This is a genomic window from Cellulomonas sp. JH27-2, assembly GCF_014837175.1.
GTDB lineage: Bacteria > Actinomycetota > Actinomycetes > Actinomycetales > Cellulomonadaceae > Cellulomonas.
Window position 1 is genome coordinate 401,708 of record NZ_JACYFR010000002.1, and the last position, 230,686, is coordinate 632,393.

Annotated in this window: 221 protein-coding genes, 5 tRNA genes and 1 riboswitch (2 of these 227 cut by a window edge); of the genes, 149 read left to right on the forward strand and 77 right to left on the reverse strand. The window is 72.3% G+C overall.

Annotated elements, in window-relative coordinates:
- A protein-coding gene (locus tag IC607_RS06775) for an SDR family oxidoreductase (RefSeq protein WP_191786360.1) crosses the window boundary here: on the reverse strand, window positions 1–730 show its 5' end (the start). It extends 767 nt beyond the left edge of the window; 730 of the gene's 1,497 nt are visible here — the first part of the coding sequence; its start codon is at window positions 728–730; the stop codon falls past the left edge of the window.
- Between the two features lie 261 nt (window positions 731–991).
- On the opposite strand from IC607_RS06775, the gene IC607_RS06780 reads away from it, so the two are divergent.
- Window positions 992–1,381, forward strand: a complete 390-nt coding sequence (locus tag IC607_RS06780) for a phage holin family protein (protein WP_191786362.1) — start codon at window positions 992–994, stop codon at window positions 1,379–1,381.
- 12 nt (window positions 1,382–1,393) lie between these two features.
- Here IC607_RS06780 and IC607_RS06785 read toward each other — a convergent pair whose 3' ends face one another.
- Window positions 1,394–2,074, reverse strand: coding sequence for a GNAT family N-acetyltransferase (locus IC607_RS06785; protein ID WP_191786364.1), 681 nt, complete (start codon window positions 2,072–2,074; stop codon window positions 1,394–1,396).
- A gap of 202 nt (window positions 2,075–2,276) precedes the next feature.
- On the opposite strand from IC607_RS06785, the gene IC607_RS06790 reads away from it, so the two are divergent.
- From IC607_RS06790 to IC607_RS06800, 3 genes are read left to right on the forward strand one after another with little or no spacing between them, the layout of a single operon-like run.
- Entirely contained in the window at window positions 2,277–3,356 is a 1,080-nt protein-coding gene (locus tag IC607_RS06790) for an acyl-CoA dehydrogenase (RefSeq protein ID WP_191786366.1), read from the forward strand.
- Window positions 3,357–3,395: 39 nt separating this feature from the next.
- Window positions 3,396–4,754: a bifunctional PIG-L family deacetylase/class I SAM-dependent methyltransferase gene (locus IC607_RS06795; protein ID WP_191786368.1), complete on the forward strand. Its 1,359-nt coding sequence runs from the start codon at window positions 3,396–3,398 to the stop codon at window positions 4,752–4,754.
- Window positions 4,751–5,452, forward strand: coding sequence for a glycosyltransferase (locus IC607_RS06800; RefSeq protein WP_191786371.1), 702 nt, complete (start codon window positions 4,751–4,753; stop codon window positions 5,450–5,452). Before IC607_RS06795 ends, IC607_RS06800 begins: the two co-directional genes overlap by 4 nt.
- A 108-nt stretch (window positions 5,453–5,560) precedes the next feature.
- On the opposite strand, the gene IC607_RS06805 is transcribed toward IC607_RS06800, so the two are convergent.
- The 3 genes from IC607_RS06805 to IC607_RS06815 all read right to left on the reverse strand — a co-directional run bounded on the left by IC607_RS06805 (window position 5,561) and on the right by IC607_RS06815 (window position 7,213).
- On the reverse strand, window positions 5,561–5,746 hold the full coding sequence (locus IC607_RS06805) for a hypothetical protein (RefSeq protein WP_191786373.1): 186 nt from the start codon (window positions 5,744–5,746) through the stop codon (window positions 5,561–5,563).
- Window positions 5,747–5,821: 75 nt separating this feature from the next.
- Window positions 5,822–6,856, reverse strand: coding sequence for an NAD-dependent epimerase/dehydratase family protein (locus tag IC607_RS06810; RefSeq protein WP_191786375.1), 1,035 nt, complete (start codon window positions 6,854–6,856; stop codon window positions 5,822–5,824).
- Window positions 6,857–6,943: 87 nt separating this feature from the next.
- Window positions 6,944–7,213 carry a Rho termination factor gene (locus IC607_RS06815; protein WP_191786377.1) on the reverse strand — a complete coding sequence of 90 codons (270 nt, stop codon included), beginning with the start codon at window positions 7,211–7,213 and terminating at the stop codon, window positions 6,944–6,946.
- Window positions 7,214–7,505: 292 nt separating this feature from the next.
- On the opposite strand from IC607_RS06815, the gene IC607_RS06820 reads away from it, so the two are divergent.
- Window positions 7,506–8,648 carry a glutathione-independent formaldehyde dehydrogenase gene (locus tag IC607_RS06820; protein WP_191786379.1) on the forward strand — a complete coding sequence of 381 codons (1,143 nt, stop codon included), beginning with the start codon at window positions 7,506–7,508 and terminating at the stop codon, window positions 8,646–8,648.
- A 52-nt stretch (window positions 8,649–8,700) separates the two neighbouring features.
- Here IC607_RS06820 and IC607_RS06825 read toward each other — a convergent pair whose 3' ends face one another.
- The 8 genes from IC607_RS06825 to IC607_RS06860 form a co-directional block, all read right to left on the reverse strand.
- Entirely contained in the window at window positions 8,701–10,572 is a 1,872-nt protein-coding gene (locus IC607_RS06825) for a bifunctional UDP-sugar hydrolase/5'-nucleotidase (protein WP_225224568.1), read from the reverse strand.
- A 123-nt stretch (window positions 10,573–10,695) separates the two neighbouring features.
- Entirely contained in the window at window positions 10,696–11,676 is a 981-nt protein-coding gene (locus tag IC607_RS06830; protein ID WP_191786381.1) for a magnesium transporter CorA family protein, read from the reverse strand.
- A 168-nt stretch (window positions 11,677–11,844) separates the two neighbouring features.
- Window positions 11,845–13,455 (reverse strand): beta-1,3-glucanase family protein, encoded by a 1,611-nt coding sequence (locus IC607_RS06835; protein ID WP_191786383.1) that lies wholly within the window; start codon window positions 13,453–13,455, stop codon window positions 11,845–11,847.
- Window positions 13,456–13,586: 131 nt separating this feature from the next.
- Window positions 13,587–14,939 (reverse strand): ricin-type beta-trefoil lectin domain protein, encoded by a 1,353-nt coding sequence (locus IC607_RS06840; RefSeq protein WP_191786385.1) that lies wholly within the window; start codon window positions 14,937–14,939, stop codon window positions 13,587–13,589.
- A gap of 390 nt (window positions 14,940–15,329) precedes the next feature.
- Window positions 15,330–16,349 (reverse strand): LacI family DNA-binding transcriptional regulator, encoded by a 1,020-nt coding sequence (locus tag IC607_RS06845; RefSeq protein ID WP_191786387.1) that lies wholly within the window; start codon window positions 16,347–16,349, stop codon window positions 15,330–15,332.
- A gap of 113 nt (window positions 16,350–16,462) precedes the next feature.
- The gene (locus IC607_RS06850; protein ID WP_191786389.1) at window positions 16,463–17,305 is read right to left on the reverse strand and encodes a fumarylacetoacetate hydrolase family protein; all 843 of its coding nucleotides are present in this window, start codon (window positions 17,303–17,305) and stop codon (window positions 16,463–16,465) included.
- 36 nt (window positions 17,306–17,341) lie between these two features.
- Window positions 17,342–18,340 carry an aldo/keto reductase gene (locus IC607_RS06855; RefSeq protein WP_191786391.1) on the reverse strand — a complete coding sequence of 333 codons (999 nt, stop codon included), beginning with the start codon at window positions 18,338–18,340 and terminating at the stop codon, window positions 17,342–17,344.
- Complete coding sequence (locus tag IC607_RS06860) at window positions 18,337–19,089, reverse strand: SDR family NAD(P)-dependent oxidoreductase (RefSeq protein ID WP_191786393.1); 753 nt, start codon at window positions 19,087–19,089, stop codon at window positions 18,337–18,339. The genes IC607_RS06855 and IC607_RS06860 overlap by 4 nt, the downstream gene beginning before the upstream one ends.
- Window positions 19,090–19,269: 180 nt before the next feature.
- Between IC607_RS06860 and IC607_RS06865 the strand changes: the two genes are divergently transcribed.
- Window positions 19,270–20,583 (forward strand): enolase C-terminal domain-like protein, encoded by a 1,314-nt coding sequence (locus IC607_RS06865; RefSeq protein ID WP_191786395.1) that lies wholly within the window; start codon window positions 19,270–19,272, stop codon window positions 20,581–20,583.
- Between the two features lie 14 nt (window positions 20,584–20,597).
- A complete protein-coding gene (locus IC607_RS06870) occupies window positions 20,598–21,311 on the forward strand; it encodes a FadR/GntR family transcriptional regulator (protein WP_191786397.1) in 714 nt (237 codons plus the stop codon).
- A gap of 6 nt (window positions 21,312–21,317) precedes the next feature.
- On the opposite strand, the gene IC607_RS06875 is transcribed toward IC607_RS06870, so the two are convergent.
- From IC607_RS06875 to IC607_RS06890, 4 genes are all read right to left on the reverse strand, one after another.
- The gene (locus IC607_RS06875; protein ID WP_191786399.1) at window positions 21,318–21,794 is read right to left on the reverse strand and encodes a PPOX class F420-dependent oxidoreductase; all 477 of its coding nucleotides are present in this window, start codon (window positions 21,792–21,794) and stop codon (window positions 21,318–21,320) included.
- 91 nt (window positions 21,795–21,885) lie between these two features.
- Window positions 21,886–21,960 (reverse strand) — tRNA-Val (locus IC607_RS06880).
- A 31-nt stretch (window positions 21,961–21,991) separates the two neighbouring features.
- Window positions 21,992–22,062: transfer RNA gene (locus IC607_RS06885), tRNA-Cys, on the reverse strand.
- A 47-nt stretch (window positions 22,063–22,109) separates the two neighbouring features.
- Window positions 22,110–22,181 (reverse strand) — tRNA-Gly (locus tag IC607_RS06890).
- A gap of 132 nt (window positions 22,182–22,313) precedes the next feature.
- Between IC607_RS06890 and IC607_RS06895 the strand changes: the two genes are divergently transcribed.
- The gene (locus IC607_RS06895; protein WP_191786401.1) at window positions 22,314–23,390 is read left to right on the forward strand and encodes a chorismate-binding protein; all 1,077 of its coding nucleotides are present in this window, start codon (window positions 22,314–22,316) and stop codon (window positions 23,388–23,390) included.
- A gap of 4 nt (window positions 23,391–23,394) precedes the next feature.
- Window positions 23,395–24,267, forward strand: coding sequence for an aminotransferase class IV (locus IC607_RS06900; protein WP_225224569.1), 873 nt, complete (start codon window positions 23,395–23,397; stop codon window positions 24,265–24,267).
- A gap of 78 nt (window positions 24,268–24,345) precedes the next feature.
- Here IC607_RS06900 and IC607_RS06905 read toward each other — a convergent pair whose 3' ends face one another.
- On the reverse strand, window positions 24,346–24,774 hold the full coding sequence (locus IC607_RS06905) for an SsgA family sporulation/cell division regulator (protein WP_191786403.1): 429 nt from the start codon (window positions 24,772–24,774) through the stop codon (window positions 24,346–24,348).
- A gap of 287 nt (window positions 24,775–25,061) precedes the next feature.
- Between IC607_RS06905 and IC607_RS06910 the strand changes: the two genes are divergently transcribed.
- The 9 genes from IC607_RS06910 to IC607_RS06950 all read left to right on the forward strand — a co-directional run bounded on the left by IC607_RS06910 (window position 25,062) and on the right by IC607_RS06950 (window position 32,985).
- Window positions 25,062–25,134: transfer RNA gene (locus IC607_RS06910), tRNA-Val, on the forward strand.
- 145 nt (window positions 25,135–25,279) lie between these two features.
- Entirely contained in the window at window positions 25,280–27,292 is a 2,013-nt protein-coding gene (gene thrS, locus IC607_RS06915) for a threonine--tRNA ligase (RefSeq protein ID WP_191786404.1), read from the forward strand.
- Window positions 27,293–27,295: 3 nt separating this feature from the next.
- The gene (locus IC607_RS06920; RefSeq protein WP_191786406.1) at window positions 27,296–27,865 is read left to right on the forward strand and encodes an HIT domain-containing protein; all 570 of its coding nucleotides are present in this window, start codon (window positions 27,296–27,298) and stop codon (window positions 27,863–27,865) included.
- 7 nt (window positions 27,866–27,872) lie between these two features.
- Window positions 27,873–28,484 (forward strand): phosphatidylinositol phosphate synthase, encoded by a 612-nt coding sequence (gene pgsA / locus IC607_RS06925; protein WP_191786408.1) that lies wholly within the window; start codon window positions 27,873–27,875, stop codon window positions 28,482–28,484.
- Complete coding sequence (locus tag IC607_RS06930; protein WP_191786410.1) at window positions 28,481–29,437, forward strand: phosphatidylinositol mannoside acyltransferase; 957 nt, start codon at window positions 28,481–28,483, stop codon at window positions 29,435–29,437. The genes pgsA and IC607_RS06930 overlap by 4 nt, the downstream gene beginning before the upstream one ends.
- 17 nt (window positions 29,438–29,454) lie before the next feature.
- Complete coding sequence (locus IC607_RS06935) at window positions 29,455–30,651, forward strand: glycosyltransferase family 4 protein (RefSeq protein ID WP_191787045.1); 1,197 nt, start codon at window positions 29,455–29,457, stop codon at window positions 30,649–30,651.
- Window positions 30,648–31,337, forward strand: coding sequence for a hypothetical protein (locus tag IC607_RS06940; RefSeq protein ID WP_191786412.1), 690 nt, complete (start codon window positions 30,648–30,650; stop codon window positions 31,335–31,337). Before IC607_RS06935 ends, IC607_RS06940 begins: the two co-directional genes overlap by 4 nt.
- 133 nt (window positions 31,338–31,470) lie before the next feature.
- Window positions 31,471–32,391, forward strand: coding sequence for a pyridoxal 5'-phosphate synthase lyase subunit PdxS (pdxS, locus tag IC607_RS06945; RefSeq protein WP_191786414.1), 921 nt, complete (start codon window positions 31,471–31,473; stop codon window positions 32,389–32,391).
- 21 nt (window positions 32,392–32,412) lie between these two features.
- Window positions 32,413–32,985 carry an NUDIX domain-containing protein gene (locus tag IC607_RS06950; protein ID WP_191786416.1) on the forward strand — a complete coding sequence of 191 codons (573 nt, stop codon included), beginning with the start codon at window positions 32,413–32,415 and terminating at the stop codon, window positions 32,983–32,985.
- Between the two features lie 2 nt (window positions 32,986–32,987).
- Here IC607_RS06950 and kynU read toward each other — a convergent pair whose 3' ends face one another.
- Window positions 32,988–34,223: a kynureninase gene (kynU, locus tag IC607_RS06955; RefSeq protein ID WP_370526061.1), complete on the reverse strand. Its 1,236-nt coding sequence runs from the start codon at window positions 34,221–34,223 to the stop codon at window positions 32,988–32,990.
- 90 nt (window positions 34,224–34,313) lie between these two features.
- Between kynU and pdxT the strand changes: the two genes are divergently transcribed.
- The 10 genes from pdxT to IC607_RS07005 all read left to right on the forward strand — a co-directional run bounded on the left by pdxT (window position 34,314) and on the right by IC607_RS07005 (window position 44,906).
- Entirely contained in the window at window positions 34,314–34,910 is a 597-nt protein-coding gene (gene pdxT, locus IC607_RS06960) for a pyridoxal 5'-phosphate synthase glutaminase subunit PdxT (protein ID WP_191786420.1), read from the forward strand.
- A 13-nt stretch (window positions 34,911–34,923) separates the two neighbouring features.
- The gene (locus IC607_RS06965; RefSeq protein WP_191786422.1) at window positions 34,924–35,679 is read left to right on the forward strand and encodes a YebC/PmpR family DNA-binding transcriptional regulator; all 756 of its coding nucleotides are present in this window, start codon (window positions 34,924–34,926) and stop codon (window positions 35,677–35,679) included.
- A gap of 95 nt (window positions 35,680–35,774) precedes the next feature.
- Window positions 35,775–36,341, forward strand: coding sequence for a crossover junction endodeoxyribonuclease RuvC (gene ruvC, locus IC607_RS06970; RefSeq protein WP_191786424.1), 567 nt, complete (start codon window positions 35,775–35,777; stop codon window positions 36,339–36,341).
- 100 nt (window positions 36,342–36,441) lie between these two features.
- Window positions 36,442–37,056 (forward strand): Holliday junction branch migration protein RuvA, encoded by a 615-nt coding sequence (ruvA, locus tag IC607_RS06975; RefSeq protein ID WP_191786426.1) that lies wholly within the window; start codon window positions 36,442–36,444, stop codon window positions 37,054–37,056.
- Window positions 37,049–38,101, forward strand: coding sequence for a Holliday junction branch migration DNA helicase RuvB (ruvB, locus tag IC607_RS06980; RefSeq protein WP_191786428.1), 1,053 nt, complete (start codon window positions 37,049–37,051; stop codon window positions 38,099–38,101). Before ruvA ends, ruvB begins: the two co-directional genes overlap by 8 nt.
- Window positions 38,102–38,288: 187 nt before the next feature.
- Window positions 38,289–38,825: a preprotein translocase subunit YajC gene (gene yajC, locus IC607_RS06985; protein ID WP_370526062.1), complete on the forward strand. Its 537-nt coding sequence runs from the start codon at window positions 38,289–38,291 to the stop codon at window positions 38,823–38,825.
- Between the two features lie 88 nt (window positions 38,826–38,913).
- Window positions 38,914–40,845 carry a protein translocase subunit SecD gene (gene secD / locus IC607_RS06990; RefSeq protein WP_191786430.1) on the forward strand — a complete coding sequence of 644 codons (1,932 nt, stop codon included), beginning with the start codon at window positions 38,914–38,916 and terminating at the stop codon, window positions 40,843–40,845.
- Window positions 40,842–41,933, forward strand: coding sequence for a protein translocase subunit SecF (gene secF / locus IC607_RS06995; protein WP_191787047.1), 1,092 nt, complete (start codon window positions 40,842–40,844; stop codon window positions 41,931–41,933). Before secD ends, secF begins: the two co-directional genes overlap by 4 nt.
- Window positions 41,930–42,472 (forward strand): adenine phosphoribosyltransferase, encoded by a 543-nt coding sequence (locus tag IC607_RS07000; RefSeq protein ID WP_191786432.1) that lies wholly within the window; start codon window positions 41,930–41,932, stop codon window positions 42,470–42,472. Before secF ends, IC607_RS07000 begins: the two co-directional genes overlap by 4 nt.
- 103 nt (window positions 42,473–42,575) lie before the next feature.
- Complete coding sequence (locus IC607_RS07005) at window positions 42,576–44,906, forward strand: bifunctional (p)ppGpp synthetase/guanosine-3',5'-bis(diphosphate) 3'-pyrophosphohydrolase (protein WP_191786433.1); 2,331 nt, start codon at window positions 42,576–42,578, stop codon at window positions 44,904–44,906.
- 28 nt (window positions 44,907–44,934) lie between these two features.
- Here IC607_RS07005 and IC607_RS07010 read toward each other — a convergent pair whose 3' ends face one another.
- From IC607_RS07010 to IC607_RS07020, 3 genes are all read right to left on the reverse strand, one after another.
- Window positions 44,935–45,501, reverse strand: a complete 567-nt coding sequence (locus IC607_RS07010) for a hypothetical protein (RefSeq protein ID WP_191786435.1) — start codon at window positions 45,499–45,501, stop codon at window positions 44,935–44,937.
- 145 nt (window positions 45,502–45,646) lie between these two features.
- Entirely contained in the window at window positions 45,647–47,383 is a 1,737-nt protein-coding gene (locus IC607_RS07015; RefSeq protein ID WP_191786437.1) for a DUF349 domain-containing protein, read from the reverse strand.
- Window positions 47,380–48,156 carry a peptidylprolyl isomerase gene (locus IC607_RS07020; RefSeq protein ID WP_191786439.1) on the reverse strand — a complete coding sequence of 259 codons (777 nt, stop codon included), beginning with the start codon at window positions 48,154–48,156 and terminating at the stop codon, window positions 47,380–47,382. Before IC607_RS07020 ends, IC607_RS07015 begins: the two co-directional genes overlap by 4 nt.
- Before the next feature lie 174 nt (window positions 48,157–48,330).
- On the opposite strand from IC607_RS07020, the gene IC607_RS07025 reads away from it, so the two are divergent.
- The 23 genes from IC607_RS07025 to aspS all read left to right on the forward strand — a co-directional run bounded on the left by IC607_RS07025 (window position 48,331) and on the right by aspS (window position 72,840).
- Complete coding sequence (locus IC607_RS07025; RefSeq protein ID WP_191786441.1) at window positions 48,331–49,050, forward strand: MBL fold metallo-hydrolase; 720 nt, start codon at window positions 48,331–48,333, stop codon at window positions 49,048–49,050.
- 45 nt (window positions 49,051–49,095) lie between these two features.
- Window positions 49,096–50,475 (forward strand): histidine--tRNA ligase, encoded by a 1,380-nt coding sequence (gene hisS / locus IC607_RS07030; RefSeq protein WP_191786443.1) that lies wholly within the window; start codon window positions 49,096–49,098, stop codon window positions 50,473–50,475.
- 123 nt (window positions 50,476–50,598) lie between these two features.
- Entirely contained in the window at window positions 50,599–51,321 is a 723-nt protein-coding gene (locus IC607_RS07035) for an SAF domain-containing protein (RefSeq protein WP_191786445.1), read from the forward strand.
- A gap of 1 nt (window position 51,322) precedes the next feature.
- Complete coding sequence (locus IC607_RS07040; protein ID WP_191786447.1) at window positions 51,323–52,102, forward strand: hypothetical protein; 780 nt, start codon at window positions 51,323–51,325, stop codon at window positions 52,100–52,102.
- A gap of 4 nt (window positions 52,103–52,106) precedes the next feature.
- Entirely contained in the window at window positions 52,107–53,420 is a 1,314-nt protein-coding gene (locus IC607_RS07045; protein ID WP_191786448.1) for a CpaF family protein, read from the forward strand.
- The gene (locus tag IC607_RS07050; RefSeq protein WP_370526063.1) at window positions 53,417–54,271 is read left to right on the forward strand and encodes a type II secretion system F family protein; all 855 of its coding nucleotides are present in this window, start codon (window positions 53,417–53,419) and stop codon (window positions 54,269–54,271) included. The genes IC607_RS07045 and IC607_RS07050 overlap by 4 nt, the downstream gene beginning before the upstream one ends.
- Complete coding sequence (locus tag IC607_RS07055) at window positions 54,268–55,188, forward strand: type II secretion system F family protein (protein ID WP_191786449.1); 921 nt, start codon at window positions 54,268–54,270, stop codon at window positions 55,186–55,188. The genes IC607_RS07050 and IC607_RS07055 overlap by 4 nt, the downstream gene beginning before the upstream one ends.
- Window positions 55,189–55,288: 100 nt before the next feature.
- Window positions 55,289–55,486 (forward strand): hypothetical protein, encoded by a 198-nt coding sequence (locus tag IC607_RS07060; protein ID WP_191786450.1) that lies wholly within the window; start codon window positions 55,289–55,291, stop codon window positions 55,484–55,486.
- Window positions 55,487–55,488: 2 nt separating this feature from the next.
- Window positions 55,489–55,914 (forward strand): TadE/TadG family type IV pilus assembly protein, encoded by a 426-nt coding sequence (locus IC607_RS07065; RefSeq protein WP_225224571.1) that lies wholly within the window; start codon window positions 55,489–55,491, stop codon window positions 55,912–55,914.
- Between the two features lie 32 nt (window positions 55,915–55,946).
- Window positions 55,947–56,327, forward strand: a complete 381-nt coding sequence (locus IC607_RS07070) for a TadE/TadG family type IV pilus assembly protein (RefSeq protein ID WP_191786451.1) — start codon at window positions 55,947–55,949, stop codon at window positions 56,325–56,327.
- Complete coding sequence (locus IC607_RS07075) at window positions 56,327–56,779, forward strand: pilus assembly protein TadG-related protein (RefSeq protein WP_191786452.1); 453 nt, start codon at window positions 56,327–56,329, stop codon at window positions 56,777–56,779. The genes IC607_RS07070 and IC607_RS07075 overlap by 1 nt, the downstream gene beginning before the upstream one ends.
- Window positions 56,776–59,613 (forward strand): BTAD domain-containing putative transcriptional regulator, encoded by a 2,838-nt coding sequence (locus IC607_RS07080; protein WP_191786454.1) that lies wholly within the window; start codon window positions 56,776–56,778, stop codon window positions 59,611–59,613. Before IC607_RS07075 ends, IC607_RS07080 begins: the two co-directional genes overlap by 4 nt.
- A 127-nt stretch (window positions 59,614–59,740) precedes the next feature.
- A complete protein-coding gene (locus IC607_RS07085; protein WP_191786456.1) occupies window positions 59,741–60,013 on the forward strand; it encodes a WXG100 family type VII secretion target in 273 nt (90 codons plus the stop codon).
- Window positions 60,014–60,133: 120 nt separating this feature from the next.
- Complete coding sequence (locus IC607_RS07090; protein WP_191786458.1) at window positions 60,134–64,747, forward strand: FtsK/SpoIIIE domain-containing protein; 4,614 nt, start codon at window positions 60,134–60,136, stop codon at window positions 64,745–64,747.
- 46 nt (window positions 64,748–64,793) lie between these two features.
- Complete coding sequence (locus tag IC607_RS07095) at window positions 64,794–65,084, forward strand: hypothetical protein (protein WP_191786460.1); 291 nt, start codon at window positions 64,794–64,796, stop codon at window positions 65,082–65,084.
- A gap of 11 nt (window positions 65,085–65,095) precedes the next feature.
- A complete protein-coding gene (locus IC607_RS07100) occupies window positions 65,096–67,117 on the forward strand; it encodes a DUF6571 family protein (protein WP_191786462.1) in 2,022 nt (673 codons plus the stop codon).
- Window positions 67,114–67,680 (forward strand): hypothetical protein, encoded by a 567-nt coding sequence (locus IC607_RS07105; protein ID WP_191786464.1) that lies wholly within the window; start codon window positions 67,114–67,116, stop codon window positions 67,678–67,680. Before IC607_RS07100 ends, IC607_RS07105 begins: the two co-directional genes overlap by 4 nt.
- A gap of 217 nt (window positions 67,681–67,897) precedes the next feature.
- A complete protein-coding gene (locus IC607_RS07110; protein ID WP_191786466.1) occupies window positions 67,898–68,365 on the forward strand; it encodes a hypothetical protein in 468 nt (155 codons plus the stop codon).
- Complete coding sequence (locus IC607_RS07115) at window positions 68,362–68,514, forward strand: hypothetical protein (protein WP_191786468.1); 153 nt, start codon at window positions 68,362–68,364, stop codon at window positions 68,512–68,514. The genes IC607_RS07110 and IC607_RS07115 overlap by 4 nt, the downstream gene beginning before the upstream one ends.
- Window positions 68,511–69,149 (forward strand): hypothetical protein, encoded by a 639-nt coding sequence (locus IC607_RS07120; RefSeq protein WP_191786470.1) that lies wholly within the window; start codon window positions 68,511–68,513, stop codon window positions 69,147–69,149. The genes IC607_RS07115 and IC607_RS07120 overlap by 4 nt, the downstream gene beginning before the upstream one ends.
- Before the next feature lie 45 nt (window positions 69,150–69,194).
- Window positions 69,195–70,277: an Rv2578c family radical SAM protein gene (locus IC607_RS07125; protein WP_191786472.1), complete on the forward strand. Its 1,083-nt coding sequence runs from the start codon at window positions 69,195–69,197 to the stop codon at window positions 70,275–70,277.
- Window positions 70,278–70,342: 65 nt separating this feature from the next.
- The gene (locus IC607_RS07130) at window positions 70,343–71,014 is read left to right on the forward strand and encodes a hypothetical protein (RefSeq protein WP_191786474.1); all 672 of its coding nucleotides are present in this window, start codon (window positions 70,343–70,345) and stop codon (window positions 71,012–71,014) included.
- Window positions 71,015–71,067: 53 nt separating this feature from the next.
- Window positions 71,068–72,840, forward strand: coding sequence for an aspartate--tRNA ligase (aspS, locus tag IC607_RS07135; protein WP_191786476.1), 1,773 nt, complete (start codon window positions 71,068–71,070; stop codon window positions 72,838–72,840).
- 79 nt (window positions 72,841–72,919) lie between these two features.
- Here the strand turns inward: aspS and IC607_RS07140 are convergent, their stop codons facing one another.
- The 3 genes from IC607_RS07140 to IC607_RS07150 form a co-directional block, all read right to left on the reverse strand.
- On the reverse strand, window positions 72,920–73,264 hold the full coding sequence (locus IC607_RS07140) for a hypothetical protein (protein WP_191786478.1): 345 nt from the start codon (window positions 73,262–73,264) through the stop codon (window positions 72,920–72,922).
- A gap of 7 nt (window positions 73,265–73,271) precedes the next feature.
- On the reverse strand, window positions 73,272–73,583 hold the full coding sequence (locus IC607_RS07145) for a hypothetical protein (protein WP_191786480.1): 312 nt from the start codon (window positions 73,581–73,583) through the stop codon (window positions 73,272–73,274).
- A 118-nt stretch (window positions 73,584–73,701) separates the two neighbouring features.
- Window positions 73,702–75,936, reverse strand: coding sequence for an MMPL family transporter (locus IC607_RS07150; protein ID WP_191786482.1), 2,235 nt, complete (start codon window positions 75,934–75,936; stop codon window positions 73,702–73,704).
- Window positions 75,937–76,016: 80 nt separating this feature from the next.
- On the opposite strand from IC607_RS07150, the gene IC607_RS07155 reads away from it, so the two are divergent.
- From IC607_RS07155 to aroC, 20 genes are all read left to right on the forward strand, one after another.
- Window positions 76,017–77,399, forward strand: a complete 1,383-nt coding sequence (locus IC607_RS07155) for a replication-associated recombination protein A (RefSeq protein ID WP_191786484.1) — start codon at window positions 76,017–76,019, stop codon at window positions 77,397–77,399.
- A 197-nt stretch (window positions 77,400–77,596) separates the two neighbouring features.
- Window positions 77,597–78,223: a 30S ribosomal protein S4 gene (gene rpsD / locus IC607_RS07160; RefSeq protein WP_191786486.1), complete on the forward strand. Its 627-nt coding sequence runs from the start codon at window positions 77,597–77,599 to the stop codon at window positions 78,221–78,223.
- Window positions 78,224–78,367: 144 nt separating this feature from the next.
- Complete coding sequence (locus IC607_RS07165) at window positions 78,368–78,733, forward strand: DUF948 domain-containing protein (protein WP_191786488.1); 366 nt, start codon at window positions 78,368–78,370, stop codon at window positions 78,731–78,733.
- Window positions 78,733–79,107 (forward strand): hypothetical protein, encoded by a 375-nt coding sequence (locus tag IC607_RS07170; RefSeq protein ID WP_191786490.1) that lies wholly within the window; start codon window positions 78,733–78,735, stop codon window positions 79,105–79,107. Before IC607_RS07165 ends, IC607_RS07170 begins: the two co-directional genes overlap by 1 nt.
- A gap of 43 nt (window positions 79,108–79,150) precedes the next feature.
- Complete coding sequence (gene alaS / locus IC607_RS07175; RefSeq protein WP_191786492.1) at window positions 79,151–81,826, forward strand: alanine--tRNA ligase; 2,676 nt, start codon at window positions 79,151–79,153, stop codon at window positions 81,824–81,826.
- On the forward strand, window positions 81,823–82,389 hold the full coding sequence (gene ruvX / locus IC607_RS07180) for a Holliday junction resolvase RuvX (protein ID WP_191787050.1): 567 nt from the start codon (window positions 81,823–81,825) through the stop codon (window positions 82,387–82,389). The genes alaS and ruvX overlap by 4 nt, the downstream gene beginning before the upstream one ends.
- Window positions 82,386–83,582, forward strand: a complete 1,197-nt coding sequence (mltG, locus tag IC607_RS07185; RefSeq protein ID WP_191786494.1) for an endolytic transglycosylase MltG — start codon at window positions 82,386–82,388, stop codon at window positions 83,580–83,582. The genes ruvX and mltG overlap by 4 nt, the downstream gene beginning before the upstream one ends.
- A complete protein-coding gene (locus IC607_RS07190) occupies window positions 83,579–84,412 on the forward strand; it encodes a shikimate dehydrogenase (protein ID WP_191786496.1) in 834 nt (277 codons plus the stop codon). Before mltG ends, IC607_RS07190 begins: the two co-directional genes overlap by 4 nt.
- An 84-nt stretch (window positions 84,413–84,496) precedes the next feature.
- Window positions 84,497–86,170, forward strand: a complete 1,674-nt coding sequence (locus tag IC607_RS07195) for an ATPase, T2SS/T4P/T4SS family (protein ID WP_191786498.1) — start codon at window positions 84,497–84,499, stop codon at window positions 86,168–86,170.
- 122 nt (window positions 86,171–86,292) lie between these two features.
- Complete coding sequence (locus IC607_RS07200) at window positions 86,293–87,975, forward strand: type IV pilus twitching motility protein PilT (protein ID WP_370526065.1); 1,683 nt, start codon at window positions 86,293–86,295, stop codon at window positions 87,973–87,975.
- A complete protein-coding gene (locus IC607_RS07205; protein ID WP_191786500.1) occupies window positions 87,975–89,204 on the forward strand; it encodes a type II secretion system F family protein in 1,230 nt (409 codons plus the stop codon). The genes IC607_RS07200 and IC607_RS07205 overlap by 1 nt, the downstream gene beginning before the upstream one ends.
- Window positions 89,205–89,349: 145 nt before the next feature.
- Window positions 89,350–89,814: a prepilin-type N-terminal cleavage/methylation domain-containing protein gene (locus IC607_RS17720; RefSeq protein WP_191786503.1), complete on the forward strand. Its 465-nt coding sequence runs from the start codon at window positions 89,350–89,352 to the stop codon at window positions 89,812–89,814.
- A gap of 92 nt (window positions 89,815–89,906) precedes the next feature.
- Window positions 89,907–91,685: a hypothetical protein gene (locus tag IC607_RS07215; RefSeq protein WP_191786505.1), complete on the forward strand. Its 1,779-nt coding sequence runs from the start codon at window positions 89,907–89,909 to the stop codon at window positions 91,683–91,685.
- Window positions 91,678–92,379, forward strand: coding sequence for a PilW family protein (locus IC607_RS07220; RefSeq protein WP_191786507.1), 702 nt, complete (start codon window positions 91,678–91,680; stop codon window positions 92,377–92,379). Before IC607_RS07215 ends, IC607_RS07220 begins: the two co-directional genes overlap by 8 nt.
- A gap of 17 nt (window positions 92,380–92,396) precedes the next feature.
- Window positions 92,397–93,998 carry a hypothetical protein gene (locus IC607_RS07225; RefSeq protein WP_191786509.1) on the forward strand — a complete coding sequence of 534 codons (1,602 nt, stop codon included), beginning with the start codon at window positions 92,397–92,399 and terminating at the stop codon, window positions 93,996–93,998.
- The gene (locus IC607_RS07230) at window positions 93,995–94,780 is read left to right on the forward strand and encodes an A24 family peptidase (RefSeq protein WP_370526066.1); all 786 of its coding nucleotides are present in this window, start codon (window positions 93,995–93,997) and stop codon (window positions 94,778–94,780) included. Before IC607_RS07225 ends, IC607_RS07230 begins: the two co-directional genes overlap by 4 nt.
- A 100-nt stretch (window positions 94,781–94,880) precedes the next feature.
- On the forward strand, window positions 94,881–95,945 hold the full coding sequence (pilM, locus tag IC607_RS07235) for a type IV pilus assembly protein PilM (RefSeq protein WP_191786511.1): 1,065 nt from the start codon (window positions 94,881–94,883) through the stop codon (window positions 95,943–95,945).
- Window positions 95,942–96,649 carry a fimbrial assembly protein gene (locus IC607_RS07240; protein WP_191786513.1) on the forward strand — a complete coding sequence of 236 codons (708 nt, stop codon included), beginning with the start codon at window positions 95,942–95,944 and terminating at the stop codon, window positions 96,647–96,649. The genes pilM and IC607_RS07240 overlap by 4 nt, the downstream gene beginning before the upstream one ends.
- A complete protein-coding gene (locus tag IC607_RS07245; RefSeq protein WP_191786515.1) occupies window positions 96,649–97,461 on the forward strand; it encodes a hypothetical protein in 813 nt (270 codons plus the stop codon). The genes IC607_RS07240 and IC607_RS07245 overlap by 1 nt, the downstream gene beginning before the upstream one ends.
- A gap of 114 nt (window positions 97,462–97,575) precedes the next feature.
- Window positions 97,576–98,766, forward strand: a complete 1,191-nt coding sequence (gene aroC / locus IC607_RS07250; protein ID WP_191786517.1) for a chorismate synthase — start codon at window positions 97,576–97,578, stop codon at window positions 98,764–98,766.
- Between the two features lie 72 nt (window positions 98,767–98,838).
- Here the strand turns inward: aroC and IC607_RS17815 are convergent, their stop codons facing one another.
- Window positions 98,839–102,753: a fibronectin type III domain-containing protein gene (locus tag IC607_RS17815; RefSeq protein ID WP_191786519.1), complete on the reverse strand. Its 3,915-nt coding sequence runs from the start codon at window positions 102,751–102,753 to the stop codon at window positions 98,839–98,841.
- Window positions 102,754–102,892: 139 nt separating this feature from the next.
- The gene (locus IC607_RS07260; protein WP_191786521.1) at window positions 102,893–103,540 is read right to left on the reverse strand and encodes a hypothetical protein; all 648 of its coding nucleotides are present in this window, start codon (window positions 103,538–103,540) and stop codon (window positions 102,893–102,895) included.
- 123 nt (window positions 103,541–103,663) lie between these two features.
- Between IC607_RS07260 and IC607_RS07265 the strand changes: the two genes are divergently transcribed.
- The 9 genes from IC607_RS07265 to nusB all read left to right on the forward strand — a co-directional run bounded on the left by IC607_RS07265 (window position 103,664) and on the right by nusB (window position 110,732).
- Window positions 103,664–104,227, forward strand: coding sequence for a shikimate kinase (locus IC607_RS07265; protein ID WP_191786523.1), 564 nt, complete (start codon window positions 103,664–103,666; stop codon window positions 104,225–104,227).
- On the forward strand, window positions 104,224–105,333 hold the full coding sequence (gene aroB, locus IC607_RS07270; RefSeq protein ID WP_191786525.1) for a 3-dehydroquinate synthase: 1,110 nt from the start codon (window positions 104,224–104,226) through the stop codon (window positions 105,331–105,333). Before IC607_RS07265 ends, aroB begins: the two co-directional genes overlap by 4 nt.
- A 116-nt stretch (window positions 105,334–105,449) precedes the next feature.
- Window positions 105,450–106,652, forward strand: a complete 1,203-nt coding sequence (locus IC607_RS07275) for a glycosyltransferase 87 family protein (RefSeq protein WP_191786527.1) — start codon at window positions 105,450–105,452, stop codon at window positions 106,650–106,652.
- Complete coding sequence (locus IC607_RS07280) at window positions 106,649–107,971, forward strand: hypothetical protein (protein ID WP_191786529.1); 1,323 nt, start codon at window positions 106,649–106,651, stop codon at window positions 107,969–107,971. The genes IC607_RS07275 and IC607_RS07280 overlap by 4 nt, the downstream gene beginning before the upstream one ends.
- Window positions 107,972–107,981: 10 nt before the next feature.
- Complete coding sequence (gene aroQ, locus IC607_RS07285) at window positions 107,982–108,425, forward strand: type II 3-dehydroquinate dehydratase (RefSeq protein ID WP_191786531.1); 444 nt, start codon at window positions 107,982–107,984, stop codon at window positions 108,423–108,425.
- Between the two features lie 52 nt (window positions 108,426–108,477).
- A complete protein-coding gene (locus IC607_RS07290; protein ID WP_191786533.1) occupies window positions 108,478–109,089 on the forward strand; it encodes a hypothetical protein in 612 nt (203 codons plus the stop codon).
- 118 nt (window positions 109,090–109,207) lie between these two features.
- Window positions 109,208–109,597, forward strand: a complete 390-nt coding sequence (locus IC607_RS07295; RefSeq protein ID WP_191786535.1) for a hypothetical protein — start codon at window positions 109,208–109,210, stop codon at window positions 109,595–109,597.
- A 153-nt stretch (window positions 109,598–109,750) separates the two neighbouring features.
- On the forward strand, window positions 109,751–110,314 hold the full coding sequence (gene efp, locus IC607_RS07300) for an elongation factor P (protein ID WP_191786537.1): 564 nt from the start codon (window positions 109,751–109,753) through the stop codon (window positions 110,312–110,314).
- Window position 110,315: 1 nt separating this feature from the next.
- The gene (nusB, locus tag IC607_RS07305) at window positions 110,316–110,732 is read left to right on the forward strand and encodes a transcription antitermination factor NusB (RefSeq protein WP_191786539.1); all 417 of its coding nucleotides are present in this window, start codon (window positions 110,316–110,318) and stop codon (window positions 110,730–110,732) included.
- Window positions 110,733–110,776: 44 nt separating this feature from the next.
- On the opposite strand, the gene IC607_RS07310 is transcribed toward nusB, so the two are convergent.
- Window positions 110,777–113,032 (reverse strand): bifunctional diguanylate cyclase/phosphodiesterase, encoded by a 2,256-nt coding sequence (locus IC607_RS07310; protein ID WP_191786541.1) that lies wholly within the window; start codon window positions 113,030–113,032, stop codon window positions 110,777–110,779.
- Window positions 113,033–113,138: 106 nt separating this feature from the next.
- On the opposite strand from IC607_RS07310, the gene IC607_RS07315 reads away from it, so the two are divergent.
- The 26 genes from IC607_RS07315 (at window position 113,139) to IC607_RS07440 (ending at window position 138,856) form a co-directional block, all read left to right on the forward strand.
- A complete protein-coding gene (locus tag IC607_RS07315; RefSeq protein WP_191786543.1) occupies window positions 113,139–113,903 on the forward strand; it encodes a putative protein N(5)-glutamine methyltransferase in 765 nt (254 codons plus the stop codon).
- A gap of 137 nt (window positions 113,904–114,040) precedes the next feature.
- A complete protein-coding gene (gene pyrR / locus IC607_RS07320) occupies window positions 114,041–114,646 on the forward strand; it encodes a bifunctional pyr operon transcriptional regulator/uracil phosphoribosyltransferase PyrR (protein ID WP_191786546.1) in 606 nt (201 codons plus the stop codon).
- On the forward strand, window positions 114,643–115,632 hold the full coding sequence (locus tag IC607_RS07325; protein ID WP_191786548.1) for an aspartate carbamoyltransferase catalytic subunit: 990 nt from the start codon (window positions 114,643–114,645) through the stop codon (window positions 115,630–115,632). Before pyrR ends, IC607_RS07325 begins: the two co-directional genes overlap by 4 nt.
- Window positions 115,629–116,945, forward strand: a complete 1,317-nt coding sequence (locus tag IC607_RS07330) for a dihydroorotase (RefSeq protein WP_191786549.1) — start codon at window positions 115,629–115,631, stop codon at window positions 116,943–116,945. The genes IC607_RS07325 and IC607_RS07330 overlap by 4 nt, the downstream gene beginning before the upstream one ends.
- On the forward strand, window positions 116,942–117,466 hold the full coding sequence (locus tag IC607_RS07335) for a hypothetical protein (RefSeq protein ID WP_191786551.1): 525 nt from the start codon (window positions 116,942–116,944) through the stop codon (window positions 117,464–117,466). The genes IC607_RS07330 and IC607_RS07335 overlap by 4 nt, the downstream gene beginning before the upstream one ends.
- Window positions 117,463–118,617 carry a glutamine-hydrolyzing carbamoyl-phosphate synthase small subunit gene (gene carA, locus IC607_RS07340; protein ID WP_191786553.1) on the forward strand — a complete coding sequence of 385 codons (1,155 nt, stop codon included), beginning with the start codon at window positions 117,463–117,465 and terminating at the stop codon, window positions 118,615–118,617. Before IC607_RS07335 ends, carA begins: the two co-directional genes overlap by 4 nt.
- 64 nt (window positions 118,618–118,681) lie before the next feature.
- Window positions 118,682–122,011 (forward strand): carbamoyl-phosphate synthase large subunit, encoded by a 3,330-nt coding sequence (gene carB, locus IC607_RS07345; protein WP_191786555.1) that lies wholly within the window; start codon window positions 118,682–118,684, stop codon window positions 122,009–122,011.
- Complete coding sequence (pyrF, locus tag IC607_RS07350; protein WP_191786557.1) at window positions 122,008–122,847, forward strand: orotidine-5'-phosphate decarboxylase; 840 nt, start codon at window positions 122,008–122,010, stop codon at window positions 122,845–122,847. The genes carB and pyrF overlap by 4 nt, the downstream gene beginning before the upstream one ends.
- Window positions 122,848–123,050: 203 nt before the next feature.
- Window positions 123,051–123,362 carry an integration host factor, actinobacterial type gene (gene mihF / locus IC607_RS07355; protein ID WP_191786559.1) on the forward strand — a complete coding sequence of 104 codons (312 nt, stop codon included), beginning with the start codon at window positions 123,051–123,053 and terminating at the stop codon, window positions 123,360–123,362.
- A 42-nt stretch (window positions 123,363–123,404) separates the two neighbouring features.
- On the forward strand, window positions 123,405–123,974 hold the full coding sequence (gene gmk, locus IC607_RS07360; RefSeq protein WP_191786561.1) for a guanylate kinase: 570 nt from the start codon (window positions 123,405–123,407) through the stop codon (window positions 123,972–123,974).
- A 46-nt stretch (window positions 123,975–124,020) separates the two neighbouring features.
- On the forward strand, window positions 124,021–124,284 hold the full coding sequence (rpoZ, locus tag IC607_RS07365; protein ID WP_191786563.1) for a DNA-directed RNA polymerase subunit omega: 264 nt from the start codon (window positions 124,021–124,023) through the stop codon (window positions 124,282–124,284).
- Window positions 124,285–124,294: 10 nt separating this feature from the next.
- A complete protein-coding gene (gene coaBC / locus IC607_RS07370) occupies window positions 124,295–125,479 on the forward strand; it encodes a bifunctional phosphopantothenoylcysteine decarboxylase/phosphopantothenate--cysteine ligase CoaBC (protein ID WP_191786566.1) in 1,185 nt (394 codons plus the stop codon).
- A 38-nt stretch (window positions 125,480–125,517) separates the two neighbouring features.
- The gene (metK, locus tag IC607_RS07375) at window positions 125,518–126,714 is read left to right on the forward strand and encodes a methionine adenosyltransferase (protein ID WP_191786568.1); all 1,197 of its coding nucleotides are present in this window, start codon (window positions 125,518–125,520) and stop codon (window positions 126,712–126,714) included.
- Window positions 126,715–126,751: 37 nt separating this feature from the next.
- Window positions 126,752–128,830, forward strand: a complete 2,079-nt coding sequence (locus IC607_RS07380) for a primosomal protein N' (protein ID WP_191786570.1) — start codon at window positions 126,752–126,754, stop codon at window positions 128,828–128,830.
- Between the two features lies 1 nt (window position 128,831).
- Complete coding sequence (locus IC607_RS07385) at window positions 128,832–129,461, forward strand: HAD family phosphatase (RefSeq protein WP_191786572.1); 630 nt, start codon at window positions 128,832–128,834, stop codon at window positions 129,459–129,461.
- 24 nt (window positions 129,462–129,485) lie between these two features.
- Window positions 129,486–130,454, forward strand: coding sequence for a methionyl-tRNA formyltransferase (gene fmt / locus IC607_RS07390; protein WP_191786575.1), 969 nt, complete (start codon window positions 129,486–129,488; stop codon window positions 130,452–130,454).
- A complete protein-coding gene (locus IC607_RS07395; protein WP_191786577.1) occupies window positions 130,451–131,974 on the forward strand; it encodes an RsmB/NOP family class I SAM-dependent RNA methyltransferase in 1,524 nt (507 codons plus the stop codon). The genes fmt and IC607_RS07395 overlap by 4 nt, the downstream gene beginning before the upstream one ends.
- A 22-nt stretch (window positions 131,975–131,996) precedes the next feature.
- Window positions 131,997–132,647, forward strand: a complete 651-nt coding sequence (gene rpe / locus IC607_RS07400; RefSeq protein ID WP_191786579.1) for a ribulose-phosphate 3-epimerase — start codon at window positions 131,997–131,999, stop codon at window positions 132,645–132,647.
- Window positions 132,648–132,755: 108 nt separating this feature from the next.
- Window positions 132,756–132,890: riboswitch (FMN riboswitch) on the forward strand.
- Between the two features lie 100 nt (window positions 132,891–132,990).
- On the forward strand, window positions 132,991–134,148 hold the full coding sequence (ribD, locus tag IC607_RS07405) for a bifunctional diaminohydroxyphosphoribosylaminopyrimidine deaminase/5-amino-6-(5-phosphoribosylamino)uracil reductase RibD (protein WP_191786582.1): 1,158 nt from the start codon (window positions 132,991–132,993) through the stop codon (window positions 134,146–134,148).
- Window positions 134,148–134,753: a riboflavin synthase gene (locus IC607_RS07410; protein WP_191786584.1), complete on the forward strand. Its 606-nt coding sequence runs from the start codon at window positions 134,148–134,150 to the stop codon at window positions 134,751–134,753. Before ribD ends, IC607_RS07410 begins: the two co-directional genes overlap by 1 nt.
- Window positions 134,750–136,105 (forward strand): 3,4-dihydroxy-2-butanone-4-phosphate synthase, encoded by a 1,356-nt coding sequence (ribB, locus tag IC607_RS07415; protein ID WP_191786586.1) that lies wholly within the window; start codon window positions 134,750–134,752, stop codon window positions 136,103–136,105. The genes IC607_RS07410 and ribB overlap by 4 nt, the downstream gene beginning before the upstream one ends.
- Window positions 136,102–136,578, forward strand: coding sequence for a 6,7-dimethyl-8-ribityllumazine synthase (ribH, locus tag IC607_RS07420; RefSeq protein WP_191786588.1), 477 nt, complete (start codon window positions 136,102–136,104; stop codon window positions 136,576–136,578). Before ribB ends, ribH begins: the two co-directional genes overlap by 4 nt.
- On the forward strand, window positions 136,578–137,279 hold the full coding sequence (gene pnuC, locus IC607_RS07425) for a nicotinamide riboside transporter PnuC (protein WP_191786590.1): 702 nt from the start codon (window positions 136,578–136,580) through the stop codon (window positions 137,277–137,279). The genes ribH and pnuC overlap by 1 nt, the downstream gene beginning before the upstream one ends.
- Window positions 137,276–137,539, forward strand: coding sequence for a phosphoribosyl-ATP diphosphatase (locus IC607_RS07430; protein ID WP_191786592.1), 264 nt, complete (start codon window positions 137,276–137,278; stop codon window positions 137,537–137,539). Before pnuC ends, IC607_RS07430 begins: the two co-directional genes overlap by 4 nt.
- A 16-nt stretch (window positions 137,540–137,555) precedes the next feature.
- Entirely contained in the window at window positions 137,556–138,404 is an 849-nt protein-coding gene (gene hisG / locus IC607_RS07435; RefSeq protein ID WP_191786594.1) for an ATP phosphoribosyltransferase, read from the forward strand.
- Window positions 138,392–138,856, forward strand: a complete 465-nt coding sequence (locus IC607_RS07440) for a PH domain-containing protein (protein WP_370526067.1) — start codon at window positions 138,392–138,394, stop codon at window positions 138,854–138,856. The genes hisG and IC607_RS07440 overlap by 13 nt, the downstream gene beginning before the upstream one ends.
- 19 nt (window positions 138,857–138,875) lie before the next feature.
- On the opposite strand, the gene IC607_RS07445 is transcribed toward IC607_RS07440, so the two are convergent.
- Complete coding sequence (locus IC607_RS07445) at window positions 138,876–139,559, reverse strand: NUDIX domain-containing protein (protein WP_191786596.1); 684 nt, start codon at window positions 139,557–139,559, stop codon at window positions 138,876–138,878.
- Between the two features lie 83 nt (window positions 139,560–139,642).
- Between IC607_RS07445 and IC607_RS07450 the strand changes: the two genes are divergently transcribed.
- Both IC607_RS07450 and IC607_RS07455 read left to right on the forward strand, forming a co-directional pair.
- Window positions 139,643–140,647, forward strand: coding sequence for an SPFH domain-containing protein (locus IC607_RS07450; protein WP_191786598.1), 1,005 nt, complete (start codon window positions 139,643–139,645; stop codon window positions 140,645–140,647).
- Between the two features lies 1 nt (window position 140,648).
- Complete coding sequence (locus IC607_RS07455) at window positions 140,649–141,548, forward strand: NAD(+)/NADH kinase (RefSeq protein ID WP_191786600.1); 900 nt, start codon at window positions 140,649–140,651, stop codon at window positions 141,546–141,548.
- Here IC607_RS07455 and IC607_RS07460 read toward each other — a convergent pair.
- Window positions 141,545–142,666 (reverse strand): DUF3866 family protein, encoded by a 1,122-nt coding sequence (locus IC607_RS07460; RefSeq protein ID WP_191786602.1) that lies wholly within the window; start codon window positions 142,664–142,666, stop codon window positions 141,545–141,547. The two genes, IC607_RS07455 and IC607_RS07460, sit on opposite strands and share 4 nt — an antisense overlap.
- 32 nt (window positions 142,667–142,698) lie before the next feature.
- On the opposite strand from IC607_RS07460, the gene IC607_RS07465 reads away from it, so the two are divergent.
- The 10 genes from IC607_RS07465 (at window position 142,699) to IC607_RS07510 (ending at window position 154,505) form a co-directional block, all read left to right on the forward strand.
- Window positions 142,699–143,715 carry a helix-turn-helix transcriptional regulator gene (locus tag IC607_RS07465; RefSeq protein WP_370526068.1) on the forward strand — a complete coding sequence of 339 codons (1,017 nt, stop codon included), beginning with the start codon at window positions 142,699–142,701 and terminating at the stop codon, window positions 143,713–143,715.
- Entirely contained in the window at window positions 143,708–144,679 is a 972-nt protein-coding gene (locus tag IC607_RS07470; RefSeq protein ID WP_191786604.1) for a WYL domain-containing protein, read from the forward strand. Before IC607_RS07465 ends, IC607_RS07470 begins: the two co-directional genes overlap by 8 nt.
- Window positions 144,679–145,008 (forward strand): hypothetical protein, encoded by a 330-nt coding sequence (locus IC607_RS07475; protein ID WP_191786606.1) that lies wholly within the window; start codon window positions 144,679–144,681, stop codon window positions 145,006–145,008. The genes IC607_RS07470 and IC607_RS07475 overlap by 1 nt, the downstream gene beginning before the upstream one ends.
- 42 nt (window positions 145,009–145,050) lie before the next feature.
- A complete protein-coding gene (tatA, locus tag IC607_RS07480) occupies window positions 145,051–145,452 on the forward strand; it encodes a Sec-independent protein translocase subunit TatA (RefSeq protein ID WP_370526069.1) in 402 nt (133 codons plus the stop codon).
- Window positions 145,453–145,542: 90 nt separating this feature from the next.
- Window positions 145,543–146,298, forward strand: a complete 756-nt coding sequence (gene tatC, locus IC607_RS07485; RefSeq protein WP_191787056.1) for a twin-arginine translocase subunit TatC — start codon at window positions 145,543–145,545, stop codon at window positions 146,296–146,298.
- Window positions 146,295–147,209, forward strand: coding sequence for a diacylglycerol kinase family protein (locus IC607_RS07490; RefSeq protein ID WP_191786608.1), 915 nt, complete (start codon window positions 146,295–146,297; stop codon window positions 147,207–147,209). The genes tatC and IC607_RS07490 overlap by 4 nt, the downstream gene beginning before the upstream one ends.
- Before the next feature lie 32 nt (window positions 147,210–147,241).
- Window positions 147,242–150,112, forward strand: a complete 2,871-nt coding sequence (locus tag IC607_RS07495; RefSeq protein WP_191786610.1) for a DEAD/DEAH box helicase — start codon at window positions 147,242–147,244, stop codon at window positions 150,110–150,112.
- 17 nt (window positions 150,113–150,129) lie between these two features.
- Window positions 150,130–151,761 (forward strand): amidohydrolase family protein, encoded by a 1,632-nt coding sequence (locus IC607_RS07500; protein ID WP_191786612.1) that lies wholly within the window; start codon window positions 150,130–150,132, stop codon window positions 151,759–151,761.
- 420 nt (window positions 151,762–152,181) lie between these two features.
- Window positions 152,182–153,744: an apolipoprotein N-acyltransferase gene (gene lnt / locus IC607_RS07505; protein WP_191786614.1), complete on the forward strand. Its 1,563-nt coding sequence runs from the start codon at window positions 152,182–152,184 to the stop codon at window positions 153,742–153,744.
- Window positions 153,741–154,505, forward strand: coding sequence for a polyprenol monophosphomannose synthase (locus tag IC607_RS07510; protein ID WP_191786616.1), 765 nt, complete (start codon window positions 153,741–153,743; stop codon window positions 154,503–154,505). Before lnt ends, IC607_RS07510 begins: the two co-directional genes overlap by 4 nt.
- Window positions 154,506–154,533: 28 nt before the next feature.
- Here IC607_RS07510 and IC607_RS07515 read toward each other — a convergent pair whose 3' ends face one another.
- Window positions 154,534–154,878 carry an RNA polymerase-binding protein RbpA gene (locus IC607_RS07515; RefSeq protein ID WP_191786618.1) on the reverse strand — a complete coding sequence of 115 codons (345 nt, stop codon included), beginning with the start codon at window positions 154,876–154,878 and terminating at the stop codon, window positions 154,534–154,536.
- 163 nt (window positions 154,879–155,041) lie between these two features.
- Here IC607_RS07515 and IC607_RS07520 point away from each other — a divergent pair, with 163 nt between their 5' ends.
- Entirely contained in the window at window positions 155,042–155,983 is a 942-nt protein-coding gene (locus tag IC607_RS07520; protein WP_225224732.1) for an aldo/keto reductase, read from the forward strand.
- 21 nt (window positions 155,984–156,004) lie between these two features.
- Here the strand turns inward: IC607_RS07520 and IC607_RS07525 are convergent, their stop codons facing one another.
- The 3 genes from IC607_RS07525 to IC607_RS07535 all read right to left on the reverse strand — a co-directional run bounded on the left by IC607_RS07525 (window position 156,005) and on the right by IC607_RS07535 (window position 159,371).
- Window positions 156,005–156,571, reverse strand: a complete 567-nt coding sequence (locus tag IC607_RS07525) for a hypothetical protein (RefSeq protein WP_191786622.1) — start codon at window positions 156,569–156,571, stop codon at window positions 156,005–156,007.
- 84 nt (window positions 156,572–156,655) lie between these two features.
- A complete protein-coding gene (locus tag IC607_RS07530; RefSeq protein WP_191786624.1) occupies window positions 156,656–157,129 on the reverse strand; it encodes a heme-degrading domain-containing protein in 474 nt (157 codons plus the stop codon).
- Between the two features lie 4 nt (window positions 157,130–157,133).
- On the reverse strand, window positions 157,134–159,371 hold the full coding sequence (locus tag IC607_RS07535) for an LLM class flavin-dependent oxidoreductase (protein WP_191786626.1): 2,238 nt from the start codon (window positions 159,369–159,371) through the stop codon (window positions 157,134–157,136).
- 149 nt (window positions 159,372–159,520) lie between these two features.
- Here IC607_RS07535 and IC607_RS07540 point away from each other — a divergent pair, with 149 nt between their 5' ends.
- Genes IC607_RS07540 through IC607_RS07555 form a run of 4 tightly spaced genes read left to right on the forward strand, consistent with a single transcriptional unit; the run spans window position 159,521 to window position 161,270 of the window.
- Entirely contained in the window at window positions 159,521–159,901 is a 381-nt protein-coding gene (locus tag IC607_RS07540; protein WP_191786628.1) for a nuclear transport factor 2 family protein, read from the forward strand.
- 28 nt (window positions 159,902–159,929) lie between these two features.
- Window positions 159,930–160,379, forward strand: coding sequence for a helix-turn-helix transcriptional regulator (locus IC607_RS07545; protein ID WP_191786630.1), 450 nt, complete (start codon window positions 159,930–159,932; stop codon window positions 160,377–160,379).
- Window positions 160,380–160,389: 10 nt separating this feature from the next.
- A complete protein-coding gene (locus IC607_RS07550; RefSeq protein WP_191786632.1) occupies window positions 160,390–160,803 on the forward strand; it encodes a VOC family protein in 414 nt (137 codons plus the stop codon).
- Entirely contained in the window at window positions 160,800–161,270 is a 471-nt protein-coding gene (locus IC607_RS07555; protein ID WP_191786634.1) for a pyridoxamine 5'-phosphate oxidase family protein, read from the forward strand. Before IC607_RS07550 ends, IC607_RS07555 begins: the two co-directional genes overlap by 4 nt.
- 200 nt (window positions 161,271–161,470) lie before the next feature.
- On the opposite strand, the gene IC607_RS07560 is transcribed toward IC607_RS07555, so the two are convergent.
- The 3 genes from IC607_RS07560 to IC607_RS07565 are packed head-to-tail and all read right to left on the reverse strand — an operon-like array spanning window position 161,471 to window position 162,773.
- Complete coding sequence (locus tag IC607_RS07560) at window positions 161,471–161,956, reverse strand: GNAT family N-acetyltransferase (RefSeq protein ID WP_191786636.1); 486 nt, start codon at window positions 161,954–161,956, stop codon at window positions 161,471–161,473.
- A 35-nt stretch (window positions 161,957–161,991) separates the two neighbouring features.
- A complete protein-coding gene (locus tag IC607_RS17630; RefSeq protein WP_255502277.1) occupies window positions 161,992–162,123 on the reverse strand; it encodes a hypothetical protein in 132 nt (43 codons plus the stop codon).
- The gene (locus IC607_RS07565; protein WP_191786638.1) at window positions 162,120–162,773 is read right to left on the reverse strand and encodes an MBL fold metallo-hydrolase; all 654 of its coding nucleotides are present in this window, start codon (window positions 162,771–162,773) and stop codon (window positions 162,120–162,122) included. The genes IC607_RS17630 and IC607_RS07565 overlap by 4 nt, the downstream gene beginning before the upstream one ends.
- Window positions 162,774–162,899: 126 nt before the next feature.
- Between IC607_RS07565 and IC607_RS07570 the strand changes: the two genes are divergently transcribed.
- Window positions 162,900–163,664: a ParA family protein gene (locus IC607_RS07570; protein WP_191787057.1), complete on the forward strand. Its 765-nt coding sequence runs from the start codon at window positions 162,900–162,902 to the stop codon at window positions 163,662–163,664.
- A 12-nt stretch (window positions 163,665–163,676) separates the two neighbouring features.
- On the opposite strand, the gene IC607_RS07575 is transcribed toward IC607_RS07570, so the two are convergent.
- The 8 genes from IC607_RS07575 to IC607_RS07610 all read right to left on the reverse strand — a co-directional run bounded on the left by IC607_RS07575 (window position 163,677) and on the right by IC607_RS07610 (window position 169,441).
- Complete coding sequence (locus tag IC607_RS07575; protein WP_191786640.1) at window positions 163,677–164,261, reverse strand: MerR family transcriptional regulator; 585 nt, start codon at window positions 164,259–164,261, stop codon at window positions 163,677–163,679.
- 145 nt (window positions 164,262–164,406) lie between these two features.
- Window positions 164,407–164,913: a bifunctional nuclease family protein gene (locus tag IC607_RS07580; protein ID WP_370526070.1), complete on the reverse strand. Its 507-nt coding sequence runs from the start codon at window positions 164,911–164,913 to the stop codon at window positions 164,407–164,409.
- A 58-nt stretch (window positions 164,914–164,971) separates the two neighbouring features.
- Window positions 164,972–165,634: a MerR family transcriptional regulator gene (locus IC607_RS07585; protein WP_191786641.1), complete on the reverse strand. Its 663-nt coding sequence runs from the start codon at window positions 165,632–165,634 to the stop codon at window positions 164,972–164,974.
- A gap of 187 nt (window positions 165,635–165,821) precedes the next feature.
- Window positions 165,822–166,232, reverse strand: a complete 411-nt coding sequence (locus IC607_RS07590; RefSeq protein ID WP_191787059.1) for an FHA domain-containing protein — start codon at window positions 166,230–166,232, stop codon at window positions 165,822–165,824.
- A 244-nt stretch (window positions 166,233–166,476) separates the two neighbouring features.
- Window positions 166,477–167,544 carry a DUF881 domain-containing protein gene (locus IC607_RS17820; RefSeq protein WP_191786643.1) on the reverse strand — a complete coding sequence of 356 codons (1,068 nt, stop codon included), beginning with the start codon at window positions 167,542–167,544 and terminating at the stop codon, window positions 166,477–166,479.
- Between the two features lies 1 nt (window position 167,545).
- Entirely contained in the window at window positions 167,546–167,878 is a 333-nt protein-coding gene (locus IC607_RS07600; protein ID WP_191786645.1) for a small basic family protein, read from the reverse strand.
- A gap of 13 nt (window positions 167,879–167,891) precedes the next feature.
- On the reverse strand, window positions 167,892–168,863 hold the full coding sequence (locus IC607_RS07605) for a DUF881 domain-containing protein (protein ID WP_191786647.1): 972 nt from the start codon (window positions 168,861–168,863) through the stop codon (window positions 167,892–167,894).
- Window positions 168,863–169,441: a CDP-alcohol phosphatidyltransferase family protein gene (locus IC607_RS07610; RefSeq protein WP_370526071.1), complete on the reverse strand. Its 579-nt coding sequence runs from the start codon at window positions 169,439–169,441 to the stop codon at window positions 168,863–168,865. The genes IC607_RS07605 and IC607_RS07610 overlap by 1 nt, the downstream gene beginning before the upstream one ends.
- Before the next feature lie 105 nt (window positions 169,442–169,546).
- On the opposite strand from IC607_RS07610, the gene IC607_RS07615 reads away from it, so the two are divergent.
- Complete coding sequence (locus IC607_RS07615) at window positions 169,547–169,981, forward strand: CoA-binding protein (RefSeq protein WP_191786651.1); 435 nt, start codon at window positions 169,547–169,549, stop codon at window positions 169,979–169,981.
- Between the two features lie 252 nt (window positions 169,982–170,233).
- Window positions 170,234–172,027, forward strand: a complete 1,794-nt coding sequence (locus IC607_RS07620) for a DEAD/DEAH box helicase (protein WP_191786653.1) — start codon at window positions 170,234–170,236, stop codon at window positions 172,025–172,027.
- Between the two features lie 71 nt (window positions 172,028–172,098).
- On the opposite strand, the gene IC607_RS07625 is transcribed toward IC607_RS07620, so the two are convergent.
- Window positions 172,099–174,825, reverse strand: coding sequence for a substrate-binding domain-containing protein (locus IC607_RS07625; protein ID WP_191786655.1), 2,727 nt, complete (start codon window positions 174,823–174,825; stop codon window positions 172,099–172,101).
- A 71-nt stretch (window positions 174,826–174,896) separates the two neighbouring features.
- Between IC607_RS07625 and IC607_RS07630 the strand changes: the two genes are divergently transcribed.
- The gene (locus tag IC607_RS07630) at window positions 174,897–176,006 is read left to right on the forward strand and encodes a LacI family DNA-binding transcriptional regulator (protein ID WP_191786657.1); all 1,110 of its coding nucleotides are present in this window, start codon (window positions 174,897–174,899) and stop codon (window positions 176,004–176,006) included.
- Window positions 176,007–176,181: 175 nt separating this feature from the next.
- Window positions 176,182–178,779, forward strand: coding sequence for a glycoside hydrolase family 6 protein (locus IC607_RS07635; protein WP_370526072.1), 2,598 nt, complete (start codon window positions 176,182–176,184; stop codon window positions 178,777–178,779).
- 120 nt (window positions 178,780–178,899) lie between these two features.
- On the opposite strand, the gene IC607_RS07640 is transcribed toward IC607_RS07635, so the two are convergent.
- A complete protein-coding gene (locus IC607_RS07640) occupies window positions 178,900–179,946 on the reverse strand; it encodes a low specificity L-threonine aldolase (RefSeq protein ID WP_370526073.1) in 1,047 nt (348 codons plus the stop codon).
- Between the two features lie 79 nt (window positions 179,947–180,025).
- On the opposite strand from IC607_RS07640, the gene IC607_RS07645 reads away from it, so the two are divergent.
- Complete coding sequence (locus IC607_RS07645) at window positions 180,026–180,556, forward strand: DUF6328 family protein (RefSeq protein WP_191786661.1); 531 nt, start codon at window positions 180,026–180,028, stop codon at window positions 180,554–180,556.
- Between the two features lie 53 nt (window positions 180,557–180,609).
- Here IC607_RS07645 and IC607_RS07650 read toward each other — a convergent pair whose 3' ends face one another.
- The 3 genes from IC607_RS07650 to IC607_RS07660 all read right to left on the reverse strand — a co-directional run bounded on the left by IC607_RS07650 (window position 180,610) and on the right by IC607_RS07660 (window position 183,005).
- Window positions 180,610–180,891 carry an HU family DNA-binding protein gene (locus IC607_RS07650; RefSeq protein WP_191786662.1) on the reverse strand — a complete coding sequence of 94 codons (282 nt, stop codon included), beginning with the start codon at window positions 180,889–180,891 and terminating at the stop codon, window positions 180,610–180,612.
- A 102-nt stretch (window positions 180,892–180,993) separates the two neighbouring features.
- Window positions 180,994–182,067, reverse strand: a complete 1,074-nt coding sequence (locus tag IC607_RS07655) for a PHP domain-containing protein (RefSeq protein ID WP_191786664.1) — start codon at window positions 182,065–182,067, stop codon at window positions 180,994–180,996.
- Window positions 182,064–183,005, reverse strand: coding sequence for a Ku protein (locus IC607_RS07660; protein ID WP_191786666.1), 942 nt, complete (start codon window positions 183,003–183,005; stop codon window positions 182,064–182,066). The genes IC607_RS07655 and IC607_RS07660 overlap by 4 nt, the downstream gene beginning before the upstream one ends.
- A 102-nt stretch (window positions 183,006–183,107) precedes the next feature.
- On the opposite strand from IC607_RS07660, the gene ligD (IC607_RS07665) reads away from it, so the two are divergent.
- The 4 genes from ligD (IC607_RS07665) to IC607_RS07680 all read left to right on the forward strand — a co-directional run bounded on the left by ligD (IC607_RS07665) (window position 183,108) and on the right by IC607_RS07680 (window position 186,761).
- Window positions 183,108–184,034: a non-homologous end-joining DNA ligase gene (gene ligD / locus IC607_RS07665; protein WP_225224742.1), complete on the forward strand. Its 927-nt coding sequence runs from the start codon at window positions 183,108–183,110 to the stop codon at window positions 184,032–184,034.
- Window positions 184,031–184,909, forward strand: coding sequence for a non-homologous end-joining DNA ligase (gene ligD, locus IC607_RS07670; RefSeq protein WP_191786670.1), 879 nt, complete (start codon window positions 184,031–184,033; stop codon window positions 184,907–184,909). The genes ligD (IC607_RS07665) and ligD (IC607_RS07670) overlap by 4 nt, the downstream gene beginning before the upstream one ends.
- A gap of 113 nt (window positions 184,910–185,022) precedes the next feature.
- Entirely contained in the window at window positions 185,023–185,586 is a 564-nt protein-coding gene (locus IC607_RS07675; RefSeq protein WP_191786672.1) for a Dps family protein, read from the forward strand.
- Window positions 185,583–186,761 (forward strand): App1 family protein, encoded by a 1,179-nt coding sequence (locus IC607_RS07680; protein ID WP_370526074.1) that lies wholly within the window; start codon window positions 185,583–185,585, stop codon window positions 186,759–186,761. Before IC607_RS07675 ends, IC607_RS07680 begins: the two co-directional genes overlap by 4 nt.
- A gap of 69 nt (window positions 186,762–186,830) precedes the next feature.
- On the opposite strand, the gene IC607_RS07685 is transcribed toward IC607_RS07680, so the two are convergent.
- Complete coding sequence (locus tag IC607_RS07685; protein WP_191786674.1) at window positions 186,831–187,037, reverse strand: hypothetical protein; 207 nt, start codon at window positions 187,035–187,037, stop codon at window positions 186,831–186,833.
- Between the two features lie 241 nt (window positions 187,038–187,278).
- Between IC607_RS07685 and IC607_RS07690 the strand changes: the two genes are divergently transcribed.
- The 3 genes from IC607_RS07690 (at window position 187,279) to IC607_RS07700 (ending at window position 192,068) form a co-directional block, all read left to right on the forward strand.
- Complete coding sequence (locus IC607_RS07690) at window positions 187,279–190,083, forward strand: cellulose-binding domain-containing protein (RefSeq protein WP_191786677.1); 2,805 nt, start codon at window positions 187,279–187,281, stop codon at window positions 190,081–190,083.
- Window positions 190,084–190,245: 162 nt separating this feature from the next.
- Window positions 190,246–191,751, forward strand: a complete 1,506-nt coding sequence (gene mqo / locus IC607_RS07695; protein WP_191786679.1) for a malate dehydrogenase (quinone) — start codon at window positions 190,246–190,248, stop codon at window positions 191,749–191,751.
- 32 nt (window positions 191,752–191,783) lie between these two features.
- Entirely contained in the window at window positions 191,784–192,068 is a 285-nt protein-coding gene (locus IC607_RS07700) for a hypothetical protein (RefSeq protein ID WP_370526075.1), read from the forward strand.
- A 4-nt stretch (window positions 192,069–192,072) separates the two neighbouring features.
- Here IC607_RS07700 and IC607_RS07705 read toward each other — a convergent pair whose 3' ends face one another.
- Complete coding sequence (locus tag IC607_RS07705; RefSeq protein ID WP_191786681.1) at window positions 192,073–192,705, reverse strand: methylated-DNA--[protein]-cysteine S-methyltransferase; 633 nt, start codon at window positions 192,703–192,705, stop codon at window positions 192,073–192,075.
- Window positions 192,702–193,193 carry an RNA polymerase sigma factor gene (locus tag IC607_RS07710; protein ID WP_191786684.1) on the reverse strand — a complete coding sequence of 164 codons (492 nt, stop codon included), beginning with the start codon at window positions 193,191–193,193 and terminating at the stop codon, window positions 192,702–192,704. Before IC607_RS07710 ends, IC607_RS07705 begins: the two co-directional genes overlap by 4 nt.
- A 90-nt stretch (window positions 193,194–193,283) precedes the next feature.
- Between IC607_RS07710 and IC607_RS07715 the strand changes: the two genes are divergently transcribed.
- From IC607_RS07715 to IC607_RS07735, 5 genes are all read left to right on the forward strand, one after another.
- Window positions 193,284–194,249: a pirin family protein gene (locus tag IC607_RS07715; protein ID WP_191786685.1), complete on the forward strand. Its 966-nt coding sequence runs from the start codon at window positions 193,284–193,286 to the stop codon at window positions 194,247–194,249.
- Window positions 194,250–194,256: 7 nt separating this feature from the next.
- The gene (locus IC607_RS07720) at window positions 194,257–194,742 is read left to right on the forward strand and encodes a YbaK/EbsC family protein (RefSeq protein WP_191786687.1); all 486 of its coding nucleotides are present in this window, start codon (window positions 194,257–194,259) and stop codon (window positions 194,740–194,742) included.
- Window positions 194,743–194,845: 103 nt separating this feature from the next.
- A complete protein-coding gene (locus IC607_RS07725; protein WP_191786689.1) occupies window positions 194,846–195,691 on the forward strand; it encodes a hypothetical protein in 846 nt (281 codons plus the stop codon).
- Window positions 195,692–195,827: 136 nt separating this feature from the next.
- On the forward strand, window positions 195,828–197,399 hold the full coding sequence (locus tag IC607_RS07730) for an alpha/beta hydrolase (protein ID WP_191786691.1): 1,572 nt from the start codon (window positions 195,828–195,830) through the stop codon (window positions 197,397–197,399).
- Window positions 197,399–198,520 carry a bifunctional 2-polyprenyl-6-hydroxyphenol methylase/3-demethylubiquinol 3-O-methyltransferase UbiG gene (locus IC607_RS07735; RefSeq protein ID WP_225224572.1) on the forward strand — a complete coding sequence of 374 codons (1,122 nt, stop codon included), beginning with the start codon at window positions 197,399–197,401 and terminating at the stop codon, window positions 198,518–198,520. Before IC607_RS07730 ends, IC607_RS07735 begins: the two co-directional genes overlap by 1 nt.
- Here the strand turns inward: IC607_RS07735 and IC607_RS17725 are convergent, their stop codons facing one another.
- From IC607_RS17725 to IC607_RS07750, 3 genes are all read right to left on the reverse strand, one after another.
- Entirely contained in the window at window positions 198,521–200,266 is a 1,746-nt protein-coding gene (locus tag IC607_RS17725; RefSeq protein WP_191786693.1) for a sodium:proton antiporter, read from the reverse strand.
- A gap of 67 nt (window positions 200,267–200,333) precedes the next feature.
- On the reverse strand, window positions 200,334–200,708 hold the full coding sequence (locus IC607_RS07745) for a CrcB family protein (RefSeq protein WP_191786695.1): 375 nt from the start codon (window positions 200,706–200,708) through the stop codon (window positions 200,334–200,336).
- Window positions 200,705–201,148: a CrcB family protein gene (locus IC607_RS07750; protein WP_191786697.1), complete on the reverse strand. Its 444-nt coding sequence runs from the start codon at window positions 201,146–201,148 to the stop codon at window positions 200,705–200,707. Before IC607_RS07750 ends, IC607_RS07745 begins: the two co-directional genes overlap by 4 nt.
- A 103-nt stretch (window positions 201,149–201,251) precedes the next feature.
- Between IC607_RS07750 and IC607_RS07755 the strand changes: the two genes are divergently transcribed.
- Window positions 201,252–202,637 carry a sigma 54-interacting transcriptional regulator gene (locus IC607_RS07755; protein ID WP_191786699.1) on the forward strand — a complete coding sequence of 462 codons (1,386 nt, stop codon included), beginning with the start codon at window positions 201,252–201,254 and terminating at the stop codon, window positions 202,635–202,637.
- 55 nt (window positions 202,638–202,692) lie between these two features.
- Window positions 202,693–204,729, forward strand: coding sequence for a VWA domain-containing protein (locus tag IC607_RS07760; protein WP_225224573.1), 2,037 nt, complete (start codon window positions 202,693–202,695; stop codon window positions 204,727–204,729).
- Between the two features lie 64 nt (window positions 204,730–204,793).
- On the opposite strand, the gene IC607_RS07765 is transcribed toward IC607_RS07760, so the two are convergent.
- From IC607_RS07765 to IC607_RS07865, 21 genes are all read right to left on the reverse strand, one after another.
- Window positions 204,794–205,555 carry an SCO1664 family protein gene (locus IC607_RS07765; protein WP_191786701.1) on the reverse strand — a complete coding sequence of 254 codons (762 nt, stop codon included), beginning with the start codon at window positions 205,553–205,555 and terminating at the stop codon, window positions 204,794–204,796.
- Window positions 205,552–206,091: a DUF3090 domain-containing protein gene (locus tag IC607_RS07770; RefSeq protein WP_191786703.1), complete on the reverse strand. Its 540-nt coding sequence runs from the start codon at window positions 206,089–206,091 to the stop codon at window positions 205,552–205,554. Before IC607_RS07770 ends, IC607_RS07765 begins: the two co-directional genes overlap by 4 nt.
- Window positions 206,092–206,122: 31 nt before the next feature.
- Entirely contained in the window at window positions 206,123–206,827 is a 705-nt protein-coding gene (locus tag IC607_RS07775; RefSeq protein ID WP_191786704.1) for an MSMEG_4193 family putative phosphomutase, read from the reverse strand.
- Window positions 206,828–206,884: 57 nt separating this feature from the next.
- Window positions 206,885–208,288 (reverse strand): DUF2252 domain-containing protein, encoded by a 1,404-nt coding sequence (locus tag IC607_RS07780; protein WP_191786706.1) that lies wholly within the window; start codon window positions 208,286–208,288, stop codon window positions 206,885–206,887.
- A 94-nt stretch (window positions 208,289–208,382) separates the two neighbouring features.
- A complete protein-coding gene (locus IC607_RS07785; RefSeq protein WP_191786708.1) occupies window positions 208,383–209,021 on the reverse strand; it encodes a VTT domain-containing protein in 639 nt (212 codons plus the stop codon).
- Window positions 209,021–209,737, reverse strand: a complete 717-nt coding sequence (locus IC607_RS07790; protein WP_191786710.1) for a phosphatase PAP2 family protein — start codon at window positions 209,735–209,737, stop codon at window positions 209,021–209,023. Before IC607_RS07790 ends, IC607_RS07785 begins: the two co-directional genes overlap by 1 nt.
- A gap of 64 nt (window positions 209,738–209,801) precedes the next feature.
- Window positions 209,802–210,566: an ABC transporter permease gene (locus IC607_RS07795; protein WP_191786712.1), complete on the reverse strand. Its 765-nt coding sequence runs from the start codon at window positions 210,564–210,566 to the stop codon at window positions 209,802–209,804.
- A 46-nt stretch (window positions 210,567–210,612) separates the two neighbouring features.
- Window positions 210,613–211,920 carry a HAMP domain-containing sensor histidine kinase gene (locus IC607_RS07800; RefSeq protein WP_191786713.1) on the reverse strand — a complete coding sequence of 436 codons (1,308 nt, stop codon included), beginning with the start codon at window positions 211,918–211,920 and terminating at the stop codon, window positions 210,613–210,615.
- Window positions 211,917–212,573, reverse strand: a complete 657-nt coding sequence (locus tag IC607_RS07805) for a response regulator transcription factor (RefSeq protein ID WP_191786715.1) — start codon at window positions 212,571–212,573, stop codon at window positions 211,917–211,919. Before IC607_RS07805 ends, IC607_RS07800 begins: the two co-directional genes overlap by 4 nt.
- 154 nt (window positions 212,574–212,727) lie before the next feature.
- Window positions 212,728–212,801: transfer RNA gene (locus IC607_RS07810), tRNA-Pro, on the reverse strand.
- 48 nt (window positions 212,802–212,849) lie between these two features.
- Window positions 212,850–213,854 (reverse strand): hypothetical protein, encoded by a 1,005-nt coding sequence (locus IC607_RS07815; protein WP_191786717.1) that lies wholly within the window; start codon window positions 213,852–213,854, stop codon window positions 212,850–212,852.
- Entirely contained in the window at window positions 213,851–215,326 is a 1,476-nt protein-coding gene (gene der, locus IC607_RS07820) for a ribosome biogenesis GTPase Der (protein WP_191786720.1), read from the reverse strand. The genes IC607_RS07815 and der overlap by 4 nt, the downstream gene beginning before the upstream one ends.
- 48 nt (window positions 215,327–215,374) lie before the next feature.
- Complete coding sequence (locus IC607_RS07825) at window positions 215,375–216,067, reverse strand: 1-acyl-sn-glycerol-3-phosphate acyltransferase (RefSeq protein WP_191786722.1); 693 nt, start codon at window positions 216,065–216,067, stop codon at window positions 215,375–215,377.
- 3 nt (window positions 216,068–216,070) lie between these two features.
- Entirely contained in the window at window positions 216,071–216,787 is a 717-nt protein-coding gene (gene cmk / locus IC607_RS07830; RefSeq protein WP_191786724.1) for a (d)CMP kinase, read from the reverse strand.
- Complete coding sequence (locus IC607_RS07835; protein WP_191786726.1) at window positions 216,769–217,878, reverse strand: prephenate dehydrogenase; 1,110 nt, start codon at window positions 217,876–217,878, stop codon at window positions 216,769–216,771. Before IC607_RS07835 ends, cmk begins: the two co-directional genes overlap by 19 nt.
- Complete coding sequence (locus tag IC607_RS07840) at window positions 217,875–218,786, reverse strand: pseudouridine synthase (protein ID WP_191786728.1); 912 nt, start codon at window positions 218,784–218,786, stop codon at window positions 217,875–217,877. Before IC607_RS07840 ends, IC607_RS07835 begins: the two co-directional genes overlap by 4 nt.
- Window positions 218,783–219,466, reverse strand: a complete 684-nt coding sequence (gene scpB, locus IC607_RS07845; RefSeq protein WP_191786730.1) for an SMC-Scp complex subunit ScpB — start codon at window positions 219,464–219,466, stop codon at window positions 218,783–218,785. Before scpB ends, IC607_RS07840 begins: the two co-directional genes overlap by 4 nt.
- Window positions 219,463–220,347 (reverse strand): ScpA family protein, encoded by an 885-nt coding sequence (locus tag IC607_RS07850; RefSeq protein ID WP_191786732.1) that lies wholly within the window; start codon window positions 220,345–220,347, stop codon window positions 219,463–219,465. The genes scpB and IC607_RS07850 overlap by 4 nt, the downstream gene beginning before the upstream one ends.
- The gene (locus IC607_RS07855; RefSeq protein WP_191786734.1) at window positions 220,331–221,194 is read right to left on the reverse strand and encodes an AAA family ATPase; all 864 of its coding nucleotides are present in this window, start codon (window positions 221,192–221,194) and stop codon (window positions 220,331–220,333) included. Before IC607_RS07855 ends, IC607_RS07850 begins: the two co-directional genes overlap by 17 nt.
- A 34-nt stretch (window positions 221,195–221,228) precedes the next feature.
- Window positions 221,229–222,185 carry a site-specific tyrosine recombinase XerD gene (locus IC607_RS07860; RefSeq protein ID WP_191786736.1) on the reverse strand — a complete coding sequence of 319 codons (957 nt, stop codon included), beginning with the start codon at window positions 222,183–222,185 and terminating at the stop codon, window positions 221,229–221,231.
- A gap of 4 nt (window positions 222,186–222,189) precedes the next feature.
- On the reverse strand, window positions 222,190–223,200 hold the full coding sequence (locus IC607_RS07865) for a heme o synthase (protein ID WP_370526076.1): 1,011 nt from the start codon (window positions 223,198–223,200) through the stop codon (window positions 222,190–222,192).
- A 317-nt stretch (window positions 223,201–223,517) separates the two neighbouring features.
- On the opposite strand from IC607_RS07865, the gene tkt reads away from it, so the two are divergent.
- The 6 genes from tkt to IC607_RS07895 form a co-directional block, all read left to right on the forward strand.
- Window positions 223,518–225,686: a transketolase gene (gene tkt, locus IC607_RS07870; RefSeq protein ID WP_191786738.1), complete on the forward strand. Its 2,169-nt coding sequence runs from the start codon at window positions 223,518–223,520 to the stop codon at window positions 225,684–225,686.
- 92 nt (window positions 225,687–225,778) lie between these two features.
- A complete protein-coding gene (gene tal / locus IC607_RS07875) occupies window positions 225,779–226,906 on the forward strand; it encodes a transaldolase (RefSeq protein WP_191786740.1) in 1,128 nt (375 codons plus the stop codon).
- Complete coding sequence (gene zwf / locus IC607_RS07880) at window positions 226,903–228,444, forward strand: glucose-6-phosphate dehydrogenase (protein WP_191786741.1); 1,542 nt, start codon at window positions 226,903–226,905, stop codon at window positions 228,442–228,444. Before tal ends, zwf begins: the two co-directional genes overlap by 4 nt.
- On the forward strand, window positions 228,441–229,352 hold the full coding sequence (locus IC607_RS07885; protein WP_191786743.1) for a glucose-6-phosphate dehydrogenase assembly protein OpcA: 912 nt from the start codon (window positions 228,441–228,443) through the stop codon (window positions 229,350–229,352). The genes zwf and IC607_RS07885 overlap by 4 nt, the downstream gene beginning before the upstream one ends.
- Window positions 229,349–230,110 (forward strand): 6-phosphogluconolactonase, encoded by a 762-nt coding sequence (gene pgl, locus IC607_RS07890; protein ID WP_191786745.1) that lies wholly within the window; start codon window positions 229,349–229,351, stop codon window positions 230,108–230,110. The genes IC607_RS07885 and pgl overlap by 4 nt, the downstream gene beginning before the upstream one ends.
- Window positions 230,103–230,686: the 5' portion of an O-methyltransferase gene (locus IC607_RS07895; RefSeq protein WP_191786747.1), read on the forward strand. 85 nt of this gene lie beyond the right edge of the window; 584 of the gene's 669 nt are visible here — the first part of the coding sequence; it begins with the start codon at window positions 230,103–230,105; the stop codon falls past the right edge of the window. Before pgl ends, IC607_RS07895 begins: the two co-directional genes overlap by 8 nt.

Sequence of the window (230,686 nt, forward strand, 5' to 3'; positions counted from 1 at the left end):
CGGCGTTGTTGATGAGGACGTCCAGCGGACCCTGCTCGGCCACGGAGTCCGCCAGCGCCACCACCTGGGCCGGGTCGCGCAGGTCGATGCCCACGATGCTCAGCCGGTCGAGCCACTCGTGGCTGTCGTCCATCGCGGCGAAGCGGCGGGCGGCGTCGCGGGGGAAGCGCGTCGTGATCGTGGTGTGCGCGCCGTCCCGCAGCAGCCGCAGCGCGATGTACATGCCGATCTTGGCCCGCCCGCCGGTCAGCAGCGCGCGCCGACCGGTCAGGTCGGTCCGTGCGTCGCGCTTGGCGTGGTTGAGCTCGGCGCACGCCGGGCAGAGCTGGTGGTAGAACGCGTCGACCTGGGCGTACGGCTCCTTGCAGATGTAGCAGGCACGCGCCCGCAGCAACGTCCCCGCGCTCGCGCCGCGGGTGGACGAGACGAGGGGGATGCCGCGCGTCTCGTCGTCGATCCGCCCGGGGCTGCCCGTGGCCGTCGCGGCGACCACGGCTCGGTCGGCTGCGCTGATCGCGTCGCGGCGCTCGATCCGGCGCTGCTTCTTCGCGGCCTTGAACAGCGCCGACGTCGCCCGCCGGGCCTGGGCCAGCTGCGGGTGGTCGGACGGGAGGCGGCTGATGTGCTCGGCCACGCGCAGGAACGTCGCCAGCTCCGCGGCGTCGATGCCGACGTCGGTCGTCGATCCGGTGCCGGTGGTGGTCGCAGGAGCGGGAGTGGTCGTGGTCATGCGGGATCCGTCTCGGGTGTCGTCCGGGGGAGTGGCCGGCGAGCCGAGGGGCGAGATGCCGGGCGTGCGCGGTCGTCGCGCGGTTCCCATGATCCCATGCCCGCTCGTGGCACCCGCTCGCTCCCGGACACGCCCGCCGTCGTGCTGACGCGGGCGCAGGATGTCCCTAGGGTGTGGACCAGGTGGGACGTCGCGCCCGACCTGCAGGTTCGGCGGGTGCCGACACCGCGAGATCCGACACACGAGCAGAGGTGGACCGTCATGATCAGGTTCTTGATTCGCACCGGCATCTTCCTCGCGTCCGCGGCGCTGGGCCTGTGGATCGCGTCGCTGATCCTCGACGACTTCAACCTCGAGCTGTCGGGGTTCATCGTGGCCGTGCTGGTCTTCGCCATCCTCCAGTCGATCCTCGCGCCCTGGATCGCGAGCATCACCCGCGACCACGCCAGCGCACTGACCGGTGCCGCCGGCCTGGTCTCGACGTTCCTCGCGCTGCTGATCGCGACGCTGGTCGGCGACGGCCTGACGATCGACGGGGTGACCACCTGGGTGCTCGGCACCGTCATCGTGTGGCTCGTGACCATGCTGGGAGTGCTGCTGCTCCCGTTCGTCCTGGTGCGCAAGGCGGTCCGGGAGTCGCGCGGGATCTGAAGGGCCTGCGCCCTACGCGCCCGGCGCGCGGACGACGAGGAACGTGATGTCCCGCCGCCACGCGAACCCGAGCGCCTCGTACAGGCGGATCGCGCCGACGTTCTCCGCCGACGCGTGCAGGAACGGGACCTCGCCACGTCCCCGGATCCCCGCCGCGACCGCGCGGACGAGGCGCGCCGCCAGGCCCTGGCCGCGGTGCTCCGCGTCCGTGCAGACGGCGCTGATCTCCGTGTAGCCGACCGGGTGCTGCCGCTCTCCGGCCATGGCCACGAGGGTGCGACCGCGGCGGATGCCCAGGTAGGTGCCGAGCCGGTAGGTCTGCGGTGCGAACGGGCCCGGCTGGTTGCGGTCGACGATCGCGAGCATGTCGGTGACGTCGTCCGCTCCCAGCGTCACCGCCTCCGGGTCGGGCGCGTCCACGAACCGGTCGGTCGCGACCATCTGGACGCCGGCGAAGCGAGCGACCTCGGTCCAGCCCGCGCCCGGCCGGTCGGCACCGGGCAAGACCACCTGTGCGCCCGGGCCCACGAGGTCGGCCAGGTCGGCCCACGCCTGCGGGTCGGCGGCGTCGTCGACGGCCACGATGGGCGACACGTCCGGCCGGTAGCGGCGCGCGTGACCCGTGCCTTCCGCGAACTCGGCGTGGACGCCGAGCAACGAGCTCCAGGCGGGGTTGTCCAGGACGTGCGGCACAGGGACCTCTCAGCGGCGGGGTGGACGGGTGGGGCGGCGCGCCGTCGGGCCGAGCGCAGCGTCGCACAGCCACCGGCCCCCGGTCCAACGATTCGCGCGGGCTGCGGCGGGTCCTGCACCGGTTCCGGTGGCCGTGTGCCGGGAACCTGGTGATGATCTGTCCGGGCCGCTGCGCGGCGACGAGGCACGAGAGGAGGTCGCGGTGAGCGACGACGACGTTCGGGTGCAGATCGGGACCACCCCGACCCCGGGCACCGTGCCGGTGGGCGAGGTGCTCGGGAGCGTCAGCGAAGCCCTCGGTCGCGCGCGCGGGTGGCCGGCGCAGCTGCGTCCCGGGACGGGCGGCACGGTCGCGCTGTGGGAGCTCCTGGCATCGTGCGCGGCGATGGACCTTGCCGTCGCCCGCGCGGTCGAGCCGCACCTCGACGCGCTCGCCATCCTCGACCAGGCAGGTCTCGCTCCCGGCGCGCTCGGGCTCCGCGACGACTCGACGTGGGGCGTGTACGCCGCCGAGGGCCCGGGCCCCGGGCTGACCGCACGGGAGACGGCAGACGGGTCGTGGGTCCTGGACGGCGTCAAGCCGTGGTGCTCCCTGGCTGGCGAGCTCGACGCGGCGCTCGTCACCGGACGGCTCGCCGACGAGCCCGACACCCGGGTCATGCTCGCGGTCGACCTGCGCGCCCGTGGCGTCGCGTCGCTCGAGCAGGGTTGGTACGCACGCGGGCTGGCAGAGATCCCGAGCACACCCCTCCGCTTCGACGCGGTCCCGGCCGCCCTCGTGCGCCGCGGTGACTGGTACCTCGAGCGGCCGGGCTTCTGGTGGGGCGGCCTCGGGGTCGCGGCGTGCTGGTACGGGGGAGCGGTGGCGATCGCGCGGCGTGTGCACACGGAGGCGCACCGCAAGCCGGAGGACCGACTGCTCACGATGCACCTGGGGGCGCTCGACGAGCGGCTGCACGCGGCCCGCCTGGTGCTCGCCGACGCCGCCGCGAGCGTCGACGCCTCCGGTGCTTCCACCGGCGGCGGTCGCGAGCCGGAGCTCCCTGCAGACCGCCAGCGCGGTCGGCTCCTGGCCAAGCGGGTGCGCGCCGTCGTCGCCCGGACGTGCGAGGACGTGCTGCGCACCGCGGCCCATGCCCTGGGTCCGGGGCCCCTGACGCAAGAGGCCGACCACGCCAAGCGCGTCGCGGACCTCGAGGTCTACGTCCGCCAGCAGCACGCTGAGCGCGACGACGCCTCGCTCGGCGGCGCGCTGGCCGGCGCGGACCGTGCACCGTGGTGAGCGCGGTCGTGAGGCCGTGGTCGAGGCGATGGTGACGCGATGGTGACGTTCGACGGCCGGGCGGCCGGTACGCAGCCGGCGACGTGGGAGGGCGACGAGCGATGGGCCGAGCTGCCGGTGCTGCGGCTGCCCGTCGGCCGCGTGGTGGTGGTCGCCGCGCACCCCGACGACGAGACCCTCGGTGCCGGTGGCCTGCTGCACGAGCTCGCAGCGGCGGGTCGCCCGGCGGACGTCGTCGTCGTGACCGACGGCGCCGCATCGCACCCGGGGTCGGCGACGCTTGCCCCCGACGATCTGGTCCGCGTCCGGCGCGACGAGGTCCTGCGGGCCGTCGCTGTGCTCAGCCCGGACTCCGTGGTGACGCTGCTCGACTTCCCGGACTCGCAGGTGCGCGAGCACCGCGAGCAGATCGCTGTGGCGCTGGCCGCGGCGATCGGCTCGCAGCCGCTCGCCGCGGTCGTGGCGCCGTGGCGCGGCGACGGACACCGCGACCACCGGGTCACGGGTGAGGTCTGCGCGCAGATCGCGACCGAGCGCGGGGCGCGGCTGCTCGAGTACCCCATCTGGATGTGGCACTGGGCCCACCCCGACGACCCCGCGACCCCGTGGCAGCAGATGCGGGTGCTTCCGCTCGGTGACCGCGGGGTCAACCGCAAGCGACGCGCCACCACCGAGCACGCGACGCAGACGGAGCCGCTGTCGGACGCACCGCAGGACCTCGCCCCTCTCCACCAGCGCTTCCTGCGTCATTTCGAGCGGGCGACAGAGGTGTTCATCGAGGAGACCGAGCCGCCCGCACCACCGGCAGCGGAGTTCTTCGACGCCGCCTACGCGCGGCGGGACGACCCGTGGCGGTTGGGCTCGCGCTGGTACGAGGAGCGCAAGCGTGACCTGACGATGGCGATACTGCCCGAGCGCAGGTACACCGCCGGGCTCGAGATCGGGTGCTCGGTGGGCCTGCTGACCGCGCGCCTCGCGGAGCGGTGCGACCAGTTGACCGCGACCGATGTCGCGGCCTCCGCGGTCGAGCAGGCCGGGGCGCGCGTCGGGAGCGACGCCGGCGTCCGGGTGCTCCGCCACGACGTCCGCACGGGCGTTCCCGACGGCTCGTTCGACCTGGTCGTGCTGTCCGAGGTGTCCTACTACCTGAGCAGGTCCGAGCTCACGCGGCTCGCCGACGGGCTGCATGACCACCTGTCGACCGACGCCGTGGTGCTCGCCTGCCACTGGCGGCACCCGGTCGCCGAGCACACCATGCGCGGCGACGACGCCCACCGGGTGCTTGCCGAGGCGTTGGGCATGTCCGGCGTGGCCCACTACGAGGACGCCGACGTCGTGATCGACGTCTGGCGCACGCGGCCCGCATCGGTGGCGCAGCGAGAGGGCCTGGTCCCGTGAGCGGGCCCGTCCGGCGGGTCGTGGTCGTCGTCCCGGTGCACGACGAGGAGGCGCTGCTGCCGGCGTGCCTGCAGGCGCTCGTCCGCGCCCGGGACCACCTGCTCGTGCGGCGTCCCGACGTGGAGGTGGGGGTGGTGGTCGTCCTGGACGACTGCGGCGACGGTTCGGCGGCGGTCGCAGCCCGGTTCGACGTCTGTGCGCTGGACGTGCGGGAGCGGGCGGTCGGGGCTGCACGCGCCGCCGGGATCGACGCCGCGCTGGCCGCCCGGTCCACCGAGCCGGCGGCGACCTGGATCGCCTGCACCGACGGCGACTCCGTGGTGCCCGACACCTGGCTCACGGCCCAGGTGGAGCTGGCGGAGGGGGGCGCCGACGTGGTGGTCGGCACCGTACGCCCCGACCCGCGCGACCTGGCCGAGCACCAGCTGGCCGCGTGGCAGGCGACACGCGTGCCGGGGCGGGCGAACGGTCACGTGCACGGCGCGAACCTGGGGGTGCGCGCCGACGCCTATCTGCGTGCGGGCGGTTTCACGCCCGTCGACGAGCACGAGGACGTTCTGCTCGTCGAGCGCCTGCGCCGCGACCCGTGCGTGACGGTGGTCGCGACCGACGTGACCGACGTGCTCACCTCCGGGCGCACCGAGGGTCGCAGCCCCGGTGGGTATGCCGGCTACCTCCTGTCGAGGTTCCCGCCGTGAGCTCGGCTCAGCCGCCGTCGTCGGACGTGTCGACCTGCTCGCGCACCTCGCGGCCCCGACGGACGTCCTCCTCCTGCTTCTCTCGTCCGCCGGTGCCGCGACCTGGCGTCACTCGGGTTCGATGGAGCCCTCGAGCTCCCCGGCGGGATCGAGGGAGTCGCCTTCCGGTGCGTCGGGTGTCGCCGGGCCGTCGGGTCGCGTCGTCGCGTCGCCCAGCGGATCAGGGTCACGCGGCAGGTCGGTGAAGTTGGGCTCGTCGGGAACCTGGCCGGGGTCAGGGATGGGTGAGCTCATGAATCCTCCTCGATGGTGCCGGCCCAGGGGCAGGCGCGGTGTCGTGCTGGTCGGTGTGGTCCCTCAACCTGGCCGTCACCTGCCCGGGCGCAGGGGCGGGCTGGCGGTACCGGAGCGTCGGCCCATGCCGGCGACGACCTCGCGGACGGCGTCGAGCGCGGACCAGCGCGGCCGGAAGCCGAGCTCCCGCTCGGCGCGCGTCGTGTCGAGGACGGGCGCCGCGAGGGCCATGTCGAGCCAGCCGGGGCCGGCCGCGACGGCTCGCGAGTGCCAGCCGGCCCAGACCGCGGTACGCACCAGGCCGGGCGAGACGTCGCGAACGCGTCCGCGGGAGACCAGCTCGGCGACGTCCGTCCCGCGCAGCACCTGCGGGGCGGCCACGTTGAAGGCACCGCGCGCCTGGCGCACCACCGTCTCGCGGTAGGCGTCGGCGAGGTCGTCGGCGTGGATCGCCTGCAGGCGCAGGCCCTGCGGCCACGGCAGGACGGGCAGGCGGCCGTCCAGGAGAGAGCGCGGGACCAGCGGGCCCAGGAACAGTCGCCCGATCTCGCTGCCCGCCGCGCGCTGGAAGACGAGCGCGGGCCGTAGCCGCGCGATCGCCAGCTCCGGGTGGCGGGCCTCGGTCTCGTCGAGCAGGCGTTCGCAGGCGGCCTTGTCCACCGAGTAGGACGACGTGGACACGCCGTCGGTGGGCCAGCCCTCGGCACGGGCGACGTCGTCGGGAGCGGGGGAGTACGCACCCGCCGAGGAGGCGACCACGAGGTGCGGGACACCGGCCTGCACGACCGCGTCCACGACGCGACGGGTCCCGAGCACGTTCACCCGCGCCAGGCGGCGCCGGTCGTGGCTGGGTTGGATGGCCCAGGCCAGGTGGACCACGGCGTCCGCGCCCGCGACGATGGCGGCGAGCCGGTCGACCACCACCTCGTCGGGCTCGGACGACGCGAGGTCGCACGCCCGCCACTCGGCGACCGAGTACGGCCGCGGCGGCGTGGAGGTGGGGACACGGCGCGCGACGGCGACGACCGACGTGATGGTCTCGTCGTCCACGAACCGCCGCAGGACGCCGGTGCCCACGTTTCCGCTCGCCCCGATGACGACGACGCGCACGCTCACACCTCCGTCACGAGCGGCGTCGGCTGCGGGGCAGGCAGCCGGCCCGGTGGGCGGGCCCACGCCGCGGAGGGGCCCCCGGACTCAGTGCTCACGCAGCGCCTTGACCAGCTCGGACCTGGACATCGACGAACGTCCGTCGATACCGATCTCCGCTGCACGTCTGCGCAGGTCGGCGACCGTCCAGTCGTCGTACGAGCCGGCGCTCCCACCCTTGGCCGCCTCCTTCTTCTCGCCCCGCGCGGCGGCGGCGTTCGCGATGCGGGCGGACTTCTCCTTCGAGTTCCCCTCGTCGCGCAGGTCCTCGTAGAGCTTCTTGTCCTTGACGCTCGGTCCTGGGTCCCGTCCCGGCATGGTGTCCCTCCTTCGCGCACGGGCCGCCTGATCGACCCACGCCACCACCGTGCCGCGGGCCGCGCGGTTCGGCACGTCGAACCGGCGCCGGTCCGGATGCGCCGGTGACCCCGTGTGTGCGCGATGGGCGGTGCGGCGTCATGGTCGAACCGTTCTCCCGGCGCTCTGCACCGGCACGTCGGAGCGCGCTCGAGATGCGGGCTCGGGGTGGGGATGCCCACGATGGACCGCTGTTCCGCCCGGGCCTCCAGCAGGTCCCTCGGGCAGCGACACCCCCATGAGAGGAAGCACCATGCGAGCAGTCGTCTACCGCGGGCCGTTCGACGTCGAGGTCACGGACGTCCCGGACGCGCGGATCGAGGAGCCGACCGACGCGGTCGTCCGCATCACCACCACCAACATCTGCGGCTCGGACCTGCACATGTTCGAGGGCCGCACGAGCGTCGAGGGTGGGACGGTCCTGGGCCACGAGAACATGGGCGTCGTCGAGGAGGTGGGTCCGGCGGTCACGCGCATCAAGGTCGGCGACCGCGTGAGCGTGCCCTTCAACATCGCCTGCGGCACGTGCCGCAACTGCCTGCAGGGCTGGACCTCGTTCTGCACCCGCACCAACCCGACCGAGGGCGTCGACGGTGCCGCCTACGGTTACGCCAACATGGGCCCGTACGCCGGCGGCCAGGCCGAGTATCTGCGCGTGCCGTTCGCGGACGTGAACCTGCTCGAGCTGCCGGCCGGCGACGAGCACGAGAACGACTTCACGATGCTGTCCGACATCTTCCCGACCGGCTGGCACGGCACCGTGCTCGCCGGGCAGAAGCCGGGGGACGACGTCGTCGTGTTCGGTGCCGGCCCGGTGGGACTCATGGCCGCCCACAGCGCCATGATCCGCGGGGCGGCCCGGGTGTTCGTCGTCGACAAGGAGCCGGACCGGCTCGCGCTCGCCGAGAAGATCGGGGCGGTGGCCGTGGACTTCTCCGCCGGCGACCCCGTCGAGCAGCTCGTGGACGCCACGCAGGGACGTGGCGTCGACTGCGGCGTCGAAGCGGTGGGCTACCAGGCGCACGACCCGTCGGGCGACGAGCACCCGGAGCTCGTCCTGGACAACCTGGTCCAGGCGGTGCGCACGACGGGTGGCATCGGTGTCGTGGGCGTGTACATGCCCGAGGACCCGGGCGCGGCGACCGAGGGCGCCAAGGAGGGCCGGATCGCCTTCGACTACGGCACATTCTTCACCAAGGGCCAGCACATGGGGACGGGCCAGGCCCCGGTCATGCGGTACAACCGCCAGCTGCGCGACCTGATCGTCGCCGGTCGGGCCACCCCGTCGTTCATCGTCTCCCACGAGCTGCCGCTCGACGAGGCGGCCAGCGGCTACGAGCACTTCGACAAGCGTGAGGACGGCTGGACCAAGGTCCTCCTGCGCCCCGGCGCCTGACCTGACCCGCGCCCCGGCGGGCGTCGCACACGCGACGCCCGCCGGGCCGGTGCTACGGGGTGATGGTCAGCGGGGTGGTGCCCGCCGTCAGCCGCCAGTCAGGGTTGGTCGACGAGAACAGGGCCGGGTCGACGACCTGGTGGGCGCTGACCCAGTCGATGAGCAGCTGGCGGATCTCCAGCTGCCGGTTGTAGACGACCGGGGCACCGGCGACGCCGGGGAAGTTGCCGCCTCCGGACTGCCGGTAGTTGTTGATCGCGACGACGAACTCCTGGTCGGCGGCCACCGGGGTGCCACCGTACGACAGGCCGGTGATCCGGCTCCCCACGGGCTTGGTGAGGTCGATGTCGTAGGTCAGCGGCTGGTCGAGCCCGCCCATGACGTCGTAGTTGTAGTCAGGCGTACCGGTGGGGGCCGTGGGCGTGACCGCGTTGGTGACCTGGTCCGCGGCGTACGTGCCCGGTCCCGTGACGGGCTTGAAGTACTCCGCCGACTTCTCGAGGTAGGCCTTGACCTGCGCACCGGTCAGCTTGATGCCCAGCAGCGTGTTGTCGTAGATGTACAGCCCGGCGACGTCCCGCACGGAGATGTCACCGGCGGGGATCGCCGCGTCCTTGTTGAACGGCGCCGCGATCGACAGCACGGGGAGGTCGGCGTCGGACCCGGTCAGGCCGGCCTTCACCGCGTCCGCCTGGACGTAGTTGATGAAGTCGAGCGCGGCGGTGTCCTCGTACCGGGCAGGCGCCGCGGACATCGCCTCGGTGGCCGTCCCGATCACGCCGTTGACGTACGTGACCACCTTCTCCTGGTCCTTGGCCAGCATCTTCACGATCTTCGGGTCCTCAGGCACCGCGTTGCTGTTGCGCACCGTCGAGTCGACCGAGCTCACGGTCCAGTGACCCCGTGCGAAGGTCAGGTCGAAGTCGAAGACCGTCAGACGCTCCCCCCACTTGAGCGGTTCGGACAGCACCACGGGCTTCCCCGTGACCTCGTTGGTGACGACGCGCTTCGCGATCTCCTGGTGCGCGTGCCCCACCAGGATCGCGTCGATCCCCGGCACCTGCTGTGCCACCAGGGTGGCGGCGTTCTCGGGGAACGGCAGCGTGTCGCCGTACGACGACGAGGTGTCCGCACCCGAGTGGGCCGCCACCAGGACGACGTCGGCGCCGGCCTTCTTCATCTGGGGAACGTACTTCTTGGCCTGCTCGACGAGCCCGCCGAAGCTCATCTTGCCCTCGACGTTGGCCTTGTCCCAGATGGCGATGCCGGGGTTGGTCAGGCCGAGGATGCCGACGCGGACCGGCTTGCCGTTCTTCGGGTGGACCGTCTTGATGACGAAGGGCTCGAAGGCCGGCTTGCCGGTGGTGTCGTTGATCGCGTTGGCGGCCAGCAGGGGGAAGTCGAGCTGCTTCTCGAACGTGCGCAGGTAGGGGATGCCGTAGTTGAACTCGTGGTTGCCGACCGCTGCGGCGTCGTAGCCGATCGCGTTCATGGCAGCGGCCATCGGGTGGATCGTCGTCCTCGAGATCGGCTGGACCTTGGCGAAGTAGTACGCGAGAGAGGTGCCCTGAATGGTGTCACCGGCGTCGACGAGCAGGGTGTTGCGGGCGCCCTTCTCCGCGCGGACCTGGTTCACGAGCGTCGAGACCTTCGCCAGGCCGACGTCGTTGTGCGCGCTGTCGTCGTACTCCGCGTTCTTGAAGTAGTCCCAGTTGAGGGCGCTGCCGTGCAGGTCCGTGGTGCCCATCACCGTCAGGTGGTAGTCCTTCGTCGAGCCGTGGCTCTGCTCGTGCCCGTGGCCCGGCCCGTGCTCCTTGCCGTGCGCGCTGGCCGTGGCCGGCATCGCGAGACCGGCCAGCAGCGCCGTCGCCGCCATCGCCGTCAGTCCAGCGGCCGCCTTGCCGCGTCGGAACGTCGTCCCCATGTCGAGGTCCTCCTGTGTTGTCGCAGATGCACCGGATTGCGGTGCATCGGGCAACCTAACCTTCGCGTGTGACACGGGCATGGCGAACGGGTGACGGGACGACGACGCCAGGGCGCGCTCTCGTCACCACCAACCCTGGCGGCGTGCCCACCACAGCAGCAGCCCGGACATGGCCAGCATCACCGCGAGGGACACGGCCAAGGGCGCCCCGACGGTGTTCTGGTTGACGATGAGGTTCATGCCCAGGATCGATGCGAGTGCCGTGATCGGCAGGGTCACGACGGCGATGACGGCGAGCCGCTCGGCCGCGATCGTCATCTTGGTGTCGGTGCGGGTGCGGTAGAACTCGATGACGCCCTGCAGGTACTCCTTCTCCTCGCCGGCCAGCCCCGCGATGCGTTCGAACTGGTCGACGAGGTCGACGAGCAGGTGACGGCTCTCGTCAGGCACGGCACCCGGCAGCGAGACGACGCGTCGGTAGATCTCCGCCGTCTGCGCAGCGATCGTGCGCACCGACAGCAGCCCGTGCCGCGTGCGGAACATCGTGTCCAGGAACTTCTCGGGGTCGTCGTAGGAGTCCGCGGTGACCTTGCGCTCGAGCTCCCAGACGTCGTTGGTGAGCTCCTCGACGAAGCGTTCCATGCGTCGGGTGATGGCGGAGACGATGGCGTGCGAGATGTCGAACGGCGTGCGCGGCCGCAAGCGCCCGGCGCGGATGCGCTCCAGGACCGCGCGCGTGTCCTGCTCCGCGACGTCGGTGGTGACCGCCTCGTTGTACGGGCCGTGCACCGTGACCAGGTAGTCGGGTCCGACGAACCGGTCGAGCTCGACGTGGTGGATGTGCCCGGCGGCGCCACGCTCCGGGGCGTGCAGCACCAGGAACAGCACGTCGGGGTAGGAGTGCACCTTGGGCAGACGGTTGCGCACGGCGCAGTCGTGGACGGCCATGGGGTGCAGGCCCAGGACGCGCGTCAGCACGTCCGCCGCCTCGTCGTCCCAGCGCGGGACATCCACCCAGACGATGCCGTCGCCCGCCAGCAACGTCGCGAGCTCGTCGGACGTGTGCTCGGTGACGCCTGCCGGGGTCACCAGATGGATCTGCATCGAGTACCTCCGGCGCCATCATGGCGTCCCGAGGCCGCCGGCGCAGCCGTTGCGGTGTGCCGCGGTCGACGACGCCGTGCGCTCACGGCGTGCACCGGGCGCGGCGTGCTCGCCGTCCGGGCGGCCCGCGCAGGACGGGCCGGCCGGGCGGCGGGCGTCGGGCCTCGGTCAGGTGTGGAGCGTCCAGCGCTGGGCGGCACTGCCGTTGCAGTCCCAGATCTGTACGCGCGTGCCGCGCGTCGACGAGCCCGACGGGTTGTCCAGGCACTGACCCGACTGCGGGTTGAAGAACGTGCCATCAGCCCGGGAGATGAAGACCTGGCTGCCGGTGCTGTTGCAGTCCCACAGCTGCAGCTTGGTGCCGTCGGTCGTGGCGCCGCCCGGGATGTCGAGGCACTTGCCCTGCACCCGGAGCGTGGAACCGGCGGCCACGTACGTCCACTTCTGCGCGACGGACCCGTTGCAGTCCCAGATCTGCACCTCGTTGCCGTTGCTGGTGCTGGCGGCGTTGTTGTCGAGGCACAGACCCGTCGACGAGGTGATCGAGCCGGCGGTCGCGGTGCCGCCCGTCGACCCACCGCCCGTCCCACCGCCGGTGAAGGGCTCGATCACGAGGCCGGCGGACGTGGGGGAGCCGTCGTTGACCAGGGACTCGAAGTTGCCCACGTCGTCGAACGCGAACGCGTAGGCCTTCCCGTCGGCCTGGTTGGCGTGCACGATCCGGGCGTACTGGTTGGTGGGACTGGACTTGTAGAACGCCGACGCGTCGGTGCTGGGCTGGTTGTCGACCGTGCCGAGCGTGCCGCGGTTGAGGGCGGCGCACAGGGTGCGGGCGATCGGCCCGACGACCTGGTCGTTGGGCGCCTGGAGCGCGCCGTCGCAGCCCCACACGTCGGCGCTGCTGGGTCGGTTGAACGAGGCGACCTGGGCGCCCGACCCGTTCGTGAAGGTCATGACCGTGCCCGACGTGCGGCCGAAGTACTTGGTGCCCGGCTGGTCCGCGAACGGCACGACCGTGAGGGTCTTCGACGCGTACGCCGACCAGGCCGAGGCGATGTACGGGTCCAGGTACGTGGTGCTGAAGAGCCCCGCGCCGGCCGCCTTGCCCGGCGCGAGGACGCGCAGGACGGTGCCGTCCGAGCGCTTGACCACGGTGTTCGCCCAACCCGACTGCGCGGAGATCTGGCTGATGACGTTGTCGCGCCCGTTGGCGACCAGGTCGCCGGTGCGGTGCGTGCCGCCGCTGCCCGTGACGGTGACGGCGTGCGGGACGGCGAACATGTCGACCTGCGAGCTGTTCAGCCACAGCCCGGCGTCGTTGTAGGTGAACTCGCTCCAGTCGAACAGGATGTCGTGGTTCGGGTCCCCGCTCGCCCACGGGGCAGGCTGGACGAGCCCGTCGGGCGTCAGGAAGAACTTGAGCTTCTGACCCAGAGAGAAGTAGATGCGCCCGCTGATGCCGCGCGGCACCTGGATCGTCGTGCTGCTGCCGTTGCCGGGACCGCCGATCGCCACGTCGGGTGCCGCGGACGGCGGGTTCGATCCCGCGGGCCAGGCGGTGAACGTCCCGCCCGCGTTCACGTAGCCGAGCCGGCCCGTGCTCAGGTTCGTGCCGAGCACGTACACGTAGACGGCGTCGCCGCGGCCGCTGGAGTTCGTGATGGTGAACGGCAACCGGTCCGGGCCGGCCGCCTGCACGGCGGGTGCGGCGATCACCGCGGTCGTCAGGCCGATCGCGAGCGCGCTGAGCGCGCCGAGCACTCGTCTTCTGGTCCTCATTGACCAATCCTTCGTGTTCGTCGGTGTCGTGCTCCCCGCCGGGTGGACCCGGCGGGGTGGTGTCGCGGCCGGCCCGGCGGGCCCTCGCGACGACCGGGCGCGACGAGGCGCCGCGCCCGGCCAGGTCGGGCTCAGGAGTGCAGCGTCCAGCGCTGGGGGGACTGGCCGTTGCAGGTCCAGATCTGCACCTGGGTCCCGCGGGTGGTCGACCCGGCCGGGTCGTCGAGGCACTTGTCGGCCTGCGGGTTGTAGTACGAGCCGTCGGCGCGCGGGATCCACACCTGCGCGGCCGTGTTGTTGCAGTCCCAGATCTGCAGCTTGGTGCCGTTGGCCGTCGCGCCACCGGGGATGTCGAGGCACTTGCCCTGGACGTGCAGCGTGGTCCCGGCCTGCACGAACGTCCACTTCTGCGCCACCGAGGCGTTGCAGTCCCAGATCTGCACCTTGTTGCCGTTGCTCGCGTTGGCAGCGTTGTTGTCCAGGCACAGCCCGTTGGCGTTGGTGATCGATCCGCCCGACGGTGTCGTCGTCCCGCCGCCGCCGGTGCTGCCGCCCGCGGTGTACGCCGCGACGTAGTCGACGAGCATCGGCACTCCCGACTGCGTCTGCGCCGTGGGACCGCCGCCGAACGCGTCCGGGAAGCCGCCGCCGATCGCGACGTTGAGGATCATGAAGAACCCGTGGTGCGTCGCGTTGTTCCACGTCGTCGCGTCCACCTGGTTCGCGTTGACGGTGAAGAAGTTCGAGCCGTCGAGGTAGAAGCGCAGCTGCTCCGGCGACACGCTGCGATCGAGCTCGGCTGCGTAGGTGTGGAAGCCGGTCTGGCAGCCGGAGCACGCGCGTTCGCCGCTGCCGAGCCCGGTGGTCTCGTTGCACGGACCGCCGGGGGAGGTCCCGCAGTGCAGGGTCGCGAACTCCGAGCTGCGTCCGTTGATGTCCTCCAGCACGTCGATCTCGCCGATGCCGGGCCAGCCGCTCGCACCCGTCCCGCGTGCTGCGGCGCCCAGCGCCCAGAACGCGGGCCAGTACCCGGCCGCCGCCGCACCGCTGACGTTGGGCTGCTGGATCCGGGCCTCGAGGCGCAGCTTGCCGCCGGCGGGTGCCGCCAGGTCGGTGCGCTGCGTCTCGACCCGGCCACTGGTCCAGCTGCCGTTCGCGGCACGGATCGGCTTGATCGCGAGGTTGCCGTTGCCGTCTTGGTACACGTTTGCCGTGCTGTTGGTCATGGTCTCGATCTCGCCGGTGCCCCAGTTCGCCGCGCCCCCGGGGTAGCCGGTGCCGAGGTCGTAGAGCCAGTTGGCCGTGTTGAGCCCGGTGCCGGCGGCTCCCGTGAAGTCGTCGGCGAACACCTGCGTCCAGCCGGACGGGGTCGGCGGGGTCGACGCGGACGCGGGCCCGGCGAACGTCGTCGCGGCCAGCGTGAGCGCTGCGGCGACGACGACACCGACGCGCAGACCGCGTCCGCGGCGTGTGGATCCGAACATGTGATGCCTCTTCTCAGACGTGTCTTCGGACGTGTCCCGGGTGATCGGCCGTCGACGTCGACGGGGCCCGGGAGCTCGTGACGCGCAGATCGCGCGCGGCATCGCCGGGCGCGTGGCGCGCGCTCGGTGATGGCGTCGTCCGGCGCGCGGCCTGCGGGTCGAGTCGCGGCGTCGGCTAGGGGATCGGCTCAGGTGGGAGCGGGTGTGCTGGGTTGGGACTTCGGGCGACGTCGGCCGTGGCTCGGGGCAGCACTGCACCGTGCTGCTCGCTGGGCCGGCCGTGCATACTGGAAGCGCTTCCAGCAGCGCGCCCATCCTGAACCCTTACCAGTCGGTAGTCAAGAGGAACGGACAAATCACCGGACGCCGCCAGCCCTCCGGCGGCGGTGGTCAGTCGGTCCCGGGTGCCGAGCCTCGCACCACCAGATGCGTCGCGAGCTTCTTCGGACGCGGGCGTTCGCCGCCGATGACCTGCACGGTCATGGCGGCGAGCGCCTCACCGAGCTCCCGGATCGGCTGGTGCACGGTCGTCAGCCCCGGGTCCGTCTGGTCGGCGATCGTCAGGTCGTCGAAGCCGACGACGGCCACGTCCTGCGGCACGCGCAGACCTCGCGCCTTGATCGCGCCCAGTGCACCCGCGGCCATGTTGTCCGACGCCGCGAACACGCCGTCGACGGCGGGGTAGCGGTCGAGCAGGCGGTCGAGGGCGAGCGCGCCGCCGCGCGGCGTGAAGTCGGCCGTCGCGAGCCCGACCGGCTCGACGCCCGCCTCGTCCATCGCATCGACGAACCCGCGGTGGCGGTCGATCGAGGCCTGCAGGTCCATGGGGCCGGCGATCATCACGACCCTCCGCCGCCCGAGCGCGAGCAGGTGCTCGGCGGCCTGGCGACCGCCCTGCGCGTTGTCGACGTCGACGAACCACGCCGGCTCGGCGCCCACCGGGCGTCCGCAGAACACGACCGGCAGGTCCGTCAGGTGGGCCGCACCCGCCAGCCAGTCGTCGCCGCCGGGCGCGATGACCATGAAGCCGTCGGCGCGCCCCGAGCGCAGCATGCGCTTGAGCCGGTCCTGACCGCGGGCCGAGGCGGCCAGCATCAGGGTCAGGTCGAGGTCGGCACGGTCCAGCTCGGTCGCCACGCCCAGGATGATCTGCGCGTAGAAGGGGTCGACGAAGAGCGTGGGGTCCTCGTTCGCCACGGCGAGCACCACGGCGCCGGCGTGGTTCGTGGCGAGCGCCCGTGCGGAGGCGTTCGGCACCCAGCCCAGCTCACGGACGGCAGCCTGGACCGCCTCACGCTTGGCCGCGCTGACGTTGGGCAGGTTGTTGACCGCGCGCGACGCGGCCGCGCGGGAGACGCCTGCGCGCCGGGCCACCTCGTCGAGCGTGGGTGGGCGCCTGGAGGGGTCCATGCGCGCGGGAGCCTCCTTGGTCCGTGCGTGGCGCCCTCGATGCCGGGCGCGCGACATCCACGGTAGCCGAGCGGACGTCGCGTCCCGCGCGGACCTGCAGGTGGCGCGCGGGTTCACCCGGTGACGGTGTGCCGCTGGCGTCCCAGCCCGTCGATCTCGATCTCGACGACGTCGCCGGTGCGCAGGTACTCGAAGCGGCCCGAGAGCGCGACGCCCTGCGGGGTGCCGGTGCAGATGACGTCGCCCGGCTCGAGCGCCATGTACTGCGACAGGCCCCACACCAGGTGGTCGACGTCGAAGATCATGTCCGCGGTCGACGAGTCCTGACGCGCCTCGCCGTTCACCCACGAGCGCAGGCCCAGCCGGGTCGCGTCGACCTCGTCGGCCGGCACCAGGACCGGGCCCAACGGCGCGAACGCCGGTCCGCACTTGCCCTTGGACCACTGGCCGCCGGACTCCTCGAGCTGCCACGCCCGCTCGCTCAGGTCGTCCACGACCGTGTAGCCGGCGATGTGCGCCCGGGCGTCGGCGGGCGAGGGCAGGTAGGTGGCGCGACGCCCGACGACGATCGCGAGCTCGACCTCCCAGTCCAGCTTGGTCGAGCCCGGCGGGAGCGGCACGTCGTCGTCGGGGCCCACCACGGTGTTGGGGTGCTTGAGGAAGACGATGGGCGCGCTCGGCGGCTGCGCGCCGGACTCGGCGGCGTGCGCGGCGTAGTTCTGCCCGATGCAGATGACGGCGGCGGGCCGCGCGACGGGGGCGCCGCGCCGCATCTCGTCGGCGCCCGCGAGCTCGGGCAGGTCGGCGAGGGCCGCGCGGGCGCGGGCGATGCCGTCGGCGGCCAGGAACGTGCCGTCGATGTCGGCGGTCACCGACGACAGGTCGCGGACGACGCCGTCGTCCCCGATCACCGCGGGGGTCTCGTGGCCGACGGGTCCGAGGCGGAGCAGGTGCATGGTCGTCCTCCGGTGCTGGGTGCGGTTCGGGGTCTGTCAGGCGGGCAGAGAGACGTGGTGGTCGTCGAGCAGGCCGCGGTGGACGAGGTCCGCCCACAGTCCGTCCGGGACGACGGCCGCGGCGCGTTCGACCGTCTGGCGCACCTGCGCGACGTCGCGCACGCCGACGACCGTGCTGACGACCGCGGGGTGGCGGCGCACGAACGCGAGCGCCGCCTCGGGAAGCGTCACGCCGTGCTCGCCGCAGACGGACGCGACGGCCCGGGCCCGCGCGACCAGCTCGGCGGGTGCGGTCGCGTAGTCGTAGGTGGCGTCGGCGGCCGGGACGTCGCGGGACAGCAGGCCGGAGTTGTAGACGCCGGCGACGACGACCGCGACGCCGCGCTCCTGGGCGGCGGGCAGCAGGTCGGCCGCCGCGGGCTGCTCGAGCAGCGTGTAGCGCCCTGCGCACATGACGACGTCGACGTCGCACTCGCGCACGAACCGCGTGAGCATCGCGGACTGGTTCATGCCCGCGCCGATCGCGCCGACCACACCCTGGTCGCGGAGCTCGACGAGGGTCTCGACACCTGTCGTCGCGGCCTGCTGCCCGTGCTCGTCGGGGTCGTGCAGGTAGACGACGTCGAATCGGTCCAGCCCGGTGCGCCGCAGGCTGTCGTCCAGCGAGCGCAGGATGCCGTCGCGGGAGAAGTCCCAGCGGCGCACGTGATCGGCCGGCACGTCGAACCCCTGGTGGTCGCGTCGGGACGCGGTCGCCGGCGAGGGTTCCAGCACACGCCCGACCTTCGTCGACACGACCAGCTCGTGGCGCGGCCTGCCCACGAGGGCGGCCCCGAGACGCCGCTCGGACAGGCCGAGGCCGTAGTGCGGCGCGGTGTCGAAGTACCGGATTCCGGCGTCCCACGCGGCGTCGACGGCCGCCCGGGCCACGTCGTCGGACGTCGCCCGGTACAGGTTGCCCAGCTGCGCGGCACCGAACCCGAGCTCGGTGACGGCGACGGCGGTGCGGGCGATCCCTCGTCGGGCGAGCGTCACGGCGTGCGGACCCGCAGGGCGGCCATGCCGCCGTCGACGGCCAGGACCGTCCCGGTCGTCGCGGCGGCGAGCGGGCTGGCGAGGTAGCACACGGCGTGGGCGACCTCGGCGGGCCCGACGAGGCGGCCCGTCGGCTGCCGCGCCGCGAGAGCGGCTCGCTCGGCGGACGGGTCCGCGGCCTGGTCCAGCAGCCGACCCACCCAGGGCGTGTCGACCGTGCCGGGGTTGACGCAGTTCACGCGGATCCCGGCGCGTACGTGGTCGGCGGCCATGGCGCGGGTGAGGGCCTCGACGGCTCCCTTGGACGCCGAGTAGATCGCACGCGCCGGCAGGCCGACGGTCGCGGCGACCGAGCACGTGTTGACGATCGCTGCGTGGGACGAGCGCTCGAGGTGGGGGAGCGCAGCGCGCGTCACGCGCACCAGGCCCATGACGTTGACGTCCAGGACCCGCGACCACTGCGCGTCGTCGTGGTCCGCGATCGTCCCGACGGCACCGATGCCGGCGTTGTTGACCAGGATGTCGATGCCCCCGAGACGATCCGCGGCCTCGGCGACGGCGGACCGCACGGCGTCGTCGTCGCAGACGTCCGCGACGAGCGAGACCGCGCCGTCGGGCACGCCCTGCGTCTCGCGGTCGATCGACGCCACCCGCGCTCCGCGGGCCAGCATCGCGGTCACGATCGCGGCGCCGATCCCCGACGCGCCGCCGGTCACGACGGCCGCCAGGCCGCCGAGCTCGTCGTCCATGCATCCTCCTCGAGCAGGTCGGCAGTCAACGTAACGCACGCGGCGCCCGTCGAGCGACCAATCATCCGAGGTATGACACTCCGCGTGGGGTGTGAGTTGACGCCACGTGCACGTCAGGCCTAGCGTCCGGCGCGTAAACATCGGATGTTCGTCCGATGTGTCCACGGGGAGCAGGGCAGCATGGCCAGGATCGTCGACGTCGTCGTCGAGGACGTCCGTTTTCCCACGTCACGCACGGCCGACGGCTCGGACGCGATGAACCACGACGCGGACTACTCCGCGGCCTACGTCGTCCTGCGCACGGACGAGGAGAAGCTCGCGGGCTACGGCCTGACCTTCACCATCGGCCGGGGCAACGACCTCGTCGCGCAGGCGGCGCGGCAGCAGGCGGCGTGGCTCGTCGGCCGCGACGTCGACGAGCTTGCTGCGGACATGGGTGCGGTCCACCGCGCGCTGTCCGCGGACTCCCAGCTGCGCTGGCTCGGGCCCGAGAAGGGCGTCGTCCACCTCTCGCTGGCGGCCGTGCTGAACGCCGCGTGGGACCTGGTGGCTCGCCGCGCGGGCGTCCCGCTGTGGCAGCTGTTGGTCGAGCTGACGCCCGAGCAGCTCGCCGACGTCGCCGACCTGCGCTACCTGTCCGACGCGATCACGCGGGACGAGGCCGTCGCGCTGCTGCGCGAACGGGCCGGGACGAAGCCCGAACGCATCGCCCACCTGCGCGAACGTGGCTACCCCGTCTACACGACGTCGGCGGGCTGGCTGGGCTACGACGACGACAAGCTGCGCCGGCTGTGCCAGGAGGCCGTGGACGCGGGCTACTCGCACGTGAAGCTCAAGGTGGGCGCGGACCTGGCCGACGACGTGCGGCGCTGCGGCATCGCGCGCGAGGTGATCGGCCCCGACCGGCACCTGATGATCGACGCGAACCAGGTGTGGGACGTGCCGCAGGCGATCGAGTGGGTGCGCGCGCTGGCGCGGTTCGACCCGCTGTGGATCGAGGAGCCGACGTCCCCCGACGACGTGCTGGGCCACGCGGAGATCCGCCGACGCGTCGCACCCGTGCGCGTCGCGACGGGGGAGCACTGCCACAACCGCGTGATGTTCAAGCAGCTCCTGCAGGCGCAGGCGCTCGACTACCTGCAGCTCGACACCGGCCGGCTGGCCAGCATCAACGAGATCGTCGCCGTCCTGCTGCTCGCCGCGAAGTTCGGCGTCCCCGTGTGCCCGCACGCCGGCGGTGTCGGGCTGTGCGAGATGGTCCAGCACGTCTCCGTCCTGGACTACGTCGCGATCGGCGCCTCCCTCGACGGTCGCGTCACCGAGTACGTCGACCACCTGCACGAGCACTTCGCCGACCCGGTCGCCGTCGCCGACACCGGCTGGGGCCCGGGTTACGTCCTGCCGACGCAGCCGGGCTACTCCACGCAGATGCACGCGGCGTCCGTGGAGCGCTTCCGGTTCCCGGCGGGAGCGGAGTGGGCGGGCGGCGCGTAGGGGATACTCGCGCCATGTCCCGCACCGACGAGGTCGTCGCCGCCGTCCAGCGCATGGTCCTGGACGGCCGGCTGGCCGCCGGCGACCGGCTCCCGGTGGAGCAGGACCTGGCCGACGAGCTGGGCGTGTCCCGAGGCTCGCTGCGCGAAGGCGTGCGTGCTCTGGTCACGCTCGGCATCCTCGAGACCCGCCAGGGCGACGGCACCTACGTCACGCGGCTCGACCCCGCACGGCTGCTGGGCTCGATGGGCTTCTTCGCCGACCTGCACTCCGACGGCAGCGCGCAGCCCTTCCACGCCGTGCGGCGCCTGCTCGAGACCGAGGCCGCGGGCCTGGCCGCGACCCGGATCGACGCCGCGTCGCTCGCCAGGGCTCGTGGGGTCCTCGACGGTGTCCGCGACCTCCTGAGCGCCACCCCCGTGGACCACGAGGCGTTCATCGCCACCGACATCGAGTTCCACCGCATCGTCGCCGAGCAGTGCGGCAACCCCGTCCTCGCGGCGCTGGTCGACGCGTTCGGCAGCCGAACCGCCCGCACGCGGCTGTGGCGCGGTCTGCACGACGAGGGCTCCGAGGAGCGCACGTGGCACGAGCACGACGCCATCTGGCGCGCGCTGGCCACGGGCGACGCCGACGCCGCGCGGATCCGCATGGCCGCGCACCTACTGGGCGTCGAGGACGCGGTGCGCGAAGCCGCGCCCGACGAGGCAGCGATCGACGAGGACTGAGAGCGCTCAGCCGTCCAGGCGTGCCGCCACGTCGGCCGGGAAGCCGCCGGTCGCGATCGGACCCCACCGCGTGATCTCGATGCGGATCAAGGACTTGTTCTGGACGCGCATCGCCGCTCGGTACTCGTCCCAGTCCGGGTGCTCGCCGGCGATGCACCGGTAGTAGTCGACCAGCGCGTCCTCCGCCTCGGGCATGTGCAGCACCTCGGCGTCCCCGTCGACCTGCACCCACGGCCCCCCGAAGTCGTCGGACAGCACGCACACGCTGACCCACGGCTCGCGCTCGGCGTTGACGGCCTTGGCGCGCCCCGGGTACGTCGAGATCACGAGCCGCCCTTCGTCGTCGACGCCGCCGCTGACTGGCGACACCTGCGGAAGCCCGTCCTCGCGCGACGTCACGAGGATGAAGTGGTGCCGCGTGCGGACGAAGTCCAGCAGCTCCGGCAGGTCGACGCGGCGCGTGGTGGCGATGGTGCGAGGCATCCGCCCAGGCTACGCGTCGGCGTAGGAGCAGGAAGAACGACGAAGGCCACCTCCGACTGCTCGGTGGTGGCCTCGTAACCTGCTGTGGATCTGGTGGGCGATACTGGGATCGAACCAGTGACCTCTTCCGTGTCAGGGAAGCGCGCTACCGCTGCGCCAATCGCCCATGGGGTACTGCCGGTGAAGCTGGTGCTGAGAGGTGGAGATGGGATTCGAACCCACGTATACGGCTTTGCAGGCCGCTGCCTCGCCTCTCGGCCACTCCACCCTGAGACCGCAGTCCAGCGCGGCCGAGGCCGAGAAGGAATGTCTCCGAGCGGACGACGGGATTCGAACCCGCGACCCTCACCTTGGCAAGGTGATGCTCTACCACTGAGCCACGTCCGCAACGCACGTCCCCCGGTTCTCACCGGCGTTCCGTGTGCGTCCCAGACTCTAACCGAGTCTTGGGGCAGGAGCCAAACCGGCTCCCCGTGGGCACCGTCAACCGCATGATCACGGGCCAGTTAGCGTGTGGACATGCCTGATCAGCCCCGAGAATCGCCGGGTTCGGCCTGGTTCGCCGGGCTGGAGCTGTCGAATGTGACGCAGGTCATCGACGTGCGTGCGCAGCCAGAACGCCTGCGTGAGCCCGGTTGGTGGGTGGTCGTGGGGGAGTTCGAGGGTCCGGTACGGGCGTGGAGGTTCGCGCAGGCGGTCGTCGGCGACGAGCCCGACGGGGCGGCCGGGCCGGCTGGGCCGGCGGTCCCTGCGCCTGCGGCCGGCGCGTCGTGGCGCTCGTCCCTCGACCAGGAGGGCTACGAGTCCGCCGTGGGCGCGGCACGTGAGCAGATCCGCGAGGGGGAGGTCTACCAGGTCAACGTCTGCCGGGTGATGTCGCTGGACGTCCCCGACGAGCCCGACGCACGGTCCCTCGCCCGCGTGCTCGAGGCCGGCAACCCGGCACCCTTCGCCGGCGGCATCCACGTGCCGGGACGGGAGTGGGTGGTCTGCGCGTCGCCCGAGCTGTTCCTGCGGATCGACGGCGACACGATCACGTCCGCGCCCATCAAGGGCACCGCACGGCGTCCCCACGGCCTGGGCGCCAAGGACCGCGCCGAGAACGTCATGATCACGGACCTCGTGCGCAACGACCTTCAGCACGTGTGCATCGCCGGCACCGTCGAGGTCATTTCGCTCCTGGATGTCGAGCAGCACCCGGGGCTCGTCCACCTTGTCTCCACGGTGCAGGGCACGCTGGACCCGGACGTCGCCGGTGCCGACGACCTGTGGGCGCGCCTGTTGGACGCGACCTACCCGCCCGGATCGGTCTCGGGAGCGCCGAAGTCGTCGGCGCTGCGCATCATCGACGACCTCGAACCTGTCGCGCGTGGCCCGTACTGCGGGACGTTCGGCTGGGTGCACGTCGCCGACGACGGCACGGTGCGCGCCGAGCTCGCCGTCGCCATCCGCACGTTCTGGTGGCGGGACGGCGTGCTGCACTTCGGCACCGGTGCGGGCATCACGTGGGGCAGCGATCCGGCCCAGGAGTGGGCCGAGACGGAGCTCAAGGCCGCGCGCCTCGTCGCGCTCGCCACGGGTGCCGGGGGAGACTGAGCTGATGGACACTGACCGGATGGACACGCGTGTGGTGCTGTGGGCGGACGGCCGGTTGCGACGGGCCGACGAGGCGATCGCGACGGGCGTCGACCACGGGCTGACGGTCGGTGACGGCGTGTTCGAGACGTGCGCGGTCTACGGCGGCCAGGCGTTCGCGCTCACGCGCCACCTGCGCAGGCTCGCGCGCTCGGCCGCGGGCCTGGGCCTGCCGGAGCCCGACGAGGACGAGGTGCGGGCCGCGACGCAGGCCGTGCTGGCCGCCGCTCCCGACGCGGGCCGGCTGCGCATCACCTACACGGGTGGGCCGGGACCGCTGGGCTCGAACCGCCTGCCCGCACCCGAGCAGCGCGCCACCCTCGTCGTCCTGGCCGGACCCGCCGTACGTGCCGAGACGTCCCGCGTGGTGCGGGTCCCGTGGGTCCGTAACGAACGCTCGGCGGTCGCCGGGCTCAAGACGACCTCGTACGCCGAGAACGTCGTCGCTCTGGCCGCCGCCTACCGGCAGGGGGCCGACGAGGCCGTCCTGGCCAACTCGCGCGACGAGCTGTGCGAGGGCACCGGGTCGAACGTCTTCGTCGAAAGGGACGGCGAGCTGCTCACACCTCCGTTGGACAGCGGATGCCTGGCCGGCATCACGCGCGAGCTCCTGCTCGAGTGGGCGGCCGAGGCGGGTCTGCCCGCCCGCGAGGCCGTCCTGCCGTACGCCGTCCTGGACGACGTCGCCGCGGGACGCGCGCACCTGCTGCTGAGCGGTTCCATCCGCAACGTGTCGCCGGTCGTCTCGCTCGACCGGGCGGACGTGGCCGCCGGTGGGCTCTCGCTCGAGGCGCAGCGACTGTTCCAGGCGCGCCTGGCGGACGACCTCGACCCCTGACCTCGCGCCCACTGAGCTCGCCCGGACGTGCGACGACCGGCCCCGCCCCAGGCGGAACCGGTCGTGGTGTGGCGGAGGTCAGGCCGTCAGCAGCGCTGCGATGAGGGCCGTGATCTCCGGGTCCATGCGGTCGCTCTCGGTCCCGATCGGCACCAGGGCCTCGGTCCCCGCCAGGAAACGCACGATGGGCTCGCTGGGTGCGGCGAGCAGCGCACTGCCCTCGACGCCGCTGAGCGACACGAGGGTGTAGTCGGGGTCTTCGTCGCGCCACACCTGGACGTCGCCGGTGCCGGCCGGGGCCTCGGAGGTCGCGTGCATCCCCAGGGAGAGGAGCTCGCGGCCGACGAGCCACGTCGACATGGTGTGCGGGCCCGTGAACACGGCTCGCACCGTGTAGGGGTCGCTCGTCCGGAATGACAGCTCGGCGCTGACGGGGATGACGCTCGCGTCGGACCCGATCAGCTGCATGGCGACGACCTCGACGACGTCGTAAGACGACTGCGTCATCGGGTCCTCCTGGTACTAGATGGGAACGGCACCGCTACGAACAAGGGAACGAGGTCCCATCATGGCAGCGGAACGCCGTGTTTGACGGGTCCGCCGCCGATGTTCACCCAGACGTACGCCCCGAACGGGGTGCAATCACCCAAACTCGTGCGGGGAGAACGCTCTCACCTGCACGCGGTCGGTCCGGTTCGGTTTTCGCGCCCGTTGTGGGTAGCATCCTTCCTCGACGTGACCTACGGGTCGCCTGTCGAGTCGTGCGGATCGGATGTCGGTCGCACGGCGTGCCAGGGCGATTGGCTCAGTTGGTAGAGCGCCTCGTTCACACCGAGGAGGTCATCGGTTCGAGTCCGGTATCGCCCACGTCAGACGAAGGCCCCCTCCTGGTGGAGGGGGCCTTCGTGCGTCCGGGTGCAGTGCGAATTGCGGTCGGGCCGTTCACCCGCGCGCCGGTAGCATCGTCAGCGGCCCACCGCCCGGGTGGGCGGCCACGAAGGAGACTGCACCCGTGCCCGAGCTCATCACCCTGACCGTCGACGGAACTGCGACCACCGTGGAGCCGGGGACGACGGGCACGGACCTGTTCGGGGACCGGCGCGACGTGCTCGTCGTGCGCGTGGACGGCGAGCTGCGGGACCTGCACCTACCGCTGGACGACGCGAAGGTCGTCGAGCCGGTGACCATCGACGAGCCCGACGGGCTCGCCGTGCTGCGGCACTCCGCGGCGCACGTGCTCGCCCAGGCGGTCCAGGAGGTCAACCCGAGCGCCAAGCTGGGCATCGGACCGCCCATCACCGACGGCTTCTACTACGACTTCGACGTCGAGACCCCGTTCACCCCGGACGACCTGAAGGCCATCGAGAAGGTCATGGGCCGCATCGTCAAGGAGGGCCAGACCTTCCGACGCTGGGACGTCACCGAGGCGCAGGCGCGCGAGGAGCTGCGCGACGAGCCCTACAAGCTCGAGCTCATCGGCCTCAAGGGTGACCCGGCCGCCGCCGACGGCGCCTCCGTCGAGGTGGGTCTGGGCGGCCTGTCCATCTACCAGAACGTGCGCGGCGCCGGTCGCGAGTCGGAGACCGTGGTCTGGCAGGACCTGTGCCGCGGGCCGCACGTGCCGTCCACCCGCGTGCTCGGCAACGGCTTCCAGCTGACCCGCTCGGCGGCCGCGTACTGGCGCGGGAGCGAGAAGAACCCGCAGCTGCAGCGCGTGTACGGCACCGCGTGGCCGAGCAAGGACGAGCTGCGTGCCTACCTGGAGCGTGTGGCCGAGGCCGAGCGTCGCGACCACCGCAAGCTCGGCAACGAGCTCGACCTGTTCTCCTTCCCCGACGAGATCGGCTCCGGGCTGGCGGTGTTCCACCCCAAGGGCGGCATGATCCGGATGGAGATGGAGGACTACAGCCGCAAGCGCCACCTGGCCGCGGGCTACTCCTTCGTCAACACCCCGCACATCACCAAGGAGCAGCTCTTCCAGATCTCGGGGCACCTGGACTGGTACGCCGACGGCATGTACCCGCCCATGCACCTCGACGAGGAGCGCGACGCGGACGGCAACGTGCGCAAGCAGGGGCAGAACTACTACCTCAAGCCCATGAACTGCCCGATGCACAACCTGATCTTCGCGTCGCGCGGCCGCTCCTACCGTGAGCTGCCGCTGCGCCTGTTCGAGTTCGGCACGGTGTACCGGTACGAGAAGTCGGGCGTCGTGCACGGCATGACCCGCGCCCGCGGGTTCACCCAGGACGACGCGCACATCTACTGCACCCGTGAGCAGATGCGCGACGAGCTCACCAGCCTGCTGACGTTCGTGCTCGACGTGCTCAAGGACTACGGGCTCGAGGACTACTACCTGGAGCTCTCGACCAAGAACCCCGACAAGTCCGTCGGCGACGACGCGACCTGGGAGGAGGCGACCGAGACCCTGCGCGAGGTAGCGGAGGCCTCCGGGCTCGACCTCGTCCCCGACCCGGGCGGCGCCGCGTTCTACGGTCCGAAGATCTCCGTGCAGGTCAAGGACGCGATCGGCCGCACCTGGCAGATGTCGACCATCCAGCTCGACTTCAACCTGCCCGAGCGGTTCGAGCTCGAGTACACCGCGCCGGACGGCACCCGTCAGCGGCCCGTGATGATCCACCGCGCCCTGTTCGGGTCCGAGGAGCGGTTCTTCGCCGTGCTCACCGAGCACTACGGCGGCGCGTTCCCCGCCTGGCTCGCACCCGTGCAGGTGCTGGCCGTGCCCGTCGCGGAGCCGTTCGAGGGCTACCTCGACGACGTCGTCGCGCAGCTGCGCGCCCAGGGGATCCGCGCCGAGGTGGACCGCAGCGACGACCGGTTCGGCAAGAAGATCCGCAACGCCTCCACGCAGAAGATCCCGTTCGTGCTCATCGCCGGCGGCGAGGACGCCGAGGCGGGCGCGGTCTCGTTCCGCTACCGCGACGGCCGCCAGGAGAACGGGGTGCCGGTGGCCGAGGCGGTCGAGCGGATCGTGTCGGCCGTGCGCGACCGGGTCCAGGTCTGAGCGGTGGCAGCCACGGAGCCTGCCGGCGAGCCGGCCGAGCACTTTGCCGGGGAGCCCGACGGTCTCCAGCGGCTGTGGACGCCGCACCGGATGGCCTACATCCGCGGTGAGAACAAGCCCACCGACAAGCAGGCCGGTCCGGGCTGCCCGTTCTGCCGCGTGCCGGACGGGTCCGACGAGGACGGGCTCATCGTCGCGCGCGGCGAGGTCGCGTTCGTCGTGCTCAACCTGTACCCCTACAACGCGGGGCACCTGCTCGTCTGCCCGTACCGGCACGTCGCGGACTACACCGAGCTGACCGAGCAGGAGGTCGCCGAGGTGGCCGCGCTGACGCGCACCGCGATGCGCGTGGTGCGCGACGTCTCGGCGCCTGCGGGGTTCAACCTGGGCCTCAACCAGGGTGAGGTCGCGGGGGCCGGGATCGACGCGCACCTGCACCAGCACGTGGTCCCGCGCTGGGGCGGCGACTCCAACTTCCTGCCCGTCGTGGCTCGCACCCGGGCGCTGCCGGAGCTGCTCGCCGACACGCGCGAGCGCCTCGCAGCGGCGTGGCCCGCGCCTGCGAAGGGATGATCGAGCCGTGCTGAACCGTCTGCGCGGAGCGATGACGCGCATCTTCACGCCCGTCGCCGACGCCCTGCTCAAGCGCGGCGTCTCGCCCGACGCCGTCACGATCACCGGCACGGTCGTCGTGGTCGTCACCGCCCTGTGGGCGTTCCCGCAGGGCTGGTTCGTCGTCGGCACGCTCGTCATCGCGCTCTTCGCGCTGACGGACTCGCTGGACGGCGTGATGGCCCGTCGGGCCGGTCGGTCGGGGCCATGGGGGGCGTTCCTGGACTCGACGCTCGACAGGTTCGCCGACGCGGCGATCTTCGCGGGCGTCGCGCTGTACTACTTCGGCGACGGCGACGACCGCCTCACGGCCGTCCTGGCTCTGACGTGCCTGATCCTGGGCTCGATCGTGCCGTACGCGCGCGCCCGCGCCGAGGGCCTCGGGATGACGGCGTCGGGCGGCATCGCCGAGCGTGCCGACCGGCTGTTCGCCGTCCTGATCGCCGCCTTCCTGGTGGGCGTCGGCGTGCCGGACGTCGTGCTGACGGTGGTCCTCGGGCTGCTGGCCGTCGCGTCCGCGATCACCGTGGTCCAGCGGATGGCCATGGTGCACCGCCAGGCTGCGGCGGCAGCCGAGTGAGGCTGGACACGGGCAAGCTCTACGCGTTCGCGTGGCGCAACGCCGGCCGCGTCCCGGGCCCGGTGCTGCGCGGCATGGGCAACCTCGCCGCCGACGTGTCCTGGCTGGCCCACGGGCACGGGGTTCGGCAGCTCGAGGCGAACTACGCACGCGTCCTCCCCGACCTGGACGGCCGGGCCGTGCGTCGCCTGAGCCGGGCGGGCATGCGCTCCTACCTGCGCTACTTCGGCGAGGCGTTCTCCCTCACGCACGCGAGCCCGGAGCAGATCGATGCCCGCGTGCGGGCATCCGGCCTCGACCGGGTCAAGGCGCTGCTGGCCGAGGGGAGCACAGTCGTCCTGGCACTCGGCCACCTCGGGAACTGGGACCTGGCGGGGGCATGGGCGGGTCGCAACGTCGGCCTGGTCACGACGGTGGCCGAGCGCCTGGAGCCCGAGGAGGTGTTCCAGGAGTTCCTCGCGTTCCGGCAGGGGCTGGGCATGCGGATCCTCGCGCTCGGTGACGGCGACGTGTTCCGCGACCTGCTCCGGACCGCGCGCAACGGAGAAGGGCTGATCCCGCTCCTCGCGGACCGGGACCTGACGGCCAAGGGGATCGAGGTGGACCTGGCGGGCAGGCGGGCCCGCGTCGCAGCGGGCCCGGCGGCCCTGGCCGTCGCGGCACAGGCGACTCTCATGACCACGGTCATCAGCTACGAGAGGCTGCGCGGCGCGCGTCGCCGGGCGGCAGGGACACCGTGGGGGATCCACATCGAGTTCGGCACCGCCCTGGTGGCAGGGGCCGGGCTCTCTCGCAACGAGCAGGTGCGTGCGCTGACCGAGCAGTGGGTGACGGAGCTCCTGGACGGCATCCGTCGGCACCCGCAGGACTGGCACATGCTGCAGAAGGTGTTCGTCGAGGACCTCGACCCGGACCGGTACGCCGCGACACTCGCGCGCGAGGCGTCGGCATGAGCGCCGCGACGCGCCCCCTGCGGGTGGGCATCGTCTGCCCCTACTCGTTCGACGTCCCCGGTGGCGTCCAGTTCCACGTGCGCGACCTCGCCGAGGCGCTGCTGGCGCGCGGGCACGACGTCCAGGTGCTGGCACCGGCCGACGACGACACCCCGATCCCGCCCTACATGACGGCCGCCGGGCGCGCGGTGCCGGTCCGGTACAACGGCTCGGTCGCCCGGCTCACGTTCGGCCCCGTGACCGCCGCACGAGCGCGCCGGTGGCTGGCCGCGGGCGAGTTCGACGTCCTCCACCTGCACGAGCCCGTGACGCCGAGCCTGTCGATGCTCGCGCTGTGGATCGCGGACGGCCCGGTGGTCGCCACGTTCCACACGTCGACCGAGCGATCGCGCTCGCTCCAGATCGCGTTCCCGCTGGTCCGGCAGTCCCTGGAGAAGATCTCAGCCCGCATCGCCGTGTCCGAGGACGCGCGACGCACGCTCGTCGACCACCTGGGCGGGGACGCCGTCGTCATCCCCAACGGCGTCTACGTCGACACGTTCGCCGCGGCGGAGCCGGACCCGCGCTGGACGGGGACGCCCGACGCGCCGACCATCGCGTTCCTGGGGCGCCTCGACGAGACCCGCAAGGGGCTGCCGGTGCTGCTCGGCGCCGTGCGGGAGGTGCTGGCCCACGTGCCCGGCGCACGGTTCCTCGTGGCGGGCCGCGGTGAGACGGGCGAGCAGCAGGCGCGCGACGTGCTGGGCGACCGGGCCGGGGCCGTCGAGTTCCTGGGTGGGGTGTCCGACGAGGACAAGGCGCGGCTGCTCTCGTCCGTCGACGTCTACGTCGCACCCCAGACCGGGGGAGAGAGCTTCGGCATCGTGCTGGTCGAGGCGATGAGCGCGGGCGCGGCCGTCGTCGCGAGCGACCTGGGGGCGTTCTCGCGCGTGCTCGACGACGGCGCCGCGGGCGTGCTGTTCCGCACCGGTGACTCCGACGACCTCGCGCGCACGCTGGTCGAGGTCCTGCGCGATCCCGCGCGGCGTGCGGAGGTCGCCGCGCGAGCCAGCACGGTGGTGCGCCGCTACGACTGGTCGGCCGTCACCGACCAGGTGCTCGCGGTCTACGAGATGGCGGTCGCGGGACGTGACGCACCCGTGGGCGAGGACCCGTCCTCGCTGCGCGGTGCGCGCCTGCTGGAGCTGCGCCGCGGCCGAGGGGAGGGCCGATGACCTGGACCGACACGACGCTGCTGATCGTCGCCGTCGTGCTGTTGGTGGGCTGGTGGCTGTGGGTGACCGCCTCGCGGCTCGACCGGCTGCACCGGAAGGTCGGTGCGGCCCGCGCGGTCGTCGACACCCAGCTGGTCCGCCGCGCCACGGTGTCCGCCGCGCTGGCGACGTCCGGCCTGCTCGACCCCGTCAGCTCGGTGCTGGTGGGAGAGGCCGCCTGGGCCGCGCTGTCCGCGGGCGGCACCGACGCGGAGACCCCGCCCGGGGTGCCCGACGAGCTGCGCGACCTGCTCGCGGCCGACCAGCACGCGCCGGTGGCTCCGTCGGACCTGTCCGCCGGGATCGGCGAGCGAGGTCGCATCGAGAGCGAGCTGTCGGCGACGCTCCGCGAGGTGCTGGCCGACCCCGACGAGGTCGCGGCCCTCGCGTCCGAGCCCGGCGGGGCGCAGATGCTCGACGAGCTGGGCAGCGCCTGGTACCGGGTACAGCTCTCGCGGCGGTTCCACAACGAGGCGGTCGCCCAGACCCAGCGCATGCGGCGAGGCATCGCCGTCCGCGCGCTGCGGCTCGCCGGGCACGCCCCCGAGCCCCGCAGCCTCGAGCTGGACGACGAGTGGCCGACGACGCTCGGACGACCCGGTGTGCGGACGGCGGAGACGCCCGTGCAGCAGCCCGCGCAGGACTGAACACCACCTGGTCGGGGCGTGGGACGGCCGTGAGACGCGCTCGGTCGGCCTCGGCCGACGGACTACGATGACGACATCGGACCGCGACGCCCGCGGCCCGGTCCCACCCGCACCACCGTCTGTGAGGCTTGCCGTGACCAGCGAGAACATCCAGCCCGCCAGCTCTGCCGCCGGCACCGTCGGCACCGCGCGCGTCAAGCGCGGCATGGCCGAGATGCTCAAGGGCGGCGTCATCATGGACGTCGTCACGGCGGAGCAGGCCAAGATCGCGGAGGACGCCGGCGCGGTCGCCGTCATGGCGCTCGAGCGGGTTCCCGCCGACATCCGCGCCCAGGGCGGCGTCGCGCGCATGAGCGACCCGGACCTGATCGACGGCATCATCGAGGCCGTCTCGATCCCCGTGATGGCCAAGGCCCGCATCGGGCACTTCGTCGAGGCCCAGGTGCTGCAGTCGCTCGGCGTCGACTACATCGACGAGTCCGAGGTGCTGACCCCGGCCGACTACGCCCACCACATCGACAAGTGGGCGTTCACCGCCCCGTTCGTCTGCGGTGCCACCAACCTGGGTGAGGCCCTGCGCCGCATCACCGAGGGTGCCGCGATGATCCGCTCCAAGGGCGAGGCAGGCACGGGCGACGTGTCCAACGCGACGACGCACATGCGCACGCTGCGCGACCAGATCCGCCGCCTCACCTCGCTCCCGGAGGACGAGCTGTTCGTCGCCGCCAAGGAGCTGCAGGCGCCGTACGAGCTGGTCAAGGAGGTCGCCGAGGCCGGCAAGCTCCCCGTCGTGCTGTTCACCGCCGGAGGCATCGCCACCCCCGCGGACGCGGCCATGATGATGCAGCTCGGCGCCGAGGGCGTGTTCGTCGGCTCGGGCATCTTCAAGTCGGGCAACCCGGCCGAGCGTGCGGCCGCGATCGTCAAGGCCACCACGTTCTACGACGACCCCGACGTGATCGCGAAGGTCTCGCGCGGACTGGGCGAGGCCATGGTCGGGATCAACGTCGAGGACGTCCCCGAGCCGCACCGCCTCGCCGAGCGCGGCTGGTGACGTCAGCCTCCTGACGTCGACGTGACGGACTCCAGCACGCCGGACGTCCCTGCGGCACCCGGACCGGGCCTCGGCCCGGAGTGGGTGCGCGGGGACGACGGCGTGCTGTTCCGTCGGGCCGCACGCGTGATCCTGCTCGACGAGGACGACCGCGTGCTGCTGGTGCGCGGGCACGACCGCGACCAGCCCGAGCGCAGCTGGTGGTTCACGGTCGGGGGCGGTCTGGACGACGGCGAGGACGAGCGGTCCGCGGCCGTGCGGGAGGTCCGCGAGGAGACGGGCATCGCGCTGGTGCCCGACGAGCTCGTCGGGCCGGTCTTCACGCGGTCGGCCATCTTCGACTTCTGGGCCGAGCACTGCCGCCAGGACGAGGTCATCTTCCTGGCGCGCGTCGGCGCCGGCGCGTTCGCCGGCGACCAGGCGGGCTGGACGTCGCTCGAGCGGGACGTGCTGGACGAGCTGCGCTGGTGGACGCTGCCGGACCTCGCGGCCGTGCAGCTCGAGGTGTTCCCCGAGGGCCTCGCCGCGCTCGTCGCGAACCTGCTGCCGCGCTGGGACGGCGTGACGCGGCACCTGGGCCTCGCCGTCGAGTAGCGCTACGTCACCGTCGAGCGCTGTGACCAGCCGGCGTCGAGGTGCTCGCCCGAGGCGAGCACGTCCGCGTAGGCCCGCGCTGCGGTGAGCATGTCCGCGTGCGTCAGGTAGGGGGCCGCGACGCCCAGCCGGACGACGTCCGGGGTCCGGAAGTCGCCGACCACGCCGCGCCCCGCCATCGCGCGCACCACCCCGTAGGCGGCCTCGTGCCGGACCGCCACCTGCGAACCACGTCGTTCGTCCTTGCTCGGCGAGACGACATCGACGTCGGGGACGAGCTCCTCGAGGCACACGCGCAGGAACCGGGTCAACGAGAGCGAGCGTGCTCGCACGGACGCGACCTCCACGTCGTCGAAGACGTCCAGCGCGGCGTCGAGGGCAAGCAGCGACAGCATCGGTGCGGTGCCGGTGCGCATGCGCTCGATGCCGGGCGCCGGTCGGTAGTCGCGCTCCATCGCGAACGGCTGCGCGTGCCCGTGCCAGCCCGCCAGCACGTTGGGCGCGGCCGCCTGGTGGCGGTACGCGACGTAGCCGTAGGCGGGCGCGCCCGGTCCGCCGTTGAGGAACTTGTAGGTGCACCCGACGGCGAGGTCCACGCGGTGCTCGTCGAGCCCGACCGGGACGGCGCCCGCCGAGTGGCACAGGTCCCAGACGACCAGGGCGCCGGCGTCGTGCGCCGCCGCCGTGATCGCCGGCAGGTCCCACAGCCGGCCGGTGCGGTAGTCGACGTGCGAGACCAGCACGGCGGCCACGTCGTCGGACGTCGCCAGGCGCTTGGCCATCTTGTCGGGCACGACCTTCTCCACGGCCCAGCCCACCTGCGACGCGACCCCCGCGAGCACGTACAGGTCGGTCGGGAACGAGTCGGGATCCGTCAGGACGACGTGCCGGTCGGGGCGCAGCGCCGCGGCCGCGTGCAGGCTCTGGTGCAGGCGCACGCTGGTGGAGTCGCCGACGACGACCTGGCCGGGCGCCGCACCGACGATCCGGCCGACCCGGTCGCCCACCGCCGCGGGTGCCTGCCACCAGCCGTGCGTGTTCCACGACTCGACCAGGTCGCGGCCCCACTGGTTCGTCACGACGTCCGCGACCGCGTCCGGGACGTGGCGGGGGAGCGCCCCGAGCGAGTTGCCGTCGAGGTAGACGACGCCGTCGGGGAGCAGGAAGCGGTCGCGCCTGTCGGTGGCGGCGTGCGACGCGTCGAGCGCCGCCGCCTCCGAGGTCAGTCGGTCGGTCACTGGACGAGCGTACGACTCGAGCATCCGGGTGTGACGACCGGCACGGGACGCGACGTGGGGACGGCGCGGCGCGGTCCCTACGATGTGCGGGTGCAGACAACCGTCGGAGTCCTGGCCCTGCAAGGGGACGTGCGTGAGCACGTCCACGCGCTCGAGAACGTGGGCGCGCGCGCCGTCCCGGTGCGCCGCACCTCGGAGCTCGACGCGGTCGACGCGCTGGTCATCCCGGGTGGCGAGTCCACGACGATCGACAAGCTCCTGCGCGCCTTCGAGCTGTTCGAGCCGGTCCGGCAGCGGCTGCGCGCCGGGATGCCCGCCTACGGCTCGTGCGCCGGCATGATCCTGCTGGCGGACCGGGTGATCGGTGGGATCGAGGGGCAGCAGACGCTCGGCGGCATCGACGTGACCGTGCGACGCAACGCGTTCGGACGGCAGGTGGACTCCTTCGAGTCCGACCTGTCCGTGGACGGGGTCGAGGGTCCGCTGCACGCCGTCTTCATCCGCGCGCCGTGGGTCGAGGAGGTCGGTCCTGCCGCTTCCGTGGTCGGCCGGGTCGAGGGCGGGCCGGCCGCCGGTAGGATCGTTGCGGTCCGCCAGGGTCCCTTGCTCGCGTCGTCCTTCCATCCGGAGGTCACGGGCGACACCCGGGTGCACCGTCTGTTCGTCGAGATCGTCCGCGAGAGCTAGGGGCTGCCAAGCGATGTCGGGTCACTCCAAGTGGGCCACCACCAAGCACAAGAAGGCCGTCGTCGACGCGAAGCGGAGCAAGCTCTTCGCCAAGCTGATCAAGAACATCGAGGTGGCCGCGCGCACCGGCGGCGGTGACCTCGCGGGCAACCCCACGTTGTTCGACGCGGTCCAGAAGGCCAAGAAGAGCTCGGTGCCCATCGACAACATCAACCGTGCGGTCAAGCGCGGCTCCGGCCAGGAGGCCGGCGGCGCGGACTACACGACGATCATGTACGAGGGCTACGGCGCCGGCGGCATCGCCGTCCTGGTCGAGTGCCTGACCGACAACCGGAACCGGGCCGCGTCCGACGTGCGCGTCGCCTTCACGCGCAACGGTGGCCAGATGGCCGACCCCGGTTCGGTGTCCTACCTGTTCTCCCGCAAGGGCGTCGTCATCGTTCCCAAGGAGGGGACCGACGAGGACGCCGTGATGGAGGCGGTGCTCGAGGCCGGCGGCGAGGAGGTCAACGACATCGGCGAGGCCTTCGAGGTCCTGTCCGAGGCCACGGACCTGGTCCCCGTGCGCACGGCGCTGCAGGAGGCCGGCATCGAGTACGACTCCGCGGACGTCGTCTTCTGGCCCGCGACGCAGATCGAGGTCGACGCCGAGGGCGCCCGCAAGATCCTGCGCCTCATCGACGCGCTCGAGGACTCCGACGACGTGCAGAACGTCTACGCGAACTTCGACGCGTCCGACGAGGTCATGGCGGAGCTCGAGGACGACTGACCCCATCGCGCGCACGAGCCCGTGATCCTCGTCGGATCGCGGGCTCGCGGCGTGTGCGGGCCCGCTCGCCGCGGTCGGCCTGCGACAGTGTCGGCGTGCGTGTGCTCGGAGTGGACCCCGGCCTGACCCGGTGCGGGTTGGGCGTCGTCGACGCGCTCCCGGGGCGCCGCGCTGCGCTCGTGTCCGTCGGGGTGGCGCGCTCGGACCCGGGCCTCGAGGTCGACCAGCGACTCCTGCTGATCGAGCGCCAGCTCGAGGAGTGGATGGACACGTACGCGCCGGACGCGGTGGCCGTCGAGCGGGTCTTCGCCCAGCACAACGTCCGCACGGTCATGGGCACCGCGCAGGTCGCCGGGCTCGCGATGGTCGCCGCCGCGCGCCGGCGCATCCCCGTCGCGCTGCACACGCCGTCGGAGGTCAAGGCAGCAGTCACGGGCAACGGTCGCGCGGACAAGGCGCAGGTGCAGACGATGGTTGCGCGCCTCCTCGCACTCGATGCGCTCCCCAAGCCCGCGGACGCCGCCGACGCGCTCGCCCTGGCGATCTGCCACCTGTGGCGACCCGCCGGCTCGCTCGGCTCGCCGCAGCGGGCGCCGGGTTCGATGACGGCTGCGCAGCGCGCGTGGGCTGCGGCGGAACAGGCCTCCCGCGCGCGCGGCTGAGCACCGGTGCGTGTCGCTCGTACAGATGTTCGGACATGTGGCAGCATGACAGCGACGCGTCGACCAGGTGCGTTGGTGAGGACGGACGAAGGAGGCCCGCGTGATCGCGTCGGTCAGCGGCACGGTGCGAGCGGTCCGGCTCGATGCGGCGGTGGTCGAGGTCGGGGGCGTCGGGATGCTCGTGCAGGCCACGCCCGCGACGCTCGCCGGGCTGCGGGTGGGGGCGTCCGCGACGCTGCACACGTCGCTCGTGGTGCGGGAGGACTCGCTGACGCTGTTCGGGTTCGCCGACGACGACGAGCGCGAGGTGTTCGAGGTCGTCCAGACCGTCAGCGGCGTCGGCCCCCGGCTCGCGCTCGCCATGCTGGCCGTGCACACGCCCGACGGGCTGCGCCGTGCGGTCGTGGACGAGGACCTCAAGGCGCTCGAGCGAGTGCCCGGCATCGGCCGCAAGGGCGCGCAGCGCATCGTCCTCGAGCTCAAGGACCGGATCGGGGCGCCGGTCCCGGTCGCCGCCGGTGCGCCGGCCTCCGCGGCCGCGGGGGACCGCCGCGACCAGGTGGTCGAGGCTCTCGTCGGGCTCGGCTGGAGCGCGAAGGTCGCCGACGACGCGGTGACCGGGGTGCTGGACGGGGTCGAGGGGCCCGTCGGTGCCGACGAGGTGGCGGGCGTGCTGCGCGCCGCGCTGCGGACGCTGGGCGGCGGACGTGGCTGACGACGAGCTCGTCACCGAGCGCATCGATGCGGACTCGCTGGTCCGGTCGGGCGCGGACGACGTGGAGCGGGCGGCCGAGGCCGCGCTGCGCCCGCGGCGTCTGGACGAGTTCGTCGGCCAGCGGGTGGTGCGCGAGCAGCTCTCGCTGGTGCTCGAGGCGGCGCGCAACCGGGGCAGGGCCCCCGACCACGTGCTGCTCTCCGGCCCGCCGGGCCTGGGCAAGACGACCCTCGCGATGATCATCGCCGCCGAGCTCGGTGTCTCGTTGCGTGTGACGAGCGGTCCGGCGATCCAGCACGCCGGCGACCTGGCGGCTGTCCTGTCCTCGCTCGAGGAGGGCGAGGTGCTCTTCATCGACGAGATCCACCGCCTGGCCCGTCCGGCGGAGGAGCTGCTCTACGTAGCGATGGAAGACTTCCGCGTCGACGTCGTGGTCGGCAAGGGTGCCGGGGCCAGCGCGATCCCGCTCGCCCTGCCGCCGTTCACGGTGGTCGGCGCGACGACGCGTGCCGGACTGCTGCCGGCGCCGCTGCGTGACCGGTTCGGGTTCACAGGTCACCTCGACTTCTACGACACCGACGAGCTCGAGCGCGTCCTGATCCGGTCGGCGGGGCTGCTCGGCGTCCCGCTCGCGCACGACGCGGCGGCCGAGGTCGCCTCCCGCTCGCGCGGCACCCCGCGCATCGCCAACCGGCTGCTGCGCCGCGTGCGGGACTGGGCCGAGGTCCGCGGCGACGGGACGCTCGGGCTGGCCGCGGCACGCGCTGCCCTGGCGGTGTACGAGGTCGACGAACGCGGGCTCGACCGGCTGGACCGTGCGGTGCTCGGTGCGCTGTGCTCCCGGTTCGGCGGAGGACCGGTGGGACTGACGACGCTCGCGGTCGCCGTGGGCGAGGAGCCCGAGACCGTGGAGACCGTCGCCGAGCCCTTCCTGTTCCGCGAGGGTTTCGTCGGACGGACCCCGCGCGGCCGGATCGCCCTGCCGCCTGCCTGGGCCCACCTCGGGCTGCAGCCGCCGCGGGACCCGGGCGCGCTGTTCGGCTGATCCGCCAGGTTCGACGGTCAGGCACCGCGTCCGCCCGTCGACCCGTTCTTCGTTCTGCCTGCGCCGTACGTTACGGTCGGGTGCCCGCTCGATGACGTCGGGGAACCACTGCCGGTGGTCGCGCGTTGGAGCGGCGGGCCGCTGCGCCTAGACTGCGGCCGACAACGCCCGACCCGAAGGACATCTCGTGACCCACCACGCCGAAGTGATCGCTGCTGCCTCTGGCGGCGGCGGTGGCGGCAGCTCGTCGTTCCTGCTCATCCTCGTCATCGCGGTGGCGGCCTTCTGGCTCATGTCGCGTCGCACGCGCAAGCAGCAGAAGGCGCAGCAGGAGTTCCGCAACACGCTCGAGCCGGGCGACGAGGTCATGACCGGGTCCGGCCTGTTCGGCACGGTCGTCGCGGTCGACGACGAAGCCATCACGCTCGAGTCCGAGCCGGGCGGCGGCCGCACGCGCTGGATCCGCGCCGCGATCGCCAAGAAGATCGAGCCCGTCGTCGACGAGCCCGACCAGGAGTGGGCCGACGAGTCCGACGAGGACCCCATCGAGGTGCCGGACGACCTGTCGTCGATGCCCTCGCTGCGCAAGGACGCTCCCGCTACCGCGCAGGCCGCCGACGAGTCCCGCCCGGACCGTGACGCCAGCGACGTCGACGACGTGACCGTCGCCGACAAGGACGGTGCCGCCACGGACGGCGCCAAGGAAGACCCCGACACCAAGTAACCGACAGCGGCCGGCGGGACGACATCCCGCCGGCCCGGACCCCACCGGTCGCCCAGGCAGCCGGTGCGCGCACGAGAGAAGAACTCCGTTGGCCCCTCCCACACGCCGAAGCAGGCCTGTCCGCACCCTGCTGGTGCTCGCCGGGCTCGTTGTCGTGCTCTACGGCGCGATCGCCGCCTCCGTCCAGTTCTCGGACGGCAGCTGGACGCCCAAGCTCGCCCTCGACCTCGAGGGGGGGACCCAGATCGTGCTCAAGCCGGTCTCGTCCGAGACTCCCACCTCGGGCCAGATCGACCAGGCGATCGACGTCATCCGCAACCGCGTCGACGCCTCGGGCGTCTCCGAGGCGGAGATCACGAGCCAGGGCAGCGGCAGCGGCGCGACGATCGTCGTCGGCCTGCCGGGCAAGCCGAGCGAGGAGACGCTCAAGCTCGTGCGCACCTCGGCGCAGATGGAGTTCCGCCCCGTCCTCGCGCAGGGTGACCCGTCGCCCACGACGACCGACGACCCGTCCGCGTCGCCCACCGCAGAGGCCACGGCAGCCCCGACCGACGGTGCGACCGCCGCCGCCACGCCGGCGCCGACCGCCTCGGCGTCCGCTGCCCCGACGGCCGCGGCCAGCGCCGAGCCCAGCCCGGCGGCGACGTCGACCAAGGCGAAGCCGGACAACGCGAGCGATGCCGCGTACTACGTGACGCCCGCCGTCCAGGCGAAGTACGACAAGCTCGACTGCACGGACCCCGCGAACCTCAAGGGCGGCGTCAACGGCGATCCCGACAAGGCGTTCGTGACGTGCGAGTCGCAGACCGTGGGCGACCAGGTGGTGGGGGTCGCGAAGTACATCCTCGGTCCGGTCGAGGTCGACGGGGACCGCATCGACAACGCGAGCTCGGGCAACAACGTGCTGCCCGGCGGCGGCGTCGGCAGCGAGTGGGTCGTCAACCTCAAGTTCGACTCGAAGGGCGCCAAGGAGTTCGCCGACGTCACCGAGAGGCTGTCCACGGAGACGACCCCGCTGAATCAGTTCGGGATCGTCCTGGACGGCCTCGTGATCTCCGCGCCGTCGGTCAACGAGACGATCCCCAACGGTCAGGCGCAGATCTCCGGGTCGTTCACGCGGCAGAGCGCGGCGACGCTGGCCCAGCAGCTGAACTTCGGCTCGCTGCCCATGACGTTCGACGTCCAGAGCGAGGAGCAGATCTCCGCGACCCTGGGCTCCGACCAGCTCCAGAAGGGCATCCTCGCCGGCATCATCGGCCTGATCCTGGTCGTCATCTACTCGCTGTTCCAGTACCGCGCGCTCGGGTTCGTGACGGTCGGCTCGCTCGTCGTGGCCGCGATCTTCACCTACGGCCTGATCACGTTCCTGTCCTGGTTCCAGGGCTACCGCCTGTCGCTGCCCGGTGTCGCCGGTCTGATCGTCGCCATCGGTATCACGGCGGACTCGTTCATCGTGTACTTCGAGCGCATCCGCGACGAGCTGCGCGACGGCCGGACCCTCGGGTCGGCGGTCGAGCGCGGGTGGGACCGTGCCAAGCGCACGATCCTGGCGTCCGACGCGGTCAACTTCCTGGCCGCCATCGTGCTCTACGTGCTCGCCGTCGGCGGCGTGCGAGGCTTCGCCTTCACGCTCGGTCTGACGACGCTCGTCGACATCCTCGTGGTGTTCATGTTCACGCACCCGGTCATGGAGCTGCTGGCACGCACCAAGTTCTTTGCCGAGGGTCACCGCGCGTCGGGTCTCGACCCGCGCCGGCTGGGCGTCCCGGGCACGAGGTACGTCGGTCGCGGCCGCGTCGAGTCCGGCGCGCGGACCACCCCGGAGGCGGACGCCGCTGATGAGGCTGACGCGGACGCACCCGTGCAGCGGGTACCCGCCACGGTGGGGGGCACGGCGGGCACCTCGGGCATGACGATCGCCGAGCGGCGCGCGGCGCAGAAGGCGGCGGCCGCCGAGCAGGCACCCACGACGGATGACGACGAGGACGCCTCCGGGCGTCCCGACGGGAGTGAGCACTGATGGCCGGGTTCTCCCAGTGGGGCAACGACCTCTACACGGGCCGTCGCTCGTACGACATCGTCGGGCGACGCCGGATCTGGTTCACGATCTCGTTGACGCTCGTGGCTCTCTCCGCGATCCTGCTCTTCAAGCCGGGCCTCAACCCCGGCATCGAGTTCAAGGGCGGCTCGCAGTTCATCGTCTCGGGCATCGACACGAGCGACCAGCAGCTCGCCATCGACACCGTGAAGTCGATCGCACCGGAAGAGTCGCCCGAGGTCACCAAGCTCGGCAGCAACTCGCTGCGGATCCAGACCGCCGAGCTCACCAACGACGAGGTCGAGGACGTCAAGAACGCCCTCATCTCCGCGTACGACGTGACGGACGACCATGTCACGAGCTCGTTCATCGGCCCGTCGTGGGGCAAGGACATCACGCGCAAGGCCATCACGGGCATCGTCGTGTTCCTGATCTTCGTCACGGTCGTCATGACGATCTACTTCCGTAACTGGCGGATGGCGATCTCGGGTCTCGTGGCGCTGTTCCACGACCTGCTCATCACGGTCGGCGTCTACGCCGCGGTCGGCTGGGAGGTGACCCCGGCGACCGTGATCGGCTTCCTGACGATCCTCGGGTACTCGATCTACGACACGGTCGTCGTGTTCGACAAGGTGCGCGAGAACACCGCGGACACGCTCGACCAGAGCCGGTTCACCTACGCCGAGAAGGCCAATCTCGCGGTCAACCAGACCCTGGTGCGGTCGATCAACACCTCGGTCGTGGCGCTCCTGCCCGTCGCGGCGATTCTCTTCGTGGGCGCGGTGATCCTGGGAGCCGGCACGCTGCGTGACATCGCGCTCGCGCTGTTCGTCGGCATGCTGATCGGCACGTTCTCCTCGATCTTCCTGGCCACGCCCATGGAGGTCGCGCTGCGCGAGCGGGAGCCGGCGATCCGCGACCACACCCTCAAGGTGCTGGCCGCGCGTGCCGCCGGCTCGGCCGGTCAGGAGGGTGCGCTCGTGCCGAGCGTGCACTCGGCCGGTCAGCTGCGCCCGGGTGCGCACCAGGGCCAGGGCGCCCAGCCCAGGAAGCGCAAGCCGACGCGATGACGGTCCCCGACCTCGAGGCTGCCGGCCGGCGCGTCGACGAGCTGGTGCGACTGGTCCCGGACTTCCCGGAGCCCGGAGTCCTGTTCCGCGACATCACGCCGCTCCTGGCGGACGCGGACGCGTTCGCCCAGACGTGCGACGCGCTGGCGGCGCTCGTCGACGGGCCGGTGGACCTCGTGGCCGGCATGGAGGCCCGCGGCTTCCTGCTGGCGGCGCCGGTCGCGGTGCGGCTGGGGGCGGGCCTGATCCCGGTCCGCAAGGCGGGCAAGCTGCCGGGGCCGTCGGCGTCGGAGAGCTACTCGCTCGAGTACGGCGACGCGACCATCGAGCTCCACCCCTCGACCGTTCCCGCCGGATCCCGGGTCCTCGTCATCGACGACGTGCTCGCCACCGGCGGGACGGCCGCGGCCACGGTCCGGCTGCTCGAGCGGTGCGGTGCGCAGGTGGCGGCGGTCGCGTTCCTCGTCGAGATCGAGGCGCTGGGCGGTCGCGCGCAGCTCGTCGGGCACGACGTGCGGGCGCTCGTCCGCGTGCCCTGACCCGGACGGCGGGCGGCAGCGCGTCCCGGCGTGCGTAGACTCGTGCGATCGGTTCCCCCGCCGGTCATCGCGCGAGGGAGCCACCGAGCGTGAGGGGCAAGGCTTGACCGACGACGTCGACGCGACGCGGACCGGCTCCCAGGTAGCCGTGACGGACGGCACGAGCGCCCGCAGCGTGCGCGCGCGCCTGTCCCGGCTCGGCGGCCGCAGCGGGCCAGCCTTCCCGGCGCTCGAACCCGTGCTCCAGGCGGCCCGGACCAACCACCCCAAGGCCGACCTGGCCGTGGTGGAGCAGGCGTACGTCGTCGCCGAGAAGGCGCATCGCGGGCAGCTGCGCAAGAGTGGCGACCCGTACATCACGCACCCTGTCGCGGTCGCGACGATCCTGGCCGAGCTCGGCATGACGCCGTCGACGCTCGTCGCCGCGCTGCTGCACGACACCGTCGAGGACACCGACTACTCGCTCGACCAGCTCCGGCGCGAGTTCGGCCCCGAGGTCGCGATGCTCGTCGACGGCGTGACCAAGCTGGACAAGGTCACCTACGGCGACGCGGCGCAGGCCGAGACCGTCCGCAAGATGGTCGTCGCGATGTCGCGCGACATCCGCGTCCTCGTCATCAAGCTCGCCGACCGCCTGCACAACGCGCGGACGTGGAAGTTCGTCGCGGCCTCGTCGGCCGAGAAGAAGGCCCGCGAGACCCTCGAGATCTATGCCCCGCTGGCCCACCGCCTGGGCATGAACACGATCAAGTGGGAGCTCGAGGACCTCTCGTTCGCCACGCTCTACCCCAAGGTGTACGACGAGATCGTGCACCTGGTCGCCGAGCGTGCGCCGGCCCGCGAGGAGTATCTCGCGGTGGTGCGCGAGCAGGTGGGCGCGGACCTGCGCGGCGCCAAGATCAAGGCAACCGTCACGGGCAGGCCCAAGCACTACTACTCGATCTACCAGAAGATGATCGTCCGCGGCCGCGATTTCGCGGACATCTACGACCTGGTGGGCGTGCGCGTCCTGGTGGACTCCGTCCGAGACTGCTATGCGGCGCTCGGGTCGCTGCACGCGCGATGGAACCCGGTGCCCGGCCGGTTCAAGGACTACATCGCGATGCCGAAGTTCAACCTCTACCAGTCGCTGCACACCACGGTGATCGGGCCCGGCGGCAAGCCGGTCGAGATCCAGATCCGCACGCACGACATGCACCGTCGCGCCGAGTACGGCGTCGCGGCGCACTGGAAGTACAAGGAGACCGCCAAGAGCCAGGGCTCCACGGCGACCACCGACACCGCCGGCAACGACATGGCGTGGCTGCGCCAGCTGGTCGACTGGCAGAAGGAGACCGCCGACCCCACCGAGTTCCTGGACTCGTTGCGGTTCGAGATCGCCGGATCCGAGGTGTACGTCTTCACGCCCAAGGGCGACGTGATGGCGCTGCCGCAGGGTTCGACGCCGGTCGACTTCGCCTACGCGGTCCACACCGAGGTGGGTCACCGCACGATGGGTGCACGCGTCAACGGGCGCCTGGTGCCTCTGGACTCGACGCTCGAGAACGGCGACGTCGTCGACGTGTTCACGTCGAAGTCCGAGACCGCCGGGCCCTCGCGTGACTGGCTGGGCTTCGTCAAGAGCCCGCGCGCCCGCAACAAGATCCGCCAGTGGTTCTCCAAGGAGCGCCGCGAGGAGGCGATCGAGCACGGCAAGGACGCGATCGCCAAGGCGATGCGCAAGCAGAACCTGCCGATCCAACGGCTCATGTCCCACGAGTCGCTCGTCGCGCTCGCCAACGACATGCGCTACGCCGACATCTCGGCGCTGTACGCGGCGGTCGGCGAGGGGCAGGTGTCCGCGTCGACCGTGGTCCAGCGCCTCGTGCACTCGATGGGTGGCGAGGAGGCCAGCGAGGAGGACCTCGCCGAGGCCACACGTCCGGGCCCGTCGGGTCGCCGGGTCCGCACGGGCGACCCCGGTGTGGTCGTCAAGGGCGTCGACGACGTCTGGGTCAAGCTCGCCAAGTGCTGCACCCCGGTGCCGGGCGACGAGATCATGGGCTTCGTGACGCGCGGCGCCGGCGTCAGCGTCCACCGCACCGACTGCATCAACGTCGAGCAGCTGAGGGCGCAGCCCGAGCGGATCGTCGACGTGTCGTGGTCGCAGTCGTCGTCGGCCCTGTTCCTGGTCCAGATCCAGGTCGAGGCGCTCGACCGCTCGCGGCTGCTGTCGGATGTCACGCGCGTGCTGTCGGACAGCCACGTCAACATCCTCTCGGCGTCCGTGTCGACGTCGCGCGACCGGGTGGCGCTGTCGCGGTTCGTCTTCGAGATGGCCGAACCGTCGCACCTGGCGTCGGTGCTGGCGGCTGTGCGCAAGGTCGAGGGCGTGTTCGACGTCTACCGGATCACCGGGGCCAAGGGCGCCGAGGAGCCGTCGATCCGGGTCTGACGTCTGGGTCGGGCCCGGTCGTGATCGCTCAGCGCCTGACGAGGGCGAGCGTGCGCCGGGCTGAGCGGACGTGCCGCTCGCCGGTCATGGCCCTCAGGTCGCGTGCGGCCAGTTCGGGGTCGAATCCGAACGTGAGCAGGTCGGCGACGAGCGGAACGGCCGCGTCCGTGGGCAACCACCGCGCCAGGTCCACGCCCGTGCGCTGCACGGTCGTCACTCGCAGCCCGGCCACCCACGAGAGGTCCGCGTCGGGCAGGTCGGCCTCCGCGCACACACGGTGCGGGTTCGGGGCGACCGGTCGGGTGCGCCGGTGAACCAGCACCTCGACTCGATCTGGACGGTGCCGACCCGTGTGCACCCACAGCGCCGTCGAACGGCCGATCACGGCACGGTCGGGGACGAGATCGGCGATCGCTCGGACGCGCACCTCGGGCGTCAGCCGCAGCCCTGCCGGCGCCGCGACGTCTCCCCACACGACGCGCAGGGCGCCGTCGCGGAGCTGACCGTGCCACGCGCTGGCGGGCACCCCGTCGCGACGTACGACAGCGGGGACGGCGGGCGGTGGTGGGCGGAAGCGGGCCAGTGCGGACGGCATGTCCGCCAGCATGCCCGCGACGGAGCGACGGCGTGGGTGGCCCTGTGGAGAACCGGGCGCTGCTCGGGACGAGGCAGGCCGGAGCCGACGCAGCCGGCGAGACCTCGAGGGGTCTCGCCGGCTGCGATCGTCGCTGCGCGGTCCGTCAGCGGGCGTCGTCCGCCGCGCGCTGGACCTGCTCGAGCCAGGCCCGGCGTGCGTCGAGCGCGGCCTGCGCATCCGCGATCTTGCGGTCGTCCTTCTTGGCCTTGGCGGCCTCGAGGTCGGCCTCGAGGCCGGCGATCGCCGCCTCCAGCTGCGCCGCCGCGCCCTCGGCGCGCGCACGCGTCTCCGGGTTGGTGCGCGTCCACTGCGCCTGCTCTGAGTCGCGGATCGCGGTCTCGACCGCCCGCAGCCGTCCCTCGACGCGCTGGATGTCACCTCGCGGGACCTTGCCGGCGGCCTCCCAGCGGTCCTGGATGGAGCGGATCGCCTGCTTGGCGGCGCCCAGGTTCTTGACCGGGACCAGCGCCTCGGCCTCGACGAGCAGCGCCTCCTTGACCTCCAGGTTGCCGCGGTACTCCTCGTCCGTGGCGGCGTTCTGGGCGTCGCGGGCCGCGAAGAAGGCGTCCTGCGCAGCGCGGAACCGGGCCCACAGCGCGTCGTCGTCCGATCGGCTGGCGCGGCCGGCCTGCTTCCACTCGGCCATCAGGTCGCGGAACGCGCCAGCGGTGGCGCCCCAGTCGGTGCTCGTCTGCAGCGCCTCGGCGCGGACCACGAGCTTCTCCTTGGTGGCCTTGGCCGACGAGTTGCGCTGCTCGAGCTCGGCGAAGAAGTGCCGACGTTCACGGTCGAACGTGGTGCGCGCGTGGCTGAACCGCTTCCACAGCGACTCCTCCGTGGGACGGTCGAGACGCGGGCCGTTGCGCTGAGCGTCCTTCCACTCGTCGAGCAGCGTCCGCAGCTGCTCGCCGGCGGGCCGCCACTGGATGCGGCTCGGGTCCGTCTCCGCGATCTTCTCCGCCTGCTCGACGATCGCCGTGCGGGCCTCGACGGCGGCCGCACGCGCCGCGACGCGCTCGGCCTCGGCGGCCACCCGGCGTTCCGCGGCCACCGACCGCAGGGCGTCGAGCCGCGCGCGCAACCCGTCGAGGTCTCCGACGGCGGCCGGCTCCTCGAGCTCCGTGGTCAGCCGCGACAGCGTCTGGTCGATCTCCTTGACCGAGAGGTCGGCGGCCTGCAGGCGGGCCTCGAAGAGCGTCACCTTGGCCTGCAGGTCCAGGAACCGGCGCACGTACAGGCCCAGGGCCTCCTCGTGGCTGGCACCAGGGAACTGCCCGACCACGCGCTCGCCGGCGGCCTCGCGCACCGAGACGGTGCCTTCGTCGTCGACGCTGCCGAACGTCGCGGCCAGGGCTGCCTCGGCCGCGTCCGCGGGCGGGGGGACGGGGCCCGACGCCGCGACCACGGGGATCGCGCTCGTCGGTGGGTGCGGCAGCGGGGCCGTGGGACGAGGGCGGGGGACCGGTCGGGGTGTGGGAGCCGGTGTGGGAGCGGGCGCGGCAGCAGCCGGGGCCTCGTCGGCGGGAGCGTCCTCGGCGGGAGCATCCTCGGCAGGCACGACCTCGTCGGCGACCGGCTCGGCCGCAGCATCGCCGGCGACCGGCTCGGCCGCAGCATCGCCGGCGACCGGCTCGGCCGCAGCGTCGTCGGCAGCAGCGTCGTCGGTTGCCGGCGCATCGGCCCCAGCCTCGTCGGGCGTCGACTCCACGGGCGACGGAGCGTCCGCCGCGACGTCGTCGGCCGCGGGCTCGTCGGCGGTCGTCGCGCTCGCCGCGGGTTCGGCCGCGGGCTCCTGCGTGACCTCGTCGGTCTGGGTCGGCTGGTCCGGGGTCTGTGTCACTTGACCTTCACTCCCTCGATGGTGACGTCGTGCACCGGGGTCTCGGTCCCCGAGGTGGTGCCCGCGTCGGCGATGGCCTTCAGCACGTCCTCGCCGGACGTGATCTGGCCGAACACGGTGTATCCGCCCGCCGAGTCCGACGGGATGGTGCTGTCCTTGTACACAAGGAAGAACTGGCTGCCCATGGAGCTGGCGTCGCCGCCGACGCGCGCCATGGCGATGGTGCCGGCCGGGTAGACGTTGTCCGCGGGGGCGTTCTCGATCGGGCCCCAGCTGTAGCCCGGACCGTCGGTGCCCGTCCCGTCCGGCGACCCGCACTGCAGGACGTAGATGCCCGTGGTCGTCAGGCGGTGGCAGTTCGTGCCGTCGAAGAAGCCGTCCTGCGCGAGGGTCACGAAGTTCGCGACGGCCTGCGGTGCCTTGGCGCCGTCGAGCGAGATGCCGATGTCGCCCTGCTTCAGGGAGATGTCGCCGGTCCAGGTCCGGTCCTCGGCGAGCGCCTTGTCGGGGACGGCGGCGGCGTTCGTCGCAGCGGCCGACGGCGTCGGGGCAGCGGGAGCGGTGGTCGCCGGGTCCGACGCGAAAGCGGTGGCAGGCGTGTCGTCGCCGGTCGCCTGGACCGCGGCGACGATGCCGATCCCGAGGACGAGGACGCCGACCACCGAACCCGCGACGATCCGCTGGCGACGGCGCGCGGCGTCGTGCTGGGCCTGGCGCTGCTGCCACTTCTCGTACCGACGCTGCTGGTACTCGCGCTCGCGCTTGCTGGCCACGCACTGCTCCTAGGTCGGACGTCGTCGGGTGTGCGGCAGGTCGGCCGACCTGCTGCACTGCACGGGGAACCTCGGACAGTCTAGGCAAGCCTGGCCAGGTGCTGCGTCCCACGACCGCGCGGCAGGCACAGAGTCGTGCAACGTTCGCCGGCCGGCGCCCGGTAGCGTCGAGGGATGGAGGTCTTCTCGGTCGTCTCGGACGTGTTCGGCGCGCGCTGCACGGTGGTGGTCGGCGACGACGGCAGCTGCCTGGTGGTCGACGCCGGCGCGGGTGTCGCGGAGGCCGTCGTCGGCTACGTCCGAGAGCACGCACTGACGCCCACCGCCGTGCTCCTGACCCACGGCCACGTCGACCACACGTGGGATGCCGCGCGCCTCGCGGAGGACCTCGGTGTGCCCGTCCGGATGCATGCGGCGGACGTCTACCGCCTGGCCGACCCGTTCGGCACGCTCGGGATCCTGGGCACCTCGCCGGGCCCCTCCCACGACCCGAGCGGCCCGCTGGCGCAGGCCCTGCTCGCGTCCGGGGTCGACACCGCGTCGTACCGGGCGCCGAGCGACGTCGTGCCGTTCGGTACGCCGCAGGGCGGGCGCGACGACGACGTGGTGCTCCAGCTGGGCGCCGTCCGCGTCGTCGCGCGCCACGCGCCGGGTCACACGCAGGGGTCGACGCTCTACCTGATGGAGATCGACGGCGAGGCCGTGGCGTTCACCGGGGACGTGCTGTTCGCGGGCAGCGTCGGCCGCACGGACCTGCCGGGCGGCGACGCGGCGACGATGGCGGACACGCTGACGCAGGTCGTCGCGCGGCTCGACCCGCAGACCGTCGTGGTCCCGGGGCACGGCCCGACGACGGACGTCGCCACCGAGCTGTCGCGCAACCCGTATCTGTGACGGACGGCGGGCGTCCTTCTCGGCCGCGTCTGCGAGGATCAGGACATGGCCAGACCGACCCCCTTGTCCGGATTCCCCGAGTGGCTGCCCGAGGGGCGCATCGTCGAGCAGCACGTCCTCGACACGCTGCGCCGCACGTTCGAGCTCCACGGCTTCGCCGGCATCGAGACGCGCGCCGTCGAGCCCCTGGACCAGCTGCTGCGCAAGGGTGAGACCTCCAAGGAGGTCTACGTCCTGCGCCGGCTCCAGGAGGACCCGGACGCGCCGCCCGAGCGCGGCGGCCAGCTGGGGCTGCACTTCGACCTGACGGTGCCGTTCGCGCGGTACGTGCTGGAGAACGCGGGCCACCTCGCTTTCCCGTTCCGCCGCTACCAGATCCAGAAGGTGTGGCGGGGCGAGCGGCCGCAGGACGGCCGGTTCCGTGAGTTCGTGCAGGCGGACATCGACGTCGTCGGGGCCGGCTCGCTGCCGTACCACGTGGAGGTCGAGCTCCCGCTCGTCATCGCGGCGGCGTTCGCCGCCCTCGAGCCGATCGGCCTGCCGCCCGTGCGGATCCTGGTCAACAACCGCAAGGTCGCCGAAGGCTTCTACCGCGGGCTCGGCCTCGAGGACGTCGAGGGCGTGCTGCGGTCGATCGACAAGCTGGACAAGGTCGGCGCCGAGAAGGTCGCGGCGCTGCTGGTGGCCGAGGCGGGAGCTGACGAGGCACAGGCGGCCGCCTGCCTCGAGCTGGCGGCGATCAACGGTGCGGACTCGACCGTCGTCGACCGCGTCCGTGCGCTGGCGGAGGCCAAGGGCGTCCGCCACGACCTGCTGGACGAGGGGCTGACGGAGCTGGCGGCGCTCATCGAGGCTGCGGCCGAGCGCGCGCCGGGCGTCGTCGTCGCGGACCTGAAGATCGCCCGCGGGCTCGACTACTACACGGGCTCGGTCTACGAGACCGTGCTGGTGGGGCACGAGCAGCTCGGTTCCATCTGCTCGGGCGGCCGCTACGACACGCTCGCGTCCGACGGCGCGAACAGCTATCCGGGAGTGGGACTGTCGATCGGCGTCTCCCGGCTCGTGTCGCGGTTGCTGGGGGCCCACCTGGTGCGCGCGACGCGCTCGGTCCCGAGCGCGGTGCTCGTCGCGGTGTCGAACGAGGACGAGCGCGGACGCTCCGACCAGATCGCCGCGGCGCTGCGCGCACGCGGGATCCCCGTCGAGGTCGCGCCGGCCGCGGCGAAGTTCGGGAAGCAGATCCGGCACGCCGACCGCCGAGGGATCCCGTTCGTGTGGTTCCCGGGTGGTGTGGACCACACCGGCGCTGTCGTCGGGGACCAGGTCAAGGACATCCGCTCGGGTGAGCAGCTCGACGCGGACGTGCAGGTGTGGGCGCCGTCGGACGACGACCGGTGGCCGCGGGTCGTCGCCGCGGACGTGTGAGCGTCGCTTACGACGATCGGGTGATTGGTGCCCCGGGATACGGACAGCGCAGGCGTGCCCGATTGGTGCTGTTTATAGTGCAACCGGTCGCAGTGGTTGTGACCGGCCAGAGACGGGGGACGAATGTCGACGAACACCGGTGCGACGACGCAGGACGGTGTCGCTGACCGCCGTCGGGCACGGGATGCGCGCGGTCTGCAGTCCGCGAAGGGCGCCGCGATCACCGACGACCGCCTGCCCAAGGCGCCTCGTGAGCGTCGCCCGTTGCTGGCGGTGCTGGCCGTCCTGCTGATCGTCGGCGGCGCTGCCATCGCCGGCCTCCTGGCTCTTCGCCAGGACTCGCGCGTCGCGGTGCTCCAGCTCGCGCACGACGTACCCGCCGGCGTCGCCATCACCGCCGACGACCTGGTCACGACGCAGGTGGCCGCCGAGGGGACTCAGCTCATCGGCGCCGGTTCCAAGGATCAGGTGGTCGGACAGTTCGCCCGCGTGTCACTCGTGGCCGGGCAGCTCCTCGACACGACCATGCTCTCGGAGGCCACCCCCCTCCCCGAGGGCTCGGTGGCCGTCGGCGCCTCGCTCGCGGACGGACGGATGCCCGCGTCCGGCCTGCAGCCGGGTGACATCGTCCAGCTCGTGCAGGTCGGGGACGGCCAGGGGCAGGTCCTGGTGCCCGATGCCCGGGTGAGCTCGGTCCGAGACGGGGGCTCCGACTCGTCGGGCGGTACGGTCGCGACGTTCTTCGTGGACACGGAGGTCGGGCCCAGGGTCGCGGCGGTGGCCGCGGACGGGTCGTTGGCCGTGACACTCGTCAAGCGCGGTGCGCCCGTCGGTGAGGACAGCTGACGTGCTGGTCACACTCGCTTCCGCCAAGGGCTCGCCGGGCGTCACCACGACAGCGCGGGTGCTGGCCTCGGTGTGGCCCCAGGACGTGGTCCTGGTCGACGCCGACCCAGCTGGGGGCGACCTCTCGCTGTGGTCGCCCGCTCCCGACGGCTCACCGCTCGACCCGGACACCGGACTGCTCACGCTCGCCGTCGAGGCACGTCGGGGTACGGTCACGCTCGAGCCTCACCTGCAGCGGGCCGACGGTGGGCTCGACGTCGTGTGCGGCGTCCAGCACCCCGGCCAGGTGGCAGGCATGGGACCGGTCTGGCCGGCTATCGGCAGCGTGCTGCGAGGGTACGCGGGGACGGTCGTCGCCGACGCGGGGAGGCTGACCCCGGACAGCCCGGCCCTGCCTCTGGTGCTGGAGTCGGACGCGCTCGTGTTCGTCGTCCGACCCACCATCGAGGGCTACGCCCACCTGCGCGAGCGCCTGCGCTGGCTGGCCACGTTCGACTCCGGGATGCGGCCCATGCCCGCGCTAGGCGTCGTGGCCGTGACCGACGCGCGCGAGGCCGGTGCGATCCGCGACCTCGAGCTCCTGCTCGGGCACGCGGGCCTGCGGGTCCCTGTGCTGGGTGCGGTAGGGGTCGACCAGAAGGCGGCCGACGTGGTCGCAGCCCGCGTCGCACGCGGGATCGACAGGTCCCTCCTCGTCCGCTCGGCCCGTCACCTGGTCGAGCCCGTCGCGCAGCTGGCGCAGTCGCGGGCCTACGCGCGCGCCGGCGTGCGGGGGGAGTGAGCACATGAGCCTCGACCAGGTTCTCGTCCGTCGCCTGCGCGAGGAGGTCGCGGACGTCCTCGCCCGACAACGGCGCGACGACGCGGCTGCCGGCCTCCCGCCCATGTCGAGCGAGGACGAGCGGCAGTTCGCCCGCGCGGTCATCGCGCGGGTGCTCGACGCGCACGCCCGCGGGGAGATGGCCTCCGGGCGGACACCGCCGACGCCGCAGGACGAGGAGGAGATCTCCGCCGGCATCCATGCGGCGCTGTACGGGGTGGGTCGGCTGCAGCCGCTCCTCGATGACCCGGACGTCGAGAACGTCGACATCAACGGCTTCGACAACGTCTTCGTGCAGTACGGCGACGGTCGTGAGGAACGCTGGGGCCCCGTCGCGGAGTCCGACGACGAGCTCGTCGAGCTGGTGCAGATCCTCGGTGCGTACTCGGGTCTGACGAGCCGACCGTTCGACTCTGCCAACCCGCAGCTCGATCTGCGCCTGCCCGACGGCAGCCGGCTCTCCGCCGTGATGGACGTGTGCTCCCGTCCGTCGATCTCGATCCGTCGCGCGCGTCTGTCCCGTGTACACCTCGACGATCTGGTGCGGTTCGGCTCGGTCACCCCCGATGTCGCGGCGTTTCTCTCCGCCGCGGTCGCCGCCCGCAAGAACATCATGATCGCCGGCGCCACCAACGCGGGGAAGACGACCCTGCTGCGGGCCCTCGCCAACGAGATCGCGCCAGGGGAGCGGCTCATCACGGTGGAACGAGCCCTCGAGCTCGGGCTCGGCGAGTTCCCCGACCTACACCCCAACGTGGTCTCCTTCGAGGAGCGCCTGCCCAACTCGGAGGGCAACGGCGCGATCCAGATGGCCGAGCTCGTCCGCCGGTCGTTGCGCATGAACCCAAGCCGGGTCATCGTCGGTGAGGTGCTCGGTGACGAGATCGTGACGATGCTCAACGCGATGAGCCAGGGCAACGACGGCTCCCTGTCGACGATCCACGCGAACAGCTCGATCGAGGTCTTCAACCGCATCTCGACCTACGCCATCCAGTCGGTCGAACGACTGCCCGTCGAGGCGACCATGATGCTCATCGCGGGCGCGATCGACTTCGTCGTGTTCGTGCAGAAGCAGAACGACTACCTTTCAGGTGGTCGCCTTCGGCGGTACGTCGCGAGCATCCGCGAGGTCAACGGCGTGGACGGGCGGGTGCTGTCCAGCGAGGTCTTCGCCGCGGGCCCGGACGGGGTCGCCGTCGCGTCGGCACCCATCGCGTGTCTCGACGAGCTCGTCGCCGTCGGGTACCAGCCGTCCTACGCACTCGGGACGATGCGGTGATCCCCGCGTCGACACTCGCGATCATCGCGGCCGGTGGCGTGGTCGGTGGTGGCGTCATGCTGCTGGTGCTTGCGATCACCGGCACGGAGCCGCGGACGGCAACGGTGCGCAGCGGCGGTCCCAGCAGCCTGCTGAGGGCTCGTCGGCGGCTCGTGATCGCTGCGGTCGTCTTCGTGGTCACCCTCGTCGTGACGCAGTGGCCCGTCGCCGCCGTCGGTGCCGCCGTGTTCGCCCTGGCCGCGCCGGCGCTCCTGGGTGGGGCCAAGGCTGAGCGCGAGCAGACTGCCCGCCTCGAAGGGCTCGCCGCCTGGACCGAGTCGTTGCGTGACACCATTGCTGGTGCCGTCGGCCTCGAGCAGGCGATCCCAGCGACCGTCTATGCCGCGTCACCCGCCATCCAGCCGCAGCTCCGGCTCATGGTCGACCGCCTGCGCGTCCGGGTGCCGCTGCCAGTCGCACTCCGTGGCCTGGCCGATGACCTCGACGACCCGAGCGCCGACCTCGTCGTCGCAGCCCTGATCCTGAACGCGAAGCTGCGCGGTCCTGGGCTCCGACAGGTGCTCACGTCGCTGTCCGAGGCGGCGCGTGCCGAGCTGGAGATGCGCCAGCGCGTCACGGCCGGGCGCAGCTCGACTCGACGGTCCGCGCAGATCGTCACGGTCTTCTCGCTCGCAGCGATGGCGCTGCTGACCTTGGCGAACCCACAGTACGTGGAGCCGTACGACTCGCTGCAAGGTCAGCTCGTGCTGATCCTGATCGCCACGCTCTTCGCCGCTGGCTTCTGGTGGATGAAGCGCCTGTCGGGCGTCGACATGCCGGCGCGCTTCCTCGTGCAGGAGGAGGAGCGATGATCGTGGTCCTCATCGCCGGGGCGGCCGCGGGTGCCGGGGTGCTTCTCTTCATCCTGGTCGTCGCGCCGCCGCGGACGCAGCCGGGTAGCGCGCTCGCGAGGTTGGACGTGCGACGCACCGAGCTCAGGGCGCGTGCGCAGACCATCGCCGCCGACCCGAACCGGGCGCCCGAGGCTGCGTGGGTCCGCACGCTGGGACGTTCCGCGTCCGACGTGCTGGCGCGGGCCGGCGTCGAGCTGGGACAGCTCCGGTCGGACCTCGCGGTCGTCGGTCGCACGCTCGAGTCCCACCTCGCTACGTCCGTGGTCGGTGCGGTCGTCGGGTTCTTCGTCCCCGTGGTCGTCGCGACGCTCGCCGTTCTCGCGGGGGCGCCTGTCTCGATCGCGGCTCCGCTCGGGCTGAGCTTGCTGGCGGCCGTCGTCGGTGCGGGCCTGCCGAGCATCGTCGTGCGCGGACAGGCGCGGACTCGACGCAGGGACTTCCGACACGTGGTCGGATCGTTCCTCGACCTCGTGGCGATGAGTCTCGCCGGGGGGCGCGGCGTTCCGGAGGCCCTGCAGAGCGCGTCCGAGCTGAGCGACAGCTGGGGCATGGTCCGGATCCGTAACGCGCTGGGATCGGCCCGGCTCCACGGGCGCACGCCGTGGTCGGCTCTGGGGATGCTGGGCGAGGAGCTGCGCATCGACGAGCTCAGAGACCTCGCCGCCGCGCTCGCGCTCGTAGCAGAGGACGGGGCGAAGGTCCGCGACTCACTCTCGGCCCGCGCCGGCTCGCTGCGGCGACGGGAGCTCGCCGAGTCCGAGGGCAAGGCCGGTGAGAGCTCGCAGGCGATGCTCGTCGCTCAGCTCCTCCTTTGCCTCGGGTTCTTGATCTTTCTGCTCTACCCGGCCGTCGAGGCCGTCTTCACGGGCGTGTAGCCCGTTCGCGCGACACAATCTGACCAGACCGATCGGTCACCACGACGAAAGGAACACCATGTTCAGCCTCTCGCCTCTGACCCCCCAAGGCTTCCTCCTCATGGAGCTTCGGCGCCGGGTCGCACGCGCTCGGAGCACCGACGACCTGGGCGCCTCAGCGATCGAGTGGGTGATCATCACAGGGATCCTGGTCGCGATGGCGGCTGCGGTCGGCCTGATCATCTACAACATCGTCAAGGACAAGGCCGGCGAGCTGAAGGCGCCCGCCGCGCCGGACGGTATCAAGGGCGGCGCCTGACGATGTCTGGTGCGCGTCGGCGTCTCACGCGCGCGGTGCGCGACCGTGAGCGCGGCGCGTCCTCGGTCGAGCTCGTGCTCTATGCACCGTTGCTCATGCTCATCACCTTCCTGCTCGTCCAGTTCGCGCTGAGCTGGTACGGGACCTCGGTCGCGAGCGCTGCCGCCCGTGAGGCCGCTCGGGTGGCGCGCGTCGGAGGCGGTACACCGGCATCCCTCGAAGCCGCGGAGAAGAAGGGGCGTGCCTACGCAGCGGCTGTCGGCGGTGAGCAGGGCCTTACCGACGTCTCGGTGTCGGTCATCGCCGTACCGGGTGATCGCGTACGGGCCACTGTCAGCGGGCACGCGATGGAGGTTCTCGGCGGCCTGGCGCCGCGAGTGTCGTCGACGGTCGAGGGGCCGGTCGAGAAGTTCAGGGGGGACCAGTGAGGTGGCGCAAGCCGGTGGGTGAGCGTGGCTCGATGGCGATCGAGATCGTTATCCTCGTGCCCGCGCTCCTGCTGCTCCTGTCCCTCATCGTGGCGATGGGCCGATTCGTCACCACGCAGGGGGACGTCCGGGCCGCCGCGCGCGAGTCGGTCCGTGCCGCGACGCTGGCCAGGGACGAGACTTCGGCCCGCGCGGCGGCGCGGGCAGCCGCGACGGCATCCCTGCCCTCTGATGCGCACTGCGAGCCAGCAGAGCTGAGCGGTCCGTTCACCCGGGGTTCGACCCTCACCGTGACGCTGCGCTGCCAGGTTTCGTGGGCGGATCTCTCGGAGATCGGGCTCACGGGCCACACGACCGTGACGATCGAGAGCTCCGCGCCCCTCGACGAGTACCGACGTGTCGGTGCCGCGTGATGCGCCGGTTAGCGGTCATCCGCGAGCAGAACGACCGCGGGACGATCTCCGTCTTCGTGATCGGCCTTGCGGTCGCGCTCCTCATTCTCGCGGGACTCGTCGTTGACGGCGGCCGGGCGATCAACGCGCGCGCAGCCGCCAACGACGACGCGGAGCAGGCGGCGCGGGCAGGAGCCAACCAGATCGACGACGCGGTCCTGCGATCGTCCGGGAGGGTGGTCATCAACCAGGACGCGGCCCGCACAGCTGCGCGGAGGTTCCTCACGGTGAAGGGCTACCCGGCCGGCGACATCCAGGTGTCGTTCCCCGCCGAGGGCGTGCGCGTCCAGGTCGGTGGCGACGTCGACACCACGCTCCTGTCGCTGATCAGCATCAACACCTTCCACGTGACCGGGTCGGCGACCGCGCGTGCGGCTGTCGGCATCGTCAACGAGATCGGAGGTGCGCCGTGAGCGCCCCCACCCGTCCCCCCGCCTCCGAGCCGCACCTCCCCGAGCGTGGGCCGCAGCGCTTCCAGCAGGCCGCCGGTGACATCGAGTCGACGCGGTCGCGCTGGAGCGGTCTCGGCGCGGCGATCGTGCTGCTGCTGCTCGTCGTCGGCGTCCCCGTCGCCCTCCTGCTGCTCGATGCCGCCCCGAAGCTGCCCACCGGGCTGCCGACGCGCGAGCAGCTGACGGGCTCCATCGGCGCCGAGCAGATCGTCGCGGTGCTGGTGTGGATCGTGTGGCTGGCGTGGCTCCAGTTCACCATCTGCGTGCTCGTCGAGCTCCGGTCCGCGGTCCGCGGCATCGGGATGCCCGCCCGGGTCCCTCTCGCCGGGCCCAGCCAGCGTGCGGCCCGCACGCTCGTCGCAGCCGTCCTGCTCCTCGTCACCGCGGCGGGCCAGGCCAACGCGGTCACCCACGCGACGATCGACACGGCCACGTCCTCGCACGTCGCGGCCGTCGCCTCGGCGACACCCGGTCCCGCGGTGGCCGACGAGGCCGCACCCGCCGCCCAGGCCGAGCACCGCGCCGAGAGCGAGGGCACGAAGACCTACCACCTCGGCGACATCGTGCTCGACGAGGACGAGGGCAAGGAGCTCGTCGGCAAGCGGGTCGCCGTCGTGAACCCGCCCGAGGGGCGCTACCACGACAACCTCTGGGACATCGCGGAGCGGCACCTGGGGGAGGGGCGGCGCTACCACGACATCTACGAGCTCAACAAGGGCCGTGACCAGCCCGACGGCCAGGAGCTGACCCTGGCCCGGCTCATCCAGCCGGGGTGGCTGCTGGTGATGCCCGAGGACGCCACTGACGTCGAGCGCGTGACGGTCACGGTCGAGGCGCCGGCGGAGACGCCTGTGCAGGCACCGGCCGACGCCCCGTCCGCGCCTGTGGACCAGGCCGTGGACCACGCCGGAGCCGCGGCCTCCGACCAGGCCCCGGCGGCGACCCAGGAGTCGACCACGAACGACGTGCAGAGCCTGGCGGGTGCGGGTCTGCTCGCGGCCGGGCTGCTCGCCGCGCTCGTCGCGATGCGACGCCGTCGGCGCACGCCCACGCCCGGCGACGAGGCCGTCGAGATGGAGGTCGCGCTGCGCGTCGGGGCCGATCCCGAACGTGCGCGGCGGCTCGACAACGGCCTGCGCCAGCTCGCGGCCGGCTGCCAGGCCGACGGGCGCGACCTGCCTGCGGTCTACGCAGCGCAGATCGACGACACCGCGCTGACCGTCTTCCTGGCGCCCGTCGACGCGAACCCTCCGGCGCCCTGGACGGCAGCCGAAGGCGGCCGGCAGTGGCGACTGGAGGCCGACGCACCGACGACACCGGCGCGGGGTGTCGCAGCACCGTTCCCGGGCCTCGTCTCGCTCGGTCGCAGCCCGCAGGACGCCGACGTGCTCGTCGACCTCGAGGCCGCGCAGGGGCCCATCAGCATCGTCGGGGACGAGACCGCAGCGCACGAGCTGGCCACCGCGATCGCGGCGGAGCTCGCGACCAACCTGTGGTCCGACGGGCTGCGCGTGACCGGCGTGGACCTGCCGGGTGCCCTGAGCGACGTGGGCGGCGACCGCTACCGGGAGGCGTCCGACCTCGCACTCGTGCTGCCCGACCTGGCCGCGCGTCAGGAGGACGTGCTCGGGTCGAGCGTCCTCGCGGGGCGCCTTCGTTCGGGCGGCAGCGCGCTGCCCGAGTACGTGGTGGCTGGGCGGGCACCGGCACCGCAGGACGGCGCCCGCCTGGGCGAGATCTCCGGTAGCGGCGGGCGCGCGGCCTGGGGTGCGGTCGTCGTCGGTGACGTGCCGGGGGCGCGGTGGCGCATCGAGGTGGACACCGAGGGGTCCGCGGCGATCGATGCGCTGGGCATCCGCGTGACGGCCAACCGGCTGTCGGAGGCGCGGATCGCGGCGCTCGGTGAGCTGCTGGCACCCGCGCCGGACGAGCACGAGCCGACCGGTGGCGGGGTCGACGTTGAGGGCCACCTCGACCGTCCCGACCTGCCTCCGAGCAACCGTGCGCTCGGCACGGCCGACCTGTGGGCGGCGCCGGTCCGGGTGCTCGTTCTCGGCACGCCGCGCGTCGAGGCCGAGGGGCCGATCGAGGACGACCGGCGCGACCTGTGCACCGAGCTCGTCGTGCACCTGGCGCTGCATCCGGAGGGCGTCCACCCGACGGTCCTCGGTGCCGCCGTCTGGCCGCGAGGGGTCACGACGGCCGTCGTCAACGCGACCGTCGCACGAGCCCGCGAGTGGCTCGGCAAGGATGCGCACGGCGCGCCGCACCTGCGGCACACCATGGACGGCAACCTGGTCCTGGGGGCACGCGCGGTCCTCGACTGGGACGTGGTGCAGTCCCTGCTGAACGCGTCGCGGACGGCGTCGTCGCAGGCCGACGAGGCGGCGGCGCTGCGCGAGGCGCTCGCTCTCGTGCGCGGGGAGACGCTCGCGGAGGTCCCCACAGGGCGGTACTCGTGGCTGGCCCGTGCCCGCCTCGAGCGCGATGCTCGCACGGTGCTCGTCGACGCCGCGCACCGGTTGGCCGTGCTCATGCTCGACGACGACGACCCGGGGGCCGCGCGCGCTGCGGTCTCGGCGGGGCTCGAGGTCGCACCGACCGACGAGCTGCTGTGGCGGGACCTGCTGCGGGCAGTGTGGCTCGAGTCGGGTGCGGACGGCGTGCGGGCCGCTGCCGACGAGATGCACCGCGAGCTGCGAGACGCGGGTGTGCGGGAGATCTCGGCCCCCACGGCGGCGCTGCTCGAGGAGCTTGCACCGTCGGGCGGGGCGGACCGAGCAGCAGGAAGTTGAACAATCGTCCGGTTCGACGGGCATGTCCGATCCTCGGGCGATCGCCTGCCGGACCGGGAGATGGACGGTAACGTCCACGACGAGCGGCGGCGTCAGCAGGGCGTCGCCACGATCAAAGGAGAACTCCGTGGCGGTCGGTGCAGAGCTCAGTACCCTTCAGTCCCTCCACAAGACGTTCGTCGCGAAGGCCCAGGAGGCCCACGACATCAAGACGAAGGTCGACACGGCCCTGCACAGCGCTGTGTGGACGGGTAAGTACTCCGAGGACTTCCGGACGGCGTGGACGGACTACCGCGCCAACCTCGACAAGCTGCAGGAGGCGCTCGACGGCGCCGCCAAGGACGTCAAGACGAACCACAACAACATCGCTGCTGCGACGGGCGAGCCCGACCGCATCTGAGCACCACCGGACGGCCCGCTCCACCCGGGGCGGGCCGTCACGCGCCCGGCAGGCGGGCCGTTCGACGGCCGCCCACCTGATCCCGGACATCTGATCCCGGACCACTGACAGGAGCCTTGAGTGCGGCTGATCCTCAGCGTCGTCGTCCCCGGTGCCGACGGACCTGTGGACGTCGTCGTCGAGTGCGCGCCCGGCGCGCGCATCAGCGACCTGGGCTCGGCGCTGGCCGACGCCCTGCGCTACGAGCAGCCGAGCGTGGTCCCGCGCGGGTCCGGGCACCTCGGCGTCGTCGAGGTCTCCCGCTCGCACGACGGTGCCGGCGTCCCGCTGTGGTGGCGCGGCCAGGAGCTCGACGCTGCGCAGGCCGTCGACGCGAGCCCGCTGCGGCACGGCCACGTCGTCGGGCTGGGGCGCGACGCACGCGACGTCTGGGACGAGCCCTTCGGTGCGGCCGAGGTGCGCGTCGTGTCCGGGCGGGGCGCGGGGCGGGTGCACCGGCTCGGTCCCGGCCGGCACCAGATCGGGTCGGGTCGCGCCTCGTCCGTGCGGATCGACGGCGGACCGGAGCTCGCGGTCGTGCTCGACGTGGGCATCGACGGTTCCGTGACCGTCAGCGTGCCCGACGAGCTCTCGACCGCGACGCTCCCGCCGCCCCGACGTCTGCGCCCGCTCGAGGGTCCCATCGTCACGCGGCCCGAATCCGGGTCGCCCCGGACCGCGGCCAAGGGCCGTCGGTACGCGGCCATGCTGGAGCGGGCGCGCAGCGGCGGTTCGGGCATCGACGAGGTGGACCCCGAGGCCGATCGCCCGCTCGTCCACCTGGGGCGCCTGCCCGTCGACGGGCTGCGGGCGTGGCGGACGGGCGACTCGCTGGTCGTCGGCGACGTCGTCCTCGAGCTCGCCGCGCACGAGCCGCCCGACGCGTCGCTCTCGCCCAGCCCCGAGGGCGCAACGCTCGACTTCAACCGTCCGCCGCGGATCCTGCCGCCCGTGCGGACCAGCGAGTTCCGGCTGCCGGCCGAGCCGCGCACGCCGGACAAGCAGGGCTTCCCGCTCACGATGGTGATCCTGCCGGTCGTCATGGGCGGCGCCATGTTTGCCATCACGGGCCAGGCGTACACGCTCATCATCGTGGCGCTGTCACCGGCGATGGCGATCTCCAACTGGGTGACTTCCCGCAAGCAGCGCCGCGGCCAGCACGTCGACGCGGTCAAGACCTTCACCGAGCGGACGTCGCGCGTCGAGGCGGACGCGTACGCGGCGCTGACGAGCGAGAGCGCCGCGCGCCGCCGCGACCTGCCCGATCCCGCGACCGTGCTGCTGTTCGCCACGGGCCCGCGATCGCGGCTCTGGGAACGCCGCCGCACCGACCCGGACTGGATGCTCGCGCGCGTCGGTACCGCCGACGTCCCCAGCGAGGTCTCGCTGCGCGACCCGGCGCGCGAGGACCACGAGCGTGAGCAGCACTGGACGGCCGCGGACGTGCCCGTCGCCGTGCCGCTGGCCCGCGTCGGCGTCACGGGCGTGGCAGGCAGCGACGAGGACCGCCGACGGCTGGCCGGCTGGATGGTCGCGCAGGTCGCGGCGTCGCACTCGCCCGCCGACGTCTCCGTGGTGCTGCTGGCCGAGCCCGGGGCCGATGCGGACTGGCGGTGGGTCCGGTGGCTGCCGCACCTGCGCCGGGACGCCGGGCCTCTGGTGTCGGTGGGCAACGACGACGAGACGACGGCGCGCCGGGTCGCCGAGCTTCTCGACGTCGTCGAGCGCCGCAAGGCCACGTCGCGCGACGACAAGGGGTTCTCGGGCGTCGCTGCCGCCCTGCCGCCACCCGTGCTCGTGGTGCTCGACGGTGCGCGCCGCATCCGCCTGCTCCCCGGGCTCGTCACGTTGCTGCGCGAGGGACCGGCGGTGGGCGTGCTGTTCCTGTGCCTCGACGAGCAGGAGCGTCAGCTCCCCGAGGAGTGCCGGGCCGTGGTCCGGCTCGAGGACGGCACCGCCCTGGTGACGGTCGCGGGCCAGGACGCGATCGAGGGCGTGCGGGCGGATCTCGTCGAGCCCGCGTGGCTGGAGCGTCTGTCCCGCGCGCTGTCGCCCATCCGGGACATCAGCACGGAGGACCTCGCATCGACGCTCCCGTCGTCGTCGCGCCTGCTCGACGTGCTGGACCTCGATCCGCCCCGCGCGTCCGACGTCGCCGCCGGGTGGGCTTCCGGCGGCCGCACCACGCGGGCCGTCATCGGCGAGACGGGCGACGGGCTGTTCACGGTCGACATCCGCGCCGACGGCCCGCACGGCCTGGTCGCCGGCACCACCGGTTCCGGCAAGTCGGAGCTCCTGCAGACCCTCATCGCCTCGCTCGCGGTCGGCAACCGGCCCGACGAGATGACGTTCGTGCTCGTCGACTACAAGGGCGGCGCGGCGTTCAAGGACTGCAACAACCTGCCGCACACCGTCGGCATGGTCACCGACCTCGACACGCACCTGACGACGCGCGCGCTGGAGAGCCTGGCGGCCGAGCTGCGGCGTCGCGAGCACCAGCTCGCGACCCTGGGCGCGAAGGACATCGAGGACTACCTCGGGGCGCGCGGCCCGCACGACGCGCCGATGCCACGTCTGCTCATCGTCATCGACGAGTTCGCGGCGCTGGTCGCCGAGCTGCCCGACTTCGTCACGGGTCTGGTCGACATCGCCCGACGGGGCCGGTCGCTCGGCGTCCACCTGCTGCTCGCGACGCAGCGACCCGCCGGTGTCGTCAGCGCGGAGATCAAGTCCAACACCAATCTGCGCATCGCCCTGCGCGTGACCGACCGCAACGACAGCCAGGACGTCATCGAAGGTCCGGAGTCGGCGGAGATCGCGCAGAACCTGCCCGGCCGGGCCTATGCGCGGCTCGGCCACTCGAGCCTCGTCGCGTTCCAGTCGTCGCGCGTGGGAGGCCGCCCGACCAGCTCGTCGGGCGGGGGAGCGGTGGAGGTCGCGCCGCTCGGGTGGGCCGCCCTGGGCCGGCCCGTCCCCACGCAGCGCTCGTCCCAAGAAGACGACGTCGACACGCCGACCGACCTCGCCTCGCTCGTCGCCGCGGTGCTGGAGGCGGCGCAGACGTCGGGCGTGGCAGCACCGCCGCCGCCCTGGCTCCCGGCGCTGCCGGAGGTCGTCACCCTCGACGAGCTCGCCGACACGGCGGGCCGGGAGCTCCCGTCGTCGCCGTTCGTGCTGCCGTACGGCCTGGTCGACCTGCCCTCGCAGCAGCGCCGCGACGTGGCGTCGCACGATGTGGAGCACGGCGGGCACCTGGCTGTCGTCGGCGCCTCGCGCTCCGGTCGATCCACGGTCCTGCGCACGCTCGCGGCCGCCGTCGGGCAGCGTGTCACCCCGCGCGACGTCCACCTGTACGGCGTCGACTGCGGCAACAACGCGCTGCTGCCGCTCGTCGGTCTCCCGCACACGGGCGCCGTCGTCTCCCGTGACCAGCCCGAGCGGCTGGCACGCCTGACCAGGCGCCTGCGCGCGGAGATCTCGCGGCGCCAGAGGCTGCTCGCGGAGCAGTCGTTCGCGGACGTCTCCGAGCAGCGCGCAGGGGTGGCGCCCGACGAGCGCCTGCCCTTCGTCCTGGTGCTGCTCGACCGCTGGGAGGGCTTCATCCAGGCATTCGAGGACTACGACCAGGGCGTCCTGGTCGACCTGTGGACCCAGATCCTGCAGGAGGGCCCGGGGGCGGGGGTCAAGGTGGTGCTCAGCGGCGACCGCAGTCTGCTGACCGGCCGCATCTCCACCCTCACCGAGGACCGCATCATGCTGCGCATGCCCGAGCCGGGCGACTACGCATCGGTGGGCATGAGCCCGCGGGAGGTGCCCGGCGACATGGGCGACGGGCGGGCGTTCCGCTCCCAGGGCTCCCAGGAGCTGCAGGTCGCGGTGCTCGACCAGGAGGTGGGCGGGGCCGAGCAGGTGGCGGCGCTGCAGCGGATCGCACGCGACGCGACCGATCGCGCCGCCTCGCGTGCCGGGGCCGTCCCGGAGCACCAGGTGCCGTTCCGGGTCGACGACCTGCCGGCGAAGATCGACCTCGCGCGGGCGATCACGCTCGGCGGCCGGGCGCTCCCGCGGACCGCGGTCCCGGCCGGCGTCGGCGGCGACAGCCTGACCCTGTTCGGTTTCGAGGCCGAGGAGCACGGGCCCGGTCTGCTGGTGGCCGGGCCGCGCCGCTCCGGCCGCAGCACGGCGCTCATGACGATGGGCGTCTCGGCGCTCGAGCGCGGCTGGGCCGTCGGCATCGTGACCCCGCGTCGCAGCGTGCTGCGCGACCTGGCCGGCACCCCCGGTCTCGTCGGCGAGCTGACCCTCGAGTCCGATCGCGACGACGTCCGCGAGGTCCTCGCCGCGCTCGTCCCCAGCGAGGACCGGCCCACCCTCCTGCTCGTCGACGACCTCGAGCTGCTCGGCACGGACGGCGTGCTCGCCGACGCGATCGTCGACTACGTCGGCGAGCTGCGCGACCGACCCGGCATGGTCATCGGTGCGGGCACCACGGACGAGCTCTCCGGTTCCTACCGCGGCCCCGCGCCCACGCTGAAGAAGTCCCGCAGCGGCCTGCTCCTGTGCCCCGCCTCGCCGAACGACGGGGACGTCTTCGGCCTCCGGCTGCCGAGATCCGTCATCGGGTCCGCCGTCCCGGGGCGCGGCATCATGTCGTCGGGGGGCCAGTGGCAGAGCGTGCAGGTGCCGGTGCCGTGAGACGGGCACGTGGGACAGGACGAGGACGACACGAGGAGCGAGAGCAGTGACCGACGACGACAAGGTGGCCAACGAGTACCGCAGTGCGCTGGGCGCCGCCACCCCCGGCGCGCAGTCGCAGGCGTACGACGTACGGGCCGCCTTCTCGAGCGTCCTCAGCGCATTGAACGCCAAGGCGTGGGTCAGCACCACGGCCGACGCCTTCTCGAGCACGTGCACCAGCAAGCAGGGCTCGGCGGGCGACGCGGCCGACGACTGCGTCGAGGAGATGACGTCGCGGCACGGCCGCGAGCCGCTCAAGGTCGACAAGACCGACTACCGCGCCAACTGGTCCTGAGGGAGTCCGCCATGGCGAAGGCCACGATCGACGTCCAGGGCATGAGCCGCATCGTGACGGGCATCCAGAACGGGATCGAGACCCTCGACTCCGCGCGCACGTCGCTGCGCACCACCTTGGCGCACTACTACCTCGACACGTCGCGCACGGCCGCGCTCCAGGGCCCGGCGGACTGGGCGCGCGACGAGCTGCCGTCCCTGCGCCGCCGGCTCGCTCTCGCGGAGGCCCTGGAGGGGTCCAACCCCTCGTGGCCCACGGGGAAGGTCGAGCTCGACGACGTCACGGACATCACGTCGATGGACCCCGACAAGGCCGAGCAGGCCGGCAGGGAGGCGGCCGAGACGCTCAAGAAGGGCGACAAGCCTGACGACGAGCTCATCGCGCAGATCGCCGAGCTGCAGAACGACCCGTACTTCGCAGCCGGGTTCGCCGGTGCGCTGGACGCGGACGAGCTCGCGGACGTCGTGATCCGGTTGGGGTACCAGCGGACCAAGCAGGACGGTCAGCACACCCAGGACGAGATCGACGCGCAGAACGAGTGGTACGCGAGTCTCCTGAACGGGATGTCGACGACGGTCGCGACCGCGACCCGGAACACCGGGGACCTCGCGCTCCCGTCGGACTACGCGCAGGGATGGATGGACACCATCAAGGCCGAGGTCCCCACGTCGCCCTCCTACGACGGCGGCGACGGGCAGGTGGACCGAGCCAACGCGCTGACCGTGCTGCTGAACACCGGTCGTTACGGGGACGAGTTCCTGGGTGACATCGCCGAGCAGATGTACGACTACGAGCGTGAGGTCGGCGACGAGCGCGGCAAGGTGTGGGGCCCGAAGGGCAGCGACCTCAGCAACCAGTACGGGGGTGTCTACGACGCCGACGGCGTCCGGTTCACCGATCCGATGACGGGCCTGATGAGCGCCCTCTCCCACAACCCGGGGGCCGCGGCGGACTTCTTCAACCCCGACGGTGGCGGAGCCCAGGCCACCGATCGTGCGAAGTACCTCATCCAGGACCGGACGTGGTCTGCCGACGACTTCGACTCCATCGGAGCAGCGCTCGACGCTGCTGGCACGACCTACCACTCGGCGGACGCGTCGCTGTACCAGCAGGAGCAGTCGGCGTGGATCGCCTCGGCCACGGTCTACTACCTGGGCTCACGCGACGACGGCTGGCACGACAAGCGGATCGGTGACAGCGCCAAGGACAGCCTGGGCCATCTGCTGTCGTCCTACGTGGCGGACATCGACTCCGTGGCCGCCGGCACGGACGGCGACGGTCCCGGCACGTACGAAGACCATCCTGCTCCCTGGCAGACGGGCTTCCCGGTCGGTGCCGAGTTCGACGTCGATACCCTCAAGATCGTGCTGCGAGAGGTCATGACAGACACCGGCGCCGCGTCGCAGCTGGGTGCCGCGACCGCGGCCCTGAATGCGGACCGCATGAACTGGGCAGCGAAGGACTGGGGCGGCGAGGGCAACGACTACGCCTCGCTCTCCGCGGCCGCCCAGGGCAGTGCCGCACTCCAGGGCTTCATCCTGCAGAGCATGGGCGTGGGGCTGAGCGACGAGGCGGCCGAGGCCGACGAGCAGGCCCAGGCCTACATCGACTTCGCGTCGGACGTCGTCGGGCTGATACCCACCGGAGGGACGTTCACGAGCTTCCTGGTCGACCAGGCAAAGGGCGCGGGCGAGGACTGGCTGTCGGACGAGTTCACCGGCAACGAGTCGCGGGTGAAGAACGAGCAGCACTCGGTCCAGGAGGTCGCGTGGACCGACCAGCAGATCGCGATGGCGCAGGCTCTCGGCGAGGCGGGCAAGCTGCCGAAGGAGGCGATGACTGACCCTTCGGGCGCACCGTACCCATGGTTCGAGAGCGGAACGTTCGACGCCGAGAAGCTGAGCAACCCCGACGTGCGCAACGAGTTCATCCGGTGGTTGAAGAGCGGCGAGCTGGGCCAGACGCCGACGGTCCTCATTCCCCAGATGTCGTCGTCCTTCTCCGACGGCGTCCGGAAGGCGTCGGACGGATGAGGACTCGAAGCGTCGCCGCCCTCGCCGCCCTCGTCGTCCTCGTCGGCGTGCTCGCAGCGTGCACGTCCTCCTCGCCGGACACCGCGCCGGTGCCCACGACCGCTTCGTCCCCGTACATCTGTTCCGGTGTGCAGGCACGGGGAATGACCCTCGCGCTCGGTGGTGACGTGACGCGGGAGGCGACCGACGGGCGGTGGGGGGCGGACTCCCAGTACTTCTCGTGCACGGTCGTGCGCAGCGGCGACGCCAAGGGTTCCGCACTGGTGACGTCGGTGCCGACGCAGACGTTCCCGGGTCCGGCAGACCAGGACGAGGCGATCGCGGCACTTGCGACGAGCTACGGGGGAGATGCGATCGAAGCGGACGCCGATGGCGCAGGTTACGTTCGTGAGGGCGACCACCCGGCTGCCGCGTGGATCTGCCACGGGATGACGACGCGCGTCGAGCTCCAGGGCGTGGACGTCGAGGGCCGCGACGCGGCGACCGATGCGCGGTCCCTGCTGGTCTCGACGCTCCCATGGGCGTGCGGCTCGGAGCCTGCCCCGGGTGCCGACGACTCATGAGGTGGACACTCCAGTCGCGACGTGTCGGTCGGCTGACACTCGGGAGAGGGTGCAGCTGATGCGCAGGTGGACCCAGGTGGCGGTCGTCCTGGTGGTCGGTGCACCCGCCGGCTGGAGTGCCGCATGGAGCGGGCGAAGAGCGCGCGCCCTCGTTGCCACATGGGCTGCGGCGACGTTCCTTGCCGCAGGTTGCACGTCCACGACCGAGGAGGAGCCCATGCCCACCGTGATCCCGTCCAGCCCGGCCGCCGGTGCCGACCTCGTCTGCGGGATGGACCGCACGGACGTCGAGACCGCGATGGGGCTCGATGTCGGCCGGGTCGAGGGAGACCTGAGCAGCGAGTCCGCCGACGGCACCCGCACCTGCGAGGTGTGGCCCACCGACACAAAGCTCATCGACGGCGCGATGCTCGTCGTCAAGGTGCTGCCGGCCTCGTCGGACGAGGGAATGGAGTACCGCTCCGAGCTCGACGGCACGGCCACCGGGGTGATCGCGCCCGACGTCCGCTACGACGGCCTCGACGGCGGCGGTTGGACTGGCGCGGTGGGGGCGAGCTCAGTCGTGTTCTTCGGCGGCGATGTCGTGGCGCTCACGAGCATGTGGAAGGGCGACGGGCGCGACCCGCGCGTCGATCTTCCCGCTCTCTCGCAGCAGGTGGCCGCGTCGGAGGGCCTCGCGGGATGAGTCGTCCGGCGGCTCGGCTCGTCTACGACGTGCACGTCGAGCAGAACGGCACGCGCCTCGACCTCGACGGTCTCCCGACGACGTTCGCGAGCCCGTGGTCGAGCGTCGCGATCCCGGTCGCCGAGGTGCCGTTGGTGGTGTCGCCGTGAGCCGGTTCGTCGCGGCCGTGCGCGCCGGCGGCGCGGGTCTGCTGGCCGCAGTGCTCCTGTCGTCGTGCACGTCGGGTTCCCCGGACGGCCCGCTGCCGACCGAGGCGAGCGGCGGCGACGTCGTGTGCGGCATGGCGACGAAGGACGTCCAGACCGCGACGGGGCTCGACGTCGGTCGCGTGGTCGGCGACCTGAGCGACGTGGTCGACGACGACGGGACGCGCGTGTGCGAGGTGTGGCCCGCCGACCAGGGCGTGGTGGACGGTGCGATCGTCCTCGTCCAGACGGTACCGACGGCGTCGGCGGCGGGCGCCGCCCTGCGGGAGGAGGTCGACGCGGCGGGCCCGAGCGACGACCCGCCCGACGAGACGTTCGAGGGACTCGATGCCGCCGGCTGGCTCGGTAGTGCGGCCGACGACGAACCTGGTACGACGCGCACCGAAACGCCCGCACCGACGTCGACCACGAGGGCGACCGCGGATTCGTCGGCGCGATCGGCCGGCGGCACGGTGGTGCTCGTCTCCGGCCAGACCGCGATCAAGGTCACGACCGCCGTCGGCGCGGCGGGCCGCGACACGCTGGACGATGCGCTCGCACTGGCGCAGCAGGTCGCGAGCACGCCCACGGACTCCTGAACGTCGGTCGTTGACTTCCGTTCGAACGTGTGTTCGTATCATCGGGTGCGATGGGACACGCAGAAGGACGACGACGCGGCGACGCTGCCCGGTCTCGGCATGCGCGGGCTGGTCCGCAGCGTCCGCACCCCCGAGTTCGCCGGGATCACGTTCCACGAGGTGATCGCCCGCAGCGCGCTGAACAAGGTGCCCGCCGCCTCGGCGATGCCGTTCCGCTGGACCGTGAACCCGTTCCGGGGCTGCACGCACGCGTGCGTCTACTGCTTCGCGCGGCCCACCCACGAGTACCTGGACCTCGACGCCGGACGCGACTTCGAGACGCAGGTCGTCGTCAAGACCAACGTCGTCGACGTGCTGCGGGCCGAGGTCGCGCGGCCGTCGTGGGACCGCGACACGGTCGCGCTGGGCACCAACACCGACCCCTACCAGCGCGCGGAGGGCCGGTACGCCTTCATGCCCGGGATCATCCGCGTGCTGGTCGAGGCCCGCACGCCGCTGTCGATCCTCACCAAGGGCACCCTGCTCCGCCGGGTCCTGGCGCTGCTCGCCGAGGCGTCGGAGCACGTGCCCGTCGGGATCGGAGTGTCGGTCGCGGTCGGCGACGAGGCGCTGCAGCAGGCGCTCGAACCGGGGACGCCGACGCCGCGGGCACGGCTGGACCTCATCCGAGCCGTCCGCGAGGCAGGCCTGCCGTGCGGTGTCATGGTCGCGCCGGTGCTGCCGTGGCTCACCGACGGTCGTGACGAGCTGGACGCCCTGCTCGCGCAGCTCGCCGAGGCCGGCGCGACGGGTGTGACCGTCCTGCCTCTGCACCTGCGCGGCCCGGTCAAGCCGTTGTTCCTCGACTGGCTCGCGACGCACCGGCCCGACCTGGTCGCTCGCTACCGGTCGCTGTACGGCGACGGGGCCTACGCGCCGCGGGAGTACGTGCGCTGGCTCGACGAGCGCGTGGGACCGCTCGTCCGCAAGCACGGGCTGGGACGCGGCGGCGGGCACCGCACAACGTCGTCCGGCCCCGACGAGGAGGGGGCGTACCCGCGGGGCAGCATGCCGCGCACGAGCACGCCGCAGCCGCAGGCAGGGCATCAGCCCACCGCACCACCGATCCTGCAGCCCGCACTGTTCTGAATCCCGGTCGGAGCCGGCTCGAGCCTGCGCGTGCGGCCGGAGCACGACGCTTCTACGGTGACCGCATGGTGCCCGGGCGGGAGGCGACGACGTGGCGGTTCGACGGCCACATCGCCGGCGTGGGCACCGCGCAGGGCACCCGCCTGGTGGTAGGGCGGTGGCGGACGAGCCCGTGGGGCTCGTTCAGCGACGTCATGGTCGAGCACCCCGACGGGACGCGCCTGCTGCTCGCGCCCGACCAGCGCGTCGCCGACGAGGTCGCGGCGACGTACGTGTTCGACGCGGTGCACGTGGTGCCCGTCGTCGTCGGTGCGGACCGGTCGAGCCGCACGTGGCGCATCCTGGCCGGCCCGCTGGAGGCGACCCTCCACATCGGGGCGCGCACGTCCGTCGGGCACGCGTTGCGCCTGGTCCCGGGCGCGCTTGCGGGCCGTCCGGCGACTGCCGCCGCGCTGGACCCGGTCGCGCGGGTCGTCCTGCCCGGCGTGCGCACCGTGGGTTCGGCGTCGGGCGGACGCACCGAGTGGTACGCCGCGCGGGATCAGCACGCCGTCACCGCCGTCGAGGCGCGCTGGGGCGACGACGACCTGGGCGAGCTTCGCGACGTGGACCCGCCCACCCGGTTCGGCTTCTCGTCGACACCTCGGCGCCCCGCCGTCACCCGGATCACGACGACCGTCGCGACGGGCGGCACCGCCGGCCGCACCACGACAGCCCCCGCGCGCCCGGGGCACTAGGATCGACGGGCGCCCCGGCGCAACCAACCCGACCCCGGATCGAAGGACGCACTGTGCTCCGCACCCACACCGCCGGCTCGCTGCGAGCCGAGGACATCGGCTCCACCGTCACCCTCACGGGCTGGGTGGATCGTCGTCGGGATCACGGTGGCGTGGCGTTCGTCGACCTGCGGGACGCGTCGGGCATCGCCCAGGTCGTCGTCCGCGACGAGGCCGTCGCGCACGGCCTGCGCGCGGAGTACGTGCTGCAGGTGACGGGTGAGGTCGGTCGTCGGCCCGAGGGCAACGAGAACGCGAACCTCGCGACGGGCGAGGTGGAGGTCGTCGCGACCGACGTCGTGGTGCTCAACGAGGCCGCCCCGCTGCCGTTCCAGGTGTCGAGCTCGCTCGACGAGCCGGTCGGCGAGGAGGCCCGCCTCAAGCACCGCTACCTCGACCTTCGTCGGCCCGCGCCCGCCCGCGCTTTGCGCCTGCGCGCCAAGGCCAACGCCGCGGCGCGTGCCGTGCTGGACGCGCAGGACTTCGTCGAGATCGAGACGCCGACCCTGACACGCAGCACCCCCGAGGGCGCGCGCGACTTCCTGGTGCCCGCCCGGCTGGCGCCGGGAAGCTGGTACGCCCTGCCGCAGTCGCCGCAGCTGTTCAAGCAGCTGCTCATGGTGGCCGGCATGGAGCGCTACTACCAGATCGCGCGCTGCTACCGCGACGAGGACTTCCGCGCCGACCGCCAGCCGGAGTTCACGCAGCTGGACGTCGAGATGAGCTTCGTCGAGCAGGACGACGTGATCGCGCTCGGCGAGCAGATCCTCGTCGCGCTCTGGAAGCTGATCGACGTCGAGATCCCGACGCCGATCCGTCGCATGACGTTCCACGAGGCGATGGCGAAGTACGGCTCCGACAAGCCGGACCTGCGCTTCGGCCTGGAGCTCGTCGAGCTGACCGAGTACTTCAAGGACACGACGTTCCGCGTGTTCCAGGCGCCGTACGTCGGGGCCGTCGTCCAGCCGGGCGGGGCGAGCACGCCGCGCCGCGGGTTCGACGCCTGGCAGGAGTGGGCCAAGCAGCGCGGCGCCAAGGGCCTGGCGTACGTGACGGTCGGCGAGGACGGCGAGCTGGGCGGCCCGGTCGCCAAGAACATCACGGACGACGAGCGCGCCGGGCTGGTCGCTGCCACGGGCGCCAACCCGGGCGACGCGATCTTCTTCGCGGCCGGTTCGGTGAACGACGCACGCGGTCTGCTCGGCGCCGCCCGCCTCGAGATCGGTCGCCGAGGCGGCCTGATCGACGAGAGCGAGTGGTCGTTCGTGTGGGTCGTCGACGCGCCGCTGTTCAAGCCCACGGGCGAGGACGACGACGTGGCGGTGGGCGGCGGCGCCTGGACGGCCGTGCACCACGCGTTCACGTCACCCACGCCCGAGTGGATCGACACGTTCGAGGAGAACCCGGGCGAGGCGCTGGCCTACGCGTACGACATCGTCTGCAACGGCAACGAGATCGGCGGCGGGTCCATCCGTATCCACCGCCGCGACGTGCAGGAGCGCGTGTTCGAGATCATGGGGATCGGCCCGGAGGCCGCGCAGGAGAAGTTCGGCTTCCTGCTCGACGCCTTCCAGTTCGGCGCGCCGCCGCACGGCGGGATCGCGTTCGGCTGGGACCGCATCGTCGCGCTGCTCACGGGCGCGGAGTCCATCCGCGACGTCATCGCGTTCCCGAAGTCGGGCGGCGGCTACGACCCGCTGACCCAGGCTCCCGCGCCCATCACGCCGGAGCAGCGCCGCGAGGCCGGCGTCGACTTCAAGCCGAAGGCCCCTGCCGACAAGGCGTGAATCAGCTGGTCGGGCCTGGATCAGTCGGTCGCAACCGACTGATCCAGGCCGGGACCGACTGACCTACGGGACCGAGTCCTCACCAGCGGGTCGGCGGCCTCGACGCGCCGCTGAGCCCAGCGTGGCGCTGTTCGGCGACCGGATCGCGAACCGGGGGCGCATGTGTCGGCTCGTCACGAGCCCACCGCCAGAGGTCGCCCAGATAGCGCACCCACGCGGCCGGCTCGAGCGGGTCAAGCAGCGGCGGCAACCAGCGCGGCAGGATCCAGAAGGCGACGCCGAGCGCGATGATCACGATCGGTGCGAACCCGCCGGCGACAGAGAAGATCGTCAGGACCGCCAGCCCGAGCGACGCGACGATCAGTGCGGTAGCTCCGTAGGCCACAGCGAGGCGCACGCCTCGGGGCGCGCTCGGTCTCGTCATCGCCGCCTCACCAACGCGTCGGCGGATGGTCGCCGGAGTCCTGGAACGACTCGTGCGTGACGAAGACTCCGTGCTGCGCGATCTGCGTCGCGAGGTCGTCCGGTCTCGCGTTGCGGACGCGCCTCCACATCGGCAGCAGGACGACGGCGGACACGAGCGAGTAGATCCCCGTGAGGAAGAAGACGAAGGCTCCTGTCGCCTCGTGGTGGATCGCGCTGTAGACGAGCTGGGCCACCAGGATCGAGAACGGCACGGCAAGCACTGCCGACCACCGGAGCGCGATCCTGCGCAGCCGGTCGTACGTCACGTCGTCGCGCATGCCCTATGCCTAGTGGAGACCGGACGAGGCCCGCGACGGCCGTCCGGGTGATGGGGCCGGCCACCGCCGGGTGGTGACCCGGGTCGTCCCGGTGCGCCCACCGCCGATCGGGTATGCCTCAGTGCGTGATAGCCGCTCGGTCGTAGATGCGCGTCATCCAGCGCGGTGCCCACCAGTTCAGGTGGCCCAGGACGGTCATGGTGGCGGGCACCAGGAGCAGCCGGACGACGGTCGCGTCGATGAGCACCGCGACGGCCAGCGCGAAGCCGACCTCCTTGATGACCAACAGCTGGCCGGCCATGAAGCCCGCGAACACGACGATGATGATCGCGGCGGCCGACGTGATGATCCGTCCGGAGCGCTGCAGGCCCAGGCGCACGGCCTCACGGTCGCCGAGGCCGGCGTCGTGCAGCTCCTTGATCCTGGAGAGCAGGAACACCTCGTAGTCCATCGCCAGGCCGAAGGCGAAGGCGACGACGAGGGCCACGACGTACGTCTCGATGCCGCCGGTGGGTTCGAAGCCGAGCAGCCCGGACAGGTGCCCGTCCTGGAACACCCACACGAGCACGCCCAGCGACGCGGCGAGCGACAGCACGTTGGTGATGAGCGCCTTGACGGGCAGCACCACGGAGCCGGTCATGAGGAACAGCAGGACGAACGTCGCCAGCACCACGATGAGCGCGGCCCACGGCGCCCCGGCCTTGAGCGCGTCGACGAAGTCGATCTGCGCGGCCGCCTGGCCCGTCACCCACGTCGGGAAGCCGGGGTCCAGGGCCCGGATCTCGTGCACGACGGCCCGCGCGGTGGCGTCGCCCGCGTCGGTGGTGTCGGGTCGCACGCCGATCGCGACGTACGAGCCCACGGCGGTGGGCGCGTCGACGGAGGCGACCTCATCGAGAGCCTGGATCTGCTGCGACCAGGTGGCCGCGTCCTCGAGCGTCGTCTCGGCGACCACGGTGATGCCTGGCGACGTCGAGGACGGGTACTGGGCCGCGAGGGTGTCGACGAACTCGCGCTGCGTGCTGCCGGCGGGCAGCAGCTGCGTCGTGGAGTTGCGAAGCTCGATGTGGCCGAGGGGGAGCGCGAGGACGCCGAGCAGGACCACGCAGCCGCCCATGACCCACCACGGGTGGCGCTGCACGCGCCCGGCGAGGCGCGAGAACACGCCCTCGTCGGTCTCCACGTCGGCGGTGCGCCCGAGCACGCCACGCAGGAAGGGGATGCGGGAGAGCAGTCCGGGTCGCGCGAGGCGTCGCCCGGTCATCGTCAGCAGCGCGGGGACGAGCGTGAGGGCGGTGGCGACCGCGACGACGATGACGGCGACCCCCGCCGCGCCGACGGCCCGCAGGATCGCGGGGCTGAAGACCAGGAGGCTGGCGATCGAGATGGCGACGGTGACCGCGGAGAAGGCCACGGTGCGTCCCGCGGTCGCCATGGTCCGTTCGACGGCCGTCACGACGGGGCCGTCCCCGCGACGACGACGGGCTGCCCGGCCCTCGTCCTGGTCGAGCAACCGGTGCAGCTCCTCGCGGAACCGCGACACGATGAGCAGGCCGTAGTCGATCGACAGGCCGAGGCCCAGCACGGTGACGACGTTGACGACCGACGAGTCGAGCTCCAGGACGTACGACAGGCCCAGCAACGCGGCCAGGCCGCCGGCGATCGACGCGATCGCACCCGCCATCGGCATGGACGCCGCCAGGAACCCACCGAACACCAGGACCATCACCAGCAGCGCGATGGGCAGGGCGATCGCCTCGCCCGTGCGCAGGTCCTGCTCGACCTGGTCCGTGATCGCCGAGAAGATCAGCGTGGTGCCGCCCACGACACCCGTCGCGTCGGGCGCGACGTCGTGCAGGTCTGCCGGGACCTGGTCGAGCCGCGCCTGCACCTGCGCCAGCGCGTGCTCCTCCGCGGAGTCGCTCAGCGCGGGCTCCAGCTCGACGACCATGAGGAACCCGTCGCCGTCCTTGGCGAGCAGCGGTGCCGCGGCCGGGTCCTGCACACCGTCGGGCAGGGCGAACGGGTCGACGACCGAGGCCACGCCGTCGATCGCGGCGAGGTCCGTGCGGGCGGGGTCGAGGGCGTCGTCGATGCCCTTCGTCCGGGGGTCGACGTCGGACACGATGAGCGTCAGCGACGCACCCGCCTCGTCGGCCTGCGCGAGGATCGCCCGGCCCTGCGAGCTCTCCGAGCTCGGCGCCACGGGCTCGCTGGCGCTGAGCCGGTCGAACAGCCCCTGCCCGCCGACGCCGACGACGGCCACCGCGTAGCCCAGCACCGCCAGCACCAGCCAGACGATGACGGTGAGACGGGCGTGGTGGGCGACGGTGCGGCCGAGACGTGCGAACACGCGGTCATCGTCGCAGGTGAACCGCGTCCGGCGCACACCGCCGCGCACAGGTGTCGGCGCGCGGACGTACCCTGCACGCCATGGACCTGTTCGACGCGGTGACCTCGACGGCCGCCGGCGTGCCCGCGGTCGGTGCGGGCGCGCCGCTCGCGGTGCGGATGCGTCCGCGGTCGGTCGACGAGGTCGCGGGCCAGGGTCATCTGCTCGCGTCGGGGTCCCCGCTGCGCCGGTTGGTGGAGCCCGCGGGCGACGGACAGCGCCGCGCGGCGCCGTCGTCGGTGATCCTGTGGGGGCCGCCGGGCACGGGCAAGACGACGCTCGCTTACCTCATCGCCTCGGCCTCCGAGCGCCGCTTCGTCGAGCTCTCCGCCGTGACGGCCGGCGTCAAGGACGTGCGTGCGGTGATCGACGACGCGCGCCGAGCACTGGCCACCGAAGGGGCCGAGACCGTCCTGTTCATCGACGAGGTCCACCGGTTCACCAAGTCGCAGCAGGACGCGCTGCTGCCGAGCGTCGAGAACCGGTGGGTGACCCTCGTGGCGGCCACCACGGAGAACCCGTCGTTCTCCGTGAACTCGCCGCTGCTGTCCCGCTCGCTGCTGCTGACGCTGCAGCCGTTGTCGGAGCACGACGTGGGCCGGCTGGTACGGCGCGCGGTCGACGACGAGCGCGGGCTCGGGGGCGCGGTCACGCTGGCCGACGACGCGCTCGAGCACCTGCTGCGCCTCGCGGGTGGGGACGCCCGCAAGGCGCTGACCATCCTCGAGGCGGCGGCGGGGGCGGCGCTGACGGCGTCCGAGGAGGACGGCGGCGACCCCGGCAGCACGCCGGAGGTCGACCTGCCGACGGTCGAGCGCGCCATCGACGTGGCCGCGGTGCGCTACGACCGCGACGGCGACCAGCACTACGACGTCATCAGCGCGTTCATCAAGTCGATGCGTGGCTCGGACGTCGACGCCGCGCTGCACTACCTGGCGCGCATGATCGCGGCGGGGGAGGACCCGCGGTTCATCGCGAGGCGCGTGGTCATCGCCGCGGCCGAGGACGTCGGGATGGCGGACCCCAGCGCGCTGCAGACCGCCGTCGCGGCCGCCCAGGCCGTCCAGCTCATCGGCATGCCCGAGGGCCGGATCATCCTGGCCGAGGCTGTCGTCCACGTCGCCACGGCCCCCAAGTCGAACCGCTCCTACAACGGCATCAACGCCGCGATGGCGGACGTGCGCGCGGGCCGCATCGGGTCCGTCCCGCCGCACCTGCGCGACGCGCACTACGCCGGCGCGGGCAAGATCGGCCACGGCAAGGGGTACGTCTACGCGCACGACGAGCCGCACGCGGTCGCCGCGCAGCAGTACCTGCCCGACGACCTCGTCGGGACGCGGTACTACGAGCCGAGCGACCGCGGCTACGAGCGCCAGCTCGCCGAACGGCTCGACCGAATCCGCGGCATGCTGTCCGGCGACTGACCGACGGATTCGGCCGCAGGGCCGCCAGACGGTAGAGTGTCCAGGTCGCCCGGCGTCAGCGTGCTCACGCACCTCGTCCGGACGGCCACCTGGGGCCCTAGCCAGCGCGCACCGCGCGCAACGAATGGTCGGCCCCACGCCCGCACCGGAGTCGCCGGAGCAGGGTGTGACGTCATCAAACGACAGGAAGTATCACTGTGAGCAGTGTGACCCGTTCGCGCCGCCAGGTTCGCCTGAGCCGCGCCCTCGGCCTGGCCCTGACGCCCAAGGCCGTCAAGCACTTCGAGAAGCGCCCCTACCCGCCCGGTGAGCACGGCCGCGCCCGTCGCCGCACCGAGTCGGACTACGCGGTGCGTCTGCGCGAGAAGCAGCGTCTGCGCGCCCAGTACGCGCTGCGCGAGAAGCAGATGGCCCGTGCGTACGAGGACGCGCGCAAGGCCCCGGGCCTGACCGGTGAGGCGCTCGTCGAGAACCTCGAGGTCCGCCTCGACGCGCTCGTGCTGCGCTCGGGCTTCGCCCGCACCATCCTGCAGGCCCGTCAGGCCGTGACGCACCGTCACATCCTGGTGGACGGCAAGATCGTCGACCGTCCCTCCTTCCGCGTGAAGCCGGGCCAGACGCTGCAGGTCAAGCCCAAGAGCCAGGCCACGACGCCGTTCCAGGTCGCCGCCGCCGGTGCGCACCGCGACGTGCTCCCCGCCGTCCCGGGCTACCTGGACGTGCAGCTCGAGAAGCTGTCGACGATCCTGGTCCGCGCCCCCAAGTGCGCCGAGATCCCCGTGACGTGCGAGGTCCAGCTGGTCGTCGAGTACTACGCCCGCTGATCCACGCCTCACCGAGAACCCCGTCCGCGCCCTGCGCCGGCGGGGTTCTCGGCTTTTCGGGGCCGGTGCGGGGTGCCGGTACGGGTAGGGTTTCCGCGGACCGTTCGGGTCGGGTCGACGTTGCAGCAGCAGGAGGTCGGAAACATGGTGGGTGACATCGCGAGCATGATCGCCGCGGTCGCGTTCGTGCTGCTCGTCGGCCTGCTCGCGGTGCCGTTGCTCAAGCTCGGCAAGGTGTTCGACGAGGCGACGACGTCCGTGAAGGAGCTCACCGACCACACGGTGCCCGTGCTCGACGAGACCGCCGCGCTGGTCGCGTCGGGCAACGTGCAGCTCGAGAACATCGACACCGTGACGACGGCCGCCGCCCAGGTGTCCCAGAACGTCTCGGCGCTGACGGCCCTGTTCTCGGCGACGCTCGGCCAGCCGATGGTGCGCGTCGCGGCATTCAGCTACGGCGTGCGGCGGGCGTTCGGCGGGTTCGCCGCAGGCGCGCGCAAGGGCCGCTGATGCGTCGCCTCTTCTGGGTGGGCGTCGGCGTCGCCGTCACCGTCGTCGTGATCCGCAAGGGCCGCTCGTGGGCCGCGGAGTACCTGCCCGCCGGGACCACGGACGTCGTCGACGGGGCCACGCGCCTGACCCGCGGCTGGAACACCGCGCGGGCGGAGTTCGCGGCGGGCGTCGCGGAGCGCACGCGCGAGCTCATGCACGACCTGGTGGGCGACGCTGACGTCGACGACCTGCGGGCCTCCCGCGACGAGAACCTCGACGACCTTCGTCGGCGCTTCCGCCCCGACGCCAAGGTCCCCAAGACCCACATCCCGGCCCACTGGGCCGGACCCACCGAGGACCCGGACGACGACGGCGACGCCGCGTTCTTCTAGGCTCCGCCCGCCGCACAGACCAGCACAGAACGAGAAGGACACGATGCGTACCGCCGAGATCCGCCAGCGTTGGCTCGACTACTTCGAGGGCCAGGGCCACACCGTGGTGCCGTCGGCCCCGTTGATCTCGCCCGACCCGTCCACGCTGTTCGTCATCGCCGGCATGGTGCCGTTCATCCCGTACATGCTGGGGGAGCAGACCCCGCCGTGGAAGCGCGCCACCAGCGTGCAGAAATGCGTGCGCACGCTCGACATCGAGGAGGTCGGCAAGACGACCCGGCACGGCACGTTCTTCCAGATGAACGGCAACTTCTCGTTCGGCGACTACTTCAAGGAAGGCGCCATCACGCACGCCTGGACCTTGATCACGCGGTCCCAGGACGAGGGCGGCTACGGGTTCGACCCCGACCGCATCTGGGTCACGGTCTACGAGGACGACGACGAGGCGCGCGACCTGTGGATGCAGATCGCCGGCCTGCCGTCGGAGCGTATCCAGCGCCGCGGCAAGAAGGACAACTACTGGCACACGGGCAGCGCTGGCCCCGGCGGCCCCTGCTCGGAGATCTACTACGACCGCGGCCCGGAGTTCGGGATCGAGGGCGGCCCGGTCGCCGACGAGGACCGGTACGTCGAGATCTGGAACCTGGTCTTCATGCAGTACGCGCTGGACGACGTGCGCAGCAAGGAGAACTTCCACGTCGTCGGGCCGCTCAAGCAGCGCAACATCGACACGGGCATGGGCCTGGAGCGCGTCGCGTTCCTGCTGCAGGGCGTCAACAACATGTACGAGATCGACGAGATCTTCCCGGTGATCGAGGGCGCGCAGCAGCTGTCGGGGCGCCGGTACGGTGACGACCACGACGACGACGTGCGGATGCGCGTGGTCGCCGACCACGTGCGCAGCGCACTCATGCTCATGGGCGACGGCGTGACGCCGTCCAACGAGGGCCGCGGGTACGTGCTGCGCCGCCTGCTGCGTCGTTCCATCCGCGCCATGCGCCTGCTGGGCGTCGAGGGCCACGCGCTGCCGACGCTGCTGCCCATCAGCCGCGACGCGATGAGCCCGTCCTACCCGGAGCTGGCGCAGAACTTCGAGCGCATCAGTCAGGTCGCCTACGCGGAGGAGGACGCGTTCCGCCGCACGCTCGTGGCGGGCACGACGATCCTCGACACCGCCGTCGCCTCGGCGAAGACGGGCTCGAAGGTGCTCTCGGGCGCGGACGCGTTCCAGCTGCACGACACCTACGGCTTCCCGATCGACCTGACGCTCGAGATGGCGGCCGAGCAGGGCGTCGACGTGGACCGCGAGGCGTTCCGCACCCTCATGCAGGCCCAGCGCGAGCGTGCCCGCGCAGACGCGATGTCGAAGCGGGCGGGCCGCGCGGACACCGGGGCGTACCAGGACTTGCACAAGGAGCTGAGCGCGGACACGGGCAAGGCCGTGCAGTTCGTCGGGTACACCGACGCGCAGGCTTCGTCGAAGGTCGTCGGCCTGCTCGTCGACGGCGTCCCCGCGCCGGCCGCGACCGCACCGGCGGACGTCGAGGTCATCCTGGACGTCACGCCGTTCTACGCCGAGGGCGGCGGCCAGCAGGCCGACACCGGCACGATCGTGCTCGACAACGGCGCGCGCATCGAGGTCGACGACGTGCAGGCGCCGGTCAAGGGCCTGTCCGTGCACCACGGCCGCCTGGTCGACGGCACGATCGCGCTCGGCGACCCGGGCACGGCGTCCATCGACACGGCGCGCCGCCAGGCGATCGCGCGCTCGCACACGGCCACGCACCTGGTGCACAAGGCGCTGCACGAGTCGATCGGTGAGACCGCGACGCAGGCCGGGTCGCTCAACGCGCCCAGCCGCCTGCGGTTCGACTTCCGCTCGCCGTCGGCCACGCCGGCGGACACGGTCGCGGAGATCGAGGCCCGCGTGAACGAGCGTCTGCAGGACGACCTCGAGGTCACCGACCAGACCATGAACATCGACGAGGCGCGCGCCAAGGGCGCCATGGCGCTGTTCGGCGAGAAGTACGGCAACGAGGTGCGCGTCGTCTCGATCGGCGGCGACTGGTCGCTCGAGCTGTGCGCCGGCACGCACGTGAAGCGTTCGGGTGAGCTCGGGCTCGTCACGCTGCTGTCGGAGTCGGCCATCGGCTCCGGCGTGCGGCGCGTCGACGCGCTCGTCGGCGCGGGTGCGTACGGCTACCAGGCCAAGGAGCGCGCGCTCGTCGGGCAGATCTCCGCTCTGCTCGGAGCGCGGCCCGACGAGCTCGCCGAACGGGTCTCGTCGCTCCTGTCGCGACTCAAGGAGTCCGAGAAGGAGCTGGCCGGGCTACGCCAGGCGCAGGTGCTGGCGGCCGCCGGCTCGCTCGCTGCCGGTGCCGTGGACGTCGGCGGCACCAAGGTCGTCACGCACGACGCGGGGGAGGCCTCGGCCGACGACCTGCGCACCCTGGTCCTGGACATCCGCTCCCGCCTGGGCGAGTCGGCGCCGGCCGTCGTCGCCGTCGGTGGTGCGGCCAAGGGGCGCCCCGTCGTCGTCGTCGCGACCAATGCCGCGGCCCGGGAGGCGGGCGTCCGTGCCGGTGCGCTCGTGCGCCTGGCGTCGGGTGTCCTCGGTGGCGGCGGCGGTGGCAAGGACGACCTGGCGCAGGGCGGCGGGACCGACGCGGCCAAGCTCGGCGACGCGCTCACCGCCGTCGTGGACGCGGTGCGCGGCTGATCGTGGAGGGCATCCCGCGCGGGCCGAGGCTGGCGGTGGACGTCGGCTCGGTCCGTGTGGGTCTCGCAGCCAGCGACCCCGACGGTCTGATCGCCACGCCGGTCGCGACACTCCCGCGGGACAACCGCCGTCCACCTGCTGGACACCTGTCCAAAGACATCGCCGAGATCGTGCGAGAAGCAGGTGAGCGACGTGCAGGGTGTGTGTACGTCGGGCTCCCTCGTCACCTTTCCGGGGCCGAAGGTGCTTCCTCCGAGGCCGCACGCGCGTACGCTGTGGGGTTGGCGCAGGCAGTAGCACCTATTCCGGTGCGACTTGTCGATGAGCGGATGAGCACGGTGACCGCCCATCAAGCGCTGCAGGCGTCCGGCCGATCCGGTCGCCGCCACCGGCAGGTCGTCGATCAGGCGGCCGCGGTGGTCATCCTGCAGTACGCGTTGGACGCAGAGCGCGCGACGGGGCGACGTCCGGGAGAACCGGTCGCCGTGGAGCATGCCGCGGGGGAAGACGACGCGTCGGGGGCTGCAGGTTCCGGGGACGACGGTGGAGTGACACGCGCGTGAGCAACCAGACCGAGTGGTGGGCACCTGTGGAGAGTGGCGGCAGCGAGAGCACCGACCTCTTCGGTGGCGACCCCGCTTCGCCTGAAGGACGCCGGGCTCGTAGTCGAGGGCGACAGCGCGCCGCGCGCGAGCGCAAGCAGCGCCGCCGTCGCAGCATCGTGATCGTCGTCGTCGCCCTCGCGATGGTGGTCGGTGCCGGCTACGTCGTCTACTCCCTGCTGGGCGGCATGTTCGACGACAAGGGCAGCTCGACCCAGGCAGTGGACGACTACAAGGGTCCCGGGTTCGGCTCGGCGTCCGTGACGATCGCCGCCGGCGACACCGGCGCAGACATGGGCGCGGCGCTGCAGGACGCCGGCGTCGTCGCGACCTCCAAGGCGTTCGCGACGGCCTTCGCCGACAACCCCGACGCCGCCAAGATCCAGCCGGGCACCTACCGCCTGCTGCAGGAGATGAAGGCGTCCGACGCCGTGCAGGCGCTGCTCAACCCCGCCAGCCGCGAGTCGTTCCGCGTGACCATCGCCGAGGGCCTGACGGCGGACCAGATCCTGGACAAGATCAGCGAGAAGACGCTCATCCCCGTCGCCGACCTCAAGAAGGCCGCCAAGGACTCCGACGCGATCGGACTGCCCAAGCAGGCCGACGGCAAGCTCGAGGGCTGGCTGTTCCCCGCGACGTACGACGTGGAGCCGGACTCGTCGGCCGCGGACGTGCTCAAGCTCATGACGGCGCAGACCGTCAAGGTGCTGGAGAAGAACAAGGTTGCGAAGGACGACTGGGAGACGGTCCTCAACAAGGCGTCGCTGATCGAGCGCGAGGCCAAGCGAGACGAGGACCGCCCGAAGATGGCACGCGCGATCGAGAATCGTCTGGACCAGGGCATGCGCCTGCAGATCGACGCTGCGGTCGCGTACGGCCTGGGCATCAACGGGACCAAGCTCACGCGGGCGGACACGGAAGACACCAGCAACCCGTACAACATCTATGTGAAGACGGGACTGCCGCCGACGCCGATCGCCTCGCCTGGCGAGGCCTCGATCAAGGCGGTTCTCAAGCCCGCCGACGGGGACTGGATCTACTGGCAGACGGTGAACCCGGAGACGGGCGAGACAGTGTTCTCGGACAACTTGGACGATCACAACGCGGCGGGTGACCAGTACGACGCCTGGGTGAAGGAGCACGGCCAGGGATGACGCAGGCTCCTCGTCGGGCGGCCGTCCTCGGCCACCCGGTGGCGCACTCGCTGTCGCCCACGCTGCACCGCGCCGCGTACGCGACGCTCGGGCTCGACGATTGGTCGTACGACGCGATCGACGTCGAGGCCGATGACCTCGCGACGTTCGTCGCGGGCCTGGGTCCTGAGTGGGCCGGCCTGTCGCTGACCATGCCCCACAAGCAGGTGGTGCTGCCGCTGCTGGACCACGTCGAGCCGCTGGCCGAGGTGGTGGGGGCGGTGAACACGGTGCTGTTCACCGGCTCGTCGCGCGTCGGCGCCAACACGGACGTCTACGGGCTGGTGACTGCGCTGCGCGAAGGGTTGACCGCGTCGGTGTCGTCGGCCGCGGTCCTGGGCGCCGGCGCGACGGCCGCGTCCACCCTGGCGGCGCTGGCCGAGCTGGGCTGCCCGTCGCCCGTCGTCTACGTCCGTTCGATGCAGCGCGCCGGCGGCCTGATGCGCGCCGCGCACCGGATGGGCGTCTCACCGACCTTCCGCGCGCTCGACGACGCCCCGGCCGACCTGCCGCGGGCGGACGTCGTCGTCTCCACCCTCCCGCACCACGCGGCCGACCCGATCGCGGAGGCGCTCGCCGGGCCCGTGCGCGGCGTCCTGATGGACGTCGCCTACGAACCGCGCCCCACGGCGCTGCACTCCGCGTGGGTCGCGGCCGGGGGAGTGGCCGTGGGCGGGGAGCGCATGCTGCTGCACCAGGCCGCCGAGCAGGTGCGTCTCATGACCGGCCACCCGGCTCCCGTGGAGGCGATGGACGCGGCCCTGCAGGAGCGACTCGCCGGATCCGCCTGATTCGCTCAGGTACCCGCGGTCGTCTGCCGATGACCCGAGCAGGAGGTGCGCGCTCTGCGCACCCCTGGACCGGGGAGGCGCCGCGTGAAGCAGCTGGGAGAGATCCTGCTCGAGGAAGGTCTCGTCTCGGAGGCGCAGCTGCTGGCCGCGCTCGACGAGACAATGGCGTCCGGCGCGTCGCTGGGGCGCACGCTCGTCGAGATCGGCGTGCTGTCCGAGGGGCAGCTGGTCCAGGCGCTGGCCGCCCAGGTGGGCATGCAGTACGTCGACCTGGACGAGTACCCGGTGGACCGCATGGCCGTATCGATGGTCTCGGGTGCGCTGTGCCGCAAGTACACCGTGCTGCCCATCGCGCTCGAGGGCGGGTCCGTGGTGCTCGCGACCTCCGACCCGGGCAACGTCGTCGCGGTCGACGACGTGCGCTCCGCGTCGGGCCGCCAGGTCATCTCCGTCATCGCGACGCACGACAACCTGCTGCGCGCCATCGACCGCTTCGTTCGCGCCGACGGCGAGATGGAGAACCTGTCGTCGGCCTTCGAGGAGGCCGAGGTCGAGGTCGAGGCCGACCTGTCGAAGATGGCCGAGCTGGGCGACGACGACGCGCCGATCGTGCGCTTCGTCAACCTGCTGGTCACGCAGGCGATCACCGACCGCGCGTCCGACATCCACATCGAGCCGTCCGAGCACGACCTGCGGGTGCGGTACCGCATCGACGGCGTGCTGCACGAGACGCAGCGCGCGCCCAAGCAGATCACGGGCGGCGTCATCAGCCGCGTCAAGATCATGAGCGACATCGACATCGCCGAGCGCCGCAAGCCGCAGGACGGCCGCATGTCGGTCATGCACAACGGACGGAAGATCGACCTGCGCGTGGCGACGCTGCCCACGGTGTGGGGCGAGAAGATCGTCATGCGAATCCTGGACAACTCCACGGCGAGCCTGGACCTGCGCGACCTGTCGTTCCTCGAGCACAACTACGACATGTACAGGTCCGCGTACACCAAGCCCTACGGGATGATCCTGGTCACGGGCCCGACCGGTTCCGGCAAGTCGACGACCCTGTACGCGACGCTGAACGCGGTCTCCAAGCCCGAGATCAACGTCATCACGGTCGAGGACCCGGTCGAGTACCGCCTGCCGGGCATCAACCAGGTGCAGGTCAACCCCAAGGCCGGTCTGACGTTCGCCTCGGCGCTGCGCTCGATCCTGCGCTCGGACCCCGACGTCGTCCTGCTCGGTGAGATCCGCGACCACGAGACCGCTCAGATCGCCATCGAGGCGGCCCTCACCGGTCACCTCGTGCTCTCGACGCTGCACACCAACGACGCGCCGTCGGCCGTCACGCGTCTGACGGAGATGGGGATCGAGCCGTTCCTCGTCGGCTCGGCGCTCGACTGCGTCGTCGCCCAGCGCCTCGCGCGGCGCCTGTGCAGCAAGTGCAAGGTCCCGTACCAGCCGTCGGAGCAGGAGATGGTCGCGGCGCGGTTCCCGTGGATGCCGGGGGAGCAGGTCCCTGAGCTCTACCGCCCCGGCGGCTGCGCGACGTGCTCCAAGACCGGCTACCGCGGGCGCCTTGCCCTGCACGAGGTCATGCCCGTCACCGAGGAGATCGAGCGCATGGCCGTGGCGCACGCGTCGAGCGCGGACATCGGCTCGGCGGCGCTGCGTGGCGGCATGGTCCCGCTGCGCGACGACGGCTGGCACAAGGTCGCGCTCGGGCAGACGTCGATCGAGGAGATCCTGCGCGTCGTCGCCTGATCGCTGGCCGCATACGCAGCTCGGTCATTCCCGAGCATCCACGGACCTCAAGGCACCTGGCCTGCGGGCCGATACACCCACCGAGAGCGACCGCGTGCGCACGAGGGACGAAGGGCACTGATGTGAGCGAACCGATGCAGCCGATGGCCGGAGAGCCGACTCGGCCCCTGCCCCCGTACCGACCCAACGGACCGCAGGCTCCCGGCGCGCCCGCCGGGCCGCCGCCGGGCGCGGTGAGCTTCTCGCCGATCCCGTCGCAGAGCACGGCCGCCTCGGTCGCCGCCGCGCGCGAGAGCGCGGCCCAGGCGCCGGGCACGTACGCGCCCGCGGGCTCGTACAACCCCGGTCAGCCGACGACGTCGTTCACGCCTGCGCCCGCCGCGGCGTCCTTCACGCCCGGTGGCGCGCCGACGACGAGCTTCGCGCCCGTTCCGCCCGCGCCGGCACAGTCGTTCGCGCCGGCCGGTGCGCCCGCAGGGTACGCGCCGTCGCCGGTGGCCGCGCCCGCGGCACCGATGCCGGCATCGGCCCGCACGTTCGCTCCCGCGCCGGAGGCCCCGGCCCCTGCGGCGCCGCCCGCGCCTGCTGCTCCTGCTGCACCCGCGGCTCCCGCTCAGGCGGCGGCTGCTCCAACGCGCGACCGCGGTGCGCGCCGCGGCGCGGAGATGCCGGACGAGTCGCTGCCGATCGACCAGATCCTCACGGAGATGGTGGCGAAGGGCGCGTCCGACGTGCACTTCACGTCGGGCGCCGTCCCGATGATCCGCGTCTCGGGTGCGCTCAAGCCGCTCGAGGGCTACGCGAGCCTCACGCCCGAGCCGCTGCGGCGTTCCATCTACGCGATCATGACGCAGAAGCAGCGCGAGACGTTCGAGGCCAACCTCGAGCTCGACTTCTCCTACTCGGTCCGCGGCCTGGCCCGGTTCCGCGTGAACATCTACCAGCAGCGCGAGTCGGTGGGTGCGGCCTTCCGTGTGATCCCGTACGAGATCAAGCCGCTGGAGGACCTGGGCGTGCCGGCCGTCGTCGGCAACTTCGCCGGCATGCCGCGCGGCCTCGTCCTGGTCACGGGTCCGACGGGCTCGGGCAAGTCCACGACCCTTGCGTCGATCGTCGACCTCGCCAACCGCACGCGCGAGGACCACATCATGACGGTCGAGGACCCGATCGAGTTCCTCCACCGCCACAAGAAGTCGCTGGTTAACCAGCGCGAGGTGGGCCAGGACACGCACTCGTTCGCCAACGCGCTCAAGCACGTCCTGCGCCAGGACCCGGACATCATCCTGGTCGGTGAGATGCGTGACCTGGAGACGATCTCGGTCGCGCTGACCGCGGCCGAGACCGGCCACCTCGTCTTCGCGACGCTGCACACGCAGGACGCCGCGCAGACGATCGACCGCGTCATCGACGTCTTCCCCTCGGGCCAGCAGGCCCAGGTCCGCACGCAGCTGGCCGGCGCCATCCAGGGTGTCGTCTGCCAGACGCTGTGCAAGAAGGCCGACGGCGTCGGCCGCGCGGTCGCCACCGAGGTGCTCGTCGCGACCCCCGCCATCCGCAACCTCATCCGCGAGGGCAAGACGCACCAGATCTACTCGGCCATGCAGGCCGGCGCGAAGCAGGGCATGCACACCATGGACCAACACCTGGCGGACCTGGTGAAGTCCGGGAAGATCTCCTACGAGGTCGGCCTGGAGAAGTGCCACCACGTGGAGGACTTCAACCGGCTCACCGGCCGGTTCTCCGGCGGCGCCCAGGGCGCAGCAGCCGCGCACGGGACCGACATGTCCGGGGCGGTGCAGTACTGATGGCCGGCACGAAGACCTTCGAGTACGCCGTCCGGGACAAGGGCGGCAAACTGATCAAGGGCCGCGTGGAGGCGCCCAACCAGGCGGCCGTCGCCAACCGGCTGCGCGAGATGGGCCTCGCGGCCATGTCGATCTCCGAGGTGTCGACCGGTGGTCTGAACACCGAGATCAACATCCCGGGCTTCGGCGGCAACAAGATCAAGCTCAAGGACCTTGCGGTGATGTCGCGTCAGCTCGCGACGATGATCGACTCGGGCCTGTCGCTGCTGCGCGCGCTGTCGATCCTGGCCGAGCAGACCGAGTCCAAGCCGCTGGCGAAGACCATCAGTCAGGTGCGCAACGACGTCGAGGTCGGGACCGCGTTCTCCGTCGCGCTCGGCAAGCACCCGGACGTCTTCCCGCCTTTGATGATCAACATGGTCAAGGCCGGCGAGGTCGGTGGGTTCTTGGATCAGGTGCTCGTCTCCGTCGCAGACAACTTCGAGGCGACCGTCAAGCTGCGGAACAAGATCAAGTCCGCGATGACCTACCCGGTCGTGGTGTTCATCATCGCGATCCTCGCTGTCATCGGCATGCTGCTGTTCATCGTGCCGATCTTCGCTGGCATGTTTGCGAGTCTTGGCGGCGAGCTGCCGTTGCCTACGCGCATCCTGCAAGGAATGTCGGTCGTGATGAAGTGGACCATCATTCCGTTCGCGATCGGCGTCGGTGTCTTCGTGGTGTGGTGGAGCAAGCACAAGAACGACCGCGCGGTGCGCGAGAGGCTCGACCCCCTCAAGTTGAAGCTGCCCGTCTTCGGCAACCTGAACCGGAAGATCGCCGTGGCGCGGTTCACGCGCAACTTCGGCTCGATGCTTCACGCGGGTGTCCCACTGCTGCAGGCGCTGGACATCGTGGGGGAGACGAGCGGGAGCCTCGTGGTCGAGCGCGCTGCGCGGGCGGTGCAGGAGAGCGTCCGACGAGGCGAGTCACTGTCTGGGCCTTTGGCCGAGCACCCGATCTTCCCGCCGATGGTCGTCCAGATGATGGCCGTCGGAGAGGACACGGGCGCGCTCGACACGATGCTGGGCAAGGTCGCCGACTTCTACGACGACGAGGTCGAGTCCACGACCGAGCAGCTCACGAGCCTCATCGAGCCCCTGATGATCGTCGTCATCGGCGGCATCATCGGCGCCATGATCATCGCGCTGTACATGCCGATCTTCAGCATCTTCAACCAGATCCAGTAGGCCGTCCGGGTGAATCCGCGGGAAGCGGGAACTTGCCCTCAAGGTACCCACCCCGAGTGACGATGACCGGGTTGCAACACTGAACCGGCTCCGGCCGGGCTTCGAATTGAAACTCAGACTCGGCACTCTCATTCTGGAGCTGAACATGATCGCTCGCATTCGCAAGTCCATGGAGGAGAAGGACAAGGGCTTCACCCTTATCGAGCTCCTCGTCGTCATGATCATCATCGGCATCCTCGCCGCCATCGCGATCCCGGTGTTCCTGAACCAGCGCAAGAAGGCCCAGGACACGGCCGCTACGTCCGACGTTTCGACCATCGGCAAGGAGATCGCGACGTACTACGTCGACGCGACCGACGCTCTCGCCAGCAAGGGCGGCGTCGCGCTGGACACGAACAAGCGGTACACGGTTGCCGGTTCTGACATCGGCAAGGCCAGCAACATCACGCCCGTCGTGACGTTCAACGAGGCGAGCACGGACGTCGCCGCTGCTTCGCAGGCCTGGTGTGTCGCGATCGCGTACAGCGGTGGCACCAAGTCCTCCGTCGCCTACTCGGCGAAGGACGGTCTGGTCAAGGGCGGTTCCTGCAGCAACGGGCAGGCCAGCTGACTTAGCTCCAACTCGCGGTGGGGTCACGTCCATGGCGTGACCCCACCGCTTCGCTGTTGACGTCAAGCCTGTGAGGTGAGGAGGGAGTGGCTGTGAGGCTCATCAGACTGCGTCGGCGTCTCTCGGGCTCCGGGGAATCCGGCTTTACTCTCGTTGAGCTCATCGTCGCGATGTTCGTGATCGTCGCAGTGCTCCTCGGACTCATGGCGCTGCAAGCCAGCTCGCTAGTCTCGACCGCCCAGACGCGCCAGCGCGCGCAGGCAACCGCCATCGGCAACCAGGTCATGGAGCAGCTCCGAGCGCTCCCGTGGCTCACGCTCAGCAAGGGCGTGAGCACGACGGTCGCAGCCTCGGACCCCAACATCAGCAGCGGCCGGTTCCGCCCGACCGTCGGCTCGACGATCGACGAGGTCCTCGTCTCCTCGAGCAGCCAGGTCACCACCGCCGTGCCGCTGTCCGGCGTCGGCGGCACGAACGTGTCCAAAGACAAGGACCCGTCGATCCCCGGGATCGTCTTCACGTCGCGCGTGTACACCTCCCGCACGACGGCAGCAGGCGCGGACGCCCTGACACTCACGGTCATCACAACCTGGACCGCCAACAAGAGCGGCAAGGCGAAGTTCGTCGTGCTGCGCTCGGAGGCCTACGCACCGGCCGGCGGCTGCGGCGACGCGACCAACCAGCCCTTCCTCGGCGCCTGCCAGGCGCTCCTCTCAGCCAACGGAACCGCCAACGGCCCGGCAGTTCAGATCACGCCGGCGAGCGTCGTCTCGGGCCCGACGGTCGATCCCGCCACTACGGCGTTGCTTCCGGGCGACACGACGTCGATCGCCGGCTTCTCGCTCGCCCAGATCACGACTGGTGTGACGTCGCAGCAGTCCACGAATGTCGAGTCGGCGGTGCTCCAGGCTGGAAGCTCCCTGACGACCACGGACGCGACCGCGACACCGACGGCAGCGGGCGGGACGAAGATCTCCAACCAGGCGTCGAACGATGTCGGCTCGACGGGAGCTGCGCCGGCCAACCCGCCGGACCAGTCCAGCGCGGGCACGGCCGCGGCGGCGACGGTGGCCCCCGCCAAGGATCTCTCGATGAGCCTCACGGCCGGTGGGGGAGTCAGCGGCGTGGCCCGAGCGACCACGGTTGCGGCCTGCTACGCGGGGATCGCCGCGGGGAGCCCATGCGCATCGGCCGACGCGACCGGTGGCTCGGACTCGACCGTCGTGTTCAACGCCAAGGCCAACCCCCTGCGGCTTGTCACGATGACCGGCGGAGGGACGTCGAAGGCCTTCGGCGGGCGCTTCACGACGACGGGTGGCGCGACGACCGTCGGCTGCACAGTGCTCTCAGGCGCCGGTTGTGTCGCTGCCGGTTCGCAGCGCACCGTCGGAACCGTCACGTTGGGGGCGGTGAGCTGGTCGGGTGGCAAGGCGCCGTCGGGTCTGATGAGTGTGACCGGCTACGCCGACTCCGTGCGGGTGGAGCGCGGGGACGCCCAGCACACGACTGCTGCGACCACGTCGCGCACGGGTGCAGTGCAGTACTGGAACGGCACGGGGTACTCGAACCTCAGCCTTGCCACGACGACCTCCACGTCGCTCACGACCGGAACGGTGACGTGGTCCCAGTCCGGTGTGGACGTGAGCGCGAAGGGTTCGCTGATCGTGACTCCCACCACCTCGACGTTGAAGAACGTCGACGCGGTGAAGTGCAGCGGTGAGGGCTGCTCGATCGACGCCGACACGGGAACAGTGACCCTTTCGGTCACCTATACGGTGACCGCGAGCGGTGACACCAGGGCATTCACCGTCTCGACGACCCTCGGGACGAGCCGGGCGAACGCGGCCTTCAAGGCGGCGCCCAGTGCGTGACGTGTATGGCGCCCTGCTGACTCGGGTGCAGCGAGCGAAGCGGGGGGACGATCGCGACGGCGGCTGGACGCTCGTCGAGCTCATCGTGTCGATGACGATCTTCGTCGGGCTCCTGACGATCATCTTCACGATGCTGATCAGCTACAGCACGCAGACCAAGGACAACATCGCGCGCACACGCGCGGTGGACCAGGCGCAGGTCGGGCTGATGCAGATCGACCGCCAGGTTCGCTCCGGCAACGTCATCTCGGATCCGGCAACAGAAGCGACGAGCGGGTCAGGCGTACCCCCGTACTACGCGCTGCGTGTCTACACGCAGACGGACGGGGTCTACCAGTGCGTGCAATGGCGCGTGCGGTTCCCGAACACGACTCCGTACGGCCAGCTCGAGTTCCGCTCGTGGCAGCCCGGGTCGGTCGCGACGGCGACGGCCTGGCGTGTCGTCGCCCACAACGTCGTGAAGCCGACGGGCACGTTCACCGCCTCGGACCCGACCACCTGGCCGCCGTTCTTCGTCCAGGCGACCGACGCCGAGGCCTCGTCGCAGGCGCAGACCATCCGGCTGACGCTCCGTCTGAAGGACCCGTCGCAGAGCGCGAAGTCCAAGCCGGCGACGGTGACGTCGACACTGACCGGCCGCAACACCATCTATGGCTACCCCAGCGACTCGTGCGGGGTGACTCCAGCACCATGACGGTCTCAGGAGGACGCATGTTCAGGGCACTCTGGCAGCGCACGAGAGTAGGCGGTAGCGAGCGCGGCACCGCTCTCATGGCCGCGATCGCCGTCGCGATCATCGGCATGGCCCTGGCGACCGTCGTCGTCTCCAACGCGATCTCCTCGGCTGCGTCGTCCGGCCGGGACCGGGCTCGGACCACGGACGTGCACTCGGCGGAGGGCGCTCTCGACGTCGTGTTCTCGCAGCTCGAAGACGGCACGCCGTGCGCGTGGCCGACCGCGGGCTCGTTCGACGCATTGACGACCCCCACCAGGTCGTCGGTCAAGGCGACGGTCGCGTACTTCGACAAGGACAACAACGCGTTGACCTGTGCCGGCGGGGTGGTGACCGGAACGCCGACTGTGGCGGTGGTCACCGCTACGTCTCAGGCTGCGGGTAGTGCGACGACCACGGCCCGCACCAAGCGGACCATGCAGGCCAAGGTCAACCTGACGCCGAACATGATTCCTGGCCGTGGTGCGGCGATCTTCGCCGCCAACAACATCATGACGACCAACTCGTTCACGCTGGAGACGTCGTTGCCCGACACTCCCGTCGACGTGTGGGTCGACACGGGCAACGTCGACTGCAACTCGAACGTCAAGATCGACGGCAACTTGATCGTCGTGAACGGCACGACGTCGATCTCGAACGGCTGCCGTGTCACGCAGAACCTCTGGAGCAAGAAGAAGCTCACGGTCAACGCTGCTCAGTCCGCAGGTCTCACGACGGTGGGGCAGGACACCTACGTGTCGGCTGACGCCACGATCGCCGGCGGCTCGAAGTACGGCCGCGACCTCATCGTCGCGGGTGCGGTCAGCACCTGGGCCGGTGGCCCGATCGTCGGTGGCCAGTACAAGACGGGAGTGGGGACCGGCGCGATCCCGCAGTACGTTCCGACCGGTCTCCCGGAGGTCAACTACAAGCCGGCCGACTGGACCGGCTTCGCGAACTCCGGAGACCGTGCAGCTGCCTACAAGTCGTGGGTCAACACGGCTGCGACGACGCAGAACCACTCGACGAACTGGAACAACACGACGAACGAGCAGTGCGACATCGCTGGTGAGAGCTGGCGGCTGAACGGCCCGCTGATCGGTCCGTCGGTGCCTACCGTGTATGACACGCGCTTCTGCTCTACGACGAAGTTCGAGGGCAACACGACCATCAAGCTCAACGCGGACATGGTCATCTACGCCAACGAATTCTATGCGACCGGTAACTTCCAGGTCCTTTCCGGAGACGGCCAGCCCCACAAGTTCTGGATCATCGTGCCGGACCCTGACACGACTCCGAACGGTGTCGCGGAGTGCAAGACGGTGGGTAGCAACAAGGCTGGCAACATCAAGTTCGACTCAGGCGCCCTCGCGATCGCACCGATCACCTTCTTCGGCTACACGCCGTGCACGCTCGAGACGAACAACACGACGACGTTCTACGGCCAGCTCTACGGCGGTTCGGTGATCCTGCGCAACGCCATGACCATGCGCTACGTGCCCATCGGAATCCCCGGCGTGTCCTTCCCGAACACCAACCCGACTGCCAGCTCGGGCTACCGTGTCGACGTGGTGTACAAGCGCGAGATCAAGAACCCGTGACCGCTGGGCTCGTCACGATCGTCGGGATCTTCGGCCTGATGATCGGGTCGTTCCTCAACGTCGTGATCTGGCGCGTGCCGCGCGGGGAGTCCATCGTCTCCCCGCCGAGCGCGTGCCCGCGGTGCGGGCACGAGATCCGCCCGCGGGACAACCTCCCCGTGATCGGGTGGCTGATCCTTCGGGGGAGGTGCCGCGACTGCGGCAACCCGATCTCGCCGCGGTACCCGTTGGTCGAGCTCGCGACGGGTGTGCTGTTCGCGGTGACGGCACTGCTCACCGGACTGTCGTGGCTGTTGCCGGCGATGCTCTACCTCGTCGCCATCGGCATCGCTCTAACACTCATCGACATCGACACGAAGCGCCTTCCGAACGCGATCGTGCTCCCGTCCTACGTCGTCGGGGCCGTTCTCCTGGCACTCGCGAGCGCGAACCCCGGGGGAGAGTCGGACTGGGGCGCGTTCGTCCGCGCGCTGATCGGCGCGGCCGCCATGTTCACCGTCTACTTCGTGCTGCTGCTCATCTACCCGGCGGGCATGGGTTTCGGCGACGTCAAGCTGGCGGGGGCGCTGGGTCTCTACCTCGGATGGTTCGGGTGGGGGGCGCTCGTCGTCGGGTGGTTCGCGGCGTACCTGCTCGGCGGGATCTTCTCGATCGGGCTGCTCCTGGTCCGGCGCGCCGACCGCAAGTCGGGCATCCCCTTCGGGCCGTGGATGCTCCTCGGCGCTGGCGTCGGAATCCTCTTCGGCCAGCAGCTCGCGGACTGGTACGCCGGGATCCTCTGACTCCTCGCAGTCGTCTCACGCAGATCCGCAGAGCACTCAAGTCGGGCACGATCGCGCCCGATAGCAACTTCGTACGTCTCCGTCCGACGGAAGGAACCCCGTGGCTACGTCACGCGTCATCGGGCTCGACCTCGGCTCCTCGTTCGTGAGGGCCGCCGAGCTCGAGTTCGGAAGCGGAGGGCCGGCGGGCAAGAACCCGCCAACCCTCGCGCGCTACGGCGAGATCGCCATCCCCGTGGGTGCCGTCCGCGACGGCGAGGTCGTCCAGCACGACGTCGTCGCGGGCGCCATCAAGCAGCTCTGGTCGAGCGCGAAGTTCCCGTCCAAGGACGTCGTCATCGGCGTGGGTAACCAGCGCGTGGTCGTGCGAGAGCTCGACCTCCCGTGGATGCCTCTCGCGCAGCTCAAGTCCTCCCTGCCGTTCCAGGTCACCGAGCTGCTCCCGATGAGCACGGACGACGCGCTCCTCGACTACTTCCCGACCGGCGAGTCAGCCGACGGACCGAGCGGACGCACGGTGCACGGCATGCTGGTCGCCGCGCAGCGAGACACGGTCAATGCCAACGTCATGGCCGTCGAGGCGGCTGGCCTGCGGCCCACGATGGTCGACCTCAACGCCTTCGCGATGATCCGCTCGCTCGCTCGTGGCGACCTCGCTCGCGGCACGGTCGCCATCGTCGACATCGGCGCCTCGATGACCACGGTCGTCATCGCCGAGCGCGGCGTTCCTCGCCTCGTGCGGTCCCTGCCGTCGGGCGGTCACAACATCACGTCCGCGGTCGCGAGCAGCATGGGCATCTCTGCGCCCGACGCCGAGCACCTCAAGCGCGAGATCGGCATCGGCTACGCCGTTCCCGCGGACCGCGCCGAGGCGTCCGACGCGATCTCGACGATCGTGCGTGCCCTCGTCGAGTCGGTCCGGAACACGTTCGTCTACTACGCACAGAACAGCGGCGTCCCCATCGACACGGTCGTGCTCGTGGGCGGAGGAGCGCAGCTGCCCGGACTCGGGCAGTACCTGGCGAGCGCTAGCCGACTTCCCGTCGTCCTGGGCGACCCACTCGCGGGGCTTCGCTCGGGCAAGACCGTGAACCGCGGAGCCTTGAACGGTCGCGAGTCGTTCGCAGCCCTGTCCGTCGGTCTCGCGTACGGAGTTGCGGCATGAGCGCGCTGCTGGATGGTACCCGCCTCAAGGGTCGCACCAAGGAGGCCCCGGCTCTGGCCGTCGGCCTGCCCCAGGTCAACCTGCTCCCCGCGGAGGTCTACGCCGCGCGAGGTCTGCGCCGGACCAAGCGCCTGCTCCTGGTCGCCGTCGGCGCCACGGTGCTCGCGTGCATGGGCGGGTACGTCCTCGCCGTCCAGGACGCCGGAAGGGCCGATGACCAGTACGCCACCGCGCAGCTGCGTACCCAGGACCTCATGGCCAAGCAGGCGTCGTACCGCGAGGTGCCGCTCGTCCTCGGGCAGCTGGCGAGCGCCGAGGCTGCAGAGAAGCTGGGGATGTCGACCGACATCGAGTGGGCCAAGTACCTCGACGCGATCACGGTGTCGCTCCCGAAGAACGTCAGCATCGACACGATGACGGTGACTGGACCCACGCCGATGGCGCCCGTGCAGCAGTCGACGGACCCGCTCCTGGGGCAGACCTACGGGTCGATCCAGTTCACCGCGAAAGCCGACACGCTGCCCGATGCGGCCGACTGGATGGATGCGCTCGACAAGATTCCCGGATTCAGCGACGCGACCGTCTCGACCGCCCAGATCGGCGAGGACGACGACTCCGGCGTCCATTACGCCTCCGCGGTGACCGTCCAGCTCGACGCCGAGGCCTTCTCGCACCGGTTCGACCAGTCCGAAGGGACCAAGTGATGTCCGGAGCGAAGAAGAGCACCTGGATCGGCGGCACGGCCTTCCTGTGCCTCGTGCTGATCGTGGCCGCATGGTTCCTGGTCATCGCACCCAAGCGGGCCAGCGCGGCGGACGTGCGGGCCCAGGCCGCGCAGATCGAGGCCCAGAACGACACCCTTGAGCTCAAGGTGGCGAAGCTCGCCGCTGACGCGAAGCGGCTCCCCGAGCTCAAGAAGCAGCTTGCCCAGCTGCGGATCGGCATCCCGTCAGACTCGGCCCTGGCGGCCTACCTGCAGCAGCTGGACAAGATCGCCGTGGCGCACGACGTGACGATTGAGAACGTCGCCCCGAGCGCGGCTCAGGCGGTCACGCTGGCCCAGGCTGCCGCCCCCGCACCTACGCCCGCTCCGAGCGGGTCGGCTGCGGCCAGCGTCGACGCCGCCTCGTCGACGCCCAGTGACGCCACGTCACCGGCGGCGACGCAGCCCACCGCCAGCCCTGTGCCGGAGGGCTTCGCGGCCATCCCGCTCTCCCTGACGGTCGTCGGCACCTACGACGACACGACGGCGTTCGTCTCAGACCTGCAGAAGACTAACGGGCGGCTCTTCCTCGTCGGCGGCTTCACGGCTACCGGTCAGCCGGACCAGGAGGCGAGTGCCGGCAAGCCCCAGACGAAGGTCGGTGACCAGGAGCTCGTCATCTCCGGCTTCGCCTACGTGCTTCCCGACGCTGCGGCTGCAGCGACGCCGGCGCCCGAGCCCACGGCGGGTCCGAAGCTGCCGAAGGCGCCGAACGACAAGTCCCCGTACACCCCCGTCAAGGGCGAGCAGTAGCGTCGAACGACCAGGAGGGTGGCTGCGGAGATCGTTCCGCAGCCACCCTTCTGCCGTGCCACCGAACGATGGACACGCTCCGGGGACACCCGACGGGCGTGGGAGGATCTGCACATGCTGCGCTGGTTGACCTCAGGTGAGTCTCACGGCCCCGCCCTCGTCGGCATCATGGAAGGCCTTCCCGCGGGGGTGGAGGTGACCACCGCCGACGTGCAGGCAGCGCTCGCGCGGCGACGTCTTGGCTACGGCCGCGGCGCGCGGATGAAGTTCGAGCAGGACGAGGTCCGCCTGGTGGCGGGCGTCCGTCACGGCGTAACGCAGGGTGGACCGTTGGCGATCGAGATCGGGAACACCGAGTGGCCCAAGTGGGTCGAGGTCATGTCTGCCGACCCGCTCGAGGACGCCTCTGTGCTACAGCGGGCTCGCAATGCGCCGCTGACCCGCCCACGGCCCGGTCACGCCGATCTCGTCGGCATGCGCAAGTACGGCTTCGACGACGCGCGCCCGGTGCTCGAGCGGGCGTCGGCGCGGGAGACCGCGACGCGCGTTGCGCTTGGCACGGTCGCGGCAGCCTTCCTCCGCAAGGCCGCCGGGATCGAGCTCGTCTCACACGTGGTGTCGATCGGCCCGGTCTCGGCACCCGACGACGCGCCGCTTCCCACCGCTGCTGACGTCTCGGCGCTGGATGCCGATCCGGTGCGGTGCTTCGACGCGGCCACATCGGCCGCGATGGTCGCGGAGATCGACGAGTGCCACAAGGACGGCGACACGCTCGGGGGAGTGGTCGAGGTGCTCGCCTACGGCCTGCCCTCCGGGCTCGGCTCGTATGTGCACGGGGACCGGCGCCTGGACGCACGGCTTGCCGGTGCGCTGATGGGTATCCAGGCCATCAAGGGCGTCGAGGTCGGCGACGGCTTCCGCACGGCCGCTCGCCGTGGCTCGGCGGCGCACGACGAGATCGTGCGTGGCTCCGACGGCCGCATCGTGCGCGCGACGAACCGCGCCGGCGGCCTCGAGGGCGGTATGACGAACGGCGAGGTGCTGCGGGTCCGCGCCGCCATGAAGCCGATCTCGACGGTCCCGCGCGCTCTGGCGACGATCGACACGACGACGGGCGAGCCGGCGAAGGCTCAGCACCAGCGCTCGGACGTCTGCGCCGTCCCTCCGGCAGCGGTCGTCGCCGAGGCGATGGTGGCGCTGGTTCTCGCCGAGACGCTGCTCGAGAAGACCGGCGGGGACTCGCTGGCCGAGGTTCGTCGCAACCTCTCCGCCTACCTCGAGTCGGTCCCCGAGCTGCTGCGCTGAGAAGTACGCATCAACGCGTCAGGCCCGGTACCGCGCGGTACCGGGCCTGACGCGTTCCTGCACGAGCAGCGGCTACGGTGCGGTGAAGGACACAGGCCCGCCGGGCGTGCTCTTGCCCTTGGTGCTGTTGGCGATCACGCGCAGGTAGTAGGACTTGCCCTTCTTCGCCTTCGTCCACGTGTAGGACCGGGCCGACGAGGAGGTCGTCTTGAGCGTGTGCCACGACGTGCCGTTGGTCGAGTACTGGACGATGTAGCCCTTGATCGTCGAACCGTTGGCGGCCGGCTTCGACCACTTCACGGTGGCCTTGTGCGACTTCGCCGTGACGGTGACGTTCGTCGGCGCGCTCGCCGGGCCCGCCGGCATCACGCTCGCGCTGTTGGAGTTGGAACCCTGGCCCATCGCTGTGGTCGCGCGGACTCGGAACTCGTAGCGGGTTCCGTTGACGAGGCCGGTCGACGTGAAGCTGCGCGTGGTGGCGTTGGACGTCTGGCCGACGAGCGTCCACCCGCTCCACTTGCTGGAGTGCAGCTCACGGCGCTCCACCACGTAGGACTGCACCGCCGAACCTCCCGTGGAGCTAGGTGCGCTCCACGAGACTTTCGCCTGTCCGTTGCCTGCCGACGCGACTGCCTTCTGCGGTGCGGACGCCAGGTTGCGGGTCACGACGGTGATCGAGTACCAGGGCCCACGGCCGACGGCGTTCACCGCGGCCACGCGCACCGTGTACGAGGCGCCGCGCGCGAGCCCGGTCACCTGGAGCTGACCGTACGGGGCGCTCTTCACCGTGTGCGCAGACGAACCTGTCCAATACTCGACGTCGTACCGCGAGACGGATGCACCGCCTGTGTTCGACGGGCTGTTCCACGAGAGGCTGAAGCTGCCGAGTGCGGGAGTCGCTGTCGGCGTCCCGACGAGACCCGGGAACGTCGGAGTCGTCGCGGTAGACGTCCCCGACCAGGGGCCGGTGCCTTCGCCGTTGCGGGCCCGGACACCGAACTCGTAGGTGGTGGCGGTCTTCAGGCCCCGGAGGGTTGTGCCGAGCGTGTTGGCGCCGAGAGTTGTCACCGTCCACGCGTTGCCCGAGCCGGTCGGGTCGCTGATCCGGTAGCGCAGCTCGTAGGTAGGCGCGACCCCCGAGCCGGCAGCGGCGCCGGTGAGCGCGGGCCACGTCAGCGCGACTGAGGTGCCGGTCACCGAGGGGGCCGGCTGGTTGGGTGCGTCGGGGGTCGTGGTGACCGTGAACCGACGGATGCTCGACGTGCCCAGCACGGCCTGCGATCCGACGGTCTCCGGGATCGCCTGCACCTGCCACTGATAGGCCGTTCCGTAGCGGAACGGAGATGCCGAGCCGAGGCCGACCGGCGCCAACGACGTGGCCGAGGTCTCGTACGCGTAACCGGAGCTGATCGATGAGCCTTCATGTGCGATCCGGACGACGTAGCGCGAGGCGCCAGCCACCGCAGACCACTGCAGGATGACCGGAGCGCTCCCCGACGCGACCGCCGACGAGCTCAACGTCGCGCCATCGGCGGTCACGAGAGTCGGGTTCTTCTGGCCGACGGTGAACGTCGCCGCCGAGGACGCGTACCCCGTCCCATCGACGTCGGTCCCGACGACCTTCCACTCGTAGTCGCCGGGGGCGATGTCGTTCAGCAGCACCGTGGTGATCCCAGGTGTGTCGATGCTGGTGTAGGCAGCGCTGCTGCCCAGGACGCGGTACTGAACCGTGTACTTCGACGCGATCGGCGCGGTGTCCCACAGGAGGCGGACCGCAGCGCCGGTCGTCGTCGACCGGAGGTTGGTCGGCTGCGCAGCGGGCATGTCGATCCGGATCGCGTCCGACGCGGTGCCCGCGGCACCCGTGGAGTCGAGCGGAGCGACGCTCACGGTGTACGGCCCGCGGGCCAGCGACTTGCCGGACGTGGGGTTACGCAGGACGAAGAACGGGTACTCGAGCTTCGCGTTCTCGCTCCCCACCAGCGCACCGTCGGAGTTCCGGACGGTCACCGCATAGCCACGGCTCCCGCCGTCGGCCGGAGCACTGACGATCTGGGGGGTCCAGCTGACCACGATCGTCCCGGGGTCCTTCGGCTGCGCTGCCCAGGCGACCCCGACCGACGGCGTGCTGAGGCGCGACCAGCTCTTCACGTTGGACCACTCGCCCAGGTACGTGGTTCCCGAGAGGGTTGGCGACGTCCCGACAGCCGCGCGCACGCGCCAGTAGTAGGGCTGGGCGACGGTGTTGTTGGTGAAGACGCCCGTCGCGCGCAGCTGGGTGCCGGTCGTCGCGAACGTCGCGACGCGGTTGGTCGACACCGTCGAGTTGAGCCCGACCTCGACGACGTAGTAGTCCGCGCCAGTCACGCGGTTCCAGGTCATCAGGGGGGCGGGCTCACCGGCGGCCGCGACGACCGTGGCGTCGCTCGCGAGCGTCAGCTGTCCATCGACGCTGGTGGTCGCTGCCCCGACCGTCACGTACCTGTAACGGGACGGGAACTCGCTCGACTGCGGGTCGGACCAGTCGGACTGGATCGTGCCGCTGAGGCCGTCGGGAGATCCGGAGAGCGGGCCGGCCGCGTCGATCCCCTGGACTCGCCAGCGGTACGTCTTGCCTGCCTGGATCGGCGTGCTGCTCGACCACAGGCAGGAGCTGCCCTGCTGGTTGAGCTTGGTGGCGCTCGGGGCGTCCGTCGTGCCGTAGAGGGCGACGACGGTCGCCGACGTGCTCGCGGTCAGGCACGTGACCGTGGACTTCCCGTCAGTGGAGCTCACCTCGACGCGGTACGCGGTAGCGCGTGCCAGGGGCTGCCAGCTGACGAGGAACTTGTCGACGGGGATCACCGGGGCGGTAGCCGCAGTCGATGAGCCCACCAACGGGATCGGGTAGGCGGACGTCTCGTCGTCGGCTGCCGACGGCGCGGACTGCGCGCCCCACTCCTTCTTGAACAGCCATACGTCGGACGCCGGGCCGGGGTTCCCCGCCGCGTCGAGCGGCGTGACCTGCCAGTAGTACTGGTTGTCGAGCATCGGCGCGGTCGGCACGTAGACGGTCGACGTGACCGTCGTCGTCATGGCTGACACCACGCTTCGGAGCTCGGTGCGGTCGGAGCTCGCGTCCATGCCGAACCGGATCTGGTAGCTCGCCGCGCCGGGCACCGGGTCCCAGCTGAACTTCGGGTCCGACACCGCCACGATCTCGGCACCCGGCGCCTCGAGGTTGTCGGGCGCGGTCAGCACAGGCCTGCTGGACGCGGACCAACGGAACGTGAGGTTGCGCTCTGCGCCGAACGGGCCGGTGAGCGTGGTTCCGCTCGCGGTCGGCAGTACCGCGCGCACGTGCCACCGCCAGACGACCGGGACGTCGGTGGAGACACCGTCGACGACGACCTTGCGGGTGCGAGCCAGCAGAGTCGACGGCGAAGCCGTCGTCCCGCCCTTGACCGCGATCGACTGTGCGTTCGACCAGCCGCTCGGCTCGGACGTGTACTGCACCTCGTACGACGTCGCGCCTGCCACAGCGGACCACTGGAAGACCACGGGTGCCGGGTACTCGATGGCCGCGCCGTCAGCGGGGGACACCGGGTCGGGGGAACCGGTCGGCGGCTGGTCGTACGTGCCCCATGCGGACCAGTCACCACGGGACGAGTCGGACGTGCTCGAGTAGGAGGCGACGCGCCACTGCAGCGTCCTCGCCGCATCGGTCGCGCCGAGCTGGCCCGTGGGAATCCACCGGGTGTTCGTCGTGCGGATCGTGGCCACGCGCGTGCTGGTCGGATCGGTGTCCAGCGCGAACTCGATCGAGTACCCGACCGCGCCCGGAACGGGCGACCACGCGAACGTCGGCGTGGCCCCGCTGACCTCGGACGAGGTCGGCACGGGCGTCGTGGCATCGGCAGCGACGCCGGGGGACGCGCCGACGACGAGCATCGATGCCAGGAGCGAGGCGCTGACGAGCGCACCGCCGAACCTACGTGCGAGCGACACTGATCCTCCAGGTGGTGAGACACGACACGCGCATCGGAGAATCGGCGCCGGAGGCCAGCTACTTGACCTGGTCTCCGCGCCGATCGCTCGCTTCACCCGATTGCCAACGCAGCAATCGCTCGGGTGGCCTGCCGATCACCTAGTAGGACTGGGTACCGGTCAGGCAGAAGTTCGCTGCGTAGGTGATCCCTCCTGCGGCGCGCTCCTTGAGTGCTGCGCTGAGCATCGCGTCGGCGGCCGACTGCGCACCCTTGAGATACGTCTTCAGCCACTTCGATGCCGGCACGTACTTCGAGCCGAGGCCGACTGCCTTCTCCGCCTTGGAGAACATGCCCTTGATGTCCTTCGTCACTCCCTTCTGGACTGCGACCTGGTACGCGAACTGGTGCGTCTCGTTCGCCAGGCACTTGTAGCCGCGTGCAGGAACCCGGTTCGTCCTGATCCGGTCGAGAACCGTGTTCAAGGATTCCTGCTGCGCGCTACGAAGAGCCGTGCCGTACAGCGCACCGATGGTTGCGGCCGCGCGGTCGCGGTCGTAGGCGGTGTTGTGCGCCCCGGGGTAGATGACCTTGAACTCCTGATCTGCTACGAACTCACGCTTGTCGCAGTTGAGGATGCCCAGCCAGTTCTTGTCGCACGGCACATTGACGGCGGGACGGCCGTATGACGTGTCCGGCGCCGCTGCCGAGGCAGGTCCGGCGAAGACACCGACGAGTCCGATGCTGAGCACGATGGCGGAGGCGACACGGCGACGCCACGGGCGTTTGCGGGAAGAGTTCCGAGTCATGTTCCGATAGTCGTCGAACGTCTGTTTTGCCAGGGCGCGCAATCGGGTGATCGCACTGCGCGAAGGGTGAAGTGTCTACGGTTCGGACAGCACCCTAGGTGCGACTTCGGCGGGCTAGGCTCGATGCTCGTGCCCTCTGTCACCGCCCCCCGCGTCGTCCTCATCGGCCCCCCGGGCTCGGGCAAGTCGACGATCAGCGCGGCGTTGGCCGAGCGCTGGCAGCTCACGCAGCGCGACACGGACACGGACGTGGAACTGACGGCGGGCAAGCCGATCGCGGAGATCTTCGTCGACGACGGCGAGCCGCACTTTCGCGCGCTGGAGCGTGAGGCGGTGCTCGCAGCACTGCAGCAGCACGACGGTGTCCTCGCGCTCGGTGGGGGAGCGATCCTCGACGAGGCGACGCAAGCCGCGCTGACGGAGTACGCGGCAGGCGGCGTCGTCGTCTTCCTCGACGTCACCCTCACGCACGCGGCGCCGCGCGTCGGCTTCAACCAGTCGCGCCCGCTGCTGCTGGGCAACCCACGCGCGCAGTGGCAGGCACTGATGGAAGCCAGAAGGCCGATCTACGAGCGCCTGGCCACGATCACGGTGCTGACCGACGACCTGCGCCCGGCCGACGTGGCCGAGCGCATCGAGACCGAGCTGGCGGCGTTGCGCCAGGCGGCGATGGAGGACGAGGCATGACGACGACCGTGCGCGTGAACGGCGCCCAGCCCTACGACGTGGTCATCGGCCGCAACCTGCTCGGCGCGCTGCCGGGGCTCGTCGGCGAGGCCAAGCGGGTGCTCGTCGTGCATCCCGCCGCGCTGGCGACGACCGCGGACGCCGTCATCGAGGACCTGCGCGCAGCGGGCTACGAGACGTTCGGTGCCGAGGTGCCGGACGCCGAGGAGGCCAAGACCGCGCAGGTCGCCGCGTTCCTGTGGGGCGTGCTGGGCCAGGCGGACTTCACGCGCTCGGACGCGATCGTGGCGGTCGGCGGGGGAGCGACCACCGACCTGGGTGGGTTCGTCGCGGCGACGTGGCTGCGCGGGATCAAGGTGGTGCAGGTCCCGACGACGCTGCTGGCGATGGTCGACGCGGCCGTCGGCGGCAAGACCGGCATCAACACAGCCGAGGGCAAGAACCTCGTCGGCTCGTTCCACCCGCCCGCGGGCGTGCTGTGCGACCTGGCGGCGCTGGCGTCGATGCCCAAGCACGACTTCGTCGCCGGGCTCGCCGAGGTCGTCAAGTGCGGCTTCATCGCCGACCCGCGGATCCTGGACCTGGTCGAGGAGAACGTCGAGACCCTCACGGACCCGGTGCGCGCGTCCGAGTCCGAGGTGCTCGCCGAGCTCGTCGAGCGGGCCGTGCAGGTCAAGGCGGACGTCGTGGGGGAGGACCTCAAGGAGGCCGGCCTGCGCGAGATCCTCAACTACGGCCACACGTTCGCGCACGCGATCGAGAACGTCGAGCGCTACCAGTGGCGCCACGGCGCCGCGGTGTCGGTGGGCATGGTCTACGTCGCGGAGCTCGCGCGGCTCGCGGGCAAGCTGTCCGACGAGGTCGTCGACCGCCACCGCTCCATTCTCACGTCGCTCGGCCTGCCGACGACGTACCGCGGCGACCGTTGGGAGCGCCTGCTCACGGCGATGCGGCGGGACAAGAAGACCCGCGGAGACCTGCTGCGCTTCGTCGTGCTCGAGGGCGTCGGCAAGCCGACGCGCCTCGAGGGCCCCGACCCCACACTGCTCGTCGCCGCGTACGCCGAGGTGAGTCGGGACGACAGCTCGACCGCCATCGTCCTTTAGGCCTCGGGCCCTCGCGGTCGTCTCGGTCGCTGCCCTGCGCGCGCCCTCCGTGCGCGCGACCCACGATTGCCCCCATCACCATCAAGTGGCAACGCCGATCTGCCGAACGACAGTTCGTGAGTACTACGCTTGCCGACGAGTCATGGCTGCGCTCCGAGGTCTCCCGCCTGCAGCGCGAACGCCCTCGGCTCACGGCGGCGTTACTCGCCGCTTGGTCGCGGCCGACGCTCGTCCTCGTGCCTATCGCGGTCGTCATCCTCGGGGCACTGGGCTCGCGGATTCCCGATGGAGACGCCGGCTGGTTCCGGCGCGCGGGGTGGTCCATGACCAGCACGGGGTTCTTCGACGTCTTCTCCGACGGAGGGCTCCAGATCGGCCCCGTGTACCTCTGGTGCCTGGGCATCGCCACTCGGTTCGTGACGGCGCTCGGACTGCCGGTCCTTGCGACCCTCGCCGCAGCGCAGGCCGCCTTGGTGACGTGGTTGGGGATCTCGACGGCGGGCCGTGCGGCTCGTCGGTTCGGCACGGACGTCCTGCAGGCCCAGTGGGCGATCGGACTGGTCCTGGTGCTGGGTGGTTACCTTGCCGAGAGCATCGGCAACGGTCATCCCGAAGAGATCACCGTCGGACTTCTCCTGGCCCATGCGGCACTACTTGCGAAGGACCGGCGCTACGTACTTGCCGGACTTCTGGTGGGCCTGAGCACGGGCGTGAAGCAGTGGGGCATCTTCGGTGGTGGAGTCCTGGGCCAGGGCCGGTCGCTGCGCGGCCTGCTCCTGGGCGGCGCCGCCGCGCTAGGTCTCGTCGCGTTGCTGTACGCGCCCTTCTTCATCTGGGGTGACGTCCAGACGTACAAACACCAGTGGGGTTTCACCTCCGCGACGGCGCTCGGCTCCCTCGAACACAGCCTGGGCCTCTCCGACTGGGGGATGCGGTTCGTCCAGGGCGCTCTGGCCGGCCTCGCAGGACTGGCGATCGCCTGGTGGGGCAAGGCCTCGCCGCTGGTCACGCCCATCGTGGCCATCGCGGTCCGTCTGGTGCTCGACCCCATGCGCCTCACGTACTACAGCGGTCCGCTGGTCGTCCTTCTCGTGCTCTGGGCATGGACGACTCCGATCGATCTGAGCCGGCGCGGGCGCCTCGTCGCGACGTGTGCGTCGCCCATGGTGGTACTGACCCCATACCTCGTCAGTGGCGAGCCCTTGTGGTGGACAGGGACCGTCGCACTGTGTGCAGCCATCGTCGTCCCCTTGGCGCTCGAGGGCGCTTCGGCTCGCGGTACCGCCAGTGCGGCTGGCCGCCAGAAGACTGCCCGATGAACGAGGCGCTCACGGCGGCCCCGAGAGACGCCAGTGCGTCGCCCCCGCGGGCTGCGTTCACCGACCGGCTCGATGCCGAGTTCGCGCTCCTGGCAAGCCGCCGACCGAACGTCGCACGCGCCTTCACCGCGTGGCTTCGTGCACCTCTCGGCACGCTCCTCGCGCTCGGCATCATCGTCGGCGGTACAGCCGGTGCCATGCGGCAGGACGGGGACCAGGTCCGCTTCCGCCGTGCCGCCGCCGACATGTGGGGCACGGGATTCTTTGACGTATTCCACGACGGATGGATCCAGGTCGGCCCACTGTACGTTCTCGCGCTCGGCGGCTTCGCGCATGCGGTCCGATGGTTCGGCCTGTCTCTCGAGCTCACGTCCGTCGCAGCCGGGGCGATACACGGGGCGTTGATCATGTGGCTGGCCTGTATCACCGCGCGACGAGCGGCAAGAGCTAGTAGCACGGCGAGAATCACCGCCCAGTGGGGCGTCGGTGGGCTGCTCGTCGTCGGCGGCCTGCTCAGCAACGCCATGGTCGCCGACCATCCCGAAGAACTCGTCGTCGCCCTCCTGTGCGCGCTGGCCGCCACATACGTGACCGCCGGTCGACCGGGAATCGCCGCTCTGCTCATCATCCTCGCCACTGGCGTCAAGCAGTGGGGGATAACCTGCGGCGGGGTCCTCGGTGCCGAGCGGCGCATCCGCGACGTCCTTCTTTTCGGCACCGTTGCGGCCGTCGGGTCGGTTGCTCTGTACGCACCTTTCCTCGTGTGGGGAGACGTCCAGACCTTCAGCTTCCGGTGGCCGTTTCCCGAGCACACCTGGTTCGAGGCTCTGCCCTTGTTCCACGGGGCGTCCGGTTGGTCGATCCGGGTCGTTCAGGGTGCCGCGAGCGGGCTCGCCGGTCTCGCGGTAGCGCGGTCGCGCGCTGGGACGCCATTGCTCGCCATTCTCACCGCGATCTCAGTTCGCCTCGCCCTCGACCCCCTGCGGCTCACGTACTACTGGATGGCTTGGGCCGCCGTGCTCGCCGTGTGGGCATGGTCGACTCCCGCCCTGCGGCTCGTACGGTCACGACTCGCATTCTCCGCGCCGACGGCGCTCCTGACCCTCGTCGATTTGGTTCCCCATGGCGTCGTCTGGCACGTCGAGACGGTTCTCGCCGTGGCAGTCCCGGCCGCGTGCCTCCTGATCGAGCGCCGACTCCTTCCCCCGACCGACGTCGAGTCTCACACCCGTACGGCAGACGGCACGTTGATGCACGTCCCGACACAACGTGACGGACTGACGCGAGAGATGACGCGGGGGAGCACGCGGAAGCCCTAGGCTCGGAGGCATGACGCGCGCGCTGGTGCTCAACGGCCCCAACCTGGGCCGGCTCGGCTCCCGCGAGCCCGAGGTGTACGGCTCGGCGACGCACGGCGATCTCGTCGACGCGGTCAGCGGCTGGGCCAAGGAACTCGGCCTCGACGTCGAGGTCCGCCAGACCGACGACGAGTCCGAGCTGGTGCACTGGCTCCACGAGGCCGTCGACTCGCGCACCGCCGTGGTCCTCAACCCCGCCGCGTTCACGCACTACTCCTACGCGCTGCGCGACGCGTGTGCGCAGGTCACACAGTCGGGGCTGATCCTGGTGGAGATCCACATCACCAACCCGTACGCACGCGAGGCGTTCCGGCACTACTCGGTCGTCGGCCCGGTCGCGACGGGCACGATCGCGGGCTTCGGCCTGGACTCGTACCGGCTCGCGCTGGATCTCGTCGCCAGCCGAGCGGACTGAGCAACAACACCCAAGGCTTGTTTCAGTAGGAACAAGGTGGCAACCTTGTTGCATGTTCATCGTCACGATCGATCAGCGCGGGTCTCGCGTCCACGGCGACAAGGTCGACGAGCTGCTCGCGTCGTCGCCCGTCCGGGAGCTCACGCCTGATCGCGCCGGTGTGGTGCGGGCCTTCGAGCGGACCGTCGGCGACGAGGTGCAGGCCGTTCTCGACGACGCGCGCGTCGTCGTCGACCTCGTGCTGGACATCGCCCGACGAGGCGGGTGGTCGATCGGCATCGGCGCGGGGGACGTCGACGAACCCCTACCGGAGTCGACGCGCGCAGGGTCCGGCGCAGCGTTCATCCTGGCCCGCACGGCGGTGGAGGCGGCAAAGAGCCGCACACGGACCGTCGCCCTGGCCGTGCGAGGTGCCGACGACGGCGCCGGCCGCGATGCCGAGGCGGTGCTCGTCCTTGCCGCGGCGACGGCAGCCCGCCGGTCCGCCGCGGGCTGGGAGGTCATCGACGCGCTCGCACCCGGCAGCGCACGGCAGGAGGACGTCGCCGCCACCCTCGGCATCTCGCAGCAGGCCGTGAGCCAGCGGCTGCGGACGGCACTGCACGACGAGGAGCTCGCGGCCCGCAGTGCTGCCGCGCGGCTGCTGGACCTCGCCCAGGGGTAGCCGGGGTGTCGATGCGTCGCATGTCAGACGTATCGGGCACGATGTCAGCGCCGTGCCCTCGAAGGCACGCACCCAGAAGCTGGACGTCCGCAGCATCCATCTCTGAACGGAGTCGCCCGTGCCCGTCGGCCTGGAGATCCTCGTCGTCGTGCTGGCGCTCGTCGTCGCCGCAGGCGGTGGGTGGCTCGTCGTCATGGGCGTGCTTCGCCTCGCGTCGAGCTCGCAGGATGCCGGCGCCCCCGAGGGGGACGGACCCAACGGCAGCCGAGCGCGGGCGACGCTCCGCGGAGGGACGTGGATCGGCATCCTCGAACGGCTCGCCGTGGTGCTGTGCATCCTCGTCGACGAGCCGGCTGGCCTCGCGGTCATCGTGGCCGTCAAGGGCCTGGGCCGGTTCCCCGAGCTGCGCGAGAACCCGGGCGCCTCCGAGCGGTTCGTCATCGGCACGCTCGCGTCGCTCGTCTGGTCGGCGGCCGTCGCCGTCGGGGCCCGGGCGATCCTCTTCTGAGGGCGGACGGCCCGCGATTGTCGGGCCCGGCGGGTGGGCGGGTACGATGGTCGGCGGTCTGCGGACCGGTCCCGCCCCGCCCACCTGGGCAGACAGGGTCGACCGGCGCAGAGGAAGCTCAGTTCACACACACCTGACAGGAAGCGACGGATCGTGGCGACCACCAACGACCTCAAGAACGGCACCGTGCTCAAGATCGACGGCCAGCTGTGGACCGTCATCGAGTTCCAGCACGTCAAGCCCGGCAAGGGTGGCGCGTTCGTCCGCACCAAGCTGAAGAACGTCCTGTCCGGCAAGGTCGTCGACCGCACGTTCAACGCCGGCCTGAAGGTCGAGACGGCCAACGTCGACAAGCGCGACATGCAGTACCTGTACAAGGACGGCGCGGACTTCGTGTTCATGGACACGGACACGTACGACCAGATCCACATCAGCGAGGCCACGGTCGGCGACGTCGCCAACTTCCTGCTCGAGTCCATGAGCGCCATGGTCGCCACCAACGAGGGCGTCCCGCTGTATGTGGAGCTGCCGCCGTCGGTGGTCCTCGAGGTCACGTACACCGAGCCGGGCCTGCAGGGCGACCGCTCGTCGGCCGGCACCAAGCCCGCGACCCTGGAGACCGGCTACGAGATCCAGGTCCCGCTCTTCCTCGAGGCCAACACCAAGGTCAAGGTCGACACCCGCGACGGCAGCTACCTGGGCCGCGTGAACGACTGACGTGGGCGCACGCACCAAGGCGCGCAAGCGGGCGCTCGACGTCCTGTTCGAGGCGGACCAGCGCGGCGTCGAGCCCGTGACGCTGCTCGCGCAGCGCATCGCCCAGCCGGGGGCCGAGACGGCGCTGCCGCAGTACTCGGTCGAGCTGGTCGAGGGCGTCGTCGCCGAGCAGGCCCGCATCGACGAGCTGCTGGCGACCCACGCGCACGGCTGGACGATCGAGCGCATGCCCGCCGTGGACCGCGCGATCCTGCGCCTGGGTACCTGGGAGGTGCTGTTCAACGACGACGTCCCGGACGCCGTCGCGGTCGACGAGGCCGTGGAGCTGGCGCGGTCCTTGTCGACCGACGAGTCGCCCGCCTTCGTCAACGGCCTGCTGGGTCGCATCGTCGACCTGAAGCCGACGCTGCTCGCCTGACCTCACGCACCCGAAGGCCCCGCTCCGGCGGGGCCTTCGTCGTCTCAGGCGAGGTGGTGGACGATGCCCAGCGAGCCCGTCTCCGGGCCGGCCTGCGTCGGGACCGAGCGCAGCGGGCGCTGCGCGTGCCATGCCCCGGTGCCAGGCCGCGGCCCTCGCACCGGCAGCCCCGGGGCGGCGCGCCCCAGGAAGTTGCCCTGCACGCGCCGCACGCCCAGCTCGACGAGCGTCGCCAGGTCCGCCGACCGCTCGATGCCCTCGGCGACGACCTCCAGCCCGTGCACGGTCGCGAGCTCCAGGATGGCGCGCACCACGGACGCACCGCGGTCGGTGCCGATCTCGCGGACGAACGAGCGGTCGATCTTCAGGACGTCGACGGGCAGCCGCGACAGCCGTGCCAGCGAGGAGTAGCCGGTGCCGAAGTCGTCGACGGCGATGCGGGCACCGCGGGCGCGCAGCTCGGAGAGCAGCGGGATCGCCGGGCCGGTGCGGACCAACGCGCTCTCGGTGATCTCGAGCGTGAGGTGCTCCCAGTAGGCGTCGCCCCACGCGGCCTCGATCTGCTCCAGCGCGTCCGGCTCGGCCAGCTGGCGGGGGGCCAGGTTGACCGTGACGGGGACCTGGAACCGGTCCAGCGCGCGCCGCGCCTGGCGCAGCATCGACAGGCTGATGGGCACGATGAGCCCGGACTCCTCGGCCTGGTCCAGCCAGTCCGACGGCAGGACGAGCGTGCCGTGGTCGTCCCAGCGGGCGAGCGCCTCGACCTGCACCACCTCGAGCGTGCGGGCGTCGACGATCGGCTGGAAGTAGGCGGTGAAGTGGTCGTCGGCCACGGCCTGCTCGAGCGCGGCGCGCTGGTGGCGCGCGGCGTCGACCTGTCGGCGCAGCGCCCGGTCGTAGACGCGGAACCCGGTGCGTGACTTCTTGGCCTCGAGCATCGCGGTGTCGGCGTGCCGCATGAGCGCGTCGGGGTCGACGACGTCGCCCGGCACCCACGTCGCGATCCCGACCGACAGCCGCGCGGCGCGGGCACCCACGGAGCGATCGACGAAGCCCTCGCGCAGGTTGCGGGCCAGCGCCACGAGATCGGGGTCGCCCGGGGCGCGGGACAGCACGACCACGAACTCGTCGCCGCCCAGGCGCCCGACGAACCTGTCGTCGTTGCCTTGCGCGAGCGCCCGCAGGTGGTCGGCGACCCGGATCAGGACGGTGTCGCCGCCCTCGTGGCCGTGCAGGTCGTTGAACCGCTTGAAGCCGTCCAGGTCGCAGTACACGAGCGAGACCCGGGTGCGCTCCACGTTGGCACGCTCCATGACGTCGAGCAGGTGCTGCTCGACGGCCCGGCGGTTGGGCAGGTGCGTGAGGACGTCGGTGAAGGCGGTCTGCTCCAGCCGGGACGTCAGCGCGTACCGCTCGGCCGCGGCCGAGACGATCTGCGCCAGGTCCACCAGGAACGTCCGCTCCTGCGCGGTGTGGTCACCGGGGGAGTAGAGCTCGGTGACGAAGCGCCCGTGCGAGATCGGCCGCAACGACCCCTCGACGCGAGGCTCGCCGAGCACGGCCCTCGCCTCGTCGCGCGCCCGCACCAGCAGGCTCTCGGCGTCGCGCACGAACCAGGCGCTGTTGGACAGGCGCGCCGCCGCGTCGCGCATCAGGTGCTGCGTGCGCGCCACCTTCTGCGCCTGCCGCAGCCGGACCAGCGCGAGCGCCGCCAGGGCGAACCCCAGCGGGATCGACCACAGCGCGACGAGCATCGCGCTGAGCTCGACCTGCTGGATGACACCTCCGGCGGCGAGCATGGCCAGGGACTCCGCGCCCGCCAGCACCAGCAGGATGCCGAGCCCGTTCACCTTGTGGCTGCCGATGCAGGCGACGACGTAGGCGACCGAGATGAGCGCGACGGCGACGAGGATCGCCGTGACGACCACGTCGACACCGTGGCGCGGCGACGTGGGCGGCCACCACCAGGCGACCGCGCCCGAGATCAGCAGCGTCGCGGAGATCGACACCCACCACCGTGGTGCGGGTCCGCGCGCGAACCGGTGCGTCGCGGGGATCGCCAGGATCAGGAAGCCACCCGTGAGCTGCGTGTGCGCGAACTGCACCACGTCCTGCAGCGGTCCGTGGTGCGTGAACGCGAACAGCCCGCCGGCGAGCAGCACGAGGGCGATGTCCGCCGACCACGCGAGCGCCCACTGCGCCCCGGCCGTGCGGCGCTCACCCCGCCACCAGATCCACTGGAGCAGGCAGAAGCCGCCCACGAGCCCCGCCACGAGGAGCTGGACCTGGGTGACCCACATCGGAACCGTTCCGAGCACGAACAGGACATCGGCGCACGCACCCGACGACCTGACGTGGCAACCGGGTGACGCAGGCAGGTGGACGGCGGCGCGTAGTGTCGTCGGCGTGGAGGACGAGCTCGTGGCGCGGCTGAGGCGGGCCGGGTGCGTGTTCGCCGAGGACGAGGCGCGGCTGCTGCTCGAGGCGGCGACGGACGACGGAGCCCTCGAGGCGATGGTCGTGCGGCGGGTCGCGGGGGAGCCGTTGGAGCAGGTGCTCGGGTGGGCGCTCTTCGACGGGCTGCAGATCCGGGTCACGCCCGGGGTGTTCGTCCCCCGACGACGTTCGGAGCTGCTGGTCGCGGCGGCGGTCCGCGCGCTCGACGGGCGACGCGAGCCCGTCGTCGTCGACCTGTGCTGCGGGAGCGGTGCGCTGGGGGCCGCCGTCGCGGCTCGTCGGCCGGACGCCGTGCTGCACGCCGCGGACGTCGACCCCGACGCCGTCGCCTGCGCCCGCCTCAACCTCGCGCCCGACCGCGTCCACCAGGGCGACCTGTTCGACGCCCTGCCACCGGTGCTGCGGGGAGGCGTGGACGTCGTCGTCGTGAACGCGCCCTACGTCCCGACGGACGCGATCGCGCTCATGCCGCCGGAGGCGCGCGACCACGAGCACCGGGTCGCGCTCGACGGCGGCGCCGACGGGCTCGACCTGCACCGGCGCATCGCGACCGGTGTCGCTCCGTGGCTGGTGCCGGGCGGTGCGGTCGCGATCGAGACGAGCCGTCGACAGGCCGACGGCACCGCCGACGCCCTGCGGGTTGCCGGCCTCGACGCGCGCGTGCTGCGCGACGAGGAGCTGGACGCGACCGTCGTCGTCGCGACGCACGTCTGAGACGACGCCGGCGCCGCCTGGACGTGAGCGACGTCGCATCGTGGACGGGCAGGTGCCACCAGGTGTCGCCGGGTAGGGTGGTGGACCGACAGCAGTCCTTTAACTCCCGTCCCGTGAGGCGGGGAAGGAGTCGCTCCATGAGCAGTGCCCTGCCCGAGTCGGCCCAGCCCGACGACGCACAGTCGCAGCAGCCCGCCGAGGCCACGGTCGTCCTCGGCGGACAAGAGATCTCCCGGGCGCTCACGCGCATCGCGCACGAGATCCTCGAACGCAACAAGGGCGGCTCCGACGTCGTCCTGCTCGGCATCCCGACCCGCGGCCTCCCGCTGGCCCGGCGCCTGGCCGCCAAGCTCGCGGCCGTCGAGCCGACCCTGCAGGCCGCGGACCTGGTCGGCAGCCTCGACGTCACGATGTACCGCGACGACCTGGCCCACCACCCCACGCGCACCATCGGCTCGACCGACCTGCCGGGCGACGGGCTCGACGGCAAGGTCGTCGTCCTCGTCGACGACGTGCTCTTCTCCGGCCGCACCATCCGCGCAGCGCTCGACGCGATCTCCGACCTGGGCCGGCCGCGTGCCGTCCAGCTCGCCGCGCTCGTCGACCGCGGGCACCGCGAGCTGCCGATCCGCGCCGACTTCGTCGGCAAGAACCTGCCCACCTCCACGCACGAGCGCGTGCGCGTGCTGCTGGAGGAGACCGACGGCCGCGACGCCGTGCTCATCGAAGGGGGTGCGCGATGAAGCACCTGCTCTCGGCGGCCGACCTGTCCCACAAGCAGGCCGTGCGCATCCTGGACACGGCCGGCCAGATGGCCGCGACCCAGGCGCGCGAGATCAAGAAGCTCCCGACGCTGCGCGGCCGCACCGTGGTCAACCTCTTCTTCGAGGACTCGACCCGCACGCGCATCTCGTTCGAGACGGCGGCCAAGCGCCTGTCGGCCGACGTGATCAACTTCTCCGCCAAGGGGTCGAGCGTCTCCAAGGGCGAGTCCCTCAAAGACACGGCCCTGACGCTGCAGGCCATGGGCGCCGACGCGGTGGTCATCCGCCACCACGCCAGCGGCGCGCCGCACACGCTCGCGCACTCGGGCTGGACGCACGGCGCCGTCGTCAACGCGGGCGACGGGATGCACCAGCACCCCACGCAGGCGTTGCTCGACGCGTACACGCTGCGCCGCCACCTGACCGGCGCGGGCGACCCGAGCGGCCGCGACCTGGCCGGGCTGCGCGTCGCGATCGTCGGCGACGTGCTGCACAGCCGCGTCGCGCGCTCCAACGTGCAGCTCCTGCACACCCTCGGTGCGGACGTGACGCTCGTCGCACCGCCCACGCTGGTGCCGGTGGGTGTCGAGGCGTGGCCGGCGGAGGTCTCCTACGACCTCGACGCGGCCATCGACACCAAGCCCGACGCGATCATGATGCTGCGCGTCCAGCGGGAGCGGATGTCCAGCGCGGGCGGCGGGTTCTTCCCCAGCCCGCTGGAGTACACGCGCAACTACGGTCTGGACGCCCGACGGCTCGCCGCGATGCCCGAGCACGCGATCGTGCTGCACCCCGGTCCGATGAACCGCGGCCTGGAGATCTCCGCGGAGGCCGCCGACTCGCCGCGCGCGGTGATCGTCGAGCAGGTCGCCAACGGCGTCGCGGTCCGGATGGCCGTGCTGTACCTGCTGCTGTCGGGCTCCGGCGCGACGACCGAGACGAACGAGACGAAGGTGGACGCGTGAGCCCCCGCAAGTACCTGCTCCAGAACGTCGCTCCCTACGGCGGGGCGCGCACGTCGGTGCTGCTCGCCGACGGCGTCATCGCCGCCATGGGCGCGGACGTGTCCGACGACGAGGCGACGATCGTCGACGGCCGCGGACTGGTGCTGCTCCCGGGGCTCGTCGACCTGCACACCCACCTGCGCGAGCCGGGCCGCGAGGACGCCGAGACCATCCGCACGGGGACGCGCGCGGCCGCCATGGGTGGCTTCACCGCGGTGCACGCAATGGCCAACACCACGCCGACGCAGGACACCGCGGGCGTCGTCGAGCAGGTGTGGCGCCTGGGCCGCGAGGCCGGCTGGGCGGACGTCCACCCGATCGGCGCCGTGACCGTGGGCCTCGAGGGCGAGCGGCTGGCCGAGCTGGGCGCGATGGCCGACTCGCAGGCACAGGTCCGGGTCTTCTCCGACGACGGCAAGTGCGTCCACGACCCGGTGCTCATGCGCCGCGCGCTCGAGTACGTCAAGGCCTTCGACGGCGTGGTCGCGCAGCACGCGCAGGAGCCGCGCCTGACGGAGAACGCGCAGATGCACGAGGGCGTCGTCTCCGCCGAGCTGGGGCTGGCGGGCTGGCCGGCCGTGGCGGAGGAGGCGATCATCGCGCGCGACGTGCTGCTCGCCGAGCACGTCGGCTCGCGCCTGCACGTCTGCCACCTGTCGACCGCCGGCTCGGTCGAGATCATCCGCTGGGCCAAGTCGCGCGGCATCGATGTGACCGCCGAGGTCACGCCGCACCACCTGATCCTCACCGACGAGCTGGCCCGCGGCTACGACCCGACGTTCAAGGTCAACCCGCCGCTGCGCACCCAGCGCGACGTCGAGGCGGTGCGCGCCGGCCTGGCCGACGGCACCATCGACATCGTCGCCACCGACCACGCGCCCCACACGCGCGAGGACAAGGACTGCGAGTGGGCCGCGGCCGCGTTCGGCATGACCGGCCTGGAGACCGCGCTGTCCGTGGTGCAGGAGACGATGGTCGACACCGGCCGCCTGACCTGGGCCGACGTCGCACGGGTCCTGTCCGAGACGCCGGCGAAGATCGGCCGCGTGAGCGACCACGGCCGCCCGATCGCCGTGGGGGAGCCCGCCAACCTGGTGCTGGTGGACCCCGACGTGCGGCGCGTGGTCAACCCCGACGAGCAGGCCACCAAGTCGGGCAACAGCCCGTTCCGCGGTCGCGAGCTGTCCGGCTGTGTCGTCGCCACGTTCCTGCGCGGGCGCGCGACGGTGCTGGACGGCGCGTCGTGCGACGAAGACGTGGTGGTGCGCCGATGACCGCACGCGAGGGAGTCGCCGTCGTCGTCCTGCTGGCGATCGTGGCGCTGGTGTACGTCGGCATGCGTGCCGGCTGGAAGAGGCGCGCTCGCACCACGGGCGCGCTGGTCCCGACCCTGCCTACGGCCCCTGCCGATCCCGGGGCCGTCCGCCTCGGACCGGTGGACGCGACGTACGTCTCGACGACGACCGCGGGGGACTGGCTCGACCGCGTCGTCGCCCACGACCTGGGCGTGCGCAGCCAGGCGAGCGTCACCGTCCACGACGCGGGCGTGTCGATCGCTCGCACCGGTGCGGCCGACGTCTTCGTCCCGGCGGGCTCGCTGACCGACACCTCCACCGCACCCGGCATGGCAGGCAAGTTCGTCGGCAAGGACGGCCTGGTCGTCCTCACCTGGGCACCGACCACCACTCCCGGCGCACCGCTGCTCGACACCGGTCTGCGCCCCCACCACTCCGCGGACGGCACGGCGCTCGTCGCCGCCGTCAGTGCACTCATCGCGACGAAGGAGAAGGCATGACCGACGCAGTCCTGGTCCTCGAGGACGGACGCACGTTCACCGGTCAGGCGTACGGCGCCACCGGCACCACGCTCGGCGAGATCGTCTTCAACACCGGCATGACCGGCTACCAGGAGACGCTCACCGACCCGAGCTACCACCGCCAGATCGTCGTGATGACGGCGCCGCACATCGGCAACACGGGCGTGAACGACGACGACCCGGAGTCGGGCCGCATCTGGGTGGCCGGCTACGTGGTGCGCGACCCCGCCCGCCGCGCGTCCAACTGGCGCAGCGTGCGCAGCCTCGACGACGACCTGCGCGACCAGGGCGTCGTGGGCATCAGTGGCATCGACACCCGCGCGCTGACGCGCCACCTGCGCGAGCGCGGAGTCATGCGCGCCGGCATCTTCTCCGGTGAGGCAGCTGCGGCCGACGACCTGCAGGCACAGGTGCTCGCGGCGCCCGCGATGGTCGGCGCCGACCTGGCCGGCGAGGTCTCGACCGACGAGGCGTACGTGGTCGAGGCACTGAGCGCGGACGGCGAGAAGCTCGACACGCCGGTCGCCACGGTCGCCGCCATCGACCTGGGCATCAAGGCCATGACGCCGCACCGCCTGGCCGAGCGGGGCGTGCGCGTCCACGTCCTGCCGTCGAGCGCGACGATCGACGAGGTGCTCGCCACCTCGCCCGACGGCGTCTTCTTCAGCAACGGCCCCGGCGACCCGAGCGCCGCGACGCACGAGATCGAGCTGCTGCGCGAGGTGCTGGACCGCAGGATCCCGTTCTTCGGCATCTGCTACGGCAACCAGCTGCTGGGCCGCGCGCTCGGCTACGGCACCTACAAGCTGGGCTACGGCCACCGCGGCGTGAACCAGCCGGTCATCGACCGTCGCACCAGCAAGGTCGAGATCACGGCGCACAACCACGGCTTCGCGGTCGACGCCCCGCTGGACGGCGAGTCCGTCGCGCCGCACGACGGCGGCCGCTACGGCCGGGTGATCGTCAGCCACGTCGACCTCAACGACGACGTCGTCGAGGGCCTCGAGGCGCTCGACCTGCCCGCCTTCTCGGTCCAGTACCACCCCGAGGCCGCGGCCGGCCCGCACGACGCCGCCTATCTGTTTGATCGCTTCCTCGACCTGATGCGCGACACGAAGGGCGCCGCCTGATGCGTAGTCGTCCGGTATTCGACCGCTTCCTCGACCTCATGAACGACACGAAGGGTGCCGCCTGATGCCCCGCCGCACTGACATCTCCAGCGTCCTGGTGATCGGCTCCGGCCCGATCGTCATCGGCCAGGCCTGCGAGTTCGACTACTCCGGGACGCAGGCCTGCCGCGTGCTGAAGGAGGAGGGCCTGCGGGTCATCCTCGTCAACTCCAACCCCGCCACGATCATGACGGACCCGGAGTTCGCCGACGCGACGTACGTCGAGCCCATCACCACCGAGGTCCTGACCTCGATCATCGCCAAGGAGCGCCCCGACGCGATCCTGCCGACGCTGGGCGGCCAGACGGCGCTCAACGCGGCGATCGCGCTCGACGAGGCCGGCGTCCTGGAGAAGTACGACGTCGAGCTGATCGGCGCCAACATCCCCGCCATCCAGAAGGGCGAGGACCGCGAGCAGTTCAAGCAGGTGGTCGACGTGTGCGGCGGCGAGTCCGCGCGCTCGGCGATCATCCACACCATCGACGAGGCGCTCGTCGCCGTCGAGGACCTGGGCTATCCGGTCGTCGTGCGCCCCTCGTTCACCATGGGCGGCCTGGGCTCGGGCATCGCGTACGACGAGACCGACCTGCGCCGCATCGTCGGCCAGGGCCTGCACTACTCGCCGACCACCGAGGTGCTCCTGGAGGAGTCCATCCTCGGCTGGAAGGAGTACGAGCTCGAGCTCATGCGCGACAAGCACGACAACGTCGTGGTCGTCTGCTCGATCGAGAACGTGGACGCCGTCGGCGTGCACACCGGCGACAGCGTCACGGTCGCGCCGGCCCTGACACTGACCGACCGTGAGTACCAGAAGCTGCGCGACATCGGCATCGCGGTCATCCGCGAGGTGGGGGTCGACACCGGCGGCTGCAACATCCAGTTCGCCGTCGAGCCGACCACCGGCCGCATCGTCGTCATCGAGATGAATCCGCGCGTGTCCCGCTCGTCCGCGCTCGCCTCCAAGGCCACCGGCTTCCCGATCGCCAAGATCGCCGCCAAGCTGGCCGTCGGCTACACGCTCGACGAGATCCCCAACGACATCACCGGCGGCATGACGCCGGCGTCGTTCGAGCCCACGCTCGATTACGTCGTGGTCAAGGTCCCGCGGTTCGCGTTCGAGAAGTTCCCCGCGGCCGACGACACGCTGACCACGACCATGAAGTCGGTGGGCGAGGCGATGGCCCTGGGCCGCAACTTCACCGAGGCGCTCGGCAAGGCCATGCGCTCGATCGACAAGAAGGGCTCGACCTTCCACTGGGGGGGCGACGCGCTGACGGGCGACGAGCTGGAGGCGCTGGTCGCCACCATCAGCCGACCCACCGAGCACCGCATGGTCGACGTGCAGCAGGTGCTGCGCGCCGGGGTGAGCCTGGAGCGGGTCTACGAGCTGACCGGCATCGACCCGTGGTTCCTGGACCAGTTCCAGCTCATCAACGAGGTCGCGGAGCAGACCGCGGCCGCCGACGGCCTGACCCGCGAGGTGCTGGCGCACGCCAAGCGCCACGGTCTGTCCGACGTGCAGATCGCCCAGCTGCGCGGGACGACCGAGGACGCCGTGCGCGGCGCCCGCCACGCCGTGGGCCTGCGCCCGGTCTACAAGACGGTCGACACGTGCGCCGCGGAGTTCAAGGCGTCGACGCCGTACCACTACTCGTCCTACGACGAGGAGTCCGAGGTCGAGCCCCGCACCCGCCCGGCCATCCTGATCCTGGGCTCGGGGCCCAACCGCATCGGGCAGGGCATCGAGTTCGACTACTCCTGCGTGCACGCCGCGCTGGCGCTGAAGGGCGAGTTCGAGACCGTCATGGTCAACTGCAACCCCGAGACGGTCTCGACCGACTACGACACGAGCGATCGCCTGTACTTCGAGCCGCTGACGTTCGAGGACGTCCTCGAGGTCTACAACGCCGAGCTCGCGGCCGGCCCGGTGGCGGGGCTCATCGTCACGCTCGGCGGCCAGACGCCGCTCTCGCTCGCGCAGCGCCTGGCCGACGCCGGGCTGCCGATCCTGGGCACCTCGCCCGCCGCGATCGACGCCGCCGAGGACCGCGGCGAGTTCGGCAAGGTGCTCGAGGCCGCGGGGCTGCCCGCACCGGCCTTCGGCACCGCGACGACGCTCGCCGGCGCGCGTGACACCGCCCGCCGCATCGGCTTCCCGGTGCTCGTGCGCCCGTCCTACGTGCTGGGCGGACGCGGCATGGAGATCGTCTACGACGAGACCCAGCTGTCCGAGTACGTGCAGCGTGCCCTGGACAACGCCGCCGACGGTGGCCGCGCAGGCACCTTGCCCCCGCTGCTCATCGACCGCTTCCTCGACGACGCCATCGAGATCGACGTCGACGCGCTGTTCGACGGCACGGAGATGTTCCTGGGCGGCGTCATGGAGCACATCGAGGAGGCTGGCATCCACTCCGGCGACTCGGCGTGCGTCCTGCCGCCGGTCACTCTCTCGACGAGCGAGCTCGAGCGGATCCGCCTGTCCACCGAGGCGATCGCCCGCGGGGTCGGCGTGCACGGCCTGCTGAACATCCAGTTCGCGCTGGTCAGCGACGTTCTCTACGTCCTGGAGGCCAACCCGCGCGCGTCGCGGACCGTGCCGTTCGTGTCCAAGGCGACCGGCGTCTCGCTCGCCAAGGCCGCGGCCCTGGTCATGGCCGGGCACTCGATCGCGGACCTGCGTACCAGCGGCATCCTGCCCGAGAACGACGCGAGCGTGCTCGACCTCGACGCGCCCATCGCGGTCAAGGAGGCCGTGCTGCCCTTCAAGCGGTTCCGCACCGCCGAGGGCCAGGTCGTCGACACCGTCCTGGGTCCGGAGATGCGCTCGACCGGCGAGGTCATGGGCTTCGACGTCGACTTCCCGACGGCGTTCGCCAAGTCGCAGGACGCGGCGTTCGGCGGGCTCCCGTCCAGCGGGCGGGCGTTCATCTCGGTGGCCGACCGCGACAAGCGCTCGATCGTCTTCCCGGTCAAGCGCCTCGCGGAGCTGGGCTTCGAGATCCTGGCGACGGAGGGCACCGCGGCGGTCCTGCACCGCTCGGGCATCCGGTCCACGGTGGTCCGCAAGCACTCGTCCGGCCGCGGCGAGGCGGGGGAGCCGACGATCGTCGACCTCATCATCGAGGGCTCGGTGGACCTCATCGTCAACACGCCCTCGGGCCAGGGCGCCCGAGCCGACGGCTACGAGATCCGCGCCGCGACGGTCGCCGCCGACAAGGCGATGATCACCACGGTCCAGCAGCTCGGCGCCGCGGTGCAGGCCATCGAGGCGGCCGCGTCCGGTCCGTTCGCGGTGACCAGCCTGCAGGAGCACGACGAAGCCGCGCGCGTGCGGCGCGAGGCGGTGTCCGCGTGACCTTCGGTGCGCGGCTCGCCGCCGCGATGGACGAGCGCGGCCCGCTCTGCGTGGGCATCGACCCGCACGCGTCGCTCCTGGCGGAGTGGGGCCTGGACGACGACGTGGACGGGCTGCGCACCTTCGCGCTGACCGTCATGGACGCCGTCGGCGGTCGCGTCGCGGCCGTGAAGCCGCAGGCGGCCTTCTTCGAGCGGCACGGCTCACGCGGCCTGGCCGTCCTCGAGGAGGTCGTCGCGGCCGGCTACGCGTCCGGGACGCTGACGATCGTCGACGCCAAGCGCGGCGACATCGGCTCCACCATGGGCGCCTACGCCGACGCGTTCCTGCGCGACGGCTCGCCGCTGGCCGGTGACGCGCTCACCGTCTCGCCCTACCTCGGCTTCGGCTCGCTGGACCCGGCCGTCGAGGCCGCGCTGGCCACCGACCGCGGGCTGTTCGTGCTCTGCCTGACCTCCAACAAGGAGGGCGCCGAGGTGCAGCACGCGCGCAGCGAGGACGGCGCGAGCGTCGCCGCGACCGTCGCTGCACGTGCCGCGGTGCTCAACAAGGGCGCGGACCCGATGGGGTCCATCGGGCTCGTCGTCGGCGCGACCGTCGGCGATGCTGCTTCGCACACCGGCACCGACCTGGTGGCCGTCAACGGCCCGCTCCTGGCGCCCGGCGTCGGAGCCCAGGGCGCGGGGGCGCGCGAGCTCACGACGGCGTTCGGGTCCGCGCGCCGGCAGGTGCTGGCGTCGTCGTCGCGCGGAGTCCTGCGCGCGGGCCGCGACGTCACGGCCCTGCGCGCGGCCGCCGACGAGGCGATCCGCGAGGCGAGCTCGGCCCTGCGCTGACCCACCCTCACCCGCAGCGTCCGAGCAACTGGTCGTGATAGCGGCCAGTTGCTCGGACGCTGCGAGGGTGATCGAGGGGGATATCCGCAGGTCGGATGTGCAGATCGGCCCGTTTGCGTTGCCGACGCGCACGGGGCTCGCTAGGTTCGGATGCACGGTCCCACGCCCGTGGATCGCCCGACCACTGACGGAAGGTGACACGCGTGGCACTCCCTCCGCTGACACCCGAACAACGCGCCGACGCGCTCAAGAAGGCCGCTGTCGCGCGGCAGGCTCGCGCCGAGGTCAAGAACCGGCTGAAGTACTCGCAGGGCACCCTGTCCGACGTGATCAAGCAGGGGCAGCAGGACGAGACCATCGGCAAGCTCAAGGTGGTCTCGCTCCTGGAGTCGCTGCCTGGCGTCGGCAAGGTCAAGGCTCGTGCGATCATGTCCGAGATCGGAATCTCGGAGACGCGGCGCGTCCGCGGTCTCGGTCCGCATCAGGTGGAGGCACTCGTCGAACGCTTCGGGTGACCTTCGGCGCCCAACCACCGTTCGAGGAGTGCTGCACCACCCATGACGACGACGCCCGCCCGGCTGACCGTGCTCGCCGGACCCACCGCCGTCGGCAAGGGGACCGTGTCCGCCGACGTCCGTTCTCGTTACCCCGAGGTGTGGCTGTCCGTGTCAGCGACGACGCGGGCGCCACGCCCGGGTGAGATCGACGGCGTGCACTACCACTTCGTCGGGACTCAGGAGTTCGAGCGCATGGTCGACGCGGGCGAGCTGCTGGAGTGGGCGGTCGTGCACGGGCGCAACCGGTACGGCACACCCCGCGGCCCGGTCGAGGCCCGGCTGGCGTCGGGGGAGCCCGCGCTGCTGGAGATCGACCTGCAGGGTGCCCGTCAGGTCCGCGCGAGCATGCCGGACGCGCGCTTCGTCTTCCTCGCGCCGCCCTCGTTCGAGGAGCTGGAGCGGCGCCTGGTGGGCCGGGGGACCGAGGACGCCGAGGAGCGTGAGCGTCGGCTCGCGACCGCGCGCGTCGAGCTCGCGGCCGAGTCGGAGTTCGACCACGTGATCGTGAACGACGACGTGCAGCGTGCCACGGACGAGCTCGTTTCGATCATGGGCATCGCCACCAGGTAGAATCGACGCAGTTCCCCAAGCCAACTCAACTGTCGGGAGTCCCACCGTGTCCGGAACCGTCGCAGCCCCCATCGGCATCACCGACCCGCCCATCGACCAGCTCCTCGAGCGTGCCGACTCCAAGTACTCCCTGGTGCTCTACTCGGCCAAGCGTGCGCGCCAGATCAACGCCTACTACGCGCAGCTCAACGAGGGCCTGCTCGAGTACGTGGGCCCGCTGGTGGAGACCCGCCCGCAGGAGAAGCCGCTGTCGATCGCCATGCGCGAGATCGACCGTGGTCTGCTGACGTCGCAGGCCACGGAGGACTGAGACCCCGCAGATGCGGATCGTCCTGGGCGTGACCGGTGGGATCGCCGCCTACAAGGCCGTCCTGCTGCTCCGTCTGCTGCGTGAGGCGGGGCACGACGTGCGCGTCGTGCCCACCCGCGCCGCGCTCGAGTTCGTGGGCCGGCCCACCTGGGAGGCCCTGTCCGGGCAGCCGGTGACGACCGACGTCTTCGAGGACGTCGACCAGGTGGCGCACGTCGCCATCGGGCAACGTGCGGACCTCGTCGTCGTCGCGCCCGCCACCGCCGACCTGCTGGCGCGCGCCGCCACGGGTCAGGCCGACGACCTGCTGACGGCCACGCTGCTGGTGACGCGTGCGCCCGTGCTCGTGGCGCCGGCGATGCACACCGAGATGTGGCAGCACCCGGCGACCGTCGCCAACGTCGCGACGCTGCGCGAGCGCGGTGTGCACGTGCTCGAACCCGCGTCCGGACGCCTCACCGGCGCCGACACCGGCCCCGGACGCCTGCCGGAGCCCGAGGAGATCGCCGCGGCGGCCCTCGCGCTCGTCGGGCCCCGCGACCTCGCCGGCCGGCACGTCGTCGTCTCCGCGGGCGGGACCCGCGAACCCCTCGATCCCGTGCGCTACCTCGGCAACCGCTCGTCGGGCCGGCAGGGCGTCGCCCTGGCCCGCACTGCCGCGGCGCGGGGTGCACGCGTGACGCTCGTCGGCGCCAACCTGTCCGTCCCGGCACCGCACGGCGTGGACGTCGTTCCCGTCGAGACGGCCGCCCAGCTGCGGGACGCCGTCCGGAGCGCCGCCAAGGACGCCGACGTCGTCGTGATGGCTGCCGCCGTCGCCGACTACCGCCCGGTCAGCCCGGCCGGCACCAAGCTCAAGAAGACGGGCGTGCCGCCGGTTCTCGAGCTCGTCGAGACCGTCGACGTGCTGGCCGAGCTGGCCCACGACCGGCTGCGCGACGGCCAGGTCGTCGTCGGCTTCGCGGCCGAGACGGGCGACGACGACGCGAGCGTCCTCGAGCACGGCCGGGCCAAGGCGCTGCGCAAGGGCGCCGACCTGCTGGTCGTCAACGCCGTGGGCGACGGCCAGGGCTTCGGGACCACCGAGAACGACGTCACCATCCTCGACGGGAGCGGCACGGTCGTCGCCCGGACGTCCGGCAGCAAGGACGCAGTCGCCGACGTGATCTGGGACACCGTCCGCGACCTGGGCTGACGCCGATCGTCGTCGGCGGGCGCGACTATCCTTCGACCATGACCTCCGCGCTGCGCCTGTTCACGTCCGAGTCCGTGACGGAAGGCCACCCGGACAAGATCTGTGACCAGATCTCCGACGCCATCCTGGACGCGATGCTCGAGCAGGACCCGCAGGCTCGCGTCGCGGTCGAGACGATGGTCACCACCGGGCTCGTGCACGTCGCGGGCGAGGTGACCACCGAGGCGTACGTCGAGATCCCCGCCGTGGTGCGCCAGGTGGTCCGCGAGATCGGCTACACCTCGTCCAAGATCGGCTTCGACGGCGACTCGTGCGGCGTCTCGGTCTCGATCGGGCAGCAGTCGCCCGACATCGCGGCCGGCGTCGACAAGGCGCTCGAGGCGCGGCTCGACGCGAGCGACCTCGACCCGCTCGACGCGCAGGGCGCCGGCGACCAGGGCCTGATGTTCGGGTACGCGTGCGACGAGACGCCGTCGCTGCTCCCGCTGCCCATCTGGACCGCCCACCGCCTGTCCGAGCGCCTCGCGGCCGTCCGGAAGTCCGGGGAGGTGCCCGGGCTGCGGCCCGACGGCAAGACGCAGGTCACCATCGGCTACGACGGTGACCGCCCGGTCCGGGTGGACGCGGTGGTGCTGTCCACCCAGCACGAGCCCGACCTCAACCTCGAGACCGTGCTGCAGCCGGCGATCGTCGAGCACGTCATCGCGCCGGTCCTGGCCCAGCTGGACCTCGACACGAGCGACCACCAGCTCTACGTGAACCCCACGGGCACGTTCACGATCGGTGGCCCGCAGGGCGACGCCGGCCTGACGGGCCGCAAGATCATCGTCGACACGTACGGCGGCTACGCACGCCACGGCGGCGGGGCGTTCTCGGGCAAGGACCCGTCGAAGGTGGACCGCTCGGCGGCCTACGCGATGCGCTGGGTGGCCAAGAACGTGGTCGCCGCCGGTCTGGCACGCCGGTGCGAGGTGCAGGTCGCGTACGCGATCGGCAAGGCGCACCCCGTCGGCCTGTACGTGGAGACGTTCGGCACCGAGACGGTGCCCGTGGACCGGCTGACGGCCGCGATCCGCGAGGTGTTCGACCTGCGTCCCGCCGCGATCATCCGCGACCTGGACCTGCTGCGTCCCATCTACCGGGCCACGTCCACCTACGGCCACTTCGGCCGCGAGCTCGCCGACTTCACGTGGGAGCGCACGGACCGGGTCGCGGACCTGCAGTCGGCGCTCTGACGCCCCTGGCCGCGACGCGTCGGCGGCGGGTGGTGTGATGTCTGGCGTGGAGCACGCGGGCGAGCAGCTGGAGCTGGACGGGCTGCCCGTCCCGCGCGCTCGCCGGCGTCCGCGGGGGGTCGCGCTGGCCGACGAGCAGCCGGTCGCACGCGTCTGCATCGACCTGCCGCCGCAGCACCTGGACCGGCTTTTCGAGTACGCGGTCCCGGCCACCATGGCGGCCGACGCCCGGCCCGGCACGCGCGTGAAGGTCCGCTTCGGCGGACAGGACGTCGACGCGTACGTCATCGAGCGGGTCGACGAGGCCGAGCACGACGGCGACCTGCTGCCTCTGCGCCGGCTGGTCTCGGCCGAGCCGGTGCTCACGCCCGCGGTCGCGCGGCTGGCCCGGGCCGTGGCCGACCGGTGGGCGGGGACGCTGACCGACGTGCTGCGCCTGGCGGTCCCGCCGCGACACGCACGGGTGGAGGCCGAGGAGCAGGCCGACGACGTCCCGTCCGTGGTGCCGGTCTCGAGCACGAGCGCGTGGCTGCCCTACCGCGGCGGCCCGGCGTTCGGTCAGCACGTCCTGGCCGGCGGCGCTCCGCGAGCGGTGTGGACGGCCTTGCCCGGAGCCGTCGGCGAGCGGTGGCCGGACGCGGTCGCGCAGGTCGTCGCCACGTGCGTGCTCGGAGGACGCGGTGCGCTCGTCGTCGTGCCGGACGCCCGGGACATCGACCAGGTCCTGACCGCGCTCGTCGCGGCCGGCATCCCGGCGCACCGGCCCGGTGCCCGCGGGGGAGCGGTCCGGCTCGCGGCCGACGACGGGCCCGCCGTCCGCTACCGTGCGTTCCTCGCCGCGCTGCGCGGCCAGGCCGACGTCGTCGTCGGGACCCGAGCCTCCGCGTTCGCACCCGTGCGTGACCTGGGTCTGGTGGTCTGCTGGGACGACGGCGACTCGCTGTACGCCGAGCCGCGCGCCCCCTACCCGCACGTGCGCGAGGTGCTCGCGCTGCGCTCCGAGCTCGAGAGCGCCGCGTACCTGGTGGGCGCGCACGGGCGCACCGTCGAGGCGCATGCACTGGTCGAGTCCGGGTGGGCGCACGACGTGAGTGCCGAACGCTCCGTGGTGCGACGGCGGACGCCGCGGGTCCAGGCGCTGACGTCGACCGAGCTGGCGCGCGAGGGTGCTGCGGCGGCCGCACGGCTCCCCACTCCGGCGTGGCGGGCGATCCGCGACCGCCTCGCCGACGGCCCCGTGCTGGTCCAGGTCCCGCGGGCGGGCTACGTGCCCGCGGTCGCGTGCGGTCGGTGCCGCGCACCGGCCCGCTGCACCACGTGCCACGGCCCACTGGGGCTGGCGCGCGCCGACGGCGTCCCCACCTGCGGGTGGTGCGGCCGGCTCGCGACCGACTGGCGGTGCCAGGAGTGCGGAGGAGCGACGCTGCGCTCGGTGCGCGTCGGGTCGGAGCGGACCGCCGAGGAGCTGGGCCGGGCGTTCCCCGGGGTGCCGGTGCGCGTCTCCGGGGCCCGCGCCGAAGGGGGCGTGCTCGCAACCGTGCGGGACGTGCCCGCCGTCGTCGTCGCCACGCCCGGCGCCGAGCCCGTCGCGCCATCCGGGTACGCGGCCGCCGTCCTGCTCGACGCCGCGGTGAGCACGGCCGGGTCGGCCCTCGGCCTGCTGCCCGACGCGCTGCGCCGCTGGCTCGCCGCCGCGGCTCTGGTCCGTGCTGGTAGCGAGGGCGGGACCGTCCTGCTCGTGGGCGACGCCGAGGAGCGCGTGACCCAGTCGCTCGTCCGCTGGGACCCGGTGGGGCTCGCGTCCCGCGAGCTCGCCGAGCGCGTGGAGCTCGCGCTCCCGCCCGCGGTCCGCGTGGCCGCGGTCGTCGGCCGACGCGACGCCGTGCTCGCGGTCGTCCGCCGTATCGAGGTACCGGGCCTCGACGTGCTGGGCCCGGTGCCGGTCGACGAACGGTCGCCGGGCGCCCTCGAACCCGACGTCCGTGCCGTCCTGCGAGTGCCCCGGGCCGGCGGCAACGCGCTGGCCCGGGCGCTGGCTGCGTCGATGGCGGTGCGCAGCGCCAAGCGCGAGGGCGGCACCGTGCGCGCCCAGCTCGATCCGACGGAGCTGGGCTGACATGCACGAGATCGACACCCTCGTCCTCGATCTGGGCGACGTCCTGGTCCGTTGGGACCCGCGGCGTGCGCTGGTCGGGCGACTGCCGGACGACGAGGTCCGCGCGTTCCTCGACGACTTCGACTTCCGCACGTTCAACGTCACGCAGGACGCGGGCCGGTCGTGGGCCGACGGACGGGCGCTCCTCCAGGCGACCGAACCGCACCTCGTCCCCGCGATGGACCTGTTCGTGGAGCACTTTGCGGACACGCTCGTCGGCCCGGTGCCGGGCATGGCGGACCTCGTGCAGGACGCCGCCGACGCCGGCCTGCGCCTGCTGGGGCTGTCCAACTGGTCGGCGGAGACGTTCCACCTCGCCGAGCCCGTCGCGCCGGCCATCGGTCTGCTCGAGGACGTGGTCGTCTCCGGCCGTGAGGGCGTCGCCAAGCCCGACCCGCGCATCTTCGCACTGCTCGTCTCCCGTCACGGCGTGGACCCGAGCCGCGCGGTCTTCGTCGACGACTCGCCCGCGAACGTCGCCGCGGCACGGTCGTGCGGGTTCGACGCGGTGCTGTTCACCTCCGCGCAACACCTGCGTGCGGAGCTCGACGCGCGCGGGGTCGCCCTCGGCTCCCCGCCGCCGACGAGCTGAGCGGCAGCACCTAGGATCGACGGCATGCGTCTGCTCTTCGCCGGTACCCCCACGGCAGCGGTGCCGTCGCTCGAGGCCCTGATCGCGTCGCGGCACGAGGTGGTCGCGGTGCTGACCCGCCCCGACGCGCGCGTCGGCCGCGGACGGACGCTGGCACCGAGCCCGGTCAAGGCCCGTGCGGTCGAGGCCGGGATCGATGTGCTGACGCCGAGCACGCTGCGCGACGACGAGGTGGTCGCGCAGATCGCGTCGCTCGGCGTCGACGCCGCGCCGGTGGTCGCCTACGGCGCACTCATCCCCGTGCCGCTGCTGGACGTGCCGACGCACGGCTGGATCAACCTGCACTTCTCCGTGCTGCCCGCATGGCGCGGTGCCGCCCCGGTGCAGCGCGCGCTGCTCGCCGGCGACGAGGTCACGGGCGCCACGACGTTCCGCATCGAGCAGGGTCTCGACACCGGACCCGTGTTCGGCACCCTCACCGAGACCATCCGCCCGCGCGACACGTCGGGCGACCTGCTCGAGCGCCTGGCCACGGTCGGCTCGGGCCTGCTGGTCTCCACGCTCGACGCGCTCGAGGACGGCATCCTCAGCGCGGTCGAGCAGCCGACGGACGGCGTGAGTCACGCCGCGAAGATCGAGGTCGAGGACGCGCGTGTCGTCTGGACGCACCCTGCCTACGCCGTCGACCGCCGCATCCGCGCGTGCACACCCGCGCCGGGTGCCTGGACCACGCTGCCCGACGGAGCGCGCCTGGGGCTGGGCCCCGTCACGCTCACCGACCAGGACGTGCCGGCGGGCGAGCTGCGTGTCACCAAGCGCGAGGTCCTGGTCGGCACCGCGACGCAGGCCGTCCGGCTGGGCCAGGTCACCCCCGCCGGCAAGCGACCCATGGACGCAGCGGACTGGGCGCGTGGCGCGCGCCTGACCGACGGGACGGCGATCGGGGACGGCGTGATGCTGGGCGCCCGAGCCGACGAGGCGGAGCAGGCATGAGCGACGGACCACGCGACGACCGTCGGCCGGACGACGAACGTCGCAACACCGCCGGCCGGCAGCGCGGCAGCGCCCGGTCGCAGGGCCGCACCGAGCGCACCGCGCAGGCCCCCAGCCAGCGTCGACGCACCGGCGACCCGGCGCGCAACGCGGCGTTCGACGTGCTGCGTGCCGTCGCGGAGGGTGACTCGTACGCGAACCTCGTGCTGCCGCCGATGCTGCGCGAGCGGGGGATCCGAGGCCGCGACGCGGGCTTCGCGACCGAGCTCGCGTACGGAACGCTGCGCCTGCGCGGCCGGTACGACGCGATCGTCGAGCAGGCCGCGGGTCGCCCGCCCGAGAAGATCGACCCGCCTGTGCTGGACCTGCTGCGGCTCGGCGCGCACCAGCTCCTCGGCATGCGGGTGCCGCCGCACGCCGCTGTCTCGGAGACCGTCGGCCTCACGCGCGAGCGCGTCGGCGCGGGCGCGGCGCAGTTCGTCAACGCGGTCCTGCGGGCGGTCGGCCGGACGACGGCGGACGAGTGGCTGGACCTCGTGGGCGACGCGGCCGACCCGTCGGGCGACGACGCTGTGGCACGTCTCGCGGCGCAGCAGAGCCACCCCGAGTGGGTGGCCCGCGCGCTGCGCGAGGCGCTCGCGGGCAACGGACGGTCGGCCGACGAGCTGGGCGCCTTGCTCGAGGCTGACAACGCGGCCCCACGCGTGACGCTCGTCGCGCGGCCGGGCCTGGTGGACGACGACGAGCTACCGGGTACCCCCGGCATCGTCGCGCCGACCGCGTCGATCCTCGACGGTGGCGACCCGGCGAGCGTCGCCGCGGTCCGCGACGGCCGCGCGGGGGTGCAGGACGAGGGCAGCCAGCTCGTCGCGCTCGCGCTGGCCGCCGCGCCGCTGGACGGTCCCGACGAACGTTGGCTCGACCTGTGCGCCGGCCCCGGCGGCAAGGCTGCCCTGCTCGCGGCGCTGGTCGACACCCACCGCGGCCGGCTGGTCGCCAACGAGCTGCAACCGCACCGTGCCCGGTTGGTCGAGCAGTCGCTGCGCGCGGTGGCCGCGGACGCCGTCGAGGACGTGCGCACGGGTGACGGTCGCCTCGTCGGCCGAGACGAACCCGCGTCCTACGACCGCGTCATGGTGGACGCCCCGTGCACCGGTCTGGGTGCGCTGCGTCGTCGGCCCGAGGCACGCTGGCGCCGCCGAGCCTCCGACCTCGGCCCCCTGTCCGCCCTGCAGCGCGAGCTGCTGGCGTCGGCGCTCGAGGCGGTCCGCGTCGGCGGCGTCGTCGCGTACGTCACGTGCTCACCGCACCTGGCCGAGACGCAGCTCGTCGTCAAGGACGCACTGCGGGCCGCGGACCGCGCGGGCATCGGGGTCGAGACGATCGACGCCCGTGCCGTCGTCGAGGGCATCGCCCCGCAGCCCCTCGACCTGCCCGGCGACCGCACGGACGTGCAGCTCTGGCCGCACGTGCACGGCACGGACGCCATGCACCTGACCCTGCTGCGCCGCACGTCCTGACGCTCATGACTAGGCTCGTGGCGTGCCAGCGCTGATCAACCCGAGCATCCTGTCCGCCGACTTCGCCAACCTCGAGCGCGACCTGGGCCGCATCGCGAACGCCGACTACGCGCACGTGGACGTCATGGACAACCACTTCGTGCCGAACCTGACGATCGGCGTGCCGGTCGTGAAGCGGCTCGCGCAGGTGTCGCCCGTCCCGCTGGACCTGCACCTGATGATCGAGGACGCCGACCGGTGGGCCCCGCAGTACGCGGAGGCCGGCGCCGCGTCGGTGACGTTCCACCTCGAGGCGGCGCAGGCGCCCGTGCGGCTGGCGCGCGAGCTGCGGGCCGGGGGAGTGCGCGCCGCCGTGGCGCTGCGTCCCGCGACGCCCGTCGAGCCGCTGCTGGACCTCCTCGACGAGATCGACATGATCCTGGTGATGACCGTCGAGCCCGGCTTCGGCGGCCAGTCCTTCATCGAGGGCACGCTGCCCAAGATCCGCCGGGCCCGCGCGGCGATCGACGGGGCCGGTGCGGACACGTGGATCCAGGTGGACGGCGGCGTTGCCCGACCGACGATCGGACGCATCGCCGAGGCGGGCGCCAACGTCTTCGTCGCCGGCTCGGCCGTCTACGGCGCCGACGACCCCGCCGCGGAGATCGACGCGCTGCGCACCCTCGCGTCCTGACGACCGCCCCGCCAGACGGAGGCGTGACCGGCTCGGAGCGCAACTGCCACTCACGGAGTGGTGATGGGCGGGAATGTCGCGTGTGGCATGATCGTTGGCGGTAGAGCAACACGTGCTCCGGGGTCGGTGCAATTCCGAGCCGGCGGTGACAGTCCGCGACCCGCGACGTCCTTCGGGATCGAGCGGTTGACCTGGTGGAACTCCAGGACCGACGGTGAAAGTCCGGATGGGAGAAGTACGTGGCGGCGCGCGGTGACCCCGCACGCCGTGGCCGGCCGGACCCAGGTCCGTGCCCGGTGTCCCGTCGACCCCCCGGAGCCCTCGGTTCCGGGAGGTGGTGACGATGAGCACGACGAGCGACACGGTGCACCTGGCTGTCGACGACGACACTGCGCGCGCCCTGCACGCCGGGCGTCCCGTCACCGGCGCCGAGACCGACGCGCTTCGCCGCGCGTTCCGCCTCGCCGCGAACGGGCCCGCTCACGGCCCCAACCCGCGTGTCGGGTGCGTGCTGCTGTCCGCCGCGGGTGACGTCCTGGGCGAGGGCTGGCACCGCGGCGCCGGCACGCCGCACGCGGAGGTCGCCGCGCTCACCGACGCTCGCGAGCGGGGCCACGACACGACCGGCGCGACCGCCGTCGTCACCCTCGAGCCGTGCAACCACACGGGCCGCACCGGTCCGTGCTCGCAGGCGCTGATCGACGCCCGCATCGCACGCGTGGTCATCGCGGTCGGCGACCCGAACCCGGTGGCCGCCGGGGGAGCGGAGCGTCTGCGTGCCGAAGGCATCGACGTGCTCGCCGGGGTGCTGCCCGACGAGGGGCGCGCCGTGCTCGGGGCGTGGCTGCACGCCGTCGAGCGTCACCGCCCGTTCGTCACGCTCAAGCTCGCCACCAGCCTGGACGGGCGCATCAACGCGGCCGATCGCAGCAGCCGGTGGATCACCGGCGAGGTCGCCCGCCTCCACGCCCACGGCCTGCGCGCGGAGGTCGACGCGATCGTCGTCGGCACCGGCACCGCGCTCGTCGACGACCCGAGCCTGACCGCACGCTCCGCCGACGGCACGCTGCACGAGCACCAGCCGCTCCGCGTCGTCGTCGGGCACCGCGATCTCGCACCCGAGGCCGCGCTGCACGGGCCCGGCGGCGAGCTGGTCCACGTCCGCACCCACGACCCGCGCGTGGTCCTGGTCGAGCTGGCGCGGCGCGAGGTGCGGCACGTGCTCGTGGAGGGCGGCCCCACGCTCGCCGCTGCGTTCCTGCGCGCCGGCCTGGTCGACGAGGTGCACGCGTACGTCGCCCCGGTGCTGCTGGGTGCGGGCCGACCGGCCGTCGACGACCTGGGCATCACGACGATCGGCGACGCGCTGCGCCTGACGACCCGGTCGGTGCAGCCCCTGGGCCCGGACGTCCTGATCGTTTGCGGCGTCGACACACCTCAGCATCAGGACGCGTCAGAGCAGAGCACGTCAGCGAACGACACAGCAGAGCAGGAGCACTGATGTTCACCGGCATCATCGAGGAGATCGGCGTGATCGAGGCGATCGAGGACCGCGGCGAGGACGCACGCCTGAGCGTGCGCGGCCCGCTCGTGACGGGCGATGCGCACCTGGGCGACTCGATCGCTGTCTCCGGCGTCTGTCTCACGGTCGCCGACCTGCCGGGCGACGGTACGTTCGTCGCCGACGTGATGCCAGAGTCGCTGCGCCGCACGGCGCTGGGCGACCTGGCCGTCGGCAGCCCGGTGAACCTCGAGCGCGCGCTGGCGGTGGGCGGCCGCTACGGCGGGCACGTCGTGCAGGGGCACGTGGACGGTGTCGGCGTCATCCGGTCACGCACGCCCGGCCCGCGCTGGGACGAGGTCGAGATCGGCCTCGAGCCGTCGCTGGCCCGGTACGTCGCGGAGAAGGGCTCGATCGCGGTGTCCGGCATCTCGCTGACGGTCACCCACGTGTCCGACGACGCGTTCGGTGTCTCCCTGATCCCGACGACGCTCGAGGCGACGACCCTCGGCACGCTGGAGGTCGGTGCACGCGTCAACCTGGAGGTCGACGTGCTGGCCAAGTACACCGAACGCCTGCTCGCGACGACGGGGGCGCTGCGATGAACGACGCCGCGGGCACCGCGACGACCGGGACGATCGAGGACGCCCTGGCGGCGCTCCGTGACGGCAAGCCCGTGCTGGTCGCAGACTCGCCCGACCGTGAGAACGAGGCCGACGTCATCCTGGCCGCGCAGTCCGCGACCCCGGAGTGGGTGGCCTGGACCATCCGGCACTCGTCCGGCTACCTGTGCGCACCGATGCCGGCAGCCCGCGCCGACGCGCTGGACCTGCCGCTCATGGTCCCGCACAGCCAGGACCCGCGCCGGACGGCGTACACGGTCACGGTGGACGCGGCGACGGGAGTGACGACGGGCATCTCCGCCGCCGACCGGGCCCGCACGCTGCACGTCCTGGCCGACCCGGCCAGCGGGCACGAGGACCTGATCCGGCCGGGGCACGTTCTGCCGTTGCGCGCGGTGCCGGGCGGGGTGCTGCACCGCGCGGGGCACACGGAGGCGGCCGTCGACCTGTGCCGGCTCGCGGGCCTGGAGCCCGTGGGCGCCATCGCGGAGCTCGTGAACGACGACGGCACGATGACGCGGCTCCCGGAGGCGGCGCGCCTCGCGGCCGACGAGGGTCTGGTCCTCATCACGATCGAGGACCTGGTCGCGTGGCGCCGCCAGCACGACGACCTCGTCGGCACCGCGGACGCGCCGGCGCCCGTCGCGCGGGCACGGGTCCACGCCACCCACACCGCGTACCTGCCCACCGCGCACGGCGACTTCCGCATCCACGGCTACCGCGACCTGCGCACCGGCGACGAGCACGTCGCGCTGGTCCCGACGTCGGGCCTGTCCGACCACCCGGTGGTCCGCGTGCACTCCGAGTGCCTGACGGGTGACGCGTTCGGGTCGGCGCGCTGCGACTGCGGCCCGCAGCTCGATGCCGCGCTGCAGATGGCGGCCGAGCAGGGCGGTGCCGTCGTCTACCTGCGCGGGCACGAGGGCCGGGGGATCGGCCTGCTCGCGAAGGTGGCCGCGTACGCGCTGCAGGACGAGGGCCGCGACACCGTCGAGGCGAACCTGGACCTCGGCTGGCCGGCCGACCGGCGCGAGTACGGCGCGGCGGCAGCGATCCTGGCCGACCTGGGCATCACGCGCGTGACGCTCCTGACGAACAACCCCGCCAAGGTCGCGGGCCTGCGCGCTCACGGCATCGACGTGACCGACGTGCACGGGCTGCTCGTCGGGCGCACCCCCCACAACGAGGCCTACCTGCGCACCAAGGCCACGTCCATGGGCCACGTGCTGGACCTGGACGCCGGAGAACCCATCCCGGTCATGCCGACCCGGGCGGCGCCCGCCGCGCCGGGCACGGACACGAGTGACCACACCTTCGAGGAGGACCTGGCATGAGCGGTGCAGGCGCACCCACCCTGCACGTGGACGGCACCGGCCTGCGGGTCGTGGTGGTCGCGGCGAGCTGGCACACGGTCGTGATGGACGGTCTGCTGGCGGGCGCCCGACGAGCACTCGCGGCGGCAGGCGTCGACGACGTGACCGAGATCCGCGTGCCCGGCACGTTCGAGCTTCCCGTGGCCGCGAAGGCCGCTGCCGACTCGGGCGCCGACGCGGTCGTGGCGCTCGGCGTCGTCATCCGCGGCGGCACCCCGCACTTCGAGTACGTCTGCTCCGCGGCGACGAGCGGGCTGACCGACGTCGCCGTGCGCACCGGTGTGCCCGTCGGCTTCGGCGTCCTGACCTGCGACGACGACGCCCAGGCGCTCGACCGTGCCGGTCTCGAGGGTTCGCACGAGGACAAGGGCGCGGAGGCGGCGGAGGCCGCCGTCGCGACCGTCGTCGCGCTGCGGGCGCTGGCGAGGCCCTAGTGCTCAGCTGGCTCTTCGACGCGACCCTGACGATCGCGGGCCACGACATCCTGTGGCGGGAGATCGTCGGGAACGGGTTCGGCCTCGCGTCCGCGATCGGCGGGATGCGGCGTCAGGTGTGGGCGTGGCCCGTCGGCATCGTCGGGAACGTCCTGCTGTTCACGGTGTTCCTGGGCGGGGTGTTCGACACGCCGCAGGCCAAGGACCTGTACGGCCAGGCGGGACGGCAGGTGTTCTTCATCGTCGTGTCCGTCTACGGCTGGGTGCGCTGGCGCCAGGCCCGGGCCGACGGCCGCGCGCACGGCGACGCCCACGCGGCTGCCGTGGTCCCGCACTGGGCGGGCCCGAGGGGCTGGGTCCCGATCGGGACCGTCGCGGTCGTCGGGACGGTCGTGTTCGCGCAGATCTTCCGCGCCCTGGACTCGTACGGACCGTGGGCCGACGCGTGGATCTTCACGGGTTCGTTCCTGGCCACCTACGGCATGGCCCGCGGCTGGATCGAGTTCTGGCTGATCTGGATCGCGGTCGACGCCGTCGGGGTGCCGCTGCTGTTCCGGGCCGGCTACTACCCGTCCGCCGTGCTCTACATCGTGTACGCGGCCGTGGTCCTGTGGGGCTTCGTCGTCTGGTGGCGCCAGCGCGACCGAAACCCGGACGCGGTCAAGGACCTGCCGGAGCAACCCCTACTGTTGGCCGAGTGAAGACCTTCGACTCCTTGTTCGACGAGCTGGCCGACAAGGCCCGGACGCGCCCGGAGGGATCGGGCACCGTGGCCGAGCTGGATGCCGGCGTCCATGCCATCGGCAAGAAGATCGTCGAGGAGGCCGCCGAGGTGTGGATGGCCGCCGAGTTCGAGGGCGACGAGCGGACGGCCGAGGAGATCTCCCAGCTCCTCTACCACCTGCAGGTCCTCATGCTCGCGCGCGGTCTGACCCTCGCCGACGTCTACACCCACCTGTGAGAGAGGACCTCGCCGCGTGCTGAGGATCGCCGTCCCCAACAAGGGCTCCCTGTCGGAGCCCGCCGCCGCCATGCTCAAGGAGGCGGGTTACCGCCAGCGCCGCGACAGCCGCGAGCTGGTGCTGCCCGACCCGGACAACGACGTCGAGTTCTTCTTCCTGCGTCCCCGCGACATCGCTGTGTACGTGGGGTCGGGCACGGTCGACGTCGGCATCACCGGGCGTGACCTGATGCTCGACTCGGAGTCCGACGCGGTCGAGCACCTGCCGCTCGGCTTCGCGCGCTCCACGTTCCGCTGGGCGACGACCGCGGGGGAGATGAGCACGGTCGAGCAGGTCGCCGGTCACCGGGTCGCGACGAGCTATCCGGTGCTCGTCGCGTCCTACCTGCGCGAGCTGGGGATCGAGCCCGCCGGCGTCGTCCGACTGGACGGTGCCGTCGAGACCGCCATCAAGCTCGGTGTCGCCGACGTGATCGCCGACGTCGTCGAGACGGGCACCACCCTGCGCGCGGCGGGCCTGGAGATCTTCGGCGAGCCGATCCTGCGCTCCGAGGCGGTGCTGGTGCGGCGCTCCGACGTGGACGCTCCCGCGGGTCTCGACGTGCTCACGCGCCGCCTGCAGGGCGTGCTCACGGCCCAGCAGTACGTGCTCATGGACTACGACGTGCCCACGTCGCTCGTCGAGAAGGCCGTCGCGATCACGCCGGGCCTCGAGTCGCCGACCGTCAGCCCGCTGCACAATGGCGACTGGTCGGCCGTGCGTGCCATGGTCCCGCGCGGGCAGACCAACCAGGTCATGGATGCCCTCTACGACGTGGGCGCCCGCGCCATCCTGGTCACGTCCATCCACGCGTGCCGGCTCTGACGGGCGCGATGGCCGCCCCGACCACGCAGTACACCCCGTTCCGGCCGCACCTGGCCCGGATCGTCACGCTCGTGATGGCCGTCGTGGTGCTGGCCGGGACGGTCACGGTGATCCTCGCGATCCCCGAGCTCGGCCCAGGGGACCAGATCGGCTTCGCGATCGTCGGGCTGCTCATCATCTGGTTCTGCTGGCGTCAGGCGTCGGTCGCGGCCCTCCCGTCGCCCGAGGGGCTGGTCGTCCGCAACCTGCTGGTCACCACGCGCCTCGAGTGGGCGCAGATCGTGGCCGTGCGGTTCGGTGCCGGCCAGCCGTGGGTGCAGCTGGACCTGTCCGACGGCGACACGCTGGCCGTGATGGGCGTCCAGCGCGCCGACGGCGTGCGCGCCCAGGACGAGGCGCAGCGCCTGGCGACGCTCGTCGCGCAGCACTCCCGGACAGCGCGCGACGACTGAACCGCGAGGGGTTCCTGCGTCAGCCTTCGCGCGTCAGCGGCGGGTGCAGCGCCGTCGTCGGCCCGGCGCGGTAGACAGCCGCAGGCCGTCCCGGCCCGTCGCTCACCGTCCGACCTGTGTCCGCGAGCAGACCCGGCGTGCTGGTGACCTTCCGGTGGAAGTTGCGGGGGTCGAGGGTCACGCCCCACACGGCTTCGTAGACGGCGCGCAGCTGGGAGACGGTGAACTCCGGCGCGCAGAACGCCGTCGCCAACGACGTGTACTCGAGCTTCGCACGGGCACGCTCGACCCCGTCCGCGAGGATGCGTGCGTGGTCGAAGGCGAGATCGCCGGCGAGCGCCTCGTCGACCGGGAGCCAGGCCGCACCGGCCGCGTCCCCGCCCGCACGGGCCTCGGGCAGGTGCGGGGCGAAGGCCAGGTAGGCCACCGAGACGGTACGCATCCGCGGATCGCGACCAGGATCCCCGTAGGTGGCCAGCTGCTCGAGGTGCGTCGGGCCCGCCGCGACGCCCGTCTCCTCGGCGAGCTCGCGCGTCGCGGCGTCCACCAGGGTCTCGTCCGGCCGCACGAACCCGCCCGGTAGTGCGCGGCTGTGCAGGAACGGCTCCTCGCCGCGGTCGACCAGGAGCACGTGGAGCGCACCTGCGCGGACGGTGAGCACGACGAGGTCGACGGTGACCGCGAACGGGGGGTGCGACGTCATGGACCGACCATATGTCGTCGACTTGACGATAACAAGCCTTGCGGGTTAGCGTCGGAGAGACGAGAACAACCGAGGAGGATCCGATGGCCACCATCACCCGATACCCCTTCACCCGGCACCTGCGCGCGGTCCCGACGTCGCACGTGCTGCACCTGCGTGCCGGCACGCTGAAGCACGACGGCGCCGGGATCGCCTTCTGGTACCGGCCGCTGTCGGCCGTCATCAGCGAGGTCCCGGTCGACGACCGTGAGCTGCCCTTCGTCGCCCACGCCCGCACGGCGGACTTCCAGGACGTGGCCGTCCAGCTGACGGTCAGCTACCGGTTCGACGACCCCCGACTGGTGGCGAGCCGCCTCGACTTCTCGATCGACCCGGACCACGGTCGGTGGACCGGCAACCCGCTCGAGCAGGTCGCGCACCTGCTGGGGGAGCTGGCGACCGCCCAGGTCATCGACGCGATCGCCGAGATGACGGTGCAGGACGCGGTCACGGCGGGCGTCGGCGCGCTGCGTCGCCGCGTCACCGACGGGCTGCGGGTCGACGAGCGGCTCGCGAGCACCGGCATCGCCGTGCTGGGGGCCCGGGTCGGCTCGGTCCGCGCCGAGGCCGACATGGAGAAGTACCTGCAGACGCCCGCGCGCGAGCAGGCGCAGGGCGAGGCCGACAAGTCGACGTTCGAGCGACGCGCTCTCGCCGTCGAACGCGAGCGGGCGATCGCGGAGAACGAGCTCGCCAACCGGATCCAGCTGGCCCTGCGCGAGCAGGAGCTCGTGGCGCAGGACGGCGCCAACGCCCGCACGCGGGCCGACGAGGCCGCTGCGGCCGCGCTGATCGAGGCGAACGCTGCCGCTGAACGGCAGACACTGCGCGCGGAGGCCGACGCGCACACCGCACGCGTGGTCGGCGAGGCTCAGGGCGCCGCCGAGGCCGCGCGCCTGGCCGCCTACGACGGCGTGGACCGCGAGGTGCTGACCGCGCTGGCGATGCGTGAGCTCGCCGCCAACCTGCCGAGCATCGGCAACCTCACCGTGACCCCCGACCTGCTGACCGGCGCGCTCGCCGGCCTGGTCGGTGGCAAGGAGGCGTGACGTGGGACTCGCACCGCGGGTCGTGGTGGTGCACCGGGCGACCGAGCTGGACGGCCTCCTGGAACGCCACGGGACGCGCGGCCAGGCCGAGTTCTTCCTGCGCACCCGCGGGCGGTCGTTGGCCGACGTCCAGGACCGGCACGACGCCCAGGATGCGGCCCTGACGCAGGTCCGGGCCTCGATCCCGGCGGACTGGCGCCGCGGCGACGTCGAGCGCGAGGACCTGTACCGGTTCGCCTTCGAGCCGGGCGACGTCGTCGTCGTGGTCGGCCAGGACGGTCTCGTCGCCAACGTCGCGAAGTACCTGGATGCGCAGGTCGTGGTCGGGGTCGACCCGGAACCCGGACGCAACGCGGGCGTCCTGGTGACGCACGCGCCCCTGCGGGTGGAACGGCTGCTCGCCGACGTCGTGGGTGGGACGGCCGCCGTCCAGCACCGCACGATGGTCACGGCGACGCTCGACGACGGTGAGCGGCTCGACGCGCTGAACGAGGTGTTCGTCGGACACCCGAGCCACCAGTCGGCCCGGTACCGGATCGAGGCGGGCACCCGGGTCGAGGCGCAGTCGTCGTCGGGCGTGATCGTGGCGACGGGCACGGGTGCCACCGGCTGGGCAGCCTCGATCCGCCGGGAGCGCGGCGGGCCGGCCCTGCCGGCGCCGGACGAGCGCGCGCTCGGGTGGTACGTCCGCGAGGCGTGGCCGTCGCCGGCCACCGGGACGTCGCTGACCTCGGGGCTGCTCGACGAGGACGGGCACCTGCGGGTCGTCGTCGCGTCGGACGCGCTCGTCGTCTTCGGCGACGGGCTCGAGCAGGACCGCCTGACGGCCACGTGGGGGCAGACGATCGACCTCGCGGTCGCGGGCCGGACGTTGGCCCTCGCCGTCTCGCGGCCGTCCTAGTCCAGCAGAGCGACCGCGTGCCGGCCGGCGACCGCCGCCGCCAGGAACGCCGCGGGGTCGCGGTCGAGCCCGCGGCCCATGGTCGACAGCCGCACGGGCGAGCCCCGCAGCGCATCCAGCAGATCCTCGCCCGCCGGCACCTCGACCAGCCGGTGCCGCGTCGCGAGCTGCGCGACCTGCTCCGCCACGCGTGCGCCGAGCGCCGACAAGTCACCGCCGAAGACGGGGACCGGGACGTCCGCGGGCTGGAGGGCGACCCGTCCGTAGGCGGTCAGCGAGTGGTGCGAGACGCCGAGGTGCCGCTCCCGCTCGTCGGCCCCGGACACGCGCAGCGACGCGACTGCACGGCCGCCGAGAACGCCGACCGCGTTGACCGCCTCACCGACCGCGACACCCGAGAAGCCCCAGCGCGTCCCCGTGCCGAGGTTGCCCGGGCCCTGGGCGACGACGACGAGGTCGGCGTCGACCACGTGGCGCGCGGCCAGCAGCCCGGTGTGGACGGTGACCGCCTCGAGGTCACCCCCGAACGCCTGGCCGGTGGTGATGCAGGACGCGATCCAGCCGGCGTCGCGCAGGCCGGCGACGGCCCGCGAGAACCAGGCCGGCAGCGCACCGCCGTCCGTCATGACGTACACGACGCGGGGGGCGGGTCGCCCGGCTGCGTCGGCCGCGTGCCGGGCGCCGGCGATGATCGCGGGGAGCGCGGAGTGCAGGTCCGCGACGACCACCGGCAGCCCGGCGAGGTCGTCGGCGTCCGCCAGCACCTCGTGGTGCTCGGACTCCTGGTCGTCGACGCCCAGAACCATCGCCTGCAACGGGGTGTACCGCGCCTTCACCAGGTGCCCGCGACCCGCCGGGCGGTCCGGGGGGACGGAGCCCGCCGGCGCGACGACCAGCGCGTACCCGCCCGTGCCCAACCCGCGGGCGAGAGCGGAGACGTTGAGCAGCACGCGCGTCCCCACCGGCGTCTCGCCGACGAGCTCGGGGTAGGCGAGGGCCTTGACCTCGGTCGGGAGGTCGGGGTCGGCCCACGGCTCGTCGAGCGCGACCTGCAGCTCGACCGCGCCGGGCCACGACGCCCGGACGGACTGGACGACACCCGCACGCCACGTGATCACCGGACCACGCTACCGGCCACTACGGTGGTCCGGTGGCCACCACCCCCGCAGCCGCCGAGCGTCTGCTCAACCTCGTCATCGCCCTGGTCAACACCCAGGGGCGGATGACGAAGGAGCAGGTCCGCTCCACCGTCGCCGGATACGGCGACGCGCCCAGCGACGACGCCTTCGAGCGGATGTTCGAGCGCGACAAGGACACGTTGCGCGAGCTCGGCGTCCCGGTCCTGACCGTCACGGACGCCAGCCACGGCGACGACTTCGGGTACCGCATCGACCTCGACACGTACGCGCTGGCGCCCATCGACCTGACGTCGGCCGAGCTCGGCGTGCTGACGATGGCCGCCCAGCTCTGGCAGGACCGGTCGCTGCGCGCGGACTCGTCGCGCGCGCTGACCAAGCTGCGGGCCGTCGGGGACACGCCAGGCAGCACCGACGCCGTCGCCGGCATCGCGCCGCGGGTCCGGCCCGCGGGCGGCGCGTTCGCACCGCTGGTCGACGCCGTCCAGGCACGTCAGGCCGTGCGCTTCACGTACCGTGCGGCGACCACGGGCGAGGTGCGCCCGCGCGAGGTCGAGCCGTGGAAGCTGCTCGCGCGGCGGGGCGGGTGGATCCTCGTGGGCCGCGACCGTGACCGGGGGGCCACGCGCTCGTTCCGCCTCAGCCGGATCGAGGGCGCCGTCCGGACGCTGGGGGAGCCGGGCGGTTTCGAGGCCCCGACGGCCGACGACCTGGCGGACGCCCTGCGCACGTGGGATGCCGGGACCGAGGGCACCGCGACCCTGGCGGTGCTGCCCGAGCGGGCCGGCGCGCTGCGCCAGCGGCACGTCGCCGACGGCGAGCCCCTGCCGACCGTCGCCGGGCGCGACGTGATCCGCGTGCCCTACCGCGCGCAGTGGGAGCTCGCCGAGGAGGTCGTCGGGCACGGCGACGCGGTGCTCGTCCTCGAGCCACGCTCGATGCGTGAGATCGTCGTGCACCTGCTGCGGACCGCCGCAGCGCTCGACGAACCCGTGGCCCGGCACGACGACCAGGAGGTGGCCCGTGGCTGACCGCGCGAGCGACCGCCTGCTGCGGATGCTCGGCATGATCGCGTACCTGGACCGCCACGACGGCGTCCCGGTCGCGGAGGTCGCCGAGCACTTCGGGGTGACGCCGGCCCAGGTCATGGCCGACGTCGAGCTGCTCTGGATGACGGGCACGCCGGGCTACCTGCCGTACGACCTCATCGACTTCGACGCCACGTCCTACGAGCGGGGCGTCGTCCGCCTCACCGAGTCGCGCGGCATGACCCGCCCGCTGCGGCTCGGTGCCCGCGAGGCCGTCGCGCTGGTCGCAGCCCTGCGCGCGCTGGACGGCGCCCTGGGCGGCGCTCTCGACGACGAGCAGGGCGCGGTGCTGCGCTCGGCGCTGGCCAAGCTCACCGCGGCGGCGGGCGACGCCGCGGGTGCCGTCGACGTCACGCTCGCCGCATCCGCGGATCCCCAGGTCACGGCCGCGATCGCGACCGCGCTGCGCGAGAAGCGCCGGCTGCACATCCGGTACGTCAACGCCTCGGACATCTCCACGGAGCGCGACGTCGACCCGATCCGGCTCGTGACCGACGACGAACGGTCGTACCTGCTGGCCTGGTGCCGGGCGGTCGACGGCGAGCGGCTGTTCCGCGTGGATCGCGTGCTGGAGGCGCACGTGCTCGCCGAGGCCGCCGACCCGCACGAGGTCGCGGCGGGTGCGGACACGTTCGAGCCGGGCCCGTACGGCGACCTGGTGACGCTGCGCCTGGCCAGCCGCGCGCGCTGGGTCGCCGAGGTCACGCCGGTGGAGGCCGTGCGCAACCTCGACGACGGCTCGTTCGAGATCGACGTCCGCGTCGTGAACCCCGACTGGCTGCGGCATCTGGTGCTGCAGGTGGCCACCTCGGTGGTCGCGGTGACTCCTGCGCGCGTGGCGACCGACGTGGCCGCCGCGGCCCGCGCGGCCCTGGCCGCGTACGACACGCTCGAGCAGGTGGGCTGATGATCTGGTTCGTGGTGTGGACCGTGCTGGTGCTCGGCGCGGCCGTCGTCGTCTTCCTGCTGCTGCGCCGGTTGTGGCGCCAGGCGGTCGCGCTGGGCCGCGAGCTGTCCGCGGCGTCGCTCGTGGCGGCGCGGCTGGCCGAGCAGGTCGAGGCACTGCAGGCCGCGGCCGAGCGGGACCCGTCCCGCACCGACCCGACGGTCTTCGCCGAGCTCGACGTGCTGCGCCAGCGGCTCGCCGACCTGCGGGACGCGAAGCAGGGTCGCCGCGCGGCTCGGCTCGAGCGCGCGCGGCGGACGCAGCAGTCCTGGCGCGCCTACTGGACCTGAGCCCGCGACGCGTCCTCGCGGCGGGGCGCGTTACGATCAATGGTGGTCGCCTACCGCGGCGCCCGCGTGCGTGACCGTTTCACCGACCGAGGGAGCACCACCGTGAACATCCTGCGCCACCCTGCGACCCTGATGTTCCTCATCCTCGTCGTCGTCGTGCTGTTCGGCTACAAGCGCCTCCCGGACGTCGCCAGGAGCGTCGGCCAGTCGATGAAGATCTTCAAGGGCGAGATGAAGTCGCTCAAGGAGGACGACGCCCCGGCCAACCCCGTCGCGCCGGCGGCACCCGACGCGAACCTGCAGGCCGCGGCGCCCAACACGGTGGTGCAGAACGCGACCACCCAGAACGGCACGACGCCCGGCGGCTCGGTCGCCGACGCGACGCCGTCCGCGCCCACAGCGCCCGCAGCGCCGCCGGCCGGCCCGACGACGCCGTCCGCCTGACGGTCGCGCCCGCCCGACCGCTCACGACCACCCCGACGACGCCGCGTGACCACTGTGCGTCCTGAGCGTCGCCCTGCGAGCGACGGCCGCATGCCGCTGCGCGGGCATCTGGGGGAGCTGCGCCGCCGCGTCGTCCTGGCCGGCCTCGGCATCCTCGTCGGCGCCGTGATCGGCTGGTTCTTCTACGACCCGGTGTTCGAGGCGCTGCAGATGCCGATCATCGAGGCCTCGAAGGCCCGTGACGCGATCGTCTCGATCAACTTCTCCGGCCTGGCGACTGCGATCGACATGCAGGTGAAGGTCTCCTTCTTCCTGGGCGTACTCATCTCGAGCCCGTGGTGGCTGTACCAGCTCTGGGCCTTCATCAACCCGGGCCTCAACCACAAGGAGAAGGTCCGCACCTACGGGTTCCTCGCCGCCGCGGTGCCGCTCTTCCTGGCGGGCGCGACGTTCGCCGCGCTCGTGCTCCCCAACGCCGTGCGCGTCCTGACGGAGTTCACCCCCAAGGGTGCCACCAACCTGATCGACGCCCAGACCTACCTGAGCTTCGTCATGCGGTTCATGCTCGCCTTCGGGGTCGCGTTCCTGCTGCCGGTCATCATGGTCGCGCTCACGCTCGGCGGCGTGGTCCGCGCGCGGACGTGGGCGCGGGGGTGGCGCTGGGCCATCCTGCTCTCGTTCGTCTTCGCCGCCGTGATGACGCCGACGCCCGACGTCCTGTCGATGATCCTGCTGGCTGTGCCCATCTGCGGCCTGTACTTCCTGGCCCTCGGGATCGGGCTCGTGCACGACCGGCGCGTCGAGCGTCGCCGTGCGGCCACGACCGCCGCACCCGACGACCTGTGAGTCGCATCGGGCTCGTCGTGAACCCCACGGCGGGCAAGGGACGCGGCGCGCGCACGGGCACGGACGTCCACCGTCGGCTCGAGCAGCGCGGCCACCTGGTCGACGACCTGTCCGGGCCGACGCTCGAACAGGCCACCGACCGCGCCCGCACGGCGGCCCTCGCCGGGCTCGACGCGCTGGTCGTCGTGGGGGGCGACGGCATGGTGCACCTGGGCGTGAACGTCGTGGCGGGCACCGAGCTACCGCTCGGCATCGTCGCGGCGGGCACGGGCAACGACATCGCGCGCACCCTCGCCCTGCCCCGGGATGACGTCGCGGCGGCGGTCGATGCGGTCGAGGCCGGCCTGCGCGACGGGCCGCGCGCCGTGGACGCCGTGCGCGTCGGCACACCCGGCACCAACGCCTACGAGTGGTTCCTGGGCGCCCTGTCCTGCGGTATCGACGCCGCGGTGAACGCGCGGGCCAACGAGATGACGTGGCCCCGGGGCTCGGCGCGCTACGTGCGCGCCCTGGTCGCCGAGCTGGGCTCGTTCCGCCCGTTCGGCTACCGGATCACGCTCGACGACGGCACGTGGGAGTCCGCCGGGACGCTCGTCGCCGCGGCCAACGTGCCCTGGATCGGCGGCGGCCTGAAGATCGCGCCCGACGCGGTCGTGGACGACGGGCTGCTGGACATCGTGCTCGCGGGGCCGTTCACCAAGCCGGGCGTCGTCAAGATCTTCCCGAGCATCTACCCCGGCAAGCACGTCGGGCACCCCGCGGTCCAGGTGCGGCGCAGCCGATCGATCCTCATCGAACCGGCACCCGAGCTGGGTCCGCCCCCGCCGGTCGCCTTCGCCGACGGTGAGCGGATCGGTCCGCTGCCGCTGCTCGCGCAGGTGGTCCCCGGCGCGCTGCGCGTCCTGTGCTGAGTTCCGACCCCGCGCGCGCCTAGGGTGGGCGCGTGCCGTCACGTTCCCGCCGGTCCCGTCCCTCCGCCGGTCGCACCGAGCCGCCGCAGTCGCCGTCGCGCCCGTCCGACGAGCCGTCGCCGGCCGAGCGCTACGCGGCATCCCGGCGCCGCGCCGAGCACGAGCGCGGCCAGCTCGGCCAGTTCCGCGAGCTGCTCACCTTCCCGCTCGACCCGTTCCAGCTCGACGCCTGCGCGGCCCTCGAGCGCGGCAGCGGCGTGCTGGTCGCCGCGCCCACCGGTGCGGGCAAGACCGTCGTGGGGGAGTTCGCCGTCCACCTGGCACTCGCGGCCGGTCGCAAGGCGTTCTACACGACGCCCATCAAGGCGCTCTCGAACCAGAAGTACGGCGACCTGGTACGGCGCTACGGTCCGGAGCAGGTCGGCCTCCTGACGGGCGACACGACGATCAACGGCGACGCACCCGTCGTGGTGATGACCACCGAGGTGCTGCGCAACATGCTGTACGCGGGCTCGGCCACGCTCGGCGGGCTCGGGTTCGTGGTGATGGACGAGGTGCACTACCTGGCCGACCGGTTCCGCGGCCCGGTGTGGGAAGAGGTGATCATCCACCTGCCCGAGGACGTGCAGCTCGTCTCGCTGTCGGCCACCGTGTCCAACGCCGAGGAGTTCGGCGACTGGTTGGCCACGGTGCGCGGCGACACGACCGTCGTGGTCAGCGAGCACCGCCCCGTCCCGCTCGGCCAGCACGTCCTGGTACGGGACGAGCTGCTCGAGCTGTACGCCGGGCACGTGGACCCCACCGACCCCGGGGTGGACCCTCCCATCAACCCGGACCTGCAGGCCCTGCTGCGCCGGCGGATGCCCGACGACCAGCGCGGACCCGGCGATCGCGGGTACCGGGGGCGGGGCGGCAACCGGCCCGGCCGCCCGGCCCGCCCTGGGGGTGGCAGGCCGACGCCACGCTTCGCCGTCGTCGACGTGCTGGCCGAGGAAGGCCTCCTGCCGGCCATCGTCTTCATCTTCTCCCGCGCGGGCTGCGAGGCGGCCGTCCAGCAGTGCCTGGCCGCCGGCGTGCGTCTCACGAGCCCGGCCGAGCAGGCCCAGATCCGGATGATCGTCGAGGAGCGCTCGGCGGCGATCCCGCCGGAGGACCTGGACGTCCTGGGCTACTGGGACATCGCGGAGGCGCTCACGCGCGGCATCGCGTCGCACCACGCGGGCATGCTGCCGCTGTTCAAGGAGACGGTCGAGGACCTGTTCTCGCGCGGGCTCGTCAAGGTCGTGTTCGCCACGGAGACGCTCGCGCTGGGCATCAACATGCCCGCCCGGTCGGTCGTGCTGGAGAAGCTCGTCAAGTGGGACGGCTCCAACCACGTCGACGTGACACCGGGGGAGTACACGCAGCTCACCGGACGTGCCGGGCGGCGCGGCATCGACACCGAGGGGCACGCGGTCGTCGTCGCGCACCCCGGGCTGGACCCCGTGCAGCTCGCCGGCCTCGCGTCCAAGCGCCTGTACCCGCTGCGCTCGAGCTTCCGGCCCACGTACAACATGGCCGCCAACCTCATCGGCCAGATGGGCCGCGAACGCGCCCGCGAGGTGCTGGAGACGTCGTTCGCGCAGTTCCAGGCCGACCGCGGCGTCGTCGGGCTCGCGCGTCAGGCGCAGTCGCACGCCGAGGCGCTGGAGGGCTACGAGGAGGCGATGCGCTGCCACCTGGGCGACTTCGCCGAGTACATGGAGATCCGCCGGGAGATCACGGCGCGCGAGCGGGAGGCGACCAAGGCGGGTGCCGCCGCGCGCCGCGCCGAGGTGTCCCGCACGCTCGAAGGCCTGTCGCCGGGTGACGTCCTGGAGGTGCCGTTCGGTCGCCGGCCCAGCCACGTCGTCGTCATCGACCCGGGGGGCAAGCCCGGCTTCGACGGCCCCAAACCCATGGTCCTGACGCTCGACAGGCAGGTCCGTCGGCTCACGGTCGCCGACGTCGGCAGCGGGGCGAAGAAGGTCGGCGCCGTGCGCCTGCCCAAGGGCTTCAACGCGCGCGTCCCGTCGTCCCGTCGCGACCTCGCCGCGATCCTGCGGGCAGCGACCGACGACCTCGCGCAGCCGCAGCGCGGTCCGGCCCGGCAGGGCCGCAAGCGGACCGCTGCGCACGACGACGAGCAGATCGCCGCCCTGCGTCGTCGGCTGCGCCAGCACCCGTGCCACGCCTGCCCCGACCGTGACGAGCACGCCCGCTGGGCCGAGCGCTGGTCGCGCCTGAGGACCGAGCACGAGGCGCTCGTCGGCCGGATCGCCGGCCGCACCGGGTCGATCGCGGCCGTCTTCGACCGCATCTGCGACGTGCTGGTCCGCCTGGGGTACCTCGCGTCGTCCGACGGTTCCCTCACGGTGACCGACGACGGTCGGTGGCTGCGCCGGCTCTACGCCGAGAACGACCTGCTCCTGGCGCAGTGCGTGCGCTCGGGCGCGTGGGACGAGCTCGACGGCGCGGGCCTCGCTGCCGCCGTGTCCACGCTCGTCTTCCGCTCCCGCCGCGACGAGAACGCGGAGCCGCGCGTCCCCGGCGGCCCCGAGGGACGCCTGGGGCGCGCGCTGGAGGCGACCGTGCGCACCTGGTCCGAGCTCGACGACCTCGAGGCCGCGCACCGGATCGAGGCGACGAGCGCGCTGGACATGGGCCTGGTCGAGTCCATCCACCGCTGGGCGGCGGGGCGCAGCCTCGACGCGGTCCTGCGGGGGAGCGAGCTCAGCGCCGGCGACTTCGTGCGGTGGTGCAAGCAGGTGATCGACGTGCTCGACCAGCTCAGCCAGTCGGCGCCGACGGACCGCATGCGCACCACGGCGGGCAAGGCCGTGGACTCGCTGCGCCGAGGCGTCGTGGCGTACTCGTCGGTCTGACGCCCTATCGTGTGCCGGTGAGCTCGACCCTGTACCGCCGCGGCGTCATCCACACGTCCGCCGACCCGTTCGCCGAAGCCCTGCTCGTGGAGGACGGCGTCATCGCCTGGCTCGGCGCGGAGGACACCGCCGACGGCTTCGCCGCCCGCGCCGACGAGGTCGTCGACCTGGACGGCCGGCTCGTGACCCCCGGCTTCGTCGACGCGCACGTGCACGTCCTCGAGACCGGCCTCGCGCTGGAGAGCATCGACCTCAGTCCCGCTGGCGGCGTCCACGACCTCGCCGACGCCCTCGCGGCGGTCCGGCGCGCTGTCGACCGCGCCGACGGCCTGCCTGTGCTCGGATTCGGCTGGGACGAGCTGGCGTGGCCGGAACGCCGCCCGCCGACGCGCGCGGAGCTCGACGCGGCGGCATCCGGCGCGCCGGTCTACCTGGCACGCGTCGACGTGCACTCGGCGGTCGTGTCGTCGTCCCTGGCCGCCGCGTCCGGCGCCGACCGTGCTGAGGGCTGGAGCGACGACGGCCTCGTCGTCCGCGACGCCCACCACGCGGCGCGGGACCACGCACGCGCGGTCTCGGCGGATCGTCGCACCGCGCTCTACCGCCGCGCGCTGCAGCACGCCGCGGCTCGCGGGATCGTCTCCGTGCACGAGCACAGCGCGCCGTCGATCGACACGCGCGCCGGCCTCGTCGAGCTCCTCGAGCTGACCGCCGACGCCCGGGACGGGCTCCCGCACCTGGTCGCGTACCGGGGCGAGCTGTGCGAGACCGTCGACGACGCTCGCGAGATCCTCGCGGCGATCCCCGGCCTGACGGGCATCGGCGGCGACCTCAACGTCGACGGCTCGATCGGGTCCCGCACGGCCGCGCTGCGCCGCCCGTACACGGACGCGCCGGGGGAGAGCGGCACCCTCTACCTGGACGCCGGGCAGATCGCGAACCACCTGACGGCGGTGTCCCGGGCGGGGGCGCAGGCCGGATTCCACGTGATCGGGGACGCCGCGATGGACGAGGTGCTGCTGGGCCTTCGCGCGGCCGCCGACGTCGAGGGGGCGGCTGCGCTCGCCCGGACCGGGGTGCGGCTCGAGCACGCCGAGATGATCGACGCCGCGACGCTCGCCACGCTCGTGCTCATGGGGGTCCGGCTGAGCATCCAGCCGGCGTTCGACGCGGCATGGGGCGGCACCGCCGGGATGTACGCCAACCGCCTGGGACCGGGCCGGGCCGCTGCGCTCAACCCGATCGCGGACCTCGCCGCCGCCGGTGTCCCGCTCGCGTTCGGTTCCGACTCGCCCGTCACGCCGCTGGATCCGTGGGGCGGCGTGCGGGCCGCGTCGTTCCACCACGAGATCGACCAGCGGATCAGCGCGCGAGCAGCCTTCCGTGCGTCGTCGCGCGGCGGGTGGCGGCTGGCCGGCCACGATCACGTCGGCGAGCTGCGGGTCGGATCGCCGGCTCACCTCGCCGTGTGGGAGGCCGACGAGCTCGTCGTGCAGGCGCCCGATGGACGCCTGTCCGCGTGGAGCCCCGACGCCCGGGCCGGGATCCCGCTGCTGCCCGCACTCGCGCCGGACGGCGACGACACCGAGCCTGCGCGGTGCGTGCGCACGGTCCGCGACGGGCTCACGATCTTCGACGCGTTGGGCTGAGCGGGTGATTCCGCGGCTTCGGCTCGCCGCGTCGGCGACCCGCACGGACCCCGATCGCGCGACACGCGCGGCGACACGCCGAACCGACCAGTCACCAATCACCCAAACCGGGCGCCATGACCTGCATGGAGGTCTGTGACCTGCGGTGACGCACCCTTGACACGTCCTGGACAGCCGGTAGGTTGCTCGTTGACCCACCACCGCGGAACCGTCGACGACGTTGTCCCGGGACTCCCGCAGGGAGCCGACGGTGGATCTCGGGGCTCCGACCGGGCCCGCGTGTTCAGTAGACAACGGCCCGCCCCTGGGCGCCGCCGGTACGAAGGACACGCGGGCCGGTCGGTCGAGATCTCCCCGGGGCTCAGTCTCGTCAGACCGGCGCTTTTCGGCGCACCTGGTCCGCTGCCGTAGCCTGACGCCGTGCCCACCGCTGAACCCGCCCGCTGGTGGACCCTCGTCCTCGCAGCCGTCGGCGGCTACCTGACACGCCTGGCCTTCCCGTCGCCCGGATGGTGGGGCCTCGCGTACGTCGGCGTCGCGCTGCTGTACCTGGCGCTCCGCCGTGACAGCGCACGCTGGAACGCGCTCGTCGGGCTGGTGTTCGGGCTCGCCTTCTTCGTCCCGCTGATCGTCTGGGCCGGGGACGCGGTCGGAGTCGTGCCGTGGTTCGCGCTCAGCATCGCGGAGGCGTGCTACCTGGCGATCTTCGGAGCCGCCTGGTCCTGGGCGCGGCGCGGCTACGCCGTGTGGCGGTCGGGCGCCTGGCAGGCCGCGGTGTTCGTGCTCCTGTGGGTCGCGGTCGAGGAGCTGCGCGCGTTCGGGCCGTTCGGCGGCTTCCCGTGGGGGCGCCTCGCCTTCAGCCAGGCCGACGCACCGCTCGCCGCGTTCGCGTCCTGGGGCGGTGTGCCGCTGCTGAGCGGGCTGACAGCGCTCGTCGGGGTGGTCCTGGCGCGAGCGGTGATCAGCGCGCGTCGCCTGCGTGCGCTGCGGACCGCGGGCGCCTTCGCGCTCGGGATCGCTCTGCTGCTCGTCGGCCTGAGCGTGCCGCTGGCCACGCAGGCCCAGACGGGCACCCTGAAGGTAGGCGCTGTGCAGGGCAACGTGCCGGGCCAGGGACTTGACGCTTTCGGGCAGCGGGCCGCCGTGCTCGACAACCACCTCCAGGGCACGTACGCCCTGCTCGACCAGGTGCAGCCGGGCGACCTCGACCTGGTGCTCTGGCCGGAGAACGGCACGGACATCGACCCCCAGGCGGACGCGGCCGCGGGCAAGGCGATCGACGACGCCGCCAAGGCCGTCGACGCGCCGATGCTGATCGGGACCGTCCAGTATCCAGAGTCTGGCGGGCGCTACAACACCGCAGTCTTGTGGGAGCCGGGACAAGGCGTGGTCGCGAGCTACTCGAAGCAGCACCCGGCGCCGTTCGCCGAGTACATCCCGATGCGCTCGTTCGTCCGGCACTTCTCGAGTGCCGTCGACCTGGTGACTCGTGACATGATCCCGGGTGACCGACCCGGCTACATCCCGCTGGACTCGGCGCGACTTCGACGCACGGTCGGCATCGGCGACGTGATCTGCTTCGAGGTCGCCTACGACGCACTGGTGCGTGACGCTGTCCGCGCCGGGGGAGAGGTGCTGGTGGTGCAGACCAACAACGCGACGTTCGGGTACTCCGACGAGTCCACGCAACAGCTCGCGATGTCGCGCATCCGCGCTATCGAGCACGGCCGGGCGACGGTGCAGATCTCGACCGTCGGCGTCAGCGCGGTCATCGCCCCGAACGGCGCGGTGAGCCAGCAGACCGGTCTGTTCACCGCGGAGCAGATGGTGGCGACGATGCCGCTGCGCGACACCATGACGCCGGCTACCCGGCTGGGCGGCTGGCCGGCATGGATCGCCGAGGCGCTGGCCGTCGCGGCCGTCGTCGCGGGCGCCGTGGGCGCGTCGCGCGTCCGCCGGTCCGACCGGGGCGTGATGGCATGAGCCGGCGCACCCTGGTCGTCATCCCCACGTACAACGAGCTCGAGTCGATCCCCGGTGCGCTCGAGCGGCTCGCACAGCACGTGCCCGACGCGCACGTCCTGGTCGTCGACGACGGGTCGCCTGACGGCACGGGCGCGCTGGTGGAGAAGATCGCCGCCGACGACACGGCGCCACGCGAGATCCACGTCATGCACCGCTCCGGCAAGCTCGGTCTGGGCACGGCCTACGTCGCCGGGTTCCGGTGGGCGCTCGAGCGGGACTACGCGGTCATCTGCGAGATGGACGCCGACGGCAGCCACCGCGCGCAGGATCTACCGCTGCTGCTCGCGGCGGTCGACGACGCCGACCTGGTGCTCGGCTCGCGCTGGGTGCCGGGTGGTTCGGTGGTGAACTGGCCGAAGAACCGCGAGATCCTCTCCCGCGGGGCCAACACCTTCACCCGCATCATGCTCGGCATCCCGCTGCACGACGCGACCGGTGGCTTCCGCGCGTACCGCGCCGACCTGCTGCGCCGGATCCCGCTCGGCGAGGTCCAGTCGCAGGGCTATGGCTTCCAGGTGGACATGTCGTGGCGGGCGGTCCGTGCCGGAGCGCGGACCGTGGAGATCCCCATCACCTTCGTCGAGCGAGCCGCCGGGGCGTCCAAGATGAGCCGCGCCATCGTCGTCGAGGCGCTCGTCTCGGTGACCCGCTGGGGGATAGCCGAACGCTCCCGCCAGGTGGCGGGAGCGTTCCGTCGAATCACGCGTCGACCCGCCTGAGCGGGCCGGTCGTCACGGCGCTACTGTCTCAGGCGCTGCGGCGCAGCTTGCCGGACCGGAGCAGGTCCAGTCGCTCGTCGAGCAGCTCCTGGAGCTCACCGATCGTGCGGCGCTCGAGCAGCATGTCCCAGTGCGTACGCGCAGGCTTGCCGGCCTTGACCTCGGGCTGGTCGGCGTCGCGCAGCAACGCCTCGGCGCCGCACCGGCACTCCCACACCACCGGGACGTCGGCCTCGACCGAGAACGGCAGGATGATCGTGTGCCCGTTGGGGCAGTCGTAGTGCGCCTGGAGACGAGGGGCGAAGTCGACGCCGTCCTCGGACTCCATGCTCTGGGACCCGATGCGCATGCCGCGCAGGGACCTGTTCGCCATCTTGGGGACCTCCGTGCCGGGTCTCGGCCGTCGAGTGTGGGTGCTACCACCGGTTTCAACGGTGGGTGCCGTCCTAGTGTTCCAGCCTGGCGTGAAGGCTTCGTGAACGCACGCCGGGAGCGCTGCGCGGGCTTAGTCTGCGAGGGTGACTTCTGCCACCACCATGACGCACCGTCGGCTGGGCGATAGCGGGCTGACGGTATCGACTGCGGGTCTGGGCTGCAACACGTTCGGCGCCACGCTTCATCCCGACGAGGTCGCGCCGCTGGTCAACGCGGCGCTGGACGCGGGCGTGACGTTCTTCGACACGGCTGACGTCTACGGCGGCGAGCCCGGCCAGAGCGAGTCGCTGCTCGGCGCCGCCCTCGCGGGGTCACGCGACGACGTGATGATCGCCACCAAGTTCGGCATGGACACCCGCGGCCTCAACGGGCCTGACTGGGGTGCGCGCGGCTCGCGACGCTACGTCCGCCGGGCGGTCGAGGGTTCGCTGCGCCGGCTGGGCACGGACTACATCGATCTGTACCAGCTCCACGCCCCCGACCCGCTCACCCCGATCGAGGAGACGCTCGCCGCTCTCCACGACCTCGTCACCGAGGGCAAGGTCCGCTACCTCGGATCGTCGAACTTCGCCGCCTGGCAGGTCACGGAGGCGGACTGGGTCGCACGTACCGAGGGCCTGACGCCGTTCGTCTCGGCCCAGAACCGGTACAACCTGCTGGACCGGGACGCGGAGCGCGAGCTCGTGCCGGCCGCGGAGAGCGCCGGCGTCGGGATCCTGCCGTACGTGCCTCTCGCGTCGGGACTGCTCACCGGCAAGTACCGGCGGGGCGAGGCGGCACCGGACGGGAGCAGGCTCGCACGGATGCCGGACCGACTGGCCGGAGCGGACTTCGACCGGATCGAGGCGCTGACGTCCCTCGCTCAGGAGTGGGGGGTCGACCTGCCGACGCTGGCCCTCGGCGGCCTCGCGGCGCAACCCACGGTCGGCTCGGTGATCGCCGGCGCTCGCACGCCCGACCAGCTACGCGCCAATGTCGCCTCGATCCTGTGGGAGCCGACCCTCGAGCAGCTCGCCGCGCTCGACGACACCACGGAGTCCTGACTCCCGCCGACCCGGCCGGCGTCACCAGCGCAGCACCCGCGCGCGGTGCCGGCCGACGGCGCACACGCCGCGCAACCGCACGCCCTGCGCCTCGCACGCCTGCGCGAGCACCTGCTCCCACCCGCGTTCCACCGTTCCGCGGTCGCCGCCCGCTCGACGGACGACCGCGAACACCAGCCCGCCACCCGGGGCGCGTTCAGCCAGGATCAGGGCGAGCGCGGCGACCAGGTCGCTCGCGAGCACCGCGTCCGGCCGGGCCGGGGTGTCGTCCAACGGGATCACCACCGGAAGGGTGCGGTCGTCCTCGTCGACGAGCAGCGCCCACAGTGCCGCAGGCCCGGCTCGTTCGGGACCGATGAGGGGGAGCAGCACGTCCAGCGCCGCCTCACCGTCGCCGAGCACGGTCCCCACGGGGTAGATCAGGTCGTCGTCGGGTCCGTCGTCGTCGAACCCCGGCGCGCGGCCCGGGCACCTGCAGTGGCAGCCGGGGGAGGCAGCCCACGGGACGGGCGGCGCCCCGTCGTCGTCGGGCCACTCCTCCTGCGCCCAGTCGTCGCTCCAGTCGTGCTCGCGTGGTGTCGTCGTCATGCACCCAGCGTGGGACCGCCCGCACCGGCACGACGGGCGCGCGCCACATCTGTGGACGGAGCTGCCCGCCGCGCGTGGCTGTGGTCACGCGAGGAACGCGCGGATGCCCTCCACCACGAGGGCGTGGTCGTCAGCCTGGGGGAGACCGGAGACGGTGGCCGCGCCGACGATGCCCACACCGCGGACGCGCACGGGGAACGAGCCGCCGTGCGCCGCGAACTGCTGGTGCGGCAGGTCGTGCTGCTGCGCGAAGGTCGTGCCGCGAGCGCGCGAACGCAGCCCGACGAGGAACGACGAGGCGCCGAACCGCTCGACAACGCGCACCTTGCGCTCGATCCAGGAGTCGTTGTCCGCGACCGTGCCGGGTCGAGCGGCGTGGAAGAGCTGCTGCGTCCCGCGCCGGACGTCGACGGTGACCGGCAGGTCGCGCGTGATCGCGAGCTCCACCAGCAGGCAGCCGAGCCGCCATGCGTCGTCGTTGTCGAAGGTCGCGAACTCGAGCTCGCGCTCCTGCGCCTCGACGGTGGCGATCAGGGCGGTGACGTCGTCGGTGCTCATCGCGTCATCGTGGCACGTCGAGCGGCAGGTCGTGACCGAACACCCCGTCGGGGTCGTATCGCCGAGCCACGGCACGCAGCCTCTCCAGCGTCGCCGGGGGATACACGCGCTCGAGGCGGTCGTCGCCCAGGTCGAAGCTCCGGTAGACGCCCGTGACGGCTTCCCCGAGCTCGTCCCACCGGCGGTCGAGCGCCGGACGCCGCGAGGCGGTCGTCATGGCCGACAGCGAGAAGTTCTGGGTGCGGTGGGCGTACGCGGTCGCGTCGGCGGGCACGGTGTTGACCGCGCCGCCGACGGCGCGCAGCTGCAGCATCTGGGTCTCGCCGGCGCGCAGCAGGTCGGCCAGGACGCGCGCGACGTCCGGGGTGACGTGCTCGACGAGGCCGCCGCGGATGTTCGCCGGGCCGCCGCCCTCGTGGCGGGAGTGGTGCGCCTGCACGACTCCCGAGTAGGGGAGCAGGTTGGCCTGCTGCTGGAGCACCGGAGCGACGCCCAGGAAGGGCTCGAGAGCGGCGACGGCCGCGTCGGTGTCGTCGCCCGCCCAGACGGTCATGGCCTGGGCGATCGGCGGCTGGTCGGGGCGGGCGGGCACGAGGGTGAGGAAGCTGGTGAGCTCCCAGGGTGAGTCCTCGACGAGCTGGGACCAGGTCAGCAGCAGCTCGGCCGTGTCGCTCGCGTCGTAGACGAAGGTCGCGAGGACGACGTCGCCGACGGCGGCCGCCTCGATGTCGACCGAGGTGACGATGCCCACGGCGGCACCGGCGCCGCGCACGGCCCACAGCAGGTCGGCGTGCTCGTCGGCCGTCGCACGCACCACCGAACCGTCCGCGAGCACCACCTCCGCCGCGACCACGTGGTCGAGCGTGAGGCCGTAGGAACGCCCCAGCAGTCCCTGACCGCCGGCGACGACGAGGCCGCCGACACCGACGTCGCCGTAGTCGCCAGAGCTGATGGCCATCCCGAGCGGTGACAGCTTCGCGGCGACGTCGCCCCAGTGCGCGCCGGCGCCGAGGCGGACGAGACGACGGTCCCGGTCGAGGACCTCGACCCCGTCCAGAGCGCCCAGGTCGATCACGATGCCGCCGTCGTTCGTCGACCGGCCGGCGATGCCGTGCCCGCCGGAACGGACCGCCAGCGGCACGTCCTGCGTGCGCGCGAACGCCAGTGCCTGCGCGACCTCGTCCGTGCTGCGCGCCCGGACGACGAGACCCGGGCTGCCCGCCCAGATGTACGTGGAGCGCACGGCGCCGTACCCGCGGTCGCCGGGCTCGACGACGCTGTCGGCCAGGGAGTCCGGGATGGCGTCGTAGTCGATCCCCGGCACACGCTTGGCCAGGGCGGACGCGGGTCGGACCGCTCCCGTCGTCGTCCCGGCGGAACGCCGCTCGGCGGCCACCGCGGCGCGCAGCGCGGGGGCGAGCTCCTCGCCGAACACGGCGAGCGCGCGCTCGTCGTCGGTGCCGAGGACGAAGGTGGAGACGCCGTCGTCGACGACCAGGGGGAGCAGCTCGTCGACCCAAGCGTCCACGCTCGCGGGCACCCGACCGCCCAGGTTCAGCAGCCGTCGGATCTCCCGGGGGTCGCGGCCCGCCGCGGAGGCGGCCGCGTCGATGCGCGCGTTGCCCTCGGCGAGCTGGCCGGGCTGCAGGTAGCCCTGGCTGGGCAGCCAGCCGTCCGCCTTGGCCCCGACCAGGGCGAGCATGCGCGGTTTGTACGCGCCGAGCCAGATGGGGATGTCGTGGGCCGGCGCGGGGCCGCGCTTGGCACCGTCGACGGCGTGGTGCTCACCGCCCGCGCGCAGGACGCCGCGCGTGTCGGTGTCCCACAGGCCGCGGATCACGTCGATGGCCTCGTCGAGCGCGGTCACCGCCTCACCTGGAGTCATCCGCGGGGCGCCCATCGACACGATCGCGTCCCAGAAGGCACCGGACCCGAGCCCCAGGGCGACGCGACCACCGGAGAGCAGGTCGAGGCTCGCGGCCGACTTGGCCAGCACAGCCGGCTGCCGCAGCGGCAGGTTGAGCACGTTCCCGGCCACCTGCACCCGGCTCGTCGCCGCTGCGACCCACGTCAGCAGCGTCCAGGTGTCGAGGAACGCGGGCTGGTAGGGGTGGTCCTGGAACGTGACGAGGTCCAGCCCGTGCCGTTCGCCGGCGACGGCGAGGGCGACCACCTGCTGGGGGTCGTTCGCCTGCGGGGTCAGAAAGCTGCCGAAGGCCAGGTCGTGGCCGTAGTCAGGCATGGTTCTCCTTCGAGGTCGTCGTCCAGGCATGACAACGTCGCGTGGCCCACGCTGCTTCCGGACTGCTCGAGCGTGCCAGATGCCTGTGAGTCGCCGACACGCTCCGAACGGCGGTACCGAGGACGGGGAGCGCGCGCGAGGATGGGCGGATGGACATCACCGCCGCGCAGTCGTTCGCCCGCGCCTGGCTCAACGCCTGGAACGCCCACGACGTCGACGAGCTCGTCAACCACTTCGCCGAGGACGCGATCTTCACGTCGCCCGTCGCCGCGCAGCTCCTGCCGGAGACTGGGGGAGTGCTGGTGGGGCGGGAGGCGATCGGGGAGTACTGGGCCCTTGGCCTGCAGCGCATCCCGGACCTGCACTTCGAGCTCAACGACCTGTACGTGGGCGTCGACACGGTGGTCATCAACTACCGCAACCACACAGGTGCGCTGGTCTGCGAGGTGCTGCGGCTCGCCGACGGCCTCGTGACCCGGGGCGACGGCACCTACCTGACGGCGGACGCCGCGGGGGAGTCGGGCGCCTGACGACGCGGTGCGTGGGACGATCGGGACGATGACGTCCGACCCGCGCCTGCGCGACCTCGCCTTGTTGCGCCGTGTGCGCGACCGGATGGACCGCGAGTTCGCGCAGCCCCTCGACGTCGAGGAGCTGGCGCGCGGGGTCCACATGTCCGCCGGGCACCTCAGCCGGCAGTTCCGTGCCGCCTACGGCGAGTCGCCGTACGCCTACCTCATGACCCGCCGGATCGAACGGGCCATGGTGCTGCTGCGCAGGGGAGACCTGAGCGTGACGGACGTCTGCTTCGCGGTGGGCTGCCAGTCGCTGGGCACGTTCAGCACGCGCTTCACCGAGCTCGTGGGCGTCCCGCCCAGCGTGTACCGCAGCGAGTACGCCGACGAGAGCGCGGGACTGCCGGGGTGCGTGTCCCGCGAGGTGACGCGCCCGACGCGGCAGCGCGAACCGGTCAGGAATCGAGAAGCCGGGCCGCTGGCCCCGCACTAGCGTGACGACCATGACGATCACGATCCACTCCAGCTTCCTGCCGCACGACGACCCGACCGCGGCGACCGCCTTTTACCGCGACGTCCTCGGCTTCGAGGTCCGCAACGACGTCGGCTACAACGGTCTGCACTGGATCACCGTCGGCCCCGCCGAGCAGCCCGACGTCTCCGTCGTCCTGTACCCGCCGCAGGCGACACCCGGCGTGACGGACGACGAGCGCCGGACGGTCGCCGAGATGATGGCGAAGGGCACGTTCGCCACCCTCATCCTGTCGACCGACGACCTCGACGCGACCTTCGACCGCGTCCAGGGCATGGAGGTGGACGTCGTCCAGGAACCGATGGACCAGCCGTACGGCATCCGGGACTGCGCATTCCGTGATCCGTCCGGCAACCTCATCCGCTTGAACCAGAAGCCCGCGTGAGCCCTGCACCTCGGGACATCGCGGCCCGCACGGCCGACGCGCTGTCGGCGCTGACCGCACCAGCCGCCGATGCCTGGGTCGCGACCGCCTCGGCGGACGGCACGCCGCACCTGGTCCCGCTGACGATCGCCTGGCACGACGAGCGGATCCTGCTCGCCGTCGAGGGTCGGTCGTTGACCGCACGCAACGTCGTCACGTCGGGCCGGGCACGGCTGGGGATCGGTCCGACGCGCGACGTCGTCGTCGTGGACGCCACGCTGGATCGATGCGTCCCGGTGGACGACGAGCCGTCGCTGGGCGACGCGTACGCGCGGCAGGCCGACTGGGACCCGCGCGGCGACGACGCCTACGTCTTCCTGGTGCTGCGCCCGGTGCGCATCCAGGCGTGGCGCGACGTCGCCGAGCTCGAAGGGCGAACCCTCATGCGCGACGGCCTCTGGTTGAACAGCCCGACGGACGCGGCCTGACGACACCCCGATCGCTCTCGCGCCTCATCCACCAAACGCCGATAATGCACATTATGTCATTACAGCGCGGCGCCGCCACCCCTGCCCGAGCCCGCCACAGTGCCGAGAGCCGGCGAGCGATCGTGGATCAGTCGGTTCCGGTGTGAATCAGTCAGGTGCATCCGACTGAATCAGTTCGAGTCGACTCGTTCATCCGCGCGTCAGCGCAGCGTCAGCTCGTAGCGTTCCTCGATGCGGGCCGGCTCGCGTTGCAGCTCGTGGCGTTCACCCGTGCGCGCGAAGCCCGCGCGGACGTACAGGTCGCCCGCGGCGTGGTTGTCGTCGACGACCCACAGCGACAGCGTCCGGGCGTCCTCGTCGACCGCACCCGTACGGGCGGCGTCCAGCAGCCGCCAGCCGATCCCCTGGCGACGCACCTCGGGCGCGACCCACAGGCCGACGACGTGACGGTCGTCGACGGGAGAACCGGGCTCGAGCAGCATCGAGACGATGCCGCGACCGACGCCGGTGGCGTCCACGGCGATCCAGGTGGACACCGTGCGCGCACGCATGCGCCAGTGGGACTCCTTGAACATCTGCTCACGCTGGATCGACGACCCGAACACACCTGGGTCCTCACTCAGTGCGCGCAGCCGGACGTCCCGGATCAACGCCCAGTCGTCCTCGCCCACGCGTCTGATCTGCACGTGGACAGAATGCCGTATGCGCCCGTTCCTGACCGTCAGGCGGGGTCGCCGTGTCCCTCGGGATCCGGTGTGGCGCGCGCCACGTCCGCGATCTCCTCCTCCGGGCGCGGCGGGATGTCCTCGTCGAACTCCAGCTCGGGAACCTCGTGGGGCGTCTGCTCGCTCATGCGTTCTCCTCCAGATCGATCGACTCCCCGGGGGCGAGGAGAATGGGTGCACCTGCTCCCCCGAGCCGCTCGACGAGCGACCCGTAGAGCCCGCGGCCCGCGTCGGACAGATGGGCGTCGTGGATGACGACGACGCGCTTCGGGGCCACCTCGCGCACGTAGTCGATGCTCTGCTCGCTGCTCAGCCACGGTCCGGCGAGCGGGGTCATCAGCACGTCGACGGCGCCGGGCTCGACCGTGACGAACGAGTCGCCCGGGTGCAGGACGCGCTCGACCAGGAACCCGACGTTTGCGAACAGCGGGATGTCGGGGTGGATCGAGGCGTGCCACTCCCCCACGACCCGGACGTCGAAGCCGCCCGCCCGGATCTCGTCGCCGTCCGCGACCGCGTGCAGCCGCGACGAGTCGGCGCCGGCCGCGCGCAGCAGGGCCAGCACCGGCTCCGGGGCCCACACCTCGGCCCCGGCGGCGACCGCGGCCGCAACCCCGTCGACCTCGAGGTGGTCGGCGTGCTCGTGCGTCACGAGGATCGCCGAGCAGCCGTCGAGTGCGGCCGCGAGGTCCGTGAACATGCCCGGGTCGAGGACCAGGGCGTCGCTCCCCCGGTCCAGACGGATGCAGGCGTGCGACCAGCGGGTGAGCGTCGTCATGCGAGCAAGTCTGCCGCGTCGGTCACCGACGCGCCTGGTCAACGAGCCGTCGTCGCCCGACGCGGGCACCAGCGCCGGCGCGTCCGGTGCTCCGCCCGGCGGACGAATGACGGTACGGTGACCACCGTGCTGGTGCTCGGGGTGTGCAGTCTCAAGGGTGGCGTGGGCAAGACGTCGGTGACGCTGGGCCTTGCCTCGGCGGCGCTCGAACGAGGGCTGCGCACCCTCGTCGTCGACCTGGACCCTCAGGGCGACAGCACGATGGCCCTGGGCACGCAGCCCGACAGCGGCGACGTCGCCGACGTGCTGGCCGACGCGAACGAGCACTCGATCGCCGCGGCGACCGTGCTGAGCACCTGGGCCGACGACGGCCTCGACGTGCTCGCGGGCTCCGAGCGCTCGGCCGTCCATGACCGCCTCCAGTCCACGGACGTCGACCGGCTGCGGTACGCGCTGCCGTGGATCCGCGGGTACGACCTGGTCCTGGTGGACTGCCCACCCTCGCTCGGCAGCCTGACGCGCACCGGTCTGACCGCGTGCGACCGCGCCCTGGTCGTCACCGAGCCGGGGCTGTTCGCCGTGATGGCGGTGGGTCGCGCGATGCGGACGATCGACGAGCTGCGTCGGACGGCCGCACCCGGCCTGCAGCCCCTAGGCATCGTCGTCAACCGGGTACGCGCCCGCTCGATCGAGCAGGCCTACCGCCTCGAGGAGCTGCAGAACCTCTACGGTCCCCTGGTGCTGAACCCGTTCGTGCCCGAACGCGCCGCGCTGCAGCAGGCGCAGGGCGCGGCCCAGCCGGTGCACGCGTGGCCGGGCGCAGCGGCAGCCGAGCTGGCCGGCACGTTCGACGCCCTCCTCGACCGCGCGCTGCGCGCGCCGAGGCGCTGACCCTCGAAGGAGTCAGCCCGCCGAGCGGGCCTGTCGCCGCAGCGCGAGCTCGTCCTGGCCGGGGGCAGCGGGCGTCTCGTCGTCCTCGGCACGCTCCGTGGGGAGCTCCGCGAGCGAACCCTCGACCTCGCGCCAGACACGACCGACGGCGATGCCGAAGACGCCCTGGCCACCCTGGACCAGGTCGATGACCTCGTCCGCGGACGTGCACTCGTACACCGACGCGCCGTCAGACATGAGCGTGATCTGCGCCAGATCGTCGACACCGCGCTCGCGCAGGTGGCTGACCGCGGTGCGGATCTGCTGGAGCGAGACCCCGGTGTCCAGGAGCCGCTTGACGACCTTGAGGACCAGGATGTCGCGGAACGAGTACAGGCGCTGCGTGCCCGAGCCCGTGGCGGGCCGGATGGACGCCTCCACCAGGCCGGTCCGGGCCCAGTAGTCGAGCTGCCGGTACGTGATCCCGGCGGCACGGCAGGCGGTCGGCCCGCGATAGCCGGTCGCGGTGTCGAGATCGGGCAGGTCATCGTCGAACAGGAGACCCTGCGCTCGCTGCGGGACGCCGGCTGCTGTCTCGGCGTTCTCGGTGCTGCTCACGGGTTCCTCCACTCGTCGCACGTGGCACGGGAGCTCACGCGCGGCCACCTGGCCTTCGGCAAAGGTAGGCCTGCCGGGTGCCATCCGCAATGACACGGGCGGCGTGTCGAGCGGCGAGTCTCACGTTCGACCTGAAGTCGAAGGTTCAGGCCTCGTCCGGCTCCGCGCCCGTCTCGAAGTCCTCCGGCGAGACCGCCTCGAGGAACGCCTTGAAGCGCGCCAGGTCCTCCTCCGACGTCGTCGTCCTGACCTCGACGCCCGCCTCCGCGACGACCTCCGCCGAGCACAGCACCGGGACGCCGAACCGCAGCGCCATCGCGATCGCGTCGGACGCGCGCGAGTCCACCCGACGCGCGCGCGTCAGCACCAGGTCCGCGTAGAAGATCCCGTCGTCGAGGCGGGTGATCTCGACGTGGTCGAGACCGTCTCCCGTCGCGACGATGACGTCACGCAGCAGGTCGTGCGTCATGGGCCTCGGCGGCACGACCCCGGCCTGGGCGGACGCGATGGCCGACGCCTCGGCCGGCCCGATGAGGATGGGGACCAGCAGCTCGGCGTCCGCGTCGAGCAGCAGCACGACGATCTCGTCGGCGCTCGCCCGTTGCCGGACGCCGACGACCTCCACCGTCACCAGCCCTGACCCGTCCCCCACCCGGTCAACCTACGACGCGCACGCACGCGAGGCCAGACGGGCGACCGGACGACCCGGATCAGGGCGCGAGGTCGGCGACCGCCGCCCGGACGAGGGCCGTGTGCATGCGCGCGCACAGCTCCCCCACCTCGGCGGCCAAGGTCCCGGCGTGCGCCCGCGACGAGGCGCTGCGCTGCCCGCGCAGGGGCGCGACGAGCTGGTCGACGAGGTCGACCTGGCGGTCCACGGCCGTGCGGAACTGGCGCAGGTGGCGCACGTCGATCCCGTGCTCGGCCAGGGCGGCCGCCGACGCGACGACCTCCCGGGTCCACGGGTCGAACGAGCCGTTGCCGTTCTGCCGGAGCACCCCCGCCGCGACGAGCTCGGTCACGAAGACCTCGTCCACGTGCGCGTCGGACGCGAGCTCGTGCGCGCTCAGCCGGTGACCCGTCGGGCGGACGCCGTCCCTGGTGGCCAGCCGCGCCGGGCTCGTCGGCTCGTCCTCCTCCCCCGCGTCGAGGGCGGCCAGACGCTCGCCGATGACCTTGAGCGGCATGTACCTGTCCCGCTGCTGGCGCAGCACGAACCGCAGCCGCTCGATGTCCGCGGGCGAGTACTGCCGGTAGCCGGCCGAGGTGCGGACGGGCTCGACGAGCCCCTGCTCCTCGAGGAAGCGCAGCTTGGACGTCGTGACCGCGGGGAACTCGATCTCCAGGGCGGCCAGCACATCGGAAATCCGCATCGACGCGCGCCGCGAGATCCCTCGCGGCCACGGCTCGGTCTCCGCGGGGACGTCCGGGCGGGGGTCCGACTCGACCGCGCGCGGTCCCTCGTCGGCGCGTGCGACAGCACCGCCACGTGCTCGTCCGCTCGTCACGGCGCGTTCCCCCCGGTCGTCGTCCTGCTCGTCGTCTGCGTGCCGACCCGGGTCATCCCTGCGCGGACTCGCGGTGCGGGCTCGGGTGGAAGGTCATGCGGTACTTGCCGATCTGCACCTCGTCGCCGGCGCGCAGGACGGCCTGGTCGATGCGCGTGCGGTTGACGTACGTCCCGTTGAGGGAGCCGATGTCACGGACGACGAACCCGCCGCCCTCCCGCACGAACTCCGCGTGCTTGCGCGACACCGTCACGTCGTCGAGGAAGATGTCCGCGCGCGTCGAGCGACCCGCGGTCGTGCGCTCGTCGTCGAGCAGGAACCGGGCACCTGCGCTGGGGCCACGCTGCATGATCAGCAGGGCGGAGGTCGGCGGCAAGGCGTGCACCGCGGACACCTCGTCGGCTGTCAGGCCGACCGGGGCGCCGTGCTCGATCTCGACCGGGTCCACCTGGCCGAACTGCATCGTCGTGTCCGACGCCGACCGGGGCGCTGGGGGGCGCTGCGTCGCGAACTCCTCCGGCTCGACCGCTCCCGGGCGCGGGCCCTGTCCTTCGCCGCTCATCGGGCCTCCCGTCGCTGCGTCCGTGTGTCGTCAAGCGCCGGTCGTACGGCGTCTTGGACACCCTATGCGGACGTCGGCCGTGCGCGCAGCACGCAGAGCCCCTGTTCGGGGGCCGGAACGACCCCCTGCCCGGGACGAATCGGGATCAACCGTCGGACGCGGGCACCGGCGTCGCGTACTTCGGAGCATTGAGCACCCGCACGGACGTCACCTCGACCTTGTCCCGGCGCTGCACGTCCCCCTCGCCGCCGTTGCTGCGCACGGCCGCCAGGGCGCCGCCCGGGATCTGGAGCGCGGTGGCGATGGTGTCGGGATCGCCGATCACGGTCCAGACGTACGGTGGCGTGAGCCGCTCGTCGTCGAGCGTGACGGCGCCGGGGATCCCCGCGAACGCACTGCTCGCCGTGACGCGCGAGCCGTTGAGGTCGATGGCCTCGGCACCCGAGTTCCGCAGCTCCTCGAGCATGTTGAGCATGGTCGCCGGGGTGATCTGACCGCTCGGCTCGGAGAGACGCACCACCACGCCCGGGCCCTGCGCAGGGAGCCGACCGGCCAGGATGCCCTGCGTCTCGGCGCTGCGGCGCAGCGCGTCGAGAGCCGCCTGGCGCTTGTCCGAGCCCGAGACGAGCTGGTCGCGCTCGCGCCGCAGGCCGTTGACCTCCGTCGCGAGCGCGTCGCCGCGCGTCGTCGTCTCGTCGAGGATCCGCACCAGGTCCGCCTGGCTCAGGTCGGCCAGGCTGGCCTCGTCGTTCTGCCGGACCTGCACGACCAGAGCGAAACCGAGCACCGCGCAGAGCAACCCTGCCAGCACCTGGGCACGGGAGCTGCGGAACGCCAGCGCCGAGCCCAGCACCGCCCAGCCCGAACGGGTCGCCGGCGCCGGCTCGGCAACGGCCGCCCCCGGAGCCACGTCGTCGTCGGTGACAGGTGCGGGCAGGTCGGCCGGTGCGCCGTCCTCCGGGGGAACGCCGTCGTCGGCCGGTGCATCGTCGGTGGCCGATCCGTCCGCGTCGAGCGATGCGTCGTCGACCACGGAGCGGTCGACAGCGGCCGGCTCGAGCGGTTGCTCGTCCGTCGTCGCCCCACCGGCGGGCGCCTCGTCAGCGAACGCCGCAGCGTCGTCGTCGACCTCCTCCCCAGCGGGCGCACCCGGCTCCGCCGCCGGCGCGGCGTCGCCGTCCGGGAGCGGGTCGAGGTCCTGGCCGGGGTGCACGTCAGGCCTTGAAGAGGTGGCGACGGATGGACGCGGCGTTCGAGAAGATCCGGATGCCGAGGACGACGACGACGGCGGTCGAGAGCTGCGTCCCGACTCCCAGCTGGTCACCGAGGAAGACGATGAGCGCGGCGACCACCACGTTGGACAGGAACGACGTGAGGAACACCCGGTCGTCGAAGATGCCGTCGAGCATGGCGCGCAGTCCGCCGAAGAGCGCGTCGAGCGCGGCGACCACCGCGATGGGCAGGTAGGGCTGGAGCTCGAGCGGCACGGTCGGCTGCAGGACCAGACCTGCCACGACGCCCACGACGAGGCCGATGACCGCGATCATGCTTCGTTCCTCCTCATCGACGCGACGACCCTGCCACAGCGTCGGCGCTGGGCGAAACCGGGGCGCCGTCCCCGTTCGAGCCGTCCTCCGGCTCGACCCGCAGCTCGGGCAGCCCGGCCCCCTCGGGCACGGTCGCCTCGTGCAGGGTCGTCACCCGCACGGCCGGCAGCTCGATGTGCCGCTGCGAGGACATCTCGACACCGATCCCGTAGGTCGCGCGCAGCGTCGCCAGGAGCTGACCGGCCGACGAGCGGGCCAGGTCCGTCTGCATCGTGACCGAGTCGCCGATCGCCTCCACCGTGTACGGGCTGCTCAGCGGCACCAGGTCGACCAGGACCGCGCTGCCGGCGCTGCGGATCGCGGTCGTCGCCGCCAGCCGCTGCCCGTTGATCGCGATCGCCTCGGCGCCCGACTCCCACAGGCTGTTGACCAGCACCTGGAGGTCGGAGTCCTGCACCCGGGCATCAGGGTCGGCCGCGTCGCCGTCGGACCCGCTGCTCGGCGCGTCCGACAGCTCGATCTGCAGGCCCTTGCCGGTGACCTCGACCGCCCCGGACTCCACTGCGCTCGCGTCGAGCGCGGTACGCAGGGGCGCGTCGGCGTCCCCGAGGACGCGCGACTGGAGCGAGGAGATCTCGTCGCCGAGCGCCGTCGCCTGCGCCTGCAGGTCGGCCGCCTCGTCCCCGCGCTCGGTGATCTGGGACTCGAGGACCCGGCGGGCCTCGTTCGCCTGGCCCAGCGGCTTGCGGAGCTGGAGCGTCGCGGCCGCCGTACCGAGCCCGAGCGCGAGAGCCAGCACCACGAGGACCACGATGCCGGACCGGGTCCTCGACGGAGCCTCGCCCGCCTGCCGCCGCTGTGCGGCCAGTGCGTATCCCGGGTCGAGCGGCCGGCGGTAGAACTCGTTGATGAGCGTCATCGACGCATCGACACGCGCGGGACGCGCCGCGCCGTCCGCGCTCCCCTGCGTGTGCCGGCTCGTCATCACGCCTGCTGGCCGGGGCGCAGCAGCCGACGGGCCTGCTCGATGTACAGCGCACCGGCGAACCAGTAGAGAGCCACGCCCCACAGCGCGAACGCCCAGCCGACGACCTGCGCCGCCGTGCCCACCCACGAGTCCCACTCGGCGAGCAGCAGCAACGGGAACGCGTACAGCAGCGCGAAGGTCCCGGCCTTGCCGGCGACGTGGACCTGCGGCGGCGGGTACCCGGCACGCCCGAGGAGCAGCAGCATCACGCCGAGCACGACGTCACGGGCGACGAGGACGAGCAGGAGCCACAGCGGCACGACCCCCCGCCACGTCAGGCCGACGAGCGTGACGATGATGAACAGCCTGTCGGCCGCCGGGTCAAGGAGCTGGCCGAGCCGGGAGACCTGGTGCAGGCGGCGCGCGAGCACGCCGTCCAACCAGTCGCTCGCACCGGAGACCGCCAGGACGGCCACGGCCCAGGCGTCCTGCCCGGTGAAGATCAGCACCGCGAACACGGGGACCAGCAGCAGCCGCAGCAGGCTGATGACGTTCGGCACGGTCAGCACGCGCGTGCTGACGACCTCCTCGCTCACCTGCCCGCTCCTCCCCTGCTCGGTCGGCTGCCCGGTCCGGCACCCGGCCGCGACGATCCTACGGTCCCCGCGCGACGAGTGGTGCCAGCGTGCGAGGCTGCCGTCATGGACCACGACGACGACACCGTCCATCACAACGACACGGCGACCATCCGCCGTCTGCTGACGACACCGGGCCGCTGGGCGGTGGTGGGGCTCTCGAGCAACACGGAACGCGCCGCGTACGGGGTCGCGCGGTTCGTCCAGGGCCTCGGCCACGAGATCGTGCCCGTGCACCCATCGGCGCCCACCGTCCACGGCGCCACGGGGTATGCGACGCTCGCGGACGTCCCGGGTCCCGTCGACGTGGTCGACGTCTTCGTGAACTCCGGCCTGGCGGGCGCGGTAGTGGACGACGCGATCGCGGTGGGCGCCAAGGCCGTCTGGCTGCAGCTCGGCGTCGTCGACGACGAGGCCGCTGCGCGGGCCCGCGACGCCGGTCTCGACGTCGTCATGGACGCCTGCCCGGCCATCGAGGCACCACGGCTGGGCCTCGCCTGAGGCCGTTGTGCGTGACGTCACCCTCGTCGGACCTCCCCTCGCGGTACCTGTCCGCGTAGACTCGTATCGAACTTGGAGTTCGTCGCGTCCCCTCGTAATGACGCCGGCCCGCAGTGCGGGACCGGGCGGTCGTGTGGTCGAGGCCCCGGTGTGAAGACCGGGAGCCATGGGTAGTCAGGGGTTGCGACCCACCGTGCATCAGCGTGATGACGGTCCGGGCTCCCCCCATGACGACGATCGGTCACTCCTGCCATGACTTCTGCCTTGCTCAGCTCCGACGCGCCCGCGGCCAGCACGCCCGCCTCGACGTTCGCCGAGATCGGCCTTCCCGACGCCCTGCAGCGGGCCGTCGCCGACCTGGGCTTCGAGACGCCGTCGGCCATCCAGGCCCAGGCGATCCCGGCCCTGCTCGACGGCCGTGACATCGTCGGTGTCGCCCAGACCGGCACCGGCAAGACGGCCGCCTTCGGCCTTCCGCTCCTCGCCGCGGTCGACCCGTCGCTCCGTGCCGTGCAGGCGGTCGTCCTGACGCCGACCCGCGAGCTCGCGATGCAGGTCGCCGACGCGATCTCGTCGTTCGCCGCCCAGATCCCCGGCCTCACGGTCGTCCCCGTGTACGGAGGGTCGCCGTTCCTCCCCCAGCAGCGTGCCCTGCAGCACGGCGCGCAGGTGGTCGTCGGCACCCCCGGCCGCGTGATCGACCACCTGGAGCGTCGCACGCTCAAGATGGACGAGGTCCGCTTCCTGGTCCTCGACGAGGCCGACGAGATGCTGCGGATGGGCTTCGCCGAGGACGTCGAGAACGTGCTGCGCCGCGCGCCCGAGCGTCGGCAGGTCGCCCTGTTCTCCGCGACCATGCCGCCCGCGATCCGTCGTGTCGCCGAGCAGCACCTGGTCGACCCGGTCGAGATCACCGTGGCCCGGCAGTCGTCGACCGTGACCTCGGTCCGTCAGACGTACGCCGTCGTCCCGTTCCGCCACAAGGTCGGGGCGCTGTCCCGCGTGCTCGCCGTCTCCGACGCGGACGCCGCGATCGTCTTCGTCCGCACCCGTGGCGCGGCCGAGGAGGTCGGTTCCGCGCTGGTGGAGAAGGGCATCTCCGCGGCCTACATCTCCGGTGACGTCGCCCAGGGCGAGCGCGAGAAGATCGTCGACCGTCTGCGCTCGGGTGCGCTCGACGTCCTCGTCGCGACGGACGTGGCCGCCCGTGGGCTCGACGTCGACCGGATCGGCCTCGTCGTCAACTTCGACGTCCCGCGCGAGCCCGAGACCTACGTGCACCGCATCGGGCGTACGGGCCGCGCCGGCCGCGAGGGCGAGGCCCTGTCGTTCGTCACCCCCTCCGAGCAGAGCCGCCTGCGCCAGATCGAGCGCACGACCCGCGTGCAGCTCGAGCAGATCACGATCCCGACCCCGGCGGACGTCTCCGGGCACCGCGTGACGAAGCTGCTGGACCGCATCCCGGAGCGCACCGAGGCCGGTCGCCTCGACCTCTACCGCGAGACCGTCGCCGTCCACCTCGCCCAGAACCCGGGCACCGACCCGGCCGACCTGCTGGCCACGGTGCTCGCCCTGGCCGTGGGCGACGAGGGCCCCGGCGCCCGCGACGAGATGGACGCCGAGCTGGAGCGCGCCCGCCTCGCGGCGTCGCGCGACGACCGCGGCGCACGACCCGACCGCGGCGACCGTCCCGAGCGCGGCGAGCGGCGTCGGACCAACACGCACATCGCCGGCGGACCGGCCCGTTGGCGCGTCGCCGTCGGTCACCGTGACGGCGTCCAGCCGGGCGCGCTCGTCGGTGCGCTCACGGGCGAGGGCGGCCTGACGGGCAAGGACGTCGGCAAGATCGACATCTTCGGCAGCTTCTCGCTCGTCGACATCCCGGGCGGCCTGACGCCGGACGCGCTCGACCGGCTCGGCCGCGCCCGCGTCGCGGGCAGGCCGCTGCGGATCCGGATGGACTCCGGTCCGCGCAGCGACGGGCCCGCCCGCGCCGGCCACCACGCGTCGCGCCCCACGCACGGCCCGTCGCGCGGTCGCAGCTGACGTCTCGCGCTCGCGGCTGACGCAGTCGAGCACGGCCCCGCCCGGATCATCCGGGCGGGGTCGTCGTGCGTTCAGCGGCCGAGCTGTCCGCGGGTGACCGCGTCCGGACGCGCACCCGGGCCGCTGGTGGTCGGTTTGCCACCGCGCAGCAACCGGATCTCCGCCTCGCGCAGCACCTCCCCCGCGTCGCGCAGGTCGCGGATGCTCCCGAGCACCCCGACGGACACGAGGGGACCGAGGTCGTGGTTGATCTGCTCGAGCACGTCGGTGACCCGGGACGGGAACCCGCCCTTGCCGACGTCGTCGAGCAGCAGCGCGAACGTGTCCTCGGCGAGGCGCGCGGGGGTGTCCCCGGCGCGCAGCACCTGACGCAACCGCCGGACCAGCTCGCGGTGCAGCTCGGAGCGTGGCGCCTCCTGCTCGGACCTGCCCTGTCGGGGCATCGGCACCGACGACGCGACGCGCACGACCGCCAGCGCGCAGTCGTACTCGGGGGTGCGGCGCGTGCGGAGCACGGCGGCGCCGAGCCGGTCGAGGAAGAGCACGCGGTTGACCAGGCCCGTCTCGGGGTCCCGCAGCGCGTCGCGCTGCAACGCCAGCTCGGCCTCCTTGCGGTCCGTGACGTCGACGAGGGCGCCGACGAGCCGCGACGCGCACCCCGCCTCGTCGAGCACGGTGACGGCGCGGCACATCATCCAGCGGTACTCGCCCGATGCCGCGCGGACGCGGTGCTCGAGCTCGAGCGGTGTGGCGCTGCCGCCGAGCTGGGCGGCGATCGCCACCGACAGCTCGGCACGGTCGGCGGGGTGGACGCGCTCGAGCCACTCGCTGGGTGAGTCGCCGACCTCGTCGTCGGTGTAGCCCAACGTCTGCTTCCACCGCGTCGAGTAGTACACCGTCCCGGCCGAGACGTCCCAGTCCCAGGTGCCGTCGTGGGCGGCCATGGACGCGAGCGCGTACCGCTCCTCGCTGGCCCGGACCGCGTCGGCGAGCGAGCGTTCACGCTCGGCGGCCTGCTCGAGCGCGCGGCGCTGCTCGCGCAGGCTGGTCAGGAGCTTTTCCTGGTCGAGCGCGACGGCGAGCAGAGCGGCCCAGTGGTTGAAGCGGTCGCGGGCGCTCGTCGCCCGGGTCTCGACCGTGCCGTCGATCGCCAGCAGACCCCAGTCGCTGCCGCCGAACGTGACCGGCACGACGAACGTGACCTCGTTGGTGCCCGCGCCCTCCGCGCGGGTGAGCGCGACGGGCGGGAACTGGCTCGCGGTGGTCCGGGTCCCGACGAGCCGCGCCAGTCCCCCGGACGTGTCGTGGACGCCGACGATCTCCATCTCGCGGTCTGCCGGTCCTCGGTCAGCGCCGAGCCACAGCCCGAGGCACGCACGTCCCCGGACGCCGCGCGGCAGCCAGCCCAGCGCCCGCGGGCTCGCGCCGTCGCCGCGCAGCAGGTCCATGTCGACCTCGTACTGGTCGACGATCGTGCGCTCGAGCAGGCCGCTGCGTGCGAGCAGCGCCCGCGTGCAGCCCTTGGTGATCGCGACGAGGACCTCGGAGACGGTGCGGCGCAGCGCGGCTTCCCGCGACACGAGAGAGAGCGCTCCCACCGCGTCCGCCTCGATCCCCCGCAGGCACGTCACGAGCTGCTCGAGCGCCTCGGGGTGCGGCTGCATCGCGGCCGTGAGGTCGGCGAGCCGGGCCAGCGTGGCGGCCCCCGGGACGCTCCCCCGCTCGGCGGCGGCCTCGATCGGCTCGACGACCGCACGCCACCACACCTCGCGCGGCGCGGCACCGGTCCGGCGCGTCCCGCGGTGCCCCACCGGACCGACGAACGCCGTGCCCGCGAGCGAGCGCAGCGCCTGGTAGCCGTCCCGGCTCGTCGCCGGTGCGGGCGCCGCCGGCGCGGACTGCGTGGCCTCCGTGCAGCCGCACGACTCGCGCAGCACGAGGGTCGACGGGGCGCGGTACTCGCCGCCGGGCGCGGCATCGGTGACCTCGCCCCCGAGCATGCGCGACAGGAGCAGCGAGACGGCCTGCGCCCCGACCCGGTCGTAGTGGGCGTCCACCGTGGACAGCCGTGGCGTCGTGCGCGCACCCGAGTCGGCGTGGTCGAACGCGAACACCGCCTGGTCCCGCGGGAGCACCAGCCCGGCCGAGCGCAGCGCACGCTGGAAGCCGACAGCGTTGCGGTCCGTCGCCGAGACCACGGCGGTCGTCGGCGTGCCCGCCGCGAGCAACCGGGCCGCGGCGTCCATCCCGCCCTGCTCGTGGTTGTCCGAGGCCGGGTAGATCCACGAGTCGCGCGCCTCGATGCCGTGCTCGGCGAGCGTCGAGCGGTAGGCGGCGAACCGCTCGCGCATGTCCAGCTGGCCGAGGCTCCCGACGAAGCCGATCGCGCGGTGACCATGGCCGAGCATGTGCTCGACCGCGGCGCGCACGCCGCCCAGGTTGTCGGGCAGCACCACCGCGTCGTCGTCGGACAACCGCTCCTCGCTGACGAGGACGACCGGCACGCCCCAGCGGTTCACCGAGCCCAGGCGGTCACGGCGCAGGGCCTGGCCGACGACGACGAGCCCGTCGACGGCCCCGAGCGCGACTGGCGCGTCGAGCACCGACCCGTCGGGGTAACGTTCACGGTCCAGGCCGGCCGGGTAGGTCTGGACCGCGACGACGCGGTGACCTGCCACCCGGGCGGCGCGAGCGACACCAGCGATCAACGCACCGAAGTAGAAGCCACCGACGACGGGCGACAGCACACCGATCGTGCGTCGCTCCGTCGGAGCCAGACCCCGCCGCCGAACATCCATGTCAACCTCGCCCACATCTTTGGAGCCGAGACGATGCAATTCACCCGTACCGGGCGCAAGAGTAGGTGATCGTGACCAATCCCGCATCCGACCCTCCCGCACGCCGCGCCGCGAACGGCCCCGCAACCGCGCCACCCACCCGACCGGGAGGTCCGAGCCCCGCACGGCGTCCGACGATCGTGGACGTCGCGCGCGCCGCGGGCGTCTCGACCGCCGTCGTCTCGTACGCGCTCAACGGCCGGCCAGGCGTGTCCGCCGCCACGCGTGAACGCGTCCTGCGTGTGGCCGACGAGTTCGGTTGGCGTCCCAGCGCAGCCGCCCGGTCGATGCGCACGGGTTCGCGCGCCGTCGGTCTCGTGCTCGACCGCAGCGCCGTCGGGACACCCGCGGAGGCGAGCGGCGGACTGGAGTTCGTCGTCGCGCTCCAGGAGGTGCTCGTGACGCGCGACCTCGCCCTGGTGCTCCAGGTCGTGGACGGACCCGAGGCGGCCAGCGCGCTGTACGCCGAGTGGTGGGCCGAGCGCCGGTTCGACGTCATGGTCGTGACCGAGGCGCTGGAGGACGACCCGCGCATCGACGCGCTCCGCAAGCTGCGCGCACCCGCCGTGGTCGTCGGCGGCGCCCCGGGGGTCGACGACAACGCCGTGGCGGCCGCGACGGTCGGCGACGGCGAGGCGATGGTGCGCGTCGGGCGCTACCTGCTCGAGCTCGGCCACCGCCAGGTCGCCCTGGTGACGGGCCCCGCCGACCGGCACCAGACGCACGTGCGCGCCGCCGCGCTCGGCCACGTCCTGCGCACGTCCGACGGGTCCCTGCTGCACGAGGTCACCGACGGCTCACCCGAGGCGGCAGCAGGTGTGACGCGCCGCCTGCTCACCGGCGGGCAGCCGCCCACCGCCCTGGTCGTCGGGACGGACCAGATGGCCGTCGCCGCGCTCGACGTCGCCCGACGATCGGGCGTCTCGGTGCCGTGGGACCTCTCGCTCGTCTCGGCCAACGACTCGGCGCTCTGCCGCCTGGCCACACCCTCGATCACCGCGCTGCCGTCGGTGTCCGTCGCGCTGGGGACCGCGACCGGCCAGGTGGTGCTCGACGTCCTGGACGGAGCGCAGGGCCCGCGACGTGACGTCCCCGTCGGCGCGCTGGCGGTCCGCGGGAGCAGCGGACCTCGCACAGGATGAACCGCGTGCGAACGTCGTCGGAACGACAGCCCGGGGGCACCTAAACGTTTCACACCGTGTCGTGGGCGAAACGGACATGGTCACCTTGGCTCGAGTCGCCGTGGACTTGATGTCGGCGGCTCGTGCCTGGACGGGTTGGCCGCCCGGGCCTGCGGAACGACAGACGGAGGACCACGTGTCCACACACGGCAAGAAGGCGATGGGTCGGCGCGCACGCGTCGCCACCACCGCCGCGACGGCAATGGCGCTCGTCGCGATCCCCCTGAGCATCACCAGCAGCGCGAACGCTGCTGAGGCGCACGTCGACAACCCCTATGCCGGCGCGACGCAGTACGTGAACCCCACCTGGGCAGCCGAGGTCAACGCCGCAGCGGCGCGGCAAGCCGACTCCTCCCTCGCGGCCAAGATGGCGACGGTCGCCAAGCAGCCGACCGCCGTCTGGATGGACCGCATCAGCGCCATCACCGGCAACGCCGACGGCAAGGGTCTGCAGTACCACCTGGACGAGGCGCTCAAGCAGAAGGGCTCCGGCCCGATCGTCGTCAACCTGGTCATCTACGACCTGCCCGGCCGCGACTGCTACGCCCTGGCCTCCAACGGTGAGCTCCCCGCCACCGACGCCGGCCTGGCCCGCTACAAGACCGAGTACATCGACAAGATCGCCTCCCTGCTGTCCGACCCCAAGTACGCGGGCCTGCGCATCTCGGCGACGATCGAGCCCGACTCGCTGCCGAACCTCGTCACGAACATCTCCGAGCCCCTCTGCCAGACCGCGGCGCCGTACTACAAGGCCGGCGTCAAGTACGCGCTCGACAAGCTGCACGCGATCTCCAACGTGTACAACTACGTCGACATCGGCCACTCGGGCTGGCTCGGCTGGGACAGCAACTCGGTCCCCGCCGCGCAGCTCTTCGCCGACGTCGCCAAGTCGACGACCGCCGGCTTCGCGTCGATCGACGGCTTCGTGAGCGACACCGCCAACACCACACCGCTCGAGGAGCCGTTCCTGACGGACTCGTCGAAGACGATCAACAACAACCCGATCCGCTCGGCTGACTTCTACGAGTGGAACTTCGACTTCGACGAGCTCGACTTCGCGGCGGACATGCACAAGCGTCTCGTCACGGCCGGGTTCCCGAGCTCGATCGGCATGCTGATCGACACCTCGCGCAACGGCTGGGGCGGCTCCGCCCGTCCCACCGCCGTCTCGACGAGCACGGACCTGAACACCTACGTCAACCAGTCCCGCGTGGACCGTCGCGTCCACCGCGGCGCGTGGTGCAACCCGCTCGGCGCCGGCATCGGCGAGCTGCCGCAGGCCTCCCCGGCCGGGCACCCCGAGTCGTACCTGGACGCGTACGTCTGGATCAAGCCCCCGGGTGAGTCCGACGGTGCGTCGAAGGCCATCGACAACGACGAGGGCAAGAGCTTCGACCGCATGTGCGACCCGACCTTCGTGTCGCCCAAGCTGAAGAACCAGCTCACCGGCGCCACGCCGGACGCGCCGCTCGCCGGCAAGTGGTTCGACGCGCAGTTCACGACGCTGGTCAAGAACGCGTACCCCGTCATCGGCGGCGGCACGGTTCCCCCGGCCGACACCACCGCCCCGACGGCCCCCACGGGCCTGACGGCCGGCACGACGACGGCCACCTCGGTGCCGCTGTCCTGGACCGCCTCGACCGACAACGTCGGCGTGACGGGCTACGACATCTACCAGGGCTCGACGAAGATCGGTTCGTCCACCACGACGAGCTACACCGCGACGGGCCTGACGGCCTCGACCGCGTACTCGTTCACGGTCAAGGCGAAGGACGCCGCCGGTAACGTCTCGGCCGCCTCCACCGCCGTCTCGGCCACCACGAAGGCCGGCACGACGAACGACACGACGGCGCCCTCGGCACCGACGGGTCTGACCGCCGGTACCACGACGACCACGTCGATCCCGCTGAGCTGGACCGCGTCGACCGACAACGTCGGCGTCACCGGCTACGACGTCTACCAGGGCTCCACCCTGGTCGGCTCGAGCACCACGACGAGCTACACGGTCACCGGCCTGACGGCAGGCACGTCGTACTCGTTCACGGTCAAGGCCAAGGACGCCGCGGGCAACATCTCCGCCGCCTCGTCCGCCGTCACGGCCAGCACCAAGTCGGGCACGGTCACGGACACGACGGCGCCCTCTGCTCCGACGGGTCTGACCGCCGGCACCGCCACCACCACGTCGATCCCGCTGTCCTGGACCGCGTCGACCGACAACGTGGGCGTCACCGGCTACGACGTCTACCGGGGCACGACCCTGGTCGGCTCGAGCGCCACGACGAGCTACACCGCGACCGGCCTCACCGCCGGCACGTCGTACTCGTTCACGGTCAAGGCCAAGGACGCCGCGGGCAACGTCTCCGCCGCCTCCGCAGCCGTCACCGCCAGCACCAAGACCGACGGTGGCACCACCACCGCAGGTTGCTCGGTCAAGTACTCGGCGAGCAGCTGGAACACGGGCTTCACGGCCTCGATCAAGGTGACCAACACCGGTACGACGGCGATCAGCAACTGGACCCTCGGGTTCTCGTTCGCCAACGGCCAGACCATCACGCAGGGCTGGAGCGCCGACTGGTCGCAGTCGGGTGCTGCCGTCACCGGCAAGGGCCTGTCGTGGAACAGCACGCTGGCGCCGGGTGCCTCGACGGACATCGGCTTCAACGGCACGCACTCGGGCACGAACAACGCGCCCACCGCCTTCACGATCAACGGTGCGAGCTGCACCGTCGCGTGATCGCACGCACGACACCTGACAGGTGAAGCTGACCGGACGGGGGCCCTCCACACGGAGGGCTCCCGTTCGGCGTCCGGGTCAGTGCGACGAGGTCGCAGCGACGCGGGCAGCGCGACGAGGTCAGTGCGACGCAGCAGCCCGGGCGACGGCGTCGACGAGCGCGTCGACGTCGTCAGGCGACGTGTCGAACGCGCACATGAGGCGCACCTCGCCGGGCGTCCAGTCGTAGAACCGCCACCGCTCGCGGAGCACCCTGGCCATGTCGGACGACATCGCGACGAACACACCGTTCGCTGCGACCTCCTGCGTGACGCGAACGCCGTCGATCGCGGCCAGACCTGCGGCGAGGCGAGCGGCCATCGCGTTGGCGTGCCGTGCCGACCGCAGCCACAGGTCGCCCTCGTACAGGGCGACGAGCTGCGCCGAGACGAACCGCATCTTCGAGGCGAGCTGCATGGACGCCTTGCGCAGGTACTCGAGGCCCGGTGCTGCGTCGGGAGTGAGGACCACCACCGCCTCGCCGAACACGAGGCCGTTCTTGGTGCCGCCCCAGGACACCAGGTCGACGCCGACGTCGGTGGTGAACGCGCGCAGCGGCAGGTCCAGCGCCGCGGCCGCGTTGGCGATCCGCGCGCCGTCGACGTGCAGGCGCATCCCGAGCCCGTGCGCCTGGTCGGCCAGCGCCGCGATCTCGTCGGGCGCGTAGAGCGTGCCGACCTCGGTGGCCTGCGTGATGGACACGACCGCGGGCTGGGCCCGGTGCTCGTCGCCGAAGCCCCAGGCCTCCCGCGCGACGAGCTCGGGGGTGAGCTTGCCGTCCGGCGTCGGCACGGTCAGGAGCTTGAGCCCGGCGACCCGCTCCGGGGCGCCGTTCTCGTCCGTGTGGATGTGGGCGCTCGCGCTGCAGACCACGGCGCCCCACCGCGGTGAGGCGGCCTGGAGCGCCAGCACGTTGGCGGCGGTGCCGTTGAAGACGGGCCACGCGCGTGCATCGGGACCGAAGTGGTCCGCCGCGACCTCCTGCAGCCGAGCCGTGTAGGCGTCGCCGCCGTACGACGTCTGGTGGCCGCCGTTCGCGGCGGCGAGGGCGGCCAGCACCTCCGGGTGCGCACCCGCGTAGTTGTCGGAGGCGAAGTCGCGGCGATCGGCGTCGTGCAGTCGGTTCACCGTCCCAGTGTCCCCCGCCCGCCGCGGCACGAGGTGCGGCAGGATGCGTGCAGGCCCGACGAAGGAGACGAGCGCACCGATGGCAGCAGAGCACCCGCAGGCGCCCGAGCAGGACTTCGACCCGACGGACGACCGCCGCGAGACGTTCACCGAGCGCATGGACCGCAACTGGGACGAGCTGCTGCAGGAGCTGCGCGTCACCCAGACCGGGGCGCAGATCCTCACCGGCTTCCTGCTCACCATCCCGTTCCAGCAACGGTTCGAGGACCTCGACGACTACCAGCACGACCTCTACCTCGTGCTGGTGCTGCTTGCGGTCCTCGCCACCGCGCTCATCGTGGCGCCGGTCGCGATCCACCGGGCGCTGTTCCGCCGCCGGCTCAAGCGCGAGCTCGTGACGATCGGCAGCTGGTTCGCGCGGGCCGGTCTGCTCGTGCTGGCCCTGGTGCTGTCCGGGAGCGCCATGCTCCTGTTCGACGTCGTGCTGACCAGGGCCGCGGGCCGGTGGGTCGGCCTCGGCTGCCTCGTGGTGATGGCGAGCGCGTGGTGGGTGCTGCCGAAGATCGTCACGAGGTGGGCCGCGCGGCACGACGCGGACGGCAGCCCATGACGAGGGCCGGGGCCCGACCCTCGCGGATCGGACCCCGGCCCGGGGACGTCGGCTCAGCCCTGCGCGGCGCGCTTGAGCGCGCTGCCGGCCGTGATCTTCACGCGGTAGCCCGCGGGGATCTCGAGCTTCTCGCCCGTCTGGGGGTTGATGCCCGTCCGCGCGGCGCGGTCGGCGCGCGACACGGCCAGGAAGCCGGGGATCGTCACGGCCTCGCCGGCCGCGAGCTGCTCGACCAGGACCTCCTGGAAGGCCTTGAGGGCCTTGTCGGTCTCGGAGTTGGTGAGACCGGCCTTGGCGGCGACGGCCTGGACGAGCTCGGTGCGGTTCACGCTCACGAAAAGTGCTCCTTGTTGACTGTGCGAATGCGGACCCGGGGGCCGGGCCGAGCGACGGGAGGACCCGCGGATCCGCGGATTCGCCCGTCACCGCCGTCGACCCTAACCCGACAGACCGTGTGGTCCGTGCGTCCGGGCCAGCAGCGTCGCAGGCGGTGAGGCGTTGATCACGCGATCCGCGCCGATGCCGTGCGCCACGGCGCGTTCGCAGCCGACGATCTGCCAGTCGAGCTGGCCGGGGGCGTGGGAGTCCGTGTCGATGCTGAAGTCGCACCCGGCGTCGACCGCCACCTGCAGCAGCTCGTGCGGCGGGTCCAGGCGGTCGGGTCGGCAGTTGATCTCGACGGCCACCCCGTGCTCCGCACACGCGGCGAACACGGCTGCGGCGTCGAACTCGGACGGGGGCCGCTGCTTCCCGGTGAGCCGTCGCCCGGTGCAGTGCCCGAGCACGTCCGTGCGGGGGTTGCTGACGGCCGCGATCATGCGCCGGGTCATGGCGGCGGAGTCCATGCGCAGCTTCGAGTGCACGGACGCGACGACGACGTCGAGGTCGTCGAGCAGGTCCGGGTCCTGGTCCAGGGTGCCGTCGTCGAGGACGTCGCACTCGATGCCGCTCAGCACGACGAACGGCTCGACGACCCCGTTGAGCGCGGCGAGCTGCGCCACCTGCGCCCGCAGCCGCGGGGCCGACAGCCCGTTCGCGACCGTCAGGCGCGGTGAGTGGTCGGTGATCGCGAGGTACTCGTGCCCCAGCTCGAGCGCTGCCAGGACCATCTCCTGCACCGGTGTCGAGCCGTCGCTCGCCTCGGTGTGCGCATGCAGGTCGCCCCGCAGCGCGCGCCGCAGCGCGAGCGCGGCCTTCGACGCCTCGGGCTGCGCCGCGTACTCGTCCTCGAGCTCGACCAGGTACGGCACGGCCCGGTCGCGCCAGGTCAGCGCCACCACCTCCGCGGTCCGGGCACCCACGCCCGGCAGATCGGCGAGCCCGCCGCTCGCCACCAGGGTGTCGAGGCGCGCGGGGTCCGTGCCCTCGACGACGGTCGCGGCCGCCCGGAACGCGGCGCACCGGTACGGGCTCGCCTGGGCACGCTCGAGCAGGAACGCGATGCGGCGCAGCGCGCCGACCGCCGCGTCCCGACGAACGGCTGCTCCTGACCCGGAGGCTGCGGGTGTCACGACGCCTTGCGACGCGTGCGGCGGGCGGGCGCACCGTCGTCGTCGGGCGACGTGTCCTTCTTCTTCGTCTTCTTCGCCGCGGTGGTGGCCTTCTTCGCCTTGGCCGGCTTCGCGTCACCGTCGTCGGCCGACGCCGCAGGCTCCTCCCCGCGGGCCGTGCGCGCCTTCTCCACGCTGCGCTGCAGGGCGGCGAGCAGGTCGACGACCTCGCCGCCGGACTCCTCCTTCTCCCCGGCAGGGACGGGCAAGGCCTGCGTCTTGCCCGAGGAGACCTTCTGCTCGATGAGATCCTCGAGCGCAGCCGCGTAGCGGTCCTCGTACTGGCTCGGGTCGAAGTCCGCCGCGAGCGAGTCCACGAGCGAGCTCGCCATCGTCAGCTCGGCCGGCTTGACCGTCACGTCCGCGTCGAGGATCGGGAAGTCGGCGACCCGGATCTCGTCGGGCCACAGCAGGGTCTGCAGGCAGATGACCTTGTCACGCACACGCAGGACGGCCATCGACTCGCGCTGCCGCAGCGCGACCTTCACCACCGCGACACGGTCCGCCGCCTCGAGCGCGCCACGCAGCAGCGCGTACGGCTTGGCCGCGGTCTTGTCGGGCTCCAGGTAGTACGTCTTGCCGAGCATGATGGGGTCCACCTGGTCCACGGGGACGAACTCCATCACCTCGATCTCCCGCTCGGTGGCGAGCGGGAGGTTGGCGAAGTCGTCGTCGGTGAGGACGACGAGCTCGCCGTCCGCCGTCTCGTACCCCTTGGCGATCTCCGAGTACTCGACCGGCTCGCCGTCCAGGCTGCACACCTTGCGGTAGCGGATCCGGCCGCCGTCCTCGCGGTGCACCTGGTGCATGGTGACCTCGTGCTCCCCCGTGGCCGAGTACAGCCGCACGGGCACGTTGACCAGCCCGAACGCCACCGCGCCCTTCCAGATCGCTCGCATGCCGTCACCCTCCTGTGCCGCGTGCCCGGCGCACGCGCGAATCGCGGGCGCTGCGGCCTGCGCCGCACGCGCTCTCATGGGCAGGATGGACCCGTGCAGCCCATGCTCGCCACCCCTGCCGCCTCCCCCGGCGTGTTGCCGCGCGGGAAGGACTGGGCGTTCGAGGTCAAGTGGGACGGCGTGCGCGCGCTCGCGGACACCCGGACCGGCGCCCCTCGCCTCTGGAGCAGGGCGGAGAACGACATCACCGACGCCTATCCGGAGCTCTCGGGCCTGGCGGCCGTCCCGGACGCGGTGCTCGACGGCGAGATCGTGCTGCTGGCGGGCGGCGTGCCGTCGTTCGCCGCGCTGGCCGAACGCATGCACGTGCGCGACGCCCGTCGCGCTCGCGCGCTCGCGGACGCCCGGCCCGTGACGTACCTGGTCTTCGACGTGCTGCACCTGGGTGGGCGCGACCTCACGTCGACGACCTACGACGAACGCCGCGCGGTCCTGGACACGCTCGCGCTCCCGCCGCACGTGGAGCTCTCGCCGGTCTACGACGACGGCGAGCAGCTGTGGGCCGTGACCGCAGAGCACGGCCTCGAAGGCGTGGTGGCGAAGCGCCGCTCGTCGGTCTACCGACCGGGTCGCCGCTCGCCCGACTGGGTCAAGGCACCGCACCACCGCACTCGTGCGGCGCTCGTCGGGGGCTGGCGCGAGGAGTCGACGGGGACCGGGCGTCTGGGGGCGCTCCTGCTGGGCGCGCCCGACGCCGACGGTGCGCTGCAGTACCTGGGCCGCGCCGGCAGCGGGCTCGCCGGACCGCTCGCGGCGAGCCTGCGCACGCTGCTCGACGAACATCGGGCCGGCACGTCACGCTTCGTCGACGACGTCCCGCCCGCCGACGCCCGCGGCGCCCGCTGGTGCGAGCCGACGCTCGTCGTCGACGTCCGCTACCTCACGCGGACGCCGTCCGGTCGCCTGCGCCAGCCCGTGGTCCGTGGGCTGCGGACCGACACCGGCCCCGACCCCTGGGAGGCCCCATGACCCCCGACCGCCAGCTGCTGGACGTGGACGGCACTCAGGTGCGCGTCAGCCACCTGGACAAGGTCCTGTTCCCGGCCAGCGGCACCACCAAGGCCGAGGTCATGGACTACCTCCTGCGCGTCTCGGGCGGCATCCTGCCGCAGCTGCGCGACCGGCCCGTGACGCGGATCCGCTGGCCCGACGGGACCGGGTCCGAGCGCTTCTTCGAGAAGAACACGCCCCGCGGTGCACCCGAGTGGCTGCGTCGGCAGAAGCTGCGCGCCGCACCGGGCGCCGACGACGAGGGCGCCGAGCTGGAGCTGCCCTTCATCGACGACCTCGCCGGGCTCGTCTGGGCGGCCAACCAGGGCGCGCTCGAGCTGCACACGCCGCAGTGGCGGGTGGGACCGCGCGGAGGCGTGCGTGCACCCGACCGCCTCGTCGTCGACCTGGACCCCGGTCCGCCCGCGGGGCTCGACGAGTGCGTCCGCGTCGCGCACGTCGTCGCGGACCGGCTGCGAGCCGACGGGCTCGAGCGGATCGTGCCGGTCACGTCGGGAAGCAAGGGCATGCAGCTCTACGCCGACCTGCCCGGCACGTCGTCGGTGATGCAGGTGCGCCAGTACGCGCGCGACGTCGCGTACGAGCTGGCCGCGGCGCACCCACGGCTCGTCGTGGCCGTCATGCGCAAGGAGGTGCGCGGCGGCAAGGTGCTGCTGGACTGGTCGCAGAACCATCCCGCCAAGACGACCATCACGCCCTACTCGCTGCGGGGCCGGGAGCGCCCCACGGTGGCGGCGCCGCGCTGGTGGGACGAGGTCGAGCCGGGCCTGGAGCACCTGGGCCCGGGCGAGGTCGCCGCCCGCTTCGAGGAACGGGGCGACCCGTTCGCCTGACGGCCGGTCCGCCGGACCGTTCGGATGGCGCCCCGCCACCGGGTGAGGCAGCGTTGATCCCGAGACCGCGACCGGGGTCGCCGACCCCGACCAGCACGAAGGAGCATCACCTCATGGCGAGCAAGGACCTGCCCACGTTCACCGTCCCGTCCCTGACCAAGGAGGACGGAGCCGCCGTCGCGACGATCCTGCAGACCCGCCTCGACGCGCTGAACGACCTGGCCCTGACCCTCAAGCACATCCACTGGAACGTCGTCGGGCCGCACTTCATCGCGGTCCACGAGATGATCGACCCGCAGGTCGACGCCGTCCGCCTCATGGTCGACGCGATCGCCGAGCGCATCGCGACCCTCGGCGTGGCGCCGGTCGGCACCCCCGGCGCGCTGGTGAAGGCCCGCACGTGGGACGACTACGCGATCGGCCGCGCGGGCGCCATCGAGCACCTGGGAGCACTCGACGAGGTCTACCAGGGCGTCGTCTCCGACCACCGCAAGGCCGCGAAGGACGTCGAGGAGCTCGACGACGTCACGAACGACCTGCTGATCGGTCACCTGCACGAGCTCGAGCTGTTCCACTGGTTCGTCCGCGCCCACCTGGAGTCAGCCGGCGGCGTGCTGAGCACGCAGGACGCCCGCACGGAGAAGGGCGCGGCCAAGGCCGCCGCCAAGGCCGAGTGAACGACGCTCCCGACCGCCCGGCCACCGGGAGCACCGGTGGCCGGGCGGTCCTGCGCGCGGCGCGGCCCGGCGTCATCCGCCCCGGGTCGTCGCACCCCGGTGCCGAGCCGCGGCTGCACCTCGCCGCGCGCCTCGAGGACGCGTTCGACCGTCGGATCGCCGACCGGATGCGCCGGCGCGGCTGGACGGTCCGTATCGAGCCCTACGCCGGCTACGGCGCCCCGGGCTGGGTGCGGGTGATGGCCCGGACGCTCCTGGCCGCGCCGGTCGTGCGGGCGTCCGACCTGCCGGGAGCGGGCGGCGGCGAGCAGGCCGGCAGCGCACCTGCCCACGCCGTGCGTGGCTGGCGCAGCTTCGCGACGGCGCAGGTGGCCGGCGTGCGGGTCGAGGTGCGGATCGGCGAGCGAGTCCACCACGTCGTGACCGACCGCGGCGGCTACCTGGACGCCGACCTCGCGTCCGACCTGCCGCCCGGGTGGCACGACGTGGAGCTGACCGCCGCCGACGGCGCCCGGGCCGCGGCTCGCGTGCAGGTCATCGACCCCGACGTGCGCCTCGGGCTGGTCAGCGACATCGACGACACCGTCATGGTCACGCGCCTACCGCGCCCGCTGGTCGCGGCCTGGAACAGCTTCGTCCGGCACGAGGGTGCCCGTGAGCCGGTGCCCGGGATGGCCGTGCTCTACCAGCAGCTGCTGGCGGCCGACCCCCGCATCCCCGTCGTCTACCTCTCGACCGGCGCCTGGAACGCGGCGCCCGCGATCGGCCGGTTCCTGGCCCGGCACGGGTTCCCTCCGGGCGCGATGCTGCTCACCGACTGGGGACCTACCAACACCGGCTGGTTCCGGTCAGGGGCACGGCACAAGGTGACGCAGCTGCGGCGGCTGATGGCCGAGCTGCCCGACGTCCGCTGGATCCTGGTGGGTGACGACGGGCAGCGCGACCCGGAGGTGTACGCGGGGGCGGCACAGCGGCACCCGGACCAGGTACGGGCGATCCTGCTGCGGCAGCTCACGTTCGGTGAGCACGTGCTCGCGCACGGCGTACCGGTGGCCGCGCCGGGATCGGTCCGGGCGGGTCAGCAGGCGGTGCGTGACGGCATCGCGGTGGTCCAGGGCGCGGACGGGTTCGCGTTGCTGAGGGCGATCCGGGCCCGGCTCCTGCGGATCACCTGACGTGCGGATCACCTGAGGCGCGGAGCACTCGGGAGCACCTGCGGACCGCCCGAGGAGACGGCGTCCGGCTCAGAGCCGCTCGGGGTCGTCCCAGTCGTCGCTGCTCGCGATCGCCTCGTCGTCGGCCGAGAGCTCGGTGGCCTTCAGGGAGCGTGGCGCACGGCGCGGGTCTCCCCCGGAGCGCGCGTCGGCCGCGTCCAGCTCGGACTGCGACCGGGTGCGGTCGGCGAGGTGCTCGGCGGCGGGATCTGATGTCAGGTCGCGGTGGCGGCTCATGGTTCGGTTGTACCTCCGAACGCCGTGCGGCGCACCCGGGCTCGCCGCGATCCCGCCCCTCGGACGCCATCGGGCGCGCACCTCCCTGGGAGCGACGGTCCCGCCTTCCCCTAAACGATTCGGACCCTGCTCTCGCTCGAAGCGCTTCGATAGCGTCACGGCCGCGTCGCGTCGCGACCATCCTTCCGCGGGCAGTGCCGCCCGCGGGAGCTCGACCCGCTTCCACGAAGGAGTGCTGCGGATGTCCGCCAGCCCGCCGTTGCCCCGCGCCTCGACATCCCGGGCCTCCGCCCGCATCGCAGCGCTCGTCGCCTCCGCCGCCGTCGTCGCCGGCACCCTCGTCGCGGTCGACAGCCAGGACCCCGCCCACGCCGCCACGTCGCCGTACACGTGGGGCAACGTCGAGATCGTGGGCGGCGGCTTCGTCCCCGGCATCATCTACAACCAGTCCGAGAAGGGCCTGGTCTACGCGCGCACGGACATCGGTGGCGCGTACCGGATGGACAACGCGACCAAGCGATGGGTCCCGCTGCTCGACAGCGTCGGCTGGGACGACTTCGGCCACACCGGCGTCCTCTCGCTGGCCACCGACCCGATCAACCCCGACAAGGTGTTCGTCGCGACGGGCCTGTACACCAACAGCTGGGACCCCAACAACGGCGCCATCCTGCGCTCGTCGGACCGGGGCAGGACCTGGGCCAAGACCGACCTGCCGTTCAAGGTCGGCGGCAACATGCCGGGACGCGGCATGGGCGAGCGCCTGCAGATCGACCCCAACGACGACCGCGTCCTGTACTTCGGCACCGAGGGCGGCAACGGCCTGTGGCGCAGCACCGACTCGGGGGTCACCTGGGCCAAGGTCACGAGCTTCACCAACGTGGGCAACTACGTGCAGGACCCCACCGACACCAACGGCTACCTGACCACCAACCAGGGCGTCGTGTGGGTCACGTTCGACCCGACGAGCGGCACGAAGGGCTCCCCCAGCAAGACGATCTACGTGGGTGTCGCGGACAAGGCGAACACCGTCTACCGCTCCAGCGACGCGGGTGCGACGTGGACGCGCGTCGCCGGGCAGCCCGCGGGCTTCATCGCCCACAAGGGCGTGTTCGACGCCGTCGGCAAGCAGCTCTACATCGCCACCAGCGACACGGGCGGCCCGTACGACGGTGGCCACGGCGACCTGTGGCGCCTCGACACGACGACCGGCACGTGGACGCAGATCAGCCCCGTGCCGTCGTCGAGCACGGACAACTACTTCGGCTACAGCGGCCTGACGATCGACCGTCAGCACCCGAACACGATCATGGCGGTCTCCCAGATCTCCTGGTGGCCCGACGACATCATCTTCCGGTCCACCGACCGCGGCGCCACGTGGACGCGGATCTGGGACTTCGACGGGTACCCCAACCGCACCAACCGCTACACGCAGGACATCAGCGGGGCGCCGTGGCTGACGTTCGGCCAGCAGGCCCAGCTCCCGGAGACGAGCCCCAAGCTGGGCTGGATGACGGAGTCGTTCGAGATCGACCCCTTCGACTCGAACAGCTTCATGTACGGCACGGGCGCCACGATCTACGGCGGCTCCAACCTCACTGCGTGGGACACCGGCGGCAAGGTCGGGATCGGCGTCAAGGCGCAAGGGCTCGAGGAGACGGCCGTGCTGGACCTCGCCGCCCCTCCCGGCGCGACCGAGGTGGTCTCCGGCCTCGGGGACATCGGCGGGTTCGTGCACACGGACATCACCAAGGTGCCCAGCGCGTACTCGGCGACCGCCCCGTACATGTCGTCTGTCAACGGCGTGGACTTCGCCGAGACGAAGCCCGCGACCATGGTCCGCGTCGGCTCCGCCGACAACGCCACCTCCCACATCGGCATCTCCACCTCCGGCGGCAGCTCGTGGTGGGCCGGCCAGGACCCGTCCGGCGTGACCGGCCCCGGCACCGTCGCCATGGGCGCCGACGGCGGACGCATCGTGTGGAGCCCCGACGGCGCCGGCGTGTACACGTCCTCGACGCTCGGCTCGAGCTGGACCAAGGCGACCGGCGTGGCCGTGGGCGCGCGCGTCGAGTCCGACCGCGTCAACGGGCAGAAGTTCTACGCCTGGAACGCCGGCACGTTCGCCACATCGACCGACGGCGGCGTGACCTTCACGGCCTCCAAGGCTGCCGGGCTGCCCACCACATCGGTCCGCTTCGCGGCGGTTCCCGGCCGGGAGGGCGACGTCTGGCTCACGGGCGGCGACACCAAGGGCGCCTACGGCATGTGGCACTCGACCGACTCGGGTGCGACCTTCACCAAGATCGCGGCGGTCGACCAGGGCGACGCGATCGGTTTCGGCAAGGCCGCTCCCGGCGCCACCTACCCGGCCATCTACACCTCGTCGAAGATCAACGGTGTGCGCGGGATCTTCCGCTCGATCGACGCGGGCGCCACGTGGGTCCGCATCAACGACGACCAGCACCAGTGGGGCTGGACGGGTTCGGTCGTCATCGGCGACCCGGACGTGTACGGACGGGTCTACGTGGGCACCAATGGCCGCGGCATCGTCGTCGGCAACCTCACGGGAACCGACCCGACGACGACACCGACGACCACGCCGACACCCACCCCGACCGTCACACCAACGGTCACGCCGACTCCCACACCCACACCCACGCCGACCGTCACGCCGACGCCGACACCGACACCGACACCCACCCCGACCCCAACCGTCACACCGACGCCCGGCAAGTGCGCCGTGAAGTACACGACGTCGGACTGGAACACGGGATTCACAGCGTCGGTCAGGCTCACCAACACGGGCACGACGGCGATCAACGGCTGGACCCTCGGGTTCTCCTTCGCCAACGGCCAGGCCCTGACGCAGGGCTGGAGCGCCGACTGGTCGCAGTCGGGCACGGCGGTCACCGCCAAGGGACTGTCGTGGAACTCCACGCTGGCACCGGGAGCCTCGACGGACATCGGCTTCAACGGCTCGCACACGGGCAGCAACCCCAGGCCCACGGCGTTCACGCTCAACGGTTCGTCCTGCAGCGTGAGCTGACCGGCCGTCGCGTCGGCGAGTCCTCGCCACCCTGATCCGGCCCCGCCGGTCGCAGCCACCTGCGCCCGGCGGGGCCGCTCCACGTCCTGTCCACGAGTCACGTAACGAAGATCACACGTCCCTCGGCGTTGAGATTCTCGACGTCAACATACGATCGGTGACGTGGTAGAGCGCGCAGAGAACACCTCAGCAAGCGTCCCGACGGACGTCGACGTCCTCCTGGTCGGAGGCGGCATCATGAGCGCCACGCTCGCCGCCATGATCCGCGAGCTCGAGCCGTCCTGGACGATCGAGATCCACGAGCGCCGCGACGGCCTGGCCCAGGAGAGCTCCAACGCCTGGAACAACGCCGGCACCGGCCACGCCGCGCTGTGCGAGCTCAACTACACCCCGGAGCTCGCCGACGGCACGATCGACATCAGCAAGGCCGTCGTCATCAACGAACAGTTCGAGCTCTCGCGCGAGCTGTGGAACCACCTCGCGACGCACGACCGCCTGCCCGGCGGCACCGGCTTCCTGTCGAGCACGCCGCACATGACGTTCGTCCGCGGCGCGGAGAACGTCGACTACCTGCGCCGCCGCTTCGAGACGCTGCGCCGCCACCCGCTGTTCGCGGACCTCGAGTTCAGCACCGACGCCGCCCAGATCGAGCAGTGGGCCCCGCTGCTCACCGCGGACCGCGACGCCGACGAGCCCATCGCCGCGACACGTTCGGCCGCCGGCACCGACGTCGACTTCGGCGCACTCGCGTCGTCGATGATCACCGACGCCGTCACGCACGGAGCGAGGCTCCACCTCGAGAGCGAGGTCACGCGCCTCAAGCAACGCAGGGACGGCTCCTGGCGCGTCACCCTGCGCGACCGCCGCTGGAACGGCCACAAGCGTGCCCGCCGTGTCAACGCGAAGTTCGTCTTCATCGGTGCGGGCGGCGGTGCGCTGCGGCTGCTCCAGCGTTCGGGCATCAAGGAGGCCAAGGGTTTCGGCGGCTTCCCGATCAGCGGCCAGTTCCTGCGGACCACCAACCCGGAGATCGTCGCGCAGCACCAGGCGAAGGTCTACGGCAAGGCCGACATCGGCGCCCCGCCCATGTCGGTCCCCCACCTGGACACGCGCGTGGTGGACGGCGAGACCGCCCTGCTGTTCGGCCCCTACGCGGGCTGGAGCATGAAGTTCCTCAAGCACGGCTCGTGGCTGGACCTGGCGCGCTCGATCCGTCCGGGCAACATCGTCCCGATGCTCGCGGTAGGCCTCTCCAACATGGACCTCGTGAAGTACCTGGTGGGCGAGGTCACGGCTTCCGAGACCGCCCGGCTGCGCACGCTGCGCGCCTTCATGCCGACGGCCGACCCGCGCGACTGGGAGCTCATCACGGCCGGTCAGCGCGTCCAGGTCATCAAGAAGGCCAAGGGCAAGGGCGGCGTGCTCAACTTCGGCACGGAGCTCGTCACGTCGGCCGACGGCACGATCAGCGGGCTCCTCGGCGCCTCGCCCGGTGCGTCGACGGCCGTCGCCACGATGCTCGACCTGCTGGAGCGGTGCTTCCCCGAGCGCAGCGAGGCCTGGCGGCCGCGCCTGCGTCAGATGATGCCGAGCCTGGGCGGCGGCACGTGGGACGAGTCGTTCGAGCTCGACCAGCTCGTCGACGACGCGGTGGGCACCGAGCGCTGACGCGCGCACACCTCACTAGGTAGGCTCGCTCCGTGAGCGACTCCCCCGAGGCCCCGGCGATCGCGCCCGTCTCGGCGCTCATGCGTCGCGCGAAGGTCCGTGCGGCCACGGAGCACACCACCGTCGGCGTGGTGCGGACCGATCCCGACGGGGTCGTGTCGATCGCGTGCGCCTGCGGCATGACGCTGACCAACGGGCCCACGTGGTCGCTCGACGAGCACATCCGCCTGCACCGCGCCGAGGCGCGGTTCCTGGCGCTCGCCGCGGTGGCACCGGACGGCATCCCCCGGCTCGTCGACTGGCCGCTGCAGTCCTGACGCGTCATGGCCCGACGCGCTGCTCCAGCTCCAGCAGCGCAACCTTGGCCGCGGCTCCCCCGGCGTACTGCCCCGGGGCCCCGTCGCTGCGCACCACGCGATGGCACGGCAGGACGATCGGCACGGGGTTGAGCGCGCACGCGGTGCCGACGGCTCGGACGGCCCGCGGGCTGCCGGCTGCCGCAGCGACGGCCGCGTAGCTGGTCGTCCGGCCGTACCCGATGTCGGCGAGGTGCTCGACGACGACGTGCCTGAAACCGGCGAGCAACCTGAGGTCGACGGGCACGTCGAAGGTGCGGCGCCGGCCGGCAAAGTACTCGTCGAGCTCGCGCGCCACGTCCTCCAGGCGCGCCGGCGCGCGCAGCACCCGCGGGCTGACGCGCGCAGCGAGCTCCTCGAGCACACGCTCGTGGTCCTGCACCTCGAACGCGACGCGGACCAGGCCCGCCGGTGTCGCGGCGAGCAGGAGCGGGCCGAGCGGCGCGTCGACCGTCCGGTAGGCGACGTCGAGCAGCCCGTCGTCCTGCGCACGCCGCGCGAGCGTGGTGTGCAGCGCCGCGAGGTCCTCGTCGGGCGGGAGGGGCAGACCGGAGGGCCACCGGGACGGGACCGTGTCCCGCTCGATCTCGTGCGTCATGCGTGTTCTCCTTCCGTCGTGCCGTAGATGCGGCGCAGTGCAGCGATGCCGTCCGCACCCGCCCGCCGCGCGGCGGCGGCGGACCCGCCCACCAGCGCCGCGATCTCGTCGTACGGCAGCCCGCCCAGGTGGTGCAGGGCGACGCAGTGCCGCTGCTTGGTCGGCAGTGCCGCGACGGCCTGCCAGAGGTCGAGGTCGCGCCCGTCCTCGACGCGCCCCACCAACGGCCGCGCCCCCTCCGGCACGTCGCCGACGGGCACCGCCCGCCGCGCGCGGGCGCGCAGCACGTCGATCGCCTTGCGGTGCGCGATCGTCACCAACCACGCCTCGACGTTCGTGCCCGGCTCCAGGTCGGGCCAGGCGCGCAGCGCAGCGAGGAACGTCTCCGACCACGCGTCCTCGCCGTCGGTGCGCCCGGCGACCGCGCGACACACGCGCAGCACGGTCGCCCCGTGCCGGGCGACCGCGTGCTCGAAGGGTTCGACCATGCTCACAGTGTGCAGACGTTCCGGCGGCACCGGGCGTGAGGTCCGTTCGCCGGGCACGTTGTCGGGCACGGTGTGGGGCACAGTAGGGACGTGACCAACCTGGAGAACCGCCCGGCCCCCCAGCAGTGCGACGCGCACGGTGGCACGGGCCCGGTGCACGAGGTGTTGGAGCCGCGTGACGTGCCCCTGGGCGGTCTGCGATCGATGCAGGTGCGCCGCACCCTGCCGCAGCGCGCCCTGCCGATGGTGGGCGCCTGGTGCTTCCTCGACCAGTTCGGGCCGCAGCAGGTCCAGATGCGCGTCCTTCCCCACCCGCACACCGGGTTGCAGACCGTCACCTGGCCGCTGCAGGGCCAGATCCGCCACCGCGACAGCCTGGGCTCGGACGTGCTCGTGCGCCCCGGCCAGCTCAACCTCATGACGGCAGGCCACGGCGTCTCGCACTCGGAGTTCTCGGTCGACGGCGACCCGGTGCACGCCGTCCAGCTCTGGGTCGCGCTGCCCGACGACGTCCGCGAGGAGCCGGCCGCGTTCGAGCAGGTCACCGACCTGCCGGTGTGGCGGGCGCCAGGCATGCGCGCCACGGTCATGGTCGGGGCCGTGGGGGACGCCAGATCGCCGGCCCGCGTGCACACGCCGCTCATGGGCGCCGACGTCACGCTCGACGCCGGCGCCACGGCCATGCTGCCGCTCGAGCAGTCCTTCGAGCACGCCGTGCTCGTCATCGACGGGACCGTGCGCGTCGACGGCCAGACCCTCACGCCCGGGCCCCTGCTGTTCCTCGGCGACGGTCGGCGTGAGCTCGCGGTCTCCGCGGAAGACGGCCCTGGTCGCTTCCTGCTGCTCGGCGGCACCCGGTTCGAGCACGACCTGGTCATGTGGTGGAACTTCGTCGGGCGCAGCCACTCGGACATCGAGCAGGCGCGGGCCGCCTGGTCGTCGGACGCGTTCGCCCAGCGCTTCGGCGTCGTCGCCGGGCACGACGGCGTCCGGATCCCGGCGCCCGACCTGCCGAACGTCCGGCTGTCACCACGCCGACGCCCCGGTCGGGCATGATCGGGGCGTGACCGACGTCTCAGCCCTGCCCCCGCGCACCCAGCTCGTCGCACGAGCGCTCGACGCAGCCGGCGCCCGCGGCGCGATCGCGACGCTGCCCGACTCGGCCGCCACGGCCGCGCTCGCCGCGACCGCGCTCGGGTGCGAGGTGGGCGCGATCGCGAACAGCCTGATCTTCTGGGCGGACGGTCGGCCGCTGCTGGTGATGACCAGCGGTCGGCACCGCGTCGACACGACCGGGCTGGCGCACCGGCTCGACCGTTCCACCGTCGTGCGTGCGACGCCCGAGCAGGTCCGGGAGGCCACCGGTCAGGCGATCGGCGGGGTTGCACCCGTGGGCCACCCGCAACCTCTCGAGACGGTCGTCGACGCGGCCCTGGCCGACTACCCGCGCGTCTGGGCCGCGGCCGGCACCCCGCACACGGTCTTCCCGACGACGTTCGACGAGCTCGTCCGCATCACGGGGGGTTCGGTCCATCCCGTTGGTCCGTAAGGGCGACATTCGTCTCAAGAAGCGCGTGTTCATCCGATTCCTGGGGCAACTTCTGGTAGACACCCCTCGTCCGCTTTCGCACACAGGGGAGAAACCGCTCATCATGCGCACACCCGCACGCTTCCTCGCCGCCGCCGTGGCCGCGACCCTTGGCCTCGGTCTGCTGTCCACGACCGCGCAGGCCAACGACTCGACGACCGTCAAGCACCAGGGTGTCACGGCCAAGCTGACCGTCCACGACGTCAAGAACAAGCTCGGCACGATGTCCGACAAGCACTGGGTGACCCTCACGGTCAAGACGCCCGCCGCGGCGCACGACGTCGCCGACGGCATCGACTTCGGCGTGAAGTCGGTGAGCTGGTACGCGCTGATCACCGTCACCGGCGCCAAGAGCTGCAACGGCTCCGCCGCGGTCCCGACGAAGACCGGTTCAGGGAGCTACGCGATCCCGTTCAAGGTGAAGTCCAAGCGCTCGACGAGCACGACGATCGGGACGTACGTCACCTCCGGCGCGTGCAAGGTCAGCGCGAAGGTCTCGGCCTACCGCTACGCGAGCAACCCCGCGCTCGACGTCGACACCGACTTCACGGTCAAGGCCACGGGCTACATCCGCAGCGCGGTGAAGGTGACCACGCCGCACCGCTCGGCGACCTCGGTCAAGAAGAACCACACGGTCACGCTCTCCGGCAGCGCCACCTACCAGAAGGCCAGCCCGACCGTCTCGTACAAGTACAAGCCGCTGGCCAAGGGCACCAAGGTCACCATCCAGTTCCGCGCCAAGGGATCGAAGACCTGGAAGTCCGTCAAGACGGTCAAGGTGACGGGCTCGAAGGGTCACTGGAGCGCCAAGGTCAAGGTCACCAAGACCGGCTCCTACCGTGCGGTCGTGAAGGCGACGAGCAAGCTCCAGACGAAGGCGTCGTCGTCGGTGGTCGTCAAGAAGAAGTAGGACACCGCCTCCAGGTACGTCCCCGCGGCGCACGGACCGAATGGTCCGTGCGCCGCGGTATCTCTGCCGCCTCGCGCCGCTCCTCCACGGTCGACGGTGCGCACGGTCGCGCGCCGCGCGAGCGGAGGTGTCTCACGTGAGCTATCCGGGTGACGGCCGGCTGCCGGTCATCTACGTCCGCGGCTTCGCCGGTGGTCCGGCGGGCATCGACAACGCGGTCGGTGACCCGCTCTACGGCTTCAACGAGGGTTCGGTCCAGGTCCGGGTGGACGGCGCCGATCGCGCGGCGTTCCACCAGTTCGAGAGCCCGCTGCTGCGCCTCATCGGCGAGCACGGCTACCAGCTGCTGGTGCACGGCAACCAGGCGGCGTACCTGGCGGACCAGGAGGCCGGCTCGGTGCCGGCGGCGTCCATCTGGGTCCACCGCTTCTACGACGCGTTCGCTCCCGCGCTCACCAAGGACGCACCGGCGTTCTCGATCGAGTCCGCCGCCCGGTCGTTGCTCGACCTCGTGCTGCTGGTCCGCAAGCAGACCGGCGCCCCGCGCGTCTTCCTGGTGGCGCACTCCATGGGCGGCCTGGTGGTGCGCTCCATGATCCAGAAGGTCGCCGTCGAGGACGAGCACCTGGGCGGACGCCCCGACGCCGCTTCGGCGCTCGTCGACCGCGTCTTCACCTACGCGACGCCGCACGGCGGCATCGAGTTCGCGGTCGGGTTCGGGCTTCTGGAGAAGGTGCGCGACCTGACAGGCATCCAGGGGGCTGACATCTTCGGTCCCGCACGCATGCGCGAGTACCTGACGCCCTCGGGCGCCGTGACGGGAGCGTTCGACGCGACCGTGATGCCGGCGGACGGCTTCCCCCACGAGCGCCTCTTCTGCTTGGTCGGCACGGACTCGGACGACTACGACGTCGCGAAGGGTCTGTCCGCGCGGGCCGTCGGCGCCCGCAGCGACGGGCTCGTGCAGATCGACAACGCGTACGTGCAGGGCACGCCGCGCGCGTTCGTGCACCGCAGCCACTCGGGCCGGTTCGGGATCGTCAACTCCGAGGAGGGGTACCAGAACCTGTCCCGGTTCCTGTTCGGCGACCTCGGGGTGGAGGCCACCCTGACCGGGTTGCGTCTCCCGGGCACGCCCGACGACGACACCGACTGGCAGCTCGAGGCGGCGCTCTCGATCCGCGGCCTGCCGGTCGTGCTGCACGAGCAGAGCACGGCCCACCTGTGCCCGATCCAGATCGAGCGGCCCGCGACCGCCGACACCGCCGCCACTCCCCTCCCGCTGGTCCGCACGTACCTGTCGTCGCAGGCCACCCGACCGACGGACGCGTCGGGCGGCCGGGTCGCGACGATGCGCCACGTCCTGCGGCTGCGGCTGCTGTCGCTGCGCCGCCGCGGCGGGCTGCTGTCCTTCGCCGACCACCTCGAGCAGACCGCCGACTGGGAGGACACGCTGGTCGTCGACATCGGCCCGGACGCGACGGGCCGGCCGGCCACGTGGGGCGTCTGGGCGTCGTCGCTCCCCGGCGCGATCCGGGACTGGTCGCCGGACCCCGCGCACGACCCGCCGCTCGTCGACACCGAACCGGCCCCGGGCCACTGGCGCGTGAACGTGCCGGTGCCACCGGCCGCGCACGGCCTCCTCGGTGCGGCGGCCGGGGTCACGATCGAGGTCGTCGGGCGCTCGACCGCGGACCACGGCGCGTGATGGCGATGCCGGTCGGGTCGAGCGACCTGTTCGAGACGCCGGATCCGGGCGCCCCTGCCGACGTGTTCGCGACGCGCGTCGTCGCGGCGACCATCGGGGCCGCCGAGACCCTCTCGATCTACCTGGGCAGGCGGCTCGGCTGGTACGACGACCTCGTGACGTACGGGCCCTCGACGTCCCGGGAGCTGGCCGACCGCACCTCGAGCCAGGAGCGCTACGCGCGCGAGTGGCTCGAGCAGCAGGCCGTCAGCGGCTGGTTGGCGGTCGACGACGTGGCCGCGCCGGCGACCGCCCGCCGGTACCACCTGCCGCCGGGTGCCGCCGAAGCGCTGACGGACGTCGACAGCCTGGCGTTCACCGCGCCGGCAGCCGGGATCGCGGTTGCCGCAGGTCGACGCATCGACGACCTCGCAGCCGCCTACCGCGACGGCGGCGGGGTGAGCTGGTCACAGCTCGGTCCGGACGCGCGCGAGGCCCAGGCCGCGTTCAACCGGCCCATGCTCCTGCACGAGCTGGCCCAGGAGATCGTCCCGCAGCTCCCGTACCTGCACGCCGCCCTCGTCCGTGGCGCTCGGGTGGCGGACGTCGGCTGCGGCGAGGGCTGGTCCGCCATCGGGCTCGCGCGCGCGTTCGAGCGCGCCACGGTCGAGGGGTTCGATCTCGACGAGCCGTCGGTGACCGCCGCGTCGGCGCACGCGGCCGACGCCGGCGTCGCCGACCGGGTCCGCTTCTCGGCCGTCGACGCGGCCGACATCGCCGCCGACGCTCATGGATCCTTCGACGTCGTGACCGCGTTCGAGTGCGTCCACGACCTGCCCGACCCTGTGGCCGTGCTTCGGACCATGCGTTCGATGGTTCGGCCCGACGGCTACGTGCTGGTCATGGACGAGCGGACCGCGGATCGGTTCACGGCCCCCGCCGGTCCGGTCGAGCGACTGCTGTACGGGTACTCGCTGCTGTGCTGCCTGCCCGACGGGCTCTCGACCCCGGGCAGCGTCGGGACCGGGACCGTCATGCGGCCCGGCCTCCTGGCGCGGTACGCGGCCGACGCCGGTTTCGACCACCTCGAGGTGCTGCCGATCGAGCACGAGTTCTTCCGGTTCTACCGGCTGCACCCGTGATCAGTCGTCGGCCATCCCGGCCCCGCCCTTGAGTTCGGCGCTGATCTGGTCGGCGTCCAGGACGTCGAGCGCGGAGGTGAGGGCCGCCGAGCTGAACGTGCCGATCGAGCGCGCCTCGAGCAGCGCGGCGCGCTGCGCGGCGATGATCGCCAGCCGCAGCTCGAGCACCTGGGCGTTGATCTGCCGCGACTTCTCCTGCAGCTCCTCGGCCTGCTCCATGCGCGCCTGCCGTCGCGCCCGCTCCAGCACCCGCGGGTGGTACTCGGTGCCGTCCGCGCGACGCAGCAGCGGGTCGTCGACCACGCCCGCGGCGGCGTCCGCCAGGGCCGACATCAGGGCCGACCTCTCGTCGCCCTCCTCCTGCGCGGCGCCGCCGACGCCCAGCCGCCGGACGACCCACGGCAGCGTGCCTCCCTGGATCAGCAGGCTCCCGGCGGCCGCCGTGAACGCGACGAGCACCAGCAGCGGGCGCTGCGGCGTGCTGGTCGGCAGCGTCAGGGCGGCCGCGACCGTGACCGCACCACGCATCCCCGCCCAGACCAGGACCACGCCGTCGCGCCCGGTCAGCGGCTGCGCGGCCAGGTAGTCGACGTCCGCCAGCTGCTGCGCGACCCGCTTGGTCCAGTCGCGCTGGCGCCGGCCGGCGCGGTCCGGGTCGCCGAGTCTGATCCGCTCCTCGTGGCCCCTGCGCCGTACCTGCTCCTCGTAGCGCGCCGCCGCGTCGCGCACCCGTGCGCGCTCGGCCTCGGGGTCGATCCGCTTCCCACTCCCGACGAGGAGCACGACCGCGACGTAGACGCTGCGCAGCAGCAGGGCGACGACGACCGCCACCGCGCCCATCCACACGGCCAGCCAGATCGAGTCGTGCTCGTCGCGGACCTCGTCGACGAGGCCGAACAGCTGCAGCCCCATCGTCAGGAAGACGCCGCCCTCGAGGACGACCTCGATGGTCGACCAGTTCGAGGTCTCGGCCAGCCGGTCCTGGGCGCGCAGGTACCGGGCCGATCCCTGGCCGGTGATCAGCCCGGCGGTGACCGCGGCGACCAAGCCGGACGCGCCGAAGTGCTCCGCCGGCGCGAAGGCGACGAAGGGCGCGACGAACGAGATCGCGGTGGACGCGGCGGCATCGTGGAGCGCCGACCGGACGCGCAGGTTCAGGACACCGACGACCGCACCGATCGCGACCGCGATGACGATCGAGCGCAGGAAGTCGCCCGCGACACCCCACAGCGAGACCGAGCCGGCGATCGCCGCGACCGCCGAACGGAGGATGACCAGCGCGGACGCGTCGTTGAGCAGACTCTCGCCCTCGAGCACCGTGACGACGCGCGGCGCGACCCCGAGGCGTTTGACGATCGTCGTGGCGACGGCGTCGGTCGGCGAGACGACGGCGCCCAGCGCGATGCCGGTCGCGAGGTTGATGCCGGGCAGCAGCCACGCGAAAACCAGGCCGAGCGCCACGGAGGTGAGCACGACGAGCGAGACGGACAGACCGCCGATCGTCCCGAAGTCGCGGCGGAAGTCCATGGTCGGCATCGAGACGGCCGCGGAGTAGAGCAGGGGCGGCAGGACGCCCGCGAGGATCCACTCCGGGTCGATCTCCACCGCGCCGACGAAGGGAAGGAAGCTGACGAGGACGCCGAGCGCGACCAGGAGCAGCGGCGGTGCGACGCCGATGCGTCGGGCGAGCGCGTTCGCGGCCACGACGGCGATGACGCCCGCCGAGACGACCAGTGCCGGATCCATCAGTCCTCCCCCGTGTCCGGTTCGATCCTGCCGCAGATCAGGGGCCCGCGGGGGGTCTCGTCGGAGGTCAGGAGCCCAGGTTCGCGGCCAGGACGTAGCCCAGGGTCACGGCGAGGACGGTCAGCAGCAGCGTGCCGAGGGCGTTCGCGGCGGCACGGCGGTAGGCACCTTGCTGCGCGAGCCGCACCGTCTCGACGGTCGCGGTGGAGAAGGTCGTGAACCCGCCGCAAAAGCCGGTCGCGGCAGCCGTGTAGGCGTCGGCCGAGATCGCGCCGGACGCCAGGGCACCCGCGAGGATGCCGATCAGCAGTGAGCCCGCGACGTTGATGCCGATCGTGGACCACGGCAGCCTTGTCGTCCAGCGAGCCCGCACCCATCCGTCGGTGGTGAAGCGGGCCGCGGCGCCCAGGCCGCCCAGCGCCCCGACCAGGACGAGGATCATCGGTCAGGTCCCTGCTCGTCGGGCTCGGGGACGGCCGTCGCCCGACGAGCGCCGAGCAGGATCCCGCCGGTCGCTGCCGCGGTCCCGACCACGACGGTCGTCAGTCCGTAGGCACAGGCCGCACCCACTCGGCCGTCGGACCACAGGCCGTGGATCTCCAGGGCCAACGCGGAGTAGGTCGTGAACCCGCCCAGGACCCCGGTGCCCAGTGCCAGGCGCAGCGCGCGCCGCCGCCGGTCCTCGGTGCCGGCGCGGACGAGCGCCTCGAGCAGCATTCCCAGCAGGAACGCGCCGACGACGTTCTCCACGAACGTGCCGACGGGGATGCCGTCGTGCGGAGGGAGCGCGTGGCTCACCCCGTAGCGCGCGATGCTGCCCACCGCTCCCCCGGCCGCGACCAGCGCGATCAGCGTCGGGTCGGCGTGGTGGCGGGCGCTCACGCGGCGATGCTACGCGAGCGCCCCGCGGGCGGGTCGCGCCCGTCCGCGGCCCGCGGGCCGGCCCGCACGCCCACCTGTCGGCGGTCGGGGTTAGTGTCGAACGGTGACACATCCTGATGTGGCGACCGTGGGACAGCTCCGCGCGACGGGGCACGTCCTCAAGACGGTCCGGACCGAGATCCGAGACAACCTGCTGGCCGCGCTGCGCGACGGCCGCGACCCGTGGCCGGGCATCCACGGCTTCGACCAGACGGTCGTGCCGCAGCTCGAGCGCGCGCTGCTCGCGGGGCACGACGTCGTCCTGCTCGGAGAACGCGGCCAGGGCAAGACCCGCGTCCTGCGCACGCTCTCCGGGCTGCTCGACGAGTGGTCGCCCGTGATCGAGGGGTCGGAGATCGGCGAGCACCCGTACGAGCCGATCACGGCGGCGAGCCGGCGCCGGGCCGCCGAGCTGGGCGACGACCTGCCGGTGACGTGGCGGCACCGCGACGAGCGGTACGTCGAGAAGCTGGCGACGCCGGACACGAGCGTCGCGGACCTCATCGGGGACGTGGACCCCATGAAGGTGGCCGAGGGGCGGGCGCTCGGGGACCCGGAGACCATCCACTTCGGGCTGGTGCCTCGCAGCCACCGAGGCATCGTCGCGCTCAACGAGCTCCCCGACCTGGCCGAGCGCATCCAGGTGTCGCTGCTCAACGTGATGGAGGAGCGGGACATCCAGATCCGTGGCTACGTGCTGCGGCTGCCGCTCGACGTGCTCGTCGTGGCGAGCGCCAACCCGGAGGACTACACCAACCGCGGCCGCATCATCACGCCCCTCAAGGACCGGTTCGGCGCGGAGATCCGCACCCACTACCCGACCGAGCTCGCCGACGAGGTCGCGGTGGTGCGCCAGGAGGCGGACCTGGTCGCCGACGTCCCCGACCACCTCGTGGAGATCCTGGCCCGCTTCACCCGGGCGCTGCGCTCGTCGAGCGCGGTGGACCAGCGCAGCGGCGTCAGCGCCCGCTTCACGATCGCGGGTGCCGAGACGATCGCGGCGGCTGCGCTGCACCGCGCGACCAAGCAGGGCGAGCCGCGGGCCGTGGCCCGGCCCGTCGACCTCGAGACCGCAGTCGACGTGCTGGCGGGCAAGATCGAGTTCGAGGCGGGTGAGGAGGGCCGCGAGGACGAGATCCTCGAGCACCTGCTGCGCACCGCGACGGCCGAGACCGTCCGCGCCCACCTCGGTGGCCTGGACCTGGGGCTTCTGGTCGACGCCATCGAGGGCGGCGCGATGGTGAGCACCGGCGAGCAGGTCACCGCGCGCGACGTGCTCGCGGCGCTGCCGTCGCTCGGCGAGTCCGAGCTGTACGACCAGATCTGCGACCGCCTGGGTGCGCACGACGACGGTCAGCGGGCCGGCGCGATCGAGCTCGCGCTGGAGGGGCTGTACCTGTCCCGGCGGCTCAGCAAGGAGTCCGGCGACGGCGAGACGATCTACGGATAGGGGCCGCCTGGTGGACAGCTCGAGAGGAACGGACTCATGAGGGGCGGGCGCTGAGATGGTGCGGACCAACCGCCGGCTCGCCCGGCGTTCCCGCTACACGTCCTACGTCGACGGGCCGGACCCGCTCGCGCCTCCGCTCGACCTGTCCGAGGCCCTCGACGCCATCGGCGAGGACGTCATGGCGGGGTCGTCGGTCGAGGCGGCGATGCGCGAGTTCCTGCGCCGCGGCGGCCGGGAGCAGACCGGGCTCGACGAGCTCGCGCGGCGCGTGGCCGAGCGGCGCCGCGAGCTGACCGCGAACAACAACCTGGACGGCACCCTCCAGGAGGTCAGGCGGCTCCTCGACAGCGCGGTGCTCGCCGAGCGCAAGCAGCTCGCGCGCGACGTCGACATGGACGAGGGCGACCGGGCACTGGCGCAGATGCAGCTCGACAACCTCCCGCCCTCCCCCGCCGCGGCGGTCAGCGAGCTGAACGGCTACGACTGGCGCAGCGCGGACGCCCGCCGCGACTTCGAGGCGATCAAGGACGTGCTGGGCCGCGAGCTGCTCGAGCAACGGTTCGAGGGCATGAAGCAGGCGCTGGAGGGGGCCACGGACGACGACCGCGCCGCGATGGGCGCGATGCTCGACGCCCTCAACGACCTGCTGGACGCGCACCGGCGCGGTGAGGACACCACCGACCAGTTCGACGCGTTCATGGCCGAGCACGGCGACTTCTTCCCCGACCGGCCCGGGTCGGTCGAGGAGCTCCTGGACTCCCTGGCCCAGCGGGCGGCGGCCGCGCAGCGGATGCGCAGCTCGATGAGCGCCGAGCAGCGCGCCGAGCTCGATGCGCTGGCGGCGCAGGCGTTCGGGTCGTCCGACCTCATGGACGCCTTGGACCGGATGGACCAGAACCTGCGCGCCCTGCGCCCCGGTGAGGACTGGTCGGGCTCGCAGCGCATGGACGGCGAGAACGCGCTGGGGCTCGGCGACGGCACCGGTGTCTTCCAGGACCTGGCAGACCTCGACGCGCTCGCGGAGCAGCTGGCCCAGTCCTACCAGGGCTCGCAGCTCGACGACCTCGACCTGGACCGGCTCGCGCGCCAGCTCGGGGCGGACGCCGCCGTCGACGCCCGGACGCTGCAGCGGCTGGAGCGCGAGCTGCGCCGGTCCGGCGTGCTGCGGCGAGACACGGACGGCCGCCTCGCGCTGACCCCGAAGGCGATGCGGCTGCTCGGCAAGGAGATCCTGCGCGCCGTCGCGGACACCGTCTCGGGCCGTCAGGGCGGGCACGACGTACGCCGCGCAGGGTCGGCGGGTGAGCTTTCCGGGGCCACCCGCGAGTGGGCGTTCGGCGACACCGAGCCGTGGGACGTCACGCGCACGCTGACCAACGCGCTGGTCCGGGGCGGCGCGACCGGCGGGCGGGTCAGGCTCGAGATCGGTGACGTCGAGGTGGCGGAGACCGAGGCACGCACGCAGGCCTGCGTCGCGCTGCTGGTCGACACGTCGTTCTCGATGGCGATGGAGGGGCGCTGGGTCCCGATGAAGCGCACGACGCTGGCGCTGCACACGCTCGTGACCAGCCGGTTCCGCGGCGACGACCTGCAGCTCATCGCCTTCGGGCGCACCGCTTCGGTGACGGGTGTCGACGAGCTCGTCGGGCTGGACGCCACGTGGGACAAGGGCACGAACCTGCACCACGCGCTGCTGCTGGCCAACCGCCACTTCCGCAAGCACCCGAACGCGCAGCCCGTCCTGCTGATCGTCACCGACGGCGAGCCGACGTCCCACCTGGAGCCGGACGGCCACGTGTTCTTCGACTACCCGCCGCACCCGACGACGATCGCCCTGTCGATCCGCGAGCTCGACGCCTCGATGCGGCTGGGCGCCCGGACCACGTTCTTCCGCCTGGGCGACGACCCGGGCCTCGCGCGGTTCATCGACGCCATGGCCCGCCGCGTGGGCGGCACGGTGGTGTCCCCGGAGGCGGACGACCTGAGCGCGGCCGTCATCGGCTCCTACCTGGGCTCGCGCGACAACGGCGCGCGCGGGCGGTGGGGCGACGACGACCCGATGGCCGGCCCGCAGCGCAGCTGGTGGCGCTGACGCGCGCCGACGTCTCGGCGGTGCGCGGGCTGCGGCGCGCGAGGTTCGGGACCGCGAGCGGCGCTCAGAACAGCGGCCACGGCACGGCGGGCATCTGCCCCTCGTGCGCGGGGAACCGGCCCGTCCGCAGCAGCCGGTCGCACCGCCCCGCCAGTGCGGCCACCTCGAGGTCCGTCAGCAGCGGGGCCAGCGCGGCACCGAGCGCCCCCGCGAGGTCGTCGCGCACGCGCGTCACCCCGGCCCGCTCGTCGTCGTCGAGCTCCTCGCCCAGCCACCCCCACAGGACGGTGCGGAGCTTCGGCTCGACGTGGAAGGTGACTCCGTGGTCGACGCCGAGGCGGCGGCCGTCGGCCATCGCGAGCACGTGACCGCCCTTGCGGTCGGCGTTGTTGAGCAGCACGTCGAGCACGGCCATGCGGCGCAGCGCGGCCGAGTCCTCGTGCACGAGCGCGACCGGCCGGTCGTCGGCGTCCGTGCCCTCCAGGACCTGCCGCCACCCGTCACGCGTCGCTCGTCGGCTCGGCACGACGTCGACTGGTCGTTGCTCGTCGTCGACGTCCTGCCACAGCTGGACCATCCCGGGTCCGAGCGGGCCGTCGCGCAGCCACGTGCGCGGGACGATCCCCCACCCCGTCGCCTCCGAGACCGCGTACGCGGCGACCTCGCGGTTCGCCAGGCTGCCGTCGGGGAAGTCCCACAGCGGCTTCTCCCCCAGCACCGGCTTGTAGACGACCTCGACGTGGCCGATCCGCGCGAGATACGTCTCGTTCGAGGCGATCCGGATGCGCCCGACGATCTCCAGGTCGTCCTCGTCGAGCCCCGTCACGGCTCCAGCGGCGACGCGCAGACGTGCCCGTCCTCGCCGACCGGTTCACCGCACAACGGGCACGCGGGACGCCCGGAGGCGACCACGGCGCGCGTGCGCTGCACGAACGCCCGCGCGGTGCCGACCGGCATGCGCACCAGCAGGACCTCGTCCGGCTCGGGCTCCTCGCGGGCGTCGGGCTCCGCATCGACGACGGGGAACGCCTCGACGACGACCTGCAGGGTCCGGGGGTCCCAGCTCAGGCGCATCGTCCCGGTCCGGAACTCCTCCTCGACGGGGTCCAGGGGGTCGCGGTCGACGAGCTCGTCGGGTGCGGCGGCCGGGATGCTGAACGTGTTGTCGGGCTCCACCATCAGCTGGTCGAGGAGCTGGTCGATCGTCTCGGCCAGCGCAGCGGACTGCTGCTTCTCCATGGCGACGCTGCATGTGCGTGCGCCCGTGCGCGCCTGCAGGTAGAACGTCCGCGCGCCGGGGCGTCCGACGGTCCCGACGACGACCCGGTCCGGCCAGTCGAACTCGTGCACGAGGGGTGGCATGGACCCACTGTAGGTCGGGTCGGACGTCGCGTCAGGTCCCCGCGGGCTCGTCGGACGGACCGGCGCCACCCCCGACCGGCGCGTCGCCCGCCGGGGCCGTGGCCGCGAGCCAGGACAGGTCGCCTGCGTCGCTGTTCGTGGCCACCACCTCTGGCCGCCGGTCCCCGTACCGCACGACGGAGATCGAGGCCGGGCCCACCGCGATGCGCTGGAACAGGTCCAGGTGCATCCCCAGCGCGTCGGCCAGGATCGACTTGATGATGTCGCCGTGGGCGACGGCCGCCCACACGGCTCGCTCGCCGTGCCGCTCGGCGACCGCCGCGTCGTGCGCGCGCACCGCCGCGACGCTGCGGGCCTGCATCGCGCTCATCGACTCGCCACCGGGGAACGTGGCCGCCGATGGCTGGGTCTGCACGACGGACCACAGCTTCTCGGTGGCGAGGTCCTTGAGGGTGCGACCCTGCCAGTCGCCGTAGTCGCACTCGGTGATGCCTCGCTCGACGAGGAGCTCGGGCGGGGTCTGCTGGAGCGCGACGAGGGACCGGGCGGTCTGCCGGCACCGCTCGAGCGGGCTCGTGACGACCGCGACCAGCGGGATCCCGGAGATCCGCTGCGCGGCGCGCTCGGCCTGCTGCCGGCCGACGGCGTCGAGGCGCACGCCCGGCGTGCGGCCCGCGAGCACCCCGGAGGCGTTCGCCGTGGTCCGGCCGTGACGGACGAGCAGGACGGTGGGCATGGGGGAAGCCTAGGTCCACACGTCCCTGACCGACGGATGCCGGGCACGCACACCGGGTCAGAACGCCCCGCGCGCCGCAAGTGCGCGGACACCCTCGTAGTCCTGCTCGTTCTGATCGGCGTAGGCCATGGAGAACTCCGCGATGGCCGTCTCGAAGCGGCGCGACGTGCCGAGGTAGGCGGCGATCGCGACCGGGTCCCCCGACACCGCGTGCGCTCGGGCCAGCGTCCATCCGCACAGCTGCGCGTAGAGCCCGAGCGTCGTCGCGTCGAGCGAGTCGACGTCGATCGACAGCTTCCAGTCCCACAGCTGGCGCACGTAGAAGTCCCGCTCCACCCCGTCGAGGCCCGTCGACCGGACCCAGCCGAGCCAGATGTCGCTCGCCGCCTGGACCAGCCGCTGCCCCTGCACCACGCGCTGACCGTGGTTCGGGTAGGCGCTGGGCCCCGTGGCGGCTTCGAGCACCGAGGACTGCGCCTCCTTGACCTGCAAGAACAGCGGGTCGTCGTCATCGCGCCCCACGAGGAGCAGCACCCAGCACCGGGTCCCGACGCTGCCCACGCCGACGACCTTGCGCGCGGCGTCGACGAGCCGGTAGCGGCCGAGGAGCAGCGCGCGGTCGTCGGGCAGGCTCGCGTGGTACCGCCGGACCTGCGCCCGGAGCCAGTCGAGCAGCTCCTCGTGCTCACGGCCGGGAGCCAGGTCACGCACGGGGACGAGCACCGGCGGGTCGTGGCGCAGGCGTCGTTCGCCGTCGACCACCTCGGTCAGCTTGTGCAGCGCCTTGAGGTTGTCCCTGGACCGTGCGCGGTCCTGCGCGCGCGCCGCGGCCGCCACCCGTCTCGGCGCGACCGCCCGCAGCTGCTCGAGCACCTGCGCCGCGTCCAGGCGCGCGTACCAGATGCCCAGGTTGGTCGTCCTGGCGAAGTCGGCCATCGCCTCGCGGTAGGCCCGCCCGACGCGGAGCCGGACGGCAGCCCGCTTCGCATCGGACAGTGCCAGCGACCGACCGGCGATCTCGAAGCTGGCCGCCAGACGCTTCACGTCCCACTCGAACGGTGCCCGCGCCGTCTCGTCGAAGTCGTTGAGGTCGAACACGAGCACGCGCTCGGGCGTCCCGAAGCCACCGAAGTTCGACAGGTGCGCGTCACCGCAGGCCTGGACCCACAGCCCGGTGCTCGGTGCGGCCCCGAGGTCTGCCGCCATGATCACCGCGGCCCCGCGGTAGAACACGAACGGCGACGGCAGCATGCGCTCGTGCCGAAGTGCGACCAGGTCCGGGACGCGTGTCACCTCCTGGGCTCGAAGGAGCGCGGCCGGGTCGGCACGTTCGGGCCCCGGCTTCCATGCGCCGAGCGCCGCGCGCGGGACGGTGCGACGTGCCTGCCTGCCGCGCGCGACCCGAGTCGCCACGTCGGCGTGGGCGACGTCCGCGTCGACCCCACCTGTCCCAGCATCCATGGGGTCATGGTGGCGCACAGGATGCTGTCGTGTCCCCACGTTCGCCTCGCGAGCGTGCACTCGAGGTTCGGCACGCGGCGCGCGGGGGACCAGCTCAGTCGAGCGCGCGAGCAGGCGCGTCAGGCTCCGAGGAACGGCCCGGCCCGCGCAGGAGGTCGACGCCGATCGGGACCACCGACAGCCCGACGAGCGCGATGGCGATGAGCTCGATGTGGTTCGCGACGAACGGCACCTGCCCCAGGAAGTGCCCGGCCAGGGCGCACGCCGTCGCCCATGCGAGCGCGCCGACGACGTTCCAGCGCAGGAATGTGCGGTACGGCATCGAGGACGTGCCGACGATCGGGGGCAGGAACGTGCGCACGATGGGCACGAAGCGGGCCAGCACGATCGAGCGACCGCCGTAGCGGCCGAGGAATCCGTCCGTTCGCTCGAGGTACTGCGTGCGCAGGACCCGCGCGTCGGGGCGGAACCGGCCTCGCCCCCACCGGCGCCCGATCGCGTAGCCCACGCTGTCTCCCGCGACGGCCGCCACCGCCACCACGCCGATCAGGAGCCACAGCGGGACGCCCAGCTGCGGGCCGAGCAGCGCGGCGGTGAAGATCAGGCTGTCGCCGGGCAAAAACGGGAACAGCAGCCCCGTCTCGACGAAGATCATCGCCGCGATCACCAGCAGCACCCACGGGCCGGCGCCGGTCAGGACGCCCGAGGGGTCGAGCAGTGACGATGCGTGCATCACAGCACCTCCCGCACAGGGGCGAGCGCGGCGCCCGCTTCGTCCGGCGCACGGTGCTCGTTGCCGCAGACCGCGCCGCGCGGGCTCTCGACCGCGCGACCGCGGCGATCCGCAGCCCCGCTCGACGAGCGGTCGAGCAGCCCGATCAGCAGGACGGCACCGACCGCTACGGACGCGCCGAGCGCGGCGCCCGCGAACGTGTCGCTCAGCCAGTGCGCGTTGAGGTAGGTCCGGCTGACCGCCATCAGGGCGGTCCACGCCACCGCGACCGCAACGAGCCAACGGCGACGCAGCAGCAGGAGCAGGAGGACCGTGATCGTGGCGGCGTTGGCGACGTGCCCGGAGGGGAACGAGCCGAAGTCGCTCACGACGAGCTGCGCGGGCGGGCGCGGGCGGGCGACGAGGTGCTTGGTGAGCTGCACCGCCACGACCGAGGCGACCATGCCGACCGCGAACGTCAGAGCGGCGAACCGGCCCCGCCGGCGCCACAGGGCCAGGAGGACGACGCCAGGGACGATCAGGCCGCCGACCAGCCCGGCGCCCAGGACGCTGACGAACCGCTGGACGTCCGTCATCACTGCGCCGCGCGCACCGTCGAGGACCGATGCCCACCAGACGTCCATGCGGAGGGGTTCGAGGTGGGCGGCCAGCACGGCGACGAGGAGGGCGACGAATACGGCCGCTGAGACGGTGATGGTGACGAGTCGACTTCGCACGCTCGGACGCTAGGTGCTCGCGCCTGACAGCGACCTGACTGTGCGGCGGCGTCGAGCCGCGCCGTCAGGGTCGGGGCCGGACCGTGCGCGCCAGTTCCGGGGGCAGCAGGAGCCCGAGCCGGACCAGCTGGTAGGCGGTGACGACGGTGATCGTCTGCGCCGCGAGCAGCCCGACGAGCACGAGGACCTGCGCCGTACCGGCCTGGAGCGGGGTGCCGCCGCCGAGCAGCACCCCGACGAACGCGCCGGGGAGCGTGACGAGGCCGACGGTCCGGGTCTGGTCGAGGCCGGGGACCAGCGCCTCGGGGACGAGCCGCAGCGCCACGACGTCGATCGCCGCACTGGGCTGCATGCCGAGCGCGAGGCCCGCTTCGTAGAGGTCATGGTGCTCCTCGAGCGCTCCGAGGACGCGCCGCCCCGCCAACGAGTGGGCATTCATCGCACCGCCGATCACGATCCCGGCGAACGGCACGAACGACGGCCCGTCGAACGGCACGGCGCCCGACGCGAAGATGACCACGAGCACCGGGACGACGCCGGCCCCGATGGCGAGGGCCGCCCACATCCAGGCGCCCGGCCTCTCGATCCGGCGCGCGGTGGTCACGGACGCGATCGAGAACATCACCACCGCGAACAGCAGCGACCAGGCGGTCGACCTCAGCACGAGCGCGATGATGAGGGAGACGGCGGCCAGCTGAACCACGGCGCGCACGGCGGCGATCGCGAGCTCGCGTCCGCGGTGCAGCCGACCGAGCCTCGACGCCGCGACCGCCAGGGCGGTGAGGACCACCCGCGCGACGAGCGCGGGGACTCCAGGCTGGGCCGGCACGCCCTCAGCCTAGGTACCCGCCACGCACCGCGGCGTGACCCGCCGCTCAGGCGCGCGGCAGGGTCAGCACGAACCTCGCGCGGTCGTCCGGGTCCAGCACCACGTCGCCACCGCTCGCACGCGCGATCCGCCGGGCGAGCGGGAGCCCGAGCCCCGCGCCCGCCGAGCCCTCGCTCCGGACGCCCGGCGTGAAGACGGCGTCGACGAGGTCCGCCGGCACGCCGTCACCGTCGTCCTCGACGTCGATCGCGACCCACTCCCCACGGGCCTGCGGGCGGACCAGGACCCGATCCCGGCCGTGCTCGAGGGCGTTGACGAGCAGCGGTGTCAGTGCCCGCAGCGCGACGTCGGCGGGTGTCGCGACCAGGAGTTCGGGCGCGGTCTCGACCACGATCGCCACCGACGACGCAGGCAGGGCCGGTCCACGCACGGCCAGCTGAATGACGTCATTCACGGGCGTGCGGACATCACCCGACGCAGCGCCGCGCGCCGCGCTGAGCAGGGAGTCGACGACCCCGGTCAGGTGGTCGGTCGCGGCGACGATCCGGTCCAGGCGCTCACGCGTGGCCGCCGACACCCCCGGTTCGGTCGCGCCGAGCTCGGCCTCGGCGCGCACGACGGTCAGCGGTGTGCGCAGCTCGTGCGCGAGCTCGGCGGTCAGCCGCTGCTCGGCGAGCAGCGCGCGCGAGACGCGGGCCAGGAGCCGGTCGAGGACCTCGCCGAGCTCGGTGATCTCGTCGTGGGGTGGACCGAGCTCGAACCGGCGGTCCAGGTCACGTTCGCTCCAGGCCGCTGCGCTCCGCGCCATCGACGCGACGGGCCGCAGCGCCCGCGTCACCGTCCACGCGGTCATCGTCGTGACCGCCGCGACGACCAGCACGCCGACGACTGCGCTCGCGAGCAGCGCGGCGTCGCGCGTGGACTCGTACGGGTCGAGCGAGGCACCCACCACGACCGTGCCCGCACCGGCGGGCAACGGGTCGGCCAGCAGGATCCAGTCGTCGGTCTCCCGCGTCGTCGCCTGGTTCACGGTCCCCAGCGTGTGGGCCTCGTCGTCGAGGGGGGACCCGCTCGGGCCGTGGACCTGCGTGCCCGTGGCGTCGAAGACCCACGCGACCTCGTCGCTGGGCTCCCCCGCCGCGCTCGTCCGCAGCGTGCCGTCCTCGGTGACGACCGCCGACGCCACGGCGTCGGCGCGGTCTGCCAGGAGGCTGCGCACGTTGTTGTCGACGGTCCGGTCGAGGACGAGCGCGGTCAGGGCGACGAGCACGGCCATCCCGACGAGGGTCGAGGCCGCGGTCGTGACGACGATGCGTCGGCGCACACCCCACGCGCGCCACGGGGTCCCCTTCATCGCAGGACGTACCCGACGCCACGCACGGTCTCGATGTGCACGTCGGATCCCACGGCGTCCACCTTGGTGCGCAGCCGCCGGACGAACGAGTCGATCGTGTTCTCCTGCACCATCGCCCCCATCGGCCACCCCGCCGCGACCAGCTCACGGCGGCGGACCACCGCGCCGGGGTGCGCGGTCAGGGCGGCCAGCAGCCGGAACTCGGTCGGCGTCAACGTGCTCGACCGCACGCCGTGGCGGACCGCGAACGTCGCGGGGTCCAGGACGAGGCCGGTCGGGGGCGTCGCCGCGACGTGCCGCTGCGCCAGCGCCGCCACCCGCACGAGCAGCTCCGGGATCGCGAACGGCTTGGTGAGGTAGTCGTCGCCGCCGGCGTTGAACCCCGAGACGAGGTCCGTCAGCGAGTCCTTCGCCGTCAGGAACAGCACGGGTGCGTGCTGACCGGCCGCGCGCAGCGCCTGGCAGACGTCACGCCCGTCGGCGTCGGGCAGGCCGATGTCGATCACGAGCACGTCCAACGGCGCCTCGCCGAAGAGCCGCAGGGCCTCGGAACCGGTGTGCGCGAGCGTGACGGTGTGGTCTTCACGACGCAGGATCTCGGCGACGACCCTGCGCACGCTCGCGTCGTCCTCGCACACCCCGACGTTCGCCATCCAACCTCCCGTGTCTGGTGCCCAGCATGCCGGTTCGGCCGGACATCACCGTCACCAGCCCGGACACGCCGACAGCGCCGAGGTCGGAAACCAGGAACGGCGAGAGGCCGCCTCCGCACGAGCGGAAACGGCCTCTGACCTGCTACTTCATCGGTCGGGCTGACAGGATTTGAACCTGCGACCCCTTGACCCCCAGTCAAGTGCGCTACCAAGCTGCGCCACAGCCCGATGGCCCCCGCAGGAGCCTCGAAGAGCCTACCGTACGCGGAGGGGTGGTCATTCCTCGCGGGCTCGACGCTGCACGTCGATCTCCGCGGCGAGCAGGCCGAGGACCAGCAGATCGACGACGAGGCCGATGGAGGCGCCCCACTCGTCGAGCCGGAACAGGAACACCTGGGTGACCAGCAGGGACACCAGCACGGCACGGCGGAACCAGCGGTAGCCGCGTTCGCGGTCGCCGCCGACGAGCACCAGACCGCCGATGCACAGGGCGAGCGTCAGCCCAGCACCGACGAGCACACCGCCGAGTACCAGCCCCGATGCGTCCTCGTGCTGGACGACGCGCCACACCGCGCCGGCCGCTGTGCCGAGCAGGACGACGACGGCGAGCGTGGGGACCCAGCGCGCGCGAACCAGGTGGTGCAGGGTGCGCACGACGAAGTCCGCGACGGCCGTCGTGGGGTCGGGCAGCTCGTCGCGGTCGTCGACCACCGCGTCGAGCAGCGCGGCGACCTCGTCACGACCGCGGACGTCACCTGCCCGTTCCAGCAGCTTGTGGGCGTGGCGCCGCGCGCGCGGCGAGAACCCGCCGGCGATACCCGCGACGGCGGCGTCAGCGGCCGCGGCCAGATACTCCTGGGGCGTCGGCGGACGTCGCCCGTGCAGCGCCTCGGAGAGCAGGGCGAACCCGACGATGACCAGGTACACGAGCGTCGCGGTGGGCGCGTAGAAGTAGTCGTAGTCCGACGTGACGAACTTGCCGATCTCGTCGACGAACAGTCCGAAGCCGATCCCACCCAGCACGGCCGCGAACGGGCGGGTGACGGGTCCCAGGAAGGAGAACAGCAGGACGAACGCCAGCGCCATGGCCAGGCCGCCCCACAGCACGTGCGACAGGTGCAGGTGCTCCCCGCCCACCTGCGGGTAGCCGGTGGCAGCCAGCAGCGCACGCACGGCCATGACCGTCACCACGGCGCTGACCAGGAACGCGCTCAGGTAGCGCGTCGCGGCGGGGTCGCGGGGCAGTCCGAGCCGCAGCAGCGCGCGGCGCACGCGGTTCACCGCCGGCGCTTCTCCCGGACCCGCACCGAGATGGAGATGGGCGTGCCCTCGAAGCCGAACGTCTCGCGCAGGCGGCGCTCGATATAGCGGCGGTAGCCCGGGTCCAGGAAGCCCGTGGTGAAGATCACGAACCGGGGCGGGCGCGTGGAGGCCTGCGTCGCGAACAGGATGCGCGGCTGCTTGCCCCCGCGCACCGGGTGGGGGTGGGCCGCGACGAGCTCGCCGAGGAACGCGTTGAGGCGCCCGGTCGAGATGCGCGTGTCCCACGAGTCGAGCGCGCGCTCGAGCGCAGGCACCAGGCGGTCGCTGTGCCAGCCCGTGCGGGCCGAGAGGTTGACGCGAGGCGCCCACTGCACCTGGACCAGGTCCTGCTCGATCTCGCGCTCGAGGAACGGGCGGCGGTCCTCGTCCATGAGGTCCCACTTGTTGTAGGCGATGACCAGGGCGCGTCCCGCGTCGACGACCTGCGAGATGACGCGCGTGTCCTGCTCGGTCATCTTCACCGAGGCGTCGACGAGCACGACGGCGACCTCGGCCTTGTCGATGGCGGACGCGGTCCGCAGCGACGCGTAGAAGTCGGCGCCCGACGTCTGGTGCACGCGGCGGCGGATGCCGGCGGTGTCGACGAACACCCACTGCTTGTCACGCAGAGTCACGAGCTCGTCCACCGGGTCGCGCGTGGTGCCGGCGACGTCGTCGACGACCACGCGCTCGGCCCCGACCACCTTGTTCAGCAGGGAGGACTTGCCGACGTTCGGACGCCCGACGAGCGCGACGCGGCGCGGACCCTCCGGTCGCAGCACGCCGTGGGCGGACACCTCCGGGAGCACGTCGAGGATGGCATCGAGCAGGTCGCCGGTGCCGCGACCGTGCAGCGCCGAGACGGGGTAGGGCTCCCCCAGCCCGAGCGACCAGAGCGCGAACGCGTCGGCCTCGCCGGCGGGGCCGTCGACCTTGTTGGCGCACAGCACGACGGGCTTGCCCGATCGGCGCAGCAGCCGGACGACCTGCTCGTCGGTGTCCGTGGTCCCCACGGTCGCATCGACGACGAAGACGATGGCGTCCGCCAGGCCGATGGCGACCTCCGCCTGCTCGGCGACACGCGCCTCGATGCCCGCGACGTCGACCTCCCAGCCGCCGGTGTCGACGAGCGTGAAGCGCGTCCCCGACCACTCGGCCGGGTAGCTCACGCGGTCGCGGGTGACGCCCGGCTTGTCCTCCACGACGGCCTCGCGGCGGCCGAGGATGCGGTTCACCAGGGTCGACTTGCCCACGTTGGGTCGGCCGATGATCGCCAGGACCGGCAGCGCGCGGGCGGCCTCCTCGAGCCGCTCGCCGCCCTCGACGCCGTCGAGCAGCGCCAGGTCGTCGTCGGCGAGGTCGTACTCCGCCAGACCGGCGCGCAGAGCCCGTTCACGGTCGGCGTCGCTGGCCTCGTCGGGCAGCACCAGGGCAGGGTCGATCTCGGTCATGGCCCCATTGTCGCCTGTCGCGGGGCCCGACGACGACCCCGCGGCTCGTCAGACCTCGCGCTGCCGCTCACGCAGGGGGTCGTCCGTGGGCAGCGTCACGCCCGAACGCGCCTGCGCGGCGACCACGACGTCCGCCATGGCGACCCGGATCGCGGTGTTCGCCGCCTCCAGCGCCTCGCGGCCGGTCATGCCCGGCCCACGCTGCACGCTGATCGGAGCGCCGAACTGCACGACCATCCGCCGCCGCAGACCCGGGATCTTGTTGACCGACTCCCCCGTGCGCCGCGTCCCCAGCACCGCGACCGGCACGACCGGTGCGCGCCCGTTGAGCGCGAGCCACGCCGCGCCCGCCCGGGCGTCGGACACGTCGCCGCGGCCGCGGTTGCCCTCGGGGAAGATCCCGACGACGTCACCGCGGCGCAGCACGCCGTGGCCGGCCGTGAGCGCGGGGCGTCCGCCGGTGCGGTCGACGGGGATCTGGCCCGCGGCCCGCAGCACCCACCCCACCGGCCCGACGAACATCTCCTCCTTGACGAGCACGTGCGCAGGCCGAGGCGCGACGCCCAGCAGGATCGGCCCGTCGACGATCCCCGTGTGGTTGGCGGCGAGAAGCACCGGACCGTCGCCGGGCACGTTCTCGCGCCCGACGACCTCGGTCGCCCACACCACGCGCGCGAGGAACCGCCCCACCCAGCGCGCCCAGCGCGGGCCCCAGGGCGACGGCAGCCGGGGGTCGCTCATCGGTCAGCCGCGGTTCGCGACGACGTCGAGCACCGCCTGCACGGTCTGGTCGAAGTCGAGGTCGGACGAGTCGACGGTCACGACGCCGTCCGCAGCCACGTGGAACTGCACGACGGTCGAGTCGTCCGCGTCCCGCCGCAGCACCTGGTCGCGTGTGGCCTCGACGGCGGCCTCGTCGGCCGCCCCGTGGACCTCGAGCGAGCGACGACGCAGCCGCGCCTCCTCCGACGCCGTCAGCAGCACGCGCACGTCGGCGTCGGGGGCGACGACGGTCGTGATGTCCCGGCCCTCGGCGACGATCCCGCGGCCCTCGCTGAACGAGCCCGGCTGGCCGGCCTCCTCGATCGCGGCGCGCTGCAGGCGCCCCAGCTCCGCACGCACCTCGAGGTTGGTGGCCACCGCGCTCACCGCGGCGGAGATCGTCGTCTCACGGATGGCCTCACCGACGTCGGTGCCGTCGACGGTCACCGTCGGCGCGGCCGGGTCCACCCCCATGACCAGCGGCATCGCACGCACCGTGGCCGCGACGGCGTCCGCGTCGTCGAGCGCGACGCCCGTGTGCAGGCACCACCACGTCGCCGCGCGGTACATCGCGCCGGTGTCGAGGTAGGACAGGCCCAGGGAGCGCGCCACCGCCTTCGAGACGCTCGACTTGCCCGAGCCCGAGGGGCCGTCGATCGCAATGGTCAAGGGGGTCGTGCTCAACTCACCAGTCTCCATCCGCGGGCCGTCAGCTCCGCCTCGAGGTGCTCGGCGCTGCCGGGCAGCACCGCGATCTGCGCCATGCCGACCGGGCGGCCGGCGGCGTGCTCGAGGTGCAGGTCCTCGAGGTTGACGCCGGCCTCGCCGACGTCGGTCAGCAGGCGAGCCAGCTCGCCCGGGGTGTCGGGGACGAGCACGGTCACGAGCGTGTACTCACGCTGCGCACCGCCGTGCTTGCCCGGGATGCGCGCCACGCCCGCGTTCCCGCGCGCGACGGTCTGGGCGATCGTCGCGAGCAGACCCGGTGCCACGTCCTCCGGACCGGAGGCGGCGTCCGCCCCGGCCAGCGCCCCGATGACGGCGTCCAGGTCCGAGCGCACCGCGACGAGCACCGCGTGCACGGCGCCGGCGTTCGCGGCCAGGATCGACGTCCACAACGCGGGGTCCGAGGCCGCGATGCGCGTGACGTCCCGGAGCCCCTGACCGGCCAGGCCCAGCGCGGCGTCGTCGGCATCCTGCAGGCGAGCGGCCGCGAGCGACGCGACGACCTGGGGAACATGGGACACCAGCGCGACGGCCTCGTCGTGCGCCGACGCGTCCATCGCGACGGGCACCGCCCCCAGGTCCACGGCCAGCGAACGCACGGCCAGAACCGACTCCGGCCGGGACGAGCCCGAGTCCGCGATCACCCACGGCCGACCCAGGAACAGGTCGGGCACCGCGGCCGACGGGCCCGACCGCTCACGGCCGGCCATCGGGTGCGAGCCCACATAGCGCGTCAGGTCGGCGCCGACGGCGCGCAGCTCGTCCAGGACGTGACCCTTGACGCTCGCCAGGTCGGTCACCACGGCGTCCGGGTGCGCGGCCAGCTCGACCGCCACCACCTGCGCCGCCACGTCCGGGGGCGCCGCGACGACGATCAGCGTCGGCTCGTCGTCGTCCGCGGCCGCCGGCCGGCCGGCGCCCACGTCCCGGGCCAGGGCCAGCGCGGTGCGCGACGGGTCGGACAGCACCACGTCGACGCCGTGCCCGCGCAGCGCGAGCCCGACGGACGCGCCCAGCAGCCCGGTGCCGACGACGCGCACCGGTCCCGTGGTCGCTGCGGTCACATCCCCGCCTGCGCCATGAGCGACCCGATCTCGGTCTTGGACAGCACCCGCGTGCGACCGGGCTTGAGGTCACCGAGACGGATGGGGCCGATGCTGGTGCGCACCAGGCTCACGACGGGGTGACCCACCTCGTCGAACATGCGACGCACGATGCGGTTGCGGCCCTCGTGCAGCGTGACCTCCACCAGACTGGCCTGCGGCGTGACCTGAACGACCGTGAACTTGTCGAGCTTCGCGACACCGTCCTCGAGCTCCACGCCGCGGATCATCTTGCCGCCCAGCGACGGGATGACCCGGCCCTCGACCTGCGCCAGGTAGGTCTTGGCGACACCGTGCGACGGGTGCGAGAGGCGGTTGGCGAGCTCGCCGTCGTTGGTCAGCAGGATGATGCCCGACGTGTCGGCGTCGAGGCGCCCGACGTGGAAGAGCCGCTCGTCGCGGTTGGCGACGTACTGCGCGATCGTCGGCCGGCCCTCCGGGTCGTGCATCGTCGAGACGACGCCCGTGGGCTTGTTCAGCGCGATCGTGATGATCGACGTGTCGAGCTGCACGCGCAGCCCGTCGACGTGGATGACCGCCTTCTTGGGGTCCACGCGGACACCCAGCTCGGTGACGATGGCGTCGTCGACGGTCACCCGGCCTGCGGCGATGAGCTCCTCGCACGCGCGACGCGAGCCGAGCCCTGCGGTCGCCAGGACCTTCTGCAGCCGCACGCCCTCGGGGTCGTGCACGTCCACGTCCCTCTTCGGCGCGGGCCGACGACGAGCACCGCCGCCCGCCGACCGCGCACCGCGGCCCTCCCCGGGGAACGGGCTGCCGCCGCGCTGACCGCCCTGCTGGCCGCCCTGGCGCTTCGCCCCGGGCTTGCCGCTGCTGGGCCTACCGCCGCGTCGTTCCTGCGGACTCATCTGTACTCCCCGATCGTCTGGTCCACGCCCTCGAGCACGTCGATGTCCGGCAGGTAGGGCGCGAGCGGCGGCAGCTGGTCCAGGCTGGACAGGCCCATCCGCTCCAAGAAGTATCCCGTGGTCTCGTACAGCAGCGCACCACTGCTCGGGTCGGTGCCTGTCTCGACGACCAGACCGCGGGCCGTGAGCGTGCGCACGACGCCGTCGACGTTGACGCCCCGCACCGCCGAGACCTGACCGCGCGTCACGGGCTGGCGGTAGGCGATCACCGCGAGCGTCTCCAGGGCGGCCTGCGTCAGGCGCGCGCTCTGGCCGTCCAGGACGAACCGGCCGACGACGTCCGCGTAGACCGGCGCCGAGTAGATGCGCCAGCCGTCGCCGACCGGCCGCAGCTCGAAGCCGCGCGCCCTGCCGCCCACCTCCCCCCGGTAGTCGGCGACGAGCTCGCCGAGCAGCTGCTCCACACGTTCCGTCGGCAGTGCCAGCACCGACGCCAGCCGGACCGTCGGCACGGGCTCGTCGGCGACCATCAGCACCGCCTCGAGCGCGGCCAGTGCGCCACCGGGCAGGTCGTCGACGTCGAAGGCCAGCTCGTCGGGCTGCCCGACGGCCTGGGTCTGCGCGTCTTCGTCGGCCGACACGTCGGGCCGGTCCTGCTCGGTCATCGGATCCTCACTCATGACTCGCCGCCCTCGCGTGTCTCGTCGTCCTCACGCAGCTCGGTCCCGGCCGTCGTGTCCAGCTCGTCGAAGTCGTCGGACACCGCGACCTCGCCCTCCTGCGTGCCCGTCCATCGCACCGTCAGCTCCCCGAGCGGCGTCACCTGGTCGAACGCCACCGCCGCCTCTCGGAAGAGCTCCAGGAGCGCCAGGAAGCGGGCGACGACGACGATCGTCGAGCCCGCGTCCGCGACGAGCCCGCGGAACGACGCCGACCCCTGGTGCCGGAGGCGGTCCACCAGCACCGCGGCCTGCTCGCGCACGCTCACCGGCGGCGCGTGCAGGTGACTGAGGTCGACGCCCGGCGGAGCGGGCTTGGGCGCGATCGCCTTGGCGGCCAGCGCAGCGAGCTGGTCCGGCCCGATCTGCCAGACGAGCTCCGGCAGCAGCGCCGCCAGGTGCGGCTCGAGCTGCACGACGCGTGGGAAGCGACGGCCCTCCGACGCGAACCGCTCCGCCAGGTCGGCCGCCACCTCCTTGTAGGCGCGGTACTGCAGCAGCCGCGCGAACAGCAGGTCGCGCGCCTCGAGCAGCTCGAGGTCCTCGGCGTCCTCGACGTCGGCCGACGGCAGCAGCCGGGCCGCCTTGAGGTCCAGCAGCGTGGCCGCGACCACCAGGAACTCCGAGGCCCGGTTGAGGTCCCACGTCTGCTCGGCCGCCCGGATGTAGGCGATGAACTCGTCCGTGACCTGCGCGAGCGCGACCTCGGTGATGTCGAGCTTGTGCTTGGCGATCAGGCCCAGGAGCAGGTCGAACGGCCCGCTGAAGTTCTCGAGGTGCACCTCGAACCCGGCGCTCCCGACGGGAGCCTCGGGCGCCGTCGCGTCAGGCGGCGTCGCCACGCGCGACGAGCTCACGGGCCAGCTGGCGGTAGGCCGCGGCACCCGCGTGGTTGGGCGCGTACGTGGTGATCGGCTCGGCGGCGACCGTCGCGTCGGGGAACTTCACGGTCCGCCCGATCACCGTGTGCAGCAGCGTGTCGCCGAACGCCTCGTGCACGCGGGCGACGACCTCGCGGGCGTGCAGCGTGCGCGAGTCGTACATCGTCGCGAGGATGCCGTCGACGTGCAGGCGCGGGTTCAGGCGGTCGCGCACCTTCTCGATGGTCTCGACGAGCAGGGCGACACCGCGCAGCGCGAAGAACTCGCACTCGAGCGGGATGAGCACACCGTGCGCGGCGGTCAGCGCGTTCACGGTCAGGAGGCCGAGCGACGGCTGGCAGTCGACGAGGATGACGTCGTAGTCGTCGAGCACCGGACGCAGCACGCGCGACAGGACGGACTCGCGGGCGACCTCGCCGACGAGCTGCACCTCGGCCGCGGACAGGTCGATGTTGGCGGGCAGCAGGTCCAGGCCCGGCGTCGCCGTCTCCCGGATCAGCTCGGTGATGGACGCGTCACGCTCCATGAGCAGGTTGTAGATGGTCCGGTCGAGCTCGTGCGGGCTCACCCCCAGACCCACCGACGCGGCACCCTGCGGGTCGAAGTCGACGACCAGCACCCGGCGGCCGTACTCGGCCAGCGCCGCCGCCAGGTTGATGGTCGTCGTCGTCTTGCCGACGCCACCCTTTTGGTTGCACATCGCGATCACGCGCGCCGGCCCGTGAGATGCGAGCGGAGCGGGCTCCGGGAACACCGGCAACGGCCGTCCGACGGCGTCGCGGTCCTGCGTCTGTACCTGGCTCACCACGCGGGCAACCCTACCGGCGCGGGCGCGCCCGGGCTCACAGGGCGCGCGGGTGCGCCTGCGCGTACACCTCGCGCAGGCTGTCCACGGTGACGAGCGTGTACAGCTGCGTCGTGGTCACCGACGCGTGCCCCAGCAGCTCCTGCACCACCCGCACGTCCGCACCGCCGGCGAGCAGGTGGGTCGCGAACGAGTGCCGCAGCGTGTGCGGGGAGACGTGGTCGGCGTCGGGGATGCCCGACCGCTGCGCCGCCGTGCGGAGCACCGCCCACGCGCTCTGCCGGCTCAGTCGCGCCCCGCGCGTGTTGAGGAAGAGTGCGGGTGTCCCCCGGCCCCCGGCCGCGAGAGCCGGACGGGCGCGCACGACGTACGCCTCGACGGCCTCGCACGCGAACGAGCCGACGGGCACGACCCGCTCCTTGCTGCCCTTGCCGAAGAGCCGCACCGACGCGCGACCCGGGGCCAGGTCGAGGTCGTCGACGTCGAGACCCACCGCCTCCGAGATCCGCGCGCCCGTCGAGTAGACGAGCTCCAGCAGCGCCCGGTCGCGCAAAGGCACCGGGCCGTCGCCCATCCCCGCCGCGTCGATGATCCGGGCCACGTCGTCGACCGAGATGGCCTTCGGCAGCCGCTTGGGCTGGGCGGGCGGACGGACGTCGCGCGTGACGTCGATGCTCGTCGCGCCGTCCAGCGCCAGGAACCGGTGCCAGCCGCGGACAGCGACGACGGATCGGGCCGCGGACGACGCGGACAACGCGCTCCCCCCGTCGCCGCCCGTGCGGATCGCGACGACGAAGGCCTCGACGTCGCCCTCCGCGACGGCCGCGGGGTCGCGGACACCCCTCTCGACGAGGAACGCCACGTACCGCCCGAGGTCGCGCCGGTAGGCGGCCAGGGTGTTCGGCGACAGGCCGCGCTCGATCGTCAGGTGCGCGAGATAGGTCTCGAGCGCGGCACGCAGGGAGGCGTCGACCTCCCGCGCCGGCTGCTCCACGACGTCAGAACGGGAGGAAGACGTCCACCGACAGCGCGACGGACAGCAGCGTGAGGTACGTGATCGACGCGTGGAAGACGCTCATGGCGCGCAGCTTGCCGCGGCTCGGGTCGTCCGCGCGGCGCAGCAGGCCGATGCAGGTCCACAGGAACCAGAGGCCGAGACCGATGGAGGCGACGCCGTACACCCAGGTCATGCCCTGCACGGGCCAGATGAGCACCGAGCAGGCGATCATCGCGAGCGTGTACGCGATCATCTCGCGCGCGACCTTGGTGTCCTTGGCCACGACCGGGAGCATGGGCACGCCCGCCGCCGCGTAGTCGTTGCGGAACTTCATCGACAGCGGCCAGTAGTGCGGCGGCGTCCAGAAGAAGATGACCCCGAACAGCAGCACAGCGGTCCAGGAGAGGCCGCCTGTGACGGCCGACCAGCCGATGAGCACCGGCATGCAGCCGGCGGCGCCGCCCCAGACGATGTTCTGCGGCGTGCGGCGCTTGAGGATCATCGTGTAGCCGACGACGTAGATGAGGATCGCCGCGGCCGTCAGCCACGCGGAGGCCGCGTTCACCACCAGGCCGAGCCACGCGAGCGACCCGACACCGAGCGCCAGTCCGAAGACGAGCGCCGCACGCGGGCTCACCTCACCCGTGACGATCGGGCGCCGCTTGGTGCGGTTCATGATCTTGTCGATGTCGCGGTCGAGGTAGCAGTTCAGCACGTTCGCCGAACCTGCCGCCGCCGCGCCGCCGATCAGCGTGGCGAGCACGAGCCACAGACCGGGCATGCCGTCGGCCGCCAGGATCATGGTCGGCACCGTGGTGACGAGCAGCAGCTCGATGACGCGGGGTTTGGTCAGCGCGATGTACGGGCCGACGACCGCACGCAGCCCGCCACGGCGAGGCGTCGTCGTCTGCGCCGAGCCCGCGGTCACGGGTCGCCCCGTCGTCGACCGCGCCGTCGTCGGGTTGCCCGGCGTACCGGCATCGTCGACTGGCAAGGGGCTGGTGAGGCGCACGCGCTGCTGATCCGTTTCGTCGTCCGGCCGGAGGACCCGGCACATGACCGAGGTGGGGGGATGTCGCGCTGCCATGTTACGCACCGCCGCGCGCCGAAGGGATCGCTGCCACCCCGGTTCGGGCATTTCGGGGTGTGAGATCGGTCGCGCCACGGATTCGTGGACCCACCCGGCGAGGTGCACCAACTCGGCTATAGGCTCGAAGAGCACGGTTCGACGCTCCGCCCCTGCGCTGCGAGACCGGCCGGCGTCCAGCTGGACGCCCGATGACGTCCGACACGACACCCGGCCCCCGGCACGGGTGGGAATGAGGTGCGGTGAACGCGAAGGCTCCCCTGGCAGAGACGGTCGGTTGGACGGACCTGGACTTCAAGGCGGTCGACACCGTCCGCGTCCTGGCCGCCGACGCGGTCGAGAAGGTCGGCAACGGCCACCCCGGCACCGCGATCAGCCTGGCCCCCGCGGCCTACCTGCTCTACCAGAACGTGCTGCGGCACGACCCGAAGGACGCCCACTGGATCGGCCGTGACCGGTTCGTCCTCTCCGCCGGGCACTCCTGCCTGACGCAGTACATCCAGCTCTTCCTCGGCGGGTGGGGCCTCGAGATCGAGGACCTCGAGGCGCTGCGGACCTGGGGCTCCAAGACCCCGGGCCACCCCGAGTACAAGCACACGACCGGTGTCGAGATCACCACCGGCCCGCTCGGCCAGGGCCTGGCCTCGGCCGTCGGCTTCGCGATGGCCCAGCGGCGCGAGCGCGGTCTGCTGGACCCTGATGCGGCCCCGGGCACCAGCCCGTTCGACCACTACACGTACGTCATCTGCTCGGACGGCGACCTGCAGGAGGGCGTCACGAGCGAAGCCTCGTCCGTCGCGGGGACGCAGGAGCTCGGCAACCTCATCGTGCTGTGGGACGACAACCACATCTCGATCGAGGGTGACACCGAGATCGCGTTCACCGAGGACGTCCTGGCCCGTTACGAGGCGTACGGCTGGCACGTGCAGTTCGTCGACTGGACCGCCGGCGGCGAGTACCGCGAGGACGTCGACGCGCTGGCCGCGGCGATCGAGGCCGCGAAGGCCGTCACCGACAAGCCGTCGTTCATCGGCCTGCGCACGCTCATCGCGTGGCCCACGCCCGGCAAGACGAACGAGCACTCGGCCCACGGCTCCAAGCTCGGCACCGAGGCCGTCCGCGGCCTGAAGGAGGCCGTCGGGTTCGACCCGGACAAGAGCTTCGACGTCGACCCCGAGGTGCTGGCGCACACGCGCTCGCTCGCCGACCGCGCCGCCGCCACGCGCGCCGAGTGGCAGAAGGGCTACGACGCCTGGCGCTCGGCCCAGCCCGAGAAGGCGGACCTGCTCGACCGCCTCAGCGCGCACGAGCTGCCCGCCGACTGGGAGAAGGCGCTGCCCGTCTTCCCCACCGGCAAGTCGGTGGCCACGCGCGCCGCGTCCGGCGAGGTCCTGTCCGCGATCGCCGACGAGCTGCCCGAGCTCTGGGGTGGGTCCGCCGACCTGGCCGGCTCCAACAACACGACGATGAAGGGCGCCCCGTCCTTCCTGCCGGCCAAGCGCTCGACGTCGGAGTTCGCGGGCGACGAGTTCGGCCGCACGCTGCACTTCGGCATCCGCGAGCACGGCATGGGCGCGATCCTGTCCGGCATCGTCCTGCACGGCCTGACCCGTCCCTACGGCGGCACGTTCCTGCAGTTCGCGGACTACATGCGCGGCTCGGTCCGGCTCGCGTCCCTCATGGGCGCCCCGGCGATCTACGTCTGGACGCACGACTCCATCGGCCTGGGCGAGGACGGCCCCACGCACCAGCCCGTCGAGCACCTCACGGCGCTGCGCGCGATCCCCGGCCTGTCCGTGGTCCGCCCGGCGGACGCCAACGAGACGGCGCAGGCGTGGAAGGCCATCCTCGAGCACCGCGACGGGCCCGTCGGCCTCATCCTCACCCGCCAGAACGTGCCCACGTTCCCGCGCGACGAGGACGGGTACGCGTCCGCCGACGGGGTCGCGAAGGGCGCCTACGTGCTGATCGACGCGAGCAACGGCGAGCCGGACGTGATCCTCATCGGCACGGGTTCCGAGGTCCAGCTGGCCGTCGCGGCCCGCGAGACCCTCGAGGCCGCCGGTGTGGCGACCCGCGTCGTGTCCGCCCCGTCCCTCGAGTGGTTCGCCGCGCAGGACGACGCGTACCGCGAGTCGGTGCTCCCGTCGTCGGTCCGCGCCCGCGTCTCGGTCGAGGCCGGCATCGCGCTGTCCTGGCACCGGATCGTCGGCGACGCCGGCCGCACGGTCTCGCTCGAGCACTTCGGTGCCTCGGCGGACTACGAGACGCTGTACCGCGAGTTCGGCATCACGGCCGAGGCCGTCGTCGCCGCGGCGCACGACTCGATCGCCGCCGCCCGGGCGGGTGCCGGTCCGGCGAACACCGCCGCCACGCCCACCGACAGCGGCACGGGCGACCAGCAGGGCTGAGCACGCCGTGGGGTCCCGCTCGTGCAGCGGGACCCCACGACCTTCATTCGCAGGACGTCACGTTCGTTCAGCAGGGAAAGAAGGCACACACCATGGCACCGAGCAGCAACCCCCTGGAGCGGCTCGCCGAGGCAGGGGTCGCGGTCTGGCTGGACGACCTCTCGCGCGAGCGGCTCCGCACCGGGAACCTCGCGGATCTCGTCGCGCGCGGCGTGGTCGGAGTGACGACCAACCCGACGATCTTCGCCTCGGCCCTCGCGAAGGGCGACGCCTACGACGAGCAGCTGCGCGAGCTCGCCGCCGACGGCGTGGACGTCGACGAGGCGGTCTTCCGGATCACGACGGACGACGTACGCGATGCCGCCGACGTGCTGCGGCCGGTCTACGACCGTACGGACACGCAGGACGGGCGCGTCTCCATCGAGGTCGACCCGCGCCTGGCGCGAGACACGGCCGGCACGATCGAGTCCGCGAAGCGGCTGTGGGCCACGGTCGACCGGCCCAACGTCTTCATCAAGATCCCCGCGACGGTCGAGGGCCTGCCCGCCATCACGGCGGTCCTGGCCGAGGGCATCAGCGTCAACGTGACGCTGATCTTCTCCATCGAGCGCTACGGCGCCGTGCTCGACGCGTTCCAGAGCGGCCTCGAGCAGGCGAAGGAGAACGGGCACGACCTGGGCCCCATCGCCTCGGTCGCGTCGTTCTTCGTCTCCCGCGTGGACACCGCGATCGACCCCAAGATCGACGCGCTCGACACCCCTGAGGCTGCCGCCCTGCGCGGGACCGCGGCGATCGCGAACGCGCGCCTGGCCTACGGACTGTTCCTCGAGGTGACCGACACCGAGCGCTGGCGTGCGCTCGCCGCCGCCGGCGCCCACCCCCAGCGGCCGCTGTGGGCCTCGACGGGCGTCAAGGACAAGGCCTACCCGGACACGCTCTACGTCGACGAGCTGGTGGTCGCGGACACCGTGAACACCATGCCCGAGGCGACCTTGGAAGCCGTGGCCGACCACGGCGGCGACGGCAGCGACACCGTGACGGGCACGCAGGACGCAGCCGCGAGCGTGATCGAGCGCCTGCGCGGGATCGGCATCGACATCGACGACGTCACGACACACCTGGAGGACGAGGGCGTGAGCAAGTTCATCGACAGCTGGAAGCAGCTGCTGGACAAGGTCGACGAGGGCCTGCGCGCCGCGACCCCCGCGGACGCCCGGTGACGCCCGCGAAGGTCGCCCCGGGGCAGAACCCGCTGCGCGATCCTCGTGACCGACGCCTCCCCCGCATCGCCGGGCCCTGCGGTCTCGTCATCTTCGGCGTCACGGGGGACCTGGCGCGCAAGAAGCTCATGCCTGCCGTCTACGACCTGACCAACCGCGGCCTGCTCCCGCCCGGCTTCGCGCTCACCGGGTTCGCGCGCCGTGACTGGGCCGACCAGGACTTCGCGCAGATCGTGCACGACGCCGTCAAGGAGAACGCACGGACGCCGTTCCGCGAGGCGACCTGGCGTCAGCTCTCGGAGGGCATCCGGTTCGTCCAGGGCTCGTTCGACGACGACGACGCGTTCGACCGCCTGCGCCATACCGTCGAGGAGCTCGACATCAACCGCGGGACGGGCGGCAACCACGCGTTCTACCTGTCCATCCCGCCGAGCGCGTTCCCCGTGGTGTGCAAGCAGCTGGCGCGCTCGGGCCTGAGCCAGCCCGAGGAGAACACCTGGCGGCGCGTGGTCATCGAGAAGCCGTTCGGTCACGACCTGGCCAGCGCGCGTGAGCTGCAGAGCATCGTGTCCAGCGTGTTCAACCCGGACGACATCTTCCGGATCGACCACTACCTGGGCAAGGAGACGGTGCAGAACCTGCTGGCTCTGCGCTTCGCCAACCAGCTCTTCGAGCCCATCTGGAACTCGAACTACGTCGACCACGTGCAGATCACGATGGCCGAGGACATCGGCATCGGCGGCCGCGCCGGCTACTACGACGGCATCGGTGCCGCGCGCGACGTCATCCAGAACCACCTGCTCCAGCTCCTCGCGCTCACCGCCATGGAGGAGCCCGTCTCCTTCTCGGCGGAAGCCCTGCGCGCGGAGAAGGTCAAGGTCCTCTCGGCCGTCCGGCTCCCCCGGGACATCGGCCGCCACACGGCGCGCGGCCAGTACGCCGCGGGCTGGCAGGGCGGCGAGAAGGTGATCGGCTACTCGCAGGAGGAAGGCTTCAACCCGAGCTCGACGACGGAGACGTACGCGGCCATCCGCGTGGACGTGGACACGCGCCGGTGGGCAGGTGTCCCGTTCTACCTGCGAACGGGCAAGCGCCTGGGCAAGCGAGTCACTGAGATCGCCATCGTGTTCAAGAAGGCGCCGCACCTGCCGTTCGCGTCGACGGCCACCGAGGAGCTCGGGAAGAACGCCCTGGTCATCCGCGTGCAGCCCGACGAGGGTGTGACGCTGCGGTTCGGGGCCAAGGTCCCGGGCACGCAGATGGAGGTCCGCGACGTCACGATGGACTTCGGCTACGGGCACGCGTTCACCGAGGCCTCGCCCGAGGCCTACGAGCGCCTGATCCTCGACGTGCTGCTGGGCGACCCGCCGCTGTTCCCGCAGAAGGACGAGGTCGAGCTCTCCTGGAAGATCCTCGACCCGGTCATCTCCTACTGGGCCGGGCACGGCAAGCCGGAGGAGTACCGGGCCGGTACCTGGGGTCCGCCCTCCGCGGACACGATGATGGCCCGCGACGGGCGCACCTGGAGGCTTCCGTGATCGTCGACATGCCCAACACCAACACGCGCGACGTCGCGAAGCGGCTGCTCCGCGAACGTGACGAGGGTGGCGCGGTGGCGCTCGGACGTGTCCTGACGCTCCTCATCGACACCGGCGGCCACGATCCCGAGCACGCCATCGAGGCCGCCAACGACGCGAGCCGCGAGCACCCCTGCCGCGTCATCCTCATCAACCAGGGCAGAGGGCAGGAGGGTCTCGACGCCCAGATCCGGCTCGGTGGCGACGCCGGAGCGAGCGAGGTCATCATCCTGCGGCCGTACGGCGAAGTCGAGAACCACCTCGACACGCTGGTCATGCCGCTGCTGCTGCCCGACGCGCCCATCGTGGCGTGGTGGCCGTACGAGCCGCCCGCCGTCCCCTCCGAGCACCCGCTCGGGCGCATGGCGCAGCGCCGCATCACCGACACGTCTCGCGCTGAGAAGCCGGGCCCGACCCTGCGCCAGCTGGCGAAGTCCTACGTCGAGGGCGACACCGACCTGTCGTGGACGCGCGACACCCTGTGGCGTGGGCTCATCGCGGCATCGCTGGACCAGCCGCCGTACGAGCCCGTACGACGTGCGGTCGTGGCCGGCGAGAGCACCCACACGTCGGTCGACATGATGGCGGCGTGGCTGGCGCACTCGCTCAAGTGCCCGGTCGACGTCGAGCGCATCCCCGATGCCCCGGCCATCGTGCAGGTACGCCTGGAGCGGGCCGGCGGCGACATCGTGCTGGACCGCCCCGACGGCAAGACGGCCGCCCTCAGTCAGCCCGACCAGCCCGAGCACCGCATCGCCCTGCCGATCCGGCACCTGCGCGAGTGCCTGGCCGAGGAGCTGCGGCGTCTCGACCCGGACGAGGTGTACGGCGAGGTGCTCACGAAGGGGCTCGCCAAGGTGACCGCATGACGGTGCGCGACGTGATCGTCCACCCGGATGCCACGGTGCTCGCCGAGGCCGCGGCCGCCCGACTGCTCACACGGCTCGTCGACGTCCAGTCCCACCGCTCGCCCGTCCACCTGGTGCTCACCGGCGGCACCGTCGGGATCGCGACGCTGGCAGCGGTCGCCGCCAGCCCGGTGCGGGACGCCGTGGACTGGTCGCAGGTGCACGTGTGGTGGGGCGACGAGCGCTTCGTGGCCGACGGGGACGACGACCGCAACGAGACCCAGGCGCGCGGTGCCCTGCTCGATGCGTTGGGGGACGCGCTGCCTGCGCAGAACGTGCACGCGATGCCGGCGCTCAGCGACGACGTCGCGACCCCCGAGGCCTCGGCCGAGGCCTACGCGGCGACGCTGCGCGAGCACGCGGACGAGGGCGCCGACGCACCGGCGTTCGACGTCCTCCTGCTCGGCATGGGGCCGGACGGCCACGTCGCGTCGCTCTTCCCGGGCCACGAGGCCCTGGGCGCGACGGGGCGCGCGACCATCGGCGTGCACGGCTCCCCGAAGCCGCCGCCGCTACGGGTCTCGTTGACGTTCGAGGCGATCCGGGGCGCGCGTGAGGTGTGGGTCGTGGCCGCAGGGGCGGAGAAGGCGGACGCCGTCGCCTCCGCCCTCGCCTCGGTCCCGGTCGACACGACACCTGCCGCCGGCGCCCTCGGCAGCGAGCGCACGCTGTGGCTCGTCGACGCCGCGGCCGCCGCCGGGGCGGGCACCCGTGACTGATCGGGACCTCTGGCGGTCGGTCGACGAGTACTTCGACGTCCTGGTCAGGGAGGACGTCGCCCTCGCAGAGACGCGACGGGCGGCGGCCGCCGGCGGGCTGCCGGACATCGCCGTCGCCCCCAATCAGGGCAAGCTGCTGCACCTGCTCGCACAGACGGCCGGCGCTCGGCGGATCCTGGAGATCGGGACCCTCGGCGGCTACAGCACGCTCTGGCTCGCGCGTGCGCTGCCGTCGGACGGCGTGCTCGTCACGCTCGAGATCGACCCGGAGCACGCGCGCACCGCCGCGGACTCGCTCGAGCAGGCGGGGGTCGGCGAGCTCGTCGACGTCGTCGTCGGGCCGGCGAGCAGCACGTTGGACGCGATGGTCGCCGCCGGCACCGAGGCGTTCGACCTGGTCTTCGTCGACGCCGACAAGCAGTCGCTCGCCCGGTACGTCGAGCAGTCCCTCGCCCTGTCCCACCCGGGCACGCTGATCGTGCTCGACAACGTCGTCCGGGATGGCGGTGTCGTCGACGCCGACCACCCGGACGACCGGGTGCAGGGCGTCCGCGCGATGGTCGATCTCGTCGCCGA

Bases quoted from the DNA above. Each gene is read 5' to 3' on its own strand.
- scpB (WP_191786730.1), bottom strand. From the start codon at position 219,466: ATGAGTGAGGATCCGATGACCGAGCAGGACCGGCCCGACGTGTCGGCC.
- IC607_RS06835 (WP_191786383.1), bottom strand. From the start codon at position 13,455: ATGAGGACCAGAAGACGAGTGCTCGGCGCGCTCAGCGCGCTCGCGATC.
- IC607_RS07225 (WP_191786509.1), top strand. From the start codon at position 92,397: ATGTTCAGGGCACTCTGGCAGCGCACGAGAGTAGGCGGTAGCGAGCGC.
- IC607_RS07615 (WP_191786651.1), top strand. From the start codon at position 169,547: ATGGACCACGACGACGACACCGTCCATCACAACGACACGGCGACCATC.
- IC607_RS07070 (WP_191786451.1), top strand. From the start codon at position 55,947: ATGGCGATCGAGATCGTTATCCTCGTGCCCGCGCTCCTGCTGCTCCTG.
- IC607_RS06900 (WP_225224569.1), top strand. From the start codon at position 23,395: ATGGACACTGACCGGATGGACACGCGTGTGGTGCTGTGGGCGGACGGC.
- IC607_RS07550 (WP_191786632.1), top strand. From the start codon at position 160,390: ATGACGATCACGATCCACTCCAGCTTCCTGCCGCACGACGACCCGACC.
- IC607_RS07165 (WP_191786488.1), top strand. From the start codon at position 78,368: ATGGTGGGTGACATCGCGAGCATGATCGCCGCGGTCGCGTTCGTGCTG.
- ribD (WP_191786582.1), top strand. From the start codon at position 132,991: ATGAGCACGACGAGCGACACGGTGCACCTGGCTGTCGACGACGACACT.
- IC607_RS07745 (WP_191786695.1), bottom strand. From the start codon at position 200,708: ATGATCCTCGTCCTGGTCGGGGCGCTGGGCGGCCTGGGCGCCGCGGCC.
- IC607_RS07475 (WP_191786606.1), top strand. From the start codon at position 144,679: ATGATCTGGTTCGTGGTGTGGACCGTGCTGGTGCTCGGCGCGGCCGTC.
- IC607_RS07685 (WP_191786674.1), bottom strand. From the start codon at position 187,037: ATGAGCCGCCACCGCGACCTGACATCAGATCCCGCCGCCGAGCACCTC.
- IC607_RS06820 (WP_191786379.1), top strand. From the start codon at position 7,506: ATGCGAGCAGTCGTCTACCGCGGGCCGTTCGACGTCGAGGTCACGGAC.
- IC607_RS07805 (WP_191786715.1), bottom strand. From the start codon at position 212,573: ATGGCGAACGTCGGGGTGTGCGAGGACGACGCGAGCGTGCGCAGGGTC.
- IC607_RS07660 (WP_191786666.1), bottom strand. From the start codon at position 183,005: ATGCGAGCGATCTGGAAGGGCGCGGTGGCGTTCGGGCTGGTCAACGTG.
- IC607_RS06795 (WP_191786368.1), top strand. From the start codon at position 3,396: ATGGTGACGTTCGACGGCCGGGCGGCCGGTACGCAGCCGGCGACGTGG.
- IC607_RS07510 (WP_191786616.1), top strand. From the start codon at position 153,741: ATGAGCCGGCGCACCCTGGTCGTCATCCCCACGTACAACGAGCTCGAG.
- IC607_RS06870 (WP_191786397.1), top strand. From the start codon at position 20,598: ATGTCCCGCACCGACGAGGTCGTCGCCGCCGTCCAGCGCATGGTCCTG.
- IC607_RS06865 (WP_191786395.1), top strand. From the start codon at position 19,270: ATGGCCAGGATCGTCGACGTCGTCGTCGAGGACGTCCGTTTTCCCACG.
- IC607_RS07690 (WP_191786677.1), top strand. From the start codon at position 187,279: ATGTCCGCCAGCCCGCCGTTGCCCCGCGCCTCGACATCCCGGGCCTCC.
- IC607_RS07190 (WP_191786496.1), top strand. From the start codon at position 83,579: ATGACGCAGGCTCCTCGTCGGGCGGCCGTCCTCGGCCACCCGGTGGCG.
- IC607_RS07825 (WP_191786722.1), bottom strand. From the start codon at position 216,067: ATGAGCGACCCCCGGCTGCCGTCGCCCTGGGGCCCGCGCTGGGCGCGC.
- IC607_RS07045 (WP_191786448.1), top strand. From the start codon at position 52,107: ATGAGCCTCGACCAGGTTCTCGTCCGTCGCCTGCGCGAGGAGGTCGCG.
- IC607_RS07155 (WP_191786484.1), top strand. From the start codon at position 76,017: ATGGACCTGTTCGACGCGGTGACCTCGACGGCCGCCGGCGTGCCCGCG.
- IC607_RS07325 (WP_191786548.1), top strand. From the start codon at position 114,643: ATGAAGCACCTGCTCTCGGCGGCCGACCTGTCCCACAAGCAGGCCGTG.
- IC607_RS07515 (WP_191786618.1), bottom strand. From the start codon at position 154,878: ATGGCGAACAGGTCCCTGCGCGGCATGCGCATCGGGTCCCAGAGCATG.
- IC607_RS06940 (WP_191786412.1), top strand. From the start codon at position 30,648: ATGACCTGGACCGACACGACGCTGCTGATCGTCGCCGTCGTGCTGTTG.
- IC607_RS07410 (WP_191786584.1), top strand. From the start codon at position 134,148: ATGTTCACCGGCATCATCGAGGAGATCGGCGTGATCGAGGCGATCGAG.
- pgl (WP_191786745.1), top strand. From the start codon at position 229,349: ATGACGGTGCGCGACGTGATCGTCCACCCGGATGCCACGGTGCTCGCC.
- IC607_RS07245 (WP_191786515.1), top strand. From the start codon at position 96,649: ATGTCCGGAGCGAAGAAGAGCACCTGGATCGGCGGCACGGCCTTCCTG.
- IC607_RS07260 (WP_191786521.1), bottom strand. From the start codon at position 103,540: ATGACTCGGAACTCTTCCCGCAAACGCCCGTGGCGTCGCCGTGTCGCC.
- IC607_RS07705 (WP_191786681.1), bottom strand. From the start codon at position 192,705: ATGACGCACGAGATCGAGCGGGACACGGTCCCGTCCCGGTGGCCCTCC.
- IC607_RS07775 (WP_191786704.1), bottom strand. From the start codon at position 206,827: ATGCCCACCGTCCTGCTCGTCCGTCACGGCCGGACCACGGCGAACGCC.
- IC607_RS07785 (WP_191786708.1), bottom strand. From the start codon at position 209,021: ATGCACGCATCGTCACTGCTCGACCCCTCGGGCGTCCTGACCGGCGCC.
- IC607_RS07840 (WP_191786728.1), bottom strand. From the start codon at position 218,786: ATGAGTCCGCAGGAACGACGCGGCGGTAGGCCCAGCAGCGGCAAGCCC.
- carB (WP_191786555.1), top strand. From the start codon at position 118,682: ATGCCCCGCCGCACTGACATCTCCAGCGTCCTGGTGATCGGCTCCGGC.
- IC607_RS17720 (WP_191786503.1), top strand. From the start codon at position 89,350: ATGATCGCTCGCATTCGCAAGTCCATGGAGGAGAAGGACAAGGGCTTC.
- gmk (WP_191786561.1), top strand. From the start codon at position 123,405: ATGACGACGACGCCCGCCCGGCTGACCGTGCTCGCCGGACCCACCGCC.
- IC607_RS07530 (WP_191786624.1), bottom strand. From the start codon at position 157,129: ATGAGCACCGACGACGTCACCGCCCTGATCGCCACCGTCGAGGCGCAG.
- IC607_RS06815 (WP_191786377.1), bottom strand. From the start codon at position 7,213: ATGCCGGGACGGGACCCAGGACCGAGCGTCAAGGACAAGAAGCTCTAC.
- IC607_RS07065 (WP_225224571.1), top strand. From the start codon at position 55,489: ATGTCTGGTGCGCGTCGGCGTCTCACGCGCGCGGTGCGCGACCGTGAG.
- IC607_RS06845 (WP_191786387.1), bottom strand. From the start codon at position 16,349: ATGGACCCCTCCAGGCGCCCACCCACGCTCGACGAGGTGGCCCGGCGC.
- alaS (WP_191786492.1), top strand. From the start codon at position 79,151: ATGCGTACCGCCGAGATCCGCCAGCGTTGGCTCGACTACTTCGAGGGC.
- IC607_RS07145 (WP_191786480.1), bottom strand. From the start codon at position 73,583: ATGCGCGACGACGTGACGTACGACCGGCTGCGCAGGATCGCGCTCCGG.
- IC607_RS06850 (WP_191786389.1), bottom strand. From the start codon at position 17,305: ATGCACCTGCTCCGCCTCGGACCCGTCGGCCACGAGACCCCCGCGGTG.
- aroB (WP_191786525.1), top strand. From the start codon at position 104,224: ATGACGACGACCGTGCGCGTGAACGGCGCCCAGCCCTACGACGTGGTC.
- IC607_RS07025 (WP_191786441.1), top strand. From the start codon at position 48,331: ATGGAGGTCTTCTCGGTCGTCTCGGACGTGTTCGGCGCGCGCTGCACG.
- IC607_RS07000 (WP_191786432.1), top strand. From the start codon at position 41,930: ATGACGGTCCCCGACCTCGAGGCTGCCGGCCGGCGCGTCGACGAGCTG.
- IC607_RS07770 (WP_191786703.1), bottom strand. From the start codon at position 206,091: ATGCCACCCCTCGTGCACGAGTTCGACTGGCCGGACCGGGTCGTCGTC.
- IC607_RS07710 (WP_191786684.1), bottom strand. From the start codon at position 193,193: ATGGTCGAACCCTTCGAGCACGCGGTCGCCCGGCACGGGGCGACCGTG.
- IC607_RS07645 (WP_191786661.1), top strand. From the start codon at position 180,026: ATGGCAGCAGAGCACCCGCAGGCGCCCGAGCAGGACTTCGACCCGACG.
- metK (WP_191786568.1), top strand. From the start codon at position 125,518: ATGACCTCCGCGCTGCGCCTGTTCACGTCCGAGTCCGTGACGGAAGGC.
- IC607_RS07310 (WP_191786541.1), bottom strand. From the start codon at position 113,032: ATGTGGGTCACCCAGGTCCAGCTCCTCGTGGCGGGGCTCGTGGGCGGC.
- IC607_RS06905 (WP_191786403.1), bottom strand. From the start codon at position 24,774: ATGACGCAGTCGTCTTACGACGTCGTCGAGGTCGTCGCCATGCAGCTG.
- ligD (WP_225224742.1), top strand. From the start codon at position 183,108: ATGCTCGCCACCCCTGCCGCCTCCCCCGGCGTGTTGCCGCGCGGGAAG.
- IC607_RS07265 (WP_191786523.1), top strand. From the start codon at position 103,664: ATGCTCGTGCCCTCTGTCACCGCCCCCCGCGTCGTCCTCATCGGCCCC.
- IC607_RS17725 (WP_191786693.1), bottom strand. From the start codon at position 200,266: ATGGATCCGGCACTGGTCGTCTCGGCGGGCGTCATCGCCGTCGTGGCC.
- IC607_RS07605 (WP_191786647.1), bottom strand. From the start codon at position 168,863: ATGACGAGCCGGCACACGCAGGGGAGCGCGGACGGCGCGGCGCGTCCC.
- IC607_RS06895 (WP_191786401.1), top strand. From the start codon at position 22,314: ATGCCTGATCAGCCCCGAGAATCGCCGGGTTCGGCCTGGTTCGCCGGG.
- IC607_RS07585 (WP_191786641.1), bottom strand. From the start codon at position 165,634: ATGCGGATTTCCGATGTGCTGGCCGCCCTGGAGATCGAGTTCCCCGCG.
- IC607_RS07115 (WP_191786468.1), top strand. From the start codon at position 68,362: ATGAGTCGTCCGGCGGCTCGGCTCGTCTACGACGTGCACGTCGAGCAG.
- IC607_RS07780 (WP_191786706.1), bottom strand. From the start codon at position 208,288: ATGGATGCTGGGACAGGTGGGGTCGACGCGGACGTCGCCCACGCCGAC.
- IC607_RS07075 (WP_191786452.1), top strand. From the start codon at position 56,327: ATGCGCCGGTTAGCGGTCATCCGCGAGCAGAACGACCGCGGGACGATC.
- IC607_RS07105 (WP_191786464.1), top strand. From the start codon at position 67,114: ATGAGGACTCGAAGCGTCGCCGCCCTCGCCGCCCTCGTCGTCCTCGTC.
- IC607_RS07385 (WP_191786572.1), top strand. From the start codon at position 128,832: ATGCACGAGATCGACACCCTCGTCCTCGATCTGGGCGACGTCCTGGTC.
- IC607_RS07035 (WP_191786445.1), top strand. From the start codon at position 50,599: ATGTCGACGAACACCGGTGCGACGACGCAGGACGGTGTCGCTGACCGC.
- tatC (WP_191787056.1), top strand. From the start codon at position 145,543: ATGCCGCTGCGCGGGCATCTGGGGGAGCTGCGCCGCCGCGTCGTCCTG.
- IC607_RS07760 (WP_225224573.1), top strand. From the start codon at position 202,693: ATGGTGCGGACCAACCGCCGGCTCGCCCGGCGTTCCCGCTACACGTCC.
- IC607_RS07735 (WP_225224572.1), top strand. From the start codon at position 197,399: ATGGCGATGCCGGTCGGGTCGAGCGACCTGTTCGAGACGCCGGATCCG.
- IC607_RS07205 (WP_191786500.1), top strand. From the start codon at position 87,975: ATGGCCGGCACGAAGACCTTCGAGTACGCCGTCCGGGACAAGGGCGGC.
- IC607_RS07280 (WP_191786529.1), top strand. From the start codon at position 106,649: ATGAACGAGGCGCTCACGGCGGCCCCGAGAGACGCCAGTGCGTCGCCC.
- IC607_RS06875 (WP_191786399.1), bottom strand. From the start codon at position 21,794: ATGCCTCGCACCATCGCCACCACGCGCCGCGTCGACCTGCCGGAGCTG.
- IC607_RS07725 (WP_191786689.1), top strand. From the start codon at position 194,846: ATGCGCACACCCGCACGCTTCCTCGCCGCCGCCGTGGCCGCGACCCTT.
- IC607_RS07055 (WP_191786449.1), top strand. From the start codon at position 54,268: ATGATCGTGGTCCTCATCGCCGGGGCGGCCGCGGGTGCCGGGGTGCTT.
- tal (WP_191786740.1), top strand. From the start codon at position 225,779: ATGGCACCGAGCAGCAACCCCCTGGAGCGGCTCGCCGAGGCAGGGGTC.
- IC607_RS07110 (WP_191786466.1), top strand. From the start codon at position 67,898: ATGCCCACCGTGATCCCGTCCAGCCCGGCCGCCGGTGCCGACCTCGTC.
- IC607_RS17630 (WP_255502277.1), bottom strand. From the start codon at position 162,123: ATGAGCGAGCAGACGCCCCACGAGGTTCCCGAGCTGGAGTTCGACGAG.
- IC607_RS06965 (WP_191786422.1), top strand. From the start codon at position 34,924: ATGTCGGGTCACTCCAAGTGGGCCACCACCAAGCACAAGAAGGCCGTC.
- fmt (WP_191786575.1), top strand. From the start codon at position 129,486: ATGCGTCTGCTCTTCGCCGGTACCCCCACGGCAGCGGTGCCGTCGCTC.
- ligD (WP_191786670.1), top strand. From the start codon at position 184,031: ATGACCCCCGACCGCCAGCTGCTGGACGTGGACGGCACTCAGGTGCGC.
- IC607_RS06860 (WP_191786393.1), bottom strand. From the start codon at position 19,089: ATGGACGACGAGCTCGGCGGCCTGGCGGCCGTCGTGACCGGCGGCGCG.
- hisS (WP_191786443.1), top strand. From the start codon at position 49,096: ATGGCCAGACCGACCCCCTTGTCCGGATTCCCCGAGTGGCTGCCCGAG.
- IC607_RS07240 (WP_191786513.1), top strand. From the start codon at position 95,942: ATGAGCGCGCTGCTGGATGGTACCCGCCTCAAGGGTCGCACCAAGGAG.
- IC607_RS07445 (WP_191786596.1), bottom strand. From the start codon at position 139,559: ATGACGTCGCACCCCCCGTTCGCGGTCACCGTCGACCTCGTCGTGCTC.
- IC607_RS07380 (WP_191786570.1), top strand. From the start codon at position 126,752: ATGTCTGGCGTGGAGCACGCGGGCGAGCAGCTGGAGCTGGACGGGCTG.
- IC607_RS06805 (WP_191786373.1), bottom strand. From the start codon at position 5,746: ATGAGCTCACCCATCCCTGACCCCGGCCAGGTTCCCGACGAGCCCAAC.
- IC607_RS07520 (WP_225224732.1), top strand. From the start codon at position 155,042: ATGACGCACCGTCGGCTGGGCGATAGCGGGCTGACGGTATCGACTGCG.
- IC607_RS07565 (WP_191786638.1), bottom strand. From the start codon at position 162,773: ATGACGACGCTCACCCGCTGGTCGCACGCCTGCATCCGTCTGGACCGG.
- IC607_RS07620 (WP_191786653.1), top strand. From the start codon at position 170,234: ATGACTTCTGCCTTGCTCAGCTCCGACGCGCCCGCGGCCAGCACGCCC.
- ribH (WP_191786588.1), top strand. From the start codon at position 136,102: ATGAGCGGTGCAGGCGCACCCACCCTGCACGTGGACGGCACCGGCCTG.
- IC607_RS07395 (WP_191786577.1), top strand. From the start codon at position 130,451: ATGAGCGACGGACCACGCGACGACCGTCGGCCGGACGACGAACGTCGC.
- IC607_RS06825 (WP_225224568.1), bottom strand. From the start codon at position 10,572: ATGGGGACGACGTTCCGACGCGGCAAGGCGGCCGCTGGACTGACGGCG.
- IC607_RS07545 (WP_191786630.1), top strand. From the start codon at position 159,930: ATGACGTCCGACCCGCGCCTGCGCGACCTCGCCTTGTTGCGCCGTGTG.
- IC607_RS07625 (WP_191786655.1), bottom strand. From the start codon at position 174,825: ATGGATGTTCGGCGGCGGGGTCTGGCTCCGACGGAGCGACGCACGATC.
- IC607_RS07525 (WP_191786622.1), bottom strand. From the start codon at position 156,571: ATGACGACGACACCACGCGAGCACGACTGGAGCGACGACTGGGCGCAG.
- IC607_RS07535 (WP_191786626.1), bottom strand. From the start codon at position 159,371: ATGCCTGACTACGGCCACGACCTGGCCTTCGGCAGCTTTCTGACCCCG.
- cmk (WP_191786724.1), bottom strand. From the start codon at position 216,787: ATGGAGACTGGTGAGTTGAGCACGACCCCCTTGACCATTGCGATCGAC.
- IC607_RS07060 (WP_191786450.1), top strand. From the start codon at position 55,289: ATGGAGCTTCGGCGCCGGGTCGCACGCGCTCGGAGCACCGACGACCTG.
- IC607_RS07010 (WP_191786435.1), bottom strand. From the start codon at position 45,501: ATGCCGTCCGCACTGGCCCGCTTCCGCCCACCACCGCCCGCCGTCCCC.
- IC607_RS06830 (WP_191786381.1), bottom strand. From the start codon at position 11,676: ATGCAGATCCATCTGGTGACCCCGGCAGGCGTCACCGAGCACACGTCC.
- carA (WP_191786553.1), top strand. From the start codon at position 117,463: ATGACCGACGCAGTCCTGGTCCTCGAGGACGGACGCACGTTCACCGGT.
- IC607_RS07450 (WP_191786598.1), top strand. From the start codon at position 139,643: ATGGCCACCATCACCCGATACCCCTTCACCCGGCACCTGCGCGCGGTC.
- IC607_RS07100 (WP_191786462.1), top strand. From the start codon at position 65,096: ATGGCGAAGGCCACGATCGACGTCCAGGGCATGAGCCGCATCGTGACG.
- IC607_RS07675 (WP_191786672.1), top strand. From the start codon at position 185,023: ATGGCGAGCAAGGACCTGCCCACGTTCACCGTCCCGTCCCTGACCAAG.
- coaBC (WP_191786566.1), top strand. From the start codon at position 124,295: ATGCGGATCGTCCTGGGCGTGACCGGTGGGATCGCCGCCTACAAGGCC.
- ribB (WP_191786586.1), top strand. From the start codon at position 134,750: ATGAACGACGCCGCGGGCACCGCGACGACCGGGACGATCGAGGACGCC.
- IC607_RS07130 (WP_191786474.1), top strand. From the start codon at position 70,343: ATGGTGCCCGGGCGGGAGGCGACGACGTGGCGGTTCGACGGCCACATC.
- IC607_RS06780 (WP_191786362.1), top strand. From the start codon at position 992: ATGATCAGGTTCTTGATTCGCACCGGCATCTTCCTCGCGTCCGCGGCG.
- IC607_RS07140 (WP_191786478.1), bottom strand. From the start codon at position 73,264: ATGACGAGACCGAGCGCGCCCCGAGGCGTGCGCCTCGCTGTGGCCTAC.
- IC607_RS07335 (WP_191786551.1), top strand. From the start codon at position 116,942: ATGACCGCACGCGAGGGAGTCGCCGTCGTCGTCCTGCTGGCGATCGTG.
- IC607_RS07290 (WP_191786533.1), top strand. From the start codon at position 108,478: ATGTTCATCGTCACGATCGATCAGCGCGGGTCTCGCGTCCACGGCGAC.
- der (WP_191786720.1), bottom strand. From the start codon at position 215,326: ATGACCGAGATCGACCCTGCCCTGGTGCTGCCCGACGAGGCCAGCGAC.
- IC607_RS06840 (WP_191786385.1), bottom strand. From the start codon at position 14,939: ATGTTCGGATCCACACGCCGCGGACGCGGTCTGCGCGTCGGTGTCGTC.
- aroQ (WP_191786531.1), top strand. From the start codon at position 107,982: ATGACGCGCGCGCTGGTGCTCAACGGCCCCAACCTGGGCCGGCTCGGC.
- aroC (WP_191786517.1), top strand. From the start codon at position 97,576: ATGCTGCGCTGGTTGACCTCAGGTGAGTCTCACGGCCCCGCCCTCGTC.
- IC607_RS07170 (WP_191786490.1), top strand. From the start codon at position 78,733: ATGCGTCGCCTCTTCTGGGTGGGCGTCGGCGTCGCCGTCACCGTCGTC.
- IC607_RS07590 (WP_191787059.1), bottom strand. From the start codon at position 166,232: ATGCAGTTCGGCCAGGTGGACCCGGTCGAGATCGAGCACGGCGCCCCG.
- pyrR (WP_191786546.1), top strand. From the start codon at position 114,041: ATGAGCAGTGCCCTGCCCGAGTCGGCCCAGCCCGACGACGCACAGTCG.
- IC607_RS07540 (WP_191786628.1), top strand. From the start codon at position 159,521: ATGGACATCACCGCCGCGCAGTCGTTCGCCCGCGCCTGGCTCAACGCC.
- IC607_RS07800 (WP_191786713.1), bottom strand. From the start codon at position 211,920: ATGAAGGGGACCCCGTGGCGCGCGTGGGGTGTGCGCCGACGCATCGTC.
- IC607_RS07600 (WP_191786645.1), bottom strand. From the start codon at position 167,878: ATGATCGCGGTCATCGGCCTCGTCGTGGGCGTCGTGGCAGGTCTGGTC.